Source organism: Haloarcula sp. Atlit-47R, assembly GCF_003665985.1.
GTDB lineage: Archaea > Halobacteriota > Halobacteria > Halobacteriales > Haloarculaceae > Haloarcula > Haloarcula taiwanensis.
This window is the reverse complement of record NZ_QPLQ01000003.1, coordinates 57,672-288,357: the sequence shown is the minus strand read 5'-3', so window position 1 is coordinate 288,357 and position 230,686 is coordinate 57,672. Positions and strand designations below refer to the sequence as shown.

Genomic DNA, 230,686 nt, shown 5'->3' with positions numbered 1-230,686 from the left:
GGTCGTCATTGCACCGTCGCTGATGGTGTTCCTCCGTGACTTCCTCGTCGCTAGCGGTCGACTTCCCCGTGAGTGGTTCGACCGGCAGCGTTGATACGTCTCTGTCCCTACCTCTTCGTATGCTCTTCCCGACACACCTGCTCGCGGCCGCGCTTCTGGGACGGCTGTCGCGGTTGTCGCCGCTGTGGCTTGTGGTCGGGACCGCACTTCCGGACGTGGTAGACAAGCCGCTAGCATCGGTCGGTGTCACGCCGCTGTATCACTCTATCGGCCACTCTGTACTGCTCGTGGTCGTGGCGCTCCCGCTGGCTTTCTCAGGCCGGACCGGACTGTCGGCGGCAGTTGGCTGGGCGCTACATCTCCTCCTCGATACTGTCCACGTCGTTCTCAACGGCCGCCCCGGCGATGCGGTCTTTCTGTTTTGGCCTGGTGTCACTCCCACGGACCCACTGGCGCTCCCACCGGGGTCGTTCTTCGTGTACTACCTCTGGAGTCCATCATTTTTCCTCGAAGTCGCGCTCTGGTTCACAACCGCTGGCCTGCTCGCCAGACACGCGATAAGAGAGGGCCGTGCTGGCTCCCAAAATCGGCTCGATTGAACCTTTCAGAGCTGTGGCGACTATAATACGGTGGCCCAGCCCCTGAAACGCTGCTCTATGGTGACTATCGACACAGTCCGACTGAATCAGTACACGATGACACACCAATTCAACTGGGCGGGTCCCGGTCGGCGGCACCCCGTCGCGTCTTAGCTTTCTACGCAGTCCGTACAGCGGCTTGCGCCGGGTAGCGAGGACCGACCACACTCTGTACACGCATCGAAGCCCGCGCTCGGGTTCTCCCGTGGGACTGAGAGCGTGTTCAGTGCTTTCCGCAATCGCTTCTTCATGTCATGACGTATTGCCATCGATTATTTTAATATTTGGGGTAAAAACGACATAGACACTCTAGTACCTATAGAGCTGGCGATATAATTTACCGACTATGGCACATATCTGCGTATTTGTATACGTACAACTTTTCCATTTCCACGCTATCTCTTGCCTGTCCAGTCAATACAGGGCCGAGTGAGACCCAGTCACTGCTGTCCGACAGCGCGGCCTGACCGTTCTCGGATTTCTAATGCCCACACATTGGGATTTTCCTGCAGTTCGTACTCTGAGAGCAGATTTGACTGATACGCGTTAGCAGCGAGTGACTCACGTGCGGTGTCCCACTCGTCGATTTCGATGCGGTTGAGCGGTCCAGCGACGATTACACTCCGCCATGCACCGGCTGGACCGATGTCGAAGGTGGTAAAGCTCGCCACATCAGTCTGCTCCGCATACGTCTCTTTTCGGAGTTCGGTGGTTGCGCCCAGAAACACGAAGTAAAGGGTGTCCTCACCGTCGTACCCGAAGGATAGCGGTACGCCGTATGGCACTCCCTCGGCAGCCATCGACAGCACACCAACTCCGCTCTCGGCTAGCACCTCATCGATGACCGAATCTTTCACCTCTCCGCCCAGTAGGGGTTGGAACTCTGACGCCATGGCCAGAATGTGTTATTGAGTCTGAATTAATGCTGGAGAGGATTCTCAGGAACTCGGAATTGGGTTTTGAGTGCCGAACACGGGGAAATCAGGAGCACGGACCACCAGCATAACAAATAACAACCAACACCGACCGCTGCCATCTGCTACCCGATTGCGAGAGTTTGTTACCCGGCAGTCCGAATGGGTGACATGGCCATTGACCCACTGACAAACGATGACGTTCTGGCGGTCCTCAAAGACTGTGACGCGACTGCGGTCCCGACAGCACACATCTCTGCCCGCCTTTCGGCCCCGAAACCGTACGTCACGACACACCTCCAGCAACTGGCTCTGAAAGGCCTGGTGGGGTTCAACACACACAGGGGAGTTCGCCGCTGGCGGCTTACGACCGCTGCGAGAACGCCACGTGAGTAAGACACAGTAGCCCCTGGTGTCTGGTCGCGACTATCTCACGCGTCGGCGCGGATGTCCCGGTCAACGGCGTCTTCCGCAAGTGTGTCGAACCAGTCCCTGGCACCGTCTGTCAGCCGGTACCGCTCGTGGACATCATCCGGTTCTCTCCCGCGCCCACTCGCCAGCCCAACGACGTGCGCGATTCTCTCATAGTTCTCTCTGACGAGCGAGCCGACGAGATCGGGAAGTCCGGCGCGACCGGCGAGCTCTTCGGCGGCTGCCCGCCCCGCGTACACCCGTCTGGTCGGCCGGTCGACCAGTACCATCGCAAACGGCGGCTCGTCAAACTGGGCCGTCAGAAACGACTGGGCTGACTCGTCGTACCACGAGATCGCGCCGATATCGTCGACCTGTTCGAGGGCTTTCGCGGCCACCGAACAGTACGGACACTCGCCGTCGTAGATGAGTACAGAGCTAAAACGGGCCATGTCTATTCTAGGGGTCCTTGCCCCATATATCGTTGGATTGGGAGGGGGTGCGTAGTGTCAGCGGTCAGTTCGGACAGCGACGTGTCAGCCGTTGGTGCCAAGACCTGCCCCGACATAAGTTGATGTCGTGCACTGACTCCCGATCGTTGCTGGCGAGGGTGGCTGTGTAATCAGTTCGTTCAAACGTCAGTAGCTATCAGCACGGCATAATGCCCTCCACCAGACGGGTTCTCCGGACAGAGGATAGCCGTCGGACAGAGCTACTCGGCACCATCGCCTCGAATTCGCTCCCGATTGTTGGTGTTGCGTTCCTTGACTGGAGTGCAGCTGCACTGCTGTTTCTGTACTGGTTTGAGCTTGGCGTCGACTCGGTCTGGGCACTCGTTCGGGCAGTGTTCGCTGGCCGCCCGCCGACTATCGAGACTGGCACCCTACTTATCGGGCCACTGGCGGAACGACAGTTCGCCCTCTCTATCCCGCGAACCGATCTGCGGGTCTATCTCACGACGGTAATCGCGCTTCCAGTGACCGTTCTCGTCCTGGCAGGAGTCTGGGTATTTACTGGGGCCCTGCTAATCGGTCCACTGCCGGAGCCCAGCACAGAGACGGTCTCTGGTGTGCTGCTGGCAACGGTCGGTATTTTCGTTCTGACGGGTGTGACAACGGTACGGAACTACTTCTACAACGGCGCGTACCGGAAACACAACTCGACGACGGCCTTTCGTGGCCTGTTACCGCGAATGGTAACTGTCTTTTTCGGGGGCATACTCACTCTGACGCTCATAACAGCGGCCACAGAGGGCCCTGAAGCAGAACTCGGCAGTCTTGACCCGACTGTCGTCGGACTGCCGATGGTACTCATGGTCGTCTGTTTCAAATTCACATCTGACCTCTTGGGTGTCTACAGCGACCGTCTCGCCGTCTATTTCAAGTCGTACGATCAGGACTACGGCTGGCAAACGGCCCCATCGAAAGCACGATCTATCGACGAGACGCTCGCTGAGGCATCTGAACGCCTTCGCCCGGTTCGCTGGGGACGGGTCATCGGCGGCCCCCTCCGGTTCCCACATCACCCGGGAAGCGTGTTTCTCTGCGCCATAGGACTCCTCGTTGCGGTCCTGTTTGCAATTGGGGGTGCGTGGGACATCGTTGCCGTGATTGTTGTCACAAGCGTTAGCATCCCGGTTCTCCTGTTATGTCTCGATCAGCTATTGCGATACGGGGCCATCGAATACCGAATCGACGCTGACAACGGTACGCTCATGGCATACGACCATCTGTTTGGCACGGCACTCTGGCGCATCGAATCGTGGGAGGAACAGCGCCTCCGCGTCGAGAAGACGCCTCTCGATTCGCTGTTCGGCACAGAGACGGTTACTATCGAACACGCTGAGGGCGAATACATACTGCCACATCTCTCTGATGCCGCCCCAGTTGTAGCGGTGTTTGACCGACAACCCGAGCGTTCAGAGCAGATACTCCCCGGCCGGGCCAGCCTATTCGGATAAGTCGTCCGGGTGGCCTGTGAAGAGGTCGTCAGCTATCCGCTGAAGCGCTGTTGTCGGTCCACAGGTCATGGCCGACGACAAGCGCCATGGCACTCGTCAGTACGATCAACAGCAGTCTGCTAGCGGGTGAGAAGCCAACGCCTGCCACCGATAGACCGAGGGCCGCGGCGGCGAGTACTGGTGGGCCAGTGAGTGCAGCACCGAGTTGAGCGCTTTCGGACCGGAGGTAGCCAGCGCCCCAGCCGCCGAGGCCTATGATTATGAGCGGGATCGCAAGCGCCCAAATGAGGAAGGCGGTGAGTTCACTCCCGATGTCGTTTGTGCCGGCTGTGGTGGACAACAGCGTCCCGAGCAAACAGGCCCCGGTCCCGAAGAGCGCCGCGAGTGCGAACGCGCCTTGCAGGCGTGACATTGAGCTCCTGTCACGCCTGAACAATGCGCCCAGACCGACGAACACCAGCGCGTTCGCGCTTATGATGAGTCCGGGTCTGAGCGTTCGCTGCACCCAGATTGCGCTGAACGTCGGTGGATTGAACACATACGAGTCTCCCGGCCGCGGAGTCGGCCAGAGTTCAAGCGGGACTGCGGTGATGAGCAGACAGACTGCACTCAGACCGAGGAGCGAACCAGCGATTCGATATACGCGACGCGACATAGCAGGTCACTCACCCCCAAGAGCCACGACAGTTCCATCCGGAGAGACGCCCACGACTCCGCCGTCGAGTACTGCCAGTGAGACAGCCCGGTACTCGACAGGATACTGCCACACTGCCTCACCAAAGCGCGTGGTGAACGCGGTGAGACCATTCTCGCGCTGGAACGTAAACACAGCATCAGCAGCCGCGGCAGTCACTGCGCCACCAAGGTTGATTTCCGAGCACCACCGGGGCGTCGGTGCGCCGTCATCGACGCGGTCGAAGGCGAACGTCGCACTGGAGGACTCACCGGGACGCTCAATTGCATACACGCTCTCTGGCGTCACGACCGGGAACTCAAGTGACCGCCTGTCGTCGAGCCGCCACTGCTCTGTTCCATCCGTGAGCGAACGGCCGAGCAGGTCACCGTACGTATCGCTCACATAGACCGTCCCATCGGACACAACAGGATATCCAGCAGGTCGATCTTCGTGTCGCCACTGGACCGCACCGGTTGCTGCGTCTACCGCCACTATCTGCTCACCGGCGGTAACGACGGTGCCGTCGGCCACGGCCAGCCTCGTTCCATCGACGTTTGCCGTCCACTGCCGGTGCCCGTCGTCGATAGCAAATCTCGCCACCCCAGCAGTCGTGGGAACGAACAGTCCATCATCAGTCACTGTCGGAACGCCTGCCCCCGCTGTGTCAGTGTTTCGCCACACAACAGCGCCGTCCGAAACGTCGAGCGCCGTGACACCGTCCGCCGTCGCAAGAAAGACACGGCCGTTGGCAATCACTGGCGGCGCTGCGCCGTCTCCAAAGTCGACCGCTGACGGAACTGTCGCCGGTGTGAGCGCACGCCGCCACTGTTCCGATCCGTCACGGAGCGACAGCGCGACGATGTCGGTCGAAGTCGCCAGCACGACAGTTCCGTCGGCGACGACGACCGCGCTTGCACTCGTGTCGTCACCGCCAGTAGTGGCTGCAGAAACATTTGCGTGCCATCTTACTGCCGGTGTCGTTGTTTCAAGCTGGACTGGTGCATAGCCCGTGTTTGCTGCATCGAACCGCGGTAAGGGCCACGACCCGTCGGGCAGCGTCTCGAAGCCGGGGTTGTCGATACCCGGTTCCACGGTATGCGATGGCTCTGGCACGCCGTCGTCGGGGCACGTCGACGAACAGCCAGCGACGCCGGCGACCGTTCCGGTGGCGACCACTCCGAGAAATGTCCGCCGCGATGTGGAGGGCATCAACTGCTCGTTCCGGTAGCTGCATGAAAAATGTTAATATGATATTTTTATAGACTGGTAATTTCGACCTGAATAACTATAACGGTTCACCCGTCCTCAGGCCAGTGGTCTGAGCGAAAGCGATTTTCTATGTATTCGACAGCTTATGCGGTGGGAAATCCAGCAAAGCTTAGTAAATCGTTCCCAATAGCGCTTCCATGGCGGAAACGACACTCGCTACGATAGACGAACTACTGGAGGGCACGCTGGATGACGTGGATGACCCCGACATCCGATACAAACTCAGAAGTGCGCGACAACTTCTGCAAGTCGTTCAACAGCGGCAGGATATCATGGATGAAGCTATCGAGACTGCGGTTGAAGATGAAGAAGTCCTGCAAAACCTCCGCGATCTCGGTTATACTGAGTAACGACACTGCACACCTGTTGGCACAGAACAAGCCTTTTGTCTCTCTCATCCAAGTCTCTGGCATGACAGCAGATACTGCCGAGCAACTCAGAGCTGAATTAGAGGCGGTCTTCACGAACGCAGACTATCCCGTCGAAGAACCGATGGAACTGGTGCCGGCCCTGCCGGACGGCCCAAGCACGACATTCGAGGCCGGTGACGTACGCGTCGGGGTGATGGACTTCGGCGCAGAGTACGCCGAGTATCAAGAGTATCCCTACGAGACGGCGGAGGCTCTCATCGATGACCTGATGACCGGGTTTCGGGAAGAAGGACTGTTCGACTGAGCCGGCCGTTTTTCACACCGCCTGACTGCGTGATGGGGATTTGCGACGCAGCAGTAGCAACCAAGCTGTATTGGTAACAGTTGCCAGAGCGTTTGCGACGGCACTGCCTCAGACCTTTGCGTCGTACCCCGCGTCCTCCACAGCGGCGATGAGTTGCTCTGTGCTGATATCGCCGTCGACAGACACCTGTTCGGCGTCGCTGTCGGCGTCAGCGCCTTCCACTCCAGCGAGCGCTTCGATAGCCTCTTCGACGGCCTGCTCACAGTGACCGCAACTCATTCCTTCAACGGCCAACGTCGTGGACATAACGATTACAACGACGAATGCACGGAACTTTTCGGTTACGGATTGGTTAGCAAATGATTAGCAAGTAGTCTCTCATGATCTACATATACTAACCAACAATAGTGAGTGTCTGTACGCTATCCGGGGTGAGACCATCAAATTTGATAATCTCATACATAGTACTATAATTTCTGAGCGTTTTCTGAGGGCATGGCTAATGGTAACTTGACAAGCATTGGGAACATCGGGGAGCAGGGCACCGCCGGCGGCGATGGTGGTTTTCTCTCGACCATCCCGGATGGGAGTTCAATTCCCGACGAGACGTGGCAGCGCCGCCACAAGTATTTCGTTCTCACAGTTCTTGCGCACATTCCGTTCCTGCTGGCGCTGGGACTTGTCGAGACGACGCAGAGTCCGATCATCGGCGCAACCATCCCCGCTGTGCCGACCGGACGGGTGTTGCTTCAGATCGGAATCATCGCTGGATTTGCTTTCGCTGCCGCTCTTCCACAACTCAGCCGCCGAGTGCGAACCGTGCTCGCGGTCACAGCCCTCGCGTTCTGTACCGGTACGCTCGTGCACTTCAGCGGCGGGTACATTGAGGCGCACTTCCACTTCTTCATCGCAATCGGGATCGCCGCGGTCTATGAAGACTGGATTCCGTTCGGCATTGGCATCGCGTACGTCGTCGCGAGTCACATCATCTTCGGCATCATCGACCCTACGTCGGTCTACAACCACACGGCAGCGCAACTGAACCCCATCGCCTGGGGCGCTGTCCACGGTGGGTTCGCCGCAATGCTGGCTCTCGCGCTGACGATTCACCTGAGTTCCATCGAGAAGTCTCGACAGAAGGCACAGACGGAGATTGAGCGCGCCCGCAAACGGGCCAACAAGATCGATAACCTCGAAGAAGAGCGGGCCGAAATCGAACAGCAGCGCGAGGAAGCGCAACGCCTCAGAGACGAAGCTGAGGAGGAGCGTGAAGAGGTCGCTGCGCTCAACAGCCATCTCGAACTGAAGGCCCAGACGTACAAGGATGCGATGGAAGAAGTAGCAGACGGCGACTTCACAACGCGCGTCGATGCAGACAGTATGAACGAGTCGATGGCTGAAATCGGCATCGCGTTCAACGGCATGGCGGACGAACTCGAAGCGACGCTCGGCGAGATTCAGTCGTTCGCAGCTGCCGTCGATAGGCAGGTCACGGAGTCTGATTCAGCACTGCAGGAGGTCGCAACGGCGAGCGATGGTGTAAGCGGTTCTATCCAACAGATAGCTGCCGGCGCTGATGAACAGCGGGGAATGGTCGAAGAGGCGAGCGCCGAGGTCTCGAACTTTTCAGCGGCGGTCGAAGAGATTGCCGCATCGGCTGATGAAGTCGCACAGACCTCTACCGAGACCGCAACAATCGCGACTGATGGGCAGTCGCTCGCCGAAGACACGTTAACTGATGCCCAAGACGTCAAGGCCTCGATCGATGAAACGGTGAAAACAGTGACCGAACTCGACGACCAGATGACGGAGATTGCGACGATAGTGGACTTCATCTCCGACATTGCGGAACAGACGAACATGCTGGCGCTGAACGCGAACATCGAAGCGGCCCGCGCGGGGAACTCCGGCACAGGAGATGCAGGCGACGGCTTCGCTGTTGTGGCTGATGAGGTCAAGACACTGGCCGACGAGACACAGGAATCTGCAGGCGATATTCGAACCCGAATCGAAAACATCCAGGACCAGACCGGCACTGTTGTCGGTCAGGTCGAACGGGCGAGTGAGCTGGTCGAAAAAGAGATCGAAGCCGTCGAGCGGTCCGTTACCGCGTTCGAGCGGGTTGCTGAGAACGCGGCGGAAACTGATACCGGTGTCCAAGAAATCAGTGACACGACTGATAGCCAGGCGGCGACCAGTGAGGGTGTTGTGTCGATGATTGATGAGGTGGCGGAAATCAGTGTCGAGTCTGCGGATGAAACGGAATCCGTGTCCGCGACGGTCGAAGAACAAACTGCCGCTATCACCGAAGTGAGCGACCGGATGGAGTCGCTGTCTGAGCAGGCCCAACAGCTCGAAACGCTGGTCGGGTCGTTCAGCGTCAGAACTGACGCTGCTCAGGCACAGTAACCAGAGTTGACCCAACTTTCCAGTTTCCGTCTGCACCAACTACCACCGTCTGTGGTCACCGACGAAACGTGCGCTTACTCTGACTCGGAGACGTCAACGGTCAGGACTGGCACGGACGACTTTGTGACGACCTTCTGTGCTGTGCTCCCGAGCATATTCTTTTCGTATTCGTCTGCCTGCGTTCCCATCGTGATCAGGTCAATGTCGGCGTCCGCAACATACGACACAATGCGGTCCGCTGGTTTGCCCCGCTGAATCGCTGTCGAGACTTCGATTCCGTCCTGTTCCAGCGTCTCTCGGACGGCCGATGTGGCCGCCTCGCCCTCCGCTCGCATGTTCTCCAGCACTTCGTCCTGCATCTCGTCGGCCATCGACAGGAACGCCCGGTCGTCGATGACATACAGCGCGTGGACGGTAACATCCCGTCCGTCGGCAATATCTACTGTGTGTTCCAGTACCTGTTTCATTGACGCACTTCCATCCGTTGGAACGAGAATATCGCTATACATCGTTCGTACAAATCAAGTTGTCACAAACATCCCTTTCGATTCTATCCAGACGTCCGAACTACAGTCGCAGTATCGCGAGCGCTGGTGCTGTTGTTCGGCCCGGTCCCGTTTGCACCCAGTCACAGATAGCCGAGTCGCTCCAACCGTGACTTGACGTCTATGTCGTCAAAGCCATCGACGTCGTATTCGGCCATTTCGTCTTCCCCGGCAGCGAGTTCGGTGATGTCGAGTGTCTCACTGTGGTCTGCGGAGTCAGCGACAACGTCGGCCGGTGGGCTGTCGATAGGGGTCCCGTCGCTGGGCTCGGACCGCCGACCACGCACGACTGCTTCGTACTCGTCATCCCCCCACGCTGCGCGCTTGTAGATGGTGTCGCCGGGGCCGTCTTGATACACGAGCGACGCAGACTGTCGGAAGCGGTCCGGTTCGTCAGTGTACTGTTCTGCGTACTCCGCTGTCTGCCCGGTCGGTGGTGCCTGATATGCAGTCGTCTGCCCGTTGGGTGCGACGAACAAGCCGGAGTCGTCCGCTTCGCCGTCGAAGGCAGCCAGCACGGCGTCGGGAAACCGCGCCAGCGTCGCCAGAGACTCGATTCGACGCCCCTCTGTCTGCCCCGGTCCGCTGACGACCAGTGGGACGTGAAACAGTTCCTCCTGTGTGCCCATGCCGTGCATAACGGCCGGTGGCTCAGTTGCTGCCTGTGGCGGTTCTCCGAACCCGTCGCCGTGGTCCGACGTGATGACGACGAGCGTATCGTCCAGAACGCCTCGCGCCTCTAGATCACCGACGACCTGCTCCAGAATGGCGTCGGTCTGTCGAATCGCTCCGTCGTACAGCGGTTCAAGCAGCTGTCCGACCCCCGCCGGGAGTTGCTCCCCGTAGACGCTCCACTCCCACTTGATGGGGAGTTCGTCGTGCACTGCCCAGTAAAACTCCGTGCCCCACTCGTCGTAGCCGTCGCGCGTCGCGTACGGCATGTGCGCATCCATCAGATTCAGACACGCAGCCCAGGGCTCCGGTTGTTCCTCAGTCCACTCCGTCAGCCTGTCAGCGTACCAGAACCCGTCGACACCGTTGCGGGTTTCGGACGGGTCGTCAACGTCTGTCGAATCAGGGCGCTCTGTAACGACGGTCTCGAAACTGTCGCTGAGTCCGGACGGATGAACCGTGAGATACGGGTTCTCGGTGAAGACACCGGTCTCGTAGCCTTCGTCGTGGAGGAAATCGAAGATGGTCTGGCCGGGTTCCAGCCGTTCGGTTATCCGGAGTGTGTGGCCCTCGGACGGCACGCCGGTGAACAGGCTCGTATGGGCCGGCAGCGACCAGCTCGCGGTCGTCCGTGCCTGCGTGTACACCGTCGCCTCACGAGCGAACTCTTCGAGGAAGGGCGTGGTCCTGCGTCGATGACCCAACAGCGAGGTGTTCGCCGCGCGTACGCAGTCGAGAACGACGAGTAACACGTTTGGCCGACCCATTGTCAGGCTTTAGAAGGTAGCCACGGCAAAAGTATGTTCTGTAATCGGGATTCTTACTGTCGTACTGGTGAGCCGTATCGACGCGTCCGTGGCATCGGCTCGCCGTCCAGAACCGGGTGCGTCCACGCCACCCGGCGGGACTGGTTGCGTACCAGTGAGCACGTGGTTCAGTTCTTCCCGCGTCAGCAACCGTCACCGCTACTCATACTGTTCGACGGGGTTTTATCGTCAAATAGGCGACGAATAAATAATCAACAGACAGTGTCCCAGACCCCCGCGGGGGTATATTTTATATGGGTCGACAGTCTGATGAGTAATACGTGGTCAAGTCAACGGTCCGGTTCCCCGAAGCGGTGATGGACTGCGTCGAGGAGATGGTCGAAGAGGGTGTCTTCTCGAACAAGTCCGAGTTTCAGCGCTTCGCCGTCGAGTACGTCCTTTCGGAGATCGAGGACTACGAACCCGAGATGGTTGATTTCGACGAACTCCAGAAAGAGGTCTTCCAGCACCAGCCGGTTTCCAGTCGGGCCGAGATGTCGCCGGAGATCAACGAGAACTTCTACGAGAACGCAGCGCGCGTCCGCCAGTTCGCGATTCGCGGCGACATCGAGACGGCAGAGGAGTACATCGACACTGCCTACCCCGTTACTGACCCTCGCTGCTTGCTCCTCGACGACTTGCTTGAATCCTATCGACAGCACGAAACCGACGACGAATAGGGTCCGGACCTGCTACTCCGTTGCCTCGCCGTATTTGATTGCGGTGTTCTCCGGAGCGTCAGTCGTCGTCAGCGCGGGCCCCCGGCGGTTTCTCCGAGCGTGGCCCGGCGGCGTGGCCCTCGTGGGCCAGCGCCGTCGCGAACAGGTCCTCGGAGACGGCAGGCACCTCTGTCTCTTCGACTGCGCCCGCTGACTCGATGTCGTCGACTGAACGCGGGTACTTCCTGAGGTCTTTGTGGATAGCGATCCCCGCATCCGCCCCCTCGCCCATTGCGACCGGGATCTGGTTGTGGCCCGGCGTCAGGTCGCCGACGGCGTAGACGCCGGAGACACTGGTCTCGCCGTGGTCGTCGACAGCGACCGTCCCGTCATCGTTTCTCTCAAGCCCCAGCTCATCGGCCAGCTCCGCGTGGTAGTCCGACCCCAGCATCGGGAAGCCGCCCTTGTACTCTCGAACGCTGCCGTCTTCGAATTCGTAAGCCGATAGCCAGCCGTTGTCGTCGGTCTGCTTCCCGGACAGCTCCGTCTCGACGATCTCGACCGGATGATTGTCGAGCATCGTCTGCGTCTCGTCGCTCCACTCGGGTTCCTCGCCACGAGTCAGGATGTCCACGTCGTCGGTGTAGTTCAGCATAATCATCGCGACGTGAGCCGCGGACTCGCCGGTGCCCATGACGAACACCGGTTCGCCGACGAACATGAACGCGTCACAGTGGAGACACCAGTGCAGTCCCTTCCCGGTCCGTGGCAGCGGCGGGTCCGGCCGCTCGTCGGCGAACCCGGTCGCCAGCACGACGCGCTTGACCACCAGTTCGTCGTCGCTCGTCGTCACGGTGAAACCGTCCTCCTCAGCGAGTGCGTCTACCGACTCGACAAAGCCCCGCTGGTAGGTGCCGCCGTAGTCCTGGACCTGCTCGCGGGCCGTCTCCAGGAACTCGTTGCCCGAAACGTCCTCGGTGACGCCAATGACGTTGTGCGTGTCGGTCATCATTGCAGCGCGGCCCCCACCGCGGTTGATAACAATTGTGTCCATCCCCAGTCGGGTGGTGTATAGCGCGCTCGTCAGCCCGGCCGGGCCACCGCCGACCACGGCCACATCGTAATCGTACTGCCCGTCAGTATACATTACCACAGCGTACGTGCTCAAGCAATAAAAACAGCAGAACGGCGGCGACCGGCGCGGCAATTTACCGCTGTCGAGTCACGCCCTGAGTGACGCAACGACAGGCTCGCTGGCACCTCTCTCATCCGGGGCCGAGGGCCGCGATGTCGGCCCCGACTGTCGCCTGTGCGTCAGCCGGATTCGGATCACTGTCAGCCAGATGCGTCCATTCGTGAGCAGGCAGTGCCGACAGGTGGTCAGTGATTGCGGTGCTGTACGGAGTCGCTTTCACTGTGCTTTCGCTATGGCCCCAGATATGGTTGATGACGGTCATCGAATCGATGCGTATCTCGACGGAATCGGGGTTACACCGTGTAGCCAGCGCCTGCAGTCCGAGGTGGAGTGCGGCGTATTCGGCGACGTTGTTGTTCGTCCGGGAACCGACCGGTCGGCCGAGACGGGCAATCGGCGTCTCGTCCGCCTGGATTACAGCGCCGGCACCCGCCGGCCCGTTACTGTGCGCGCTGCCGTCCACATAGAGGACGACCTGTGACACGGCGGTACTGGCCGCCTCCCGCTGTGTCGAAGGTGGGTCGGATTCGAGGAGGTCGTCGACTACAGTCCGTATCTCGGCAGCGGATGTTTCCGGGTCGAACAGGCCACCGTAGCCGGCAACGGCAGCATTGATTGCATCGATAGCGGGGGTGAGTTCGTATCGATACAGTGCAAGCAGCTTGTCGACCCGCGTCGCCAGCGGCGAGAGCGGTTCCGCCGGGAGACGCTCTCTGTCTCTCGCCGGCGCATCGTGACGGTCCATCGGTGACACGTAGCCGCGGGCGGGTAAAAGACACTTCGCCGTGACAGGCCTAAGATGGCCAGAGACGTGCCGTGAGTGCTGGCTGTTACGCGAGTCATTTTCCCCGTGGACCAAGCAGGACCGTAGTTAACAGTACCGGGACCGTAGCCGTGGCCACGATGGACAGACGAACATTCCTTGCTGCGAGCGGGCTTACGGTGGCGGGAACAGTGACTGGCTGTAGTGCCGCCAGTAACGACCAGCAAGGTGACGACGCGACAGCGACGGACGGAGACAACGCGGCGACCGGTGTGGCTGTCGAGACCGTCGCCGACGGACTCGAATCGCCATGGAGCGTCACGCCGCTGCCTGACGGCTCACGGCTGGTGGTCACAGAGCGCGTTGGTCGCGTGGTGCTGGTCAACCCGGCGGACGGTACAGTCACACCGGTCAATAACGCACCGTCGGTGTATGCACGCGGACAGGGCGGGATGCTGGATACGGCGCTCCATCCCGACTTTCCGAACCCGTCGTGGGTGTATTTGACATATTCGAAAGCCAACGACAGCGGTCAGTCGGCCACGCATCTGGGCCGTGGTCGCCTGAATGTTGCTGCTGGCCAGTTCGAGGAATTCGAACAACTGCACGTCGCAGAGCCGTTTGTCGACTCTGACGGCCATTTCGGGTCCCGCGTCGTGTTCGGCCCTGACGGACTGGTGTACCTGACTGTCGGCGACAGACAGTTCAAGAACTTCGGGCCCGACCACGTCGCACAGGACCGGACGAACGAACTCGGGACGACGCTTCGCCTGACGCCTTCGGGCGGGATTCCCAATGCGAACCCGTTCACTGCCGACCCGGAGGCAGTCGATTCGATATTCAGCTACGGCCACCGCAACGCACAGGGAATGACCGTGCATCCCGACACCGGCGCTATCTGGCAGGCCGAGTTCGGCGAACAGGACGGCGACGAAATCAACATCGTCGAACGGGGCGGCAACTACGGCTGGCCGGTCGCCGACGAGGGCTGTACCTACGGCAGCGGCGAGCCAATCGGCGTGAGCCACGCGGAGCGTGACGATGTTATTGCCCCGGTGTATTCGTGGGAGTGTGGGTCAGGTGGGTTCCCGCCCAGCGGCACGACTTTCTACACCGGCGATGCCTTCTCCGAGTGGACCGGCGACCTGCTCGTCAGTGGGCTGGCGTCGCAGTACCTCGCCCGGTTCACTGTTACTGGGCGAACGGTCGAGGAAGCGACGCCGCTCCTTGCCGACCGAGGGTGGCGAATCCGCGATGTCGCAGTCGAGCCAGATACCGGATACATTCTCGCGGCAATTGACGCACCGGACGCACCTATCGTGCGACTCCGCCCCGCCTGAATCGGGTGTGTCGGTGATAACTGGTATGGCCCGTTACCGTCTCATACCCCGAACCGAACGCTCATCCATTACACCCGGTTAGCGAGTCCCGGATCGCGCCATTTTTGCTTCTGAACCCGCTACACTGGCTGTGAATCAGACTGCGATTCTGCATGCCGCGTTCGGAGTACTGATAGTCGCCGGGTTCCTCGTTTCGGCACCACTGAGCTATGGCTTGTACGGGCTGGGTGCTGTGTGTTTCATCGCCGGCATCGTGCTCGCCCGGCAAGATAGCGATGAGCCAGAAGCCGCTGACAGCGCTTGATTTCGGAACTCCTGCGACGACCGGTCGGGACTGTAGCGATTGCCGGACTCTCGCCGCACCAATATATGCTATGAGGGGACACCGATTGGTGTCTACCCGGTCACGCTTCCTGTAGTCGACCACCGTCGACGGCCACGTTCTGGCCGGAAATGTACGCAGCCGCATCACTACAGAAGAACAGAATCGGTGCCGCGACATCCTCAAACGTGGCCGCCCGCCCACGCGGGAACTCCGAGACATCCACGACAGTGTTCTCGACCGCGAATGGCGACACGGCGTTGACCGTAATCCCGTCGTCCTGCGTATCATATGCCACTGTTCGCGTGAACTGCAGGACTGCCTTCTTTGCTGCGAAGTACGGGAAGTTCATCGGGACTGCCCTGTCATCACGGGCATCTGCCACGCCGAAGTTGATAATCCGTCCCCAGCCGGCTGCGCGCATTGATGGGAGCGCTCGCTGCGAACACAGATACGTCGAGAATAGACACCCCGCAACGGCGGTTCGCCACTCATCGAGGGACAGCTCGTCCCACCGCCCCTGCGGGAGCGGACCTACTGCGTTGACCAAGATATCGACATCACCTAGTTCCGACTCACAGTCCGAGAACAGCGAATCAACGGCGTCGGGCTCCGTTACGTCGCCTTCTACCGTGGTTGCCTCGACGCCGTGATTCCGTGCGGTGGCTGCTGTCTCCGCCGCTGCCTCTTCGCTCGTCCGGTAGTGCACGGCGACATCGGCACCGGCGGCCGCTAACTCAAGGAGCATCTCACGACCGACCCGCTTTGCAGACCCTGTCACGAGAGCAGTACGCCCGTCTAGCTCCGGCTGAATTGCTACCACCTGTCGATGTATGGCGGGAAACATCAAAAGTATGAGGGGAAATTCGCGGAAAGATGGAGTTCACTGTGCCAGCAGCCGCTCTCGGACACATGGCTATAGTAGCCATTGAAAATCAACACACATCTGATCGCACGATGGCAGTGCGATCAGTGTGTAAATCGTTTCAATTATTACTACAGGCTTCCTTGCGTACGGAGTCCTGTGGGAACGGATTTTTCGTGACGCTATCGCCTGCGAGTCGGCCATGCATCCTGCCGGCGGTTTTATCAGATCGGTGGGAATATTCTGTCACATGCCTGAACAGCCTGTTGATGTCGGCCCAGGGGGCGAGAACGTCGCCGGTGAGGCACCCGCCGCAGAGCCAGAAGCCGTCACCGACGACGCAATCCTCCACGACGACGATGTGGAACTCGAACGGACTATCGGGCTTATCGGCGGGCTGGCAATCGGGATCGGGACGATGATCGGGGCCGGTATCTTCGTTTTTCCAGGGCTAGCGGCCGCCAACGCTGGACTGGCAGCGACGCTCTCATTCGCAATCGGTGGGCTGATCGCGCTGCTCGTGGCGCTTCCGACCTCCGAACTCGCCACCGCGATGCCACGGAGCGGTGGCGGGTACTACTTCATCTCACGGAGTATGGGGACGGCGTATGGCGCGATAGTGGGTCTCGGACTGTGGCTCGGGCTGATGTTCGCCTCGGCGTTCTATCTGGTCGGACTTGGTCACTACGCGAGCGCCGTGTTCGCTGAACTCAATATTGCGCTCCCGGCTGACCCGGTCATCGGTATCGGGCTGCTGTTTGGGGCTGTACTGACGGCACTGAGTATCGGTGGCACGGAAAATACGGCAAAGCTCCAGAACATGGTAGTGGGGGTCCTCCTCGCGGTGCTTACAGTGTTTCTCTCCTACGGTGTCCTTGACGCCGTGGGCGTGTTCGGTGGCGGCACCGTTCCGGAGCAGTTCTTCTCCAGAGGGTACTTCCCGGTGTTGACGACCGCTGCGCTCGTGTTCACGTCGTATCTGGGGTTCGCTCAGGTCGCCACTGTCGCGGGCGAAATCAAACAGCCGGGTCGGAATCTCCCACTGGCGATGGTGGGCTCAGTCCTGATCGTCACTGTGTTTTACGTTGTCACGATTTTCGTTGCGACCAGCTCGTTCGGCGCGGAACGTCTGGGGGAGTTCGGGGAGACAGCGATGGTCGAAGTCGCCCGTGACTTCCTCGGGTTGCCCGGGGCGGTCGCGATACTGGGTGCCGGACTGCTGGCGACGTTTTCCAGCGCGAACGCGTCGATTCTCAGTGCTTCGCGGGCAGTCTACGCGCTGAGCCGCGATGCATTGCTCCCCAGAAAGGCGAGCAAGGTCAACCTCAGGTACGGCACACCACACGTCGCGTTGCTCGCTGCTGGCGGACCGATACTGGTCCTTGTCGGGACTGGCCGGGTCGAACTCCTCGCGGAAGTCGCTTCGTTCCTCCATTTGATCATGTACGGGCTGATGTGCGTTGCGCTGATCGTGTTGCGCCGTCGCAATCCCGATTGGTACTCGCCCAGCTATCGAGTGCCGGCCTATCCGGTGGTTCCGGCCGTAGGTGCGCTCGCGAGTTTCGGACTGATCGCCTTTATGCAGCCCGCGTCAATCGGCATCGGCATCGTGGTCATGCTCACCTCGTACCTCTGGTACCGTTATTACGCTGGGGACGTGACGCTAAAGGGAGATCTCTGAGTATGACGGACCGACAATCGATACTCGTCCCGATTCGCGTTCTTGCGGGAGAATCGGTCCCGGAGGGCGTCCCCGAACTGCTCGCCCATTCGCATGTCGTCCTGTTGGGGTATCACGTCATCCCGGAGCAGACTGCGCCCGGACAGGCGCGGCTGCAGTTCGAAGACCGGGCCACAGAACGACTCGATGAATACGAGGAGATATTCGAGAGCGCCGGGGCCACCGTCGAACGTCGGCTGGTGTTCACTCACGACGGCCAGAAAACCATCGACCGCATGATTGCCGAGCACGACTGCATGGCCGTTCTCGTTCCGAACGCCACGGGACCAGTCAATGACGTGCTGGTCCCGGTCCGCGGGGCCGTGGGGGTCGACCGGCTTGCCCGCGTCGTCGCGAGTGTGTTCGGAGCGATGGACGCCGACGTGACGTTGTATCACGTTGCGGCTGCAGACACGACGGACGACGATGTTCGGACGCTCCTCGGTGGAATCACGGACCGTCTGGTGGAGTTCGGGATGGAGCCGTCGACTATCGAGACGCGAATCGACCGCGGTCGGGACCCTCTTGACGCAATTGTAGACGTGGCCAATTCGTTTGACACGGTCGTGATGGGGGAAACCGACCCATCCCTGACGACGTTTGTGTTCGGGATGCCAGCCAAGCAGGTCGCCAACCGGTTTCTCGGGCCGGTGCTCATCGTCCAGCGTGAACGCGCCTCAGCGGATAAAGACGGATAAATTACCCTGCTTCAGCCTCCAATCGGCTGGCTAGTTGTGTGCCTGTACTCCTGTCATGCTCTCAGTGCCCCACTGCCCACGGATAGCCACCTCTCGCTGCGTGGGTGTGGTCGTGTTCATTAGTGGTGCTGCGCCCGTCTTCGGTAGTCCGCACAATGTCGTCGACCCGGAGGATCTGTGTCACGACAGCGACTGCCCGCTGCAGTGCACTCGTGAATACCGTTGATGGTTCCAGAACACCTGCTGCAATCATATCCCGGGGATAACCATCGGAGCCGACACCGATCGCCTCTGCGCCGGCGTCGTGTCGTTGCTTTATGCCTGTCAGTGTGTTCAGTGGGTCCGTGCCCGCGTTTGTGGCCAGCGTCCGTGGGATGGCTTCCAGTGCGGTTCCGAACCCTTCGAAGACGAGCTGTGTTCGGTCCGGTATACCACTGGACAGAGCGGCGAGGTCCATTGCCAGCGCGGTCGGCACTGCACCTCCACCGGGCACGAACGCGCCATCGTCGAGTGTGACGCGGGTGACATCGATACAGTCTGCCGCGATGCGGCGGACCTCGTCTGCAACGTGTGGCGTACCGCCACGGAGCAGTAGTGTTGCGCGTTGTTCTTCGGGACAGCCCTGTAGCGTGAGCGTCTGGGAGGTCCCGACCGTACGCTCCGTGACCGACGCAACAGTGCCAGTGGTGTCCGCAGTAAGCTCGTCGACGGCCATCACTGGCGTGCTCCCTGTCGCTCGGGCAATGACATCAAACTCGTCTCGTCGAGTTCGCTCGACGGGGAGCACGCCTCGCTGGACGAGCGCGGTCCTGACCGCTTCGTCGATGGATTTCTGACAGAACAGGACGGTCGCACCTGACTGCACCACCTGCGCTATGAGTTCTGTCCTCCGGTCCTGTTCGTGAGCCTGAAAGGCGCTCCGCTGTGTCGTGTCTTGCAGCTCCACTGACTCGATGTGGTTCGGTTCCTCGATGCCAATTTCGGCGTCGACCATCCCGATAGTCGGCTCGTCGTGCGTTTGGATGCTCGGGTGACTGAGGGCTTCGAGAGATGTCGATGATGTCTCTAGGTCGACCACCACCCCGTCGAGACAGACGGACTCACGGAGTTCGCCGCCGGGGTAGGACTTGAGCGTGAGCCGCGATGTGTCGAACTCGACCGCCTGCAACGCACTGAGGGCCAGTTCGCCGAACCGCTCGGTCGAAGTGTCGTCCCATCGTCCCGTGACGGCGGTCTTCGCAATCTGTGCCAGTCGGTCATCGTGCCGACTGTACACGCTACGTTCGTATTGCTCAAGATGGTCAAGAGCGGTCTCGGCAGCCCTGACGTAGCCGTCGATGATTGTCGTTGGATGAAGTCCGTCGGAACGAAGCGCTGCAGCCTCCTCAAGCAGTGCGCCGACCAGCACAACTGTTGTCGTCGTCCCGTCCCCGACAGCACTGTCCTGTGCAGTCGCGGCCTGTTCGACCAGCCGACCGACGGGATGCGTGATATCTATCCACTCGATGATTTTCGACCCGTCGTTCGTGACGATGACCGTCCCGTTTTCGCCGACGACCATCTTGTCCAGCCCGCTGGGCCCGAGTGTCGTTCGGATTGTGTCAGCGAGTTTACCTGCGGCGGTCAGTGCGGGGTCTGGCTCGTCAGTACCGTCGTCAGTCGTCTCTCCCAACATCAGTGTCGACAGCGGGAGCTGTCTGGGTCCCTCATTGCAGTGGGTCGTCAGTGACACAGATGTCACCGCGGTCAGCGCTATTGTGTTCGATACCCTCTGGGGACGCGTCGAACTCGAACGCGCCCGTCGGGAGCGCCAGCGTCGAGCAGGCGTTTGGCACGTCCACGACGCCGCTCTGGCGGCCCTCGACGGGGACGGTGCCGAGGATGTGCAGGGCCTGCTGGCCGGTGTAGCCGAACTGCTTGAGGTAGTCGATGGCCTGAAGACAGGCCCGCCGGTAGGCGGTGTGGGAGTCGATGTACTTCTGCTCGCCGTCCTCCGTGACTGAGTAGCCACAGAAGGTGACGTAGTCCTCGAAGTTCGGTCCGCGATGGCCCGGCTCGAAGATGGGGTGGTCGACGCCGAACTTCTCTATCCCGTCTTTCACGAGGTCGAATTCGAGATCGACGTAGGCGGCCATCTCGATAGCGCCACAGAAGGATATCTCGCCGTCGCCCTGCGAGGCGTGGAAGTCGCCGATGCCGAACTTCGCGCCATCGACGTAGACTGGGAAGTACACCGTCGAGCCGATGGAGAGGTCCTTGATGTCGTGGTTCCCGCCGTGTTCCCGGGGCGGAACGGTTCGGGCCGCGACCTCCGCCGCCTCCTCGGCATCATCGGGGTTCATCTCGCCCATGAGCGCGCCGTCGGGCGTTGGCGGGTTCGCCACGCCGGGCTCTTCCTCACCGGTCGGATGGTTCGGGATCGACTCGGGGTCCTCGGCGTGTTTGTCGATGAGTTCCTGCTCGCGTTCGTTCCACGCTTCAAGCAGTTCCTCGCTGGGTGCACAGCCTGCGAGGCCGGGATGAATCTTCCCCTCGTATTCGACATCGGGGATGTGGCGCGATGATACCGTGTAGCCGTCGATGTCCCAGATGGACTTTGCCGCCTTGGGGAAGTGGTCGGTCAGGAAGCCGCCGCCGTTCTGCTGGGAGAACGTCCCAGTGAAACCGAACTCCGAGCGGTCGTTGAGCGGCCCCATGTCGTGGAACTCGACTTTCAGCAGGTCGCCCGGCTCGGCACCGTTTACGTGGACGGGACCCGCGAGATAGTGGACCTGCGAGAGGTCCACGTCACGGACCTCGTTGGCGTCGTCATTGTCCGTTATCTGTCCGCCGGTCCAGTCTAGGGCCTCGAGTCGCATGCTCTCGCCGGGGTCCGCTTCGACGACCGCCGGGATATCCGGGTGCCACCGATTGAACGGATTCGCGCCCGGCTGTTCATCTGGCGCACTGTCGACATCTACCTCGAACTTCGTTTCTGGCATTACGGCTACAGTATCGGATAGATTACACATAAGTGTTCGGACGATTGATATTTAGAACGTACAGTTTCAGACGAGAGTCAACAGTATCCAAATACGTAGTTCCGATAGACAACCACATATCAGTAGAGAACAGTGATATAAGTGTACATAGGACAAATAAAAATTCAATCAGCCGTCCAGTTAGTTTTGGTTATATTAGATGTGGATATCCCATGATTGTTGATAATCTCACCCACCCCATCACGCAGCAGATTGGTAGTGTCCTGACCTATTAAGCACGCAGGATTATATGAACTCAGCCGGAGCTGAAAACAGCCGCAGACTGGGAACTCTGTAGCATTGCTACACACTCACAGCCAGAGTTCACACGAACGCCGGCGAACGGCTGTTTACGAGAGTCACACCAGATTCTCCAAATATTCGAGGGCACAAGCACCGTGTATGCGCCGACGGACGGTTCTCAAGTCGACGGGTGCGGTTGGAACAATTGTCGGAGTCGCCGGGTGTCTTGGCGGTAGTCGCTTCGGCGATTCGAACCCAGATGTCGTCCTCGAAGAGCCCGACCGGGAGTTCGAGAGCAGCGACGTTCCGTATCCCGCCTGGGGTGAGCAAATCCCGGACGTACGTGTCGCCACACCGACCGAGGCACGCAAGGTCCCGTTGCGAGACATTGAAACGCCGACTCTCCTCACGTTTTTTTACAGCCACTGCCAGACTGTGTGTCCAGTTCTCATCTCGACGCAGCGAAACATCCAGAGCCACGCACAGAACAACGGCTATGCGGATTCGGTCACGTTCCTCCCGATGACATTCGACCCCGTCCGTGATACCGCAAAACGACTCGCGGCGTATGCTGACAAGATGAACGTCAACGTTGATAGCGAGAACTGGCAGTTCCTTCGACCAGCGTCGAAGCAGCGAGCCAAGGCTATCATACAGGACCAGTTCGGAGTCATGTTCCAGCGGACTACACCCAAGGACATGGATATGTACATGTTCACGCACACAGCCCTGACCCTACTGGTCAACGCTGATGGGTTCGTCGAGCGTGCGTATCGCTCGAAGTCACCGGACGTAGAGAGTATTATTGCCGACCTGAAGACGGTGAGAAACGCGTGAACCGTCGGCAGGTCGTCGCGGCGATAACCGGGCTCGGCCTCTCTGGCGGGAGTCTCTGGGTTGCCCAGAATGGCCTGTCGGATATCCAGCCGCGGCACGCGAAACAGCTTCCGGTCCGTGTGGAAACCCTCAGTGCACGCGGCTCGTCAGCAGGCGAGACACGCGTGCCGACGCCGGGAACCGTCACAGTGGTCGACCTGTTCGCCACGTGGTGTGCGCCCTGTGACGACCAGCTCAAGATTCTCGACGCGATCCGACCTGAGTACGCCGACGTGTCATTCGTCTCAGTGACGAACGAACGGCCGAGTGAAAATCTGACGAGGGCAGACATCAGCGAATGGTGGAATCGCAACGGCGGTGCCTGGACTGTCGGACTGGACCCCGGAAGCGAACTGCTGGCGGCGTTCGGGGCGGACGGACTTCCGTACATCGCGATTGTCGACGAGAACGGTATCGTCCAGTTCGGTCACAGCGGGCTTGCCGATGAAAAAACGCTTCGAGACGAACTTGACGCGCTGGTGTAAGATGGCTGGCGTTGCTGTACTCGGGACACTCGTGTTCGCCGCGAGCGCCGGCGTCGGGACGTTCTTCGCCCCGTGTGCGTTCCCGCTTCTCCCGGGGTACGTCGGATATTACATGCGCGAAAGTGACGGGAATGTCGGTATGCTGCCACCCGCAACTGCCGCTGCTGGCGGAGCCTTTGTCGCGCTCACCCTCGTTGCGCTGCTCGTCCTCGCTCTCGGGCAGCCACTAAAGAACGCACTCCCGATGCTCGAACCGGTGATCGGACTCGCTCTGGCCGTGTTCGGCGTTGCGATGCTCCTGAACCGCGAGCCCGAACTCCACGTCCCGCTGCCACAGCGACCAGCGTCAGTAACTGGATTCGGCGTGTTTGGGGCTGTGTATGCAATCGCCGCAGCCGGCTGTGTCGTGCCGCTGTTCTTCGGCGTAGTCACCCAGGCGCTTGCACTGCCAGTTCACGTGAGCGCTCTCGTTCTAGCGGCATACGCGCTCGGGGTCGCGCTTCCGCTTGTCGGCGTGACACTCCTTGCAGGCGTTGGCATCGGCATCTGGCGCACTTTTGGCAAGTACCTGCAACGGATACACCAGATCGCAGCCGTCGTGATGATACTCGCCGGCGGCGGGCAGATTTACCTCTCAGTGTTCGAACTGGGCGTGGTGTCGCTTTAATCGAGCGACTGTTGACCCCTGGCGGATGACGGATTGTTCGCTGTTCTTAGCATCGACAGCGACAGGGCAACGATTCGGCTGTAAATACTTCGAGATGCACCAGGGATCTGTCTGTGAGTGCGCGATAACTCCGAGGCTGAGCTACAGCAACGTCGTCGCTCCTCGGAACGTAAGAAGCGGTATGAATGGTGGCGGCGAACCGGATTTCCCAGAGGCTCGCGCACTCCAGTACTCCCCGGAACGCTGGTGGGCTTATCTTCCGTGTTCGGGATGGGTACGGGAGGCAACCCCACCGCGGTGGCCGCCTATACTATAACTCTACCAGCTACGCTTATAAGAGTGGCTACTTGATGACGGGAGTCGTTGGATCACAATCTGACACATTGTCTCAATGGCACAGATTCAAGCAGCACGGGTTACGTCCAGCACATCCGGAATCGAAACTATGGAAATGGCGGCCGCCAAAGTGCGGGACGTGTGGGTTTCACCGTTGCTTTTCAGACCGCTGGTTCCACTGTTTGAGATAGGTGGCGGATTCGGTGTTGCTAGTGGGACCGCTGGACTCGCCGCGAGTGCACTCATACTCTGTGGAGCTATGCAGTCCCGGGGAGAACGCCGAGAGGTGCAGTCCAGTTACAGTCGCTGGTGCTAGTGCCGTTGCCCTCTGCCGAATCCACTCCCCTGAGAGCGCCACCAGTTCAATTGACCGATGTGTTCCACCGGTCAGCGGGACGTTTGCGGAACACCGAGCGAGACTCCAGCGAGGAATATCGGGAGACCGGCGATCACAACGGCAGCGGCACTGGCCGTGACAACGGGGATGAAAAGCACGCCCAGTCCATACGGCGCAGGGAGTACCGGGAGAACCGGTAGCATCGACAGCACGAACCCGATAGCGGCCGTCTTCACTGCTAACCGACGGTTCCCGTGGCCGACTGCGTATCCGGCCGGGAAAAGGACAAACGCGGGTCCAAGAACCAGCAGCGTTGTCACCGGGGGCGTGGAACCGTCACTGACGACCATCGGAGCCGCCGCTATCGTCGCTCCCAGCGCGATGCCTGCGCCGACTACTGTGCCGACGACGACCGTCCGATAGCTCGTCTGCTCACGGATACGTCGCCGTGACAGGGCTATTCCACAGACGAACAGTGCAGTGCCACCGCCGAACAGCGGTGCTGCTGTGCCGCCCAGCCGTAACACGCCTATCGCTCCGAGAAGCGACAGGGAAGCCGATAGCGCGCCGACACCGGCGAATACAATGCCGACGGAGTCCCGTACTCCTCTGAACTCCCAGTCAAGCCAGGCAACACCCCCGGCGGCAGCGCCAATCAAGAGGGTAAATACCGCTGTGGGGAGGGTGATGTATGCGAGTGCCTTCACCGCCATCACGGGACCGAGAAGTGCTCCGAGCGCAAGGAGGCTCAACAGCGGCCCGACAGCCGTCTCACGGGGGACAAAGGTCACGATACGTCCATCGTTGAGTTCGGTCAGTGTCATCCGCTGTCCGTCGTCTGAGACGGTTGCACCGTCGATGGGGCGCTCGACTCGCATCCCGTCGGGTGCAACGACGACGAGTCGGTCAGCACCGAGGCCATCGAGGTTTCGATACCCGTAGGCCTCGGTAAACTCACCCGTTCGGACCGCCCCGCCGACGGACTGCTCGGCGAAGTCAAGCTCGCGGTAGCGCAGCGTTATGACGCCATCGCCAGAAACGTTCGCGCCCAGAAGTTCGGTATCCCACATCGCTCTGTCGGCGATAGCGGTTCGGAGACTCTCGTTTGTCCGGAGACGTGCAGCCGCCTCTGTGCCAGACAGGCGGTTGTGGACGACCCACGTTGCGGTTCCGTTGTTGTGGACGGTGACGGTGGCGTTGCTGTGAGTGACTGCGACCGAAATACCGTGTGACTCGGCTGTTGATGCAAACGAGTCACCGCAGGCGTCACATAGCGGCCGCGGCGGCGGTGCTGCGCCAGCAGGCACAGCGATACAGAGGAGCGACGTACAGACCAGACAGAGGAGAGCAAGGTGGTGGCGTCGATGCGGGGCCATGTAATATACCTATCCTGTCATATGTTAAGAGATGTCGATTACTCAAAGAATAGTTATACCAACACGGACAGCGGGCGACACTGGGACCAATACATCTCGGTTCAGTGAACTGTGCGGTACATATTTCGCCGGCTCTGCCAGCCGTGGTCTCCCATCCTCGGTGTCGGTGTAGCGGCCGAGCGAAGTGGCCGCCGCTTGGGCGTCGTCGATTGGGTCTGACGCCCGCGCCATTATAGGATGCGTACAGCGCGTACTATCGAAGCCGCTGTCGCGTTCGCGGTCACTCGTCAGGAACGCGATTTCGCCGTTGGTGGAGGCGAGACCGCAGGACACAGAGTCGGCGATTTCGGTGTATGTGTCGGCCAAGCTGTTGTTAGTGTATCTGGACTGCCCTTCTACAGTATAACAACTTATACCGACACAACCACGATGGTAGGCAGAACGCCGTGACAGCAATCGAGATCGAGTCGCTCCGGAAGTCTTACGGCGACATGACTGCGATAGCGAACCTCTCGCTGAGCGTCGACGAGGGCGAGTTCTTCGGACTGCTCGGGCCGAACGGGGCCGGTAAGACAACGACGATGGAGATACTCACCGGGCAGCTCAGTCCGGACAGTGGACAGACTGCGGTACTCGGTGCCGACCCGGCAACCCAGCCGACGTCGGTCCGCGAACGGGCAGGGATTCTTCCTGAAAAGGAGTCACCGCCGAGTTTCATGACGCCACGTGAGTACTTCGATTTCGTCGGTGCTATCCGGGATATGCCGGGCGACGTGGTGGCAGCGCGGACCGCGTCCTGGGCCGACCGGCTCGGCTTTACCGCGAAACTCGACACGCTGTCCTCGGACCTGTCGCGGGGCCAACAGCAGAAAGTGATGATCGCCGGCGCGTTCTTCCACGAGCCAGCTGTCGTGTTCATCGACGAACCGCTGGCGAACCTCGACCCGATCGTTCAAGAGCGGGTCAAGCGGTTCCTGCGCTCCTACCGGGACGCCGGCAATACGATTATCCTCACGACACACGACGTAGATGTCGCTGCCGAACTCTGTTCACGGGTTGGCATCATGTACGGCGGCAACCTCGTCGCTGATGTCAGGCCGGCGGAACTCGACGCTGATGTGACGCTCCTCGACGTATTTCTGGACACCGTCGACGCAACAGTGGACCGGGAGAAGCAACCTGCTGATACATGAGTGACGGACGGGTGCGCAGGGTGTTCGTCGAGATGGTCCGCGAGGAGTGGCGACTCCACAGCCGGCTCTTCGGCGGCAGTCACTTCTCCCTGTTTCCGGTGTTCATTTGCCTGCTCGTTGGGGGCGCAGCTAAGCTGCTGTCCGTTACCGGGACCGAGCCGCGAACCGTCTTCGCCGGCCTCCACGCACTGGTATTTGTCTTCGGACTCCACACGGGGTCGATCGGCTTTGTGGGACGTGATGCTCTCCAGAACCTTCTCGGTGACGTGACGCTGCTGATGTTCTCTGCCCGCACACTCCCGCTCTCGCAGAACACGCTGCTGGGCCTGTTCGTCGTCAAGGACAGTGTCTACTACGCGGTGCTGTTTCTGCTACCAATCTCTCTCGGAACGGTGCTTGCAGTGCGAGGGGCTGCTGGGCCTCTCCTCGTCGCCAAGACTGTCTCCCTTCTGTGGACGACACTGGCACTGATGTTCGTCTTGGGAATGGGAACGACGATTGCAGGTCTCGGCCTCGCTGGGCGCGGCGTTCCCGGGCTGGCGCTGCTTGCGGCCCCACTCGCCGCTGTCGGTGCAGCGGCAGTCAGTGGTGTTACTATCGTTTCCTATACCCCCTACGGCCTGTTTCTGGCCCAGACACCCCTGCGGGTCGGCACGACAGCTCTCGGTATCGGCGGCGTCTTTCTGCTGGGTGCAGCCACTTTCGATGCGACCGCGCCTGGCCCTGCTCAAACAGTCGAACCAGCGTTTCGCGCGTGGTGGCAACGGTTCGGTGACCCAGTTGCGACGAAGAGCCTGCTCGACATCCACCGGAGTGCAGGCGGGTTCGGAAAAGTCCTCTTTTCAGCGGCGGTGCTGTTCGGCGTTACTGCTGCACTGGTCGATTTCGCCGGACAGATCACGGGTGTACAGCCGTCGACTGGTATCTCCTTCGGTGCGATTCTCGGGCTCTCGGGATTCACGACCTACAACTGGCTCACCCAGTCCGACGACGTGAGCCTGTATTTCGCCCAGCCACTCTCTGTGAGAGCCGTTTTCGCGGGGAAATTCCGGGCGTTTCTCCTGCTCGGCCCGCTGGTCGGACTTGCGTTCTACGGGCTTGCACTCGTCTGGCGTGGCGGGCCGGCTGCTGAGGCCGCCGTCGGGGCTGTCTTGCTTGTCGGCGTCGCCTGCTACATCTTCGGCACCACCGTCTACCTCACCGGTCTCTCTCCGAACGAGTTCCTTTTCGACACGGCCCTGTTCGCTGTCTTCGGCGTAGCGATGGTCCTCCCGCTGGTCCCGGTCCTCATCGTCGGGTTCGCCGTCTCGCCGGTGTCTGGCAGCCTGCTGGCCGTGCTCGGTGGGTCTGGCGGCGTCTTGGGTGCTGTCGGTGTCGGCCTGTACCGTCGGTCGGTACCGAAGTGGTCGACGCGGTATCAACAGTCGTGAGTGGTCGTTTGCGTTCGTCCACATCGCCTCCAGCACCGACCCGGTCTTCATCGGGGTTCTCGTTGCCTGTGTAGCGTAATCCGGCTACGATTCCCCGAACGAACAGCAACGGTTGTACTGCGCTTTTCGAATAGCTTTTCTTGATCAGTAGTGGCACTGGGGTATGGACCGTCGTACCGCGAGGCTGCTCAACGGTGCGCTAGCGCTGTGCTGTCTCGTGCTTGTGCTCGCCGCTGTGTATCCGGTCACGACCGCAGAATCGCACTCGACGCAACCGGTCGATGAACGATTCACTGTGCCCGAGGTCGATGACTACCGGGCGACGGGAGCGATTGTCGCGGATGGTGAGACAGCGCTCAAATTTGAGGGCGCTGTGACTGCTGACGGCGGGCGCTACCTGTTCATCGACGAGGGTGCTGTCCGAACCGAACAGTTTCAGGCGTCGCCTGGCGCTCCGGTCTACAGTCGTCTCGTTGTCGAGGATGTCGGTAGTACTGACCGCCGACGAGAGCAGATACAGCGCGATACCGATCGGAAACTCATCAGGGAGAGCCGAACTGAGGGCGATGTCACGTTCATTATTAAGCAGAATGCAAGCGATCTGAGGACCGATGTCTCGGGAGCGGCATCTGTCGTTGTCAGGAGCTTGTACGTTGTCGGATACCAGCGGGACATCGATCCCTCTCAGGAAGCGACTGTCTACAAGCCAGAAAACGGCTGGTACGAAGGACGCGAACCGTACCATATTACCGGGGCCACAGGGCAAGTGCGAACCGTCAGTGACACGACTGGCGTTCGCTCCGCGGAAGTTAGGTGGGACCAGACGGGATCAGCGGGGACGTATGCAGAACTCGCGCTGGTCAGACTAACGGGCGATGCGCCGACAACGTACGACATCTCCGTCGAGTTCAAGTCGGGCGAGCCGACAGTGCGTCGACCGGCGTGGGTCACCGCGGTCAAAGCCGGATCCGAGGACCGATAGTCACAGGGGAACTGTCCTGTACGAACTCTGTGGAGCCGTCACCTCTCGGCGAACTGTCTGCAAGTGACAATGACACGCTGTAGCGTCCAGCGGTGCAGGAAGCATTGTCGGAAGGTGCGTTCTCTGGGCTGATAGTGTCACGTCTGCCGCGTATACGGTCGGTTTTTATTGCTTCCCCTGTGAACGCCAGGACAGAATGGCATCCTACGACGCGTTTGACTCCGCTGTCGAAATTAATGGGCAAACGGTACTCACGATAGTTGAGGAGGCGATGGGGAAGTTCTCAGACGAGTACCGGGACCGCGCGCTGACGGCGCTCGCTTCGGAGGGAATCACCGAACCGGCGGCCGACGAGTGGTATCCCCAGCAGGCCTGGCTGAACGCGTTCGAAATAATTGCTGACGACCTGCAGCCGCACGTCCTCGACCGACTGGGCGAGCAGATCCCTCGTGTCGCCGACTGGCCCAACGACTTTGACACTGTCCCAGAGGCTCTCACGTCGATAGACGAGGCCTATCAGCGAAACCACCGTGGCGGCGACATCGGACACTACCGCTTTGAATCCGTTGGCGAGCGGACCGGCGAGGTGACGTGTGAGAATCCGTATCCGTGCCCGTTCGACCGCGGTCTCATCAGGGGCGTCGCCCAGCAGTACGCCCCGGTCGACGCGTTCGTCTTCCTCGAAGAAACGGGTGAAACGTGTCGTCGGAGCGGAGAGGATGCGTGTACCTATACGGTCTACTGGTAGCGGTGACTACCGCTCGTAGGTCGCAAGTGCTTCGCGGAGTTCGGCGGCCGAGTACTCCGACACGAGCTGTACGATCTCCTCCAGATCTTCATACGTCTCGCGGAGATTGCGAACGCGCTCTTCCTCGCGAGTATCTGCCGCTACCTGCTCTTCCGCCCGGCGGATGGTTCTGAGCGTCGTCTGGACCTCCCGCTGGACGTATTGCTGGAACACGTCCTGTAGGATGAACCAGATTTCACGTTCAGCCTCGAACCGGACTCGTCTGCCGCCTCCCGTCGACGACCGGCGGTGGATGAGCCCGAGACGCGACAGCGTCCGTGTGACGTTACTGACCGTCGATTTCGCGTAGCCCGTCTGGTCGACGAGTTCCGGGATTGAGAGCGGATCTGATGCGAAGTACAGCACGCCGTAGATGCGCCCGGCACTTCGGCTGAGACCGTACACTTCGGCTGATTGCTCCATCGATTCGATGACGCGTTCCCGTGCCACCGAACTGTCAGCATCACTCATGCATCCGAGTCGCCTGCCCTGTTTGTCGCGTGTCCTGCCGTGTCATATCTCCGGCTATTGCTTTCGTAAGTATTAAATTGTTTGATTGGTTTGTTCGGATTGGACCGAACAAACAAAAACGTCCGTCGCTACTCCAACAATCAATGGCAAGTGCTTTTCCCCACCACCCACCGGTTGACTATGCACCCCGTGAGCAGACGAGCGTCGTAGTCAACGGTACCGAACCGACTGACGTTCTTCAAATCCTCTCGTCCGAAGCCGCTCAGGAGATACTTGGGGCAGTCAGAGATGAGCCGCGGACCGCATCGGACATCGCCGACGCGGTCGACCGCTCGCTCCAGAGCGTCTCCTATCACCTCGACCGGCTCTGTGAAGCTGACCTCATCGAACCCGCCGAGACGTGGTACTCGGAGAAGGGGACAGAGATGACAGTGTACGCCCTCGCCACGGAACGGCTTGTCGTGCAGTTCGGTGATAGCGCTGACCGCTCCGTGTAGTGTCCAGCGGCTTCACGGACTGCCTGCACCCGAAGCTTGCAGTCAGACTTGGCTGGCGTTGTTTTCGCCGCAGAGACTGAGACAAACAGACCTATTGGAACGGTTCTCGTACGTCGAATATGGGCGAAGGGACGGGCACGGAACGACCGAAGGCGACAGTGCTACAGCGGGTATCGAGCGTATTGGACGCCGATGCTCACGACGTGACGGAACTCGACGGCGGAGAAGTCGGGTCGGTCTACCACGTCTCGTTTCACGACCGGCCTGACGTGGCGGTGAAAGTTGACGACTCGCCGCTTGGAATCGAAGCAGCAATGCTTCAGTATCTCACCCGTACCACATCCCTCCCCGTTCCGGAAGTCCTCCACGTCGAACCGAACCTGCTCGTACTATCGTTCATCCGTGGAGACGGCCGATTCAGTGAACGGGCCGAGCGCGACCTCGCGCGCCACGTCGCGTCTCTCCACGATATCTCTGCCGATGCGTTCGGCTTTCAGTTCGACACCCTCTCTGGGCCGTTCAGGCAGCCGAATCCGTGGACCGGTTCGTGGGTCGATTTCTTCCGCGAGCAACGGGTACTCCCGTTTGCGAGGGCCGCGCGGAACGACGGCACCTTGCCAGCCGCCGAGTTCGACCGGGTGCAGCAACTGGCGGACACACTCGATGCTCGGCTCGTCGAGCCGGCCTCGCCGTCGCTGTTGCACGGCGACATCCATCCCGGCAACACTGTGGTGGCAGACGGAACTGTTCGGGCCGTCCTTGATCCGGCGATATATTTCGGCCACGCCGAAGTTGACCTGGCGTACGTCGACCGACTGGATTCGATCGGTGCTGCCTTCTACGACGAATACCGCCGCCACCGTGATATCTCTGCGGAGTATTTCGAAAAGCGACGCGACGTGTACGTCGCCTTCCACGCGCTGGAGAACGTCCGGTTTTTCGGCGACGACGGACTCCCGAGGCTCGACAGTGCGTTAGATCGCCTCGGTCTGTAAAAGCCACAAACGGCGGCCTGGCCTCCCGTTCCGATGGCCGCTTCAGTCAGTCAGCGAGATGTTCTGCCGGAGGTCGTCTTCGATTGCCTCCAGCGTCCGCCCCTTGGTTTCGGGGACGGTGCGGTAGACAAACACCAGTCCCGCGAGGCTGCAGAGGCCGAACAGCCAGAACGTCGCTGAGGTTCCGACGCTGTCAGTCAGGACAGGGAACGTCAGCGAGACGAGGAGATTCGCACCCCAGTTGGCGACTGTAACGACGCCCATCGCCGACCCGCGAACGGAAAGCGGGTATATCTCCGATATCAGGAGCCAAAAGACCGGGCCGAGGCCAATGGCGAAAAAGGACACGAACAGCATCAGACTGATTGTGGCGATGATGCCGAGGCCCCCGCTAAGACCGGGGAGGTAGAACACGGTACCGAGGACGGCGAGAGTTGCAACCATGCCACCGACACCGACAAGGAGCAGTCGACGCCGGCCGACACGGTCGACGAGCATGATCGCCACGACAGTCATCACGACGTTTATCGTCCCGATTCCAACTGTCGCGAGGATCGATGCCACGTTTCCGAGGCCGGTAGATTCGAGAATCGTCGGAGCGTAGTAAATGACGGCGTTGATACCGGTGATCTGCTGGAACACAGCGAGTCCGAGTCCGACAACCAGCGCGGGGCGGAGCCACGATGCCAGCAGATCCCGAACGCCGGTTTCGGCCTGTGTTTCGACGGTCTCTTGGATCTCGTCGAGTTCCTGCTCGACGCCGCCGGACCGCGTTCGGTTGAGCACGGCTCTGGCTTCGTCTTCCCGCCCGTGTTCGAAGAGCCAGCGCGGGCTCTCGGGCATCTTCAGAATCCCGATAGCAAGCACAACGGCGGGGACCATTCCGGCACCGAGCATCCAGCGCCACGCGCCCGCGTCGGCGAACGCGTAATTGACGAAATACGAGAGCAGGATACCGGTCGTCACCATGAGCTGGTTGAGCGAGGTGAGTCCACCGCGAATATGCGGCGGTGCAATCTCTGAGATGTAGAGCGGCCCGACGATCGACGCGAAGCCGATAGCGACGCCGTCGATAAGCCGCCCGGCGACGAGGACGGGAACGGTCGGCGCGACGGCCATCGTGAACGAGCCGACGAAGAACACGATGGCTGCAATAAGGATGAGTCGGCGGCGACCGAGGCGGTCGGCTAACTGGCCACCCACGGCCGCACCGGCCGCGGCCCCGGCCATCGCACCACTGACGATGATCCCTTCGACGAGCGGCGACATGACGAACGAGTCCTGAATGAACAGGAACGCGCCCGAGATGATCCCGGTGTCGAACCCGAACAACAGTCCGTTCAGCGCGGCTAACGCGGAGACGACGTAGACGAACCGGTCGCCGTCACCGCGGAGGACGTTCCGTATGGTAGCTGTGGACATCTATGTAAAATTGAACTCGAATCTGTGTAAAAGTCTTTTCAAGTCTATTCGCACGACGGCGGGGCCGCGGGTGCGACCTGTCTTCATCACGATACTGATATTCAGCTACGCCCGACTGAGCATGGTTCCGCGATGACCGGAGAGTCCGATTACTCAGCTGGTCCCTCTGTGATAATCTCCGCGAGGTGCTCCCGGTCGAACAGGTGCGCCTCTGTAAATTCGTCAGGGAAGTAGGCCTTCGCGTACCGTTCAATCATGAATAGGTTGTGCAGCGGGCCGGTGTAGATCGGGCCGCCACGAAACACCCTGTCGTTCTGGACGGCCCGCAACTGGCTGCCCACTTCGTGGTCTTTCATGTACGCGAGAACCGAGTTCTCGAACTCCTCGCGGGTCTTCCCTTCTCGGTGATACCGCAGCAGGAGTGAGTCCGGGTCTATCTCTAACAGCGCCTCGTAATCAAGCGATTCCGAGCCGGAGTACCCCTCGACTCCGGTATCGGCAAAGGCGTCGGAAATCCCGAGCGTTTGGAAGTGTTCTTTATTTGCCCCGTTTCCGTTGATTCGATACGGCGTGAACTCCTCCGGTTCCTCGCCAGCGAACACCAGAGCGGCGTTTGGCCGATCTGCTGGTGCCGGGAGCCGAGCCTGCACCGTTTCGACCATCTCGTCATGTATCGAGCGGATTGCCTCGAAACGGGCCTGCTCCTGAACCATCTCAGCTACCTTCTCGAAAGCCTCGTACAGGCTGTAGTATCGGTAGTCGTGCCAGTCGTCGGTCCGCCGGAAGATGAGGTTCCCGAGAAACGGTGCGACGTTCTCGCGAATCTCCGTGAGGTCAGACTGATCCCACGCCCCGAGCCAGTCGATAAGCGCGTTCGGATCGATGAGGTGCAGGTCTGCGTCCATCTCGTAGAACGGTTCTTTCGAGACGCCGTCGTTCCAGAGCTGTGTGAGCCCGTCGAGGTCAATAGACACTCCATCTAACTCCTCGTAGTGTAGCGTCTTGTACCGCCCACGGTACCAGATTGACTGTACTGCGTCACCGTGACCGAGCGCGACCAGCATATCGATGTAGTCGGCGGTGAACGGGGCGATTGTCTCGGGTACAGTCTCGAATTCGACGGTGCCGACCGGCTCCATGGTAACGGTATACGATTCCGTCTCGGTTGTGGCGGGCGTCCCTCTGTGCTCGGTTGCAGTGGGTTCTGAGACAGCATCGCTGGCACACCCGGCGAGCAAACTGCCGCCCGCAATCAGCCCAGCACCCTTGATATAGTCTCTGCGTGTCGACCGTTCACGCGGCGTTTTGTCGGCGTCAGTCACAGTCCTTCACCCGTGATTATATCTGCGACCCGCTGGCGATCGAACAGCTGTTCCTCGGCGGGAATTTCGGGGTATGGCTCGCCGTCGACATAGCCCGGCCACTCACCGAACTGGTCGGGATACAGTTGTTTCGCAGTCATTTCCGTCTGGAACAGGTTCAGGATCGGACCCTGCCGACGGGCACCCTGAGCGTATATCCGCCCTTCTTGCACGGCAGTCATTTTTCTCAGTACCTCGTCGTCTGCCAGTTGTGACCGAATGTCGTCGAGATTGTGGTACTCCGTCATCGGCCCGAGGACAAGCAACACGTCCGGATCAGCATCAAGAAGCAATTCGGAATCGAGCGTGATATTCCGCCCGTCGTCGCCGTACCCGTTACCGACGGCATCGGCTAAGGCATCGGTCGCACCGAGCGGGCGGGTGTGGGCAGCATAGTAGCCCGGATGGTTCATCTTGTAGCCCCAGATTTTCTCGCCGGATGTGGAAAACAGGACCAGGGCCGCACTCGGCCGGTCATTCGCCGAGGGAAGGCCCGCGTTGATAGTTTGCATCATCGAATCGCGGACGGATCTGAACTCCCCATATCGCTCCCGTGCCCGAAAGACCGCCGCGAGCTTTCCGAAGATTTCCCAAAGTGTGTAGTATTCGTACGCATCGGCCCAGCCTGATGGCGGGTCCTGCTGCGTGCCGCTGAGTGTGTTCCCGAACCACGGGCCAACGTTCGAGCCGATCTCCTGGATGCTGTCGTTGTCCCACCCCTCGGCCGTCGCAACCTTCGCTGGGTCAGCTATGTGTACATCGCTGTCGAGTTCGTACAGTTTCTCCTTCGACGGTGGCCACGAAGAGTACAGACCCTCCCAATCGGTTGAGACGCCCTCCAGTCGATGGAGGAACTTCTGATACAGCGACTGGTGGTATTCGGGCGCGTGCATCGCGTTGATTGCATCACCTCGACCGAGTGCGACCAGCATGTCTACGTGGTGGCCCAGTATCGTGAACACGTTCTGGGGAACCGCATCAAACTCGACGGTCCCCATGGGTGACATTGTAACAGAATAACCGTCGTCGCCCGTCGTCGGGTCGGCTGTTGCGGACGACTGCCCTTCTGAGTCTGTCTGGGCCGGGGTTGATTCTGCGCCGGACTGATCTACACAGCCCGCTAGCAAACCGCCAGCTACCGCTGCGCCGCCGTACTTCATGTAGTCACGTCTCGTCGGGGATCTGTGAGCCGTCTCGTCTTTCGACATAAATATTAGGGCAGCCTAAAAATACATAACTGCTTCGGATTTTAGGTGGGCCTGAAAATCGGGGCACTGCCGTGGGTTTCACTCGATTATCTCGACGAGACATCCGATGGGGACGCCGTCAAGCATACGCTTGTATCCGAATCGACGATGAGGTGATAGTTGCTTCAGATTCGGGAGAGCGTGCGTGATCGGACTGTTCGCACTGGGGTCACATCTGTTTCTCGGCGTCGCAATTCTTCGCTGCAAACGGAGTCAAGCCCGACCTATCGACTGACAGCGCAAGCGCGGTCGAACACCCCGGCTGTATTGCTGCCAGCCACAACAGCGGTATCGGGGAACGTACAACAGTAAAGTGTCCTTGCTGTTGACACACTAGTATGGCCGACGAGGAAATCGACGACGTGGATAGAGCGATTCTGTACGCATTACAGGAGGACGCTCGAAATATGTCGTCCGGGGACATCGCAGAGCGAACCGATACGTCCGACAGCACCGTCCGCAAGCGCATCAACCATCTGGAGTCGAGGGAAGTCATCAAAGGCTACAGCGCTGATGTCGACTATCAGCAGGCTGGCTACCCGCTCCGGATGCTGCTTTACTGCACCGCGTCGATTCCCGACCGGGGCGATTTAATCCCGAAAATCCTCGATATTGACGGCGTTGTCTCGGTACAAGAACTGGTCACCGGCGAGGAGAACCTCCTCGTGACGGCTGTCGGCGAATCGGATAGCGATATCACCCCAGTTGCGCAGGCACTTCTCGATATGGGCCTGACAGTAGCCGACGAAGTTCTCGTCCGAAGCCACGAGACCACGCCCTTCGGTAAGTTCGATTCCGAGTCCGAGAGCTAGCTGAGAACGGTGGTGCTTTTGCGGGGCCGTTGGCCGGACGACTGCGTCTCTATCGATGTGACTGCCTCGTCTTTTGTAAGGTCTTGTTTTCGAACGGCCACGACAAACAAACTGGTGATCTCGACACCTTCCATACTCAATTAGTCCTCAGCAGTTGATTCCGTGCGTCCGTGCGTACGGCCCTTTTTCGAAGAAACTTGTCGATTCAGGCCACGAGACGCCTGTTTCCTACCGTGATGGTGGTTTCGGCTGAGCACCAACGAGTAAACATAATGTTCTATAATACACTTTTTCAGGAACAAATTGGTAGTATAGAAGGATTTAATAACCAGTCCGTTCGCACTATGGGTGAAGACAGCCAGAATCGGTCAATCACAGTCCGTGATTGCCGTGATTGGTAACGAACAACGATGTCAGGACACAACTCATCGAAAACGGTCGGATCACTCCCGGACACGACGGCAGACTCGCCGCTCGTGCCCGTCGCACTCACATGGCTCGTGTGGTCGATGTTTGCCGCGAGCATTGCTGTGCTTGCCGTCCGGGTCCGAACCGGGTTCGCATGGGAGATACCCGGTGCGGTCGCCATTGATGGGTTGACCGTTCTGATGTGGGTGGTCGTCACCTTCTTCAGCGGTATCGTTCACAGCTACTCGCGCCGCTATCTGGCGGGGAGTCGCGTCAAGACGCCCTTTTTCGCCACCGTGTTCGGCTTCACAGTGGTCGTGATGGGGCTGGTCGCGGCTGACCACCTCGCCCTGTTCGGAGCGCTGTGGCTTGCCATGGGGCTGTTGATGGCGAAGCTCATCGGTATCGCCAGCGGCTGGGCCCAGGCACAGGCGGCTGCCACGGTCGCGCGGAAGTACTTCGTCGCCAGCAGCGCGCTTCTCACCGTCGCGCTAACGGCACTGTGGTGGACGACCGGTGCCACATCAGTCTCTGGAATCACGGCGGCCGCCGACTCACTCGGTGGTCCGGTGTGGCTGGCCGCCGCGGGCGCACTCGTGCTCGCGGCGATGATTCAGTCCGCCCTGATTCCGTTCCACGGCTGGCTCCTCTCTTCGATGACCGCTCCGACGCCTGCTTCGGCACTGATGCATGCCGGGTTTGTCAACGCTGGCGGCATTCTATTGACTCGCTTCGCGCCGGTCATCACCGTTGACACCGCGCTCATGCTCGCAATCGTCGGTGTCGGCGGTGCCAGCGCCATCGGCGGGAAACTCCTGAAATCAGTTCAGACGGACATCAAGGGCAAGCTCGGCTGTTCGACGGTCGGCCAGATGGGCTTTATGATCATGCAGGCCGGCCTCGGCTTCTTCGGGGCTGCTATCACCCACCTCATCCTGCACGGGTTCTACAAGGCCTATCAGTTCCTCAGTGCCGGCGGACAGGTCGAACACACGAGCCCGAGCGAAGGAACGCCGCATACGCTCGGGACGACAGCGAGCATCGTTGGCGTCATCGGTACGCTGCTGACCGGACTCGCCGGCGGCGCGGTGTTTGCACTGTTAACAGGCAAAGGAATGACGGTCGACAGTGGGCTCTTGCTGACCTTCTTCGTGGTGTTCACGACGCTGCACGCGGCCCGCAACGCCGTCCAGCAAACCTCGCTTCCGACGGTGGCGCGCTACGGGGCCGTTCCGGTGGTTTTCTTCCCGGCCATCGTCGTCTACGCCGCAGTTTACACGGGCGTCTCGGGACTCATGCCTGTCAGCCCTGCAACGACGGAACTGACGCTACTACACGGCATCATTGCCGTCGTCTTCGTCGGCATTTACACCGCTATCGAGACCGGGGTCCACGAGCGCAGCCAGCGCCTCTACGTGGCGTTGCTGAACGCTGGCCAACCGGCAGCCGACACTGTGCTGACCACGACGGAGGACTACAATGAGTACTGAATCCACCATCCACGACAGTATCGACACCGCAGCAACCACCGTCGGCTCCCTCTGGCCCATCCACTCGTTCGTGACGGCAAACCCACTCGCGGGGTTCGAGGACCAGCCGTTCAGTGAGGCGGTCGCGCAAGCGTCCGAACTGCTGGGCGGCCGTGGCTACCCCAGCGCGGAGACGTTCCGTGCGGCGCTGGAGCGCGGCCAGATAGACCCGGAGATTCTCGACGCGGAACTCTCCGAAGCCGGCTACGAAAGCGACCCCGAGATACTGCTCGACCGGCTGGCAGAAGTGACCGATGCCGCGGACAGTGACTCCGACACTGCTCCGGACCGCGTCGACCAAGTGTTGACAAAATGGCTGTCGGCGTTCCTCGACGAGGGGAGCGCCCACTGGTCGATGCCGAACCGCGAAGCGGGGTTCTACACCGCCTTCCGTGGGATGGCCGAACACGACGGCGAGATTCCCGACGAGGGAATTATCACTGCCCTGCCGGAGACGCCGACCGAGACCATCGAAACGGTGCTCGCGTCGTACCCGGAGAGTCAGTGGGTGCACATCTTCGAGGAGCAACTGGCTGCCCTCCCGGGCTGGACGGGACTCATCAAGCAGCGTGCCGACGACGAGAGCGAGTGGCAGTCGGCGTGCCCGATTACGCTTGCGGGATACCTCGCGGCGCGTCTGGCGCTTCTGGATGCTGTCGGTGCTGATATCGCTCCCTCGAACGACAGCATCGACCCGGACCCGGCCGCCGAACTCGCCGGAGCGTTCCTGCGTGCCTGGGAGGCGACCTATCGCGGCGACCTCGTCGAAACCGTCGCCACGGAGAGCCAGTCACTCGCCGACAGCGACAGTTCGGGTCGTCCGGACGCCCAGCTTGTCTTCTGCATTGACACTCGCTCAGAACTCATCCGCCGTCATCTCGAGGCCGTGGGCGACTACGAAACCCACGGGTACGCTGGTTTCTTCGGTATTCCGATGGAGTACCAGGGCTACGACACTGACGTGTCGGTCGATGCCTGCCCGCCGATTCTTGACCCCCAGCACCACGTCACCGACGTTCCGACCGACAGCGAGACCCAGAAGAGCTACGACCGCTTATCCGGCATCCGTGAGACTGCCGACGAAATTGTCGAGACGCTGGAGGCCAACGCCGCCACGGCCTACGGTTTCGTCGAGACTGCCGGGAGCGGGTACGGCCTCGCACTCGCGGCTCGAACGCTTGTCCCCGGGCGCGTGCAGGACCTGTTTGACGCGGCAGAGCGCTCGGTGCCCGACGACCACGAGTTCTGCGACCCGCTCGTCCACCACCAGCACACCTACACCGGTGACTTGCCCGTCGGGCTGACCACCGATGAGAAAGTCGAGTACGCCGCCACCGCGTTCGACTTGATGGGCTGGGAGACGTTCAGTCGCCTCGTCGTCTTCACCGGCCACGCCAGTGAAACAACCAACAATCCATACGATTCGAGTCTGGACTGTGGTGCCTGCGCCGGCAACCCCGGCGGCCCGAACGCCCGCGTGCTGGCTGAAATCTGCAACGACGAGGAGGTCAGGGCCGCGCTCCGCGACCGCGGATTCGAGATCCCTGCCGATACCGTCTTCCTCGCTGGTGAACACAACACGACGACCGCTGAGGTGGACCTGTACGACAGCGATGTCCCCGAGAGCCACGCTGATGACCTCGCGCAGTTGCGTGCCGACCTCGCGACGACCCGCGAGAACGCGGCTGCCGAGCGTGCCGAATCGATGGGCGTCGACGGTGCGTCGGGAGTCAGCGAAACGGAACGCCGCGCCGCCGACTGGGCCGAGACCCGCCCCGAGTGGGGTCTGGCTGGCAATGCTGGCTTCGTTATCGGTCCCCGCGAACTGACGAGCGGTGTCGACCTCGACGGCCGCGCCTTCCTCCACTCTTATGACTGGTCGACTGACCCCGACGGTGAAGCGCTCGAAGCAATACTCACCGGTCCAATGGTCGTCACGCAGTGGATCAACACCCAGTACTACTTCTCGACGGTCGACAACGCTGTCTACGGCAGCGGGTCGAAAGTGACCCACAACCCCGTTGGCAACGTCGGTGTCTACCAGGGCAACGGCGGTGACCTGATGACCGGCCTGCCGCTACAGTCGCTCATGGCTGCTGACGACGATCCGTACCACCAGCCGCTCCGTCTCTCGACGGTCATCCACGCGCCGGTCGACCGCGTCACCGACGTGCTCGCTGACCACGCTGAGCTGGCAGACCTGGTGGACAACAACTGGCTCGCTCTCACAGTCGTCGACCCAACGCAGGCCCACCGTGCCTTCGAGTACGAGCATGACTTGGAGTGGTCGCCAGTGTCTGCCCTGCCCGAGGCCGATGTTGCGGAGTCGACCTCGCCCGCGGCCGCGGACGACTAACCCGGGTGCGAATAGGCGGCCTCCGGACGCCATAGGCCGTCGATGCTTCGAAAGCGCTACTCTCACGCTGCGTTCTCTGGTCCGGTCAGCGGCTCAAAAATCACACTCAATTTATATACAGACCGTCTAGATGCTATTCGATTTGAAGTAAGTAGTAATATATCCGACTGAGATGACCGTATACGGCGGGGCCGTTCTGTGGAAACTGCAGTAATCCGACCGTCCTTCACAGCGGGGTGCCACAGCTTGGGCAGAGCGGGGGGCCGGAATCGGGGAGTGAGAGTCCGCAATGTGGGCACTCGCCATCATCTCCCGACGTACGGATTTCTGAGACAATGTCGGCTGTTTGCGTGCGAATCGTCTCTTTCGTGGCTACTTCGTCATATGCACTGTCAAGCTCTTCCCCACGGGACTGGGATAGAGCGAGCTGCGCTCGCTCTGCGACAAACTCGTGGTCGTCGGTGAGTGCGTCGAGCCGGTCGTGTGGGAACGACGCCAGGTCAGCAGTGCCGGCGAGCAAACCTAGCGCTTCGGCCGCCCGCCAACGAACGTATCTGCTTTCGTCTTCGAGACCTGATATGAGTTCTTCACTGGCGTCTGTAAGCCGTTCGGGACACTCAGTACCGATGACGACGAGTGCCGTGCTCAGGTGATATCGAACCAGTTCGTCGTCCACGTGGAGATGCTCGGCGAGTGAATCGACCTGATACCGGAGTCTGTCGGGACTACCCAGGGCGATGTAGGACAGGGCCTTCGCCAATTTCTCTCGTACCTCTGGTTCGTCGAACTCCAGACCGATACGCAGGTCTGCTACGACCTCCGGCGAGACGACGGCGTCGGGATGGTCGACGGCGACGTAGCCCAGCGCCTCCGCGCACCGTGCACGGACGTAGTAGAACTCCGATTCGTCCGCAAGTCGCTCGGCAAGCGTCGGGACGACGGGAACCACGCTGTCCGGCGCGCCCTCACTGACTGCGACGAACAACTTCGCTGTCGTGAGTCGTGTCGGCCGCTCACTGCCCTGTAAGAACTCAGTGAGCGACGGCAGGACGCCGCCGAACAGTTCGGGGTGGCCCTCGGCAGCCGCTTTGAGTGACTGCAAGCACGTCTGCTGGGTCGCTGGTTCGGCCCTCGAAAGACCCTCAAGCGCTGTTCGTGCGTCAGCTTCTTTCCCCTCTTCTAGTAATGTCGCAACCTTTGTCTCTGGAGGTACGCCGGGTGGGTTATCCATCGATCCGTTGTCGGTGTTTCTCACAGAACCCACAAAGTCCCTTGCCTCCCGGTCGTTGTTCGACACAAACACAACCGATCACTGTTGCAACTGCTATGACGAGATTGATAGACTGCCTAGTGACGGAAGTGGCAGATATACATCCATATATTCGAATTATTATCTAAGAGTGTCGAATTTGGATATAAAATCTGGAAAGAATGTAAATAATAGCAGTAAATGGAATCAGGATACCAGATATAATATAAAAACACTATCCAGTTCGGGAGGGAAGGTGAACGGTGATCGACCACGCCTGCTGGGCCGTCGTCTCTTTCAGACAAAAATTAAATGATGATGTAGGTTTTCGGTTCGCGTATAGATGGAAAGCAAACGCGCTTCGTTCGAGGGGTCGCTCGAAGCACTGGGCGTGTCAGTTTCCAGCACACCCGAGTCTGAACTTGAAGCCGCTGTCACGGAGGCAGTCACGGAGCCGGCAGTCGGGATCGGGCTTGACGAGACGGTCGGGGACGAGGCGTTTTCTCTCGCAGAGACGCCGGTAACAGTCGATCCGACGCCGGTCGGGCTTCGCGAGGCGACCACCGGCGTAACCGGTGCCGAACTCGGTGTCGGCGACTACGGCTCACTCGTCCTCACGATGACCGAACAGGCCAGTGAACTCGTGAGCCTGTTCGTTGAGCGCCATGTGGCTATTCTTCACGAGGAAGACATCCAGCCAGATATGGACGCAGCTGTGGCAGAACTGGACGAGCGGTTTACCGAAACGAACGGGAGCGCGATCATCGCAACAGGACCGAGCGCGACAGCCGATATGGGCGCGCTCGTCAAAGGCGCACATGGGCCTAAGGAGGTCCACGTCATCATCGTCGAGGAGGCGGCCTGACAATGGCGACTGCCGACGAAATCCGCGAACTGATGCGGACCGAAGGGGCAGCAATCGCGGAGAACACGCAGGGGTTCAACGCGGGGCGCTATGACTCTGTCGGGGACCTGGAGGACTACGAGGACCTCAAGCGAGCAGCCCGCAGTATCAAGGAGGACGCAATCGCGGAGCTACCGGAGCTTCTCGACCAGCTCACGGAGACCGTCGAAGCGAACGGCGGGACAGTGTACATCGCCGACGACGCTGCTGACGCGAACGAGTACATCCGCGAGGTAGCCGACGAGCGAGCGGCTGACCGGGTCGTCAAGAGCAAGTCGATGACCAGCGAGGAGATCGAGGTCAACGAAGCGCTCGAAGCGGATGGCGTGGACGTGGTCGAGACGGACCTCGGCGAGTGGGTGTTGCAGGTCGCCGACGAAGCCCCGTCACACATCGTCGCTCCCGCGATTCACAAGTCACGGGAGAGCATCGCTACGCTGTTCAACGAGCGGTTCGACCCCGACGAACCACTGGAGACGGCCGAGGAACTGACCCATTTCGCTCGCGAGAAACTCGGCGAGCAGATTACCGACGCGGAAGTCGGTATCACCGGTGCGAACTTCATCGCAGCCGACACCGGGACGATGGCGCTGGTCACCAGTGAAGGGAACGCTCGCAAGACGGTGGCTGCGACCGACACGCACGTCGCTGTCGCTGGCGTCGAGAAGGTGATTCCGACAGTTGCGGACCTCCACCCGTTCATCGAACTCATCGGTCGGTCGGGCACCGGTCAGGACATCACGTCGTACGTCTCCTTGCTGACCCCGCCAGTTGACACGCCGGTCGTCGATTTCACGGACGACGAAACGCCGCTGTCGGAATTCGACTCCGAACGCGACTTCCACCTCGTACTTATCGACAACGGCCGACTTGAGATGCGAGACGACGAACAGCTCCGGGAGACGCTGTACTGTATCCGGTGTTCCGCCTGTTCGAACTCCTGTGCAAACTTCCAGAGCGTTGGCGGCCACGCCTTCGGCGGGGAGACGTATTCGGGCGGTATTGCGACGGGCTGGGAAGCCGGCATCGAAGGGCTGGACGTGGCCGAGGAGTTCAACGACCTCTGTACCGGGTGTACGCGCTGCGTAAACGCCTGCCCGGTTGGCATCGACATTCCGTGGATCAACACCGTGGTCCGGGATCGGATCAACCGCGACAAGGACACCCCCGGTGAGTGGCTCGTCGACGGCCTCACCCCCGACGAGGAGGACGACGGTGCCCCCTTGCAGAAACGCTTCTTCGGAAACTTTGAGACCGTGGCGAAACTCGGCAGCGCCACCGCGCCGGTGTCGAACTGGCTGGCCGATACGACACTCGCCCGACAGACGATGTCACGAGTCCTGGGTATCGACCCGCGGCGGGACCTGCCAACGTTCGAACGGGAGACGCTCGTCGACTGGGCCGCTGCTCGTGACTCACAGGTCGATGATCCCGAGCGCCGGGCAGTGCTGTACCCGGACCTGTACACGAACCACGTCCAGGTCGAGCGCGGGAAAGCCGCGGTAAAGGTCCTCGAATCGCTTGGCGTCGATGTGGTGGTTCCACCGGCTCCGTCTAGCGGCCGCGCGCCGTTTTCTCAGGGGATGGTTGCGACGGCGACAGACCACGCCGAACGGGTCACAGAGGCCCTGGCCCCCCACATCCAAGACGGCCGCGACGTGGTCGTTATTGAGCCGAGTGACCATGCGATGTTCACACGGGAGTACGAACGCCTCATCGACGAGTCGGCGTTCGCTGACATCGCGGCGAACAGCTACGAGGTGTTCGAGTACGTGTTCGGCCTGCTCGACAACGGGGCGGCCGTCGATTCACTCTCTACCGTAGAGGGGGCCGAAATCGCGTACCACAGCCACTGCCAGCAGCGGACACTCGGGCTCGAAGCTCATACCGTCGCTGTGCTCGAGGAGTGTGGGTACGATGTCGTCACATCTGATGTGGAGTGTTGTGGCATGGCCGGGAGCTTCGGGTATAAGTCCGACTACTACGAACTGAGCATGGATGTCGGAGACAGACTCCGGACACAACTACGAGACGACGGCGTACAGGACCGGCCCGTTGTCGCCAGCGGAACCTCGTGTCTGGAGCAGATCGACGCTCTGCTTGAGCGGCAGCCGAGCCACCCTATTGAGCTCTTGGCGACGTAACCTTTTTTACGGTTTGCGTGCGCGAGCCAGCACAATCACCTAACGCGTGTACGCCCGTTATTTACCCCGTTTTTATAGCCTTCCGTGAGGCAGGCCCGTGTGTCGCTTGGCCTTCACGGTCTGAGATATCGTGTAAGTGTCGCCGCGATAAAACATAGCCCACCCCGCCTACGCTCTGCAATACACGTGTACAGGTCTGCTACCGGCAGCTACTCGCGGAGCGGCGGCGCGACGAGCTGTCCGGTATCAAACTCAATCGGTGACGGCTCTTCGATGACACGGAGGTCAGCACGGTCGCGTGCGGCCTCGACCAGCGCTGGCGAGGCGTAGAGCCGGTGAAGGTGCATCGTATCAGCTGCACGGAGGACACGAACGGTTTCGGTGTCGACGACGCCTATCGTCGACAGCGCAGCGACGATGCCGGCGCGGTCGGTTTCGACCACTGGCGGCAGCTTCACTCCACGAATAGTGCTTGCAGTGAGTGCGTTGATAAGCGACGTTTGCGCGTCGAGTTCTGCGACGACATCTTCGTGAACGACATCCGCGGAACCGACACCCATCGCGTTCCCGTGTGTCTTTTCGGTCAGCCCGCGTGTGAAGATGCGCTTGATGTCTGGCGTCTCCGGAGCCGGTTCGTTTATCGAAAACGGTCGGCGACCGATAACGTTCGTGTCCAGTCCCTGACCGCTGATTTCTTTCCCCTGGCGGTCGAATATCACGAGGTCGAGGTCCCCGAACGGGAGTGTCGGCATCAGTTCGTAGGCAGTCTCTAACAGCTCCGCCTCGCGGTCGAGGAACCCACTCGGCGGCACACCCTCTATCAGCGTCGTCTCGTCGTGCTGGTCCTCAACGATTGCGACGCCGCCGACAATGGGCAACTCGTCGAGTAACTGGCCGGTAATCTCTGGAATCATCCGCCGGAACGACCAGTCGACAGCCCACTTGTGAGCAATCTGTGCGCCGCGTTGCTTGCCCATCCCGATGACCAGCATCTTCGAGAGCCCGCTTTCGACGGGACCGTCGAAATCCGTGTGCGGCTTGACGCGGTTGATGGGGATGATTGCATCAGCCGCCACAGCGGTATCGTCGGCGACGACAGGCACATCACGGTCTGGTGTCCGTCCGACCTCGACAACATCCATCGTCGACCGGATTTCACAGCCTATTGCTGACTCTGTCACGCCCAGCTCGTTCAGCATCGTTCGCTGGCCCTCGCCGGTCGCGCCACCGTGACTCCCCATGGCTGGGAAGACGAATGGCTTGTAGCCGGCATCAGACACTGCTTCAACGACGCCGGCGACGATAGTGGGAAGGTTCGCGATACCGCGACTACCGACGCCAAGCGCGACCTCGCCGCCTGCAGGTACCTCGGCAAAAGATAGTGACTCGACTGCCCGCGCTGCGTGTACTGCGACGTCGTCCGGCGCTATCGGGTCTGTCTCCCAGTTCTGTTCGATGACGCCGAGTTCGGGGAGCGGCGGGTCGCCACAGGCATCGACGATCGTCTCTTCCGGGACGGAGAGGGCGTCCGCCGCGACCTGTTGATCAGGTGCGTTCATGCACGGCATATCAGCCCGTCTGCTGATAAACGTGACCCACGGATCGAACGGTGGCTGCCACATCCTCCGTGATACAACGGTCCGGTAGTACCACCTAAGAGTAGCCACCGCGTACCTGTGCCGCCGTTACTCGGTTGCCTCTGGAACAACGAGCACAATCACGTCGTTGACGTTCGTCCCGGTCGGTCCGGTTTCAACTGTCGCCTCGAGTTCTGAGAGGTGCGAGCCGGCATCATTTGCGAGCAGCGCGTCGCGGGCTCGTTCGCGGTCCTCGATGATGCTCGTATCAGCGATAGCTCCGGCCACGTCTGAACTTCCGTCTTCGCCATCAGTGTCGACGGCAGCGATGACTGCGTCGCCGTCGTGGGCCAGTGCCCCCGAAAGGACGAATTCCTGATTGGGGCCGCCCTGTCCGCCATCTCCCCTGACCGTGACAGTCGTCTCACCACCGGCAAGGAGGACTGCTGGCGGTTCGACCGGTGTGCCAGTCGCTGTCGCTTCTTCGGCGATAGCGACGAGCGGCTTCGCTACCTCACAGGCCTCGCCGCGCAGCCGAGACGTGAGGACCAATGGTTCGTAGCTGGCCTCCCGTGCGACAGCAGCGGCGGCGTCAAGTGCAGTTGCGTTGTCCGCGATGAGATGGTTCGTAACACGGTCGAAGACTGAATCGTCGGGGAACGGTGTCTCCGGTCGTCGGCCATCTTGCCCGGCTTCAAGATGGTCGTGAACGGCTGGCGGCGGCGCGAGGCCGTATCGTTCGAACACATCGATCGCATCTCCATACGTGGTTTCGTCCGGGACTGACGGACCGCTACCGATGGTCGAGAGGTCGTTTCCGACGACATCGCTGACTAGTACCCCGGCAACAGTAGCGGGAGCCGCGCGCCGTGCTATCTGTCCACCCTTCAGGTCTGAGAGGTGCTTCCGGACCGCATTAATCTCCGTAATCGGAACGCCACCACTGAGGAGTCTATCGGTCGTTGTCTGGAGGTCGTTCAGTGTCAGGTCCCCGGCCGGAGCCGATAGCAGCGCGCTGGCTCCACCAGTCAGGACAAATAAGATGAGCGTGTCCGTGTCGGCTTCATCGACTGTCTCTAGTATCTCAGTCGTCGCCGCGACGTTCTTGTCCGACGGTAACGGGTGGTCTCCCATCGAACTCTGGACGGTTTGAGTGTCGACGGCCTGCTTGGAGAGGATGTGGCCGCCGCTGAGGCTGTCGCCGAGCATAGACTCAAGTGCCCGTGTCACGCCGCCGACGGCTTTCCCACCGCCGATAACGATAACATCGGTATACTCGGCAAGTTCGTAGGTCGTTCCGGCGATTGTCAGCGTCTCGCCGTCGCGGCTGACAGCCGATTTGGTGGCGGCCGTGGGTGCAGCCGCGTCCACAGCAGCTTCGAGACAGTCGAGTGCCACCTCGTGTGCAGCGCTGGCAGCCAGTGCGCTCCGGTTATGAATCATACGACTGATTCCGTCCGAATCGGTAAAAAATCCCCCACAGAAACGGTGCTCAGTGGTGCTGCCAGAAGCCGCTTCTAGTCTGGAGGCAGTGCAGGCACTGTGCGTGACCCGTTAGATGGCTCCACAGCGTACCGCACTGCCGTGTCTGCCAGTACTGAGTGAAAATGTAGACAGGCAACAGCACGGCTGTTCTCGTTTTCGAATGAGTTGGTCAGGTCAGTGTTAGACGCTATTTTATATCAGTATGCCTTGGTTATATCATCGCTGTGTGTACAAGTGATGACTTCGTGACGCAAAAAGCCATTTCGCTACTATCGGGAGCAAAAAATGGCCTGAATGAGACTATTGCCCCGCATTTGCAATATCCGTTAGCAGCAACAGGAGGTGCCTATTCGCCTTCAGCGTTGAGCGTTGACTCAAGCCCTTCTCGGAGAGATACGGTCGGTTCATATCCGAGCAGTGTGCGTGCGTCACTGAGGTCCGCTTCGCTCTCTCTGATATCACCCACCCGCTCGGAGACGTGTTCAATTGCCACATCCGTTCCAACGACGTCCCGGACGGTTTCGGCGAGTTCGTTGATACTAATGCTTCGCCCAGTTCCGATGTTGAACGGCCTGCCGGTCGCATCTGTCGTGGCTGCGAGCAGGTTGGCCCGGACGACATCATCGACGTGAACGAAATCACGCGTCTGCTTTCCGTCACCTTCGACTGTGAGCGGGTTACCGGCCTGCGCCTGACGGATGAACGTGCCGATGACACCAGCGTATTCCCCGTCCAGTCCACGCGGCCCATAGACGTTAAAGTACCGTAGCGGGACTGTCGGCAGACCGTACTGCTCTGTATAAAACCGCGCATACTGCTCGCCGAGATGCTTCTCGATTCCGTACGGAGTGCGTGGATCAGCCGGTTCCGCTTCCGTAATTGGGACCGTATCGGGGGTACCGTATACGGCGGCACTGGAGGCGAGTACGACCCGCGCATCCTGTCGTCGAGCGCAGTCGAACACGGAGACAGTTGCCGACCCATTAAGTTCGTGACAGGCGACCGGCTGCTCAACCGACTGTGGAACACTAACCATTGCGGCCTCATGAAAAACTACGTCAACGTCATTCATCGCCTCGTCAAGCGTTCCCTTTTTTCGTATATCACCCTCAACGACGGTTACATCGGCTGGGAGATTGGCACGCCGTCCCGTTGAAAAGTCATCGAGGACCCGCACATCGTTCTCCTCCGCTAGCGCTGACGTAAGATGGCTCCCAATGAATCCACCCCCTCCGGTAACTAACACCCGACAATTGCGGATCTCATTCGTCGACATGCTACCCGAACGGGGGGTTTTCATGGGTTAAGTTATTCGTAGACATACGCCTCGGTTCATAAGCGACTAATCTTTGGATCACAGGGCATGTGCCGAGCGAACGCCCGGTGAGACCATAGCGGCCACGTATCGTGTCCTCACGTCAGTCCGTACTTTGTTACCAGCTTTTTGCGAATAATACAGGATTGGCGCAATCTCGGAAAGCTGGGAATAACAATATGATAACTCGTTCACAGCAGAGCATAACGGAATCCACTATTCGCCACAATGACACCACTAAACGTACCGGAGCGTGTGGACGATCACACCGGACGACCGCAATTGAGTGCGGTTCCGGAGTGGAACTGAGATGTCGGATAGAATACAGCAATCGCCCGCTAGTGACAGCACACGCGAGGTTTCAAAGAACTTGCCCGCCGTTGGGTTAGTCGCAACCGAGTCGAACGCAGAGTGGATTGCGGCTGAGATTCTTCGTATACACTCACGGGCACACCAGGCAATTGTCACGGCTGCAGTTGATGCTGATCTTCAGGCACTCACTTTTGCCCGATGGCTCGATGCAGAAGTGGTTCTCCCCTCTGGAAACTGGGCTGAGGCCGATTCCCCCCGCGAGCGCCTGCAGCTGTTCGCCAAGGAAGCTGGGTATCCAGGCCTTCTCTACCATGGTGAGGAGGATGGGTCAGTTAATCTCCCGGCAAGCCGGGACGCCCTGAAAGAGACCGAGAAATTCACCGTCGACGCCCAACTTGAACCCGTCACCGAGGCGGATCCGACTGTCATGGTCGGAATTCCGGCATACAACGAGGCGGCAACGATTGGTACGGTGGTGGAGTCTGCCAAGAACTATGCAGACACCGTTCTGGTGGTCGACGACGGGAGTACTGACGACACTGTCGAAGTCGCATCGGCGGCGGGCGCGACAGTGTACGAGCACGACCGTAACGTCGGGTATGGTGGTGCCCTCAACAGTATTTTTGACCAGGCTGACCGGGGTGATGCCGACTACCTGGTCATCCTTGATGCTGATGGGCAACACGATCCCAGTGATATCCCGGACTTGATCGAACAGCAACAGGAGTCGGGAGCCGAAGTCGTTATTGGAAATCGGTTCGATGAGGACGCAGACACCGAGATGCCGTTGTATCGGCGGTTTGGTCTGTTTGCGGTGAATCTCATGACTAATCTCAGCCTCGGAATCCTCAGACCGACCAAGCAGATCAGCGACACACAGAGCGGGTTCCGTGCGTATAGTACAGAGGCGATAAGCTCACTCGCTGAAGACAACTCAATCGGCGACCACATGGATGCAAGCACCAATATTCTCTATCACGCACACTCGAACGGCTACCAAGTCGTAGAGGTCCCAACGACGATAGATTACGACGTGGAGGCTTCTAACAACCTTGGCCCAGTTGAGCATGGACTCACCCTCGTTGGTAACATTATTCGGACAGTTGAGCGAGAGCACCCTATCATGTTGCTTGGTGTGCCCGGAGTATCCTGCGTTCTGGTCGGATTTGCGTTCACCTACTTCACGATGTTCAATTATCTTCAGTCCGGGAGCTTTCCGCTTGGATATGCTCTGGCTAGCACCACTTTCACAATCATTGGGATCCTCGCATCTTTCACCGGAATTATTCTTCACTCCTTGGAATTATACCGGAAATAGCCGGCGGCTCAGTAGTTGATTGGCCATATTAGGTGGTCCAGACACACTTATCAGGTCTGGGTTTACTATGGTGTTATCTCTATTACCAGAAACAACTTCTGCATAACAAAGGCTAATCTATATGATTCGTAAGTCAATGCGAAGCGAATCAACATCAGACTATCTAGCACGGCGACAGCGTGGCGAGTCAATAACGAAACGACCGAGGGCACAGAGAGCATGAGTATCTGCGTCCATGGGCTCGGCTATATCGGGCTCGCGACTGCATCGCTGTTCGCCAACGCAGGTACTGATGTCACTGGTTTCGATGTTGACGAAGGTGTAATCGATCGCCTCAACGAGGGAAACCCGAACGTCAGCGAGCCTGAACTTGAATCGTACATTCAGGATGCACTGGAGTCCAATCTAACGCCGAGCCGCCGTCCCCAACCCGCTGATGTACATATTATCTGTGTTCCAACCCCGTACGACGAACTGAACGACGGGGCGGACCTGACATACGTGAAAGATGCCGGACGGAACGTGGCAGACGTTCTCAGATCGGGCGACACCGTGGTGCTGGAATCAACAGTACCGCCGGGCACAACGACCGGAATCTTGGCACCGATCCTGTCACAAGACGACTTCGATATCGGTGAGGATGTACAGCTGGGGTACACGCCTGAGACGGTGATGCCAGGGAATACGCTCACAGAACTCCGAACCAACGATCGAATCGTTGGTGGTGTTGATGAGGCCTCAGTCAGTGCCATCAAATCGCTTTATCAACCACTCACCTCAGGAGAGATACATGTCGCCGCAGACCCAACGACCGCCGAGTTCGTGAAGCTAGCACAAAACGCCGAACGAAACGTCAGTATCGCATATGCCAACACGCTTGCGCTCCTCGCAGAGAACTACGGCATCGATGTTCGGTCTGCAATTTCGCTCGCGAACAACCATCCACGGGTTGATATTTTGAGCCCTGGTCCGGGCGTGGGTGGGCACTGCCTTCCTGTCGACCCACATTTCCTGAGCGATGGGTCTGGTGCTACAGAGCTAATCGATATCGCGAGCCGAGTCAACAGCAGGATGCCCGAACACGTCGTCAGAATACTCGAAGATGCCATCGGCTCACTCGAAGACAAGACTGTGGCCGTCCTTGGAATCACGTACAAGGGCAACGTCAGCGACACTCGCAATTCTCCGGGATTGGAAATAGCCAAACTGCTCGGGACTGTCACAGTGGATACACGCCCGGCCATGGATGGGGGTTGGGACGAGGGATCAGTCACGATTCACGACCCGCGGGCAACGGACTCCAGATTACAGCTAGTGCCACTCGATGTAGCAGTTGACGGCGCTGACGCGGTGATATTCGGGGCTGCACACGATGAGTTTGCAGCGCTCGACCCAGAGGACATCAGGTCGAAGATGGCAGGCCGGACTGTGGTTGATCCAGTTGATGTCATCGACACGGCGCAATGGACTGAGCACGGATTCGATGTCCGGACACTCTGAGTTAGTGCTCCGAATAGCCGTCTGTCAGAAACAATTCTCCCACTGGCAATCAACAACGGCGTAGGAGGCCTATAACAAATCTTATCGGCTACTCACGGAATCGCTATGAAACTGAGTGGGTGGACTCCCACCGGACGTTCAATTACCGGAATCGTGAGCAACAATGACTGACAACACCGTTGGGTTTGTGCTTGGAACGCGCCCAGAGATTATCAAGTTAGCCCCGGTAATCAAAGAGTGTCACCGGCGTGGCGTCGGTACACACATCGTCCACACTGGACAGCATTACTCAGACTCGCTTGATACTGTCTTTTTCCGACAGCTCGGGTTATCACCGCCAGATGTGAACCTCGAAGTCGGATCTGACGATCACGGGGCGCAGACTGGTGCGATGCTCACTGGTATCGAAGAAGAACTTCAAGCCACTGAGCCCACAGTGGTGTTTGTCCAGGGAGACACGAACTCCACCCTTGCGGGCGCACTCGCGGGGAGCAAGATGGATGTCGACGTGGCTCACGTCGAAGCAGGACTTCGAAGTTTCGATGACGAAATGCCCGAAGAGACGAACCGCGTCATCATTGATCACATCGCTGACCATTTGTTCCCACCAACCGCCGAAACAGCAACGTTACTCCGAGATGAGGGGATTCCCGAGGACCGTATCACAGTCACTGGAAATACGATTGTCGACGCAGTCGAGACCTTTGACGATGATGCTGCAACCAGCAGTCAGATTCTGAGTGAGCTCGGCGTTTCAGAAGGGCAGTTCGACCTCTTGACCGCTCACCGAGCGGAAACAGTCGATGACCGGGAAGCGTTCGAGCGGATTCTCAGCGGCGTCGCACGAGCAAGCGCTCAAGCGAAACGAGAAGTCATCTACCCGATTCATCCCCGAGCGAAGGACCGCCTCGAAGAGTTCGGTATTGCAGTTCCCGACCAAATTCGTCTTATCGAGCCACTGGATTTCTTTGATTTCCTCAGATTAGAGAGCACAGCGGACCTGGTGTTCACCGACTCAGGTGGTGTGCAGGAGGAGAGCAGCATCCTCGGGACACCGTGTGTGACGCTTAGGTATGGAACTGAACGCCCTGAGACAGCATTTGTTGGTGCGAACTGTGTTGCCGGCCGGAAACCGAGTAGCATCACCGCGGCAGCGACACAAATGCGCGGAAAGGCCGGGGACTGGAACACGCCTTTCGGAGATGGGACAGCCGCCGTTCAGATTCTCGATGCAGTCCCGGAACTCCCCGCAAGAGAAACAGTCACGGCCCCCGAGTGACCAGAGCCGGCAAGCACTGTCTCTCGATAGTGAGTCTATTCTTAAGCCCGAATTGACCGGTCCCCGATGATTCGCTTGGCTGGGGATAGACGGATCCCGACTCAATTGCGTACAACTGGACGCCCACGCTCTGGACAGTTGCTTTCCAAGTGGCAGTTCATCAACTGACAACAGTCTCCTTGCCATCCAGTGAGCAAATTGGGAGGCCAGATTACGGACGATAATCTTTGATCTGACTGTCTACACTGGTAGTAACTGTCTAATTTTATTACTTCACTCTCATCAAGCGATAATGGCTACTGATGCAGATGCGAACATCGAGACGGAGGCGTTCCCGATCGACCTTCTGCTGATCGGACTCCTTGGCCTCTGGCATCTCGCCACTGTCCAAGGGTATATCGGACAGTCTCCCGCAAGAGTTGTTTTGGGGTTGGTGGCGGTGCTTATCGCGCCGGGATACGCTTTGACCGCGCTTCTATTCCCGCGCGGTTCCGCCGAGTCAGATGGATCGTTTGATAACTGGGGGGGACGAATCTCTACAGGCGAACGATGTGTCCTTGCAGTTGGAACCAGTGTCTGTATTGTCCCGCTATTGGGGCTAGGAGTAGTCTTGATTGCCCCGGGTGAGACTACCGGACCGTACCAACTCTCTATCGGCGTAACGACTGTCGTTCTCACGATTGCTGCAGCGATTCGACGGCTGCGAGTGCCAGCTGACGAGTCTTTCAGTCCCTTACGTTGGATGACAACCGTCCGGAGCAAGGCGTCTCGACCACCGGTTAGAAGTGTTCCGATGCTACGGACGTTGCTTGTATTAGGGCTTCTTCTCTCCGGTACCGGGATCGGTTACGCGGCCATATCGACTGACCGGGGTGAACAGTTTACGGAGTTTGCGCTGGTAACTGAATCCGACAACGGAGAGCCCATTGCGTCTGAGTATCCGTCAGAGATGGCACTCGGCAGTTCCCGGACTGTTCAGGTCACCATCGGCAATCATGAGGGACAAGAGCTAAATTATACAGTGGTAGTCATCGCTCAGAGAATCAAGAACGGCAGTGTCCTAGCTACCGCGCAGATAGGTCGGTTCAGGAGCCGCGTTGCGGCTGGTGAAACTCTTAATCGATCGCACGAAATGTCTCCCACGCTGGTTGGAGAGGATATCCGGGTTTCATACCTTCTCTATCGGAACGAAGCCCCGGTTGGATCGAACCCTCGCCCCGAGAACGCGTACCGACGTACGCATATCTGGGTTAGCGTTACCAGTACCTGACGGCAGCGGTTCACACTTTGTAATGACGTATCAACCGTGCACACCTGTATGACGCCTTCATTTGATGATCCTGATCTGCCTTGGGGCTATCACAATGAATCTCTCAAATTGTGAAAATTTTATATGAAGCTAACAAGCCTGACGAGTTAGAGCTGACGTCTCCAGTTTCCTGTTTGGTAGAGGTCAGGATTGACCGCAGCGCAGTACAGGTACCACTACGAGCAGGCTTCGTACGTGTAATGCCCGCTGACAGGGGCAGACTACATATTGGACTGTACAATGAGTCTCGTAAGATTTTCTTACCGTCTGTTCCTTCCAACCCGCTCTATCGTTCTGTCCATCTCATCTGCTCACCTGAACAGCGGGGTCATGTTGTGGAATTCAATTTCGGAACCCAGTGACTAACAAAGACTATCTGACGGGATCAGTACGACAATGTACGAGTCGACGCTTTCAGATGGGGCCGGTTCTGCTGTCTCGACAGTACCCAAGCAAAACAATGTAACCACGATGGACGGTGACCGACCACTGCTGGCATTTTTCATTCCAGATCTCTCCGTTGGCGGTGCAGAGCAGGTCGCAATCACAATCGCGAACGGACTGGTCACCCGAGGATACGACATTGATCTTCTCTTGTCACGGGCGAGCGGTGAGCTTCGGTCGGAATTATCCGAACAGGTGTCTATCGTCGAACTGCCACCATCGAAGACGCCTGTGGTCGGGGTGGCCGCGCACCTACCGTTTCTGGCCACATATTTAAATAAACGAAAGCCAGCAGCGTTGTTTCCCCATCTTGAACACCCCAGCATTGTCTCACTCGCCATCAATCGGTTCCTCAGCGCCGATACTGCAGTGATTCCGACGCAACACTCCGTGTTCGGACACGACGTTGAGGCGACACCGAAAGACCAGATCGTCAGACGGATCGTTCCCAGACTTTACCCCGCATCAGATCAGATAATCAGTGTTTCCGAAGGCGTCGCGGGTAGCCTCGTCGATAGAACACCAGTCGACCGATCAGACATTTCTGTCCTACACAACCCTGTGGATGTCGAACAGATTCGTGGTCGGGCCAGACAACCAGTCGAGCACGAGTGGGTAGAAAACGATGAGCGAGATGTCGTCCTATTCGTTGGGCGACACGCACGGCAAAAGAATCTCGATGGATGGGTCCATGCGTTCGAGAAAGTAGTCAACAGGAACCCCAATGCGCGTGCAGTCATTGCGGGTAAAGGACCGTGCAGAGCGCAAGTTCAGACGACAGTTGAGCAGTTGGGGTTATCAGATGTGGTGTCTCTTCCCGGATTCGTCGATAACCCGTATCGGTACATGACAAAGTCAGATGTGTTTCTCCTCTCGTCCCAGTATGAGGGATTACCGACGGTATTGATCGAGTGTTTGGCGGTTGGGTGCCCGGTCGTGTCGACAGACTGTCCAAGCGGCCCCAGAGAGATCCTCTCTGATGGGGAGCATGGTACACTTGTCCCAATAGACGACACGGATGGATTGGCCAACGCAGTCTGTGACACGCTTGCTGACCCGCCTGATTCTGACCGGTTGCGGTCCCGCGCTGATGACTTCTCGCCGAAACCCGTGTTTGATGAGTACGAACGTTTCCTCGAAAAGCACGTCTTCACAGCTTAACAGCACTACCTGCCAGGCATTAGCCTAAGATTTCAGCTGCGGGGAGTTGGCCGTCATTGATGATTGTTTCGTGCAGGTTCGCAAGTCGTTGCCCGTGTGCCTCCCACGTCCAGCCCTTCGATACTAACCGTTCCTTTCCGTTTGTTCCCATTCGTTCTCGTTCTTTTGAATTACCGATGAGACTGTTCAGAGCGGTAGCAAGCGCATCGGAGTCTTTTTTTGGGATCAAGAGACCCGTCTCCTCGTCTACAACTTGTTCTGGGATACCGGACACAGCAGAGGCGACAACCGCTGTTTCGCTGGCCATCGACTCGTATATAGTGTTCGGCCGGCCTTCTGCGTGGCTCGGGAGCATGAAAATGTCTGCAGCAGCGAACCATCGACGAAGGCCCAGTGGCGGAACTTCCCAGAGAACTCGATAGTTCTCGTGATGGCTAGCTTTGAGTTCGGCGAGGAGTTCTGTGCGGAGATCACCGTAATGACCGACGAACACAAAGGCTACGTCGTCGTTACGAATGTTATCCAGAGCCTCACAAATTTCGCGGATCCCTTTCCGTTCCGTATACCCGCCACAGAACATGACAAGCGTAGTATCTTGGTCGATTCCTAGTTCCTGTCGAATCGTTGCCTCGTTATCCGTTGGATACCGTGACGGATCCGCACCGTTGGGGAGTACAGTGGCTTTCGGGGTTTCGGTAATATTGTTGGCAATTCGTGCGAGTGATTCACTCACGCAAAAGATCCCATCCGCGTAATCGAGAGTCTCTCTGATCTTCCGTCGGCTTATCTGTGAGAGATTGTAGAAGTTATTCAAAATTTTTCCACGTCCCATGACTGTCAACGGGATATCGTTGCTCCTGCAGTACGGAACCAGCCCGTAACCATCGTAATGGATGTGACCAGCGTGACAGATATCTGGCGTCTCAAAGTTCGATGAGACATATTTCGGAAGCATTTCCGAAAACGACTTCGACGATAATGTGTATTTGAATAGTTTTTGTGGCAGCAAATAAAGGAACCTTGGATAGTGGACCTCATGAGAGCTGTACTCATGTCGACTCGGGATATTACTGAACTCGGAATAGGGGCCGATCGGGGGCGCTCTCGGACGAGGGGTAACAACATCTAGACTAGCGTCTCTCGCACTGAGCGCTTTGATAGAGCGGAAGTTGAACAGCCCCATGTAGGGATTAAAGGGGTCTGGGTGGTTCATCGCACTTACGACCGCATCGTACATGAATGCTGACTAGAAATGCGCCTCATTAAGTATGCATCGGGTACTGGTGTTCTCTTTGACGCATGGTTTAGAAGACAGACAATAACAAATAAAATTATAGCTATCTTGGATGTGCTGTTCACTTTGGGATGCTACGCTCTTGGGGGAAACTATCGCGCTAAAGTCATCCTTGAACTGGCAATTATAGATGAGTTTGACGCGTAGGGGCCTAACTGTTACTTTATTCAGAATACATATGTTGAGCCACCAATTTCTGCGGATGGTCGGTCGAAAACAGGATCTTCTCGGGTTATATGCACCCCAATATATGCTATGGAACCCTACAGATTCTACGTCAACCCGATATGTGGCTGTCGAGGTGCAGGTCTTCAATCCAGAGCTCAGAGGAACCCTTCCATCCACAAGTAGTGCTAACATTCCACGTTTTGTTATTATACTTTTGATATATAAGCGCAGGGACAGTCAAAGCTACGCGATGTATTCGGTCTAACATTTGAACTGATTCTTCGCTATGAAAGAACAGGCATCACACGTCTAAAGAGGACATACACGAGCAGTATCCAGCCGAGCCATTTAGCCCATCGAAGACCGTGGGTCCACCTCATATCTGCCTTCGGCGAAACTAGGAGTACGCTCAGGACTAGAAACCACAGGAAGGCGATGACATAGTAGACACTGAATGCCGTAAACCCGACCCACCACATCGCCAGCGAAAGCGATACCAGCACGCTGATATAAATCAGCAGAAACCGGCGGAGTCGAGGCTCTGTGTCCGATTTCGGTGATGCGAGAGTCAATCGTCTGATACCTGTGTCTGGTCCATTCATGATTGAGATGTCTGATAGTTACGGTGAATCCCTGTTCGGTGACTGGCAGTGAGTTTCAGTGCAGGCATACTAGATCACCTCCATACCACTGAGTGTGACGCAGTGTTGATTCCGACAGTCGATGGCGACGGTACTGATGGCTCGAACGGTGCTTGCCCCTTCGCATCCGTTTCGACCGTGAGGTCAGCTGTGTTGCCGAGCCCTCCCTGATTATTGTTCCGTGCCAAGGTCTGGATAGTGCCATTTGATGAGCTCAGATCGAACACCATGCCATTGCACTCATGGACTGAGAGCCGGTCGATATCGATATCCGAGAACCATCCAGAATCCCGGTCTCTGATAACTTCATCGTCTTCTCGTATGTTCGTTTTAATGATTGCTATCATATCTCCTTCGATAGTCATTTCGTCAATCCGACACTGGAGCGCGTAGTCTGTCATATTTGTCGTAACAACGTCATTAAGACGTACTGTCGGTGGGGTGTCCGCTCGGGAAGCTATACGCTGAATGAACTGTCGCCCATCAAACTCGTGTCCGGGGATGTCATCAAGCTTCGCTTCGAGCGAGGGAGTGTTCGCGCGGTGGAAGACACGACGGACATCCAACAGGGATGCGGCACTCAATTTACAAAAATTCGCACCAGTACCAGTCACATAGCAGTTTCTGACAGATATCTCGCCGGCGTTAAATCGGACATCGATGGCGCTTCCAGAACAATCGATGAATCGAGAGTTCGTCACTCTGAGGGGATTGCCTTTGCTCGCGTGGGTGGTGATGTGGTGGCCGACGTGTCCGCCATCCGAATAATTGTGGTCGGCGATGGCATTGTCTTCGAATGTACACCGGTTGACGGTCCGTAGCACATCCCGTCCAAGGATAGCCTCTTGATACCAGCCGCGGATATGAGCGTTCGATAGGTGGAGATCACCGTCGCCGCCGACTTTGATACATCTTGATCCGCCACCAGCACCGCGGAGGTTCGGGAGGTTCTCATAGTTTCCATTGAGCCGGACATCCCTAACAACGACCGTACCGTGGTCCACATCGTCCATATAGCGGAAGCCGGTCTGTACCGGGTGTGAATCGGCCTGAAGTCGTTCTGTAATAGCGAGTTCCGAGGCCTGTGGGCCGGCTCCATAGATTGAGATGCCGGGTGGCATATCCCCGTCGACACCGATCCGATTGAATGGTTCGTACTGCGCTGCTCTACGGCCAATGTAGTACGTTCCCTCTGGGACGTAAATAGACCCGTGAGCACCAGCCGCTTGAGCAGCAGTTTGGAGGGCCTTCAGATTCCTCTCTGCGGCCTCAATACTCGGATCGCCCGGGTTCGGTTTCGCACCGTGCGCCCTGATGTTCTCCCCGCTCGTCTCTGGCTTATGTTCCTGATCTGGTTTTGCCTCCGGCGTGCCTTTGACACTAGCCAGTGGCTCCTCACTGGGCCCGGTAAACCGACCCCCAAACACTTGATGGGCAACACCACCGGTGACCGCGGCTGATCCGAGGAGGGCAAGGAGCTTCCGTCGGCCTATCTGCGACGCCAACCCTGAGTCATCAGTCATTGTTTTTGTACGTGTAAATCAATTCATGTATCGTCGGAGCGCAGATCACTTGATGCGATCCCAGTAAGCATACCCACATATGCTGTGATTGATAGCATTGTTATTCCCTTCTTAACCTATTCTGGTATCTATTGACGGGAGTAACATAATCCATCAGACGGCACACCTCTAGTTACCCCGTCGACTCCGGTATTGATATGTTTTTCAGGCGTGTATCTGACTACTGGTCGGGACGTTGTCCAGACTTCGAGGGGAGTTTCTTCAGGAAGAGAGGGCGACCGGGTGGTACCAGCGAGATGTCCAGCCGATGACTTGCGGTTTGGGAGCACGAGTAGGTGCCGAATAGTGAACACTGTCGGTCCCGACCCCCAATACCGAAGCCACATGAATGAGTCCGTGGACACGGAAGGAGGGACAACGCCGCTCGTGAGCGCAATCATTCCGACGTACGGCCGGAACGAACGGTTATCGAGCGCCATCCAGAGTGTTCTAGAGCAGACGTACGACAACATTGAGTTGCTCGTCGTCGATGACGCATCTCCGACTCCTGTCAGAGAAACGCTGGACTCATTCGATCCGACGGTGGGCAACTCGTTTCGGATCCTCCGTCACGACAAGAACCGAGGAGCGAACGCTGCCAGGAATACGGGTATTAGAGCCGCCGACGGCCGGTACGTCGCATTTCTGGACGATGACGACCAGTGGGACGAGACGAAGATTACAAAGCAGGTGCAAGCATTTCAGGAGTCTGGCTCGGAGACCGGTGTTGTGTACACCGGCGTTCGGAAGGACGGGCCAGAGGGCACGACAGTGTCGACACCAGTCGCATCGGGCGACGTAATGACGGACCTCCTGACCGGCACGAACTTCGGTCAGTTCTCGTCGGTTATGGTCGATACGACGGTCATAGAAACTGCAGGATTACCCGACGAGAGATTGCCTGCCTGGCAAGACCGCGAGTGGTTCTTCCGCCTAGCACAGCACGCCCACTTCCAGCCAGTTCGGGAGACGCTGACGTACCGTCAGACCGGACTCCCCGACAGCATTACGAAAAAGTTTGAAGAGAAGCGAGACGTGGCCTATCCACTGCTCATCTCGAAACATGACTGGGTTGCGGCGGAGTACGGACTCTACTATGAGCGGATGTTCGTAGCCACAATGCGTCGCTCGCTGGCACGGTCTGCGGTTAGAGCCGACCGTTACAGGGAGGCCAGGAAGTACTTTTTCTTATCCGCGCTCGCGAATCCGTTGTACTGGTCAGTGTATCCGCATTTGGTTGCGTCGCTCGGTGGGAGATGGTCTTATGAATCGATTGCCTCTCTCCGACAGAAGGTAACTAACGGTCCCGCTTCCGGCACCTAAACTCTCCTGGCTTCCAGCATGACAGCGACGACGTACCATCGGGAAACCGGACACTGTGGCATCGGCTCAACTGAACCGCTGTTGTCGTTTTCATTCCCACCGTGGAGTGATAGTGAGATAAACCATGTCACAGTCAGTCAAGTAGGCACACCGGACAGGAGCGGAACCGTCACGGACGGACCGCAGATTCTTCCGGCGGCCCTGTGGAGACAGCTAAATGATCGCATAACAATGTATACAATTCGGAAAGGGGAAGATATGCAAGCACGATCAAGTGAAGGATCATCTGATGCTCTTGATCAACATTACTCTCGCTCGACGATGTGGTTCTTCCAGCGAAATCTCAGGAGGCGACACCGATGAGCCGAACCCGGCATCTTGAACTACTTACGCTCCTCGGGACAGGGCTACTCATGGTTGCGGTCGCAGTCGTTTCTACGGTGCCATCGGCAACCAAGTATGAAATATCCATCTACGGGGCTCTCCCGTCGTATTTTTGGGTCTCGATCGTCGGTGCGCTGTTCGTGGGCGGCCTTGTTATACTCTTGAGCGCGGCTGAGCGCGCGGATACGACGTGGCGACCGGCACTCGCGCTCATGATTCTCTCTAATTTAGTCCTCTTTCTCATGCCGTTCCTGCGTGGGTATCAGATGTATGGGCGTGAAGACCCTATGTCACATCTCGGGTATATCCGCGATTTTGTTGTCACCGGCGAGATCGGCGCCAACATCTACCCGCCAGCCCACGTTCTGGCTGTCACTGTTTCCGATGCGACGGGTCTTGGCTGGATGACGGTCGTGATGGTGCTGTCTCCCATGTTTTCTCTGCTATATTACGGAGCGATGTTCTATCTGTTGCGGACCGTGTTCGACTCCCGACAAGAGATGCTCTTTGGACTCCCGTTCGTCATGCTCCCTGTGCTTCGATTCGCACATCTCGGGTTCCGCCCCTTTGCACTGAGTGTTATGCTGATACCGTTCTCGCTGTACCTTCTTTTCAAGAGTGATCAAAGCGCCGCACCTGCAACCCGAACCGCTTTCGTGATCGCACTCTTCGCACAGACATTCTATCACCCGCTAACTGCGCTTTTTGTCATCGGGACATTCGTCCTATATCGCGGGAGCAATCACGTTCCGGGTATGGGCGGTCCACTCCCCACAACGAAAAATCTCTTTTCGCTCTCAGTAGCATTGTTTGCGGTTTGGTACACGCAGTACGCGGGTATCCTTCTGCGCTTCAAGCGGATCTACACCACTCTGTTCGGTGTCGATCAAGGGGAACCGCCGGTGGCCGCTTATCAGCAAACTATTCAAGAATCTTCACCGGCATTAATCGATATTCTTCGAGTGATACTGTTCAAGTATGGCGTAGAATTCATGCTGTTTGGGCTCGGGTTCACATTTACCGTCGCTGTAGCTGCTCTGGTCTGGAAAGGTCGATATGTCCCAACACCACACCTCGGCCTGTTTACCGGGGCGGTGGTCGTATTCAGCTTTGGAGGATTGTTATTCCTAGTCTCGGACCTCATCGTCCCGCCGAACCGACCATTCCAGATCGCTAAGATCGGCGCTATCATATTGGTCGGACAGCTGTTGTATGTCAGCTGGAGAAAGGTCGACTGGAGCGAGAGACGGATCGGACGGACTGTAGGGTTCTGGCCGACAGCTGTGGTAGTTCTCCTACTGCTCGCAAGCCTTTCCACATTCAGCGTGTATAAATCGCCGCTGAGTTCTGAACGGAATCCACAGGTAACCGAGATGGAAATTGAGGGGAGCGCATGGCTGATGGGCCACGGCGAGGCCACCGAAAATCTCGACCGCTTCGGGATCACCTTTCATCGACATCACGACTACCGGAACGGTGTTCAGACAGCGGATAACTTCGACGAAGGGACACCGCCGAGTCATTTCAATTACACCACCCGACAGTATCTCGGGAGTAGTTACGACTCCGACCACTACCTTACAATCACACGGAAGGGCCGGATCACGTATCCAGAGCTTTTCCCGGGCTATCGTGACCGATGGCGATACACACCCGGTGATTTCGATCAACTCGAACGGGACCAGACAGTCAACCGACTGTACGACAACGGCGATTATACGCAATATCTCGTTAATGCTACCGCGAATGACGGAACGACGGCGAGTCCGAACTGATGTCACACTGATCAGAACTCCGACATCTGGAACAGGTAGTCGAGTAGTTCTGTGAGATATTGATTCATAATCCGTATCAAGTGGGGATAACGTCGGAGTTGGCGTGTTACTCGGTTAGGGAACGTATAATTATTTCCTTGAATGTTGCTAAACTACCCATGTCGAATCCAAATTGGATACACACGAGAGACTATTTGATGAAACGCGAACGGGTTCGATTTGTGGGATATAACTCCGGCCAGTGGAGGGAATGGCAATGAAAAATATCGTTTTCATTACCGTCGATTCACTGCGTGCTGACTATGTTTCCGGGCAGAAGGCTCCTGACTCGCTCGAAACGCTTCCGCAGATGACCGAAGAGTGGCTCACGTGCTCCACTGCATACGCGAATGCGCCATACACGAAGCAATCGTTTCTCTCGATTCTGAGCGGGAGCTATCCCTGGACGTTCGAATCAGCGGAGACTGGCTTCGATCCGGACCGAGTGCATATTGCGGAGCGGTTGTCCGAAGAGGGGTACGCCACAGGTGGCTTTCACTCGAACACGTATCTAAGCCCGACATACAACTACGATAGAGGGTTCGACTATTATCTGGGTCGTGACAGTGGAGGAGATGGGGACACAGACTCCAAGCTCACGTCTCTGTTCAACACGGCCGTGGAACGGGCTGTCGCTACCGAGCAACTCTCAGATCTCGTTTTTTGGACGTACCAGAACGCCGGTAAGCGGCTGGGGATTCAGCTTGGTAGTAACCTCTACAAGCCGGCCGAAGAGTTGAATCAGCATATCGTCAACTGGACCAAACAGCAGTCTAAACCCGTCTTCGTATGGGCACATTACATGGATGTGCATAATCCGTACTATCCTCACGAGGGGACAGTCAGTGAAGGAATCAGCCGGAGACGGGCAGTAAAACTATTTCATAAAGTTAACCAACAACGGTCCGAGGCCGCCGAGAGCGATATAAATTCCCTTGAGCGTCTGTATCGTGGTGAAATAGAGTATTTCGACCGGCAGCTTGGGAACCTGCTAGAGCGACTCGACGAGACGCTCGGTCTCGAAGAGACACTCCTTGTGTTCACGTCGGACCATGGCGAAGCGTTCAACGAGAAGGGACTTGTTTTTCATCCGGGAAGCGCTCTCTATGAGGAGAACGTTCATGTTCCAATGATGATTGATGGACCTGAGATTAGCGGTGGGGAGATAGAGACCCCGGTTTCACATGTCGATCTAGTCCCGACGATACTGAAAAGAGCCGGTATCGAGGCACCAGAGTCAGTCGACGGACGAGATATCGCCGGACCAAATTTTGATGCTACCAGCGACCGTATCGCATTCACGGAGAGCTACGACCACGACGACGGCGGACTAATGGGAACTGACGGAGAGTATAAGCTCATCAGGGATCTGGAGACGGGTGAGGAGATTTTTTGCAGGCGCCACTCCGAACCGGAAAAGATCAACCAACCAGACGACATTGAGTCTGTCGCATACGACAGGCTGTCCGGGGCTTTAGACGACCACATTCAGTCGGTAGCAAACGCCGAAGTTACAGCTACTGAGAGCGAAATTTCCGAAAACGTCCGACTCCAACTCCGCAAACTCGGCTACAAAGAGTGACAAACCGTTCGACGATTGAATCGTAACTTCGCCCCACAGACAGGGAGATGAATAACACGGAGCAGGAGCTACAGCGGTTCGCTCAGACTATCCACCTGATTCTCGACGTCATTCACTGTGATCCGAAGTTCGTCGACTTGACCGCGGTCTCGCAATCGGTGCGTGTAACTGTCCTGTTTCCCGCTGACACGGGTGCTATCGGCAGCCACCACTGTTCCCTGAGAGAGGAGCGTCGTGACGACCATATCGAGGTCCCCATCGGCGTCCGTAACGGTCCAGTCAACATCGAATCGTGACCAGTCATCAGTATTCGTTCGGTTCACTTCGACGGCTTCGATCTTCGGGGGGCTCAAAGCCGTCCCGTTGTCTACGGTTACGGTGGCCGAGGCAGTGGCGTCGTTTCCGGCGGAGTCGGTCACACGCGCTTCGAGTCGGTAGTCGCCCCCGTCAACTCCTGTCGTGTCCCACGTGTCCTCGAAATACCCAGTCTCAGCGTTGTATGTGGCCGTATTCCAGCTAGCGTCGCCGAGGCGGTGTTCTACAGTCAGTGCGTCTGCCGCATCTTCCTCGTCGTTTGCTGCGATCTGTACCGTCACCTCGCCACTCGCTACCTCACCATCAGTCGGCGTTGCCCAGGATACAGACGGCGTCGTATCTGTCGTCTCGGAGCCAAGGAATTGAGCGGTGGCACCGCCAGTCACGGCACTGAACACGTCCGTTTCGACGGGTTGCGGGTCGAACGACCCCAGCCCAACCCAGCCGTCAGCGTGGTCGCTGTCAGTCTCGACAACATCCCACTCGGTTGGTTCGTCCGTCCCAGCAGGCCACACCTTCGCTTTCAGCTCGGACCCCTCGGCACGGAACCGCCTGTAGAAGTATTCATTCTCCTGTGGCGTGCCGAATCGGGCAATCGTTCTCACGTTCCCGTCAGTGTATTTACCCAGACGGAACGCGTCTGCACGGTCTTCGACCTCTATCCAGTAGCCGTTGGCATTACCGTCAACCGTCGAGCCACGGAGATACACCCGTGCGTGGAACCCGTATTCTGTCTCCGCAGCGAACGATGGAACTCGAAACTTATCTAGTACCTCAACGTCCGCCGGTCGGCCGACATTGTCCGCGGAAATAGCGTATCGGGTACGGTTCCCGTCAGTGTTCTCGAAGGCGAGAGCAGAGTTTCCTGCGAACTGCGATCCGGTGTCGACACTCCAATCACTCGTGGAACTGGACCACTGCGGTGTCCAGTGATCGAACAACGGTGGCTCTGAGGTAGTGGTCGTTTCCTGCCCAGAGTCATCGGACGCCGAGTTGATACCGACATCGGAAGCAGTCGGCACATCGGGTGTGAGCGGGTCGGCACCCTGCTCGTCAGCCTCAATCGTAATAGCGCCGGTGTCGCCGAGACCGCCGTTCCTATCACGCGCGAGTGTCTTGATAGCCCCGTCCGAGTCCTGCGTGCCGAACAATTCCCGCTCGCAGTTGTGCACTGACACGCGGTCGAGAGCCACATCGGAGAAATGCGCCCCGTCACGGTCACGGAACACTTCGTCAGCTAGCTCGAACGTTGCGTTGTGAATCGCAAAATTGTCACCCTGAAGATTCAGTTGTCCGGCGGCGGCCTGAATAGCGTATCCCATGTGGTCTCTGGTTTCGACATTCTCGAGATACACTGTCGGTACACCGCCGGTGCGGTCGGACAGCCTGTTGATGAAACAGCGGCCATAAAAATTCTCGCCCGACTTCTCATCAAGTTTGGATTCGAGCGAAGGCGTGTTGGCGCGATGGTATACTCGTCGGACATCGAACAGCGAGGAGGCGCTCAACTTACACAGGTTGGCACCCGTCCCTGTCACGTAACAGTCTCGCATCCGTATCTCGCCAGTGTTAAACCGGACATCGATTGCGCTCCCGGAACAGTCGATGAAATGGGAGTTCGTCACTGTGAGAGGGTTGCCCTCGCTCGCATGAGTGGTGATGTGGTGACCGATGTGTCCGCCACCCGAATAATTGTGGTCCGCAATGGCGTTATCTTCAAACGTACACCGGTCGACGGTCCGTAGCACGTCCCGGCCAAGGATAGCCTCTTGATACCAGCCGCGGATATGCGCATTCGAGAAATGTACATCTCCACTGCCAGCGATATTCATACATCTAGAACCCCCGCCAGCACCGCGAAGGTCCGGTAGATTCTCGTAGTTCCCATCCAGCCGTATATCACGGATTGTTACCGTGCCATGATCGGCACCATCGTCGTAGTAAAATCCTGTCTGGATCGGGTGGGATGACGCGTCGGTGTGCCTGCTCACCCCTAGCGCTGACCGCTCTGGACCGGCCCCGGTGATTGATATGCCGGCGGGCTCCTGCCCACCGAACTCAAAGAACGAAGACCGACTGTCACGAGCGAAATAAAACGTTCCCTCTGGGACGTAAATTTCGCCACCGTCGCCAGTAGCATTTGCCGCGTCAAGCACTGCCTTCCAGTTACGTTTCGCCGCATCGAACGAAGGGTCGTCCGGGTTCGCCACCGCACCATGCTCGGTTATGTCTTCAGTCATAGCGCGTACTCACTGAAATCAGTCATATACTGCGTCTGCTGAGACGATGCGGTTGCAGCGACGCTGTTCGCACCGACAAGTGCGGCGACTGTGACAGCACCCGCTTTGAGATATGCCCTGCGGTTAATCGTACCTTGTTGGCCCCCGTCAAGTGATTTGTTCCGCCCGTTCTTTCCGTCCGCTTCTTCAGTTAATGACTTATTACTTTGCTCCGATTCGGTATTCATCACACTCACCGCTGGTGTAGGTCCCGTATTTACTGATGCTACCAGTCAAAGTGAGTTTGACCCATTTTAATTACCAACTAAAGATATTTACAGGCAGTTAGCTTATCTTAAGTTAATAATACATGATAGGAGTAAGAGTATCCTACCTTGAGGCAAGATATTGTATAGCGTGGTTGATCCGCATCTTGAGCACAGGACGCTATACTCAGCCGTATAGAGAGACTACTTCAGTCAGACACCAAATTTGACTCGTATGGAACAGCACGATACCGATCACGGACATACGGAAACTGTGGTTTTGACGGTTACGACTGTAATCTGACTTATTTTAGCCATCCAGTGTCGCGGGAGTGAGATTCATTAATCATGACTATTTTTGAGGCCGTTACAGACTGGTCTATATGGCATACAGAGTCCACGAATAATCTGTCCTGAACGTCTCATACTCTGTTTCTGAGGCTCTTTGTTTGAGAGACAGGTCAGGATAGTTTATTATAATACAGATTGGTACTTTGACCATATTTTGATCTATCAGCACACTTTATTCAAGATCGAGAATCCCTAATAAGTCAATATATACCGATTCAATAGTGTACATAACGGATTCAGGTTCGGAGCACCACAAGAGTATCAAACGTATACTAATACTCCCGTCATGGGTACAGTGCAACGATTCGATGTTGATGAGTAGCGATAGGCGATCGGGCACTGGACCGTCGTCAAAATCGAGGGCGGAACATCTGAGAGTGGGCCGAGCGATGTACACATTTCACGACGATGACGACTGACTGTGTCATCGTCTCTCAGCGGTATCCCCCTGAAAAGGGCGGCAATGCATCCAGAATCCACGACACAGCCGTCAATCTCGGTGACGACTTTGACGTGACCGTTCTGGCACCGTGCCTCTGTTACCCACCGGGAAACTTCGAACGGACTTGGAAGCGCAAACAGACAGACCGCGATAAGGGTGTGGTCGTCCACCGCCTGTGGACGTGGCAGCCACAGAGGGAGAACCCCTCTCTGCTTCGTCGACTTCCCTACTACCTGATATTCGCACTGCATGCGGCTCTCTGGCTAGTCTTGAATTTCCGGCAGTACGACGTTGTCATGACATCTACGCCACCGATCTCCACTGGGTTCCCCGGACTCGTGGCTGCTGCCATTGGAACTCCCTGGGTAATCGATGTCCGCGACCTGTGGATTGAGAACTCAATCGCCCTTGGATACATTTCAGCAGATAGTCCCCTAGTAACAGCCGGCCGCGCGTTCCAGCGCCTCGCGCTGCACTCCGCCGACTGCATTACAGTAACGACTGAGACGCTTGGAGAAGCAGTCGCTGACACGTACGGTAGCGAACTCAGGGACCGGGTTCAAGTCGTCCCGAACGGTGTTGACATCACCCGGTTTTCCTCCGTATCGTCCCCTGAAAACGGCGGCTCGCGAATCGTTTACACCGGTAATATCGGGAGTGCACAGGCACTCGAACCGTGTATCCGGGCAATGCAACACATTTCAAGCGACGATGCAGTGCTTCAGTTAGTCGGCGACGGTGACGAGGTGTCTCGGCTCAAAGATGTGACAGACCGACTTGGGCTTGAAGACCGCGTAGAGTTTGTCGGGCTGGTGGACCGTGAGCGAATCCCGGAGATCCTTGATACTGCAACTATCGGATTGGCTCCAATAAAAGACAGTCCGGAACTGGACTACGCAATACCCACGAAGCTCTACGAGTACATGGCGTGCTCGCTACCCGTTGTCGTCACCGGAAGAGGGGAAATAAAGCGGTTCGCAACGGATACAGAGGCAGGGATTCACACAGAACCCACTCCCGAGAGCATTGGGGCAGCAATTGACAGTCTTCTCGAAAACCCCGACAAGCGAGTGGCGATGGGTCGAGACGGACACAGAGTCGTCTCCGAATCATACGATCGGCAGGCCATCGCGGGTCGACTCGGCGAGGTGTTTCGAACATTGACAACAGGCGAACAACTGGAATCGTACACAGCCCCAGAACCTGAGCATGACTGAGTCCCTGCAGACGCTTCCCAAAGCGGTCAGATTGTACGGACACACGCTCACACAGTTGGAGCCTGCTCAGGTACTCGGGATGGTTGAGCGAACGACTCGTAACTCCGTACTCACACGACTCCCGCTGGACTTCGACGCACAATACGACGCGGCGATTCCTCAAGCCCTCTCAGTGGCAACCACTCCGGTCAAAACGGACCTTCGCCTGCTTCGGCCAGAACTTTCAGAGACGACCGTCGAGATGTTCCAGCAACGGAGCCGTCGGGCGGCCGGTGGTAATCTGACATTCCTCAACAGAACCATACAGCTACGGTCGCCAGACCAACTCAACTGGTTTGACGACCGGTTCGACGACTATCCGCTGCTCTGGCCGCTGAAACTATACGCGTTCGAACCGCTTCGATGGGCGGCGCTGGGGTTCACAGACCCACAGTCGGCCCCCGATAGGGTTGTCGATGTGTTCGACCAGTGGGTGCGGGACTGGACGGATAGTATCGAGATCGGCCAGCCGGGGTACCTTCGAGACGTATGGACGCCGTGGGCAGTGTCACTCCGCATTCAAACACTCACACGATACCTCGCGTGGCGGACTGGAGGCACCCGGAAAGACGTTCCAGAAAAACTCATCGAGGCCCTTGCCAGAGAAATATATCGGAATTCGCTCTTCCTCGAAAACCATATCGAAGGTGATGTCGGCGGGAATCACCTCGTCGAGAACGGGCTCGCACTGCTCATGAGCGGGCTCACTTTCCCGGATTCTGATACGTCCTGGGTTTCGGAGGGGCTCTCTATACTCGGTCGTATGGGGGCTAAGCAGTTTCTTTCTGACGGTGGCCATTATGAACGGTCGCCGATGTATCATGCAATCGTGACAACGCGGTTCGTGACAGCGTGCGCCGTGCTGGCAGCCAGTGATCGCTCACTCCCCAACTGGCTGACAGCGATGACGACGCAGGCCGTAGCGTATCTGCGGTTCCTCTGTCCCCCAGACGAACGGCTTCCGCTCTGCAACGACGCCGTGTTCGGTCAGGCGCTTCCGCTTGCCGACTGTTTGAGGTACGCTGCTGCCGCCGGATTCGAGTCGGGTGACCGTCCCGCCCCGGCATGCAATCCAGCGAGTGGAGAAACAGGGTACTACTGGCTCAATACAGACCATGGGCGTCTGTTAGTTGACGGCGGCCCGGTCGGGCCTTCGCATTTACCCGGTCACTCTCACAACGACCTGCTGAGTATCTTGCTCTGGGTCGGTGGACAGCGTGTGCTTACAGATACCGGTGTATATGATTATGCCAGCGACGACCGCAGACAGTACGTCAGAGGTGTCGCTGGCCACAATACGGTACAGGTTGGCAACACCGAGCCGATAGAGATCGGGGGAAAGTATCTGATGGGGGCGCGGACGGAACCGACGGTACAGTACGAAGGGACAGACCCGGCGGTTTTCGATGGCCACTACGTGACGAACCCACATTCGCCAGCGTCGTATCAACACACCAGGAAAATTGTAGCGGCAGATGACTGGTGGCTTGTCCGCGATACACTCCGCGGGTCTGACACTGAGACCGAGTCGTGCATCTCCCGTCTCCATTTCCACCCGGATATTGCTATCACAATCGACGAGTCTGAGACAGTACGGGCATCTCACCGGGCAGTGGCCGATGATGAGCCGCCCTTGCTGAGCGTTCACCCGCTGGGTACAAACGACGTTCGCACTACGACAACCGAATACTTCCCCGAATTTGGCGTCGCTCAAGAGCGACAGACCGTGGAGTTACGGGTCGGTCCGGAGTCAGGAACAACAGTTCTGGGTTACCTGCTTGCCCCAAGAGGCGGCGGTGGGGATAGATATGACTCCTCTGGTGAAGGTGAATAACCACCAGCGGGCCGAAACCGCCAGCCCCCGGTAAGGACTGGTTTGGACACCGCAGCTGATGCGTACTCCGGCGTTTGAGATCGTGATCTCAACTCTCAGATTAGCTCCGTTCGTGAAAGTGGGTAAATCCGCTATGGCAGTTCGATGAATCGCCTACGTTAGCGGGGTATACCTCCGACTCAACTGAACAGACGCTTCAACCGAGCCACGAGACTCTTCGAACGGTCACCACCACGACGGCGCTGCTGAGTAGAATCGGTACTCGTGGACTCGGATCCATCTACATCGGACCCAGTGTCCGATGCGTCGCTGTCAGCAGCCGCAAGCGCATCAGCGATCATGCCTTCGGCGTCGTTAACGGCGTCTTTGACTGTGCCTTTAATTAGCGGGATACCGCCGAACCGGTCCTGGCTGACCGACGTGTCCGAGGCGATGATGGCGGCGTCGGCGGATTGGATATCCGTTTCGGAGAGTTCGTTCTCCGCTCCCATCGCCCCCTGTACTTCTACCTTAATATCGTGACCCTGTTCTTCGGCTGTCTGTTCAAGATTCTCGGCTGCCATCTGACTGTGTGCGATACCAGTCGGACAGGAGGTGACTGCGACGAGTTTCATGTGTCTGATGTGGTGTGGACTTCGCTTCGCGTTGCGGCGAGTCGGGCGCGGTCCGCACGCTCACTCGCGGTGCTGTACTCGGTGTCGCTGACGGCCGTCTTGACCTCCGGAATCGTCACGGCGCTCATGCTGAGTTCGTCAAGGCCGAGACCGACAAGAAGCTCGGTCAAGTCAGGGTCGCCGGCCATCTCGCCACACATTCCGACCCAGGCGTCTTCTTTGTGGGCTGCGGTAACTGTCTGATGGATCGCCCGGAGGACGCCCGGATGCGAAGGGTCGTGTAAGTCACCGACGCGCTCGCTTTCGCGGTCAGCGGCCATCACGTACTGTGTGAGGTCGTTCGTTCCGATAGAGAGGAAATCGACTCGCGCCGCGAGTTCGCCGGCCATGAAGGCGGCGCTCGGTGTTTCGATCATGACGCCGACTTCGACATCAACGGCGTCGGACTTTTCAATATCAGCCGCTGCCGTGTCCAGCGCGTCGAGTGCAGCGTCGAGTTCGGGAACCGTAGCGACCATCGGGAACATGATGGCGAGGTCCCCGGCGCCGTCCGCAGCAGCACGCAGAAGTGCACGGAGTTGCGTGGCGAAAAGGTCCGAATCCGGGCCGAGCGAGCGCCGGATTCCCCGTTCACCGAGGAATGGGTTTTCCTCATCTGGCTGGTCGAGATACGGAATCTGCTTGTCGCCACCGATATCCAGCGTCCGGACGACGACGCGCCCATCCGGGAACGTGTCGAGTGTCTCACGGATGGCCTCGTACTGCTCGTCTTCAGACGGCGGCGTCTCCCGGTCGAGGAAGAGAAATTCGGTCCGGTAGAGGCCAACGCCGTCAGCCCCTCGTTCTACTGCGGGCTTCAGTTCCGCCGGCTGGCCGATATTTGCCGCCACTTCGACGTGTCGCCCGTCAGTGGTTTCGACGGACGCATCGACGACAGCGGCTCCCGAGTCGCGTGCCGCGGCCGCTCGCTCGGAGTCGTCAGGGGCGACCAGCACTTCGCCGCTATCGCCGTCGATCACCACTTCTGTTCCGTCTTCGATGGCTTCGAGCGCTTCCCCGACACCGACAACGGCCGGGAGGGCCAGCGAGCGGGCGAAAATCGACGCGTGCGATGTCCGTCCGCCCGTGACTGTAGCGAAGCCGGCCACGCGGTCCGGGTCGAGTTGTGCCGTGTCGCTGGGTGTCAACCGTTCGGCGAGGACGACACTGCCGTCGGGCAAGTCACCGAGGTCGACCCGTTCCCCATCCGTCAACAGACGGAGGAGGCGGTCACGCACGTCTCGAAGGTCGTCCGCACGCTCGGCCATTCGGCCGTCCATCCCTTCGAACTGCTCGATATGTTCGCCGAACGCGGCGTCCACGGCGTTCGGGGCGGGCTGGCCCTCGCCGATCATCGTCTCGACGGCCTCCTCGATAGTCGGGTCTTCGAGGAACTGGATATGCGCGTCGAACACTGCGGCTTCGTCTTCACCAACGCGTTCGGCAGTCGCTTCGCGCTCGGACGCTAGTTCCTCGCGAGCGGTGTCGACGGCGTTGGCGAATCGCCGGCCTTCTGCCTCGGGGTCGACTTTCACGTCGTCAGGGTCCGGGAGCGAGATATCGCGGCCGTACCAGACAACCGTCCCGACCCCGGAGCGCGGCGTGGCACCGGTCCCGTGGAGTGTGCGGTCAGCCATCGTCAGTGTCCAGTTCCCCCTCTGGTGTTGTTAGTATTCGCTCCAGCTCGTCAAGTACGGCTTCTGCGTCCGGGCCGTCGGCGACCAGTTTGATGTCGTCGCCCTGTCCGACACCGAGGCTGGTGATGGCGATCATACTCGCTGCCTGGACAAGGTCACCATCCGGACGCCCAGCCGAGACCTCCGCCTCGTGATCGTTGACGGCCTGGACGAACGCTGACGCCGGCCGGGCATGCAACCCCGCCTCCGGAACAACCGTTACAGTTCGTTCGACCGTCATGCGATGGCCTCCCGAAGCGTGTCCTGAACGGTCGCTTCGTCCTCCGCCGCGTGGAGCCGGTCCCGGACGTCGTCGTGCATCAGAGCCCGCGAGAGCGAGCTGAGGATGTCGAGGTGCTCCTCCCCACCGGCCTCCGGGACAAGGATCATGAAGATGAGCGTCGCGGGTTCGCCGTCCATGGAACCGAAGTCGATTCCCTCCTCGGAGCGAGCGAACGCGAGCGAGGGCTGACTCACAGCGTCAGTCTTCGCGTGTGGAATCCCGATCCCCATGCCGACGCCCGTTGTCGTCTCCGATTCGCGCTCCAGCAGTGCTTCAAGTGCGCGCTCGCGGTCCTCGACTCTGCCGCCGTCCACCAGCAGGTCAAGCAGGGACTCGATACACGCTTCCTTCTCTGCCGGCGGCTCGGACAGCGAGATGTGGTTCGCCGGAATCAGTTCTTCGATGTCGTCCGCTGAGATTGCATCTATCATTGTCGTCAGTCTAGTTAGTCGTCCGACGGTTGTGTACTGCTCGCCTCTGCCCCGGTGTCGACACGGTCTTCGAAGTCCGGCTTGATAACCGTAGCAACAACCGCTGTCACAAGCGAGCCCAGCAGGATGCTGCCCAGGAAGGCGAGTGGCTGATTCGACAGCAGGACCACGAAGATACCGCCGTGGGGCGCGGGCATCGTGACGCCGAGGGCCATCGATGTCGCACCGCCGACAGCGCTACCGGCCACGATAGCCGGGATGACACGCAGCGGGTCCGCGGCTGCATACGGAATCGCGCCCTCAGTGATAAACGAGAGGCCGAGCACGATACCGCTTTTCCCGTTCTCGTACATCTCGGCCGCGTACTTGTGGGGCGCGATGAAGTTCGAGAGCGCGAGGCCGATTGGCGGAATCATCCCGCCGATCATCACTGCGGCCATCGGAGCGTAGATTTCCTCGGTGATGAGCCCGGTGGCGAACACGTACGCGACCTTGTTTACTGGGCCACCCATATCGAAGGCCATCATCCCCCCGAGGATGAGGCCGACGACGATAGCCTGACCGCCCTGCATCGACTGCAGGAAGGAGGTCAGAGCCTCGTTAGCGAGTGCGACGGGAACGCCCAGCACGAACAGCATCAGCGGCGTCAGAACTGCCATCGTCGCGACTGGGATGAGCAACACCGGCATCATTGGTTGAATGAACTCGGGAACGTCGAGATTCTTGAAGAAGCGCGCGACGTACCCGGCCAGCAGCCCAGCGACGATGGCGCCGAGATAGCCGGCACCGGCTTCGCCGCCGGAGATGCCGATTACTGTCGCCGCTTCGGCGACGACGTTCCCTTGCTGGAGGATGTATGCCAGCAGGAATCCTGGGGCAAGTCCCGGACGGTCGGCGATAGCGTACGCGATGTAGCCACCCAGGATGGGCACCATAATCGTCAGCCCGGCCACGCCAATCTGTGCCAGGAACCAGCCTGCCGAGCCGGTGTTCCCGAACACTGCCTGTGTGTCCCCAATCGCGTACGCGACCGCGAGGAAAATCCCCCCGATAGTCACGAAGGGAATCATGAACGATACGCCCGTCATCAGGTCCTCCTTGACGGAGGTCACGTGAGCGCGAAGCGCACTCTCAGCCCGGTTTTGATCTGTCATGGTCAACGACATCGACAGCTACGCCGATTGGGTGATATAAAGATACACGTTTGAGCGTGTTATTTATCGAATCTGCTCGATATATGGATATAGGCGATTGTTTCTGCACGGAAATAGGTCTGAGGATTCGGTTGAATAACAGGCATATGCTTGTTAGCCACTTCCATCTATTAGGGTCAATGTCTGGATGGTCGGTGCCACGCGCGTCATAGTGCTTATGCCCGTAACTCGCTCACACCGAAACATGGGTTCACTCTCGGTATCTGGGGAAGTGGCGACCGTCACCGTCGAGAAGATAGGGGGCATCGACGAGACGACAGTCGAGATCCCGCCAGGGGTGACGGTGCTCCAGGGCCGGAACGCGACGAATCGGACCTCGTTCCTGCAGGCAGTGATGGCCGCTCACGGGAGCGAGTGGGCAAGCGTCAAAGGTGACGCTGATCAGGGGCACATCGAGTTCTCACTGGGAGGTGAGACGTACACCCGAACACTGACCAGAACCGACGACGGGGTTGTCGGGTCGGGCATCGGTCTTCTCACGGACCCGACTGTTGCGGACCTGTTCGCGTTCCTGCTCGAAGACAACGAGGCCAGGCGGGCTGTCGAGCGGGGTGATAACCTCCGAGAGATTATCATGCGACCCGTCGATGTGGCGTCTATCCACCGACAGATACGTGCGGCCGAGCAGCGCAAGGAGGAGATCGACGAGGAACTCGATCGTATCGCGTCGCTCAAGCGTGAGCTTCCCGACCTAGAACGCCAGCAGGCGGATCTACGCGAGGAAATTGCCGAGACGAGAGACGAACTCAAGCGTGTCGAAGGACGCATCGACGAGCGGGACGTCGATTTCCAGACGACACAGAAAAACAGGGACGAACTCGAGACTGCTCTCGATGAACTCCAAGCGACTCGGTCCGAACTGAAACGCGTCCGCGAGGATATTCAGTCAGAACAGGAGAGCATTGCGGCGTTACGCAACGAGCGAGGCAACCTCGCAGTCGAACGGTCCGGGCTCCCAGACTCACCAGATGACCGACTCGAATCCCTAGATGCAGACATCGAACGACTTCGGGAACGGGAGCGTGAACTCTCAGAGTACACCACCCAACTGCAGAACGTCATCGAGTTCAACGAAGAACTGCTATCCGGCGAACACCGGGAAATAACTGATGCCATCGACGCAAAGCCCGAGAGCGTAGGTGACATCACGGAACAGTTGTACAAGGGATCAAAGACGACCTGCTGGACCTGTGGCTCGCGAGTGAAGCCGGCCCGTATCGAGTCGACACTCCAGAGTATGCGCGACCACCTTCAGGAGACGATCACAGAGATTGACGATGTCGAAGACAACCTTGACGAACTAACCGACCAGCGTGACGAAATTTCGGAGACGCGCGCGCGAGCACGAGAACTCACGGAGACAATTACGGAGGTCGATGCCGAAATCGAGCGCCGGCAGTCGGACGTAGCGGACCTCCGGGAGCGACGCGACAACCTTTCGGCCCGCGTCGAGGAACTGGAGGACCGGGTGACGACGCTCCGGACCGAGGAGTTCGACGAAGTGCTGGATCTCCATACGGAGGCGAACGAACTGGAACTGAAACTGGACCGCCTCGAATCAGAGCGGGACGAGGTGAGCGAGGAGATCGCCGACATCGAGTCAGAAATCCGTCGGAACGACGAACTAGCCGACCGACGGGAAGAGGTAGTCGACGAGCTGATCGACCTCCGGTCGCGTATCGACCGGCTCGAAGCCGAGGCGACCGACCAGTTCAACGAGAAGATGGCCGACTTGCTCGACATTCTCGGTTACGGGAACATCGAACGTATCTGGCTCGAACGGACCGACACGCCCGACGGCCCGGTCGTCGGCGGCGACGACGGCGTCACGGGGTCGACGTTCACCCTCCACGTCGTCAGGAGCACCGACGGCGGGACGGTGTACGAGGACACGGTCGGCCACCTGAGCGAGAGCGAGCGCGAGGTGACCGGGCTCGTGTTCGCGCTCGCCGGCTACCTCGTCCACGACGTGTACGAAGAGGTCCCGTTCATGCTGTTGGACTCGCTTGAGGCAATCGACGCGGAGCGCATCGCCGCCCTCGTGGAGTACTTCGCGGAGTTCCCCACCTACCTCGTCGTCGCGTTGCTCCCTGAGGACGCGCAGGCGCTCCCCGAGGAGTACACCCGGATTACCGACATCTGAGGGACTGGGTACGGCCGGGGACGCTACCGGCAGTTACAGCCGCCGCGGTCGAGGAGGTCGCTGATGCTGTGGCGCGTCCCGCAGTCCTGACAGCGGATGTCGATGCTGACGAACACGCGGTACTCGCCGACGGTGAGCCTGTCGGCGGTCTGCAGTCTGTCGACCGTGTCTCGGACGATGGTCTCGACCCGGCTGCGGAGGCGGTCGATGGTGTCACGCTCGCGCTCTACCTGCTCGGTCTCGCGGTCGGGGTCGTAGCTCGCCCCGCGAACCTCCGTCAGGTAGTAGCGAATCGCCTGGTAGGTGACGAACTCCTCTTCCAGCCGTTCGACGTCGATGCCGGCCCGTTCGAGCCGGTTCCGGGCTTCGACCCGCTTGCCCGCGCTGACGTCATCGGCCGTCAGGAGGCGATAGAAGTTCGCCGGTTCACCGTCGACCACGTCCATCCCCGCGTCGCGTATCGCGGCCACGAGCAGGGCCCGGTTGAACCGGTCAGCTAGGTCACGGAGGCTCTGGCGCTCCTGACCGTCGCCGAGCCAGGCCCGTTCCAGCTCCGAACCCATCGACTCCAGACCGTACGTTTCGATTAGCCGTCCGACTTTGGACTGCGCCGACCCCATTACCGCCGGAACGCGGCGGCCCGGTTTAGCCGTTGTGTTGCGTCTCCGCGTCCGTCGGTACCGGGCAGTCGGCTCACCGGGTGGGGCCGCGACGCAAACAGTAGCCACAGAACCCGCAAATTGTAAATTATCAATGCCGAATCCAAGCGTAAATCTTCCGAAGATGTATTTATATCTACAGTGTCCGGTGTAGAATATCGACATCGGTTCAGCGCTCCAGCTATCTAACACGACCTGGTCGCTGTCAGTCTACCACGAGGATTTTATACCTGACAGCGCAAGCGGGAAGTTGCACAATGGTCCCCTTCACCCGACGTGCCCTCCTCCACAGCGCCTGCGGGCTGGCGACGCTGTTTGCCGGCTGTAGCGGGCTGTTCGAGGGCGGCACCGGCTCGACACGCACGCCGACCGAACGCAACGACGCGGCCGGTCCGAGGGCCGGCTCGGTAGCCGACCCGGACACGGTCGTCGCCCGCGTCGACGCCGACCGGAAACCGGTCTGGCTCGACGACGAACGACCGACCGAAAGCCGACGCAGAGACCGGTTGCAGTCCGAGGTTATCGACACCGCGGCGAACGCCGACCGGCTCGGCATCGCTGAAACCGTGGACCGGGAGCCAATCGAGAGTTTCCTTGCCGAGACCGACTTCGAGACCGAGACAATATACCTCCAGAACGTGAACATCGAGGAGTGTTTCCGGCTGTCGCTCTGTAGAGTCCAGTGGTCGCCGGACAGGATTTCGACCGACTACGGGCGGGTGAGCCGTCCCTACGACGAACGCTGTACGGCGGGCGAGACGGTGTACGCGGCGTGGTTCATCCGCATCCCGCAGGCGCTCGACGCCGACGAGGTCACTACGTTCTCCTCCTCTATCGGGGGCAGCGGCTGTGACGGCCCACAGATGGGTGCCGAAAGCGAAGGTGTCGGCGGGTCTGGACAGAGCAGCGTCGGTCCGGTGGTGAGCGAGCATGACTGACGATACGTCCGGGACGAGTGGAAACCGCGCGGTGATGACTCGCCGCGGGATGCTCGCGCTGGCCGGGGCCAGCGCCATCGCCGGCTGTGGCAGTTTCGGTACCACCGGGAGCGAGCCGACTATCGACGCCTACGACCTGCCCGACGTCCGCCGCAACGAGGAGCTTGAGTCACCGGTGCCCCCGTCGGTCCCGGTCGACGTCGCGGCGAGTCACTTCGAGGCCGCGCACGAGCGGGTCCGCTCGCTCCTGGCGACGCTGCCGACGCCGCTTGGCCCCGACGAGATCCCGAACGGCCACGTTCGCCAACATCTGACCGACGCCGCCAGCACCGCCTCTGACGGCCTCGACGAGGCGCGGACGGCCCGAACGGAGTTGGTGGCGCTTCGAGAGCTCCGGTCGGCGCGCGAACACGCCCGCTACGCCGCTGCGGGCTGGAGCGTCGCCGACCGCGGTCGCACTGACGCCCCCTTCCGGGAGGAACACAGCCAGACGGTGTTGGCGGCCCGGGAAGCCATGCAGGCACACGAGTACGTCGGGACCGACCCGGTGCGCGCGGCGCTGGTCCACGCCCGCATCGAGACCGCACTCCAGCGGGCCAACGAGACGGACGGGAGGCCCAGAGCGGACTCGGAGCTGCTGGCGGTGGCCGAATGGGGCGAGCGGGCCGAGTCGGCGCAGGCGTATCTCGACGACGCCCGCCACCTGGGGTCGCAGTTCGAGGCCGCGCTCCCGGATGATTCCGGGACGCTGGAGCCGGTACTGACCGCTGGGGCCCAGACGTTGCTCGCGGCCGTCCGGGACCGGCGGGAGGACCTGCCGCCGGAAGGGACGGCCGGCGACCGCACGCCGGGGCGGATGGTCCTCGAAGACCTCCGCTGGGAGGCCGAGAACGGCACCAGCGGCCTCTCGGAGGCTATCGGGCCGGCGAGCGCCGTCGTCGACGCGACCGGTCGGCTCGCCCGGTTCCGGGCGCTCGAACGCATGGAGACGCGTCGGGAGGCCGGCGAACTCGCCCGCCCGACGGACGCGGCGGCGGTCCGGGACATCAGACGGACGGCACGCGACGCGCTCACGGCGGCCCTCGAATCGAGTGCCCCACGGGAACTGGTCCGGACGGTGCTGGTCGACGCCGGCTACGAAGTCATGAGCGCGGACCGCTACCTGTCCGAGCACCGAGGGGAGGTTTCGGCGTCCGCGCTCGACAGAAGCGTCGCGGGCTACTGGCACGCGACGGCGCTGGCCCGAGCAGCACCGCCGGCCGCACGGCAGGCCGTGCAAGCGCTCCAGTCCGACTGACGCGACAGCGTGGTCGGCGGCCGGAACCACAACGTAAGCTCACGCTGACAGTTTGTGGAAATCACAATGTTACCACTGTTATTTCAGCGACGGAGTAGTGGAAGCGGGAGGCAACAGCCGTCACGAGTGACTTGTGAGCGGCGCAAAACTCGTCATATCCCGTCACTTATATATTGGGTCCGGCGACCGGACGGGACCGTTAGACGGCTGAACCAACGGGGGCCGTCTCCGTCGGGACCGCGCCCGGCGAAACCGTTAGACGCCTGCGCCGGGACCACAGAGCATGGACAGTCGAACGCGACGGACCGGCGATTCCGGGCGAGACACATGATTGCGGACCAGTCCATCGGCGAGTTCCTCGACGCCGTGGCGTCGGAACGGGTGACGCCCAGCGGCGGGGCCGTCGCCGCTGTCGGCGGGGCGATGGGGGCGGCGCTGTGCGAGATGACCTGTGTTCACACCGTTCACGGTGGCGGGTCAGACACGGTGGAACTGTCGGCCGTGCGGGACACCCTGGCGGATAGGCGGGCGCAGTTGCTCGCGCTCGCCGCCGAGGACGCCGCAGCGGTCGACGCAGTCAAGGCCGCGTTCGCGTCGGGCGACGACGCACGGGTTCAGGCGGCGCTGGAGCGGTCGACGACGGTCCCGATGGAGACCGCCGAGGCGTGTCTGGACGTGGTCGAACACGCCGTCACCGTGACGGCGGCGGGCACGCCGGTCGCCGTCCCGGACGCGGCCGTCGGGGCGCTGCTCGCGCACGCGGCGCTGGAGGGGTCAGTGTCGACGGTGCGGGCGAACCTCGACGGGCTAGCCGACGAAGCCGTCGTCGGAGAAATGGAGCGGCGAGCAGCCGAAGCGGAAGCGGCCGGCGAGGCGGCACTTAGCGCGGTTCGGGCGAGCGCGGGGGAGTAGTCAGAACAGCCCGGAGATGTTGCCGTCCTCGTCGATGTCCATGTCGGCCGCGGCCGGCCGAGCCGGCAGGCCGGGCATCGTGAGCGCGTCGGCCGTGAGCGCGACGAGGAAGCCGGCCCCGGCAGAGGGGTACACCTCGCTGATTTCGAGTTCCCAATCCTCCGGCGCGCCCTTCCGGCTGGCGTCGTCGCTCAGCGAGTGGAACGTCTTGGACATGACGACGGGGTAGTCGTCGAACCCAAGCTCGTTCATCTGCTCGATGTCGTCGAGCGCGCCGCCGGTGTATTTCACGTCGTCAGCACCGTAGATTTCGGTCGCGACGGTGTGTATCTTCTCTTTGATGGAGTCCTCGTCGTCGTACAGCATCCGGAACTCGTCCTCGTCGCTCTCCTCGGTCGCCTCGATGACGTTCTCCGCGAGGTCGACGCCGCCCTCGCTCCCGTCAGAAAAGACGTTTGACTCGGCGGCACGGACCCCGAGGTCCTCCCGGCAGTGGTCCAGCACGGCCTGAATCTCCGCGTCGGTGTCGTCCGGGAAGCGGTTGACCGAGACGACGACCGGGACGCCGAACTTCTGGAGGTTCCGGGCGTGCTTGTCGAGGTTCGAGAAGCCGGCCTCGACGGCGTCGACGCCGGCCGCGTCGATTTCGTCGTAGTCGACCGGCCACTGGTCGAGGCCGTGGTACTTGAGCGCACGAACGGAAGCCACGAGCACGACCGCGTTCGGCGTCATATCGCCCTTTCGACAGACCACGTCCATGAACTTCTCGGCCCCGAGGTCGGAGCCGAAGCCGGCCTCGGTGACGAGGTAGTCGCCCATGCCGAAAGCGGTTTTATCCGCGACCAGGGAGTTGGTTCCGTGGGCGATGTTGGCGAAGGGGCCGCCGTGGACCAGCGCGGGCGTCCCCTCAATAGTCTGGACGACGTTGGGTTTGATGGCGTCACGGAGCAACATCGTGGCCGGGCCGGTCGCCTCGATGTCGTCGACGGTGACCGGGTCGCCGGCCTCGTCGTAGGCGACGATGATGCGGCTGACCCGCTCTTTGAGGTCGCCGATGTCGCTTGCCAGACAGAGGACCGCCATCAGCTCGGAGGCAGCCGTCAGGATGAAACTGTCCTCCCGCGGGGTCCCGCCGGTCTTGCCGCCGAGGCCGACGACCGTCTCCCGGAGCGCGCGGTCGTTCATGTCGATGGCCCGCGGCCACGCGACGTTGTTGATGTCGATGTCGAGGTCGTCGCCCTGCGATATCTTCGCATCGAGCATCGCAGCGATGAGGTTGTGCGCGGAAGTGAGTGCGTGGAGGTCGCCGGTGAAGTGGAGGTTTATGTCCTCCATTGGAAGCACCTGCGACCGGCCGCCGCCCGCGGCACCGCCCTTGACGCCGAACACGGGGCCGAGCGACGGTTCTCGGATGGCGATCATCGCCTCTTCGCCGACGTGATTGAGCGTCTGGCCGAGGCCGACAGTCGTTACTGTCTTCCCCTCGCCTTTCGGCGTCGGCGTCATTCCGGTTACCAGAACGAGATTCTGTTCCTTGTTCTCGGCCTGTTCGCGGAGGCGCTCAATCGCGTGTTGTTTGACTTTCGCGGTGTATTCGCCGAAGTACTGGAGGTCGTCGAGACCGAGTCCCCACGGCTCGACCAGCTCCCAGATCGGCTCCATGTCGGTCGACTGGGCGATATCGTAGTCCGTGGGAATCGGCTCCTGACTCTCTTCGGTCGAAGATTGCTCGTCCTGTGAAGACATCTCTACTTACCCTTCCCTGCACCGTCGTAATAATGTTAGTGAACCTGACACTACCGGAATAGGATGTGTTCGAGACGCCGCCGACGGCCGACGACGACACATCGTGTTCCTCCGCTTACCGGAGTAGGTCCGAACCGACGGCGGGCGGAAAAGTCCCCCGTGGCGATACATTAATCATGCCACCGCCGACCAGTTATGGTATGGAGTACCACGAGTCGGCGGACTACTTGCAGTCGTTACAGCGTCGTCGGCCCAAGTTGGGAACCGATACGACGGCGCGGATGCTTTCACATCTCGGTGACCCGGACGACAGTTTCGATAGCGTGCAGATTGCCGGGTCGAACGGAAAGGGAAGCACCGCCCGGATGACCGAAAGCGTGCTCAGGGCCGCCGGGCTAGATGTCGGTCTGTTCACCTCGCCAGGATTGAACGGCTTCCGGGAGCAGATTACGGTCAACGGCGGTCGGGTACCGAAAGAACGGGTAACGGAGTTCGTCGAGCAGATCGAGCCCTGTATCGACCAACTGGCTGCCGAGGAGGACAAGCCGACGCATTTCGAGGTACTCACCGCGCTAGCGCTGTATCACTTCGATGTCGAGGATGTCGATGTGGCGGTGCTGGAAGTCGGCATCGGTGGCCGATACGATGCCACGAGCGCGGTCGATCCCGTCGCAAGCGCCGTCACCAGCATCAGTTTAGAACACACCGACCTGCTCGGCGACACAGTCGAAGAAATCGCCCGTGACAAAGCGCAGGTCGCGCCGCGGGACGCCCCGCTCGTGACAGGAACGACCGGGGCCGCACTCGATGCGATTCAGGAGATTACCGATACCATCACCGTCGGCGACGACGAGGCCGATGTCACCGCTGTCGAGAACGGCATGCGCTCGGCCGTCGAGAACCGCATCTCACTCACTGGGCCGGACTGGGCTCTCGAATCGAACCTCAAGCTACTCGGACAGCATCAAGCAGAGAACGCCGGTGTCGCAGCGACGCTGGCCCGACAACTCATCGGCGTAGACACCGAAACCGTCTCCGAAGGACTGCGGGCTGCAACCTTACCGGGCCGGTTCGAAATCCGGTCGACCGACCCGATGGTGGTCCTCGATGGGTCCCACAACCCCGGTGCGATGGAGACGCTGACGGCACTCATCGAGCGATACGAGTACGACGACCTCCATGTGGTCTTCGCCGCGATGAGCGACAAGGAGTACGAGCGGATGATTGGGGCGCTGCCGGCAGTCGAGACGGCCTTTACCGCGCGACCGGAAGTCAACCGAGCCGCGAGCACCAAATCACTCGCTGCGGCGTTTGAGGGGCAAGCAACTCGGGTACAGCAGGCCGAGTCCGTTCCAGAAGCCACCGGACGAGCGATAGCTACGGCCGACGCGGACGATTTCGTCCTCGTGGCCGGCTCACTATATGCAGTTGCCGAAGCACGGGACCGCTGGAGCCGGCTCGTTGTTCCAAAGGAGAACCTCCAGCAAGCATCTACGGGAGAAGCTGATGGAGTCAAAAGTGAGCCAGAGATCCGCCAGCGGGTACTTTCGGTCACGTTGCGGCGCGACCAGGCAGGCGTCGTCACGCAGGCGTTTGAGGACTGCGGTGGCACCTGCACCCGTTCGACTGTCGGGATGCCGGAGAAGCTCGTCGACACGACCCTGTCGGGGACGCCGCGACAGTTCCGACAGCTCACTGACCAACTGGCCTCTGCAGGACTGGGGCTTGGCCGACTGGCCACGCAACTCGAAGACGCGCTAGCTGACAGATCGTTCCCGCCGCCGTTCGACACTGATGCAGCAGCCGTGATGGGGATTCTCAACGTCACGCCGGACAGTTTCTACGACGGTGGCGAGTACAATCGTCGCGACCTCGCTATCAGTCATGCGGAACAGATGATCGAATCTGGGGCGGATATCGTCGACATCGGCGGCGAGAGTACGCGCCCCGGGGCGGAGCCGGTGACCGTCGAAACAGAGATCGACCGCGTAGTACCGGTTATCGAGGCCGTTTCGTCGCTCGATGCGACTGTCTCTGTAGATACCCGGAAAGCTGCCGTCGCTGACGCGGCGCTGGATGCCGGGGCCGACATCGTCAACGACGTGTCGGGACTGTCGGACCCCGAGATGCGGTTCGTGGTAGCTGACCACGACGCGTCCGTTGTCCTGATGCACAGTCTGTCCGCGCCAGTGGATCCGGGTCGAACTGTCACATACGACGATGTCGTCGATGACGTGCTTCGAGAGCTCACAGAACAGGTACTGCTCGCCGAGCAGGCCGGTATTGACCGCGAGCAGGTTATCGTCGACCCCGGCTGTGGGTTCGGAAAGAACGCCGCCGAATCGTTCGAACTCGTCGACCGGCTCCACGAGTTCCACGCGCTCGGCTGTCCGGTGCTGGTCGGGCACTCTCGGAAGTCGATGTTTGCCGATATGAGCGACGCAGGAGCGGACAGGCTGCCGCCGACGCTGGCAACAACGGCACTTGCCGCCGAGCGTGGGGCTGACGCCGTCAGAGTTCACGATGTCTCCGAGAACAACGCCGTCCTCAAGACGGTTTCAGCGACGGCGGCTCGACCGTCCCAGCTTCGACAACAGTGATACCTGTGCAGCCCCAACAGCAGCCATGGGACAGTTTCCGGTTCAGATCGGCTCGGGCCTGCTTGAGTCCGTCGGGCAGGTGGCAGCAGTCGCTGGGACCGTTGTTCTTCTACTGATACTCGTTGGTCTGGGTGCCTTCGCGTACAAGAGCCTCGTCGGAGACGGAATCCGCTGGCCCGACGAGCGGGACGAAATGGACAGTGACGATGACGACGGCGTCGTACAGGGTAGCCGTGATGACGACTGGAAGTATTACTGACGGCAGACCCCCAACTCACGCGTCAGAGCTGGACAGCACCCCGGCCGTGATTCCGTAGTCGTGTCGCAGTAGCGCACGGTTCGCCCACGACAGCACACCGGCTGGTGCACCCAGCCTCGGCAGATAAGCAAGGCAAGTGCCTCGGGGCTTGCCCCCGAGGCGGTTCACTCGGCACTGTGGTCGTATGAGTGTTCGAACTCCCAGTGGTACCGACAGTCTGTACAGGTTGCCCACTCGGGGATATCGAACCGCTCGGGATGTCGCTGGCCGTGTTCCATCCGGCCTCGACAGACAGGACACGTGAGATACAGGAGTTTGAGGTCGGCGAACTCGTCGTGGCGGTACTCGCCGACGCACCGCGGACAGTCGATGCTGTCACGCGCGTTGTGCTGGAAGATTTCCGACTCACATCGCGGGCACTCGATCGTTGCTGGCGGCCGTCTCGCCCACCCGCTGTCACCGTCGTACGTCGTCGTCGCCGTGTCCATGCTCGACAGCCTGAACTTGTTCGGACCGTCACCCCGCCGGAGTGGGGCGGCGATCCGCTCCCCGAGCCATACGAGCTTCGAGAACAGAATCGCGAGCCATCCAGACACTATCTTATGGTACGTATTCTGACGGCTTAAATTTCCGGGCAGCGCCGACGCTGACCCGGTACTGTGCGGTCGATAGGTTTTCACGGCGACCCACAGTATGTGTGGTATGGCTTTCGACGCCGTTGTCGATATCGCGCCGACCGTCATGGGGCTTGCAGCAACTGCCGGAGAGCACGTCGTAGGACAACTGGAACCCAGCGTTGCTGCCGAACTATCCAGGCCGCTTCGCGGGGTCGTCTCCTTTATTCTCGTTGTCGTGTCCGGTGCGGTGATACTCCGACTGCGGCGGGCTTCTGTCGCCGATTCTATCGACGCGATATCGGCCAGCCCGGCGACCGCCGTCCTCTACGGCATCGCCGGATACGTGATATTCGGGATCGTTGGTCTGTACGGAGCCACGACCTTGGCGCGCCTCAGTGTCGCCGGCGGTGTATTCGTCCGTCTCGTCGTCCTCGCCAGTAGCGCCGTTTTCTTGTTTCTCACCGGGTTCGGGTTCCTCATCGTCGGGACGCTCCTCACTGAACTCCTGTATCACCGTCAGCCGTCGCACGGGCTACTCATCGGCGCGTCTCTCAGTGCACTCACCTGGGTCCTGCTGTCACCTGTCGGCAGTATCGTCTCCAGTCTCGGCATCGCCGCGTTCGGAATCGGCGGCTCTGTGCGGGTCTGGCTACACTCCGAACGAACGGTCGAGACAGAAGTCGACCCACGCTGACACTCTTCGTTCGAACTGTCGTTGCGGGTCGCCTGGAAAACGTCGAAAAGAGAGTTCGTCAGTCGGTCCCTGTCGCAGCGTCGTCGCTCCGTTCGGAGATATCCGTCACCATCTCGTCGCCAGCGGTCACGATGTCCATGTCTTCCCGTTCGGAGAGGTCCTGGATGGTTTCCGCAAACTCCTCGGACTCGAGTATCTGGTACTCGTTGTCGAGCCCCAGATACACCGTGTAACACATCAGACACAGGATGAGCGCGAACGGGAGTCCCGTCGTGATTGCGGCCGTCTGGAGCGCCGTCAGTCCGCCACCGATGAGCAGGATAGATGCGACAAGTCCCTCGGTGACGGCCCAGAAGATCCGTTGCGTTCGTGGAACATCGTGCTTACCGCCCGAGGTCAGGTGGTCAATGACCAGTGACCCGGAGTCCGACGACGTGACGAAGAACGTGATGACCAGCAGGGTCGCGAGCAGTCCGCTGACGACACCGAGCGGGAACTGCTCCAGCAGGGCGAACATCGCGACGGTCTGGCCGACCTCGTTGTAGGTCGCTATCGCCTGCCCGTTTCCTACGAGCGAATTGAACATCGCGCTGCCGCCGAACACCGACAGCCAGAGCGTCGAGAACAGCGACGGAAGGAACAGCACACCCAGGACAAACTCCCGAACGGACCGACCCTTCGAAATGCGCGCGATGAACATTCCGACGAACGGCGACCACGCGATCCACCAGCCCCAGTAGAACACGGTCCAGGCGGTGGGGGTGCCGTTCGCGGCTTCGTTGAGCGTCCCGGTGAAGAACCCGAGCGCAAGGATGTTCCCGAAGTACGCGCCGAGTCCCTCGACCCACGTCCCGAAAATGTACACCGTGGGACCCACGATAGCGAGGAACCCGAGAAGCGCGAACATCAGGTAGAGGTTGAGCGTGCTCAGGCGTTTGACCCCACCGTCGAGCCCTGCCGCAACTGAGAGCGTCGCGATGAGCGTGATACCGGCGATGAGCGCGACCTGCGGCCAAGTCCCTGTCGGGACACTCACCGCACCGAGCATGTCCCCGCCAACGTAGGACAGTCCCGTATTGACCTGGGCAACACCGAGTCCCAGCGAGGTCGACAGCCCGAACAGCGTCGCGAACACCGTCACGAGGTCGATGACATGGCCCGGCCAGCCGTAGATTCGCTCACCAAGGAGGGGCCAGAATATCGACCGGAAGGTAAGCGGGAGCCCGCGGTTGAACGAGAAAAACGCGAGGCCCAGTCCAACCAGCCCGTACACCGCCCACGGGTGAAAGCCCCAGTGGAAGAACGTCTGTGCCATCGCGGCGGACGCTGCCGCACCGGTTCCGGCTTCGGCTCCGAAGAAACTCGGCGGGTTCTGGAAGTAGTACAGCGGTTCCGAGACGCTGAAGAACATGAGGCCGATGCCCATGCCGGCGCTGAATAGCATCGCCATCCAGGAGAAGTCGCTGAACTCCTTCTCGGCCTCGACGCCGCCGATCTTTATTTTACCGTACTTACTGAACGCGAAGTACAGCAATGTGACGATGAACACGTTCACCGCCAGCAGGTAGAACCAGCCGAAGGTGTCCCCGATGGTATTGAACAGCCACGTGTACGCGGAGGCTGCTGTGTCGCCGAGCAGTATCGTCACTGCGATGAACAGCGCAATTATCGCCAGTGCCACCGGGAAGACAACTGGATGGATGTCGAAGCCAGCCGCCTGAATGTTCGTATCACCGGGCTCGCGGTCGGACTCCGGATGGAACAGCTCTACCTGGAGCCCGTCCGACATTTCGCCGGCTTGTTCGTCACTATCTGCCATACGTTACCCCTCTCGAACGTGGTACTGGTCTGTGGAGTCTCATTGTCGTAGTCTCGGTCTTGCTCTGTCACGGTCCGCTGCTACCATCATGCCAGCGATGTCCCAGCGATGGGCGTCTACAGCGTTCGCATCCTGTTTGGCTCTCTGTGCTCGCTTGCGGGCACCGTGTGCCCGCGGGGCTATTGTCGACGTATTTTATGTGCTACTGAGTCTCATACATATACACTAATGCAACTCTAATAAAACTTCACGTTAAACACCAATATATAACGGATTGAAGGCTTGTACTGCTGTGGCTTCGGAGACATCTACACTATCTAGTATATTGAGGTTTGGTACTTCCCGGTGAGCCGGTCACCAATCGCGTTCCCTGGTGGGTGTCTTTATTTCGGAATCCCGCCTATCGTCGCTATGGCACGACTTCTGGCGACGGGAGCGGCCGCGGTGGCAGCACTGCTGATGGGCGTCGGTCTCATCGGGATGACAGCTGGCGACTTTCGACTCGCAGGGTTTAGCTTCCTCAGTGCGAGTCTGGTTATCTACATCCGTGAGACACGGATAAAAAGCGCGTAACGGGTGTCAGATATCGTTAACGCTCATCCGCTGGCTGATGACTGGCACGCTCGACGTTCTGACCACCTTGTCCGTCGTCCCGCCGAGGAGGTTCCCGAGTTTCCCGCGGAACGCTGACCCCAGAACGATTGCGTCCATTCCTTCGTCTTCGGCGAACTCCACGATTTCTTCGCTTGGCGCCCCGGTTTTGAAATGTGTCTCGTAGTCGACGCCGTGTTCTTCAGCAACAGTCCCGAGACTCGCCAGCACCTCCTCGCCGTAGTTGCGATACTCCTCGCGCATCTCCTCCTCGTCATCCCTGAGTGCGAGCGCGCGCGGTGTCCCCGGGAGGTCGATGACATACAATGCATGCACTGTCGAGTCGAGCGCAGCAGCGAGTTCGATGCCGTGTTCTGCCCCTCTCCTGGCCTCGTCGCTGCCGTCGTACGGGACGAGTATGTGGTCGTACATGGTAGCTGACTCATGTGTATTTCCCACACACACCTGTTATAGGTTTCCCCGCTTATGGCGCGAGCCGTCTGTCTGAACGCCGATGCCGGCTTACAGTGCGTCGTTCTGGGCCTTGCGTGCCACGTTGTCGACGGGATAGCCCGCGTCACGAATCGCGGTGATGATCGTCTGTGCGTGCTCTGCACCGCTTGTCTCGACGTTGAACACGAGGTAGGCCTCCCCGATTTCGAGATTCTCGACGGACCGTTCGTGCCGGACATCGTGGATATTGGCCCCCTGTCTGGCGATGACACCCGATATTTCCTCCATCACGCCCGGCTGATCGTTGATGCGGACCCGGAGCTGCAGGAGCTGTTGGCGCTCTGTGAGCGCGTGGATGAGAACCTCACGCATCTGTGTCATGTCGAGGTTCCCGCCACAGAGTAGCGGCATCACCGTCTCCCCGGACACGTCGAGGCCGTCGCTCAGCACAGCGGCCACCGAGGCGGCCCCGGCGCCTTCGACGACCTGTTTGGCCCGTTCCATCAGCAGGAGAATCGCCTGTGCGATATCGGTGTCCGAAACTGTCACGACCTCGTCTACGTTCGCCTCGATTATGCCGAGCGTCGTCTCCGAGATACCGCCGGTGGCGATACCGTCGGCGATAGTGTCGACTTCGTCAAGCACGACCGGTATCCCCTTGTCGAGGCTCTCGTGGACCGTCTCCGCACCGGTCGCCTGAACGCCGACGACACGCGTCTCGGGCGAGAGGTGTTTGATAGCAGTCGAGACACCGCTGATGAGACCACCGCCACCGATTGGAACGACAACCGTGTCGACGTCGGGGCAGTCGTGGTACATCTCCGTGCCGAGGGTCCCCTGTCCGGCGATGATGTCCAGGTCGTCGTAGGCGTGGACGAACTCGGCGTCGGCTTCCTCGACGACGGCCTTGGCGTGAGACATCGTCTCCTGAAAGTCGTTGCCGACCAGTTCGACGCTCGCGCCGTAGCCTCTGGTGGCGTCAATCTTCGCCTGTGGTGCGTTCTCCGGCATGAAAATCGTCGCCTCCGCCCCGCATTTCGTCGCGGCGAGGGCGACGCCCTGAGCGTGGTTGCCAGCGCTGGCGGCGACGAATGACTCTACGCCGTCGGCGACATCCTGTGAGATTTTGTTGTACGCGCCTCTGGTTTTAAACGACCCAGTCCACTGGAGATGCTCCATCTTCAGGTGTACCTCAGCGTCGACGAACCCGCCGAGAGACGTACTCCGCTCGACCGGCGTCTTTTTTACGACTGTGTCGTCATCCAGTCGTTCGCGGGCTCGTTCGATGTCTGCGTACGTGACGGGCAGCGTGTCCGATTCTGTTTGTGTCATAATTGGTATCGTTTCGGAGCGTCTGTCAAAGTTGTTGGGTCGTGTGCTGTCCCGCTATCTGATGATTCGCTCGCGGGTCGGATCGAACAGCGGCTCGTCACGCACCGTCGCGTCGTATGTCTCGCCCTCGCACTGTATCTGAACCGACGTTCCGGCTTCGGCGTGTTCGGTCGGGACGTACGTGTAGGCGATCGACTCGTCGATACTGTAGCCGTAGTTCCCGGCCTGCACGTAGCCGAGTGTCTCACCGTCTTTCAGGACTGGTCGACCGCTCAGCATGATATCTGTCGAGTCGTCGAGCGTGACCGGGGTAATTTTGCTGTCGATACCCGCCTCGCGTGCGGTTTCCAGAGCTGCCTTGCCGATGAACTCGGTGTCCATGTCGACGGCGAAGGGCAGCCCGGCCTCGAAGGGGTTCGAGTCCGTGTCGATGTCCGTCCCCCAGAGGCGGTAGCCTTTCTCTAATCGCATGGAACTGAGCGCGCCGCCGCCCATCGGCCGAACGCCGAGGTCCTCGCCGGCGTCCTGTAACGTCTCCCAGAGGCGCTGGCCGTACTCCGTCGGCGCCCACAGCTCCCAGCCGAGTTCGCCGACATAGGAGACCCGCAGGGCGATGACCGGCACGTCGCCAACGTACATTTGCTTGGCCCGGAAGTACGGGAAGCCGTCGTTGGTCACGTCCGCGTCGGTACATCGCTGGAGGAGGAGTCGGGCGTTCGGCCCCCAGAGACCGATTGTCGACTTCGCGCCCTCCTCGACGTGGACCGACACCGTCGCGGGAGCCTCGTCTTCCAGGTGACCGCCGTGGATGCCGGGGGAGTTCCCGCCGCCGGTCGTCACCATGAACGCCTCGTCGTCGAGTTTGACGACCGTGATGTCCGCGAGAATGCCACCGCCCTCGTTCAACAGCAGCGAGTAGCGGACCTGCCCGACGTCGAGATCCATGTCGTTGCTACAGACCCGCTGGAGGAACGCCTGGCTCCCCTCGCCTTCGACCATGATCGAACTGAACGTCGTCATGTCGAACATCGACACCTTGTCGCGGGTGTGGAGATGCTCCGCAGCCTCGATTTTCGAGCGGTTGATGCCCTGCCAGCCGTCCTGGTCGGGAATCCGGTCCTCGTATCTTTCGACTAAGTCGGCGTTCGACTCGTACCACTGTGGCGTCTCCCAGCCGCCGCTCTGGTAGAACTCCGCGCCGAGTTCTTTTTGCTGGTGGTAGAACGGACTCGTCCGAAGTCCCCGGTGGTCGTCGGGCTGCCACCGCGGCTCGACGATGCTGTACACCTGCTCGTAGCGCTTGGCCCCGCGGTCGACAAAGTAGTCCTTCTCGCCGGCGTGGGGTTCGAACCGCCGGACGTGGATGCCGCCAGTGTCGACCGGACCGGACGGCAGCCGCGGAACGCCGTTCTCCATCCACTCGGCGAGGATGCGGCCGTAGCCGCCGGAGTGGGTCCACCAGATAGCCAGTCCGGTCCAGAGGCCGTCGACCTGCGCTGTCTCGCCAACGGCGGGCATCCCATCAGGTGTAAAGACGAAAATCCCGTTCTCGGTGGCTTCGTATTCCACGTCCTGTGTCGCCGGGAGCAGTTCGTCGAAGGCCTGCTTGGCCGATTTGTCCCGCCCGCGGTGGGTCGGCGTCTCCCAGTGTTCCTTCGTGAACCCCCTGACCGAAGCCTGGTGTTCCTCGGAGTTTTTCCCCATCGCCTCGGGGTCGACTGAGAGTGGCTCGTGGTTGTACGACCCCATCCCGAGCGCGTCGCCGTGGGTCCGGAAGTACAGCGAGTGGTCCTGGTCGCGGCCGACCGGCCGGTGTGGCCCCTCGCTCATGTACTCCGCGATGGAGCGGTCACCCGGTACGTCCAGCCCGGTCGTGTTGTCGCCGACCGAGGTCTCGGCGTCGGCGAGTTCGTCCATCGGTTCGGTGACAACGTACTGGTGTTCGACCGGCGCGATTGGCAGGTCCAGCCCGGCCAGTTGGCCAGTCTGGTAGCCCCAGTTGTTCGTCGCGATGACCGCTCGCTCGCAGTCGATTCGCCCCTGATCGGTCTCGACCGCGTTGATTTCGCCGCCCGACACGTCCAGGTCGGTGACCTCCGTGTTCCCGTAGAACGACGCCGAAGAGTGCTCCATATACCACTGGAGCGCGGCGATACCGTCGACGCGCCCGTCGGTCGGGGAGTAGTAGCCACCGAGAATTTCGTCCTCGTCGACCAGCGGGAGGTGGTCGGTGACTTCTTCGGGCGAGAGCAGTTGCGGCTCCGGCAGTCCGTACGACGTCGCCCACTCGACGCGCCGCCGGAGGAAGTCCATCCGCTCGTCGCTGCGGGCCACCTCGATGCCGCCAACTTCGTCGTAGACGCCGGCATCGGAGAGCAGTCGGCTGGTGTAGTGCGCCGTCTTCGTCTGTATTTTCGACGGCGACGTCTGGAACATGATGCCGGGCGCGTGGACTGATGACCCGCCGGTGACCGGGAGCGGTCCCTGGTCGATGACGACAACGTCCTCCGCGCCGAGTTCCGTCAGGTGATACGCGACGCTACACCCGACGGCCCCGGCACCGATAACAACAGTATCCGCCCGAGACGGGGGAGTCTCTGTGCTCATGTATCTCGTTTGGGACTGTTTCTGTCACAATCTTAAATACACCGGTGGGGAGAACCACGCAAAGAGGAGATTTCCGGGTAGAGCGGCACAGTGTCGATTATTCGGCCGGTATCTGAGCGTCTGTTGTCCGTCGCAAACAGGGAGTAAACGGCCAGTCGGACTGAACCACAGCGTGTTACAATCCCGATAGAATCAGCGGCGGGTCGGAGGTTGCTCTCAGACGAGCGGCTCCTCGCGGACCGTCGCGTCGTATCGCTCCCCTTCGTAGAGGATTTCGACGCTGGTTCCGGGTTCAGCGTACTCCGGCGGCAGGTACGTGTAGGCGACACACGCGCCTTCAGTGTAGCCGTACTCGGCGCTGTGGAGATAGCCGATGGTCTCGTCACCGTCGAGGACTGGCTTGTTGTCCAACACGACGGCGTCCTCGTCGTCGAGGGTCAGACAGGCGACCTTGTGGTCGATGTTGTCGCCGTCGGCGGCCGCCGCGACCGCCTCCTTGCCGATGAAGTCGGTTTCGAGGTCGACGGCCCAGCCGAGGCCGGCCTCGTAGGGGTTGTGCTCCGTGTGGAGGTCCTTCCCCCAGAGCCGGAAGCCCTTCTCGATGCGGAGCGAATCGAGCGCGCCGTTGCCGTACGGGCGGATGCCGTACTCCTCGCCGGCCTCCATGATGTGCTCCCAGAGGCGTTCGCCGTACTCAGAGGGCGTGTACAGCTCCCAGCCGAGTTCGCCCGCATAGGAGACGCGGAGCGCAGTGACGGGGATGTTCTCGACGAAGAACTGCTGGCTCGTAAAAAAGGGGAAGGCGTCGTCCGAGAGGTCGACGTCGGTGACCTTCGAGAGGACCTTCCGGGCGTTCGGGCCGGTACAGACCATCGCCGCCAGGTTCGATGTTACGTCGTTGACGACCACGTCGTCGGGGGACTGCTCGCGCACCCACGCGACGTGGTTGTTCCCGACCTCGCGGCCGGTCGTCAGCAGGAGGTAGCGGTCCTCATCGGTCCGGGTGACCGTGATGTCGGCCCGGACGCCGCCGCCCTCGTTGCACATCAGCGTGTACTTCACGTCGCCCACGTCGATGTCCATGTCGTTCGTACAGAGGTACTGGACGAACTCACCGGCGTCGCTCCCGATGACCTCCATCTTATTGAACGATGTCATGTCGTGGAGACCGACGTTGTTCCGGACGTTCAGCGCCTCCGCGCCCTCGATTGGCGACCAGTACTTCGCCTCCCAGCCCTCGCGGTCGGGGATCCGGTCACCGTACTCCGCCAGCAGGTCGGCGTTGGAGTCGAACCAGTGTGGCTCCTCCCAGCCGGCCTCAGCCCACAGTTCGGCGTCGTACTCCTTGTGTGTGTGGTACATCGGGGTCCGACGGATGTCCCGCTGTTTGTCGGTCCAGACCCACTTGGGGTGCATGATGTTGTAGACGATGCGGTACTCCTCGCCGCCGATGTCCCGAGCGAAGTCCCAACTGCCCTCGTGCTCGTCGAAGCGGTTCACGTCGCAGTGGGCGAGGTCAATCGGGCCGTCAGGGAGGCGCGGGACGCCGTGTTCCATCCACTCGGCGAGGGCCTTGCCGGCACCGCCGGCGTGCGTGACCCAGATGGCCGCCGCCGTCCAGAGACCGTCGTACTCCTGGACCGGTCCCATCACGGGGAGGCCGTTGGGCGACTCCGCAAACATGCCGTTGTACTTGTGTTCGAGTTCCTTGCCGGCCGTCGCGGGCAACAGCTCGTCGCTGGCCTGGCGCGGGGCCTTGTCCGGCCGGTCCGGGTGGGTCGCGTTGTTCATGTGGTAGTCGGTGAACTCGTGGACCGATCCCTGCTCGCCGTCGGGGTCGTTCCCGCCGAGTTCCTGTGGGTCTGGCACGATTGGCTCGTGATTGTACGAGCCGATGCCGTAGGAATCCCCGTGGTTCCGGTAGTACATCGCGTTGTCCTGGTCGCGGAGAATCGGCCGGTCTGGCCCGACGAGAAGTCGCTTCGCCTTCTCTCCGGAGACGTTCTCGTAGTTCTCGAACAGCGGGTGGTCAGTGATGTCGACCGCGCTGTCGGCCAGTTCATCCAGCGACTCCGTCATCGTGTACTGGTGCTCGACCGGCGTCACCGGCAGGTGGACGCCGAGCTTCTCGCCGAGCTGGCGGGCCCAGATGTTCGTCGCCACGACGACCTCGTTACACTCGATGGTGCCGTTCTCCGTGACGACGGCCCGCACCGAGCCGTTCTCGGTCTCCACGTCCTCGGTGCGGGTATGCGGGACGAATTTCGCACCCCGGTCCATCGCTTCCCGGGCCAGCGCGTCACAGGCGACGACGCCCGAGACCTGGCCGTCCGTCGGGGAGTAGTAGCCGCCCTTGATCTGGTCGGCGTCGACCAGCGGGAGGTGGTCGGTGACTTCCTCTGGGGACAGCAACTGCGGGTTTTCGATGCCCCAGGCCTTCGCGTATTCGACGCGGCGCTGGAGGAAGTCCATGCGCTCCTCGCTCCGGGCCACCTCGATGCCACCTGTTTCGTTGTACGCCTGGTGTCCGTCAGCCCCTTCGAGGTCCGAGTACAGCCGACGGCTGTAATCCGCAAACTGGCTGAGGACCTTCGGTTCCGCGGTCTGGAACATGATTCCGGGGGCGTGCGTCGACGATCCACCCGTAGTCGGCATCGGCCCCTGGTCAACCACGACCACGTCTTCGCGGCCGAGGTCTGTCAGCTGGTACGCGATGTTACAGCCGACGATTCCAGCACCGACGATGACGGTATCGGCATGGGTCGGCAGGCTATCGGTTGGCTCCATGGCTCTGGATAGAACGTGCTATGGCGTGGCAATATAGTTACCGCCTAACCCCTCTCCTTTGCAAAATAAAACCGAATTGTCACGTAGTGTTTCAGAATAACAGGAGTACCATTGTTAATAGATTTGGGCCCCCTGTGGTGATTGTCGCCGTCGTTCAGAGACTCCAAGTCGCGTCCGACAGACAGATTGTACTGTCACGTTATGTATTCATAATCCAGCAGAGTGTCCCCAGCGGTGCGTTCACCCCATCGACGGCAGCGTATCAGCCAGCGCTTCTGTCCTGAAAGAGAACCACAGGACCGCGCTATCGGCCCGGTGCAGCGCCCACTCCCAGCGTTTTTGTCCGCGCGCCGCCGGCCCTTGGTATGGACTACGCGCCCGTCACGCACACGACGACTGATCGACAGCTCGGACGATTGCCGTCAGGGCGAGACGTGTCTGTGACTGTCCACCGGTACGTCGGCGGTTCCGGACCGACTGTGTATATTCAGGCGGCGCAACACGGCATCGAACTCAACGGTCCAGCCGCGTTGCGACGGCTCCACGACCGCCTGACTGACGTGGCCATCGCTGGGAGGGTGCTTGTCGTCCCAGTGGTGAACCAGCTTGCGTTCGACCACCGGTCATACATGACCCCCGGTGAGTACGACGTGATGAACCCGAACCTGAACCGCGTGTGGCCGGGCGACGAGTGCGGGAGCTTACAGGAGCAGTTCGCCGCCCGACTGTGGGAACTCGTCAAAGGCGCCGACGCGGCAGTCGACCTCCACACAGGCACGGCAGATATGCTGGAACACGTCAGATGCCGGGCGGGCGACCCGGCCGCCGAGCGCCTCGCCGAAGCGTTCGGTACGTCCTACAGGCTCACCGACGTACCCGATGACACAGACGACGACAAGTCCGGAAGGACGTTCCGGGCTGCGACTGCAGCAGCCGGGATTCCAGTTATCACTGCAGAACTGTCGAACAGTCGTCGGATTGTACAGGACGCGGTTGCAGCGGGTGTCGACGGGATACAGAATCTTCTACGCGAGCGTGGCGTTCTCCCTGAAGAACCCGAGTCGAAACCGTCACAAACGGTACTCCGAAACGATGCGGAGCCGGTCACCGCGTCGGAATCGGGGCTGTTCGAATCCCGGCCAGACATCACCGTCGGCGACACTGTCGACGCCGGGGAGCGACTGGGAACTGTATACGAACCAGCCTCCTTCGAGCAACAACAGGTCGTTCCAGCGACAGAACGAGGAGTGATATTCTCGATTGCCAGGGAGTCCGTCGTCGTGAAGGGGGAGCGTCTCGCGGGTATCGCGATACCGGGATAACCGGCTCACCACGAGGGCGCACCGACGAGTTCTGTTTCAGAGATGTGGTGGTAGCCGTAGTTCTGTGGGAGTTTATAAATGGGTTCGGTATTCCACACCCATCTCTACACCATAACGTGTCATAGTCACTCAATGACATGGGACTCCACACCGCTTTCACGGCGCTCGCGGAGGTTATCGATGCGTACGAATCCCGCGGTCGGTCCATCAAGACCGTCGAAGCATCGCCTGCCGACATCGGTGGTGCAGTCCTCGATGTGACGGTGGCAATGCCGGTCTCGTTGCGTTCCGGTGGCGGCGCTGACGAGAGTCTCACGCCGGAGACTGCGAGGTTGACCGAGAGTGGTGACCTCGAGGTCACGTTCTCCCCACCGGCTGCCGAACTCCCGTCGACTTCCGGTGTCTCACTGTCGATATGCGACGCTTCGGCGACGGTCACCAACGATGGCCTGCTCCTGACGGTGCATCTAACAATCGACGCCACGGATGCACCAGAGGGGGCAGCCAGCGCCGACTGCGGGCCTGACCGGGCAGGCTCCAGCGACACAGCGACCACCACACCACGTTCGGCCGGGACCGTCGAGGGTGACGATGACCCGGTCGATGGGTCGGCCGTCTCGGCTGCAGAGTCTACCAGCGACGGAGAAAGCGGGTCACAGGAAAACTCACTGGCAGGCGACGCGTCTACGGCGGACGCGCAGTCGGGTCACGACACCGACTCTGAACCCGACCCATACGCCGCCGTCCGCGACGACTCCGTGCCACCGTACGAGGACACCGACTACCTGCAAGCACTGTACGACGGATGCGACAACTTCAGAGAAATCGCCGACAAAATACAGATGGACGTGTCCTCCGAGACAGTCCGACGGTACATGATAGAAGCGGATATCCACGTCCCGAACACGTACGACACCTCCAGTGACGACGAGGAAGACCCGTCGACCGAATCAGGTGCCTCGGACGAGGACGCGACTCAGTCCGGAGCTACGGATGAGGACGAACAGGTCACTGTGGTTAAGCCTGTCTCAGCTGAGTCATCCGGTCCCGCCGACGAGTCAGTCGGAGAACTTCCCGACGAACAACTGGTCACCGACGGGATCGGACTCCCGGCTGAGGTCCAGTTGCGAGACGTCGCGGACGCGGTCGTCGAGTCAGACACGGTGTATGAGGTGCAGCGATGTCTGGGGCTTGACCGCAGCCAGGCCCGGGACCTGCTTGAGGAGCTCAATCTGTTAGACCTCGTCCTGTGCCGACTGGCAGACGAACCGGAGCATACTGTCTCCTACAGCAGAGTGGCGAGTCGAATCCGGCAGTGTGCGCCACATAGTGCGTGATGACCGCGGTTTCTTATAAATGGGTTCGATGCCCCACCCACAGAGAAAAGTACGGGTATGTGTTATATATGTCAACACATGGCCCTCGGAACTCACGCAGTCTCAAACAGTCAGGGTGTCCAGACGCTGCTGACGAGCGCCCGATTCGAACTGATGCCGTTCGAGAGCTTCGACGAGGAAATCACCCACCTTCCCGACGACGCGACCATCGCAATTACGACCTCGCCACAGCTCGGTATCGAGAAGACCGTCGAAAAGACGGAGCAAGCCGCTGCAATGGGGTACGATGTCGTGCCGCACGTCGCAGCCCGCTATGTGGAAGACCGGGCGCAACTCGAAGCAATAGCCGAGCGACTGGACCAGGCAGGCATCACGGACATTTTCGTCCCTGGCGGTGACCGCGAAGAACCGGCCGGCGAGTTCGAGTCGGCGCTCGACCTGCTCGAAGCGCTCGCGGACACCGAGTACGACTTCGAGGAGGTGGGCATCACGGGCTACCCCGAGGGGCACGACTTCATCGACGACGAGACGCTGGCGGAGTCGATGGCACGGAAAGCACCGTACGCAACGTACATCGTCACGCAACTCTGCTACGACCCGGATGCTGTGTTGGAGTGGGTCGAAGAGATCCGTGCTCGCGGTATCGAACTCCCGGTCGAAGTCGGCATCCCGGGGGTAATGAACTACCAGCGACTGATGCAGATCTCCCAGAAAGTCGGTGTCGGTGACTCGATCAAATTCCTCAGAAAGACCACAGGCATTCTCGGATTCGTCAAGCAACTGGTCGGTTCTCGCGGGACCTACGAACCAGACGAACTCATCGACGGCCTCGCGCCATACGTCGGAGACAACGACTACAACATCCGGGGCATCCACATCTACACTTTCAATCAGACGCCCGACACGGAGAAATGGCGGCACAAGCGTCTCGATTCCTGACCCCGACTGATTGCCCGGACTCGGACGGCCTCCCGACAACCACCTGTTTCCGACCGTATTGTAGTCTCTGACAGCGGATAGTGGTGTGTCCCGATAACCACACCGCAGTACAACGAGAGGCGACGTGGATATTCAGCAGACACATCTGTCCAGCGACAGCAAAGCAGGACTGAGTGACGTGTCAAAGCAGCGTAGCGCTACGACAGTTTCAGTGAGCACCGGGACGGCAATCAAAGAATAAAATCGGCGGACGACAGCGAAGTGCGCTGGCTGCCGGGACAGGCGGAGTCCGGGAGTTAGTCGTCGCTTTCGGCTTCTTTGCGGGCGTTGAGCTTCGCCTGCTCACGGGCGCTGGGATTGACCGACTCCTTGAACGGCACCTTCGCGGCGGTGGCGAACACCGGTTCGCCGGGTTCCTCTGCGTACTCGTCTGGGAGATGAACCTGGAACTCTAAGTCCAGTTCCTCGTCGTAAATCTCGTCGTTGAGCGGCGTATCTGTGACTTCCTGAATCTTCTCGGCCGGGACGAACCCCATCCCGATGTTGGTTTCGAGGTCCGGGTTCCACCACGGGGACGTGAGGTAGCCACACTCCTCGCCCGTGTCCGGATCAGAGATAAGCCAGAAGTCGGGGGCGTAGTCGCGGATCGGCTCACCGGCAATCTTCAGGCCGATGAGCTTGTGCTCGAACGGGTAGTTGCCGTTCTCGATCTGTTCTTTCTGCTCTTCAAGCACCTCTTTCCCGATGTAGTCGGCCTCCTTGTCGTCGGGAACGTGATAGCCGAGATTGACCTGAAACGGAGAGGTCTCGTGGTCGAGGTCCTGACCCCAGGACATGATGCCAGCGGCAATCCGGCGGTGGTGTCCCGGCGCGATCTGGCGACCACCGTGGTCTTTGACGGACTCCATAACTGGGTCCCATACCTTCTCAGCGTCCTCGTGGGCGTTTCGGACGTAAATCTCGAACCCTTTCTCACCGGAGAAGCCGGTCTGGCTGATGAGCACGTCGGCCCCGTTGATTTCGCCGTCCATCAGGCCGTAGTACGGGACATCTTTGACCTCGTCGCCGACGACATCGACCATCACGTCAAGCGCTTTCGGACCCTGTATCTGCATCGGTGCGACGTCGATCTCGTCGATTTCGACGTCGAAATCGTTGTCGACGTTGACACCTTGGAGCCACTGCATCAGCGTCGAGTCCGAGATGGAGAACCAGAACTCGTCTTCCTCGGGACGCAGGAGGACGGGGTCGTTCAGGACGCCACCGTCCTCGTTACAGAGGATGACGTACTTCCCGTCCATGGCGTCCATACCTGTCACGTCGCGTGTGACGACGTAGTTCGTTAGCGCTTCGGCGTCAGGCCCTTTGACACGAATCTGGCGCTCTACGGCAACGTCCCAGAGGGTGACGGTGTTGGTCAGTGCGTCGTACTCCTTCATCACACCGCCATCTTCGGGTTCGATGAGGCCGCGCGGGTGATAGAGACGGTTGTAGACGGTTGCCCGCCAGGCACCCTCCTCATTGAATGACTTGTGGAAGAACGGAGACTTTCGAACGCGCGTCGACACTAACATCTCGATGTTGGGGTCACCAGTCTGGCGGAGGTTACGTGGGACGGTCCGGTCTGACTGGTCGACACTGGGATGGTTAGGATGTTCCTCGTTACCGGTCATGCCTCTGAAAGAAGATGTGAAATGCTAATAAAAGATACTGTTACTTGCTTCTGGGATTTATATACGGGGTAGAGTTGACTGGCAGCGACGATGCTCTGAGCCGTTGTTTTACACCTCCTGAGCACGAAACCGTATAATACGGCTGAGGCTGGAAAGTACGGGACGAAACGCCCGGCACAGCGCAGTCGTTGTGACTGCTCAGACAGAGATCATTCCGAGCAACTGCTTGTTCGAGTGTAGCTCACGATAGCGAACTCGCTGTGTGTCGTTCGGTCGGTCTCAGTCCAGCACGACCAGTCGACTGTCGGAAAGACGACATCGCCATCGAAAGGGGCTGATACTTCCGTCAGAACTAGCTCGTCAGCCCGTTGGAGAAACTGTTCGTACACTGTCGCCCCGCCGATGACGTACGTCGTAGATGCACCACTATCGGCCGCTGCTGACAACGCCGACGTCGTCGAGGTAACGGCCGTAACACTGTCCGGAAGGCGATTCGGTGTCGTAGTCAAGACGATGTTCAGTCGCTTCGGCAGCGGGCCACCAAGGTCACGCTGAATACTCTCGAAGGTTCGCCGCCCCATAATCACGGGATGACCGACTGTTGTCTGCTTGAAGTGTGCCAGATCTTCGGGATACTGCCACGGAATGTCGCCGCCAGCGCCGATCACGCCGTTAGCTGCGACGGCAGCGATCAACGAGACTTTCATACATACCACTTTGTCGGGCTCCTAGGAATAAGTCCGTCCCGGTCGATGAGTGAGGTCACCGCTCGGAACTCACGCATCAGTTTCGCTGCCCGAGTTGGAGACACAGGTGCAAGAATTCTACCAGGTCTTGAGTATCGTACTTCCACCGTTTGTGACCAGTAAGATGCTGTCACAGCAGTGCTAGCCCGGACCGTGATAGCGCATCTCGCGCGCCACTTATGGGGGTCAGCCATATAAAATGTTGCATGGATACGATTCACCTGTCGCCCGGACCCGCCGCTGCTCAGGCGTTTCGCCTGGGAATCGTTGCGAGCGCTGTCGGTGGGCTCGCCGGAATCGCGACCCTGTACTGGCTAGACGTTCTGACGCCGCTGTTTGCTGGATACGTGCTCGTTCTCCTGTTCCCCGTGTATCTCGTCTTCGCCGCGACAGCGTTGAGCGTGTGGTTGGGATACAACAAAGATGCGACAGCGTTACGGCCAGTCTATCGGCAAAAAGATTCGAGCAGGCAATCGAAGTAGCTTCTAGCAGCTAAAGGGATCTAATATTCGCCAGATAGATGTCTTTTTGCTGTTTTTAGATAGAAACTGTCGGATTTACTTTCAGATGTGAGTCGATATGAACAGCAGAAGTTGCTACTGGCAAAGCCGCGGGAAGCCCTTTCCGAGCACCCACTGATCTCCGACTTTCGAACTCACTTCTCTCGGTCTATTAACGTCGCCGCAATGAGGTTCCGCATCCCACGGCGGAGTCTGCCGCTCATCGCTGTCGAGGATAGTCCGATTTCGTCGGCGACTTCGTTCAGCGAGATATCTCTGGGCTCTCCGAAATAGCCGTTTTCGTACGCAGTTGTCAGGGCGGTCCGCTGTTCGTCAGTCAGTCCGTACGACGACTCGCCTCCGGTGTCCGTGTTTCCGTATATTTCGATTATATCGAGTGAGATATCGTTCTCGTTTGCATATTCCCAGATCGTATTGAGCGCGTCGCGGTCCGGGAGCAGGAGTCGGACGAGCCACCCGTTGCCCTTCGTCTCTGTATGAACGAGAAAACCGTTGACATCGGTAACAACGGAGCTGATGAGTTTCGTTTCAGGAGTGTGTTCGATGTAGTATATACCAGTCTGGTCGGTCCAGTCGACAAGATCGTAACTCTGGACTGTCGGGTCGGCATCGAGCATCTCCTCGAGTCGTTCCCTGTCGTGATACTCGATAAGGAACGGAAACACAGTGGATCCCGGGTCGGTGTTCCCCTGTGTAATAACGCGGATGGTTATCTCTCCAAGGTTCTGTAAGGTCGGAACCAGCGCGAGGCGTTCGTGTTCGATGTGTATTTTGGTCGTTATCGACATTGTGTGGGACGGGACTGCTCTCGAGGCGTCAAAGATCAATACGAGCTGGACGGCTGAACAGCAGCATCGGTGAGTTACTGTGTATATGCTGGGTCTCTACGTCAATGTTTACATACACAGGTGCACACACGAGGGCAAAAATATAAATCTGACTGTACTCCGAGCGAGGACAGGCCGGGCTGAGTAGTGTGTTTTCACCGTTGAGAACGGACATGGAACCTGTCCTGGGAACAGACCGGACGGAAACTGGTCGAAAACTGTGTGGCACAGATTTACTCAATGCAGCGACAGCCGCTCTACTGACAATATGTATTAATAATCATTTTAAACCGTCCGTAATAAATGCCCGTGATTATCCACCAGGGGCCTTAGGATGTTGTGGCCAATATAGTATATTGAAATGAGCACCCAACAAAACAGGACAACAGAGAACAGCAAGTTCTCCACCGACGATTTCTATCTGCCGGCAGTCGCACTGCCACCGAACTTCGGGCGCATCGAGTCGGTCGTTTCCGACCTCTTTGATTTCCACGGTGTCGTGTTGATTCCGGACAGTTACAATAAGTAATTCCCCAACCCACCGGTTTGCATTCTATCCGAAAAAGAACCAGCTACGACTACTTAGTCTGCCAGTTCGTCGGCGACCGCTTCGACAACTCCGATGGGAACGTCGTACTCGTCGGCTACCGCTTGTGCCTGGGCTGCCGAGAGCGAACCGTCCCCAGCGACTGCCTCCGTGCCGGATTCCCGAGGCTGTGACGGCGTTAGCGTTTTATCACTGATGGACAAGCTGACTGCGTCCCATCGGGTGTAGTGGCCCATCGCATCGAAGTATGCTTTCGTCGCCCGTCGTTCGTCGTCCCGGAACTCGGCAGTCAGAAGCCCCTCCTCACCGACCAGCGGGCCGGCTTTGACAATACCAGCCGGGTTGATAAGCATACTCCCGCCCGCAGCGACGTTGAATCCGAGTTCCTCCGCCGAGAACCCGTCCGGCACGGCGTCGCTCATGTACGCCGAACACGCGGCGACGAACGACTGGGTTTCGAAGGCATACTCACGCATGGCGGGATAGATATCACAGGTATCCACAGCGTCGCTCGTCTCCGCTCGGGTCTTGTCCCCCGGATGCCCGTGCTGTTCCCAGAAGCCGGGCCAGACGGCGGCGTGTATCTCCTCACCATCGCGGTTAGCGCCGCCTTCGAGAGTGTCATGTGGTTCTCATAGCAGATGAGCCCACCGAGTCGGCCGACAGCTGTTTCGTACGTAGCCAGACACGACGGATCGCCACGGCCCCAGATGGCACGCTCCTCGTGGGTCGGCATGAGTTTCCGGTGGCGACCCACCAGCTCCCCGGTACTGTCGAAGTAAAACAGCGAATTGTAGAGCGTCTCGCTCCCCTGCCGGTCGCTGATTTCGTTCGTCCCCAGCACGAGCGTGAGGTCGGCTTCCGCGACGGTCTCACCGAGGATATCAATCGCCTCGTCGTCGACGTGGAGGCTATTCTTCTGGAGGTCCACCATCAGGTCAGTCCATCTGGGGATGGAAACACTGCCCCGCCAGTATGGATACCCTGGGAAGTACGTCTCCGGAAAAACGACGATGTCTGCACCGTCCCGACCCGCCTGCTCGATATACCGACACGTCTTGTCCAGCGTTCCAGCCTTATCATGGTAGACGGGCTCTACCTGTGCGGCCGCAAGTGTGAAAGACTCAGATGGCATTCGTCTGTGATGTGTCTTCCAGTGACAAATCAATTGAGCCGACAGCCCGGAACGCGGGCCGCGAACGGCGGAGTGCATCAAGTCGTAGCCTACTGGCGTCCGGGCTCCGGGGCCTGCCATGCAACGATGATACCGGCGACAGCGACCACGCCAGCCAGTAAAAACGCCGACGCAAATCCGGCTCTGTTCACCACGGCGCCGCCGGCAATCGGTGCAACGAACGCACCCGCGAGGCCGATACTCGTCTGGAATGCGACCGCCGTTGCAGCGACCCGCAGGTCAACGACCTCTCGGACGTACGTAAACGAGAGGCCAAGCGTCAGTTGGACCGCAAAGCCGATCAACAGAAGGACGGTGACAAGCAACGCCAGCGAGCGAAGCTGCGTGAACCCGAGGAGCAGCGGCGCAGCAAGGCCGAACGAGCACAGCACAACCGGTCGCCGCTTGCCATCGAAGACCCGATCCGATATGAGTCCACCGCTGATTCGAGAGAGCACCCCCACAGCGGGGAACACGGCAACAACGAGCCCACTCACGGCCAGCGAGAAGTTTAATTCTTGCGTGAGATACGACGAGCCCCAGCTGTTCACAAACAGGTATAGCGCGTAACCGAGGAAGCCGAGAGCCCCGACGAGCCAGACACTCGGGCTCCGCAACACTGCCCCGAATTCTCGCAGAGACGGGGCATCACCCCGACTTCCGCCGTGCCCGCGACTCGCTGGCCAGAAGACGGCCAGGCCGGCGATTGCAGGGCCAATGAAGGCCAGAAGGACAGTCGGCCAGCCGAACCGCTGGGCGATGAGCGGCCCAGTTCCCTGTCCGAGTGCGAAGCCAACCGGGCCGCTGGCGGTGAAGATGCCGACTGCTGTCGCGCGGTGAGAGTCCTCGACAGCCCGGCTCACCATGTCGATACCGGCGTTCCAGACGACGACGTAGGCGGCTCCGCCCAGTGCACGGGATGCGAGGATTGACTCGTACTGGCCGCGCCGGCCGGCTCGCCATCCCCACAGCCCGGCGATGACCAACATGCCTACCGCAATGGCCATCGCGGTTCTCGAATCGGTCCGATCCAGTACAGCACCGGCAGGAAGGCTGACGACGACAGCAGTTCCGAACATGACTCCGACGAGGAGTCCAGCGGCTGTCGGTCCGACCCGCAGTGATTCCTGAATGAGCGGCGTGACGCTTGCAGGGACGATCTCGTATGCGGCCAATCCCATCGAAATCAGGCTCGCACCTGCCACAAGCCACCACGTCGAGTTGGCTGTTCGGACGGCTGTCTCAGCAGTGGGATCCGACATATCGGAGTCAGTCGCCTGTGGTGTCATGCTATCGGCAGAGCGCGTTTGGTCATCGCGGTGTAGTATCGGTATCGGAAACGGCAGTGAAAAAGTCGGGGCAATTCGAATAGCGAACAGTTAGCAGGCGATTCTCGGGCAACACGGGAAGACCTGCTCTGAAGGAGCAGTACCAACGAAGACTCACTATGTGCGGATGAGAGAACGGGCGTATTGAACTATACGACTTGAACTAATCGAGACAAGGCAGTGTTACCTAACGCGGCGGATTATGAGTCTACGGTCCGCATACCGCCAGCGTACACACGGTGGTAATTTATGTTATTTGCCCACATTTAGTTCGAGAGAGAAATATTATCTGGAGAAGTTTCGATTGGTTTTGGGGCAAACTCAGGAATTAAACCAGAGAAGGCATCTATTATGCCGGGTTTAGGAATAAAGTTGCCGCCGAGGGGGCATCGCTACCAAGTATTTGTTTGTATCACTGAACGAGACAGTATTGTATTCCGGGCTATCCGTCTATCGTACTGTACTCGTAGTATTGACTTCGAACTTCGATCTCGTTTTTCGTATATCTGAGTATTTCCAGCAGGTTTGCCATATATCTGGACGTGAATCTATCTCTGGGACCAGTAATACCGAGGGACACCATAACATCCTGTTCGTCGTTGAATATTGGTACAGCGACACCTCGAACACCTCGGAGATGCTCCTCGTCGTCTATCGCATAGCCCTGGTCGCGGATTTGCTCAAGCGCCGCTTCAAGCTCTGACCGGGATGATAGCGTGTTATCAGTCCCTCTCGGAAGCCCATGTTCGGCAACGATTTCGTTTCGTTTGTCCACCGGAAGATGCGCCAGAATGGCTTTGCCCAGCGATGTCCAGTGCATCTCTGTGTGGTTCCCGATAGGGATTTCGTCGCCCGCAGCCTTTCCGCCAGAACTCCTGTAGAGGATGACCCGCTGGCCGTTCTCCTCGATGCCGGCACCAGCAATCTCACCCGTTTCTCTGCTGAGTTCTTCGACTTTATTACGGAGCAGTCGACCAATATCCAGCCGCTGCCGAACACTGCCACCGAGCTCTAGAAAGCGGAACGACCGACGATACTGCCCGGACTCCTTAACGACGTAATCGCGTTGAACTAATGTGTTGAGATGAATGAAGACAGTGCTCGTGGGGATATCGAGGTGAGACGCCAGATCGGAGAGACCGACCGGTTCAAGTTTTCCGAGAGCACCGAGGATGTCCAGCGTCGTCTCAACCGCGCTGATTGTTTTATTGTTCTGTGAAGGCATAGATGCGCTTTTTTCTGCAGAATAAAATAGGTTCCGCCGAGCGGCAAAATATTTCCAATGGTGTTGGAAGCCAGTACTGCACCCCGAAGCGATCCAGTCTAACAAGGGTACGGATGTTATTTTCTACAATTTCCCCCATTGCGAAGAATGGCAACATACCACACGACCACAACGGTTGTGATATCCAGCACCCGATTTCAAAGTTACAGGGTCTCTGGCGTTGGTTTATCACACCAGCCTGCTCCTGGCGAGCACAACAGGTAGTTTTCAATCTCATTGAAAGAGAGTGGCAGCGCTCCGAGGTCCCATTTGCTCCGACGGAGTAGCTCTCTACTCCGTGTTCCGCGTTACGGTACGAGGTCGCACTACCGAGTATCCATTTGCAGCATGACTCAAAACCGCTAGCTACGCAGTCATACCGGATAGTACTCCACAGTGCTCGCCAGGTTTCGATGTGATTGGTCTGCCTGCCCCTGCCGGTACTACCAACATTTATTAATGATGATTGCGATGCTTATGTTACTCGGTATGAGCGAAGTTACACTATCAAGCGTCAGCAAGGTATACGACGACGACGTCCTTGCAGTCGAGGATCTTTCTCTGACCGTGGAGGACGGGGAGTTTATCGTCGTTGTCGGGCCGTCCGGCTGTGGGAAGTCGACCACGCTTCGGATGATTGCGGGGCTCGAAACGGTCACCGATGGTGAGATTGCTATCGGCGGGGACGTAGTCAACGACGTTCGTCCACAGGACCGGAACATTGCGATGGTGTTCCAGAGTTACGCGCTGTACCCGCACATGACCGTGCGTGAGAACATGTCCTTCGGGCTACGACTGTCGGGTGAATACGATGATCAGATCGAACAGCGCGTGACCGAGGCCGCCGAACTGCTGGAAATATCGGACCTCATGAACGATTTACCGAAGCAACTCTCGGGTGGCCAGCAACAACGTGTCGCGCTCGGGCGGGCTATCGTCCGGGACCCGGAGGTGTTTCTGATGGACGAACCGCTGTCGAATCTCGACGCGAAGCTCCGGACCCAGATGCGCACCGAGATCCAGCGAATCCAGGAAGAGCTGGACGTGACGACGATTTACGTCACGCACGATCAGACGGAAGCGATGACGATGGCCGACCGGATCGTGATTCTCAATCAGGGTGAGCTCCAGCAGGTTGCGCCGCCGGAACGCTGCTACGATAAGCCCAACAACAAGTTCGTCGCGGGATTTATCGGCTCACCATCGATGAACTTCTTCGAAGTGAGTGTGACGAACAGCGGCGGGCGCGCGACGGTCCACTCAGGAGCTGTCGAATTCACAGTCGACGTCGACATTCCGGATGGGGAGTACACGCTGGGCGTCCGCCCCGAAGATTTCGTTGCCGAGGACGCCGGCACGTACATCGAGACAGCCGTCGACGTCGTAGAACCCATGGGGTCTGACAATTTCCTCTATCTGGAGACTGAAGGCGGGTCGAAAGAAGTCGTAGCCCGAGTCGATAGCGAATACCGCCCAGAACGCGGCGACGAAATCGCGTTAGGGTTTCATACAGAGGATATGCATCTGTTCGATTCCGATGGCGAACGAGTGGAACTGACTCAGCTTCAGCGGACAGAATCAATCTAATATGTTGTACGATACTATCGGCCGGAAAGAGAGCGAGTGGGCCGGAATGACTGCGAGTCAGATCCGCAGAGTCGGTGAACAGTCGGGGTCTGTTCTCGTTATTCCCGTTGGCAGCGTCGAACAGCACGGGGATCACCTCCCGGTCGTCACCGACACACTTCTGGTCGAGGCGATGGTCGACACTGCCATCGAGCGTCTGGACGACGTTCCTGTCGTGATGACACCGCCAGTCTGGAGCGGGTTCTCACCACATCATCTATCGTTCGGTGGGACCCTGTCACTCGAGTTTGCGCACTTGCGGGCGACACTTGAGGATATCGCGCACGCCGGCATCCAGAACGGATTTGATGCGGTGCTGTTCGTCAACGGTCACGGCGGGAACAGTCCGCTCATCGATGCCGTCGTGAGTACCGTGGGCATCGATACTGATGCGGAAGTGCTCGGGACGACGTACTTCCATCTGGCATCAGAGAGAATCGAGGAACTCCGGACGACCGAGACGGGGGGAATGGCCCACGGCGGTGAGTTCGAGACATCCCTCATGCTTGCGCTCCGACCAGACCTCGTGGGCGACCCGGAGGTCCGCGACGGTATGCCGCTGGACGAACACTACAGATGGGGCGGACAAGACCTGCTCGACGGGGGTACCGTCGCCGTCTATCGGTCGTTCGACGAGTATTCCACATCCGGAGCCATCGGGACGCCGAAGCAGGCGAGCGCGGAAACAGGCGAACGAATCCGCTCAGTTATCGGCGAGGAACTCGCGGCCCTCATGACGGCGATTCACGAACACAATGCGTAACCAATGATGGACACAACACAAAGAATTATGTACATGGAAATAGGTGACATTAATGATGCAGCCCGATAACAACGACAGATCTGTCGAGGACAGTATCGACCGTCGACGACTTCTTCAAGCACTCGGCGCAGGCGGTGCCATCGCCATCGCGGGGTGTAGCGGTGACGGTGGGAGCGGCGGTGACAGCGGTGATGGTGACAGTGGAAGCGGTGGTGACGGCAGCGGCGGCAGCACGCAGAGCGTGCAGTTCCTCACGATGGGCGTCGGAGACAACATCAAGCAGTTCTTCGAGGAGAACAACACGGCCTTCGAGGACGAGCATGACGTCGACGTGGAATTTACAAGCGTTACGTGGGACAACGCGCGGCAAACCGTGAACAACCGTGTCGACGGCGGCGAAGCGCCCGATGTCAGTCGCTGGCCGGCGCGCTGGATCCCACAGCTCGTGGGGAAAGACGCGCTCGAACCGCTTGACGACATGATGGACGGGGAGTTCGGTGAGCAGTTCTACGACGGCGTGGCCGAAGGGACGATGTACAACGGCTCCCACTACGGCGTGCCGTGGGCCGCCTCGAACAAGTGCCTGTACTACAACAAAGACGTCTTCGAGACGGCTGGGCTCGACCCCGAAGACCCGTCGCTCGATTCGTGGCAGGATATGCTGGATGCCGCAACGCAGATTCGCGACAGTGATGCGAGCGTCCCAGCACTGGGCCTTGCGGGGGCGGACGCAATCGAAACTGGGTCGCAGTACTACCACTACCACTGGTCACACGGCGCCGACCTCGTGAACGACGACGGAATGCCCGTCGTAAACTCAAGCGGCGCTGTCGACGCCCTCTCGTTGTACACCGACCTCCACCTCGAACACGGCGTCACTCAGTCGTCACCGCTTTCCTCGACTCGGCAGGACATCCGGCAACTGTTCGAAAACGGGGACCTCGGGATGGTTATCGGGCACGTGTACACGGGACTCAACATCACCTCCGCGAAAGAAAACGGTGATGTCGACTTCGACTACGGTATCGTGCAGGTGCCGCGTGGCCCAGAGGGCCGGTACAGCCTGTTCACTATCGACACGCTCGCCGTCCTGAGTCAGAGCGAGCACAAGGACCTCGCCCGGGACCTGATTCGGTTCTATTTCGACGAGGAGCGGCGGTTCCAGTACTCGAAGCAGAAAGGGTTCCTTCCCGTCGTTGAGGCCGTTGGCGAGCGCTCGTACTTCTCAGAGTCGAAGAACTGGGGACCGTTCGTCGAGGCGGGGCAGTACGCCCGCGCCCGACCGAAGCTCGGTAATTTCAGCGAGTTCAACGACCGGATGGTCCAGGCCATTCAGGAAGCACTGGCGGATCGGAAGTCACCGCAAAAGGCGCTCAACGATGCCCAGAGTGATCTCGAAGATGCTATGGAGTGACAGACAGGGATGAGTCTGGCAGAGGAATACACCGAGGCGTCCGATGACTCACGGCTCGAACGAGGGTTGGCGTACGTTCAGCGCAACAGCCGCGCGTACCTCCTCATCGCTCCCGCAGCGGTGTTCCTGCTAGCCGTCGTGGGGTACCCGATTATCGAGACGTTTCGGCTATCGCTGTACCAGTCGCCGGCTGACTCGAACATTGAGACGTTCGTCGGGCTCCAGCACTACGTCGAAATATTCAACAGCGATATCTTCTACCGCCTGCTCTGGCAGACCGGGCGCTGGGTCGTCGTCGGCGTCGCGGGCAAGACACTGCTGGGACTGCTTATCGCCGTTCACCTCAAGGGCGACATTCGCGGTCGGAAGTTCTTCCGAACGGCGTTTCTCATTCCGTGGGGCATTCCCTATGCGATCTCTGCCGTGGTGTTCCGGTGGATAGAGCACCCGCAGTTTGGCTACCTCAACGCGATCTTGCTGAAACTCGGCGTCGTCGAACAGGGTATCGGTATCCTCGGGAACCCGAGCATCGCGTGGCTCGGCGTCGTCGTGGCTGATATCTGGATCGGGACGCCGTTTATGGCGATTATTTTCCTCGCGGGGCTGCAGTCGATACCGCAGGAGCTGTACGAGGCAGCCGCCATCGACGGGGCCGAGAAGTGGCATCAGTTCCGGTATATCACGCTCCCACAGCTGAAAAGCGTCGTCCTGATTGCCACGCTGCTGTCGACGATATGGACGTTCGTCAGTTTCGACGTCATCTGGACGATGACCGGCGGGGGCCCGATCAGTTCGACGGCGACGCTCGTTATCCACATTTATCAGGTGGGCCTCCAGAACGGGAACCTCGGCCGCGGAGCCGCTTACAGTGTCATCGGATTTCTGTTCCTGTTCGTCTTCGCCATTATCTACCTGCGCATCTACACGCGCGGAGGTGACGAGCTATGACGATGGCAGGCCACGACCGGAGCAGTCTCCGCAAAGTCCGGCTGTACGGCGTGTTGATCGGACTGCTCGGACTCATGATGTTGCCGTTCTACGCGATGTTCTCGAGTACGCTCAAGCCGGAGTCAGAGATATTCGCTGCGCCAGCGACGCTGGTCCCCAGCGATCCCAGCTTCCAGGCCTATCTGCAGGTCTGGACACAGACCGACGTGTTGCTCTGGGTCGGGAATAGCTTCATCATCTCCGTGGGGACGGTCGTGCTGACGCTTCTGCTGGCGATACCGGCCGCGTACTCGTGTGCCCGGAACGACTTCGTCGGGAAGCGAACCTTCCTCCTCTCCGTGCTGGTCGTGCAGATGTTCGCACCGGTCGTGTTGATCGTCGGCCTCTTCGACGTTATTACCCAGATGGGGCTGTTCAACACCTATCTCGCTGTAATCGTCCCGGCAGCGGCATTCACGCTACCGTTCAACGTCTGGATGCTGTACGGGTATTTCAAGACGATACCCGTCGCGCTCGAAGAATCTGCGCGTATCGACGGCGCGAGCCAGGTACAAATCCTGACGAAGATTGTGCTCCCGCTCACGAAGCCGGCGCTGGTCGCCAGTGTCACCTACACCTTCCTCTATGCGTGGAATCGGCTACTGTTCGTGCTCACCTTCCTCACTGACAGCGCGAAGTACAACATCCCACGTGGGGTCTTCTCCATGGTCGGGGCGCTGCAGACCGACTGGCGGATGATGCTCACTGTGTCTGTCATCGGCATTATCCCGCTCTTGATTCTGTTCGCCTTCCTGGAGGAGTATATCGTGGCTGGCATGACGGCTGGCGCGGTCAAGGAGTAACCGCCTCTACTTTTATTATCGCCGCGATAGTTGTCCGTGTATGGAATTTGCGATGTGGGCCTACCCGTGGGACCTTCTGGACGAAGGGCCAGCCGAAGTGGAAACACGACTGCGCGGCGTCGGCATTGACGAACTGAACCTCGCCACGAACTATCACACGGTGCAGGCGTTTACGCCGCACAGTCCGGAGCGGCGGACGCTGTTTGCCCGGGCGAGTTCGTATTTCGAGCCCGGCTCAGAGTACGAGAACCTCGAACCGGTTCCGTACGAAGGGATGGACGGAGACTGGGTTGCGGACATCGCCGCCGGTTTGTCTGACCTGACGCTCAATTCCTGGACAGTCGGCTGCCACAACTCCCGGCTCGGGATGGCCAACCCCGAATACACGCTGGAATCTGCACACGGTGACGACCTGATCTTCGGCCTGTGTCCCTCCCAGCCCGCGGTCCAGACGTATCTCTCGGCGCTGGTTTCGGATCTGGCGTCCCGCGATGAGTTCGCTCGTATCGAACTGGAAACGTTCGATTACTTCTACGGAACGGGTTTCGGCTGGCATCACCAGAAGATCCACGCGCAACTGGGCACACTCGGCGAGTTCCTGCTTGGGTTGTGTTTCTGTCCACAGTGTCAGGAGAATGCGACGGCCGAGGGCGTCGATACTGAACGAGCGCGCGAGACGGTAGCCGACGCGCTGGACGATATCGTCGCCGGCGACGTGTCACACGAGCATCCACCGGAGGAGTGGCTCGCGGACCACAGCACCGTCGCCGCGTACGTCGATGTCCGCGAACGGACGCTGGCATCGCTGTACACCACGCTGGCTGACGCCGCGGGAACGACACCGCTTGGCTACTACGTCGGCGCACCGGAACCCGGCCGCGAGTGGATCGTCGGGGCCGACCTGCAAGCGCTCTCGAACCACGTCGATTACTACTGTCTGCCGGCCTACGAATCCACAGCTGACGCAGTCATAGAGGCGTACAACGCCGTTGAGACAGTAATCGATGACGTGCCACTCCACGTCGGTCTCCTGCCGGGCCACCCGGCCATCGACGACGAGGATACCGTGGTCGATATCGTGGAGACCCTCGACTCGAAGGGAGTGCCGCGGCTCTCGTTCTATAACTACGGACTGCTTCCGGAGCAGTCACTGGAGTGGGTCGGAACCGCTGTCGAGGCGGCGCGCGGATAGGGGCAAGCGGTACTTTGATATCGGTTCCCGAACGACTGGAGTGCATGGAGATAACCGGCGTGTCAGCGGTCACTGTAGATGTACCGTTGGCCGACTTGGATGAGCATCTCGGAATCGGGCCGTACGTGACAAATCACGGGAAACTACACTCGATGGAGCGCGTCCTCGTCCGTGTCGACACGAACGAAGGGATTAGCGGCTGGGGTGAAATGCGTGTCTTCCTGTCACCGGCGGCCACCGAGTCGATTATCGAAGACGGCGTCGGACCGATGATTGAGGGCCAGTCGCCGTTCGAGATCGAGCGACTCCGTCGACAGGTGTTCGTCGAGTACACGAACGTGGATATGTTCTTTGCGGCGGTCGAAACAGCCTGCTGGGACATTGTCGGCAAAGCCCTCGATAGACCGGTGTATGAACTGCTCGGGGGGTGGACAGCACCGACACAGGGTACTCAGCAACACCGGCAGAGCGTCGACGGCAACAGTCCTGCACCCGCTGACGTCCCCGTCGCGTTCTGCCTCGGCATCCTCTCGCCCGAGGAGTCCCGTATCAAGGCACGAGAAGCGCTCGAAGCTGGCTTCACGGTTCTCAAAACAAAGGCGGGGCGGGACTGGCGACAGGATGTCGAGCGAATCAAAGCGATGCATGACGAAGTCAACGGGCAACTGGAGTTCCGACTCGACCCGAATCAGGGCTGGACGCTCGACCAGGCAGTTCGAGTCGGCGCGATGCTTGAGGATACGGGAATCTACCTGCAGTACATGGAACAACCGATTCGGGTCGATGCACACACGTCACTAGCTCGGCTCCGGCAACGACTCCGCCAGCCGATCGCGCCGAACGAGGACACCTATATCTCGCATAATCTGCAGTCGCTCGTGGAGACTGGCGCGATGGATGTCGGCGTTATCGACCTGACTCCGGCTGGCGGTATCAGCGGGATTCGACAACAGGCAGCAATCCTCGAAGACGCTGGAGTCCCCTTCACGCACCACTGTGCGTTCGACCTGGGGATTCGGACTGCGGCGATCCTTCACGCGTTCACCGGTATCCCGGGCTTTTCACTGCCCCCGGATTCGACGTATTACGGCTGGGAGGCAGATGTCATCAAGGCTCCGTTCAGCGTCAGCGATGGCTGCCTCCCAGCCCCGGATGGTCCTGGCCTCGGTATCACTGTGGATATGGCCGCCGTCGAGGAGTATCGAATTACATGAGCGGACAAGAGCAACATTCAAGAGGACAGGTTACGTGGGAGTTCATGTCATGGTAGAGTTATCACTAGCGGACCGACCGGCCATTGTGACCGGCGCGTCGCGGGGTATCGGGCGCGAGATCGCGGCTCGATTCGCCGAAGCGGGTGGCAATGTCGTCGTCTGCTCGCGCACCTACGAGGACGTTGAAACGGTTGCAACGGACCTCACCGACACACACGAGGGCCGCGTTGTTCCGGTCGAGTGTGACGTCACAGACCGGGGGGCAGTGCGGGACCTCGTCGACACGACCATCGAGGAATTCGGGGACGTTCGCGTTCTTGTGAACAACGCTGGCGGCGCAGACGAGTCCGCCAATCTGTTGCACCGGTGTGACGAGGAGACCTTCGAGTCGATGGTCGACCTGAACCTGAAGAGCCAGTTCATCCTGAGCAAAGCGGTACTGCCGGCGATGGTCGCCGCTGGCGGCGGGTCGATAATCCACATGGGCTCGGTCAACGGCCTGTTCGGTATCGGGCTCTCGGGCTACTCAGAGGCGAAAAGCGGACTGCTGGCGCTTTCCCGAAACATCGCCGCCCATTACGGCCAGCACGGGGTCCGCTCGAACGTTATTTCAGCGGCGACCATCGAAACGGCGAACAGGCGGGCAGAGATGGCAAACACAGAGGAACGGACCGGAGAGACGAGCGCACGGGAGCGCTGGCTCGACCAGTATCCGCTCGGTCGGTTCGGCACACCGAGGGAGGTCGCTGATGCGAGCCTGTTCCTCGCCTCCGAGATGTCGAGTTTCGTTACCGGTGAGAATCTGGTGCTTGACGGCGGATTGACGACGAGCCTGCCGACATCATTCATAAATGAGATCTACGACGCGGACGACCAGCCGACAGCTAAGTAACAGCCATGGAAGAACTAACAACTGACGACGCACCCGAGAGTATCGGCCCGTATTCACAGGGAATCGCTAGCGGCGACCGCATTTACGTTTCCGGACAGGGCCCAGTCGACCCGGACACTGGCGAGGTAATCCAGGGCACGCCCGGCGAACAGACACGACGCACACTCCAGAACGTCGCGGCGGTGCTACAGGCCGGTGGCGCGTCGCTCGACGATGTCGTGAAAGCGACGGTATTCGTGAAGGATATGCGGTACTACGACGAGGTGAACGAGGTGTACGGTGAGCTCATGTCACCACCCTATCCCGCTCGCAGTGCCGTGGAGGTCGTTAAATTGCCAGTGGATATCGACGTCGAAATAGAGGTTATTGCAGAACGGTAGTATGTCGCATCTGGTAGTGTTCGACCTCGATGGGACGCTCACTCGGCAGCGCGGTGGGTTCGAGCTATTGCACACCCTCTATGGAACGACATCCGAGGCCGAGGCGCTGATAGACCGGTTCGAGGCCGGAGAGATTACGTTTGCAGAGTGGTGTCGAGGAGCGGTCGATGTGTGGCGTGCGAACGATGTCACCAGGTCGGACATCGAGCGCGCGACCCGGGCAGTTAAGCCGAAAGCGGGTGCTGTCGACCTCCTCAAACACCTCCAGCAAACGGATTTCGGGTTTGGAATCCTCAGTGCTGGCGTCGCAAACCTTGCGACACGGTTCGAACCATATGACCCGGCGTTTATTCGTGGAAACTGGCTTCGATTCGAGGATAACCGGATTTCGGGTATCGACGTCGGTGTCGGACCCACTCAGAAAGGAGAATTATTGAGAGAGATTCGAACCAAGCAAAAACCCACGTCGATCACCTATATCGGCGATTCCCACACCGATACTGAGGCATTCGTCGAGGCAGATACCGCGGTGTTGTTCGACCCCGACGAACGCGTTCCCGAAACAGCAATCGACGCAGCGGATACAGTCATCGAAGACTCGGATATGAATACGGCACAGAGGCATATTCCTAGCGTGTAGGCTTATACCCTCCTGTGAGAGATGTTTATCTCCAAATATTCATATTCTGGATTCAATTTTACAATATTTGATTCTGCAGCTGCAGTATGCCGTTCCATAGGGCATAGTACACAGCCAGAGCCTCATTCAAAAGAACAAATCGGGTTCGGCGTAAAATCGGACCGCTGTCGACGTTACTCACTGTGGGACGTGACTCAATCAGCCGGCTCCGGGCAGATGCCACCCAACCAGTAACATCGCGTCAGGTGTTCGCTGTCGCAGTGCCAACATCTAGCAATTTGGAACGGGTTTCGACGGTCCTTTTACCGTCGGGTGGTGACCGACAGTCGAATGAGTCGCTATCGAACGACCGGTTGCTTTCTCCTTCTGGCTGCGATCTGGGGCACCGCCTTCATGGCGACAGACGTCGGCCTCGCCGACCTGCCGCCGGTACCCTTCGCTGCCGCACGCTTCGACATCGCCTCCGTTCTCCTGTTTGCCGCGTTGGCTGTCACAGGGTCCCTCGAACGGCCACAGACCCGCGACGACTACGTGTACGTCCTCGCTGGCGGAACACTTATGATCGGAATACATCACGTATTCCTGTTTACCGGGCAACAGTACGTCACCGGGGCTGTCGCTGCCGTGCTGCTCGGCCTCGTTCCCGTCGTGACCCCCGCGTTGACGAAGCTCGCGTCCAGCGATGACACGTTCACCGCAAATACCGGTGTCGGGGTAGTACTTGGGTTCGTCGGCGTCATCGTCATCGCTGACCCTGACCCGGCGAATCTTCTCAGCAGCACTATCGGAATCGCACTCGTGTTCGCGTCGGCGCTGGCGTTTGCCATCCCGGCCGTCGTCACGCACGACACCAGCCCGTCGATGTCATTTCTGGCCACGCAGGCGTGGTTGATGGCTATCGGGGCCGTTGTCCTCCATGTCACCGTGCTCGCGCTTCCCGGGCAGTCGTTTGCAGACGCATCGTGGACGCCGTCCGCATTCGCAGCGCTGTTGTATTTGGCTGTTGTCGCTGGCATCGGTGGCTTCCTGCTGTACTTCCGCTTACTCGACCAGCTGGGTCCTATCGAGATGAGTTTCATCGAATACGTCATTCCGCTGTTTGCTGCGCTTGCCGGCTGGATCGTGCTCGACCAGCAGGTCACGCTCGCTACCGTCGGCGGATTTGCGTGCATCCTCATGGGATTCATTGCGGCAAAGTGGACGGCGTTGCGAGCGGAGCTTCGTCGGGTCGTCGAGCCGAAAACCAGTCGACCGGCCGACTGACCGAGACCAGTCTGCTGAACAGCACTGACTGGGCCATACTGCTGGATCGAGAAAATCGACAGCGAAGCGGAAAACGGTAAGTATGGCCGTCAGACAGGAGTGGCAGCGGCGTCGCACTTCTGAAAACAAGCGAACTACAATCGGTATTCTGCTATCTTTTCAGCGATTCAGCAGTAGCACTTGCCGTTTGCCGATAAACATGCCTGTAAACGGAATGTTCTAAGCGAAGACCGCATCATAGCCGGTTGCACATACTGGCGATGCTGACGGGTTTTTATAAGATCGCCCGTTGCCGTATGATATGATACGATCCGCTCGGACACTGTGGAGCCGGTATCGATCCATCCCGCTCATCTGGCGCATCTTCGTCGCTTTCGTGGTGGGAACAGGTGCCGGTATCGCGTTCGGGGAACAGATGGCCGTAGTCAGACCAGTGGGCGACCTCTTCCTGCGGCTGCTCAATATGCTGGTCATCCCGATTATCGTCTTCACACTGCTGACCGGCATTCGCCAGCTCTCCCCCGCGAAACTTGGGAAGATTGGTGGTGCGACAGTCGCGCTCTACGCCCTGACGACGACCCTCGCAGGCATCATTGGCCTTGCGGTTGCAAACGTGCTTCAGCCGGGCCGTGGGGTCGAGTTCGGCGGCGGTGAAGCGCAATCGAAAGCGCCGCCGTCACTGCTGGATGTGATTCTCGGTATCGTGCCGAACAATCCCGTTGCGGCGCTCGCAGAGGGGAATTTGCTGGCGACGGTTTTCTTCGTCATCGTGTTCGGAATCGCGCTGACGTACGTCCGCTCCCAGCAAGACGCGCTCGCAGAGCGTGTCGATTCAGTGTTCGAGGCCTTTGAAGTGGGTGCTGAAGCGATGTTCGTCATCGTTCGAGGGGTGCTCGAATTCGGCGTACTCGGCGTATTCGCGCTGATGGCGTCCGGAATCGGCACTGAAGGCATCGGCCTGTTTTCTTCGCTGGGCGAGCTCGTGTTGGCAGTCACAATCGCAATCGTCATTCATATCGGCTTCACCTATCTCGTTTTCTTGATGGGCGTGGTCGCAGATGTCTCCCCGATCGCGTTCCTCAGCGGGGCAAGAGACGCGATGGTGACCGCATTCGCAACTCGGTCGTCGAGTGGAACGCTCCCTGTCACGATGCGTAATGCGGACGAAGACCTGCAGATCGCCGAGCGGGTGTATTCGTTTACGCTTCCAGTCGGTGCAACGGCGAATATGGATGGGGCCGCCATCCGACAGGCAATCACCGTGATGTTCGCTGCAAACGTCGTCGGACAGCCACTGGTACTTACTGAACAGGTCTTTGTCTTGATAGTGGCTGTCCTCATCAGTATCGGAACCGCTGGCGTTCCGGGAGCAGGCATTGTCATGCTCACTGTAATTCTCACACAGGTTGGCCTCCCGCTGGAGGTCGTTGGGTTCGTCGCCGGCGTGGACCCAATCCTGGGGCGGATTGCGACGATGAACAACGTCACCGGCGACCTCGCGATTTCGACCGTTGTGGGGAAGTGGAACGACGGACTCGACCGTGGTGAGGGCGTCTGGTCACAAAACCTGAGCGGCGTCGCTGAGTTCGTTCCCGGCGACGATTAGGGCTCCGGGGAGAGCGATTGAAACAGAACCTAATGCTGGTACAGTTGTTATTCTAATCTATACGCCCCGCGACTGGACTGACAACAGCAGTATGAGCGTTGCTCGGGCCGGATACGCATTTCAGAAGCGTTTGTCGGACCGATTCGTAGTATCACCGCAGTCTCGGAAACCACGTCGTAACAGTTGCAGTTTACTTTGTTCGTTTCCGTTCCTGCGTCGGGTGGTCTGTGACGTACACTTTCGTCTCGTCCGGAACGTCGTCAGTGACCCAGGAGTTCGCCCCGATGCTGACGTGGTCACCAACAGTAATAGCGCCCAGTACTTTCGTGCCAGCGCCGATGACGACGTGGTCGCCGATGTCCGGGTGTCGTTTGTATCCCTTCTTTAATCTGTGTTCGTCGCTCTCGTCTGCTTCGAAGTGGAGTGCGCCAAGCGTCACGTCCTGATAGAGGCGGACCCACTCCCCCACGGTGGTGGTTTCACCGATAACGACGCCGGTTCCGTGATCGATGAAGAAGTGATCGCCGATCTCGGCGCCGGGGTGGATGTCGATGCCGGTCTCAGTCTTGGCGTATTCGGTGAGTTCGCGAGCGTACTCGGAGGCCTCGGCCTCGTAGAGGGTATGTGCGACCCGTTGTACGAGTATCGCCATGAAGCCCGGATAGGACCGGATTATCTCCATGTACGTCTTCGCCGCCGGGTCGCCTTTGAACGCGGCCTCGACGTCTTTTTTGAGTCGCCTGCGAACCGCCGGGAGTTGCTCGATGACGGCATCGACTGTTTCAGCGGGGTCCGATCCGGAGTACGGTCTGATACCGGCAAAGAAGAGACCGCCCAGGGTGTCGAGTCGGTCCAGAACGGCGAGTTCGTCCCGGACCAGTTCAGCGGCGTTCCAGCAGGTCGGGAAGAATAGTCGTTTGAGGATGTCGACTTCCGGCCTTCGGTGTTCCCGTCGCGGGAACTCCATCTGTGTCTGGGTCGGGAACGGGTCTTCATCTGCCCGATACGCTGCGAACAGTTTCTCGTGCGCGTCGCCCGTGTAACAGTAGTCCATATCGAGTTGTTGCCCTGAACCACCTTAATCTTGAAACAACAGCTATCTTTTCTCATACATGTTGTGTTCTCGCTTGCGCAGTAACACCAGAACTAACCAGAATCCCAGACTGAGAGGTAACTATTTGATACTGGCTTATCATCGACTCTGTATGAACGGCGAGTGCTACTTCTGTCATGGCATCGTATCAGCACCCGAAGAAGGCCATATCTGGCTGCGTGAGCACGACAGCCACGAAGTGTACATGCACGAACAGTGTGCCAGTGGCCACAACGCCATCGAAGGAGGGCAGAGCCCGGCCGGTGAACTCCTGATTACGTGCCCGGAATGTGGCGAAGTCGAGACAGTGTAACAGCCCACGCGGACACCCTGTAGATGGACATCTGTCCTACGGGAGTGTAATATCGACGCCGGACTGGAGGCTAGCTGCTTTCACTGTATTGTACATCAACATCGCAATGGTGAGCGGGCCGACCCCACCGGGGACCGGCGTGATGGCGTCCGCCTTCGCTTTGGCGCTCTCGAAGTCTACGTCCCCGACAAGTTTGTATCCCTTGTCCGTGTCAGCATCAACCCGATTGATACCGACATCGATGACTGTCGTGCCCTCCGAGAGCATCGCTCCGTCTATCATTTCTGGAACGCCGGCGGCGGCGATCACGATGTCGGCGTTGCGAGTCTTTTCGGCGAGAGCGTCGGTCCGTGAGTGACACACGGTCGTCGTCGCGTTGCCGCCCGGTCCGTACTGGATGAGCAGGTTCGCCATCGGTTTGCCGACGATGTCTGAGCGGCCGACGACGACAGCGTCTTTCCCCGCCGTCTCAACGCCAGTTTCGGCCAGTATTTTCTGTATTCCGTGGGGCGTGCAAGGCTTGTATCGTGCGTTCCCTGCGACGAGCCGGCCGACATTTTCGGGGTGGAACCCGTCGACATCTTTCATCGGGTCGATGCGCTCCAGCACGTCACGCTTGTGCACGTGGTCGGGGACCGGCATCTGGACGAGGATTCCGTGAACAGCCGGGTCCGCGTTCAGTTCGTCGATAGTCGCAAACAGTGTCTCAGCCGGTTCGGCCGGACCGATTTCGTGATGGAACCCCTCGATGCCGATTTCCTCGCAGGCCTGTTGTTTCATCGAGACGTACGTCTCACTCGCGCCGTCGTCGCTCATCAGCACAGTCGCCAGCCCCGGTGTGACGCCCTCGCTGACGAGCGTGTCAGCACACGCTGCCACGCCCTCTGTGATCTGGTCACCGATCTCGTTACCGTCGATTATCGTTGTCATTATTGCTGTGTTCGTTCTCAGCCCGGAATCTCCCGGGAAGGTGTTCGGGAGTGGAATCGCTGCTGTCAGTCAGCAGCTGGAGACCGGGCAAGCGTTCGATATCCGTCTCAAACCCAGCGGGTATAGTGGGTGATGTGGAATAGTCCAACCGTTGAAATACCATCGGCTATTCGTCCAGCGACCAACCACAATCGGTCGACGATTCAACAGCATATCGGCCGGAGGGGCAAGGGACCGAAAGTTTTTGTCCTGACCCATGCTTGGTCTAGACAACCATACCGGGAGGCATGTGCCTCTCGTTCGGGAAACTGCACTATGACTGATATCCGGTTCAGCACCGACAGAGAATCGTTCCTCGAAACTGCAGAACGGGCCCCCGACGGCGCTCGCGTGCCGGTCGAAGCTCGCCTCACAGTCACCGATCCGTTCGAGGCGTATCGCCGCGCCCGCAGCGGGACCACAGACGGGTTCTATCTCGAAACGACCGGCGGGCAGTCCGGCTGGGGGTATTTCGGCGTCGACCCGGTCGAGCAAATCGAGGTCTCCGCAGGGGCGACATCCGCACAGGACGGCAGCAGTCCGAGCATCGACGCCATCGACGAGCTACTCGACCGCGAACACCTAGAGCGGGGCGACTGTACGGTTCCATATCCGTGCGGCGCGTTCGGCTGGCTGTCGTACGACGTCGCACGGGAGCTCGAAGATATCCCGGAGACGACTGTATCAGACGGTCTCCCACGGCTCCAGTTGGGCGTCTTCGAGTGTGTCGCCGCGTGGGAGGAGCCACATGACGGAGAGATCGAACTGTACCTGACGGCCTGTCCCGTCGTCGACGAGTCGGCCGAGACGGCGTACGAGCGTGGCCGCGGGCTGGTCCGCGAACTGGCCGAGGCCGCCGTTCACGGCGAGGGGCACGTCCAGCCCCAGCCGACTGCGGCAAGTCAGGCCACGTTCGAGAGCGAGTGCGGCGAAGCGGCGTTTGCGGACCGCGTCCGGCAGATAAAACAGTACGTCAGGGACGGCGACACGTTCCAGACAAACGTCTCACACCGGCTGACCGCCCCGGCGGCCGTCCACCCGGTCAATACCTTCGACGCCGTCCGCCGGGTGAATCCGGCCCCGTATTCGGCCCTGCTTGAATTCCCCGGAGTCGACCTCGTCAGCGCCAGCCCGGAGCTGTTGCTTGACGTCGACGGCGACCGGCTGCTCACGGAGCCGATTGCAGGGACGCGCCCTCGCGGCGCGACGCCGGCTGAAGATGAGGAACTCGAGGCGGACCTCTGCAGTGACGAGAAGGAGCGGGCCGAACACGCGATGTTGGTCGACCTCGAACGCAACGACCTCGGGAAGGTCAGCGAGTACGGAACCGTGGACGTCGCCGAGTACCGCCGCGTCGACCGCTATTCGGAGGTGATGCACCTCGTGTCTCTCATCGAAGGGGAACTGCGCGACAGCGTAAGTATCGCCGACGCGGTCGCTGCGGTGTTCCCCGGCGGAACCATCACCGGCGCGCCGAAGCCGCGGACGATGGAGATTATCGATGAGGTGGAACAGACCCGACGGGGGCCATACACCGGCAGTATTGGGGTGTTCGGCTTCGACGACCGCGCGACACTGAACATCACCATCAGGACACTGGTCCATTACGACGGCGAGTACCGGCTCCGCGTTGGGAGCGGTATCGTACACGACTCGGAGCCGGAGGCGGAGTATCAAGAAACGCTGGACAAGGCCCGGGCGCTCGTCACCGCCGTCGACGAAGCGCTGGGCGAGCAGGGGTCCTTTGCGGTCGAGTCCGGGACCGAGCCGATGGAGAAGATGCGATGATACTCATCATAGATAACTACGACTCGTTCGCCTACAATCTGGTCCAGTACGTCGGCGAGTTCGACGAGGTAACCGTCCGCCGGAACGACGCTATCGACGTGGACGGCATTCACGAACTCGACCCGGACGGAATCGTCGTCTCTCCCGGTCCCGGGACGCCAGCGGAGGCCGGCGTGTCAATCGACGTTTTCGCTGCGACAGAGTATCCGGCCCTAGGCGTTTGTCTTGGCCATCAGGCGCTCTGTGCGGCCCACGGAACCCCCGTCGGCCATGCACCGAGTGTGGTCCACGGGAAACCTTCCGAAGTCCGTCACGACGGGACGGAGCTGTACGACGGGGTCGACGACCCGTTCGAGGTCGGGCGGTATCACTCGCTGGCCGTCGAGACTACTGCGCTGCCGGATACGCTCGAGGAGACGGCTCACACTAACGACGAACAGGGGGTCGTGATGGGCGTCCAGCACACTGAGAAGCCACACATCGGCGTTCAGTTCCACCCCGAAAGTATCCTCACCGACGCGGGGAAACAGCTGGTTGAGAACTTCTGTACGGGGATCGCTGAGGGGTGACCACACGGCGGGAGTAGGGCCTACTTCTCTTCGGGCGGGTCCACGTCGTGATGGGTCTGAATATCAGGCAGTTTCCTGACGGCACGTCTGAGGAGTGACGTGTGGCCACGCTCGTCTCGAAGCCAGGTCACAGTCAGCCCGCCGGCTGCCACGAGTGAAATGACGGCGAACGGACCGCCGGTTAGAACAGCCAGCGCCTGTAACGTCTCAGCGCCACCGAGAAGCAACACCGAAACGGCGACCGCTCCCTGGAAAACCCCCCAGAAGACGATATGCGTCGTTGACGGTGCCACGCCCCGTCGCGTCGCCAGTACTGAGACGACGAGTGTCGAGGTGTCCGCTGATGTGGCCATGAACACGATGATGAGCGCGAGAAACAGAAACAGCAGGAGCAGACCCAGCGGCAGCGAGGACAACAGCGGGAATCCAGCGACGGCTTCTGAACCCCCGCGCTGTGCGATAGCGGCGAGAATATCGGCCCGACCCGTTTGCTGGATGAACAGGGATGTGCCACCGAGCAGCAGGAACCAGACCATCGTCGCCACCGAGGTCGCGACGACGCTGGTGAACACGACAGTCCTGACCCGTCGACCGCGGGAGAGGGCGGCCACGAACAGCCCCGCAAACGGAGCCCAGGAGAACCACCACGACCAGTTCCAGACAGTCCACTCCGCGACCCACGCTCCACCGGTGTGGAGACTCAGCGGAACAAACTCCACGATGTAGGTGCCGAGTGCCTGTGTCCCTCGTTGGAGGACGAACGACCGTGGCCCCACAGCGACGATGAGGAGCGTGAACAGACCGAACAAGACAACGTTGAGGCCGGCAATCCGACGGATGCCGCGGTGAATCCCGGTCGCACTGGAGACGACGAATATCAGCGTCAGTCCGCCGACGAACAGGACCGGTCCGACCTCGCCGGCCGCCACACCCCACTGGTAATTGATGCCAGCGAGGAACTGCTCGCTCACGAGTGCGACGGAGGTGGCGATGCCGCCGATAGTGGCAAAGACAGCCAGCGTATCGACCAGTTTGGTCCAGACCGAATCCAGCCCCTCAGTTCCCAGCACCGGTGCCAAGACTGTCGAGACCCGGAGCGGCGCGCCTCGCGTGAACGCGAAGTACGCTATCGGAACGCCGATGACGGCGTACGCGCTCCAGGCCGAGACGCCCCAGTGAAAGAGGGTGTACACCAGCGCACCGTTGATAGCGTCCTGCGACCCGGCGGCGGCCCCGATGTACGGCGGCGGTTGGGTGAAGTGAAACAGTGCCTCCGTCGGCCCCCAGAACACCAGTCCGGCCGCGATGCCGGCCGTAAACACGAGCGTGAAATAGGTCGGATAGGTGTAACTCGGCTCCGTCTCCGGACCGCCGAGTTTGATATCGCCCCAAGGCCCCAACAGCAGGAACAGGCAGTAACAGACGGAGAGAAAGACGGCAGCGAGAAACAGTGGGCCGCCGCCGCGAAGGGCTGTGGCCGCAGCAGCATCAACAGCACCTGTCGTCCGTGCGGGGAATGCGACCTGAAGCCCGAAGAACGCGGCGAACACGAGCACCGGGAACGCGAGGATGGCTGGTTCGTGCTGGGTGAGAAATCCCCGGACAGCCTGCCGGACGTCGGTCTGTCGGACACGCAGGAAAACATCGGCTGCGGCTGGCGCAGTCGTGTCTTCGGAGTACGGGAGCAGCGCAATGTAACACAGCCCCGAGGTGAAAAACACGAGGGCGACGGTCAACCAGACCGGGCCGGTCACGGCTTCGCCGACGAGCGTCGGAAAAAAGAAGCCCGCAAGCACGAGCGCCCCAGACGCGGCACACAGTGGGATCAGTAGCCGGCCGACTATCTCCGCAATGCCACTTGCGTCCGAGGTGGCCATGCCTCGATATTCAGTATCGAAAACATATATTACTATCCCAGAACGCTGTCGAAGCTGTCGACCGTACCGGTCGAGACTATCGTCGCTGGAGTGGTGGCCGGGTCACTCGGAGTTGGCAGGGTCGCTGTCGTCGGTCCCGATGCTGGTCAGCAACGAGTCCGTTGACCCGCGGCCCAGCACCGACTGTCCAAGAAGCCGTCCGCCGATGGAACGGGGATTGATAACCTCGTCAGCGCCGACGGCGCGGAACTTTTCGACGTGCTTCTGGTCAGTCGCCGCTGCGACCGTACGGATGTCCGGATTGACGTTCTTCGTCGCGATGACGGCCAGTACATCGCGTGCGTCGTCGTTGCTCCCCACCACAACACCACTTGCAGTTCCGACGCGGGCATCTCTGAGAACAGCCTCGTCGGTGGGGTCGCCGGTGAGCAGGTTCACACCTTCGCCCTGCAGCGACGCGACCGTGTCCTCGTCGGGCGTAACAACGACCACCTCAGTTTCGTCGCCCAGTTCCTTGAGCAGCGATGCCGTAACGTCTCCGTGTCCGAGAACCACAACGTGGTCCTCGAGGAGTGTGAGTTCTGATGCGGTCATGACTCCGAACGCTGTCGCCATTCGTGATTCGATAGCTGGCCCGATGAGCGCGCCCACGGCGACGGTGAACGCGCCGGTCCCGAACAGAATGATCGAGAGCGAGAACCACCGTGCCTCCGCCGTTACGGGGGTGATGTCGCCGTAGCCGACCGTCGCGATGGTGACGATGACGTAGTAGACGGCGTCCCCCCAACTGTCGAGTTCGAGAAACTGGCCCCGTAGCCCGTAAGCGCCCACAGTTCCGTAGAGAATGACCCCGAAAATCGCTGACAGCGACGCAATCTGAATCGGCGAGAGGTCGAGCGGCTGGTCGAACCGGTGTCGGTTTCGGAGTAACAGCGGGTACGTGACCAGCGTCATCACCAGCAGGGGGATGTCCGTGGGCTGAAACGTGGCAAGCGGCAAGAACGCCAGCCCGAGAAGCACGACAGCTGCCACACGCCAGGCAAGCCGTTTGCGCCGCTGGAGTCCGACTGTCAGGATGCCGAGTAGGAACGCGAACAACACGCCGCCGAACCGGACGGCGGGTAACGGAAGGGTGGCGACTGTGCTCAGTGGACCATGCATCGCAAGCGACGCCCGACTGAGATTCGAAAGCCCGGTCACGAACGCGAGGAGCGCAACCATGCCGGTCAGGACGACCGTCGGCTTCGCACCAGATAGCTCGTCCCATTCGACGAACGGAACCCTGTCGGCCGGATAGAACACGTCCTCAAGTGTCCGGTCCGACGAGTCTTCTGGGACGTTATCCATTGTCACAGTGTTCTCGGAGTCGACATAAAAAACACGCGGCGAGTGGACACCGAACTCAAGGCAATGGGCTCCGTACGATGGTGTCAATGCGTCGATTGTACGGTCCCAGGTGTCGCTGTTCGTCAGGAGTACGTAAACGGAGTTGGAACCGACGCACGCGGAGGTCGGGCAGATGAACGCCGCCGTCCTGTTCGGACTGGGGACGATGATAGCCTGGGGGTTCTGGATCGCGTTTGGCAACGTCGCATCGAGCACAATGGACCCGGAAACCGCGGCGTTTGTCTCCTATGCAGCCGCGACGGTCGTCACAGGCATCTACGTCGCGGTCTCTGACGCGTCGCTCGTCGTCACGAATCGAGGGCTGTTGTTCGCCGGCGCGGCCGGTGTCGCGGCAGCCGTCGGCGTGGTTTCGACGTTCGTCGGCGTAACAGTGGGATCGACATCGGTGGTCTCTACCATCGGCGGGATGTACTTCATCACTGCTGCAGTCATCGGCGTCATCGCCTTCGGAGAATCGATGACCCTGACCAAAGCCGCGGGCATCGGGCTGGCGCTGACCGCGATTATCGTCATCAATCAATGACGGGACACAACTGGTAAGCGCCCGAGAACGTTGTGTGAGCGTGACCTACAACGGCAGGGATTTATACAACGAGGGCAGGTTTGTCCGAGTATGAAGCGAACAATCAGCACCGACGACGCACCGGCCGCAGTCGGCGCGTACAGTCAGGCCACGTCGAACGGCGACCTCCTCATCACCGCCGGACAGCTCCCGCTAACGACAGACGGCGAACTGCTCGACGACGAACCAGTCGCCGACCAGACACGGCAGTGTCTCCACAACATCGAGGCGATTCTGGAGTCGGACGGGCTCTCGCTCGACGATGTGCTCAAGACCACTGTCTATCTCGACGACATCGACGATTTCGACGCATTCAATGAAGCCTACAGCGAGTTCTTCGAATCGGACCCACCAGCGCGGAGCGCCATCGGCGTGGGTGCGGTCCCGAAGGGAGCAGCGGTCGAAATCGAGGCTATCGCCACCACCGACTAGCCAAGGGGGCCGGTTCGTATCTTACCGTAGCTCCATCTGCTCGGCCCGCTCAGTAGCCAGCGCGGTCAATTCGTCGACACTGCTGTCCGAGCGGTCCGCAAGGACGCGGAGCAACATCCCGAGCTGTATGGCCGCTGCCTCGCGGAGTTCCGCGGCCTCCTCGGTGTCGTTGCCGAAGTAGTACTCGTGGCGGCCGTCCTCGTGGATGATACCTGTGTACACCGAGCGCAGGTCGGATTCGGTTATCGCGGCTGACGCCTCCGTCTTGACTTCCTCGAATCGCGGGTTCATGGTTTCGCTTGTGACACCGTTCCGCTCCCTCATTGTTTCGACGGACTGAACTGACCATCGCTCTCTCATCAGTCAAGAGATACGTAATGTTTTGAAGCGGGAAACGATCCCAGTGTATCCGATCACTCGGCCGGGGTTTTTAATCGTTCAGCACGACGCACAGAGTATGACACAGGAAACCACGGCCCTCGCTCATTCGACCGTCGTCCGCGTGTCGGCGGAGAGCCAGTCACAGAGCGGGAACCGGGTTCGCTCCGCGGCACGGGCGGCGGCGGACTCGGTCCCGGTCGTCAGGACGGGGCCGACGGGCATCACAGCGGCCACACCGCTGGTGATGATTACGAGTGACGGGCAGACAGCCTTCTACGGCGACCCGTCGCCAGCGACCGTCCGCGACCTCGTCGATGAACTGGAAGCGGGGACAGTACCGACAGCTGCCGCAGACGCGGTCACCGAACACGACCCCGATACGACGTCGCTTCCCGTCCCGGATCGGGGGCCGCTCTCTGTCGGCCGCCGTGACGTGCTGGGGCCCTGTGGCTGGGTCGCCCCGCTGGACCCGGCCGACTGGTCGTTCGTCTCGACTGAGCAGACCGCCGACGCTGCAGCGGGAGCCGGGCTGCTGGGCCGAGGCCGCGGGGACGCCGCCGCCGATGAACCGATTGCCGAGACGTGGGAAACAGCCAGCACAGCCGACGGTGACCCGGTGGTCGTCTGCAACGCCAACGACGCCAGCGGCCTCCCGACGGGCGACGGCACCCTCCTCTCTGGCGCACCAATGGCGGTCCTCGACGGTATCGCGGCGGTCGCCGAGCACGTAGCCGCCGAGGACGCTGTCATCTACGTAAACGAAGCGCAGACGGCCTTGCAAGCGGACCTTAGAGAGGCCATAGACGCGGTCGCCGACACGCTGCCAGTCGTTCCGCAACTGGTGGCCGGCCCGGACGAGTTCCGCGCCGGCGAACCGACTGCGGCGCTCGAAGCGCTGGAAGGGGCCGACCGCATCGAGCCGCGGCTCCAGCCGCCATCGCCAGCCAAACACGGGCTGTACGGCCGCCCAACGGTCGTCCACACCCCGCGGACGTTCGCGCAGGTCCAGCGGGCCGTCGCCGACCCCGGAGGCCTCGACGCCGACGCCGCGGACCCCGGGACGCGGCTCATGACCGTCACCGGCGACGTGGCCGCACCGGCGACGGTCGAACTCGGGTCCAGCGCCAGCCTCTCGGCGGCCCGCGAGGCAGTCGAGATGGACGGCTCGTTCAAGATGGCCTGCGTCGGCGGCGTCCTCGGTGGCATCACCCGGAACCTCGATGTCCCGCCGACTGCCCAGTCGCTACGGGCGGCCGGGCTCGGAACCGACGGCGTCGTCGAGCTGTTCGACACCGACCGATGTGCTGTCGAAACGGTCGGGAAGCGGGCCCGGTTCGCGTCAACGGAGAACAGCGGCCGGTGTGTCCCCGGTCGCGAGGGGACAAAACAGCTCGCTGAACTCCTGCGTGACGTGTACGATGGTTCCTTCGAGAGCGACAAAATACGCGAACTGGGCCGGGTGATGCGGCAATCGAGCAACTGCCAGACCGGCGCACACGCGCCGCGGCCGGTGACCACCGCCATCGACGAGTTCGAACCCGAGTTCCGCGCCCACACGAACGGCCGCTGTCCCAGCGGCACCTGCACGGAGAAACTATGAGCACAGACAGATCGATTCCACGAGTGCCCGACCTACACGACCCACAGCCGGAGACGCCAGTCACCCGCGAGTTCGAGACCGGAACCGCCAACGACCCCGACGTGGGGACCGACGCGGACGAGCCGACGACGCTCACCGTCGACGGCGAGCCGGTCACTGTCGACCCCGGCTCGACCATCATCGACGCCTTACAGGACCTCGACGACGAGGTCGTCAGCGTCGACCCCGGTGCCGAGGGCGTCGAAGACGACGCGGACGTGCCGGCGCTGTGTTACTACGACCGCGACGGCGACTGCAGCGACGAAATCGGCCCACGCAGCGAGTGTCGCACCTGCATGGTCGAGACCGAGCAACACGGCCTCGTCCCGTCGTGTTCGTTCCCCGCCGAAGACGGCCTCACCGTCTCGACGGACACTCCAGACGCCGAGGAGGCCCGCAGCGTCAACCTCGACCTCGTGCTGTCGAACCACAACCTCCGGTGTACCACCTGCAACGGCAACGGCCGCTGTGAGCTGCAGGACGCCGCCATCAGCGAGGGCGTCGATCACCCCCGGTATGGCGTCTTCGACGAGCGCGACCAGTACGAACCCATCGACGACACCTCCTCGTTCATCCAGATAGACCGCAACAAATGTATCCTCTGTAACCGCTGTGTCGACGCCTGCAACGACGTGCAGGTCGAGGGCGTCCTCCGAATCGAGGGCCACGGCGAGGACACCCGCATCGGCTTCCAGTCCGACGCCGAGACGATGCACGACTCCGAGTGTGTCTCCTGTGGCCACTGCGCGACGGTCTGTCCCACCGGCTCGCTGACCGAGAAGGGCATCGACGGCGCGGCGACGCTCCCGCTGCCGGGCTTCACCCAGCGCAACTCCATCGGGACCGTCATCGAACACGAGGACGCCGAGACCATCGACGACACCACCGCCCCCAACCGCGGGTTCGAGCCCGGCGACCCGAGAGCAGAAGAGAAGACAGGCCTCGCCAAGTTCGCCTCGCAGGCCAAGCGCCGGGCCGGCGACATCGCCAAGGACTACGGGAAGAAAGCCTTCCTCGCCGGCGAACACACCGCCGAGAGCATCGCGGCGAACACGATGCCCGAGGGCCGCCTGTTCGACATCGCCAGCGCGGTCAGCGATTACCGCCTCTCGAAAATAGACAAGGAAGAGACCACCTGTGGGTTCTGTGCCGTCGGTTGCCGGTTCGAGATGTGGGGCAAGGACGGCGACTCGCTCGGGGTCGTCCCGGTCGAGGACCCCGACGACGCGCCCGCGAACAACTTCTCGACCTGCGTGAAAGGGAAGTTCGGCCACGAGTTCGCCAACAGCGAGCGGCGGGTCACCGAGCCGCTGGTTCGCAACGACGACGGCGAACTCGAACCCACGAGCTGGGACGAAGCCCTCGACTACGTCGCCGAGCGCTTCACCGAGATTCAGGACGACCACGGCATCGACGCGCTGGGCTGTCTGGCCTCCTCGAAGGGGAGCAACGAGGAGGCGTACCTCGTCCAGAAGTTCGCCCGGCAGGTGCTTGGCACGAAGAACATCGACAACTGCGCGCGCCTCTGTCACTCCTCGACGGTCGCCGCGCTCCAGCAGACGCTGGGCTACGGCGCGATGACCAACCGCATCAACGAGGACATCGGCGAGGCCGACGCCTACCTCATCAGCGGCTCCAACACCACGGAGTCTCATCCTGTGCTCGCCACGCGCATCAAGCAGAACGTCCGCGACGGGGCCGACCTCGTCGTGTTCGACCCGCGGAAGGTCGGCATCGCCGAACACGCCGACCAGTACACCCGAACCAACCCCGGCTACGACGTGGCCTGGCTCAACGGCCTGATTCGCTACATCATCGAGAACGACCTCCACGACGAGGACTTCATCGAGCGCAACACGAAGAACTTCGAGGAGGTCAGGGAGAAAGTCCAGGCCTTTACCCCCGAGAAAGTCGAGGAACTGGCGGGCGTGTCGCCGGAGGAACTCGCCTCGGCGGCCGAGACACTCGCCGCGGCCGACAGCGTCGTCTTCGGCTGGGCGATGGGGATGACCCAGCAGAGCCACGGGACGGAGAACCTCATCGCGATGGCCGACCTCGCGCTCGTGCTGGGCCAGGTCGGCAAGCCCGGGGCCGGGCTCTCACCGTTCCGCGGCCAGAACAACGTCCAGGGCGGCGGTGGCGACATGGGAACCCTGCCCGGAAGCCTCCCGGGCTATCAGAACCCGGCCGACGACGAGGTCAGCGAGAAGTTCGCCGACGCGTGGGGCGAGCGACCGCCCGAGGAACCCGGGCTCAAAGTGCCTGAGATGCTCGCCGAGGCCCACGCGGGGAACCTTCGGGGAATGTACGTCGTCGGCGAGAACCCCGCCCTCTCCGAACCGGACATCCAGCATGCGGCCGAAGCGCTGGAAGACCTGGAGTTCCTCGTCGTCCAGGACATCTTCATGACCGAGACGGCGGAGTACGCCGACGTGGTGCTGCCCGCTGCCACCTCGCCGGAGAAACACGGCACGTTTACCAACACCGAGCGACGCATCCAGCGGGTCCGTCCCACGTCCGAGCCACCGGGCAAGGCCCGTCAGGACTGGGAAATCACGCAGGCCTTGGCCCGTCGGCTCGGCTACGACTGGGACTACGACCACCCGCGGGAGGTCATGGACGAGATCAACTCGCTCGCGCCCATCTACGGCGGCGTGACGTACGACCGGCTCGAATCCGGCGAGAAACACGGCCTGCAGTGGCCCTGCTGGGACGAGGACCACGAGGGCACGCCATACCTCTACGACTACGAGGAGGGGAACTTCAACTTCGAGGACGGGAAGGCCCGCTTCGTCCCGGCGGACGGCGGCCACCCCGGCGAGATACCGGACGAGGAGTACCCGCTGACGCTCACCTCCGGGCGGGTGCTGTATCACTGGCACACGGGACAGATAACGCGCCGCGTCGAGGGGCTGATGAGCCACGTCGGCGAGAGCTTCGTCGAGGTCCATCCCGAGACGGCCGATAAGCTCAGAATCGCTGACGGCGAATACGTCCGCGTCGAGTCCCGCCGGGGCGACATCGTCGTCAAGGCCCAGGTCACCGACCGCGTCGGCCCGGGGACGCTGTTCATCCCGATGCACTTCGCGGCGGGGGCGGTCAACAAGCTCACCGGGGAGACGTTCGACCCGACCGCCGGCATCCCCGAGTACAAAGTGTCGAGCGTGCGGGTGGAAGTGCTGGGGCCGGAGACGGACGAGACGGTGCTTCGGACGCCAGATGCCGGCGGAAAACAGGTCCGGAAGCGAGGCGCTGGCGACGACTGAGGCGGCGCGGCTGCTTGCAGCCAACACATTGAGATGTGCGTGGTGTTGTGACATCCCCCGACAGGTGCGGCAAATACAATAGTACTTAGTCCGTATCTGGTTCTATATTCTTCTTTTGAATATAATTTGTCCTGTAGTAAACCCAGTACCGATATTTGCTAAGTAAATAAGCAAGGAATGTTTTGATGTGTGTCCAGATAGTGTTACTTTAAGAGATTTTATTTTCTTTTGCCTCACCACTTACTCACGCGGTCCAACAGGTCGGTCCGCGATTTCGTCAAGGAGGTCGACGAGCGACTCTGTGGCCAGTTCCAGCAGCGTCTCCCCGCGGCCGGCGCTGCCCTCGCGCGGGTCGCCGACGACGCCGTTCTCCGTGAACTCGTCGGAATCGAACGCGAGATTGACGCCGCTTTGCCACTCTCCCCAGCGGTCGCTGCCGCCGTCTGCGGCCTGGTCCAGCCGATCCTCGTGGACAGTCTCCGGGTTCGTGTGCTGGAGCAGCGAGGTTTCCAGCGGTCCACCGTGGCCCATGTCGGCGCTGTGGTCGCCGACCGCGTTGAACCACGTGAACGGGACAGCGAAGGCCTCGTCGTGGCGGGTTATCCGACCCGACACTTCACGCAATGCGTCGATGTTGCCGCCGTGGCCGTTGACCAGCACCACGCGGTCCCAGCCGTGGCTGGCGAGGCTCCCGACGATGTCCCGGACGTAGGACCGGAACGTCGATTCGGAGGTCCATAGCGTCCCTGAAAAGGCCCGATGCTCCTCGGCGACACCGACGGGAACTGCCGGTGCGACGACGACTGGGTTGTCGTAGCGCTCGGCACTACGTTCGGCCACCGCCTCGGCGTCGAGCGTGTCCGTTCCGAGCGGGGCGTGTGGCCCGTGTTGTTCTGTACTCCCGACAGGAAGCAGCGCCAGATTCGTCTCCACATCCGCCACATCAGTCCAGGTCTCCGTCTGCAGTTCCATGGTCACATCTCTACTCGGGGCGGAATAAAGCCATTCTCTCAGAGGGTGGTCCAGCCGGGCAGCCGACTTGCGTATCCGGTTGACATCCGGACACGGCGTTAATAGGTGTTGTCACAGATGTTGTGGTAGCACGGCTATCAGGGCTCGGGTTCGATTCCGATGGCTATCATCAGCGGTCCGCCCGACGCATGAAGAGCCGGCAGGACCACATGCAGAGACCCCAAAACGCCCGGGGAATCTACTCCCCAGACGACGCAGACAGCTCTCTCTGTGCCTCGGTAAGTAGTGTGCTATTGTACCCCGACAGACGGAGAGTCAGGTAGACCAGCGAAACCATGACAGTGTTTTCGAGCACACTGACTCCCAGATGTAGCTCGGGTGGGAAAGTCACTGTGACGAGAAGGGGCGGGTGATTCATCGAGGCATGAAACAGGGCGACGAGCCAGAGGTTGCCCGTCAATGCGTACACGCTCCCGTAGGCCAGCCCCATGAGCGTCAATCCGATGAGTCTGCCTGCGAGCGCCGAGCTAACACCGTGCCCCGATGCGAGGAACCACCGCGGGAGGTGAAACAGGGCGAACAGGGCCGCGGCGAGGCCGATGCCAGACAGCACCGCGCGCACAGTCGTCCCGCCGACCAGCCTTGTGAATTTCTGTTGCAGGTACGCACGGAAGAGAAATTCTTCCGGGATAGCGGTGAACAGAAGCGAACTGAAAAGCGCTGCGAGATACAGCAGCGGGTGGGCAGCGGTTCTCGACAGTGAGGCTTCGAACCCGGAGACGCCACCCAGTGCGAGGGCGAGCGCAACAAGGTTGTACAGTCCCCAGAACGCGGCGACGACTCCAATGGCGGGACCGAATGTGCGAACAGGCGGGAACAGAGAGCGCGGTGAGACGGACTCGATACTGAGCGCACCGGCCGTGAGTGCAACGAGACCGACACCCCACATCATTCCCAAGATAGGGGGCGGCGATGCGCCGGGGGAGATGGTCACCAGTCCGGCGAGGACGGTAATCACAAGGAAGTACGTTGCAACGGGAATCAACGGCCCGCCGCTGAAGCTCGGCAGGCCAGTATCAGGGCGCAACATCAGGTCGGCATCTGATGGCCGAGCCAAAATGAACTTCTATCTCGGATTCCGGTGCGAATTCGTCGGGCATAACTGTTCACCGTGTGAATTGGTCGCGGCCTGTGAGGCTGACGTTTAAAACTGGTTTTTAGTCTCTGATAGCTTTAGTATGCTCCCGCTCAACGGATCAAACGCCGGCGACCGCCTGAGACTGGTCCCGGCTGCCAGCGCCCTCCCCCCTATCGGTTTCCGAGGATCGGAATCCGTCCAATCCGGTTGTCCACACGACAACGGACATAGCCCGTCGACCCCGTTGTCAATTGCGCGACTCACAGTGCGTTTGGAGTCCAGTTTGGAGCCACACCACAGACCGAACGTAATCATGAAACGACGTGTACGCCGGTTAGACTTGTTCTGTGTGAATTTTCGTCTGTCTGTTGTCACAGCCGACGTGTGCTGTGATATGTCGCACCGAGTAGCCGAGCAGTTCCGTACGGCGCTCGATACTGGACCAGTGTTCCCTAAGCGCCCGGCGCTCCACGTGCCGGCGGTACTATCGCGACAGGTGGTCCGCGGTGCGTGATCGGACTGTACTGCTGTTGGCCGTCGTCGCAATCGCGTCGCTCACTGGTAGCATCGCAGTTCTCGCAGTAACAGGGCCGACGGACGCCCGTCCGGATAGGGGAGGTCTCAAGTCAGTATCGATGGCAAACGGTTCCGCCGGCCAGTTCACCGAGCTCCACGCGGCCGGTGTCACGGGTTCGAACGTCTCGGTCGGGATTGTCGACCCAACTGGATTTGATACGGAGTCGAAAGCGATCGCCGGGCACGTCGCCGAGACGCGGGCCTTCGGTGCCGGTCCGGCAGACGAGACCGGCGAGGCCCATGGGACCGCGACAGCTGTCGTCGTGTCACGGACCGCACCGGACGCAGACCTGTATCTCGCCCGGGTCGACAGTGTCGACAGTTATCAGCAGGCAGTCGACTGGCTGGTCCGAGAGGACGTCGATGTGGTCGTCGCACCTGTTTCGTTCTACGGACAGCCGGGCGATGGGACCGGCCCCGTCGCTCGGAGCGCGACCCAAGCGACGGAGCGTGGGACAGTGTTCATCGCCCCGGCCGGTAATCTCGCGGAATCCCACTGGTCAGGGCAGTACGCCGTCGATACCGTCCAGAATCAGACGGTCGCGTTTACCAACGGGAGCAGACAGAATTACATCCGAGGTGGGACCAAAATCGCGGTCTGGCTCTCGTGGGAACAGGCCCACGCAGACGAGGATTACACGGTCGAACTGTATCGAACGAACGGCACCGACGCCCGTCTCGTCGCGCGCTCACAGCCCTACCGCGGCGACGACGTACCAAACGAACGAATCGTTGCTGATGTCAGACCCGGCGACTACTATCTCGCGATTCGCGGGCCGGCATCGCCGACTGGTGCACGGTTGCGGCTCGTTTCACCGACGCACGAGCTCCAGCACGCGTCTACTCGAAACAGCATCGTCGCTCCGGGGACGGCCCGCAAAGCGATTACTGTCGGGGCATACAACAGCCGAGTCGAGCAGCTCGAACCGTTCAGTTCCCGAGGCCCGACGGTCGACGAGCGGACCGGTGTCGACATCGTGGCCCCAGACAGGAAGTTCGCCGCCGCCGCACCTGACGGCTTTGTCGGCTCTTCGGCCGCAGTCCCATACGTCGGCGGGACAGCGGCCCTACTGCTTGAGGCAAACAAGTCGTTAACGCCCCACGAAACAGAACGCCTACTGGAACGGACCGCCAGAGACGTGGGACAGCCGGGACTCGACAACGAAACCGGCCATGGGGCGGTCCGTCCAGTTCGTGCAGTCCGAACTGCACAGAACCGCACTGACGGTTAAATATCGTTTTAACCCAGCCACAGGCCTTTGAGCGTCCCGTGTCATATATCCGATAGTGGCGTTATGTCGAGCCTCATCGAAAGAATACAGGAGCGGACCGGGACAGCTGACGAGTCACCGCGAGTACTCGATGTTGCAGAGAACGAAACCGACGACGTACTCGATGCGCTCGCCTCGGACACCAGCCGGTCGCTGTTCCGTACGCTGTACGACGACCCCGGAACGCCGTCGGAGATAGCGGACCGGTGTGACACGTCGGTTCAGAACGTCCACTACCACGTCTCGAACCTCGAAGACGCAGACCTCATCGAGCCGGTCGAAACGGTGTATTCGTCGAAGGGTAACGAAATGACCGTATACGGTCCCGCGAGCGACCCGATTGTACTGGTCGGTGACCGTGACCTAGCGCCGCGCATCCAGCAGTCGATGAGCAATGTCGTCACGGGGATAGGACTAATCGGCTTTGCGAGTCTTTTCGTCCAGTGGGGTGCAGAACGACTGGCAGACACAACCGCCGGAGCCGAGGTTTTGGCTCCGGCAAGTCCGAATGCAGGGCCAGTCGGTGGAACCAGCACGCTCGCATGGTTCGTTTTCGAAGTCGTCGAGCCGGGCGTGCTGTTTTTCTGTCTCTGTCTCACCGTTCTCGGTATCGCTGCGGTACTGGCTGACAAATAACTCTGGGCGAACTGTGTCGTAAGAAATCCACTCCCGCTGTGGTCGGTTTGAGCGCAGGGACCCATAGCTCACCGGCACTGCTGTCAGAGTCATTTCAGTGGGAGCGAACGTCCGAGCAGAAACATCGCCTCGAACAGTCTCGATATCGTTTCAAAACCAGACGGGGAGACGACTGTCGCGGCGTCAGTTCATGATGGACCGCAAGCACAGCCCCACGCCAGCGATAGCGAGAACGCCGCCGACGGCGATAGCGCCGGCACCGATTTCGAAGTCCCCGTCCTGTGACTGCTGTGCGGCCGTGTCACCGGTAACTGAATCAACCCCATCGGAAGCCGCGTCCGTAGACGAGTTGGCGCCATCGGTAACCACCAGCGTTCCGATTGCGTCGGGCTGGCCGGTCGCGTCAGTCCCACGGTACAGCGACAGGTCGTAGTCGGTTGCAGCGAGTTGCGAGTCAAGGGCGACCTCCGAACCCGACTCGACCGCCACGGCATCGGCATCCGCCGCGGTTTCGAGCGTGGGTTCGTCGTGTCCGGCCGCCGTAGTGTCAAACAGGAGACCGACACGATCATCCCCGTTCCCGTCGCGGACGGTCGCGTTAATCTCGTAGTTGCTGGCCGGGCTGCCAATAGAGATAGTGGCCGCGTCAGCGCTTGTGAGAACGATTGAAATCCGACCGGTGTCGCCCTGCTGAACGTTCGATACCGACTCCTCGAAGCCGAATTCGGCAGTCTCCTCGACCTCGAACTCTTCGGTTGCCGTCTCGTTTGCTTCGATGAGGAGGGTCCCGGTGGTTGGCGTGGCGTCGGTTTCTCGGCTCTCGAACACGCGATAGGTGTACGCTGCGGGAGCAAGCGTCGACGAGAGGTCAGGCTCTGTCGCAGTTACGGTGAGCGAGTCGCCGTCGTCCGCGACACTGAGGGTCTCTGAGTCTGTGCCGGCGGCCGCGGTGTCGAAGAGAACCAGCACTTCACCGTCATCATCCTCATCACTAACAGTCGCGTTGATCTGATAATTGACCGCCTCACTGCCGACGGAGAGCGTTTTGTCGCCGCCGTCACTCATCGAGATCGGGATTTCGGCTGTACCACCCTGGGGGACCGTGACGACCTTGTCGTCGGAGTCAGTCTCTGTCGGAGTCTGGATGTCCGGTACCGGGTCGGTGCAGTTGCCGTCGCACTCAGCGACGGTTCCAGTCCGTTCAAACAGCGTATCGCCGTCGACATGGGCAGAGAGTTCGTAGGACGTGTTCGCCGGCACGTTAGACATGTCGAACTGGGCGACGAACGTCCCGTTGGGCTGCACGCTGACCTCTCTTTGTTTAAGAAACGGGGACGACGCATCTTCCGACACAAGTCTGACCGTCATCTCCGTCCCGGATTCCAGCGTGGTCTCCCCGGTGACCACCTGTTGTTCGTCGGCGTACAGCGGCAGGCTGTCCTCTGAGACCGTGGCTTGCTGCTCCGCAGCGGTAAGGCCCGGACCCGTCGCCGCCACGGCAATAAGCATCGCGGCCATCGCTACCGACCGAACGCTCACAGAATCACCTCCCGAGGTCTGAGCATCTCTGCGTACGTTTGAAAGCGATGCTGCCAACAGTACCGCATCGCAGGTGGAGGGCAATTCGCTGGCATACGGTTAGCAATTATGAGGGGATTGAAAAACTGCCTTCGATAGCTTAAACTCGCGTTGAATTCGGCAGTGCCGGTCCGGACCGGTAGCCCATCGAGGCCGTCCTGATACGAATAGTACTATTTCTGACGGCTCCTCGGCGGCGATAATTTGCGTGATATTCACAGACACACTAGTTTTGTACTATGAGACGGCAGGACGCGGAAAGTTCTGATAGATTCAGTATTTTTATGGTAATTTCGGTATTGTTGACTAGTATGCGAACGGTCCTCGCAAACCAGCTCTCCAACGTCCGGGTCGTGAGTACCGATGGCCGCGAAGTCGGCACACTGCAAAACATTACCGTCGACACGGCCACGGGAGAGCTTCAATCGATCGTCATCGACAGCGACGTGCAGGAGATATTCGGCGTTGAGCGGGATCCTGACGGGGATGTTCGATTACCAGCATCCCTCATCGAATCGATGCGGGACCACCTGACCATTCAGCCGCCTGCACAACAGGGTGTCGCAGGTAGCGGGACTGTGGACTCGTAGGCAACCTGTCAACTGTTTAAACAGTCCGGAACGAATGCAGTGTTAGCCGACTGTATTCAACTGTCGTTGGCTGATGGGGAGGCGTGCCTACGGGACTTAGAGTTGATTTTGCGAGTTCGATACGCTCTGTGCTGTGATTCTATAGAATGGGCAGTCAGCGACTTCGATACGTAGCGACTGGCATCGGTGAGACAGGCGACAGGTCACCGTAACATCGCGTCAGCGTACTCACCCGCCGTCTGTCGGGCCGTTTCGAGTTCCGCAGTGTCATCCAGCATCACCGCGCGGGTCCGGGCACCGTCGATGATCGTCAGCAGCGAACGGGTAACGTGTTCCGCGTTGACATCGTTGAATACACCCTCGTCGATGCCGTGGTTGATGACCGCCTTGAGCAGGTACCGAATATACTCGTCGTTCTGGCGGAACCGGTCGCTGAACGCTTCCTTGTACGGTGCTTGACTCCGCATTTCTAGCAGTGCGACCGAGAGGTCGGGGTTTTCTTGGAGTTTGACCAGTAATTCATCAAGCAAGATGTCCAGTCGTGCTTCGGGGTCCGTCGTCTCGACATCGTGAATCGAATCAACGAACTGCTCCAGCAGATAATCGAGAAAGGCCGCCAGCAGGTCGTCTTTCGTGTCGTAGTAGTAGTGCACTGCAGCCGTCGATTTGCCGTACTCGTCCGCGATCCGTTTTATTGTGAGGTCAGCGTAGCCGTGCTCACGCAGCGCGCGGTAGGTCGCTTGCATTATCTCCTCGGTCTGGTCCGAGAAGGTCCGGTCCGATGGTCCAACCATTGTGTACCGGTTTCTCCTAAGGTTGGATAACCGTTGTGACCCGCATACTATTGCGCGGATGGATTATTAACTAGTTAATCCGATTGTCCCTTTTCTGTCCCTGAGAGTTGTTTATATCTCCATTTTCTGGCATCACAGCGTTTTTGACTAATCGGTTAGTAAGCTCAATCACAGCCGCCATGGATGACGATACAGCTACCGAGATTCTTGGGGCGACGTTCCGCGCCCTCTGCCAGCACGGGTGTGCCGCGCTCACGGTCAAAGACATCGCTGCCGAGGCAGACCGGAGCAAAGCGACGGTGCACTACTACTACGACAGCAGAGAGAACCTCTGTAGGGAGTTTCTGGATTTCTTGTGCGAGCGGTACACTGCAAGGATACTTGACGTGGACGGGAGTACACCGCGGGAAGAACTCGACTCGCTGTTGGATACAGTTCTCACTGATGAGCGACAGACGCCCGGTCAGGAGTTCAGAACGGCAATACTCGAAATAAAGGCACAGGCCCCGTACAACGACGCCTTCCGGACACAGCTCGCCAAGTTCGATGCCGTTCTCTTCGACCGGTTCCGTGAAATCATCGCGGCTGGCATCGAAACCGGTGAGTTCGATAGCGCGGTCGAGCCGGCCGTCACAGCGCAGTTCCTCGTGACCGGGATTACCGGAGCGCATGCTCGACACGTCGCTACGGACCGCTCGATAGACCAATTCAGCGAGGCAATTACGCGATGCGTTGAGACCGATTTCCGAGCGGAGACGCCAGTGGAGGCGACCCGCTGATGGGTGTTCGAAGTCGCGTTAGTGCCCTATTCAAGGGCCCCGAGGAGTTCGATCTCACGTCGGGTGGCATCGGGAAGCCGCTGTTCTTCCTCTCGATGCCGATTGTGATTACTAATCTCTTCCAGACCGCGTACAACCTCGCAGACACGTTCTGGCTCGGCCAGTACAGCACGGACGCGCTGGCGGCAATTAGCTTCGCGTTCCCGATGGTGTTCCTCCTCATCTCGCTTGGGATGGGGATATCCGTCGCCGGCAGCGTCCTCGTCGCGCAGTTCACCGGCGCGGGCGAGGAGCGCGACGCCGAGTACGCCGCCTCACAGACGGTCACGTTTGCCGTCATCGTCTCGTTCGTTCTCGGCATCGCGGGCTATCTTGGCGTCGATACGTTTCTGAGTCTGATGGGGGCGTCCGCAGACGTTCTCCCCATGGCGACCAGTTACATGGAGGTCATCTCACTCGGCCTGCTGTTCATGTTCGGCTTCTTCGTCTTCGTCGCGCTCATGCGGGGCTATGGGGACACGATAACGCCGATGCTCGTCATGTTCGGTTCGGTCGTGCTCAACATCATCATCGACCCGTTTCTGATATTCGGCTGGACAGTCGTCGAGAACGCGCCGCTCGTCGGGACGATTTCGTTCCCCGAACTGGGCATCGAAGGGGCCGCTATTGCGACCGTTTTTTCACGGGCGCTGGCGCTGGTTGTGGGGCTGGCGATCATGTTTCGAGGGAACCGCGGCGTCCAGATTCACCTCCGCGATATGGCTCCGGACCTCTCGTATCTCCGCCGCCTCGTTCGCATCGGTCTGCCCGCGTCCATCGAGGGGACGGGCCGGGCGCTATCGATGAACCTGCTGCTTGTCATCGTCGCGATGTTCCCGGACACGGTCGTCGCCGCCTACGGCATCGGAACGCGCGTGTTCTCGGTCGTTTTCCTGCCGGCGATCGCAGTTGCTCGTGGCGTTGAGACGATGACCGGGCAGAACATGGGGGCCGATAAACCGAACCGGGCAGCGAAAGCGGCCGGCCTCGCGGCGACGGTGCTGTTCGGTGTGCTCACCCTGGCTGGCGTTCTCGTTTGGTTCACTGCCGCACCGATAGCAGACCTGTTTACGACGGACGCCGAGGTCGTCGATATCACGACGCAGTTCCTCCGCTACGTTGCGCTGTCCTTCGGGTTTATCGGGATTATGCGGGCCTACACCGGAAGCTTCCGCGGTGCCGGAAGGACGCTCACCGCCGCAGCGATATCGGTGGTGATGCTCGGCGTCATCCGCTTCCCGATCGCGTGGTTCGCCGCGGCCCCGATGGGTGAATCCGGCATCTGGCTGTCGTTCGCTGTCTCGAACGTCGCAGGGGCGCTCATCGCCTACGGCTGGTATCGGCGCGGGACGTGGCAAGACAGCAACCTCACCGAAGCCAAGGTGGATATTGACGAGGCAGGCATGGAGATATCAGCGGACGGAGACTGACAGTCAGAGACGACAGGCCGTGTGACACCGCGCAAGTGAACCAATGCTTTCAGGGGGGCAAGCGTTACTGCTGCTATGCCCGCAGAATCGAATCCCAACCAAGGCCCCTCATCTCCGCTGTTCGCGGCTATCTACGACCCTGTCACGGCGCTCGTTGAGCGGACGCTCTTACGGCCACATCGTGAGTACCTGGTGGCGAATATGGATGGCACAGTGCTGGACCTCGGCGCGGGAACCGGCGCGATGTTTCCATATTTCGATCGGATTGCGACCGACTCGACAGCGTTTCACGCTATCGAGCCGGACCCGCACATGCGGCGGCAGGCAGAGGAGAAGGCAAACGCGCTGGCCACGCCGATTCGTATCGAGTCGGCACCAGCAGAAGCCCTCCCGTACGACGAGGGCACGTTCGACGTCGTCATCGCCTCAATGGTGTTCTGTACGATTCCGGACATCGAATCCGCGATGAGCGAAATGACCCGTGTACTCAAGCCCGGCGGCGAACTGCGGTTTTTCGAGCACGTCATCGACGACGGATGGCGCGCCCGGATACAGTCGGCCCTCGCACCGCTCTGGAAACGACTCGCTGGCGGTTGTCATCTCACCCGGCAGACGGGGTCGCGACTCGCCGCGGCCCAGTCGTTCGATGTCGTCGAAATCGAGCGGCTCAATCTCGGTATCACACCGGTCCGCCCGTTTGTTCGGGGACGGCTCCGCAAGCGCTCGGTGTCTCCGGCGGAGTAACTCGGCGGCGATTAACTCTGGCTCTGTGTGACAGACCCCTCCTCGTTCGGCTGGATAACGACGAACCCGTCGTCGCCGGTGAACTCCATCTGTATCGATTCCCCGGAGGTCTGTCCGATTTCGAACGTCTTGTTCATCTCGATAGACGGCGAGAGGTTCGAACTCCACGCGACGGTCGCGTCAGGGTCGGTGAACACCGGCGGTGTCATCACCAGCGGGTCGCCGTGTGTCGTCAGCGCGACCTCGCCGGGCCCGGTGAGGTAGACGTTCGTCAGGCCGCCGGCAGCCATGCCAGAGAGACTGCCGACAGTGTTGATTTCGTAGTCGACAGTTGATTCGAACGCGAGCACGTCAGTGCCGTTGACCGATATCGATTCTCCGTCATCGAGGGTCAGCACCTGTACCTTCTTGCCGTTCTCGGCTACGTAGAGGTGCCCGCTCCCCTCGGCTTCCATGACCGGCGTCCCTTCACCGCTCACGGCCTCCTTGACAAAACCCGTGATACCGCCCTCCGCCGAGGACTTGCCGGTGAACGTGACCTCACCGGTGTACGCGACCATCGATCCGGCTTTGACCATCACTGTTCCGTCAAGCGGGATATCGAGCAGCCTGTTGTTCTCTTTCTGGAACCCATCGCCGCCGTCTGCAGGGGCGTTGGAGCGGACGAATTCCTGTAGATCCATAGCTACGTCGAGACACTGAATAGGCCAGACTCATAGGCTTCCTGAAAGATTAAAACGCATTTTGTGCGAAGAGGTACCACATAGATGTGGGCAGACAACACTCGAGAGGGGCGGAGCCGAATAGCGGTATATCCGAATAGCTATTCCGTATCGCTATACAGACGTTTGAGGAGGTCAGTAACGCCAGCTTTGGTTTTGAGATAGCGCCGCTCGCCATCGGGCGTCCGGACAGCGTAGTCGTACACGACGCTGTCCGGGACGTACCACCGGTCGCCGTACTTCGAGAGTATCTGGTCGGTCTCCCCACCATCTGTGACTTCAGACGGTTCGCGGCCGGGTGTCTCGTCACTGGTGGCCGCGTACTGACCCTCGGTTTCGACTTCAGATTCAGACGGCGTTTCCGCCGCCGTCTGTCGAGTGCTGTCGCCTGCGATACAGAGGTCGCTGGACAGTGGGTAGTCACCGGGCATCCCGGCAGCGTGGTCCTCTGAGCGACCGGCCTTCAGCGCTTCGCGCATCAGGATGTCCTGTGCGCTTATCACGCGCTCGCCGTCAGCCGGATAGCGCTGGTGGTACTCGCCGTCGCTATCCATCTCCCACAGCTTGCGGTTATCCGCGAGAACGAGTTCGAGATTGAAGCGGAGCTGTCGCTGGATTTCGGGATTCGCGACAGGTGTGACGGCTTCGACACGGTAATCGAGATTGCGAGTCATCCAGTCGGCACTGCCGATGTAGTATTCCGGCTCGCCCCAGTCGCCTTCCGGGCCTGGCTCGGCCCGTGCGCCGTTCTCGAAATAGAAGATACGGGAATGTTCCAGAAAGCGGCCCACGAGCGAGTAGACAGAGACGTTTTCGCTAATGCCCTCCAGTCCGGGTCGGAGGCGACAGATGTCGCGGACGATGAGGTCGATGTCGACGCCGGCCATCGATGCGCGGTACAGTTCGGCAACGATGGCAGGGTCTTCGAGGCCGTTGACCTTTGCGACAATACGAGCAGGGCGACCAGCCTGCGCGTGCTGGGCCTCCCGGCGGATACACCGGGTGAACTCCCGGCGCATCGTTACCGGCGCGATGAGGAGTTCTCGAAACTCCTCGTCCAGCGACGGGCCAGTGAAGAAATTGAACACTTTGGTCAGGTCGCGGCCGATATCCCGGTCAGCAGTCAACAGCCCGAGGTCGACGTAGCCCTTCGCGGTTTCTGAGTGGTAGTTCCCGGTCCCGATGTGAGAGTACAGCTGGACGCCGTCATCTTCCTCGCGAACCACGAGCGCAGTCTTCGTGTGTGTTTTCAGACCAACCGTCCCGTAGGCGACGTGGATACCGTTTTCCTCAAGTTTCCGCACCCATTCGAGGTTGTTCTGTTCGTCGAAGCGGGCCTTCAATTCGACCATCACCGCGACCTGTTTCCCGTTTTCGGCGGCCGTTATCAGCGACTGGATTATCTGTGAGTCGCTTGCCGTCCGGTAGATAGCCGCTTTCACTGCCAGAACATCGGGGTCCTCTGCCGCTTCCGAGAGGAATCGCTGGACGGTGTCGGTAAAGTCGTGGTACGGATGATGCAGCAGGATATCCCCGTCGCGAATACGGCTGAACACGCTCGCACCAGTCGACTCGGACGCGTTGCTCGGTTGCTGTCGGTGGCTGTCAAGCCGAGGATGGGGCTGTGGCGTCCACTCGTCGAGCGAGAGGTCCGGCCGGTCGAGGTCGGTCAGCTCAGCGAAATCTCGGTAGTCCAGCGGTCCCGGGAGGTCGTAGATTTCGCGTTCGTCGAGACCGAGTTGTGTGGCGAGCGTCGAGCGAATCCGGGAGTCCGCGTCTTCGGAGATCTCCATTCTGACGACCGACGCGAAACGCCGCTGTTCGATGACATCCTCGACCATATCAATGAGGTCCTCAGCGATTTCCTGATTTCGGCGGACCTCCGCGTTGCGAGTCAATCGGAACAGAGCCGTGTCGACGATTTCGACGTTTGGTAACAGCAAATCGAGGTTCGCGCGGATGACCTCTTCGAGTGGGACGTACCGCGTTTCGTCCCCAAGCTGGACCAGACGGGGTCTGTTCGGCGGAATCTTGATCCGGGTGAACGTCGGGTCCTCGGCGTTTGGTTGTCTGGTGAGAACAGCGAGTGACAGCGACCGGTTTGAGATAAACGGGAACGGGTGCGCCGGGTCGAACGAAAGCGGGGTCAGTGTCGGTAGCACAGACTCCTCGAAGTAGGTGCGCAGCTCCGACTGCTCCGCGGCAGTCGCGTCATCGTAATCCAGAATGTCGATGCCTTCCGCGGCAAGCGCGGGGCGAATCGCATCGCGGTAGCAACGGGCCTGCGTCGCAAGCATTGGTCGGAGCGTCTCGTGGACTTCCTCCCACTGCTCTCGTGGCGTCCGCCCGTCCGGCGCTGTCTCGGTAACGTCGGCCTCTATCTGTTGTTTGAGGCCGCCGATACGTTTCATCGTGAATTCGTCGAGGTTGCGGGTGACGATGGCAAGGAATCTGACCCGTTCCAGCAGCGGATTCCGTTCGTCCAGTGCCTCATGAAGCACGCGCCGCTGGAAGGCGAGCGCACTCAGTTCACGGTTGAGATACAACGACGAGTCGGTCAGATCGACATCCGCCGGCTCGTAGGCAGGAACATTCAGTCCTGAATCTGGGTCCATGGATTACACAGACGTGGGTGGGGCGCGTTCCGGATCGACAATACTGTCGGCCGAGCGGTCTTCGTGAGTTGTTTCTGGGTCGACAGTTATAAATTCGCCCGTGGAACACCGGTACGCCGTCAGCTGCCCACCGTACACGCACCCGGTGTCGAGACCGACCGCGTGGGGTGTCTCGAACGGCTCGGAAAGCACCGTATGACCGAAAAAGATGCGAGGGTCGTCACGGCGCGTTTCGAACCAGTACGGGCGGTCGTAGCTCCCGTCGGGGACAAGAGACCGCATGTTCAGCAGTTCGGTCAGTTCGTGTTCCGCGATGGGCTTGCGATGGTCGACGCCGCCGTGGACCACCAGCGAATCGTCCCACGATATCGCCGCCGGGAGCGAGGCGATCCACGAGAGGTCGTCGTCAGTCAGCGACGGTATCGATTTGCGGCCGTCGATGAGTTTCTGTTCGTTGTTTCCTCGAACCGTACGGAAGTTCGGCGTTTGCCGGACGATATCGATGACACCGGCGCTGTCCGGACCTTTTCGAACGAGGTCACCGACAAAGACGACGAGTTCGTCCGTAGTGGGGTCCAGCCGGTTCAGGAGTCGTTCGAGCGCCGGGCGGCAGCCGTGGATGTCGCCGACAACGTAGATTTCCTCCCATTCATCGCTGTTGATTCGCTGGTGTGATGCGTCGAGATCCGGGTGAAACGTCGGTGATGCGACCATCTATATGGAGCCGTTGGTGGTACGTCGGTGAATCTGGTATAGGTACTTTATATGTTGTCTATATAGCTGTACGAGAGCGAATATATGCCCGCTACCTGCTGAGAAACTGACCGATTACCCCTCAACAGCATCTTTTGTGTTTTCGGCGTCCAGTCCGAACAGTAACCCGGCTAGAAACAGCAGTTCGTTACCCTGATAGTACTGTTCGAGCACGAAGTTTACCAGCCCGATATCCGGCGTGGTCGCCCCCAACAGTACCAGAACGAGCGCGAACGCCGCGGCGAGGCCGGCGATCAACCGGACGACGATGCCTGAGAGCAGCCCCACCACGAAGACGACAACAGCTGTGAAGAGAGTCATAGCCCGCTCCAGCGTGTCAAAACCGTTGATCGGACTGGGATTCGCATAGAGCACACAACGCTTCCGCCGTACTTAGTTCTACCAGCGGCAGGCAAAACAGAGCCGCGTCGCTCGATTTCGGCAACGATAGACGCCAGACAGCCCTCGCCCGGGTCGAAGTATGAGTCGTAGTCAGCAACGAGAGCAGAGACGGTCACGTCTTGCTAGCCGTCGGGGAGCGGCCCAGCGTCACGAACCCAGCGTGGCCGACGGCGTGCGTCCGGCGCGGTATGCCCACAGAAGTCGCCCTGCAGCAACCAGTACTCGTGGGTACTACCACCACCGATCAGAGTGAAGAGACGTCGTCGACCGACGAGTAGCCGCGTCTGGTCACATCTGTTTGCCCTGCCGTAGCTGGTCGCCTGCGGCTGAGTCACAGGTGTACCGATAACTCCGTCGGGAGTAACGCGCTCGAAAGCGGGTCTCGGCGGAGCCTGTGCCACAGCCCGTAGGCTTCATGTCTCGGCCACAAGTAGCAGAGCTATGCCGACCTGGGACGAGCGATACCGAACGGGCACGTACCCGCAGCGCCCGGACCCGCATCCGGTGTTAGAACGATACTTGCCGACCTTGCCACCGGGTCGGGCACTTGACATCGCGACCGGGACTGGGCGGAACGCGGTGCCGGTCGCAGCAGCCGGGTACCGCGTCGATGCGGTCGACCAGTCGCGTGCGGGGCTACAGATTGCCCGCGAAAACGCACACGCCGCGGGCGTCGAAGACAATATCGAGTGGATACAGGCAGACCTCGAGTCGTTCGCATACCCGGCGTCGACGTACGACCTCATCACGGTCAGCTTCTATCGCCCCGTCGACCGCCTCCCCGATATCATCGAGGGGCTGGCCGACGGCGGCTGTCTGTTCATCCAGCACCACCTCCGGACGACCGACGACGTGGACGGCGGCCCCTCTGGGGACCGATACCGGTTTGCTTCCAACGAACTACTAAGGGCCGGACTCGGATTGACTGTGTTACACTACGACGAGCGGACCACGACGACGGACGGAACGACTGCCGCCACCGCGCAACTGGTCGCCAGAAAGACACAGGGCAGTCGACAGTCGTATCCAGACATCGCGGAGTGAGTTGGGAAGCGACCGCCGCCGACAGGACACGGACGCAGGGCGGACGAAGCCGTTCGGGACCGACACTTTCCGTGGTGCGGTCGACCCCACTCGTATGGACTCACAGCGAAGGGAAGCGAGGCCCCCCAGTCGGCACGAACTGTATCGAACCAGTGTACCGAGGCGTCCACAGTCAGTCATAACTCCACGCACGGAGAGTGAGCGATGACGGCGACTGACTTCGACGCCGTCCGGGACTACGACGACGACCAGTTTTCGGCCGTCGAGGTGTTCCGCAGTGACCGACTGAAAGTCGTCTGTGGCTACTTCGAACCCGGACAGTTCATCCCGGTCCACGCGCCCGGGAGCGACGTAGTGATACACGTCCAGTCCGGGACCGGTGTCGTTCGTGACGGGGACACGAATCGGACAGTCGAACCGGGCGACGTGGTAGTCGTCGAGGCTGATACCGACCGCGGCGTCAAAGCGGACGTGGACAGTCGGCTGGAAGCGTTGCTGGTGACCGCGCCGCCGCCGAGCGACGCCGAGCACGAACCGGTTCGGAGAGGGCTCAGGCAGAACGAATTCGACCCATAAGCCAGATCAGAGGGTGGTGCTATGGACGCCCCACCAGAATGCGGCAGTCGGTGGGAACGACGGCAGCGTCACCCGCCGCGGGGTCCACAGAAACGGCATCGACGGCATGCGTCACAACTCATCGATGATTTCGCTGGCGAACGTCGTTATCGCCGCCTGTGGCTCCGCCGCTCGAAGGCCAACGATAACGTGGTCAAGGCCATAGTCATCGAGCCGCCTGAAGTACTCCCGGAACCATTCGACGCCGGCCCGGTATCCCAGATGGAGCGGTTCGGGTTCGGCCGTCGGGTCAGCAGCGAACGCAACCTGAACGGCAATCGTGAACGGCTTCTCGGGTGCGTGACTTCGCCACGTGTCGAGATACGACTCCAGGGTCGACTCTGGGAGGTGATAGAATATCCAGCCGTCGCCGTTCTCGGCAATCCACTCCGTGGACTGTCTGGCGTTCCCGGTCGGAAAGACCGGGAGCGTGTCCGTCGTCGGCTTCGGGAGGACATCCAGTTCGCCGTCGATGTGGCCCCAGGAGCCGTCGAGCGTGGGGTATTCCTCACGCCAGAGGGCACGAAGCGCGGCAACGCTTTCGCGGACGAGATGCCCCCGGTTGTCGGGGTCGACACCGAACGCCGGATACTCCGGGTCGCGGTCGCCCGAGGCAACACCAAGCACGAGACGGCCGTCGGAGAGCCGGTCGACAGATGCGGCCGACTTCGCCACGTGGATGGGATGGCGAAGCGGGAGCACGATACTCGCGGTACCGAGCGCCACCGACTCAGTGTGAGCACCGATGTGAGACAGCAGCGACCATGGGTCGAAGGCCCCGCCTGCGTCCCCAAATCGCGGCCAGTACGTCGGCACATCTCGTGCCCAGAGCGCGTCGAAACCAACCGCTTCGGCGTGGCTTGCGAGCCGGAGTTCCGCGTCGATATCCGGCGTCGACTCCTGTTCGCCTGTGAGCGGGAATCCGAGACCGAACGAGAGTCCATCCTGCTCGTACAGTCGGCGATAGCCGGCGTTCACGTGGTCCACAGCAGTCATCAGGGTCCTTTCACGCTGGAGCCGTATTTGCACACGGGTGGGTTGCCCACTACGGCCCGTCGTCAGGGGTATCAACCGTCACTGTTCCGCCCCGTTCGTTTCGTGGGAGCTGCCAGTCGATATTTTCCGCGCGCTTCGGGAACGACGGCTTCGCAACGACTTCCAGCGTGCGGTCGGCGGCCGCCGACGTAACGGGCGCAGCAATCATCAGTCGGGCCACGTCGGCCCGCGAGACGCTGCCCCAGAGCTTCGCTCCGGGCTCGGCGACGGAGACGGTGTCAGTTCGCGGCCCGTTCGTGAGCAGGCCCGGTCGGAGGACCGTGTGCCGAACCGGGGCCTCGCGGATCGCGGCCTCGGCTTCTGCTTTGGCTCGTTGAATCGGCTGAATGACGACATCAAACGCCGCTGCGAGCGGACTGGCTGGCTCGTCACCGACGCCGATAGCGGATTCCATGACGAACGCCTCGACGCCGGCGTCGACAGCCGCATCGAGCAGATTGATCGTCCCCGCGCCGTCGACGTACTCGTCCCGGGACCAGACGTCCGTGATGTTCGAGCCGACCGCGCTCAGGACGACATCAACGTCAGAGAGCGCATCGGTCAGCGCAGTCGGGTTCAGCAAATCGTCGACGACAACCTCGTCAGCGCCGGCCGCCTGCAGGTCGTCTGTTTTTGCCGGTGTGCTGGTCAGTGCCCGGACCGTCGGCACGCGCGAACTGAGCAATCGGAGCGTCGCTCGCCCGGTTCCGCCGCTGGCTCCGGCGACAAACACGGTCTGCACATCAGAAGGGTCCATGTCACAGCTAGGGGCTGCCCGTACATGATTGGCCGGGCCTGTGTCACCTGTCGACTTGCTCAGTCGTCACACGGCGGCGTCTGCTTTGGGGCGGTGTCCTCGAACCGACGATAGAGCCTGCGCAGTTCCATCCGAATCGTCACACGCTCGATGAGAGCAAAGCCCGCAACGACGACGAGGAAGCCCACGAACGTCCACAGCGACACCGACGAGCCAAGTAGTACCCATCCCATGAGCGCGGCGAAGATCGGGACGACATACGCGACCAGATTCGCGCGAACCGGGCCGATGCGTTTGATGAGGCCGAAGTAGATGGCGTACGCGACCGCTGTCGACGGGATGCCCACAGCGACGATGCTCGTAATCGTTGCAGGCCCGATGCCGATCACGGCTGTGGGCGGCTCCCCGACCAGCAGGCTCGCAATGTGGAGGAGTACCGCACCGACGGCCATCGCCCACGCCGTCAGCGGTGTACTGTCCATCTGCGGGCTGACACGCTGGAGGAGGACGCTGCCCAGAGCAACGGCCGCGGCCGCACCGAGGACCAGAAGTTGCCCGATAGCGCTCGCATCAGTGAACGTCGACGGCGACGGCTGCACGATGATGATGACGCCGCTCAGCGCGATTCCGATACCGACCGCACCGAGCCACGACAGGCGGTCGCCCAGCAGCCACCAGGCGAACACGGGGGCAAGTATCGGGTTCAGGCCGTACATAACAGACGCCGCCGCGGGCGTCGTCGTGCCTTGACCGAGGAACAACAATCCGTTGTTGAGCGCGATGAGGAACAGCGCCGCCATCCCGATGCCCACGAAGTCGCCGCGAGTCTGCGGTAACCACGTCGACCGGGGCCGGGTAGCGACGATGTAGCCAAGCAGCGTCACCGCTGCCAGGTCAAACCGGAGGCCGGCAAACAGCACCGGTGGCAGCTCACGGAGTCCGGTTTTTATCGCGACGAACGAACCGCCAAACAGTACCGCAAGCAGGACAAACAGCGCACTGTCACGATAGCGGGCCGGGATTGAGGGGCGCTCAGTGACCGCGGACCGCAGCATAGGCCAGGTCAGTTGGACCACCCATTAAAACGAAAATATCTCATTACCTGTTCAATGGGTCGAAATGTGAAGAGGGCTGTGGGAGACGTGGTGTCACGGACCGACAGCCGATTTGGACTTCCCGACCAGGAAACGCCGGCGTCGACTCAGTCCCACGCGGCCGGCGCGAAGTCCGGGTCAACGCGTCGGTCGACAGTATCGATACTGTCGATACGGTCGATTTCGGCGTCCGTCAGCGACAGGTCGAGGCTCGTCAGGTTGTCGGTGATGTGAGCTTCGCTCGTGGCCTTCGGAATCGCCGTCACGCCCTTCTCGCGGAGCCAGGCGAGGCTGACCTGCGCCTCGCTGGCGTCGTGGTCGTCGGCGATGGCTTCGATGACATCGTGGCCGAACACCTCACCGCGTGCCAGCGGGGAGTACGCGACCAGTTCGTAGTCCTGTTCGGCCGCGTGCTCGCGCAGCTCCGACTGCTGGAGGAACGGATGGACCTCGACCTGATTTGCGAACACCGGCGCGTCGAGGACGTCCATCGCTGTTTCGACGTGGTTCGGTTCGAAGTTCGAGACGCCGACGTTGTCGATGAGGCCGCGGTCGACGAGTTCATCGAACGCCGGGAGTGTGTCCTCAGGTTCGTACTCGCGTGCCGGCCAGTGGACGTACAGCAGGTCAACAGAATCGACACCGAGTTTGTCGAGGCTCTCCTCGGTCGTTTCTATCACGTCGTCGTGTGTGAGATTCGAGATCCATACTTTCGTCGCCAGAAAAATATCGTCACGCTCGACGTCAGCCGCGGCAATTCCGTCACCAACGGCGCTTTCGTTGTCGTAGACCTGTGCAGTGTCGATATGTCGGTAGCCGGCTTCCAGAGCCGTCCGAACGCTCTCAGCACACTGTTCTGCGTCGTCGTTCTGCCAGGTGCCGAGACCGAGCATCGGCATGCCGCTCGCTCGCGGGCCGCCTGTCGGGGACTGTTGTTTCGTCATATCCGATATCCGGTGCTTGCGACTTTAAGACGTTTTGAAGACGGCGTGGAAAACCGCCTGTGTAACGGGGGCGCGGGCATTCAGAACCCATAGGTCCCGAACAGCCAGAGCGCGGCGACGGGCGACGCAGCGAGGAGAACGCCGAGGACCACCGTCCCGAGGACCGCGTTCAGCCCTATCTCGGCGAGCGGGCTGTCGTATCGCCACAGCTGAACGACGACGTAGACGGCGGCGACGGCCGCGCCGCCGAGCGTCAGGAACGGCGGAACCCCGAGCCCCGGAAACTGTACCGCCTGTAGTGGGTTCGAGCCGCTCGAAACCGCGAAGTCGATGCCGACGGCGACAGCGCCGACGGCGGTGGCTGCGACGACGTACGAGACGCCGGCGACGGCGTGGCGGAGCGCCGCGGTTGGCGAGAACGGCTCGCCGGCGGCCGGAGCCGCGTAGCTCCCCAGTCCGGCGTAGGGGAACGGAACGGTCAGGACGGCAACGGCGACGGCGTACGGGAGGACCGACGAGACGGCGACGATGAGTACTGCTACGGTCAGCGCGTACGTGCGGGCGGTCGCTTCCCCGAGCACCAGCGGCGGGACGAGAGTTACGGTACCCGCAACCAGAGCGAACAGACAGATGGGGAGAGAGTAGGGCCGGAACCGTCCGACGTAGCGCTGGAGGGACACGTCGGAGCGGTTCCGTACCCAGCTGTATAGGTGTTGCTACCCCGCGTAGAAAGCGGAACGAGGCCCCGGCATCATCAGCCAGACTGTTTATACGGCCGGGCAGATTTGACCCTGTATGACAGACTTCGGACTACAGGTGCGGATGCTGGTGGTCGGTGCGATTCTGTTCGCGTTCTACGTGTTCGCCGGCACGGCGCTGTCGGTGCTGTTGGGCCTGCCGCTCGTCCCGGTGCTTCTCGTCGGCATCCTCGTCGTGCCAGCGATCCAGTACAAGCTCGGGAAGTGGCTGGCGCTCCGTGGTGCGGAGGATATGCCGGACGACCAGCGGTTCGGCTACGTTCACCAGATGGTTCGCCGGCTCTGCAGAGACATGAATGTCGAGGAGCCACGGCTGATGGTGATGGACATGGGCGTCCCCAACGCCTTTGCGGTTGGGCGGAAGGGTGCAGGCGTCGTCGTCGTGTCGAGCGAGCTGCTGCAGCTCCTCGACGATGATGAACTGGAAGGTGTCATCGCACACGAACTGGCCCACATCAAGAACCGGGACGTCATCACGATGGTCGTGGGCCAGTCCATCGGGATGCTCGTCGGCTACGTCGCCTACTTCGCGGTGCTGTTCGGCGGCGAGCGCAACATCGGCTCCTGGCTCCTGGCGATGGTCGCCTCCTCGCTGGCGAACGGGCTGGTCATGGTGTTCGTGCTTGCCATCTCCCGCTACCGCGAGTACGTCGCCGACGCGGACGCTCGCCGCGCTATCGGCACCGGCGAGCCGCTGGCCCGGGCGCTCGAAAAGATTTCTCGCGGTGCCGAAGGACGCGAATCGACAGTCGAGGACAGCATGAACGCCCTCTGTATCTTCAACGCCGACAAGGGGCTGTTCGAGCGGCTGTTCTCGACCCACCCGCCGACGGAGAAGCGCATCCAGCGGCTCCGCTCTTGAGCGCTGACGGGTCTACCGTCTTCTTCGAATCACCGACACTGTCTCGGAGGTCTCGCGGTCTGATTGTGTTAGCGAATGTCGACAGAGAGATAGCTGCTAACTGGCCGTTTATCAGCATCGAGCCGAAAGTAACGCTATGTCCGACACGATGCAAGCGGCGGTTGTGCCTGAGCCAGGGGCAGACTTCGAGGTCGTCGAGCGGGACATCCCCGACCCGGACGACGGCGAGGTACGAGTCGCAGTGGACGCCTGTGGCATCTGTCACAGCGACGTGTACGCGAAAGAAGGGACCTATCCGGGCGTCTCCTATCCGCGGGTTCCCGGCCACGAGGTGGCGGGTCGCATCGACGCCGTCGGCGACGCTGTCGACGCCTGGGACGTGGGCGACAGGGTCGGCGTCGGCTGGCACGGCGGCCACTGTTCGACGTGTGATCAGTGTCGCCGGGGGAACTTCCTCCAGTGTGAAAACGGCGACATTACCGGGCTAAGCTACGACGGTGGGTACGCGGAGTACATGACCGCACCATCGGAGGCGCTCGCGAAGATTCCGGAATCACTTGATGCGGCGGCCGCGGCACCACTGCTCTGTGCGGGCGTGACAACGTTCAACGCGCTCCGAAACAGTGATGCGAACGTCGGTGACCTCGTCGCCGTGCAGGGTGTCGGCGGCCTCGGTCACCTCGGCATCCAGTATGCACACGCAGCCGGCTTCGAGACGGCCGCCATCTCCCGGACGCCGGAGAAGGAATCGCTAGCGAAAGAGCTGGGAGCCGACCACTTCATCGACGCGGCGGAGACGGATGCCGGCCAGCGACTGCAAGAGCTGGGCGGGGCCGACGTGGTGCTGGCGACGGCACCATCGAGTGACGCGATCAGTTCAATCGTCAGCGGAGTCGGTGTCGATGGCTCTGTCGTCGTCGTCGGTGTTCCCGGCGAGCCAGTTGAAGTGAGCGCACAGCAACTCGTCCAGAGTCGGGGCGCTGTCGAGGGCTGGGCCTCCGGACACGCACGGGACTCACAGGACACGCTGGAGTTCAGTTCGCTCCGCGACATCGCGCCGGAGATAGAGACCTACCCGCTCGAGGATGTTAGTGAAGCGTACGGGCGGATGATCGACAACGAAGCGCGGTTCCGAGCCGTGCTTGAACTGTAATCAGGCAGGTCCAGTACCGGCTGGAGCGGGGCTCTGGCGTACGGTCATAGTTACGATCCCGCTTCCCGTCGTGATTTACCGGAGAGCAACGCCTTTGTCCGTGGGTCAAGAACCCGTATTCAATGGACGGCACCGCCGACGACCGCATCTATTACGTCATCAGCGACCTTCACATCGGCGGCGACGAGCAGCTAGAGGAAGTGGAATTTCTCGACGAACTGCTCGATTTTCTGACCCGGTTAGAAACCACCGACGAGGACGCCGAGTTGCTCATTAACGGAGACGCGTTCGGGCTATGGGAGTTTACCGGTATGTCGGGACTGGAGAAGTTCGACGCCCTCGAAGAGACCTATCCGACCCTGTTCGAGCAGTTGCGAAAGACCGGCGAGAACATCGAAATAACCCTGATTCCGGGGAATCACGACCACGAACTCGCAGCCTACGACGAGTACGTGGAGCGGTTCGCGGCGTACAACGTCACTCTCGTCCAGTCGAAGTCGGTTACCCGGCCGGTTGGTGACAAGGCCATCCACCTCGAACACGGTAATCAGCAGGACCCAAACAACCGTATCGAGGACTGGGGCGACACCAACGTGACGCCGCTTGGCTACTACTACAACACACTTGTCACGAGCCGGGCCGGTCAGCTCTCAGACCGGGGCCGGTACAACTGGCTCAAGGATGTCCAGGCTGTGACGCCGACGGAGCGGGTTCCGGTGTGGATGCTCTCGAAGTACTTCTATCGCGAGATGAACCCCTTGCTTCGGTATGCGCTGGTACCGTTCCTCTTGCTGTTCAATATCAGCGCACTCCTGGCGATTCTGGCAGCGCTGAATCTCCTCGGCGTCTGGTCCGCCCCGGTCGAAACGACGACATCGTTTCTGGGCCAGTTCGGCACGGTCGGCACCGCCATCTGGGTGCTGCTTGTCGTGAATGCGTCGCTCGCCGGCCTTCTGCTGCTCGTTGGCATCCCGTTGTATCTGCTGCGCCGGGACATCAAGAAGACAATCAACCGCTTCGGGGTCTTCGAAACTGACCTGACAGTCGACACCCAGACGCCATACAGGGAAGCCGCCCAGGAAGTGTTCGAAGAAAAGGAAGACGTTGTTGTCTTCTGCTACGGCCACACACACCGGCCGAGCGTACAGTCGGTCGACGGCGGCTTGGTCGTCAACACCGGGACCTGGCTCAAACGCCTTCACCGTCGGGACGGCATTATCGGGCTTCTGCCCCCGGTGTTTTACCCCTCCTACCAGCTCTGTGCGGTGCGCATCACCGCCGAAGGCAGGCAGGTGGTCGTCGATTACGAGGAGGTTCAGAAACCGAGTCCCAGCCCGGAGGAGTTGACACTCACCGAGCGGCTGCTGACAGTCGGTCGGAGACCCAACCCCGAGCTTCCGGAGCGTGCGGTCGTAGAAACCGAGCAGTCGGTGCCTCCGCCGGAGCCTGCTGAGTGAAAATTAGACCGAACGAAGCGCGATGGCTGCGGCAGTGAATCGATAGAGCGGAGTCTCGGCACCGCATTGTTGCTGAGTCTACTGAGAGGGGTCGTTCATACCTTCGTGTGTGATTGAGACCTATCGAGCGTCTGACGCCGGGTAAGCGTTCGCTCCCGAAACGGAGATTCGTGCAGAAAAGTCTATTACATACGACTGTAATGGCTACGTATGAGCAATACCGCGGACGATGGTCAGGCTGACGGGTCGCCACCGTCCACGGCAGAGTTCACACCGGAGCGAGTGCTCTCGGTGTTTCAAGACCGGACGGACCAAGCGAAGCCGTTGACGGCAACCGATGTGATGGACGCGCTCGGCTGTTCCCGGAAGACGGCACACAACAAGCTCGACATACTCGTGGAGCGAGGGGAGCTGGAAACGCGAAAAGTCGGCGCACGGAGTCGGGTCTGGTGGATCCCGTTCTCCCAGCTCGTCGGCCCAGGCACGGAACCACAACGGGACCGCGAGCCACCAGTCGAGCACAGTATCGCCGATGCGGACCTACCGGGGACGGGGGATACACTGGACGACCGACGTACGGCGTTGCGGGCCGCGTACGATTATCTTCGTGAAAACCCTGATACCGATGCCGGAAAACTCATTACCGAGGTGTTTCAGGAACATCCGGCGGGCTACAAAACCGCTGACGAGTGGTGGGACGCAATCGGACCCGCTCTAGAGGACCTCCCACAGGTTGACCTGGCTGCCGACCACGAGCACGTCTGGCACTACGTCGGTGGGTGAGTTCATCGATGCCAGAGGAAAAGCCGACGGAACAGTCGGACGTAGCAGACGAGACGGAGTCAGAGACAGAGGAGGTGTACGCCTCTCGCAAAGAGCAGCGGTATCCTATCTCATCGTACACCCCGGTCGCATACGACAATCTCGAAGCGGCACCGGAGAGTGATGCCCATCCGGACACGGGAACAGGCGGGCGGTTCAGAGAACTCTCGTTGCCGAAGGTGCCGAAGCTCCGCCACGTCGTCGGCCCCAGCGCAATCATGCTCGGGGCGTCGCTCGGGAGCGGTGAAACGCTGTTCTGGCCGCATCTGGTCGCCAGCTACGGGTGGGGACTGTACTGGCTGTTCCTCGTGGCTGTCAGCCTCCACTTTATCATCAACACCGAGATACAGCGGTGGACACTTGCGACCGGTGAGAGCGTGTTTCGGGCGTTCGAGCGGGTTCATCCGGTCCTCCCGCTGGCCATGCTACTGGGCGGGTTCGTCAGTCTCGGCTGGCCGGGCTGGGCCGCAAGCGCCGCACGAATCGGGGCCGAAGGGCTCGCACTCGGTACGTATGACTTCGCCGGCGTCGACATCGTCGGCTGGCGACTGTTCGGTATCGGGCTCATGGTGTTCATCTGGATTACCTACCAGGTGACGCCGCTGATGTACAATGTCGTCGAGAGCCTCCAGCTTGTTCTGGTGGCACTGTCCATCGCGTTTACACTGTTGCTGTTCGTGCTCATCGGGTCAGTGGACGTGCTGTTTGGCGTTCCAGGAAGTCTGACAGAAGTCGGGGACTACTCGCCGGTCGGGACCATCGCCGTGCTGGTCGGGGCGCTGGCCTACGCCGGGGCTGGCGGCTACCTCAACCTCTCACAGAGCCTCTGGATACGCGAGAAAGGGTATGGAATGGGCCGGTATCAGGGCCGGATCAAGAACCCCTTCGCCGGCGACGACCCCGAAACCGTCCACGAAGACGGGTTCACGTTCACCCCGGACACGCAGAACCTCAAACGCTGGCGGGGCTGGTGGCGCGTGACACAGCTCGAACACCTCTTGACCTTCCTGCTTGGTCTCCTTCTGGTCACGACGATACTGGTCGTCATCGCCGTGTCGCAGGCACCGGGGACGACGAGTGACGCAGTAGATATGTGGCTCATCGAGATCGCGCCATCGGTCGGCGGGGTCACGACGAGCGTCATCTACGTCACGCTGTTTCTCGCCCTGTTCACAACCGAATACGCGATCATCGAGTCGTTCGTCCGGAACAGTTCCGATATTATCTACGAGCTGTACGGCCGAGAAGCGGGCTGGAGTCTGCCGCGGCTGTTCTGGGGATTGCTGACTGTCTTCTGTGGCTGGGGCGTGCTCATTCTCAGCCTGCCGATATCGATATCCGACCCCTTCGGACTCCTGGTCGTTGGGGCGGCGATGTCCGGGTTGTTGATGTGGCCCTACATCGTCATCGTACAGCTCGTCAACACGGTCCGGCTCCCGGAGCATACGATGCCGGGCTGGGGGCGCATCGTCGCGATGTGGGTCGCTGCCGCGTTCTTCGGCTATTTCAGCGTCCTCTTGATTGGCACGGGGCTGACGACACGACTGGGATTGCGGGTGTTCACCGTCCAGCCAGCCGTACTCGGCAGTGGACCGGGAGGGTACGTCCTCTGGGCAGTCTTCCTGCTCGTCCAGCTGTACACGATGTATCGAGTCGGACGTGCGAAGGTCGCGGCAGACGGAACGGTCGCTGATGCGGCCGCTGCGAAAGGGTGGTTCTCGTGACCGACGAACTCCGCGTCCACTTGCACTATACGATGCGAGGATCGTACCCGCTTCGGCTGGTCGACGTGTTGTTCTGTACGGAACGAGCCTACTTCGTCGAGTACGATTATCTTACCCCCGTCGACCTGGTGTTCGGATCGCCGGGTCAGCGGGCCGCCGCGTTCGCCTCACGGGTGGTCGAAGAGGGCGTCCCGGCGGCCATCGAGACAGCCGAACAGGTCGACACGCAGTCATACGACACACTCGACAGTGTCGATATCCACACTGGTGGCCGAGTCGGTCGGCCGAAAATCACAGCACGGCCCCGAACAGACTCCGCAACGACTCTTCGCGTCCACGGCCAGTTCGACGCCGAACCGTTCACACAGGCGCTTCGGTCAACGGTAGACGGGCACGACGTCACCGTCAGACAAAGGGACGGTATCGGGTTCTGACTGCAGACGGAGGTATCACCAGGCACCCGGTTACCGTATCGCCGCCGCGACCATCTCGATTGGGTGGGGCGGTTCCGCGTCGCCGTCGCCGAAATCGTCTATCTGAGACCGACAGGACGCGCCGGGTGCGACGACCTGTTCGGCCGGCGAGTCATCTATCTGGCCCAGCAGGAGGTCAGCGATGGCCTCGCTCATTGAGTAGTGTTCGGCCTCGTAACCGAAGGAGCCGGCCATGCCACAACAGCCCGAATCCAGCGGGTCCACATCGTAGCCGGCCCGCCGGAGGACGCCGACGGCGTGATGGTCCTTCTTCGTCGCCTTCTGGTGGCAGTGGCCGTGGTACGCTAGCGAGTCGCCAGCGTCACCGAAGGAGATAGCCTCCCCTAGCCGGTACGTGTCGATGTACTCGCAGACGCCGTACGTGTTCTCTGCGACGGCGTCGACGTCGTCGCCGGAAAGGAGGTCCCGATAGTCGACCTGGTACATCACCGCGTCGGAGGGTTCGATAGTGACAACGTCCCAGCCCTCACGGATTCGCGGCGCGAGCGCGTCCACGTTTGCCCGTGCCGTCTCGCGAGCGTGGTCCAGCATACTCTTGGAGAACGCGGGCCGACCGCTGTCTGTCACGTCGTCTGGCATGACGACGTGGACGCCCGCCGCCTCGAGCACTTCTACGGCCGCTTTCCCGACATCGGGGTGGCTGTAGTTCGTGTACGGGTCGGCGAGCAAGAGCGCCTTCCGGTCGGCTCTGCTCGCCGCGACAAGCGCCCCGCCGCGGTCGGCCCACCAGTCCCGGAACGTGGTCCGGTGGAAGGCAGGCAGGGTGCGCTCTTCCGTGATGCCGACCGTTTTCTCCATGAGACGGCCCGCCCCCGGCAGGTCCATCAGCCAGTTCGACACTGGAGCGAATGCACTCCCGAGCGAGAGCACCGTCTCGACGTTGGCGAACAGCCGATCTCGCAGTGAGATGCCCTCGCGCTGGTGGTGTTCGTGGACCACCTCGGCTTTGAGCTTCGCCATGTCGACGCCGCTCGGACAGTCCTTCTTGCAGCCTTTACAGCCGATACAGAGGTCCAGCACCTCGGTGACGAACTCCTCGTCGGTGGGGTCGTCGGGGAGGTCACCGTCCATCGCCGACCGGAGCATGTTGGCCCGGCCGCGGGTGCTGGTGATTTCCTCCTCGGCGGCGCGGTATGTCGGACACATGACGCCGCCGGTGGTCTCCTGGTGGCCGGTACAGCCCGCACACCCGTGACAGAGTTCCACCATCCCCTGGAACCCGTTGTCGTTGTCCCACTCCAGCGTGGGCTCGAAGCCCGCGTCGAAGGCGTAATCGGGGTCGTACCGGAGGTCGTCGGCCGGGTCGTGGTCGCCACAGATGTTCCCCGGGTTCAGCCGCCAGTCGGGGTCGAACGCCGATTTCAGGTCGCGGAACGTTTCCCAGAGGTCGTCGCCGTACAGTTTCCGGTTCCACTGGGTCCGGGCGCGGCCGTCACCGTGTTCGCCGGAGATGGAGCCGTCGTACTGGACGACGAGGTCCGTGATGGCGTCGGAGATGGCCTCCATGGTCTCGATACCGTCCTCGGATTTCAGGTTCAACAGCGGCCTGATGTGCAGGACGCCGGGGCCGGCGTGGGCGTAGTAGGAGGCGAAGGTGTCGTGCTCGTCGAACAACTCCCTGATATCGGCGACGTACTCCGGGAGGTTCTCGGCCGGGACCGCCGTGTCCTCGACGAACGGCCAGTGCTTGTCGTCGCCCGTTCGGGACAGCAGAATCGGCAGCCCGGCTTTGCGCATCTTCCAGAACTTCGCCTGCCGGTCCGCGTCGTACGCCTCCAGCGCGTCGACAGCGTGAACAGGGGCGTCGGTGACGGAAGCGGCCCCGTCACGCGGCGATTCTCGTGCTTCGTAGCCCGGAAGCCGGTCGGCGAGCAGGTCGGCGACTTTCTGGGCCCCGTCGTCTGGCGAATCGGCGTAGAACTCGACGAGCAGCGTCGAGTCGGTCTCCTCGGGGAGCATGCCGACAACGTCAGCGAACTCCGGCGTCTCCGCCGCGAGGTCCAGCAATACGTCGTCCATCACCTCGACGGCCGAGGGGTCGTGGTCCAGAATCGGGTCGACATCCCGCATCGCCGAGATGATATCGTCGTAGGTCAGCATGGCGACGGCTGTGGCCTCGGGGACGGGTTCCAGCGAGACCGTCGCCTCCGTGACGACCGCCAGCGTCCCCTCGCTCCCCGCGAGCAGACGGGCGAGGTTGACCTCGCCGCGCTCTCTGGCGTTGTCGACCAGTTCGTCCAGGTTGTACCCGGAGACGTTGCGCTTGAGGTCCGGATACCGGGCGTCTATCGCGTCGGCGTCCTCCGAGATGATCTTAGCGACTTCGGCGTAAATCCGGGTTTCAAGATCGGCGTCGGGGCCGGCCTCGGCCGCTCGCGCTTCGAGGTCGTCGACGTCGACCCAGCCGAAGGTCGTCCGGGTGCCGTCCGCGAGGACGACCTCACACTCTTCGATATAGGCGTCTGTCTTGCCGTATTTCAGCGAGTGCGCGCCGGTCGTGTTGTTCCCGATTGCACCGCCGAGAACGCTCTTGTCCCCCCACGCAGGGTCCGGCGCAAACTTCAGGCCGTGGGGTTCGAGTCGGTCGTTGAGTCGAGCAATCGTGATGCCTACCTGCGCACGGACCTGTTCGGCCTCCGGGTCAACCGACAGCGGTTCGTCCATGTGCCGCTTGAAATCGAGGACGACCGCCTCGTTTACCGACTGTCCGGCGAGACTGGTCCCGCCGCCCCGTGGGAGGACCGGAATATCCTCCTCGGCGCAGTACTCCATCACCGCGACCACATCGTCGGTCGAGACCGGCGAGACGACGCCGATTGGGAGCTGTTCGTAGGCACTCGCGTCGGTCGCGAACAGTTCCCGGGTGTACGCGTCGAAGCGTACGTCGCCGTCAACGCGGCGCTCTAAGGCCGCAACGAGGTCCGGCCGGTTGACGCTGTCGCCCTGGTAGTCGTAGTTCGCGCTCGGGTCTGTCGCCGGGTCGTGCTGTTGGGGGGGTCGGGAGTCGTATGCCATGAGTAAGAACGGAAGAGGAGTCGAGTTAGAACGCGCCCGGTGCCACGACGTAGGCCAGGATGAGCGTCAGTATGCCCGTGAACACGCCGTAGTACAGTACCGGAATCAGTTCGAGGCGGATGACGCGTCCCTCCTCGCCGATGAGGCCGACCACGGTGAGAGCGGCCACGACGTTGTGAATCGCGATGAGGTTACCGATTGCGCCACCGACCGCCTGTGCGGCGACGATGATCTGCGTCGGCGCACCGATCTGCTGGGCAGCCTGGAACTGGAACAGCCCGAACAGGATGTCGCTGACCGTATTCGAGCCAGCGATGAACGCGCCGAACGCACCGATGAAGCCCGAGAAGAACGGGAACATCTGGCCGGTCGTGTTCGCAGTAATCTCCGACAGCAGTCCGAGCATCCCGGAGTTGATCGGCGCAGTCTCCAGCACGACGGCACTGCCGGTCCGTTGCATGATCATGACCGTGGCAACTGCGAACCACAGCGCGACGACGGCTGGTGCGATGTTTCGGAGTGCCTCACTCCACGAGGCTTTGATACCGTCAGTGTCCATCCCGTGGAGCGCGTAGGTGATCACCGCGACCAGCACGAAGAGGCTCCCGGGGAGGTAGAACAGCTCGACGCCCTCCGAGAACGGCGTGCCGAGGATGTTGTTCCACATAAGAACGCCGGTGGTCGCCAGGAACTCCTGAACCGGACCGACGACACGAGTCACGACGAGCAGCGCAGCCACGAGGAGGTACGGCAGCCAGGCCATCCCCAGCGACATATCCTGCGAGTGAGATTCTTCGAACGTTGCCGTGCCACCGTCGGCTGCAACCGTGCCTTCCCGGCTGTCGCCCGTAGTGGTGCCGACACCCTCTCCGGGTTCGATGCTACCGATCCAGTGGTCCGGCCACTGGTCCTGTGGACCGAAGTCCCACTCATCGTCGGGAAGGAAGTAGCCAGCTCGGAGCGTCGTCGTAACGACGAGGAGCCCGACCATCGCACCCAGCAGTCCCGGGAACGTTGGACCGAGGAAGTACGCGGTCGCGACGTAGGGGATTGCGAAAGACGCCCACGCGAAGAGACACAGCGGCAGGACTTCGAGCGCGGGCTTAATCGACCGCTCTTCGCCGAAGAAGCGGGTCATCATCGCCACGCCGATAAAGGGGATGGCGATGCCGACGATAGCGTGGATTATCGCCGCCCACACACCGATTTGTGCGACGTACGCGCCGACGCTCTCGAAGCCGCCCTGCTGGACCACCTGCTGTGCCGCACCGGTCCCCTCAGCGAACACCACGTCGCGGAGACCGATAATCAGCGGCGTACCGACCGCGCCGAAGGTGATTGCGAGGATGTTCCCCGTGAGCGCGACGACCACGGCGGCGAGCGGCGGGAAACCGAGGCCGACCAGCAGCGGGCCAACGATAGCCGCTGGCGTCCCGAAGCCGGCTGCACCCTCAATGAACGACCCCATGAGGAACACGAGCAGGATGACCTGTACGCGCCGGTCGTCGCTAATCGAGGAGAACCCAGCATTGATCACCTCGAAGGCACCGGACTGTTTCAGCGTGTACAGGAGGAGTATCGCCCCGAAGACGATAACAAGGATTCTGGTCGCTGTCAGCGCGCCACGTATCGACGCGGCGGCGATGAGCGTCGGCGACATCTGCCAGCCGACGAAGGCGGCGATAGCCGCCACCGCCCACGCGATTGGCATTGTCCGTGTCGCAGGCTGGTACAGGCCAACCATCAGCACCGCAATCGTCGCTAGCGGGAGTAGTGCCATGAGCACCAGTGTGTGCTCAGACATCGCGCGTCACCCCCGAGAAACGATGGCGGGCTCTCATTTCGGAACCACCTCGGTACACAGCTCTATCGGTCGAAACCTTCCGAGACAGCGGTTTCTGATGGAATGCATCAGTCACGTCGTCTAGCAGGGAGTATATATACCTATCTACTGTTTACATTATAGTCTATTCAGATTAGCGTCGAAACGGGAGCGAGAGACGTTGATACAACAAAAATCAGGGAGTGTTTTGTACAAACCTCCGAAATCGGATACAGTCGTGTGTATCCGGTATAGCAGTTCTTTACGCCGGGATTTCACTCGACTGTACTCTTGGTGAAGCGCCATACAGTCGTCTGTATTTGACGGTTTCAGAGCGACATTCGCGGTCCTGTGGATGGGGTTGGAGATCGAGTCGCAGTGGCGCTCAGCGTCGGGGTCGTCATAGCCACTGTCGAGCGGAGCTGGCGCGCGCTCGCGAACCGGACACGCAGCGCTGAGCTACACAGAGAGGTATCTGAGGTGCACAGCGGTACTGTAGAGAGTCCCTCAGCGAACAGTCGCGGAGACGAGACCGTATCGCGTTCGCTCGTCGTACGGATTGCCGCTTGGCGAACGCCGTTACGGCGGAGGTGGAAACCACGAGTATGACACGCGTCACAGTCTGGAACGAGTACGTTCACGAGCAGGAACACGAAGCAGTCGCAGACCTATACCCCGATGGAATTCACGGCGCTATCGCCTCAGCCCTGGAAGAGCGCGGATTCGACGCGGAAACCGCGACACTCCAAGAACCCGAGCACGGTCTCACCGAGGATGTACTGGCAGAAACGGACGTCCTTACCTGGTGGGGACACGCCGCACACGACCAGGTCGCTGACGAAGTGGTCGCCCGGGTGAAAGAGCGGGTCCTCGACGGCATGGGACTCATCGTCCTCCACTCGGGCCACTACTCGAAGATATTCCGCGAGCTGATGGGGACGACCTGCAGCCTGAAGTGGCGCGAGGCCGCCGAAACCGAGCGGTTATGGGTCGTCGAACCCGGCCATCCAATCGCCGATGGGGTCGGCGAGTACATCGAACTCCCGGAGACCGAGATGTACGGCGAGCGCTTCGACATCCCCGCGCCGGACACGCTCGTGTTCAACTCCTGGTTCGAGGGCGGCGAGGTGTTCCGGTCGGGCTGTTGCTACCGCCGCGGCGCAGGTCGTATTTTCTACTTCCGGCCGGGCCACGAGACCTATCCGATTTACCACGACGAAGCTATCCAGCAGGTCCTCGCCAATGCCTGCGAGTGGGCCGCGGCAGGGGACGGACCGGAACCGTCGTTTGGCAACGCCGACCCCATCGAAGACATCGACGAAAGCGACGAGCGGTCGGTCCACTGATTTCAGCCTCGCGTACAGCCGAATCGTGTGTAACAGGTGTTTGATTTCGTTCTATTACATTGTATACGCACAGCAATGGACTCGATGCGGTCACTGTGGAAACACGGGCTGTGGCTTCGCTCGCCACCGTTCAGCACTTCCTGTGTGCTCTACATCGAGCTGTATTCCCGTCTGGAGTGTCGATTCGGGGCGGTCGAACAGCGGCTCAAACGATGTCCCGACCGGCGACAGCACTCGCCATCGGTACGCGCCCCCGGTGCGTTCCGACTCGAATACGACGCCATCGCCAATAGAATCGGTAACGACAGCAGGCACGGCACAACACCGGTCAGCCTGCTCGTGATACGTATATACCGTCCTGCTGGCGAGTCGGCAATCAAGGACCTGTGTTCTCGCGTCGCAGAACAGCAGGGTCCGTCGAGACACTCGTTACAGCGTTCAGCATCGAGAAACACGTCATCGAACGCAGCGATGGCGTCAGCGGGACCGTCAACATGGTTGATACGCCAGAGGGCGTTTTCAGTCACGGTACACGTGGCGTTCCGAAGTCGTACCCTCGGATACTCCTGAAACAGGTCCATCACTGGATCAGCACCCGCAGCGAACCTGAGGGTGAACGCGACCTCCTTCATACCAGCTTCACGGCTCTGTGATGTCATAGTGAATCAGTGGATAATGCTAGCTGTCGTCTTCAGAACCTCAGACCGACTGTAGTGGCTGGTATCGGTCGCAGTAGCGTAGAGTACGCACTTGGTTAGAGTCAGGAGATGTGAGGTTACCTATCGTCGAATACAGTCTGTGTTCGCCGGCCAGTGTCCAGCGACACAGTGTCCGGTGGGTAGTAGTGAGATAGGCCTGCCCGAACTCGCTTCGAGGCCTATGCTTCGGGGCCGAACATCTCGTCCGCGTCGGCGGGGGTATCGAAGTCGTGGAAGTGCTCTCCCTTCTCCTTCGTGAGGATATTCAGCGCTGCGGCCGCGCCGTCTCCGGCAGAGATGACGGCCTGCCACTCCTCGGCTCGGACCATACCCCCCGTCGCGTAGGCGTCGTTGACGCTCGTCTCCATCGTCACGTCCACGTCAACGGTATCCTCGTCGGTCATGTCACAGCCGAGCGACGCAGCGAGGTCACGGTTGGCCCCCGTCGCGAGGACGAGATACGCCGCTTGGTACGTGTCATCTTCGGTGGTGACCTCGAATCCGGCGTCAGTTTGCTGTACGTCGGTCACCTCTGTACCCTGCTTTCGGTCGACGCCGAAGCTATCGACCTGTGACCGGGCGGTTTCCATGAACGCGGAGCCGTCTTGGGACCCGACCCCGAGATAGTTGAACAGGTGTGCTTTGTGCATCCACGTCCCGTCAGTGTCGAAGACCGTCGTCTCCAGTCCGTTTTTTTGTGCGAACAGTGCCGCACTCAGGCCGGCGGGGCCGCCGCCGACAATGAGAATGTCTGTCATGTTTCTGCATTTCTATTCGCTCACTGGTAATTGTTTTCATCCAATGAAAGCGGCCAGTCGGATTTGGTGCGCAGTATGAGAACGGTTTTGCACAGCCGACCCGAAGCACGCCCATGCGCGCAGCCATCTACCGTGGCCCCGGTGAGATTACCGTCGAAGAGGTCCCCCGACCAGAGATTGAATCGCCGACCGACGCGATTGTACGCGTGACCCATACCGCTGTCTGTGGCTCCGACCTGTGGTTCTATCGCGGCCAAAGCGACCGTGAGGAAGGGTCACGCGTCGGCCACGAACCGATGGGTATCGTCGAGGAGGTCGGCGACGATGTGCGCTCTGTCGAACCCGGCGACCGGGTGTTCGCCCCGTTCGTTATCAGCTGTGGCCGGTGTGAATTTTGTCGGAAAGGGCTGCATACGTCCTGTGTCAATGGCGATTCGTGGGGCGGCGAAAACGGCGGCGGGCAGGGTGAGTACGTCCGAGCGCCGGAAGCCGACGGGACGCTGGTCCGCGTTCCCGACCGTCACGCCGACGACGAGGACACGCTGGAAGCGATTCTGCCCCTGACAGATGTTATGGGCACCGGCCACCACGCGGCGGTGAGCGCCGGTGTCAGTGAAGGCGACACCTGTATTGTTGTCGGCGACGGTGCCGTTGGACTGTGCGGGGTGCTGGCGGCACGCCGCTTAGGTGCAGAACGCATCATTGCGATGGGCCACCACGAGGACCGCCTCGAACTCGCCGAGTCGTTCGGTGCGACAGAGACCATCGCCGCACGCGGCCAAGAGGCCGTGGACGCCGCGGACGACCTGACCAACGGCGGTGCAAACCACGTCCTCGAGTGTGTCGGTGCGGCTTCAGCAATGGAGACTGCCATCGATGTCTGTCGCCCGGGCGGGACCGTCGGCTACGTCGGCGTCCCGCACGGGCTCGATGACTCCGGGCTAGATATGTTTTCGCTGTTCGGCGATAATATCGGGCTCAACGGCGGCGTCGCACCGGTTCGTGCCTACGCTGACGACCTGCTGGCCGATGTGTTGCAGGGCACGCTTGACCCGTCGCCGATCTTCACGAAAACAGTCGATCTCGACGGTGTTCCCGAGGGATATCGGGCGATGGACGAGCGCGAGGCGATCAAGGTTCTCGTCAAGCTGTAGTCGGTCTGTGGTGACTGACAGTCATGCAAACCGCGGGATGATTCGCTAAACGGTACGGCTAGTTCTAGACGACTCACACGGCCGAAGCTCCGGCACAAACGATGTGCTCCTGTGGCGAGTTCCCCGTAATCGACAGACCCAGCTAGACGAGCTTTCCACACGAACGACAGCGCGGGCGGTCAGCCGAGGGGTCATACGCCAGCGCAACGTCGTTGCAATGACGGCAGTATCGGTCGGAGCCAGTGGTGTAGGAATGCGTGTTCCCTTCGTGTACTAACATATGTGAGATGATGGCATGGTGGTATAAATTCTTTCTGGACAAACAGACTGTTATACCCTTATATACCATATATACTGGCAGTTATTGCTATAGTTGTAGACCGTTCATCCAGATATGTGGGTATCGATCTCAATACAGTTACGCAAGCCGGTTCTAAGAGTGTGGGGGAGAGCGGTTAGATTTCGCCGTTGATGATGGCTGCCACTCGCTGTCGGTCGAACAGTTGCTCCTGGTCCGAGGTAGTACCGAGGCCGTGCCACTCGCCGAACGTCTCAGGGTAGAACTGTTTGGCGGCGGCTTCCGTCTGAAACAGATTAATAATTGGTCCCTGATACGAAGTCCCACCGCGGTAGAGTCGGTCATTCTGAACCGCTGAGAGTTGCTGACCAATAGGGTCTTCTCGCATCGTGGCCATTCGGTCCTCGAACTCCTCGGTCGAAACGTGCGAGAAGCCGTACTGGAACAGGAGGATGTCGGGGTCGACATCGAGGAGTTGCTCGTAGTCCCACTCGGCGTAGCTCCCGTCGATAACTTCGTCGAACGCACCGCGCATCCCAAGGTCACGGTACTGCTTGTGCCCGTTTCCATCGTGGACGGGATAAGCGTAGAACGACCCGCCTTCGAAGTCGGAGTTGATCGAGAGCAGACCGACTGTTGGCCGTTCGTTTTCAGGCGGCAGCCCGTTGTTGATTTCAGTGAGCAGCGAATCGTGGAGGTCAGCAAACGCCGCGTAGCGTTCACGTTCCTGGAACGCATCGGCGATTCGGTCGAAGGCCTCGTACAGCGAGTAGTACCGGTAATCGTGCCAGTCGTCGTTCCGTCGCCGGATGCTGTTCCCGACGATCGGGCCGATGTTGGTTCTGACCTCAGTGAAGTCCGAATCGGACCAGGTGTCGTCAAGCACCCGGACGAAGTTCGGGTCAAACAGGTGGACATCAGAGTCCATCTCGTAGAAGGCCTCTTTGCCGATACTCCCGTCGCGCATCAGTTGTGGAATATCATCGAACGTCACGTCGACGTTCGGGATGGCGTCGAAGAACGCCATCGGCCAGTTCTCAGTGAATATCAGCCCCGCAAGACCCTCAAGTTGCCCCAGCGCGATAGCCATGTCCCCGTAGGTGCTGAAGTAGGCCATCCACCGCTCAGGAGCCGAGTCGAACTGTACCTCGCCCATCGGCTCCATCGACACCGTGTACGAGTCCGCTGCAGTCGGTGTCGTCGCGTCGGGGTTTGCAGTAACTGTCGACGCGTCACTGTCTGTCGATTCCGGCGTCGACTGTGAGTCGGCATCGCCGGTACAGCCGGCGAGCAGCCCACCACTGATGACCGCCCCGCCGTATTTCAGATAGTCTCTGCGCGTCCGTGCGTCGGTTGTCGTGTCGTTATCACTCATGCTTCAAATGCTCCGTTGATGATGTCTGCGACCCGCTGGCGGTCGAACAGCTGTTCCTCGGGCGGAATCTCAGGGTACGGCCCCGAAGTGTAGGTCGGCCACTCGCCGAACTGCTCGGGATACAGTTGCTTAGCCGTCATCTCCAGTTGGAAGAGGTGCAGTATCGGGCCCTGATATCTCGCCCCCTGTGGGTAAATCCGGTCGTTCTGTACGGCCGTAATCTCCGACCCGACCGGGTCAGATTTGAACGCTTCCCGTCGCTCCGGAAGGCTCGTACTCGGTTCGAACCCGCCGAGGTGCAAGATTACATCCGGGTCGGCCTCAAGTAGGGTTTCGAAGTCGACCACAGAGTTCGTTTCGACCGACCCCTCGAAGGCGTCTCGTGCCCCGAATGGGCGGGTATGCGCGGTCAGGAATCCGGGGTTGTCAAGCGTATAAGCGTAGATCTCGTCGAGGTCAGCCGCGGCGAGCATCACTGCCGACGGCCGCTCCGACTCGGGCGGCAGATTCGCGTCGATAGTCGAGCGCATCTCGTCGTGGATCGCCGCAAGCGCCTCGTAGCGGGCCTGTTCCTGAAACGCCTCGGCCACGAGTTCGAACTGCTCCCAGAGGGTGTAGTACTCGTAGTCAGCCCACCCGGACGGGGGTTCGGCGTGCCGGTCGCTCAGTGAGTTGCCGAACCATGGTGAGACGTTGGTGGCGACCTCCTCGAAGTCCTCCCGGTCCCAGTTGTCCTGTTTGGCGATCCAGGCCGGGTCTGCCAGATGGATATCGCTGTCCAGTTCGTACAGTTTCTCCTTGCTCGGCTTCCACGAGGAGTACAGTCCGGTCCAGTCCAGCGACACCCCCGGAAGTCGGTCGACGAACTGGTTCCAGAGCCCGTTATAATATTCAGGGGCGTGCATTGCCGTGACGGTATCCCCACGCCCCAGCGCGAATGCCATGTCGGCGTGGTGTGTGAGCCGCGTAAAGACGGTCTCCGGTGGCGAGTCGAAGGTCACCGCTCCCATCGGTGACATCGACACAGAGTACGAACCGTCGACCGTGTGGGTGTCCGTCTCCGCTCCGGACGCCGTTTCTGTGGCCCCCTGCTCGGCGTCACTGGTACATCCCGCAAGCAACCCGGCGGTGAGAACCGTTCCCCCGTACTTCACATACTCTCTCCGCGTCGGTGTCTCGGCGTCTGTAGCGTCGCCAGCCATTATTTTAGGCTGACCTAAAAAACATATAATTGTTCCGATTTGCCGACCCAGAACAGTCGATAGCAAACGCCGTCTAGCGTCCGTTTCAAGATTCCGTCATTCTAACCGCGGTGGCAAGGTGGTCTCTGTAGCTCTATTCGGCAACGACTTCCTCAGCACGGTCCGAGTCGGCAGAATCGTCACCAGCAGTGTGTTCGTCACCGTCGTGGCGGGGACGGATCGGATTCACGCGTGGGCCGTGTGGCGTGGCCGTGACCTCTGCTTCGATCTCGAAAACGTCCGCGAGTAGTTGTTCGGTGACGACATCCTCTGGCCGTCCCCGTGCCTGAATCTCGCCGTCTTTGAGTGCGACCATCCGGTCGGCGAGGCGAGCCGCCTGCTCGATATCGTGCAGGACGACAACGATGGTAATGTCACTCTCGTCCCGGAGCGTTTCGATTATCTCCATCACCTCAAGCTGGTGGTGCAGGTCGAGAAACGTCGTCGGCTCATCGAGCAACAGCACGTCGGTGTCCTGTGCAAGGACCATTGCGATCCAGGCGAGCTGTTTCTGGCCCCCACTGAGGCTGCCGACTTCGCGCTCACGGATGTGTCCACAGCCGGCCAGATCAATCGCCCGCTCGACAGCAGCCTCGTCTTCTTCGGTGACGCTGTCGAAGAACCCGCGGTGTGGGTAGCGACCGTGATACACCAGATCCTCGACCGATATGCTGCTCGGCGACGTACTCTCCTGAGAGAGGAGGCCGAGTTTTCGGGCAATCGCTTTGGTCTCAAGCGTCTGGATGTCTTGTCCGTCGAGCAGTACAGATCCGGCGTCGGGTTGGAGCTGATTTGCGAGCCCTTTCAGCAACGTGCTCTTGCCGGACCCGTTCGGGCCGACGAGCGCTGTCACGGCCCCCGGTTCAGCGGAAATCGACTCGCCGTCGATGACCGGGTCATCCGCACTGGAGTACGAAAGCACCACATCGTCGCCGACCAGCGGCCGGTCCCGGCGGGCTGACTGGGGCCCAGCAGCGGTGTCGTTGGTCGAGGCGATACCGTCCGAGTTCGAGTTGTTCTGTGGCATTAGATCTCACCCATCTGTTCCTGTCGCCGCATCAGATAGAGGAAGTACGGGCCGCCGACGACGCCGGTAACGACGCCGACCGGAACCTGCGCGGGGTTCAGGGCCAGCCGCGCACCGACATCTGCGACGACCATCAGCGCCGGCCCAACGAACACGCAACCGATGAGGAGCCGGCGGTAGTCGCTCCCGACGATGAGTCGGACGATGTGAGGCACTACGAGGCCGAAGAACCCGATGATTCCCGCGACGGAGATCGCCGTGCTGGCCGCCAGAATGGCGACTCCAGAAAGCAGGAACCGAACCCGCTCGACACTCATCCCGAGCGAGCGCGCGGTCTCCTCGCCGAGCAGGAGGAGGTTCAGTTGGCGTGCGCCGGCCAGCGCGAGTAGTGTCGCAGCCATCGTCGGGATGATAGCGATTCGGAACTCTTCCCAGCCGACGCCGGTAAGCGAGCCGGTAATCCATGCCAGTGCTGACTGAACAACGCCCAGATCGTCGGCGAAGAAGAACAGTCCCCGCTGGAGGGAGGTAAACACCATGTTGACGATGACACCGGCAAGGACCAGTCTGACCGGGCTCGTTCCGCCCTTCCACGCGATCATATACACAAGCAGGAACGCGATGGAACCACCGACCGCGGCAAACAGCGGGAGGAACGGGGCGAGACTACTGAACAGAACGAGGGTTAGCAGTACAGTGAGCCCCGCTCCGGAGCTCACGCCCAGGACAAACGGACTTGCCAGCTCGTTTCGTGTCACGGCCTGGAATATCGCTCCGGAGACGGCGAGACACATCCCCGTAAGCACCGCGACGATGACCCGCGGCATCCGGATGTTCCAGACGATGAGTGTCCGTTTCGGTAGTTCGGGGAGCTCGGCACCGAGGAAAAACGACTGCCACGCCTGAACACTGAACCACACCTTCGGATCGAACACGGCCTGCCACGCCTGAAGGATTGTCATCGAATACGCCCCGAAGCTCACCTGGAGCAGGCCAGCCCCAAAGGCGACGGCAATGCTTGCGACACACAGTCCGAACAGGGACCCATCGAGGGTGTCGAGCCAGGATCTGGCTTGCGACCACGCATCGGTAGCGCCCTGTGTCTCACTGGCCATTACTCGCTCACCTCCGCACGTCCGTCGCTCGCGTCGAGGTAGTCCCGGATTGTTTCGTCGTCTATCGCATCGAGGACAGCAGTCTGATCGAGCCCCGAAACGACCGCTTCGGGGTCAAGGTAGCCCGCTAGTGTTTCCTGCCCTGTTTCGGTCCGGGCGGCTATTTCGTCGGGCGTGATATACGACGACCGGCGTTCGTCGATGACCGCCTCACGGACCCGCTGGAACCGCTCCGACTCCGGCGCAACGGGGGCGTCCTCGGCGTACCGGTCGTCGAAATAGTCGACCCAGGTCGCTCGATCAGTCCATTCGTCGTCTAACTCGGCCTCGCGACGGACCCAGTCCACACCGTCAGCGACAGCCTCCCACCAGCCGTCGTCTATTCGCACATCCGCGATCACCCGGCGGGCGACCCGCGCGCCCCGGCCGGCTGCAATGATCGCCTGCATATCCGCTTCGTCGGACGGTGACGCCACGTAGAGACCCGGAACCGGTGTCGTGCCGTCCGCGTTGGCATACTCACGGTCGAAGGTTTCGTGTTCCTCGCCGTCGTGTTCGTACGTCTCGAACATCGCCGCGTCGTCGTCTAAGCCACGCATGTACTCGCCGTCGTAGCGGGTCGCCGCGATGACACGACGAGTCGTGGCCGTCTCCCCCGCCTGCGTCTGGACTACGAACCCCTCCCCCTCATCGGTTCTGTCAAGCGATTCGACCAACTCGGAGACGACGGTACAGCCAGCGGTCTCAGCATGGTCCTGAATGCGGTCGTACAGCGTGTCGATGTCAATACCGGCCGGGAAACCGAGGTAGTTTTCGAGGTAGGCACAGCGCTTGAGCGACGACCGGCCACAGTCGTAGATTGCCGTATCGAGGTCCGCTCTGGCCGTGAACACACCCGCCGCACACCCCGCCGGACCGCCCCCGACAATAATGACATCCCGGTCGAAGGTCGTCCCCGTTCGGTTCCCGACTGTCACCATAGTCACGACGCTCCGTTCGGTATCCGTGATATCGACAGCCGGCGCGGCAGTTCAGCGGTGTCGATCAGTGCGTCCAACATACTGTTTAGGGCAGCCTAAATGGATAAAGCGTTTTCGAATTTTAGGCAGACCGAACAATATGTGTGTCGTTCACAATTTCCACCAGAGCGGCACGTCCGGTGTGGTCGCTCGAATAGGACGATTTCTCGACCGACGAGCGGCCAGCGGGAGCAGACTCACCGCTAGTAGCGTCAGTTGCCGGTCGCCACTCGAAGTTCGGGAAAGTATCGACCGTGGAAATCAAACGGGGCTGCGTGGGGAAGCGATGCTCTGGCGCGCTCTTCGAACGTCTGGCCGTCGAGTACGAGCAACCGGGACTGGTCGTCTGCCGCGTTCAGCGCAACGACCAGCACCACGCCGTCATCCTCGGTGTCGCCGTCTGGTGCGGGAACAAACACCGGCTCACCGAAGTAGTCCCCACCGTCGTCGAACGTCTCGACAGCACCAGTGTCAGTGTCGAGTTTCAGCACACGACGGGCCCACTCGGTAACGGGGGTGTCCATCCCCATCGCGTACACGTAGCGGTGCGGGCGACACCACCGCGACGGTGAGACAGTCGGAAGTGCGCTGCCGTCGGAGTACAACATCTCTCGCGACACCGTCGCGTCGGGAGGGTCGTAGCGGGTCACGCCGCTCCCGGTACCGAGGTCGACGGTGAACCGCTCGATGCGGCCGACGATAGCGCCCATCTCGCCCGCACGAAGGTTATCCAGATACAAGGAGTCGATAGTCGTCGCGTCGGGTACTGTTTCGAGATCGAACACGAGTTCCCTGCCGCCGGCTCGCTCGAACGCGTTGACGTGGTGGAAGCCGAACACGGCGTCGGTGACCGGCTCGGCCACGACCGTCCCGGTAGTCCGGTCCATAACGATGATTCGAGTCCCGCGGTCGGGGTCCCACTCGAACTGCTCGATGAAGGGCGCCTGCCGGCCGGGCTTGAGAAACCGTCGCGGGTCGAGTCGGAGCGGGAACTCCGTCAAGACGACGTACCGGGGCGTAAGCGCGAAACTGTGCATGTACGCCGGCCGGTCGGTGTCGACGCTCCCGACGTGTCGTCGGGTCCCGTCGGGCGACATTGCGGTGACGTGGTACTGGCTGGTCCGTCCGAACGCCGTTTCGACGTTGACAAGGACGCCGCTCGTCGGGTCGCGTTTAACATGGGCACAGGAGAGGTGGCCGGTCGGCACGTCGTCGTCGTGTTCGAGGTGACCTGTCGTTTCGAGCGTGTTCGGGTCGAAACGAACCTTCCGGGGCGATTCAGTCAGTGCGAGGTACTCGTCGCCGAACCGCTCGGCGATGATGTTCGTGTTATCGTAGGGGTCGGTCAGGAACGTAGCCAGCCGCGAGCGAAGCGTCGTCTCGCCCGTCGCAAAGCCGCCCTCGAAGTTGCCACTCGTCGCCGCCCTGTACGCGTCCGTCCGGAGGAAGCGGTTCCGATAGTGTACCGCGTCAGTGTCGGGGTCAAAGGTAAACCGGTACAGCATCGCGAACCCGTCGAACCAGTGGTCGACACTGCTACCGTTCGGGAGGGAGAACGCGCCGGGCCCGTTCCGGATGAGGCTGCCGCGGAGCCAGTCCGGGAGGTCACCGGTCACGGAGATGGATGCCGCCGTCTCATCATACAGGGAGTGGAACCCGGGGTGAGAAGCCATACCGGTACATTGGGTGGCAGCGGCTAAGGCCTGACGCCCCTGCTCAGGGGCATCACTCGCGGGTCGTGTACGCGTTCCCGCTGACGACGACGCAATCGTCCCGTGGCCCGTACGGTCGGTACGATGGCGAGTCCGTCCGGCGACGACGGAGCGACCGGAGCACGTCGGCTTTCACCCACGCGAAGCCGACCACGATTACGGCGAAGCCAGCGATGGTCACCGGGCCGAGTGTCTCACCGAGCAGGAGCCAGCCGCTGATGGCCGTCACTGCCGGAACCACGTAGGACACCAGGCTGGTTTCAGCGGCCCCGACTGTGCTGATCAGGCGGAAGTAGAGGAGGAACCCGATTGCGCTGGCCACGATGCCGAGATACGCGATTGCGGCTATCTGTTCGAGCCCGACCGTGACGGTTCCCAGCTGCTCCGATGGCAGCCCCGCGCTGACAGCGTGCAGGATGCCTGCCCCGAGCAGCGTCATCCAGGCCTGCAGGCTCACGAGCGGGAGCGAACTGGTGTAGCGCTCGGTCAGGACTGCGCCGACGGCGAAGGCGACAGCCGAACTGATGAGCAGGGCGACACCGAGCAGCCGACCGCCGACCGCTCCCGGTGTGGGGTTCGCAATGATGACCACACCGATGAACCCACAGACGGTGCCGATGAGTTCGTGTGGTCGAGCCCTGTAGCTCGGTATCAACGTCGATGCGAACGCCGGCGTCACGACCGGCGTGAGACTGAGCAGGATTGCGCCGAAGGAACTCGGGACGTACTGCTGGCCGAGAAACAGAAGCGCGAAGTGTGCCCCGATGAGGACGGTGCCGCCGATGAAAATCAGCGACCAGTCATCGCGAGTCTGTGGACGCAGCGCCCGCCCTCGCCAGAGGGCATAGCCAAGCAGGACGACTGCAGCGATGTCGTGTCGGACAGCTGCCAGCAACACCGGCGGGACGCTTTCGAGACCAGTCTTGATCGCCACAAATGAGAGTCCCCAGATGAGTGCGAGCGCAGCAAACAGCAAGCCGATATATCGTGTCGAGCGTGTCATTCCAGTAGAGACTATCCGTATGTGCTGGAGGAGTATGAAGCTTCTATCGCCACTGTGACGCACACACACGGCCTCTACGGCCCTCCCCGTTGTTCAGAAATTCCCGAAAACAGTGTGTGTCCGCAGTACTATTGCGGCCACTTGTACCGAGACGTATCGTTCTTCTCGGCTCCGGAACACAGAGCTCTCATTCGGTCACCGGACAACCGTTCAGTATACTGTCAGCAACAGCAAAACGAGGATGATGCCCACGTCAGCAGTCCGACGCAGGCAGGGGTCAGCTTGACATCGTGTCGAAATGCCAGCCCGGGTCGGTCCCGGTCTTGTCGATGTACTCGGACCGACACGCGGGACAGCAGTCAGGAACCGCGGATTTGGACCTGGGAACGTACACCGCGCCGTCGCACTCCACACAGGCGTCTGCGACGACAGTCACGCAGTCAGAACAGAGATTGAAGTCGTCGACTGTGAGGTCTCGCAGGGGTTCGAGTTGTTTGTCCAAGAGGTACTCGTCGATAGCCGCCTGACAGTTTTGGCACAGTTGCATAGCGATCCAACTTGATGCATGATACCGTGACACAAATAGCTGCTGCCTGGTTATCGATTGTGAAGTTATCGGTGGATGGGTATTCGATGACGGCACCACCGAGAAGTGACAGATACGAAAAGAGCTACGGGGCACGGAACACGCGAATGGTGTCCCGGGACGTGGGTTCGCGGATTAGCTGCGCGAACCCGAGTTCCGAAAACACCTGCTTCCAGTTGCGGTGATACAGCGGGAACTCGTCGTCGACGTAGCTCACCGCAGTGTCTTCGCGTCCACGCTCGGGGCTGTTCCCCTCGTTTTCGGCGATGATGAGGAGGTCCCCGGCGATACGGGCGATCTCTTCAAACACCCATGCGTCATCGGGGTGGATGTGCTGGAGGGTTTCGACCGAGTAGACGACATCGAAGGCGTCGGCCTCGAACTCGGTGACGATGTCTTCGAGGGCACCGGTATGGAACGTCCCCGAATCCGCGAGCCGAGGGTAGTGCTCAGCCATCACGTCGAAGGATTCGTCGTTGATGTCGATGCCGGTGAGATTCCCGTATCCGTTGGTCTGCAGATGCGCCAAGTGGCGACCCGAGCCACAGCCCAGTTCGATGATTCGGGCGTCGTCGTGGACGTAGTGGTCGAGTACATTGACCAGCGTCTCACTCACCTCGTTCGGTCCGAGTTCAGCGTAGTACTCCGGCGAGAACTTCCCGGAACGGGAGGCCCAGTCGTTGCGAACGTCGTCCGGGTCCATACCTACCGTTCACCGTTGCGGAATAAATGCACCACGAAGTGCGTGCCGGACAGTCGATGGACGCAAGCAAGGACCATCCTTACTGTGATACAGGTGACACTCTATCCAGACTGGGAGCGGGTAGAACTGCCGGTGACGGGCTATGACTCGTACTGGAGCAATCGGTCAGCCCGTGTTTCAAGCTCCGCCTCGTCAATCTCACCCGATGCGTACTGTTGTTTGAGCGTTTCCAGTGAATCCGGCTCGACGGTCGCCTCCCCCTGAAGCTGTACGTACAGCAGAGCACCGACCGCGATAGCAGCGATGATAAATGCTGCGAACAGCAGCCACCAACCGCCCGGGGTCATGCCCATACCCATTCCCCCACCGTGGGGCCCCATCGGTCCGTGCTGGAGTAGTGCAGTTGTTAGTGAAAGCATCTGGGACACCTCTGTTTGTAGATACGAATCTTATGGCATAATTACGTGCGCTGTTTCCCATAGACTGAGAACACAGCGCGGGCGAAAAGCGGCGGCTTCTCCCCTGGGAGAGGAGTCTGTTCCCGGGAGTGTCCGTGGCTCTCAACACCGGTTTCACCCGACGCGGAATTCACGGCCGTGCCAGTCATCGATTCGAAGTTCATACGGCGTCGTCGTGGCTGTATCGTCCCAGCTAACTGGGTTCGGGGCGAACTGTGTGTTGCTGGCCAGCGAGGCAAGGGCCGGCTCTACCTCGTCGTACGTCGCCTCCACCAGTTCACCCGTGACCACGACGCTCCGCCACACCGATTTAGGTTCGGTTTCCTCGTACACGGTGAACCCGACGGTGGCGTCTGCAGTCAGATGCTGGTGTTTCTGGCTATCGTCGCTCTCTGACAGATGAAACGCCAAGCTATCCGTCGCTGGATCGTATCCGAACGCCACCGGGACCGGATACGGGGCCCCCCCAGTTGGACTGGACAGTGCCAGCACGCCGATTCCGTTGTCGGTGAGGACATCAACGACCGCGTCGTCACTTAGTTCTTGCATCCCGAATACAACGTTATCTGGCAACTACTTGGGAATTAGACCGCATTTTCACTCGGTGGGAACGTGAGAGTTACTTTTCAAATAATGGGTAACAGAACAGGTATGGGCACAGACTCGACGGGGGCGTTCGCCGAGTGGGACGAAGAACGGTACAGCACCAATATCGAGCGGTTCGACGAACAGCACAAGCGCCTGTTCGGGCTACTGAACGACCTCCACACTGCAATGAACGAAGGCCACTCGGAGGAGGAGGTCGGTGACATTCTCCGGGAACTGGAACGCTACACCGAGTACCATTTCGGTGACGAAGAGGAGTTCATGCAGAACTGTGGCTACGCCATGGACTGCAGCGACTGTTTCTACAACCACCGTGAAATGCACGAGGAGTTCGCCGACAAAGTGCGAGAACTCCGCGAGAAACACGAAAACGGGGAGTACGTCACGATGGAGGTCCTGACAGTCGCCCGAGACTGGCTGGATGCGCACATCGCCGCCGGCGACGAAGACCAGAACTACGCGGACTACTTCCAGAACGAGGTCAGCGATGACTACGAGTACGAACCCGGGCAGCTATATCAGGACCGCACGGCATCGGAAGACCCGGTCCCAGTTGACCGGCAGAGCGAAGCCGACGGGGTGCGCCTCGACAGCGACATCTACGACGGGGGCTCGCTTTCGGTCCCGGACGGGTCAGTAGCGGCCTGGTTCGAAGATGTCGTTTCGGAGCACGGGGATCGGACCGCGGCGCTCGTCCGAGATGACGGCGAGTTCGTTGAACGGAGTTTCGATGAGCTGGCCGAGCAGGCGAAAGCAGTCGCTGGCGGACTCCTCTCGACGGAACTGCGTCCGGGGGACCGGCTGGCAATCAGAGCACAGTCCCAGTACGAGTGGTCCGTTCTGGACCTGGCCTCTCACTTCGCTGGACTGGTCCCGGTCGCGCTCTACCCGTCTGCGAGCGACGACCGGGCAGCCCAGATTATCGAACGGACTGGCGCAACCGGACTTGTGGCAGCGGGAGACGTGACCGAAGACCTCGCACTGGCCGTCGAAACCGTGCTTGCTTTCGAGGACCTCCCGACAGCTGAGGCGAGAGTGCTTCCCGGCCTACAGACGGACGGTGACGAGGTTGCGACAGTTGCGTTCGACGTGGCATCCCCTGCGGAGAAGGCCGGTTGCGCGCTGACACACCGAAATCTACTGGCGGCCGCAGAGAGCCTCCGAGAGGCGCTTCCCACAGGCCCCGGAGCGACCGGAACGTGTTCGCTCCCACTGGCACACATCTATCAACGCGTCGCGACGTACTACCTCTGGGCGACCGGGAGCGCCGTCGCCTACCTCGGGACCGATGAGTTCGTCGACCAGCTCGCGGCTGTTGCGCCAGATGTGCTCGTCGGTGTCCCGAAGATGTACCAGCAGCTCTACGGAACGATTCAGGACCGTCTCGGCGATATGGGCTGGATGAAACGGAAGGTCGGCGGTCGAGTAGCGTCCTACGGAGAAGGAGTCGTCGAAGGACAGGGGACGCCGCTGAAATACAGAGCCGCCAATCGCCTCGTCTACAAGCCGCTCCGACAAGACGCGGGGTTATCGAACCTCACTTACGCACTCTCCGGGACCGGCCGGCTGGACGACCATCTGCTGTACTTCTTCCGGGGGCTGGGGGTTCCGATATGCGAGCTCTACGGCTCCGTCGGCACAACCGGTGTGGGGGCACTGAACCCGGCAGACTCCTACGTCGAAGGGTCGATTGGGGACCCGATGCCGGGCGTTGAAATCGCCGTCTCCGAAAACAGAGAGCTACTGGTCCGCGGCCCGACCGTCCTCGGCGGCTTCCTCCACGACGACCAGACCGGCGCGCAGACGCTCCGAGACAACTGGTATCACACCGGCGAAGTCGGTGAAGTGGGACCGGACGGCACGCTTTCGCTCGGTGAGTGAGAGCGGCCGTGAAGCCCGTGGCAGTGCAGTCAAGCGGTGCCGCGGTCACACGGGTCAGACGAGGCGAAACCCGAGCGCGACAAGCGGCACAAGGACGAGTAGGTATCCGGCCGCCGAGATCGCCCAGTCGCGTCTGATGTCTGGGACCCGGGCCGACGGCAGCCGGGAGCGTGGGAGGACGGCGAAGACAAAAAAGCCGACCATCAGCGTGTAGAGGACGGCGGCAGCGAGGACCGCTGCGACTATCGACGGCCCGCCCAGCAACCCTTCAGTGGTGAAAAGGACCCAGACGAACAGCGGGCCAGTGAGCCAGCCAGCAATATAGTGGACCACGCTCGCGAGCCGCTCGGGGGCGTTCTGCGGGGCGCTATCGGTCAATACACCGGAGGCAATGAACGGCGGCGTTTCGCCTTCCGGCAGTCTGGCCATCACTAGGTCCATCACAACCGTCGCGACGACACCAGCAGCCACGCCGATACCAAACCGGAGTGACACCGTAAGCGCCGTGACAAGAGGTACCGACTCCATGTACTATTGAGTGGACGGACCCGTATTCTGTCTGACGGTTCGGGCCGACAGCGGTACCGATTTATTGGGTGCAAAAGCCTCTAAGGCCGTCCGTCGTAAACAGTGCATGCGCACACAGGATGCGGGACACCGGGCGGCGGCAGTCGCCGCCATCGCTGACCGCGAGTACCGGCGTGCCGGCGACGAATACACGCGGGCAGGCTGGCGTGTTCTTGCGGACCCGCGGGACGGTATCGAGCCGTTCGCGGCCGACGAGAAGGGGTGGGTCGGTGACGGGCTTCAGTACCTTGCGACGAGCGCGGTCTGTTACCGCGTCGCCGGACAGGATACGCGCGCCACACGTCGCGGCGTCGAGGGCGTCGCCGTGGCCAAGGATGTGACCAACGGGCTCGAACATCCGGTTCAGCACGCCTGTCTCAAGGAATTCGTCGCGGACTTCCGGGCGGTCGGGGGCCTCGACGGGGTCGAGACGGCATACCGCGAGGCTGAGGCGGCATACAACGACGCCGGAAGTGCTGTCGACAATCCGCAGGCGTGGGGGACGACGCCCCTGTTCGAGGCCGCTGCGACCCTCATCCAGCATGTCGCTCGTGGCCCGGCTAACGGCGAGATCGCTATTCCCTGGGAAGACCTCCACGGCGCGGACCCAGACGACGCCGGCAGCTTCCTCGCACAGCGAGCCATCGTCAAGCGCCAACGGTTCTCGACTCTCGTCGAGCAGGTGATCAACGACGGCTTCCTCGCCACTCCTCGTGGAACCACGGAGTACGACACTGACCACCACCGCTGTCCGCACTGTGACTCAACAGATGTGAACTGGGTCGCAGAGAGCGTCGTGTGCCTGCGGTGTTCCCGACCAACAGCCGAAACAAACTAAGACACATCGTCTTCCCCCTGAGTATGACGAAACCTCGCAACGCCTCAGCTATAGTTTGATTTTTCAATAGCCGATGCTATCGTTATAATAGTGTCTACTGATTTGCCGCTTGTTCTGGCACTAGTCAGCCTATTCTGAACAGATTTGTATTTATCAGGCCAGCAAGAATTGACGGATGGAGAAAAACACCTATACAAGGACGGCGTCAGTCACGTTGTCGGTTCGGACGACTCGGGCAGTGAAGCCGAATCAGCACGCGCTTCCATCAGCAATCGGCGACTAACAATGTGGTCGACGACAGTGGTGCTGTCGAGAATTTCTGTTTCACCGGCGTGGGTTTCTGGGTCACCGGCGTACCGCCGTATCTTGAACGAATCCATCGCATTCCGGTTCTCCGAGACTGGTTCGATGACTTCGAGATGCTCGCCGGTGACGGAGTTGCGGTAGGTTTCGCCCGTGGCAAAGCCGACAACAGGGACATCCGCCGGCCATTCCCACGAAAACTGCCGAAGATACTGGTCGAACTGCCAGACGAGATGTGCCGGGTCGAGATCGTCGTCAAGCGCACCGACAGTGGCCGATTCAAGTGTCCGGTCCCAGTAGTCGACGACGCATTCCTTGAGGTCGTCTTGCAGACAGTCTTCGACCAGTTTCTGCTCAATCGGATAGCCGATCTCGATGGCAACGATGGCGTGTCTGTCAAGATGGGTGAGACAGCGCTGGCATTCGATCTCGAACACGGACAGGCCGAGCGGGTTATCAGCAGTCAAGTGCGCCAGTTCGTTCCCGCAACTGGGACACCAGAGAAACAAGACCCCGTTGTCCGCACCGGAGAGTTCGCCGAGCACGGTCAGATCATCGAAGGTAGTGTCGGGGTCTGTCATCCGGGTCTCGGATTGCGACTCCGGAACGGGCTCTGCGGCATCGTCCGCGTACTTGGCCAGCTTCCGGTCTTTCAGTAGCGACTTGATAACCGAGTCATGCGAGGAGTGCGACTCTGTATCACGTATTTTCTCTATCTGTTCTTTCGTCCAGTCGCGTACGCGGATAGTTGCCATTTATCACACATCCAGACCAGACTGCAAAAACATTTTCCTTTTATAATGAAGGTTAATCCTCCGAGCGACCACCGAGAGGGTCGTTACTGACTGGTGGCAGTGATACGGCGCTTGATTTCGGCGTTCGAGACACGGATCTGATTGGCAGCGAGCCGATGAGTGACGAGGTCAAGGAGATCAAGCTCCGACAGTAACCTCCGTGCGTGCGTCTGGCTCAACTCAAGACGCTGGGTTACCTCGTCCAGCGAAGTGGCCTGTGTAACGGTCTGTGCGAGCTCAGCCACGGTGACGTCCCGAGAGATACCGAGTCCATCGGCGACGAGATTGTCGTCGCTGTCCTGCGAGTCCGCCTCAGCGAGCAACTCAGCGACAGATCTGGCTCCCAGTCCGTCCGAACTTTCGGCTTGACTGGTGTCGCTCGGCCTGTCGTCAGAAGGGTCTGAGCCACCAGACGGATCAGAATCGGTATCGGAATCATCTTGCACGTCTGCGAGGGTGAGTCCGCCTGCCTGTGGCGTCGTGTCAGTCGGGTCATGGATATCGTACTCTACCATGTACCGACGGACCGTTTCGGAGGTCACATCGGCGTCAAGCGCCTCGGTCATCTCCGGGAACGTATCGCAGGCGTCGTAGGCCGCCCGGAGTGCCTCGGGGTCTTTGTATGCTGGCACGGAGTCCGACTGCGAGAGGGTGTCCGCCAGTTCGTTGGACGTGTCATTCTCCCCCTCTGATGGAACCGGTATGTCGGTTCCGACGGGGACGGTAACAGTCACGTCAATCTCAATCCGTTTATCAGTTACATCGAACTCCTCCGCGTCAACGGATACGTCATCGTGAATCGAGAGTCCACCGAATACCGGCGTTGCGAGCGTCAGGTCGGCGCTGATTTCATCGTTATCCGCGGTCGTCTGACCCTTCACTGAGACCGACTTGACCTCAGTGTCAGACGAGTCGAGGCATTCGAGTACCTGCGTGAAAGTCTCAAAGGCGTCACTAACTACCATATGCCACTCACGCACACAGCCCCACTATTACATATGGGAACCAGAAACATTTGCTACAATATACTGGGTAGACAAATTTGGCCCCTCATCTACGCTAGAGTGGAAATCCCGTGTGTACAGAATGTGCACATTGGCGGTGGAATCAGAATCCCAACCATTGATATACACCCTTAGGGTGTAAATATGTGCGCTGTCGGAGAGGGTCCTTCAGGAGGGATCAGCGGACTAAATTTACACACTTAGGGTGTTATTGAATTGGGTCAAATGACAACAGATGTGAACTACACCGGTCCGACAACGTGGTTATAACCGTTCCCAGAGTTCGGCACTCGCATCGCCGACGGCGGTCATGTCCGAATCGTCGACACCAGCGACGCCTGAGTTCTGGTCGTACACAGGTACCCCGTCGATAATCGTCCGGGTCACATCCCCACGGCTTGCGGCGCTGACAACGTAGTAGGGAGCACTTTCGTCCAACACAGGGTTCGGACCCAGATCCAGCGTGACGAAATCACCGCATTTGCCGACCTCGATACTGCCGACAGCGTCGTCCATCCCCAGCACCGCCGCACTGCCGATTGTCGCCCATTCGAGCGCGGTCGCCATGTCGAAGCCGCTCGGGTTGCGCTGCTTGAGTTTGTGTATGCCGACGGCCGAACGCATGGTCTCGAACATATCCGGATCCCACCCGTCGTCACCGAGTCCGATTGTCAGCTCGTGGGCTTGCATCGTTTCGACATCGGCGATACCGACAGCGTTGTTGATGTTAGAATAGGGGTTGTGAGCGACGCTTACGTCGTTTTCTGCGAGGATTTCGATTTCGGACTCGGTAGAATGGACGCAGTGGGCGGCGATGACTTCGGCGTCAAAAAAGCCCATGTCTTCTAACGCTGGTACCGGTCGTTTGCCGTAGTCGGCAATAGATTCGTGAACGTCGACCAGCCCCTCTTCGAGATGTATCTGGATAGGGCGGTCGTCGTCGGTGGCCCTGTCGACACACTCTCTCACGATGTCTTCGGTGTTGGTGAACAGCGTGTGGAGGCAGTAGTGGCCAGACACGGAGTCGTACCGGTCTTCCGCTTCGTCGATGAATCGCGTATTCTCCGCGATTCCGTCTCTGGCCTGGGCCTCGGAGTTACGGGCTGTCGTCTCGAAGGAAATCATCCCGCGGATCGGCGTCTGTGACACCCCCTCGGCAACGGCATCGAGACCGCCCGGCAGCGTGTTCGGCCCAGAGTAGTTGTCACAGAAGGTAGTGACGCCGCTCTGAAGCATTTCGGCGCAGGAACCCAGTGCGGACAGGCGAGCGCCACGTTCGGTAAACGCCTCGTCGACGTTCCACCAGATGTCGACAAGCGCTTCGTAAAAGCTCTCAGGTGACGCAGCGAGGGGCGCGCCGCGAATCGGGAGCGCGTACATATGAGTATGGCAGTTCACCAGTCCCGGGATGACGACTTCGTCAGTGGCGTCGATCACGTCGGCCCCCGACGCGTAGCCGTCCTCGATAGCGACGATGTCACCGTCCTCGACAACGACGTGTGCCTCCGACCGGACCGTGCGCGCATCGTCCATGGTGATGAGCGTCCCTGCGTTCAGTATCACAGGTTGGCGGTAACCGTCAATCGACTAAAAGCTACTCCGCCCCAGAACAGCCTTAGCAGCCACCGTAGCACAACAAGCGTGTGCGACGGATGTGGCGTCTCACACACCAACTGTTTTCGTCATTCGCCCGGGCTGTTACAGCATGACAGACATTCACATCAAAGATGCACAGGTGGTAACGGCGTCGGGCGTCCGGAGCGGTGAAATCACGATATCCGACGGGACGATAGACGCTGCCGGTCCCGTGTCGTCGGTCCCAGCCCCCAGTGACCCGGATGCTGTCATCGACGCTGACGGCATGGTCGCGCTTCCGGGCGCTATCGACGTACACACGCATATGCACGACGACGAGCTGTTTCCGGACGGGATCGACTTCGCGTCACAGACCGCGAGTGCGGTCGCCGGTGGAGTGACGACGGTCATCGAGTTACCGACACAGACCCCGATCACAACCCCAGATGCACTGCAAGAGAAAGCAGAGACGTGCTCCGCGCTGGCCCACGTCGATTTCGGCCTCGTTGCGGGCAACGTGCAAGACCCTGAAATCGACGTGACCGGCATCATGGACGCCGGAACAGCAGATTTCAAGACATTTACCGCTGACCCGTATCTGGCTGACGACGAAACCATCGCCCGGCTCATGCGGCGTGTCGGCGATGCCGGGGGAACAGTTCGTGTTCACTGCGAGACGCAAGGACTGCTCGACGACGCACGGTCGACTATCGACGGCGACGAACCCGACGTGTACATGGACTCACGACCGCTGGAGGCCGAACTTGACGCGATCTCTCGGGCGGGCTATTTCGCAGAATACGCCGACTGTCCGCTACACGTCGTCCACATCTCAAGTGGGAGCGGTGCGCGCGAAGCCGGGCGCTTCAAATCACGAGCCAACGTTCCAGTTACGCTCGAAACCTGTCCACAGTATCTAGCCTTCTCGAAAGATGACGTTGCCGACAGGGGACCGTTCCTGAAGGTCAATCCCAGCCTCAAATCCGACACCCAGCGGGAGCGGCTCTGGGATGCAGTACAGGACGGGACAATCGACATCATCGGCACGGATCACTTCCCGACCTACCGCGAGACGCGCGAAGCCGGCTGGGAGGATATCTGGGAGCCCTACGCCGGGCTCCCGGGCGTCGAGACGATGGTCGAGTTCCTCGTCAGCGGCGGCGTCCACGAAGGCCGGATATCTTGGCCGCGGCTCCGCGAACTCGTGTGTGCGGCACCGGCCCGGAGCGCTGGGATCTATCCGAAAAAAGGCTCGCTACAGGCCGGAACAGATGCGGACGTGGTACTCATTCGGACTGAAGAGTACGAGGTCACTGCCGACGACCAAACGTTCGTGGGAGACTGGACGCCATACGAAGGACAGCACTGGAACGCGCGTGTGGACACAGTCATTGCCGGCGGTGAGGTTGTCGCAACGGATCACAAGGTCCACTCAACGGCGGGTCGTGGGCAGTTCCTGGACCGCCCGCTGTAACAGTGGTATCATCGTCTGATATGACAAGCGAGTCACGCATTGATGTGTGGTGTGTGAGCTATGTGTGATGGTGTGCCAGTCACGACAGAGGCGATTCGCCTCACAATCGAGTTGGAGCCACAGTACGGTTTTATGCCCGGTTGTACTCAGGATGTGGTATGGGCATGACGCAAGTCACAACCCTCGAGTGTACACTCTGTGGGGCGGAGTACGACCCGAACCAGATCATCTACACCTGTCCCGAACACGAGGGCGTGAAGGGGATACTTGAAGTAACGTACGACTACGATGCGATTGACGACGCGTTCGACGGTGACCTCGGCGGACCGATACCGAGCCAGTGGAAATACGAGGCCTTCCTGCCAGTCGCAGCGGACGCCGATATCGTGACGCTCAACGAGGGCGGGACAGACCTCTTCGACGCGCCGAACCTCAGCGACGCGCTAGGCGTCGAGACGCTTGTCAAAGACGACGGGCGGAATCCAACCGGCTGCTTCAAGGACCGTGCCAGCGCTATCGCTGTCACGAAAGCCAAACACGCCGGTCGGGACATCATCACCTGTGCCTCGACCGGGAACGCCGCCGCGTCGCTGTCGGGCTACGCCGCCCGCGGGGGGATGGACTGCCGTATTTTCGTTCCCGGTGACGCTCCGACAGGAAAGCTCGCACAGCCGCTCGTCTACGGTGCGGACGTACTCGCTGTCAACGGCAGCTACGACGAAGCCTACGACCTCAGCGTCGAGGTCACCGAGAAGTACGGCTGGTACAACCGCAATGCGGCGATCAATCCGTTTCAGGTCGAGGGCAAGCGCACCGTCGGCCACGAACTCGCCGACCAGTCCGTCGCTCGCGGGCACGTCCCGGACTGGGTCGTGTTCTCGATGGGAGACGGCTGCACGATAGCCGGAGCCTGGAAGGGGTTCAAGGAGTTCTACGACCTCGGCTACGTCGACGACCATCCGAAGATGCTTGGCGTCCAGGCTGAGGGGGCGTCAGCCATCCACGACGCCTTCCACGATCACGGGGACATCGACGAAATCGCCGAAACGCTGGCCGATTCAATCGCGGTCGGACGGCCGCGGAACACCATCAAAGCCTGCCGCGCGCTGGAACAGAGCGGCGGAACGAGCGTGCTGGTCTCCGATGAGGAGATTCTAGAGGCCGAAACGTTACTTGGCAGCACCGAAGGGATCTATTCCGAGCCGGCGGGAGCAGCGCCAATTGCCGGCGTCCAGACGGCACTCGACCGGGGTATCATCGAACAGGATGAAACCGTCGTCGTAGTGTCCACTGGTTTCGGCCTGAAGGACACGAAAAGCGCCGAGAAGGCGACCGGTGGAGTAGACCGAATCGACCCCGAAATCGCGGAGGTCGAAGGTCTGTACGGCACGGCCGAGGAAGCCGCGGCCGACGACTGACGCTATCGACGGTTGCCCCAACACTGACCAGCACGCTGTCGTTTTACAATCAGACTCGACACACTGGCAAGCCAAGCAGTTGCAGTTCGAAACTGAAGCAGGTCGCATATGCGACAAATATCACCTGTTCGCGAGACATACGAATAGGTATCCAGGGTAAAGTTAAACACATATATTGGTATAAGGATTCTAGTAGGTGGATTGAAAAGACAGGCGGCTGGATGGCGTCCTATGAGCGGTCCGGAGGGAGAACGGCAGTCAGTCGTACTGTACGATATCGAGGATAAACCGCCGTTAGGGAAGGCAATCCCGCTCGGCATCCAGCACGTGCTTGCGATGTTTCTGGGCAACGTCGCGCCCCCGCTCATCCTCGCCGGGGCCGTCGGCTCCGTTACAGGGGAGACGACGTTTCTCGTCCAGATGGCGCTTATCGTCGCCGGCATCGCAACTATTGTTCAGGCGTACCCGGTCGGCCCCGTCGGCGCGCGGCTTCCGGTGGTCATGGGAACCAGTTTCGCGTTTCTCGGCCCGCTCATCGGCATTGGGAACCAGTTCGGTCTCGCCGCCGTCTTCGGCGCGTCGCTGCTTGCTGCGCCGGTCGAAATCATCATGGGCGTTTCGTTCGACCGGTTCAGGCGGTTTTTCCCGCCGCTGGTCACCGGCATCGTCGTGATGCTCATTGGACTGACGCTTATCCCCACGGGAATGAACTACGCCGCGGGCGCGTCGGCCGGCCCGTCAGCTGAGGGATACGGTTCCTTCGTGAACCTCGGCCTGGCGGGGCTCGTTCTGATTGTCACGGTCGGGCTAAACCAGTTCTTCGAGGGGTTTCTCCGCGTCATCAGCGTGTTCGTGGGCATCATCGTTGGGTACGCTGTTGCGCTCGCGCTGGGCGTGGTCGACCTCTCGGCCGTCGCCGCCGCCGGGTGGGTGACGGTCCCGGTCCCGCTCAAGTACGGACTCGCCTTCAAGCCAAGCGCCGTCGTCACCGTGGCGTTCCTCTACATCATCACCGGCATGGAGACAATCGGCGACATCTCGGGGACGGTGTCGGCTACCGGGCGGGACGCCACCCGTGAGGAAATCCGGGGCGGCCTCGTCGCCGACGGCGTGATGAGCGTTTTCGGCGCAGTGTTCAACGCACTCCCGAACACGTCGTTCTCGCAGAACGTCGGCCTGGTGAATTTCACCGGCGTCGCAAGCCGCTACGTCGCCGGCATCGGGGGCGTTGTGCTCCTGGCACTCGGGTTTGTCCCGAAGGTCGGCGCGGTCGTTTCGGCGATGCCTGACGCAGTGCTGGGCGGCGGCGCACTTATTCTGTTTGCGATGATATTCTCCTCGGGAGCGCGCCTCATCACCCAAAATGTCGAACTCGACCATCGTAACTCGACTATCCTCGCAATGTCGATGGCGCTGGGCCTTGGGGTCGCGTTCCGCCCCGAAATCCTCCAGAACTTCCCGTCGGAGGTCCAGACGCTGTTCGGGTCCGCGCTCGTCACCGGCGGGATGGCTGCCCTCGTTCTCAACATCGTGTTCCCGGGTGGGAGCGTCGGGACGGGGCCGACCGAGTACACCGCCGGGCTGGAGCCGAGTCAGGCTGACCCGGGGACCGGCGCGCCGCCGGTCGACGACTGAGCCTACAGGTAGCCGTCGGCGAACTCGTCTATCAGCAGCCGCCGGTCGTCGCCAAGCGGGTAGAGAATCGGACACTGACAGCCGGTCTCGGCGTACTCGCGGACCTTCTCGCGGCACTGTTCGGGCGTCCCGCTGGCGGTGAGCTTGTGGACCACGTCGTCCGGGATGAGGTGCATCCCCTCCTGGATGTCTTCGTGGTCGGCCGGCCACCCGCCGATGGTCTCGCCCACCTCGTCGATGAGGTCCTGGCTGACGCCGCTCGCTTTCATGATGTGGGGCTGTTGCCCGAGGTACTGCGTGATGAGTTCGCGGGCGTTGTCCAGGGCCGTCTCCTCGTCGTGGTCCATCGAGCAGACGACCAGCTGTGGCCGGTCGATGTCCTCCAGCGTCCGGCCGCCACGCTCGGCACCGGTCTCTAGGGCGTCGAGGGCCTTCTCGTTGTACTCGGGGCTGACGAGGTAGTTCAACAGCGCGCCGTCAGCGAAGTGACCGGTGAGTTCCAGCATCTTGAACCCGGTCCCGCCGACGTAGACGGGCACGGTGCGTGGCCCGTCGTCGCCGTGAACGACGTCCAGTTCCACGTCGCGCATCTGGACGAACTCGCCGTCGTAGGTGACGTTCTCCATGTCGAGCAGGTCTTGCGTCACCTCGACGCATTCCCGCATCGCCCGCAGTGCGCCGCTGCGGTCGATGCCGACCTTCTCGGCCAGCGGATCCCACCAGGCCCCGATACCGCACATGATGCGGTCCGGGCCGGCGAGTTCCTCCAGCGTGCTCATCGACTGCGCTATCAGCGCCGTGTTGCGCGTCCAGTTGTTGATGACACCGGTCCCGAGTTTGATGTCGTCGGTGACCGCAGCGTACGCCCCGAGTGGGGACACGGCGTCGCGTGCGAGTCGCGATTCTGCTTGCCAGATCTCGTCGATGCCCTGCTCTTCTGCGTACTGCACGAGTTCCACGTTCTCTTCTAGCGAGTGTTTGTCCTGTAAGTAGAGACCGACACGGTCGCCTCTCTCGAAGACCTGATTGGCGCTCATGAGACATGCTGAATTCTCCGAATATGGATAAATAGATTGGCCACACACACGGTCTGTGGAAGGTGTGGCCGCCGATACTGGCGCGCGTCGCGGACCGGTTAGTCCGTCTCGCGGCTATAGGACTGCAACAGCGCCGACGGGACCGCGAGCTGGTCGCTTTTCGTCCGGATGACGGCGTAGGCCAGCACAATAATCGTCGCCAGGTAGGGGTACGTCCCCATGATCTGTGGCGTCATGAGGAACTCGACGATTGGGTTGATGACCCCGGCGAGCGGCGCGTCAGGACCCAGCGTCAGCGAGATGGACTGCGAGCGAATGCGCAACGCGTCGAGCAGTCCGAACAGGTACGCCCCCACGAGCATCCGGCGGGGCCGCCACTGGGCGAAGATGACCAGTGCGACGGCAATCCAGCCCCGGCCCGCGGTCATGCCGGGGACCCAGAGCTGCGAGAAGGCCAGCGAGAGGTGTGCGCCCGCCGCGCCAGCAAACCCGCCACCGATAAGCACCGCGAGATACCGCAGCCTGAACACGGACACGCCCATCGTGTCCGCCATCTCCGGGTCCTCGCCGACGGCTATCATCTCCAGCCCCAGGTTCGAGTGGTGCAGGAAGTACCAGACCACGACCAGCAGGCCGAGTGCGAGGTAGTCCGTCGCCGTGCTCCGGAAGAGCGCCTCGCCGACGACCGGGACGCCGACGAGGTACTGCCCGACGAGCGGGAACGTCATCTGCGGGAAGCCGTCGATGGACTCCTCGACCCAGCCGGACCCGAAGAAGGTCGTGAGACCGGTCCCCAGGAGCGTCAGCATGACGCCGCTGATGACCTGGTTCGACTTCAGCGTGATACAGAGGAAGGCATGCACCAGCGCCAGCACCATCCCCAGGAGGATGCCGACGCCGAACCCGAGCCAGTGGCTCCCAGTGAGGACGGTCGTGATGAACCCGCCGAGCGCGCCGACGAGCATCATCCCCTCGACGCCGAGGTTGAGGACACCCGCCCGCTCACTGATGAGTTCCCCCATCCCGGCCAGCAGGAGCACGGTCGCCGCCTGAACGGTCGCATCGAGCAGGCCGGCGATGAACGTCACCATCAGTCGTCACCTCGCTGTGGCTGGGCAGGCGTCTCTGTTGGCCCGCGTTTGATGTCGATACCGACACGATAGCTCTTGAAGAACTCCGCAGTGATCAGAAAGAGGATGACGAGCGCCTGGATAATCTCGACCAGCGCCGCGGGCACGCCGAAGGCCACCTCCATGCTCGACCCGCCGACGAACAGCACAGCGAAAAACAGGCCGGCGAGCAAGACCTTGAGCGCGCTGTTGCGCCCGAGCAGGGCGATCGGGATGGCGGTGAAGCCGTAGCCGGGTTCGAACCCGGCACGGTACCGCCCCTGTGCACCGGCAATTTCGCTGATGCCGCCCATGGCCGCGAACGCGCCCCCGACGACGAACACGAAGAGATACACGTAGAACTTGCTCATCCCCGCCTGTCGGGCGGCCTCGTGGTTCGAGCCGACGAAGGTAATCTCGAAGCCGAGCCGCGTTCGCGTCATCAGGACGTAGGTCACCACGACCATACAGACGGCGACGAGCAGGCCGGCATGGACGCCGCTTACCAGTTCAGGAATCGTCGCGGCCTCGGAGAACCGCTCCGATTGTGGAAAGTTCCCGGTGCCGCCCTGCATCGGCCCGCGGAGGAGGTAGCTCTGGAGTTCGAGGGCGACGAACGTCAGTAGTAGCGACGTGATGATCTCGTTGACATTCCACTTCGCACGCAGGTACGCCGGGATGCCAGCCCAGATACCGCCGGCTACGGCCGCGGCGACGAACATCAGCGGGACCAGTGCCAACCCCGGGAGCGAGACGTTCAGCCCGATCCACGTCCCGGCAAGCGCACCGGCGACGAGCTGTCCCTCAGCCCCGATGTTGAAAAGGCCCGCCTTCAGCGGGAGATACACCGCCAGGCCAGTGAGAATCAGCGGTACCGCCTTCGTCAGCGTCTCGGTGAGTCCGAACTCGGTCACGAGCGTGTCGACGAACATCGTCGCGTACGCCGCAACAGGGTTCACGTCGAGGACGACCAGCGCGATGGCGCTGACCGCCAGCGCGGCGAGAACCGTGAACACGGGCGTCCCGTACGCCAGCCAGACAGGAATGTCTTCGCGCGCGTCGACGGTTACTGCGACGTTCATCAGCTCTCACTCCCCTGCGTGACTCCGGGCGAGGGCGGCGATGTGTCCACTTCGCCTCCGTCGTCGCCACCACCGCCGGTCATCTCCAGACCGATCCGTTCCCGGTCGGCCTCGGCCGGTGTCGTCTCGTAGACGAACTCACCCTCGTAGACGACGAGAATCCTGTCGCTCAAGTCAAATATTTCGTCCAGGTCCTCCGAAAGCAGGATAATACCGGTGCCTGCCTTCCGCTGTTCAAGCAACGTTTCCCTGATGAACTCAATTGCCCCAACGTCGACGCCACGGGTGGGTTGGTTGGCGACGAGCAAGTCCGGGTCGCGGTAGATTTCTCGCGCCAAGATTAGCTTCTGGAGGTTCCCTCCGGAGAGGTCGCCGGCCTTTGTCTCGGTCACGTCGCTGACACCTCTGACATCGAACTCATCGACCAGCGTTTCGGCGTAGTCACGGAGTGCCCCGTAGTCAAGGAACGGCCAGTCGCCGAACCCGCCGTCTCTGAAGTCCTTCATCGTGGCGTTGTGCATCACCGAGAGGTCCTCAGCACAGCCGTACTGGAGCCGGTCCTCGGGGACGAACGAGACGCCGCTGTCGACGAACGTCTTCGGTTTCGCGCCGGTGATATCTTCGCCGTTGACCAGTATCTCGCCGGCTGTCACGTCACGGATACCAGCCATGACCTCGGCGAGTTCTTTCTGTCCGTTGCCGCTTACGCCCGCGATACCGACGATTTCGCCCTGTCGAACCGTTAGGTCGACGCCGGAAAGAGCTTCGATATTTCGGTTATCAGTGGCCTTGACCCCGCGTGCGCGAAGGACCGGCTCACCGAGGTCGACCGCTTCCCTGTCTATTTCGAACAGGACTTCACGGCCGACCATCATCTCCGCGAGGTCCGCCCGGGAGACTGACGACACCTCGGCGGTCCCGACGTTTTGCCCCTCTCGGAGCACCGTTACCCGGTCGACGATAGCGTCGACCTCGGTGAGCTTGTGGGTAATGAAGATTATCGAGAGTCCTTCGTCGGTCAGGCGTTCGAGCGAGTCGAAGAGCCGCTCGGCTTCCGTCGGTGTGAGGACCGCCGTCGGTTCGTCGAGAATCAAGAGGTCGACATCACGGTACAGCGCTTTGAGTATCTCGACGCGCTGTTGCTGGCCGACATCGAGCTCCCAAATCTTTGCGCTCACGTCGATATCGAACCCGTACTGGTCCGCTAACTCCTGAATCCGTTGTTCGGGCACGTCGAGGCCTAACGAAAACTGCCCGGCAAGCGCTTGGACGAGACTGTTGTTTCGAACTGCCGCCGGAAGCCAGCTGTCCTCCGCATCGCTGCGGAACGCTGTGGCCGGTTCACGTTCGCCGAGCACGACGTTCTCGGCGACTGTGAGACGTGGTATCAGCATGAAATGCTGATGGACCATCCCAATCCCGGCGTCGATGGCGTCCTGTGGCGACTCCAGGTCGAGTCGCTCGCCGTCAAGGTAGATGTCGCCGTCATCCTGCGAGTAGAGCCCGTACAGAATCTTCATCAGTGTACTTTTTCCCGCACCGTTTTCGCCGAGGAGGCCGTGAATTTCTCCGCGCTCGACGGAGAGGTTGACGTGGTCGTTGGCGACGACCCCGGGGAACTCCTTCAGAATCCCCTCCATCCTGAGCGTGGTGTGTTCGGACATGCTCTCTGGTCTTGGGCGGGTATCAACAATGTAGTGGCATAATTGTTTCCAAAGGTAGCTATATTCGCCGTCCAGACCGTGAAATGCCGGACATTTGCCAAGTATCAGTTGTTGTGTGCTAGCGACTGTTGTCGATCTGGGTTGCGTTTGTCGACGCAGACAATAGTATTGACATATAATCCAGATAGTTGCCAGATATAGCTATATTAGTCCAGTTCTACAGCAGATATCTGGATAGTAGGGTAGCGAAAGCTGCGTGAACGGAACAATTTAAGTCACTGATTCTGCAATGGCTACCCGATTAGTCAATGGTTGACAAGAGTCACACTAGATCGAGACGAGAGTTACTGGCAGCGCTTGGGGCAGCAGGAATTACCGGGCTGGCCGGTTGCAGCGGTGGCGGTGATGGCGGCGATGGCGGCGACAGCGGGGGCGGGACCGGCACCGCCGACGGGGGAGCCGCTGCGGGGACCGCGACCAGCAGTGACGACATGGATTCGGTCACCGCCGCGTGGGTGTACAATTCCGAGGTCGGCGACCTCGGGTGGTCCTGGGCCCACAACGAGGGTCGGAAGGCAGTCGCAGCAGAGTACGACTGGTTAGAGACCGAGTACACCGAGGCTGTTGCCCCCGCTGATTCCGAGCGGGTGTTCGAGCAGTACGCGCAGGGTACTGCCGATATCATCTTCGGCTGTACGTTCGAGTATCAGGACCCGATGGCGTCCGTGGCGGAGCGATACTCCGACACCTATTTCGAACACAACACCGGCTACCTGACGATGGAGAACATGGGACGGTACATGGGCCGGATCTATCAGCCCCGGTATCTCGCCGGGCAGGCAGCAGGGACCGTAACCGAGACAGACACGCTGGGATACGTGGCGGCATTCCCGATCCCGGAGGTCATCCGTGGAATCAACGCCTACGCGCTCGGGGCCGCGTCTGTCAACGACAGCGCGACGCTGAAAGTCAGATGGACGAACTCCTGGTTCGACCCGCCGACAGAGAGCGAGGCGGCGAACGCCCTGCTGGACGAAGACGTCGACGTAATGGCCCAGCATCAGGACTCCCCCGCAGCGCTCAGAGCGGCCTCCGATGCAGGTATCTGGGCGACCGGCTACGACGCTCCGATGGGCGACATCGCCGGCGAGAACTATCTCACCTCCCCGATCTGGCACTGGGAGGAGTTCTACGGTCCGACTATCGAGTCTGTCAGGGACGGGACCTGGGAATCCGATGCGTACTGGGAAGGCATCGAGTCAGGCATCTGTAGTCTGGACGACTGGGGGCCAGAAGTGCCCCAGGAAACGAAAGATACCGTCTCGGAGTCACGGTCAGCGATACTCGACGGCGAGCTGGACATCTGGGCCGGTTCGGCGTTCGAAGGCGAGAGCGACGAGTTCCTCTTCCAGGAGATGAGTAGCTACGTCGACGCCGTCGAGGGTGAGGTCCCGAACTGATCCCGACACCGGTTTCGGGCTGTGGTAATCGCTTGGGTATTACTGTGGTCCGCAGGCACATATAACCACGTTCGTAGGACTATTCTGGATTGTATGATATTTTGTCCAACTGTAACCAGATCTATTCGTTCGCTGCAAGGTCAAGAATGGTATCGTTTAAGTAGGAGTTTCCGCTACCTCTACCCAGTTCAGTAATGGTGAATACCAACCGAACGATATCGCGGCGGGAGATCCTGGGCGCGCTTGGGGCAACAGGAGCAACCGCACTAGCCGGCTGTAGTGGCGGGAGCGGCGACAGTGAGACGACTGACGGGACAGCGACCGGCGGCGATGGAAGCTCCGGGTCGGACTCCGTCACCGCCGCGTGGGTGTACATCTCAGAGGTGGGCGACCTCGGGTGGTCCTGGGCCCACGACGAGGGCCGGAAGGCGGTTGATGAAAAGTACGACTGGCTGGAAACCGAGTACACCGAGGCTGTCGCGCCGGAAGATTCGGAACGCGTGTTCGAGCAATACGCGCAGGGCGACGCCGACATCGTCTTCGGGACGACGTTTGGCTACCAGGACCCGATGTTCAACATTGCGGAACAGTATCCCGACACCTACTTCGAGCACGCGACCGGCTATCGAACCCGGGAGAACATGGGGCGGTACATGGGTCGGATCTACCAACCTCGGTATCTCGCCGGGCAAGCCGCCGGGATGGTGACCGAAAACAACACCATCGGCTACGTCGCCGCGTTCCCGATTCCCGAAGTCATCCGTTCTATCAATGCGATGGCGCTCGGTGCGCGGTCGGTGAACCCGGACGCGACGTTCAAGATTCGGTGGGTCAACGCGTGGTTCGACCCACAGACCTCGAAACAGGCCGCCAACTCACTCATCGACGAGGGCTGTGACGTTATCTCACAGGAGCAGGACTCCCCCGCCCCGGTCAGGGCCGCAAACGAGGCGGACGTGTGGGCCTCGGGCTACAACGCGCCGATGGGGGAGTTCGGCGGCGACAACTACCTCATTTCGCCGGTCTGGAACTGGGAAGAGGTCTACGACCCGACCATCTCCGCGGTCCGGGACGGGACTTGGGAATCCGACGCCTTCTGGGGCGGCATGGAGACGAACCTCCCTGCGCTCGACGAGTGGGGTCCGGCGGTCCCGCAGGAGGTCAAAGACACCGTCGCGGAAACGGAAGAGAAGATCGTCAACGGCGACCTCGACGTCTGGGCCGGCTCGCCGTTCGAGGGCGAGAGCGACGAGTTCCTCTTCCAGGAGATGAACAGTTTCGTCGACGCCGTCGACGCCGAAGTGCCGGAGTAGCGCGGTCCGGTTCGCGGTTCGGTTTTCGCTTCGCGTCGTCACGGACCGAGAAGCTACCGACCAGCGCGCAGAGCGTGTCAGTCAGCTATTCGTCGGCGCGGTCGAGTTCGGGACGGGTCCCACCGCCCCACTCCTCGTAGGAGCGAAGCACCGCGCCGTTGCGAGCGCCGGTCTGCTCGCCGTCCCGGACGGCGATTTCGCCGCCGACGAGGACGTACTCCATCCCGTCGGTGTACTGGAACGGCTCCTCGTAGGTGGCGTTCGCGGACACGGAATCGAGGTCGAAGGCCACGAGGTCCGCGACGTATCCCTCGCGGACGTAACCGCGGTCCCTGAGACCAAGGATGTCGGCGGGGTTGCCTGCGGCCTTGCGGGCCATCAGTGCCGGCGAGAGCACGTCACGCTCTCGGACGTAGCGTTCGAGGATGCGGCCGAACGCTCCGATGGCCCGCGGGTGGGGTTTCCCGCCGAAGATGCCGTCGGTGCAGAACGTGCCGCGGTCGTCGGCGAGGAACCGCTCGATGTCTTCCTCGGCCATCACGAAGTCCGCCATCGTCACGTCCAACTCTTCCGCGACAAGCAGGTCACACATCGCGTCGACCGGTTCGCTGTCGACCTCCGCGGCGATGTCGGCAATGGTTTCACCCTGATAGCGCCCGCTTCCCGTCCGCGTAATGAGGATGTTATCCCACGAGCCGGCGGCGTACGCGAGGTTCTCCCAGTCGCCCGGCTGAGAGATGTCGGCGGCGATGCGGTCCCGAACTGCTGCGGAGTTGAGACGGTGACGGATGGCCTCCGAGTCACCCTGTCGCGCCCACGGCGGCAACAGCGCAGTGAGCATCGTCGATCCGGCTGTGTAGGGGTACTGGTCGAAGGTGACCCGCTGGCCACGGGCAACGGCATCGTCGAACAGGTCGAGGACAGCCTCTGAATTCCCCCAGTTCTGCTGGCCGCCGACCTTGAGATGGGAGACGTGGGCGTGACAGCCGCCGCGTCGGCAGATGTCCAGATACCGGTCGATGGACTCGACTACGCGGTCCGTCTCGTTCCAGACGTGTGAGATCATAAACGAGTCACGCTTGGCGAGAGTGTCCGCCAGCGCCACCAGTTCGTCGTCACGAGCGTAGGAACTCGGCGGGTATATCATCCCTTTGGACATACCGAACGCGCCCTCTTCGAGCGCAACTTCGAGCTCCTGTCGAATCGCGTCGAGTTCACCGGGCGCTGTGTCGTGGTCCGATTTTGGTCTATCCAGCCGGTGACCGGTGACTGGCCCGGCGGCGACAACGTGTTCACCGCTAAGTGGGCGGTCCTCGAATCCGGCCAGCATCGACCGGATGTTGCCGTGTGGGGCGTAGTACGCACAGTTGACGGCAGGTTCGGCGGATTCAAGTGCCTCAAGATAGCCGGAAACGGTGTGCCACGGCCACGTTTCGCCCAGCGTGCCGTCGAGCGATTTGACCCGTTGTGCCCATTCGTCGGTGAGGTTCGGCGGCACCGGCGCGACACTGACACCGTCTTGGCCGAGGACTTCCGTCGTGATCCCCTGTGTCAGTTTCTCCTTTGCCCCGGGATGTCCGAACAGCCGCAGTTCCGAATGCGCGTGCATGTCGATGAACCCCGGCGCGAGATACAACCCGTTGAGGTCAACGACGCGGTCGGCGTCCAGCGGGGCGTCGCTGATAGCGTCGATTCGACCGTCGGCGACACGCACGCTCGCAGTGAACGGAGGGCGACCGCTCCCGTCCAGCACCCGCGCGTCTCGAAACGCGATAGACGCGACACTCGGCTCGGTCATGTCTGCCGACTCGCGGAACGGTCGTTTGGCTCTTTCGGTGGTCCCGACCGTGTGTCACAGCGGGCGAGCGCGTGCCACACTGCGTCTGTCAATCTGTGTGGCACCACCCCGACGCAATCTTCAAGACGACACCGCGGAACAGCTACCCAATGCCATCGGTCAGTCTCGACAGCGAGCGGTTCAGACGGCGCTTCGATACGTTCAACGAGATCGGCGCGACGGAACGAGGCGGCGTGAACAGGCCGAGCCTGTCTGACGAGAACAAGGCGGCCCGGGACACGCTGGTCGAGTGGTTCCGCGAGGCCGGGCTGGAGGTCCGTATCGACACGATGGGCAACATCTTCGGTCGGCGGGACGGAGCGGTGGAGGACGCCGCGCCGGTCCTGTTCGGGTCGCACATCGATAGCCAGTACAGCGGCGGGCGGTACGACGGCGTTATCGGCGTCCTCGGTGGACTGGAAGTCATTGAGGCGTTCAACGACGCCGGGGTGACGACCGAACGCCCGCTAGAGGTCGTCGCCTGGAGTAACGAGGAGGGCGTCCGCTTTCAGCCGGATATGCTCGGCAGCGGCGTCTACTGTGATATTTTCGATCTCGACTACGCGTACGAGCGCGAGGACAAGGACGGGAAGCGGTTCGGCGACGAACTCGAACGCATCGGCTACAAGGGCGAAACGCCCTGTGAAGCCGACGACATCCACTGCTACTTTGAGATGCACGTGGAACAGGGCCCGTTTCTCGAACAGCAGGACATCCCAGTCGCCGCTGTCGAAGGCGTGTTCGGCTTTGCATGGCTGAACGTCACCTTCGAGGGGCAGGCGAACCACGCCGGCCCGACGCCGATGGATATGCGCCACGACGCCTTCGTGGCGACGGCGGACGTAACCCGCGCTGTGCGGCGAATCACAGCGACCGAAGGCACGGACCTCGTCGGCACGGTCGGCAGCGTCGACGTCTGGCCAAACGCCATCAACGTCATCCCCGAGACGGTCGATTTCACGCTTGATTTCCGCTCGTACGACGATGCCGTTGTCGATGCGGCTGTCGAACAGATCAGAGAAGAGATTGGCCACGCCGCCGAGCGCGAAGGCCTTGAATACGAGATCGAGGAAATCATGCGAGTCGATGCGGACCCGTTCGATCAGGACTGCCTCGACACGGTCGTCGAGGCCGCCGAGACGGTCGGCTGTGAGTACACACGGCTGGTCAGTGGCGCAGGCCACGATGCGAACTACCTCAACAAGATAGCCCCGACGAGCATGATTTTCGTCCCGAGCGTCGACGGGATTAGCCACCGCGAGAGCGAGTTTACCGAGTGGGATGACATCGTCACCGGAGCAGAGGTACTGCTGAACGCCGTGCAGGCGAAGGCCGCCGAATGAGCGGGTCCAGTCACAGAGAGTATCTGTCACAGATATGGCACATACCACACATTACCCCGCACGTCTGTCGTAGCTGTGTCAGTCTAGTGCCTTGTAGTGGGGCGTGGCCGTGATTTCTTCTGGCAATATTGCGATCACGCACCTGTGAAGCATACATATATGAGAGAGTGCTGTACAGTTGTTCACTAAGAGGCGCGTGTGCGTATCGCATACCAAAAACTGGAGGGACCTCTGTGGACATCGAACTCACAATCAACGGCGAGCGGACGACAGTCGAAGCCGGGTCGGCGGACGACCTGGCGACGGTATTGAGACAGCACGGTCACATCGGCGTGAAATGTGGCTGTGACGGCGGAACCTGCGGCGCATCGAAGGTGTTCGTTGACGGCGACGTCCGGATGGCTTGCGGAATGGCCGCAGTGGACGCCGATGGGAGTGAGATACAGACCGTCGCTGCGCTCGGGACGCAGGACGACCTGCACCCGGTCCAGCAGGCGTTCGTCGACAACTTCGCCGTCCAGTGCGGGTTCTGTATCCCAGGAATGGTTATTCAGGCGGTGGCACTACTGGATTCGAACCCAGACCCAACCGAGCGGGAGGTCCGGGAGGCGCTAGACGACAACGTCTGTCGCTGCACCGGGTATCAGAAGCCGGTCGAAGCCGTGCTCGACGCGGCAGAGCGAATGCGCGGGGCGCAGTCGGTCGCCGCCGACGGCGGCCACTCGGCCACTGTGCCGCCGAATGGGAACGAGTCGACCCGCTGCTGCGGAGGTGGCTGCGATGAGTAGCGACGACGAGACACCCACGGCCGACGGGGGGACGGCCTCGCAGTCCGAGGCTGTCGAGGATGGGCAGTCCGAAGAGCACCCGCTCGAATGGGACGAACCCGAGAACAACGACAAGGCACCCGACGAACGGGCCAGTGTCTCCCACCGGACAGAAAAGTACGACGACCGGAAGCTCGTCACCGGACAGGCGAAGTACACCGCCGACTACGAGGAACAATATCCAGATCTCGCGTATGCGGCGGTCGTCCGGAGCGACATCCCACACGGCCGCGTGACCGACATCGACACGAGTGAAGCCGAGGCAATGGACGGCGTCGACGCGGTCTTGACACCCGAATCCGACGCAGTGCCGGACGCAAAATACACCAGCGCCGGACAGTCCTATCCGGAACCGAGCCCGTGGGACATGCACGTGCTGAACGAACACGTCCGGTACATCGGGGACCCGATTGCCGCCGTCGCAGCGGAAAACCGGGCGACCGCGTCCGCCGCCGCCGAGGCTATCGAGGTGTCCTACGAGGAGGACGACTACGTCACTGACCCGGAGGAGGCCTTCGACGACGACGCGCCGCAGTTGTTCGAGGACGGCGAGGTAGAAAACGAAATTGTCGGCCACGACTACGACCGCAACCGGATGGCACATATCGGGGGCGAACTGGGCGACGTGGACGCGGCGCTCGACGGCGAGACCCATGTCCACGAGACCGAATGGGAGACAATCCGGCAGTCCCACGCCAACGTCGAGAAACACACCTCGTTGGCGTACACGAACGAGGACGACCGCCACGTCCTCATCACCAGCACACAGGTTCCCAACCACACCCGGAGACAACTCGCCCACCTGTTCGACATCCCCATCCGTGACATCCGCGTCCAGAAACCCCGCGTCGGCGGCGGTTTCGGCGGGAAACAGGCGATGGTCGTCGAGCCGATTCCGCTCTCGCTCTCGCTCGCCACCGACCGCCCGGTCCTGTACGAGGCCAGCCGCGAGGAGGAGTTCTACGCGATGCGGTCGCGCCATCCGATGAAAGTCAAAGCGAAGACTGCCGTCACCGACGACGGCGACATCGAGGCAATCGACATCTACGCGCTGTCGAACACCGGCGCGTACGGAAGCCACGGCATGACTGTCGCGGGCAACGTCGGCAGCAAGCCCCTGCCGCTGTACTCGAAGGTCCCCAACGCCCGCTTCGAGGCGGACATCGTCCACACGAACACGCCACAGACCGGCGCGATGCGGGGCTACGGCGCGCCACAGGGCACGCTCGCGCTGGAAGGCCATCTCGACGAGGTGGCCCGCGACCTCGGTCTCGACCCCATCGAATTCCGGCGGCGGCATCACATGGAAGTCGGCGACCTCGACGAGATCGCGGGGATGATGGGCGGCGAGGGGGCGAACCGCCGTATCCGCTCGTGTGGCCTTGACGAGTGTATCGAGCGCGGAAAGGACGCCATCGGCTACGACGACCTCGAACAGCCCGACGAGGACCACCTGCACCGCGGCATCGGGATGGCACTATCCGCACAGGGGACCGGCGTCGCTGGCGACGAACTCGGGGCCGCTCAGATAATGATGAACGAGGACGGGAGTTTCCACCTGCAGGTCGGCGGCGTCGACATCGGGACGGGCGCTGACACGGCGTTCCTCCAGATTGCCGCCGAGGTGCTGGGCTGTGACGAGGACGACATAATCGTCAAATCCTCCGATACTGATGTAACGCCCTTCGACTACGGGGCCTACGCCTCTTCGACGACGTACATCAGCGGCATGGCCGTCAAGAAGGCCGCTGAGGATGCGAAAGCGCGGATTCTCGACTGGGGATCGAAACTGCTTGGGGAGCCAGTCGAGGCGCTGGAAACCGGCGACGGGACCGTGTACAGCGAGGCCAGCAGCGATTCGGTCACACTCGAAGACATCGGCTACGAGGCCGCCTACGGCGACGACGAGCGCGAACACATCTTAGGGAAGGGGAGCCACTGCACCGAAGAGAGTCCCCCGCCGTTCGCTGCGCAGTTCGCCGACGTGACGGTGGATGAGACCACCGGCGAGTTCGAAGTTCATAAACTGGTCGTCGCCGTCGACTGCGGTGTCGCCATCAACCCCGGCATGGCCGAGGGCCAGATCGAGGGCGCGAATCACATGAGTTACGAGATGGCCGTCAGCGAGGGCATCACGCTCGACGACGAGGGACGGGCAGAGGTAGCTGATTTCGACGAGTACGGCCTGCCGCCGGCGACTGAGACGCCGCCCATCGAGTCCATTCTGGTCGAGACCCACGAACCGACCGGGCCGTTTGGCGCGAAATCGGTCGCCGAAGTCCCGACGAACACAGTCCCGCCCGCGCTGTCAAATGCCGTCCGGGACGCCGTCGGCGTCCGTGTCCGGGAGATGCCCATTACCGCCGAGAAAATCAAGGCACAGCTGGACGAGCGCAACCCCTGACTCGGGACGGAGTGCCAGTCACGGCAAAACCCGGTGTGGCGGCGTGCCATATCGCAAATCCGCGATAGCTATTTATCGTTCTGTTCGTCACGTACCTGACATAGCCAGCGAGCTGATGAGCCATATGGAAATCGAACTGGAAATTAACGGTGTGGAACGGACTGTCGACGCATCGAAATCCGATTCGCTTCTCGATGTCCTTCGACGGAACGGGTACACCGGCGCGAAGCGGGGATGTGACACCGGCGCGTGCGGCTTCTGTACGGTACACGTCGACGGGGAGCCGGTGAAAGCCTGCGTCGAGCCGCTGACGAAAGTGCAGGACGCATCCGTCGAGACAATCGAAGGGCTTGGTACACAGGACGATCTGCATCCGGTGCAACAGGCATTCGTGGAGAATACTGCGCTCCAGTGTGGGTTTTGCATTCCGGGAATGATTATGCGCTCGACGGCGCTACTGGAAGCGAACCCGGGCCCGACCGAACAGGAGGTTCGGGAAGCGCTCTCGGACAATCTCTGTCGGTGCACCGGCTACAAGAAAATCGTCGAAGCGGTGCTGGACGCCGCCGAAAAGATGGACAGCGGGACAGCCGTCGCCGCGGACGGTGGACGGGCACTCGATAGCGACGACGGCGTCACCACCGAGGCCACGTGTTCACGCACCGACTGCGGCTGCATGGAGGGCGAGCAGTGAGCGATTCCGACCGGGTCCAGGAGACAGGCGAGCAGCCCGACAGGACAGAGAGAGAGGCAGCGGAGTCTGCCGAAGCCGAGAAGGAGGCAGCGGCAGACATCGCACGCGAACCCGACCGGAAAGCCGAATCCGAGCGCGACGCGATTACCGTGAACGAAGAGAAAGACGACGCACGGAAAATTGTCACCGGGCAGGCCCGCTACACGGCGGACTACCGGGACCGGTTCCCGGACCTCGCTCACGGGAAAGTGATTCGCAGTGACATCCCTCACGGCTACGTCGAATCAGTCGACACCAGCGACGCCGAGGCGATGGACGGCGTCGACGCCGTCATCACGCCGTTCGACGACGTGGTTCCGGACAAGCTGTACTCCAGTTCGGGACAGTCCTACCCCGAGCCGAGTCCGTGGGATCTGAAAGTGTTGCGTGAACACGTCCGCTTCGTCGGTGACCCGGTCGCCGCAGTGGCAGCTGACGACCCGGAAACGGCCGACCGAGCCGCACGGAAAGTCGAAGTCGAGTACCAGGAACTGGACGCCGTCTTCGATCCTGAAGAAGCACTCGACGAGGACCCGCCCCAACTGTTCGAAGCCGACGACGTGGAGAACAAGCAGTCAGGCGCAGACTACAGCCGAAACGTCGAATCACACTTCGAAGGGGAACTCGGTGACGTTGACGCGGCGTTCGAACGAGCGGAGAGTGAAGACGACCGGCACGTCATCGAGACAGAGTGGGAGACACCGTACCAGTCCCACTGCGTTCCGGAACCGCACACGACCATCGCGTACACGGACGAGGACGACCGGCACACGTTCATCACAGCGACGCAGGTCCCCTTTCACACCCGTCGCCAGATAGCCCACTTGTTCGACATTCCCATCCGTGACGTGCGGGTGAAGAAACCGCGAATTGGCGCTGGATTCGGGTCAAAACAGGAGATGGCAATCGAGCCGATAACGTTCGCACTGCATCTGGCAGCCGACCGGCCGGTCAAACTGGAGATGAGCCGACAGGAGGAGTTCACCGCGCTTCGCTTTCGACATCCGATGCGGATGCGGATGCAGACCGCAGTGACTGACGACGGCGACATCGAGGCAATGGACCTCTATACGCTGTCGAACGCAGGGGCCTACGGGACCCACGGTATGACCGTCGCGAACAACGTCGGAACGAAGCCGCTCCCGCTCTATCCACGCGTCCCGAACGTCCGCTTTTCCGGTGATGTGGTGCATACGAACCTTCCGATGGGGGCAGCCATGCGAGGGTACGGCGCGCCGCAGGGCCATTTCGCCGTTGAGGCACACATGGACGAGGTGGCCCGCCGCCTCGACTTCGACCCCATCGCGTTCCGTCTCCAGAACGCGGTTCGGGAGGGTGACCGCGACCGAAGCGTCGCCATTCTGAAAGACGATGACCGGTTCACCCGGACGATTCGCTCGTGTGGCATCCGCGAGTGCGTCAAGCGCGGCAAGGAAGCTATTGGCTACGACGACCTCGAACAGCCTGACGAGGACCACCGCAAGCGCGGGGTCGGCATGGCGCTCATCGCCCAGGGAAGCGGCGTCGCGGGAAAGGAACTCGGCGCGGCACAGGTGCAGATGAACGAGGACGGGAGTTTCCACCTGCAGGTCGGCGGCGTCGACACCGGCACGGGCGCGGACACGATGTTCTCCCAGATTACCGCAGAGGTGCTGGGCTGCACGCCGGACGATGTCGTCGTCATCGCCGCCGACACCGACCTGACGCCGTTCGATTACGGCGCGTACGCCTCCTCGACGACGTACATCAGCGGTCGAGCGGTGAAGAAGGCCGCCGAAGACGCGAAAGAGCGGGTGCTGGAATGGGGGTCGAAACTGCTCGACGAGCCCCCGGAAGCGCTCGACACCGGCGACGGCGGCGTGTACAGCGAGCAGACCGGGAGCCGCGTCTCGCTGGCAGAGATCGGCTACGAGGCCGCCTACGGCGACGACGAGCGCGAACACATCCTCGGGGACGGCAACCACTCGACCGACGAGAGTCCACCGCCGTACGGTGCGCAGTTCGTCGACGTGACTGTCGATACGGAGACCGGCGAGTACGAACTCAACAGACTGGTGTTCGCGGCGGATTGCGGCGTCGCCATCAACCCCGCGCTGGTCGAAGGCCAGATTGAGGGCGGTGAGCACATGAGCCTCGAATACGCCACGAGCGGCGACCTGACCTTCGACGAGGACGGGAACCCCGAAGTACTCGGCTTTCGACAGTACGGGATGCCGCGGACGACGGACCACCCAGAAATGGAGACCATTCTCGTGGAAACACACGAACCCACGGGTCCGTTCGGCGCGAAGTCTATCGCGGAACTCCCGACAAACGGGGTCCCGCCAGCGCTTTCGAACGCGATCCGCGACGCCGTCGGCGTTCGGCTGACCGAGCTACCGTTCACTGCAGACGACCTGAAGGCGGCACTCGACGACCAGTCTGCCGATGGTAGATAGGTTTGTTTCGGGCAGTTTTCTTCCGTGTAATATCACACACGGAGTGTTTTTTCGGTGTGTCGAGCAAACTATTAAGAGCTGGTCGGGAAAACCTCGACAGTATGGCGTACATCGGTTTTCTGCTGACAGGGGGTCCCTTCGACAGTGAGCGGTGGCGTACCGCCTACGAACTGGGGCGGGCGGCGCTGGACCAGGGTCACGAGGTGAGTTACTTCCACTACCTCGACGGCGCGCTCGTTCCTGTCGCGGACCAGACCCTGCCGGGCTGTTCGGACAGCGGGCTGTACGACGAGATGCCGACAGAGAAGTTTCAGGAACTTATCGCGGACGGCGCGGAGGTTATCTGCTGTGGACTCTGTGTCGACGCACGCGGCATTGACGCGCCCGCCGACTACCCCGATGGCGTCGAAGTCGGACTGCTGCCGGACCTTGCGGACATCATCGGCGAGGTCGACCGGGTGGTCTCGCTATGAAACAGGATGTCGTCGTCCTGCTTACCCGTGCGCCGTGTGGACGTGTCCATATCCCGGAGGGGCTGCGCGCCGCCCGTGGTATCGCGGCCGGCTTCGACATGCACGACGTGACCGTGATATTCACACAGGACGGCGTGTACGGCGCTCGGGAGGCCGTCGACCGCAACGCGCTCAACATGAGCGGGCACGTCGCCGATCTGGAAGAACAGGACGGACAGATGGTCGCGGACGGCGCGGCGATGGCCGAGCGCAGTATCGAAAAGAGCGAAATCGACGACGACGTGGCCGTCTGGTCGGACGACCGCGTTACCGCCCGCATCCGTGACGCCGACCGAACACTGGACTTCTGACAATGCTGTATCTCATCGACAAACCGATGGCGGAAATCGGGCTGCGTACCGCCGCCGGGGACCCCGAGGCACGCGTCGTGCTGATTCAGGACGGCGTCTACCTCACGCCGGATATCGACGCCTCCGTCTCAGCGGTCGCGAGAGACGTAGACGTGCGTGGCGTTTCACTCCCGCCGGACATCGACCGGATATCCTACGACGACGTGGTCGAGTGCCTCGTCGAACAGGAGGTCAAGAGCTTCGTATGAGTCTGTTCGAACGGCTCGACGAACTGGCCGCGCAGGGAGAACCGGCAGCACTCCTGACTATCGTCCGCAAGGACGGCAGCGCACCGCGAGACGTAGGGGACAAGATGATAGTCACAGGCGACGACGAGTACGGGACCATCGGAGGGGGCACGGTCGAGCATCTCGCCGTACAGGACGCCCGGTCAGTGCTTTCAGGAGCCGACGACCCCGGCGTCCGGACGTACGAACTCGAACCCGGCGGCAACACGGGAATGGTCTGTGGCGGCGAGATGGACGTGTTCATCGACCGGGTTCGCGGGCAGGCACGGCTCTATATCGCTGGCTGCGGCCACGTCGGCGTCGAACTGGCCCCGCTGGCCGAGCGACTGGGCTACGCCGTCACCGTGGTCGACGACCGCGAGGCGTACGCCGATCCGGGGCAGTTCCCCGACGAGACGGACGTAATTCACGGCGGCTACGGCGACGTGCTCGGCGACCTCCCAATGGGGACGGAGACGGCGGTGGCTGTCGCGACGCGAAGCGGGACGTTCGATCAGGAGGCCGTCGCAGCGGCGCTGGACGGTGAGGCCGGCTACGTCGGCCTCGTCGCCAGCGAGACAAAGGCCAATCACGTCCTCGACTCACTCGCCGAATCGGGCTACGCCCGTCGGGAACTCAGCCGGGTCCGAACTCCGGTTGGACTCGACCTCGGCGGGAGCGGCCCGGCCGCCGTCGCGCTCTCGATCCTCTCCGAGGTCACCATGGACCGCCACGACGCCACCGGTAAGCGGTCGACACGACTGAACCTCGACGACCTAGTCGTCGTCCGCGGCGGCGGCGACCTCGGGAGCGGCGTGGTCTATCGCCTGCAGCAGGCTGGCTTTCCGGTTATCGTCACAGAGGTCGAACAGCCAACGGTAGTCCGGCGGGCAGTCGCCTTCGGCGCTGCACTGTACGAAGACGAAGTGACGGTCGAGGGACTCACTGGCCGGGCAGCAGCGGACATCGACGAGGCGCTTGAACTGCTTGCCGACGATGTCGTCCCGGTCCTCGTCGACCCTGAGGCGGCCGTCGCCGACGAACTCAACGCTGCAGTCCTCGTCGATGCTATCATGGCGAAAGGGACGTTCGACACCGGCACGCGACGGGGAGACGCCGACGTAGTGATTGGGATGGGACCCGGTTTCGAGGCCGGCGAGGACGTGGACGCGGTCGTCGAGACCGACCGCGGGCACGAGCTCGGCCGGGTGTTCTACGAGGGGGCAGCGAGCGAGTACGACGGCGAGCCCGGCGAGCGGCGCGGCTACACCCACGAGCGGGTGCTCCGTGCACCGACCGACGGTGAGTGGACCCCCACGGTCGCCATCGGCGATACTGTCACAGCCGGCGATGTGGTCGGCACGGTCGGTGAACTGCCGGTCGAGACAGAGATAGACGGGCTGGTTCGCGGCCTCGTTCACGACGGCCTCAGCGTCAGTGAGGGCACTAAGCTCGGCGACGTCGATCCCCGTGGCGAGTCTGTCGACCCAACGAAGATTTCCGACAAGGCACTGTGTCTCGGCGGTGGGGTGCTGGAGGCAGTGCTCCGGTTGCGGTAGCAGGCTCCTACTTGACGTTATGAACGAACTTCTTCAATAGTCGGGTCGTCAATCGTGACGCCGCGTCCGGCCGTAACGCGGCCGACAGCTCGATAGAACACGCCGGCGTCGTCGAACGCCGATTCGACGGCAGCAGTCGCAGCCGGTGGGACGGAGACGAACAGGCCGCCGCTGGTCTCCGCGCTCTCTCCGTCAGTTAGCCCGTATCCGAAAAGCGTCGAGAGACCGGGCGTTCCTGCGATGACCGGGAGGTGCGTCAGTTCGATACCGACATTCGAGCGGGCGGCCATCACGCGGCTCTGGCCGGCGAGGCCGAAGCCGGTAATGTCGGTTGCGGCGGTTGCATATTCGCGGCACGCGACCATTGCGTCCCGGTTCGTAGTCGTCATCCACGCGATGGCTTCCGAAGCAATACTGTCGAGCGGGCGCTCAGCGGCGTCGGTGACTATCTCAACGAACTGCTCGTCGGTTACGCGGGTCGCCCCCATCGCCGGTTGCGTCCCGAGCGGTTTGGTCAGGTAGAGTCGGTCGCCGGGGCTAGCCCCGTGTGAAGTGAGCAGGGCGTCGGGTCGTGCTGTCGCCGAAATCGCTCCGCCGGCGAAGGGCCACGGACTCATGATGGTGTGGCCACCAGCGATGACGCCGTCCATCGTGTCCAGCGCGTCAGCCATGCCGGCGAGGATGGGCGCTGCGCTCTCGGTTACGTCTCGCGGGAGGCCGAGAGTGACCAGACAGTCGATGTTCTCGACCGCACCTGTAGCGAACGCATCGCTAGCGGCATTACAAGCGGCGATACGACCGAAGTCGTACGGGTCGTCGACGATAGGTGTGAAGAAATCCACCGTCGAAACCAACGCGATATCGTCGGTAAGTTTCCGGGCAGCGGCGTCCTCGCCGATGCCGAACAGCAACGAGTCGTTCTCACCGGTGAGGCCGGCATCGGCGAGCAGCGAATCGAGGTCGCTCTGGCCGACTTTGCAGGAACAGCCGTGGAGTTCGGTGTACTCCGTCAGGCGCGTCGTCTCGTCGTCCGCAGTCGGAGCGTCGGTTCCCACACTCAGGCCTCCGATAGCGACGCCATCTCGGTCACCCGGAGTTCGAGTTCGAACTCGTCGGACTCGCCAGCGGTCTCCGCTGTCGTCACGTCGATACCGTGCGTCGTACACATCCTCCGGAGATTCTCTTCAGCGGGGGGGTAATCGCCCCGCACGACGAGCGTCTCACCGGTATCGAGATCCGAAAGCGCCTGTCGGACGATAAGCGCCGGACGGGGACAGATTTCACCACGAACGTCTACGCGAGCCATACCGGTACGTGTGTCATCATGTCACAAAAACACTATCGCCGCCACATACCGTTGCCCCGGTAAGCTATTTGTGTGTCTTCCGCGGAGCGACCGTATGCATCTGGCTGCTGCGCTGGGCTTGGGGTCCAGCGCCGCTGTCGCCTTTGTCGGGGCCGGCGGAAAGAAAACCGCGATGGGACAGTTGACGGTGGAGGGCACCGACGAGAGGTACGACGTGGGCTACACGACGACAACGGCGATGCCACCGCCGTCTGACCTGCCGCTGACGCTCATCGATCCGGACGCGTGGCGCGCTGACCTCGAAGCACACGACCCACCAATTGCCGTCGCTCGCGAGGAAGTACCCGACCCGGCGCGAGTTGACCGGAAGGTTCGCGGATTGGAGGCGAGTATAGTAGAACAACTATCCAGTGTTGGACTGTTCGACTGGCTCCTCATCAAGGCTGACGGGGCACGCAAGCGAGAGTTCAAAGCACCTGGAGATGGGGAGCCAGTCGTCCCGAGCACGGCCAGCCACGTCGTCCCGGTCGCCTCGGTCACCGCCGTCGGTGAACCGCTGACGACGGATGTGGTCCATCGGCCGGAGCGGGTCGCGGACATCACCGATATCAATGTTGGCGAGACGATCACGCCAGACGCTGTCGGAACAGTGCTCACACATCCCGACGGTGGCCTCCGAAACGCGCCAGCCGGGGCGTCTGTGATACCGTTAATCAACAAAGCGGATACCGAGCCACAGCAGCGGACCGCCAGAGACGTACTCACGTACTCGCTTTCACAGACGAAGCGGTGTTCTCAGGGCGTCATCACGTCGTTCACCTCCGATATCTGTGAAGTCGTCTCAGCAGCAGATCTGCAAGAGGAAGAGAGCGATGGCTGACTTCGTGGAAACAGCCAGTCTCGGTTCGAGAGGAAGGTAAGTATGAACTGTCAGGACCATTCCGGAGTCGGCGGTGTTATCCTCGCCGCTGGTCGGAGCGCACGGTATGGACCGGGTAACAAACTGCTGGCGACTATCGACGGAACGGCGGTCGTCCGACAGGTGGCCGAAACCGCCAGCCAATCATCATTGACGGACGTTGTCGCCGTCCTCGGCTACGAGGACGAGGCTGTCGCTGAGGCGCTCAATGGACTCTCGCTGTCCCACCGCCACAACAGCGATTACGCGGCAGGCCAGAGTGCATCAGTTCGACACGGCGTCGAGTTCGCCCGTTCGGCCGACTGGGACGCCGCCCTGTTCCTGCTTGGCGATATGCCGTTCGTACGCGTCGAAACCATCGAGACACTTATCGAAACGTACCGTACAGGCTCGGCAAGCATTGTCGTTCCCAAATACGATGGGCAGCGGGGTAATCCGGTGCTTTTCGACGGCTGCCACTTCGATGCCCTCGCCTCGGTCTCCGGCGACCGCGGTGGCCGAGACGTCATCGAAGCCAACGAGGAGACAGCGTTCATCGATGTTGCAGACCCTGGCATCCACTGGGATATCGACACTGCTGCAGACCGTGCCGAGTTCACCGACCGCCGCGACGGCCTGTGAATTTAAGATGCTGATGGTGGAACTCCAGATTGATGAAACGGATACTCAGCACGACCGATGCTCCCGATGCGGTCGGCGCGTACAGTCAGGCAACGACGAACGGCTCGCTCGTGTTCACCGCGGGCCAGATTCCGATGACGCCCGACGGCGACCTGCTCGACGACGAACCGATAGCGACACAGGCCGAACAGGCGCTATCGAACGTCGAAGCGGTGCTGGCTTCCGAGGGGCTTGCAATGAGCGATGTGTTGAAGGTGACCGTCTATCTCGACGATATCGACGATTTCGAGGCGATGAACGACACATATGCTGGCTTCTTCGACGACGCGCCGCCGGCCCGGAGCGCAGTTGAGGTCGCTAACCTGCCAAAGGGTGTCGGCGTCGAAATCGAAGCCATCGCAACGAGCGAGTAAGGGCACCCGCCGAGGGCCACTCAGGGCTTTTGTTCCTGTGCGGACTTGCGCTCGTCTTCGAGGTCCATCTCCAGCCCCATCGTCGAGGCCCGAGAGCGGACGGCGTCGGCGTCGATAGTCGTTACGTCACCGTGTTCCATGAGGACGTTCCCGTCGACCATCGTGAACCGAACGTCGTCGCCGTGTGCCGCAAACACCAGGTGGGAGAGCACGTCGTGCAGCGGCGTCGCGCGCGTGAGGTCCGTATCGAGACCGACGATGTCAGCGCGCCATCCCTCCCGAATCGCGCCGAGTTCCTCGAACCCAGCGGCTTTCGCGCCGTTTCGCGTCGCCATCTCGAAGATTTCTGCCGCCGGCGTCACCGTCGGGTCCAGCTGGTCGACTTTCTGGAGGAGACTCGCCTGTCGCATCTCGGTGAATGCGTCGAGCGTGTTGTTACAGGGCGGGCCGTCGTTGCCGATAGCGACGTTGATACCGCGGTCGCGATAGTCCCAGACGGGCGCGATGCCGCTGGCGAGTTTCATGTTTGATGACGGGCAGTGTGTGACGTGGGTTCCCGTCTCAGCGAGGACTTCGCGCTCGCTCTCGTCGGTCCAGACACAGTGCGCAAGGACCACATCCTCGCCGGTGAGTCCCACCTCGTCGAGCCAGTGGATGTTGCGCATCCCGGTATCCTCTTTCACCGTCTCGATTTCGCTCTGATTCTCACTGGCGTGGGTGTGGATGCGGACGCCGTCGTATTTATCCGCCAGTTCGCGCACGCCCCGGAGACAGGCCTCACTGCAGGAGACGGCAAAACGCGGGGTGACGGCGTACCGGATCCGGTCGTTGTAGGCACCGTGATACTGCTGAATGAGTCGCTCGGATTCGTCCAGTGCGGCCTGTGTCTCCTCTAGCAGGCCGTCCGGTGAGCGCTGGTCCATCAGCACCTTACCGAGCACGCCACGAATACCGATCTCGCCCGCTGCTTCGAAAGCGCGGTCCGCGTGTGCGACCGAGAGGTGGTCGATACAGGTCGTGGTCCCGCTTTCGATCATTTCCAGATAGCCAAGTTTCGCCGCGACCTCCATCTCCGCAGCGGTCAGGGAGGCTTCCATCGGCAGAATGTAGTCGAACAGCCAGTCGAGCAGTTCCGTGTCGTCGGCGATGCCGCGGCCGAGACTCTGTACGGAGTGGATATGGCCGCCGACGAGTCCCGGCAATAACACGTCGTAGGACTGGTGTTCGTGATCGGCGTACTGCGATTCGAGTTCGGCCCGTAAACCAACAGCCTCGATACGGTCCCCGGAGACGACGACCGCCCCGTCCTGCAGGACAGTCTCGGAATCTGCAACGACAGTCCCAGTGAGTAGCATACGTTCTGCAAGACGGTCTCTGTATAAAGAAGGTCCTCATATAGGGGCGACCACCGAGTGCAGACAAGCCGGGCACAGACGTGTGGCACTCCGTGTGTCGCGTGTGGTTCGCGGTGGTCTCACGTTTTCGGGCCGTTTCGTGTCCGTTTCTCACGGGTGATGTATCTGGTGAGTCGGGTCTGGGTACGAAACGAATCCACGCTGGCAAGTCGCTGAACGAGTCGAGTGTTTGTCTCGTACTGCTCAGTAAACAGTTCGGGATACTCAGACAGTAGCCTGTCGCCGGTGTCGATTATCTCCTGGGGGTCGGCCTGCATGGGTGTGAGAATCGCGGAGTATAGCTGTTAACTGCTTTGCTCACAGACGTACCACGGCGTGTCTCATACTGTTGGCCATCCCTCTTGCGGGAGATTTGCGGCCCCCGGGGTGGCGCAATACATCACAGGCCGACGGATGAAAGTGTCAGGTATCCATCGACGGCTTTGGCGGCGTGTGTCGCTTGTGGCGCGTGCTGGCACACCACTGAATCGTACGCTCGACGACAGATTCGCCAACACCGACTTTGTCGGCCACCATCGACGCGGAATAGTCTCTATCAATCGCGAAGTGGAGGATGCTATCGAGAGCTTGCTGGTCTATGCCCAGTTCCGCGGCATCGGTTGCACCAGTGTCTTTCACCGGATGTGTGGACTGGTTGAGGAGGTCCGATGGGACCGCAAGTGCAGCAGCCAGGGACTCGATCTCAGTCCGATAGAGATCGCCAAACAGTGAGAGATCCACGCCGTTCTCGCCGTGTTTCGCAACGGAGCCCAGCAGCCGGTCAGTCCGTGAGACCGTCCCGACGACCAGCTCATTTTTGCTGTTTGCGACGTAGTACTTACACGCCATTCGGACGCGCTCGCTGGCGTTTTGCATCGCCACGAGGTCGTCGGTCGGCTCACCGGTCTCACCGACGGCTCGTTGGAACGCCGTAAGCACTGGCTGCAGATGGATTCGGTGACAGTCGATGTCAAGCAGCGACGCGACGGTTTCAGCCGTCCGGGCAGGTCCTTCGTCGCTTAACTGTACCGGCATCACGAGTCCAGTCACGTGTTCGGCCCCGATGCCGTCGACGGCCAATGCCGCCGCAACCGCCGATTCGACACTGCCGTCAAGGGGCACGACAAGTCCATTGGCCTCCGCGTCGATGAGCTTCTTTTCCAGAAACGCTGGGAGAATCCCCTGTATCCGTCTCGTCGCTGCCGTCGACGTCGCCAATCCGTGTTGCTCACGCGGGAGTTTGAGCGTACGAGGGTGCGTTGATTTACTCACTGCTACGCTCCCGCCTCCGACAGACACACGGAGATGCGACTAACGAAACGCCTGCATCCAACCGGCCTAATCATACTGTGACGTAGGTCACTGGTACGGTATAACTGTTGTCGACAAACGTCATGGGTGTCTTCGGAAGCCTCGATATTCCTTATATCCGACGAGAGAATATCCACTAGGATACCGAGAATGCTACTCAGTGTCGAACCCGTCCGGGTATATGAGTTGAGATACGCTACACGGTACTCAGAGTGTTGTACAGAGTGCAGATCCCGGATCGGGCGAAGAGGGGGCCTTTCGGAGAGGGCGCTCATCTCGGCTCCCGCCAGACCAGTTCTGAAAGCTATAGTAGCCATTGGAAATCAATACACACCTGATCGCACGATGGCAGTGCGAAGTGTGTAAATCGTTTCAGTGTTACTATAGACCAGATCCACTGGCAATGAGCTAAGACAGGTACCGCGCGGTTCGCTACGTCGTGAGTTCGGTCGTTTCGATGGACTTATCCGTAACAACCAGCTCTCGGTTGACAATCCAGTCGACGAGCGTACTGCTGTCAAGCTGGTCCGAGATGACACCACCGTCCGCAGTGTAGCGTCTGATTTTGTAGGAGTCCATCGCGTTCCGGTTCTCGGTGACAGCTTCGACAGCTTCGATTCGCTCGTCAGTCACAGTGTTGCGATACGTGACGCCGGGAACAAAGCTGACGGTCGGGACAGCAGTCGGACAATCCCAGTCGAACTGCTTGTGGTACTGGTCGAACTGCCAGACAAGACGGGCAGCGGAAGGCTCTGTTTCGACCGTCTCAGTAGTTGCCGTCTTCAGTGTCCGGTCCCAGTAGTCCATCACGCAGGATTTGAGATCCGCCCCGAGCTGTCCCTCGATCATCTTTTGTTCGATTGGATACCGCAACTCGATAGCTACGATGGCTTGGCTGTCAAGGTGGGTGAGACACCGCTGGCACTCCATCTCAAACACAGAAAGACCAAGCGGCCGCTCGGCTGTGAGATGGACGAGTTCGTTCCCGCAGTTTGGACACCACAGGAACAACACATCGTCGTGACTCCCAGTCAGTTCCGCCAGCACAGTCAGGTCGTCGAACGCTTTGTCGATGTCCGCATCCTGTGACTGGGTGGACTCGCCTATCGCAGTGTTGGAGTCCTCGTCCGCGTACTTCGCGATTTTGCGGTCTTTCAGTATTGTTTTGATAACCGAATCGTACGATGAATGCGACTCCGCGTTCCGTATCTTTCTCAGCTTTTCTTTTGTCCAGTCTTTTACCCGTATGCTCGCCATTTGGCGGAAGAGTATGCCAAACACCCATAGTTCCTTTGTATAATTGTCCTAAAACTTGAGTTACACCTAGGAGTGTCCAGTCGTTTCTCAGACAACAGCGGTGTGCAGCCGAGCAAGAGACTGGGCGTCGATAATGAGATTCAAGGGCGAGAGAACTCAGTCAGCCGACGCCGCTTTCTCGTTCGCAACAGACCACTGTGTCGGGTCGATCTCGCGTCCGTCGAACGCAGTGTATTCCGGGTACGCAGTGAATACTAGATACTCGGTGCCCTGCCGCAAGTACTCGATGAGGGTGTGCAGATTGTCGTCATCGAGACCACCCAGCCCGTCAACGAGCATGAGCGGGACAGTGTCGCTAACGTCGAACGACTGGCGGCCGGCCAGCGCTGCTACAAAGCCGATGAGTTCGAGTTCCCCTTCGCTGAGGGCATCTAAGCTCGCTTCCTGGCCGTCGCGAGCGACCACGATATCGAAGTCAGCGGTGAGGCGAGCCGTTTCGAACCCCGTCCCAAATCGGGAGAGGATGTCCTGCATCGCGGTGTCGAACGCTTCCCGTGACTCACGCTTGATTCGGTCTTTCCGGTTTCGAAGTTCCGCGAGGTCGTCCCGGAGCGATTCGAGCTCAGTCTCGAGCGTGTCGACGCGGGCCGCTCTCGTTTCGAGCTGCGCCAGTTCGTCGGCAGTGTCTTCGAGCTCAGCCTCGCGGTACTTGATCTCACTTTCGACATCCGAAAGCTCCGCCACAGCCGCATCAACGTGGTCGGAAAGCCGCTCTACGTCCTCTTGAGCCTGTTCAAGCCTGTTTCTGGCTGTATCGAGGCTCTGTTTCCGGTCGGCCAGCGTCGTTTTCAACTCAGCGATATCTTCTTCTAAATCGGCCTTTCGCCGGCGAGCCTGACTAATTTCCTCGCGCTGTGTTTCCAGTTCCTCGACAGTATCTCGGTAGGTCTCCTTCTGTGCGCGAAGCGCTGTGAGTTCGCTTCCGATTGTGTCCAGTTGGTCAGACAAATCTGCTCGTGTGGTCTCACTGCCGCAGGTCCAACAGGCGACGGTGTCCCCGGCGATATCCCGCTCCACCTCGGCCAGCAAGTCGAGCCGGTCTTCGCTGAGTACCATCTCGGTGGCCGAGTACACAGACTGGAGCACCTCAGCGTCGCGCTCCACCTCCGAGAGCCGTTCCCGCGCCTCCGAGAGCCTGTCTTCAATATCATCGTACTCCGGGATTTCGAGGGCGTCGAGGGCGTCTTTGCGGTCAGAGAGACGCTGTTCCGTCCGCTCGATACTTTGCTCCAGTCGTTCGACGCGGTTCTTGGCCTGATTCTGTTCAGTCCGTGCTTGACTGAGCTGTCGGCGCACGGACTCAGAGCTGTCGTCGCTTCCCGCCTCGTCGTCGATTGTCTCGCGTCTGGCCCGCAGGTCTTCGATTTCGTCTTCCAGTCGTATCACTTTCTCCTGAACGCTTGGAATCCGCTTTTTCGCTTCGCGAGCCTGCGTGAGTTCCGTTTCAATCTGTTCGCGCTCCCGCTGTAACGTCTCGATCTGTGAGTCGATATTCTGGAAGTCGAGCGGCTGCAACAGCACGTCCTCCAAGTTCTCTCCTGCTCGGACGGCACGGCGGACCTCGTTTCGTTCGTCCAGGCACGCAAACAGTTCAGCGCGGATCACGTCGTACTCGTCACTGAGATACGGTTCACCCCGTCGGACCACGGTACCGTTCTCACGGCTGAGCGTCACATCGTAGGCACCGGTTGGCGTTTCGAGATGCACCGCACCGTCATCCGCCCCTTCAGTCAGTTCAGTAGAAGTGCCAAGGGCCGTCTTGATAGATTCGATGAAGCTCGATTTCCCCTGCCAGTTTGAGCCACGGACAACATTCAGTCCCGGTTCTATCGTCGCCGATCCGTCGAGTATCCCCGCGATTCGTTCGATTTCGATGGTCCAGCTCATGAGTTGTGTGCTGACAGGTTCGCGCTCCGGTGTTGCTTGCAGACGTACCCACGCTCAAGTGCGACAGCAAACGGAACACGGGTCGGACAATCCGGGCATCCGAGTTGTATCTGAGCCTCTATCTCCGCGGTGTCACCGCCGTCGATATCGCCCTTCTTCGCGAGCGAAGACAATGCTGTTTCGGCCTTCTGTTCGGCGACAGTTTTGGCCGTTGCCACACTTTCGCGCTCCCAGTTCTTTGTTGCCTCCCGGGGCTCTTTTTCCCCGTCGAGGCACTCGTTGAGATGCGTCCGCATCGTCCCCCACGAAACCATGTCATTGCGGATCGATGCACCCGGAATGCCAGTCGCCTGGAGTCGCTCTATCAGTTCGTCTCGTTGCAGATCGTCTTTGCCCCGTAATGTCTCGTAGTCACTGTCTATGCGGGTATCGAGGGCGTCACGCCCGTGTTCAGTGTAGACTTGTTTAAGAAGTCGTTTGTTGAACCACGCTGTCAACGACCGATACCCCATTTCGGTTCGGTCATCAGCACCAGTCCAGCGTGCGAGCAGCCCATCGTCGAGGGAGTCATAGACGGGGTCTGCCGACGCCAACGCGTACTTGTCGATGACCGCGTCTACTTTGCAACCGGAGTCAGCAGCCATTGTCCAGTTGTTCCGGCCTGCTCAGTAATAGTTTTTGACGGCGCGTGGCCACAGTCTGCTGTGCGTCGACGCTCCATATAAAAAGATACACCCTTAGTGTGTGATTTTGACACTGAGCTACAAAAATAAAGACGGAGTTTGTCTGCCAGCCACCATCGATGTAATATATGTGTTATGTATTCGGTAATGAATTTTACCTGATGTGTTAGCGGCACTAGTACACGTCCGCAATACGCGATACCGTATTCGTTTTTCAGTCACCTTCCGCAGAAAGGCTGTATTGAAGACAGACCACCACTCACCGGAAATGGATAATGAAAGGGTACTTTGAGTCTTCCAAGATTTCCAGACAGAGACCGGTCTGAGAGGAGAGGTCAACTAGAGCCACTGGTGCGAAAGTTGTCGTATCCATACACATTCTAAACGATAAGAACTGTTCACTTGCTTGTCAGGAGCCGACTTTTCCAAGAGAGACAGCTGCTAGCAGACGTAGAATCATGGCGGCGTTGTAACCAAGTCAAACGTTTATACCCTCTGTCTCGTAATTGATGTAGTATGCGGAAGTTGGCCGGTGAAACCGGGCCGGCATCAGCGGACAGTGGGACGGTCGCTTCGAGAATCAAGGTACTGTTAGTCGATGACTACGGGGAGTTCCGGCGGACGACAGCGGAGCTGCTGGAACACGAAAACGACCGTATCGATGTCATCGAGGCCGCAAGTGTCGAGGATGCACTCAGCTACTTCGATTCCGAGTCGATCGACTGCATCGTCAGTGACTACGAGATGCCCGAGACTGACGGGATTGAGTTCGTAGAGACGGTGCGACAGTCTAACGGAGACCTCCCGTTTATTCTGTTGACAGGCCAAGGGAGCGAGAAACTCGCCAGCGAAGCGGTTTCCGCTGGCGTCACTGATTACTTCGTCAAAGGTGGCGGTCCGGAGCAATACGCAGTGCTCACGAACAGAATCGAGAACGCGGTCGAGTCATACCGGTTCCGCCGAGAAACTGCGCGGCTATCACGGATTAACTCACTGTTCCGGGAGATTAATCGGCAGGTACTACGGGCCTCTACAGCAGAGGAAATCAAAGAAGCCGTCTGTGAGATTCTTACCAGTTCGGACGCCTACCAGTTCGCCTGGATTGGCGAGAAGGACGAATCGGGTGATATCGTCCCCACTGCGGGCGGTGGGGACGCCTTCGAATACGTCGAAGCAATGCTCTCTAAATACGGCCGCTCGGCGTTCGACGACGGGCCGTTCGGCCACGCTATCGAAACCGGCGAACATCAGGTGATGTCCGACATCCGGGTCGAATCGTCGGGCCAGCCCTGGCGCGAGCTCGCATCGGAGTACGGTTTCCGATCGATGATCGTCCTCCCGATCCAGTACACGGGATCAGTGCCGAGTGTCATTTCGATATACGCGGACACACCATACGCTTTTGACGAGGCGGAGCAGACCGTGCTGTCAGAGCTTGCGGAGATCGTCGCTGACGGGCTCCATTCAACAGCCACGCGTGCCGAGCTCGAAATGCGCGAAGAGGTCCTGCGGACGATTACCGAAGTGTTCACCACGCGAGAAGGGGCGCTACGAGAACAGATAGCTGAACTCATGCAAGTGGGCCGCAGCGTACTGGGAACCGAGTATGCGACGCTGTCGCAGATCAATGGGATGGAATACGGTTTCGAAGTGCTTCAGACACCTGACGAAACGATCTTTTCGGGAGGGACCATTCCGTTGTCAGAAACGCCCTGTGCGAAGGTTATTACGAGCGAAGAGACGGTCGTGATGACAGATATCAATGCCGAATGTGGCGGCAGTGGTCGAGACCACATATGGGACGGCGAAGTCAATCGGTACCTCGGGACGCCACTCACTGTTGGCGAGAGTATCTACGGGACGCTCTGTTTCTACGGATCTGGGGGCAGCGGAACCGGGTTCTCGGACTGGGACGTGACACTCGTAGACCTGCTGAGCAAGTGGGTCGGAAACGAACTACAGACACAGCGGGCGGAGATGGGCTTTACGCAGTTGTACGAAACGGCAACGGACCTCTTGGGTGTGACATCGGAAGAGGAAGCCGCGAAGATCGTCGTCTCCCGGGCGCGCGATATCATCGGGCTCCCCGAGGTTGTGCTGTATACGTTCGACAGCGATACGAACGCTTTCCGCCCGCTTGCGGCCACGGATACCGAAGGGCACAGAGCGATTCCGGCGGACGACGATAGCCCTGTGAGTTCGGCCTTTTTCGCCGAAGAAACGATAGTACGTGACGAGGAGTCGACCAGTGATGCGAATGAACAGGCCATAGCTGACGGGAAAGCCGTGTTCGTCCCGCTGGGGGACCACGGCGTCCTTCGGGCAGGTGACACCACCGGCGGCGTGTTCGATACCCAGACGCACCGGATTACAGAGCTCCTCGGGGCGACGATTCGAACGGCGTTCGATAGGCTAACCTACGAGACGGAACTCGAGGACAGGCAGCGCGATCTTGAGCAACAGACGGTTCAGCTTGAGCAGATGAATCGGTTGACGGAGCTAAGCCAGAAAATTCACGAGCGAGTGCTCAGGGCAGACAGTCGCTCCGAAATAGAGCAAGCGGTGTGTGATCAGTTGGTCGCGTCAGACATCTGTTCGTTTGCCTGGATCGGCGAATACGAATCCGATAACGATCGAGTCACACCACGGACGTGGGCAGGAACCGACCGTGGTTTTTTGCAAGAATCCCGCACACCCTCGAATGAGACGCCGCCTCCACCAGCAGTCCAGACAGCCCGGACTAACGAACAGACGCTGAACAACAACATCGCGGACGGCCTCAGGGGCAAAGGGTGGCAACGACGGCTACTGGAACGAGGGTTCCAGTCAGTCGTCAGTATTCCACTTAGCTATCAGCAACTCTCCTACGGCATCCTGACCGTATACGCGAAAACGCCGGACACTTTCGATCTGCCGACACAGTCGGTACTCGAAGAGGTGAGTGAGACCGTCGGATACGCCATTAATAGTATTGAAACGAAGCAAGGGCTCGTCGCAGATCGGGCCGTCGAACTCCAGTTGGAAGCAACGGAGTCCGACGATATCATTCATCGGATCGCGGGCATCGCCGATGCAGAGGTCACATTCGAGGGTATCGTTCCACAGGGAGAGACCAGCTGTATCGTGTTTTTCAGCACTGACGCTTCCCCCGATGACTTACAAGCGTGTTTGGACACCCTCCCCCGACTTGAGCGATTAGAGTGTTTGACTGATACAGAAGACACGAGGTTGTTCGAGGCGGCAGTATCGGGAACACAGCTTGCACTGACAGTCGCCGAGCAGGGAGGGGCCCCGCAGTTACTCCGGTCCGACGGTGAGACGCTAGAGATACAGCTTGAGGTCCCACAGACTGTCGATATTCGCCAGCTCATAGCCGAATTACGGCGTTCGTGTCCAGATATCGAGCTCGTGAGCCGTCACAAGCGGGAACGTGGTGTCCAGACCCGCGAGTCATTCCACTCGGAGCTGACGGCACAGCTAACCACCCGACAGTTCGAGGTCCTGCTTGCAGCCTACTATAGCGGGTTCTATCAATCTCCCCGAGACAAGACCGGACAGGAGATCGCCGATACACTCGATATATCACAACCAACGTTTAGCCATCATCTTCGGGTCGCTGTCCGGAAACTACTCGAACAATTGTTTAGCGAAGGTGGAACGACCCAGCATCTAGATAGTTAGCGTCTGTAATTTCAGTTTGCTAGTCTGATAGAGTATATCCTGATACGGTAGCACGTCCATACAAGGAATAATGAGTCTGGAGTGGAACGAGACAGAAACTGTCTTCTGGGCAAACCAGTACGAATCACCGAGTGAAGCGATTGTGACCGCGATAGCAGCCAAAGAATCCGTCACAGAAACGAGCCTCCCACCGTTATATAATCAGATCGACCCGGATGCCCTCGACGCGCTCGTCACAGGGCGGTCCAACGACGATATACAGATCAGTTTCACATACAGTGGGTACACCGTTCGGATCCGAGACAGCGAGACAATCGAGATCACGCCCACGTAGCTGGCTGGCAACTTCCTACTGTTCCTTCAGCGAGTACATAACCAGTGTCGTATATCCCCGATATATTATTAATAGGATACTACGTAATTTCTGTCTGCTCTCGGTAGAATCTGATAGTACAGTTCTAATACTTATATATGTATTAATAGAAGCAGATCCAGGGTCTGGTAGTGTGAATCAGAGGGGTGTCTCAACCGAGCACAAACTTACCGTACGGCGCTTTCGCCTTCATACTTACATGTTATCTATACTCAATTTTTGTGATTGCGGCGTGTAGTATAGCGAATACGTCCACATCACAGGTACAGAGATTATATGCTGACTGTGGCCAGTCAGTGACGGACAGAATTCTAGTACGTCATACAAGTAGCTATTTCTTACTGAGGAATTAGAGGGTAACGGGGGTGTAACAAAACGGTACC

At 60.4% G+C, this 230,686-nt stretch carries 199 protein-coding genes and 1 rRNA gene (1 of these 200 running past the window's edge); 105 read left to right on the top strand and 95 right to left on the bottom strand.

The window, feature by feature from the left end; all coding sequences use genetic code 11:
• Together DVK00_RS13525 and DVK00_RS13520 are read left to right on the top strand one after the other, a co-directional pair.
• A protein-coding gene (locus DVK00_RS13525) for a CDP-alcohol phosphatidyltransferase family protein (RefSeq protein ID WP_101351860.1) crosses the window boundary here: on the top strand, nt 1–94 show its 3' portion. Its footprint begins 680 nt before the window's first position; 94 of the gene's 774 nt are visible here — the last part of the coding sequence; the start codon falls outside the window, past its left edge; it ends in the stop codon at nt 92–94.
• A gap of 25 nt (nt 95–119) precedes the next feature.
• Complete coding sequence (locus tag DVK00_RS13520) at nt 120–599, top strand: metal-dependent hydrolase (RefSeq protein WP_101351859.1); 480 nt, start codon at nt 120–122, stop codon at nt 597–599.
• A gap of 479 nt (nt 600–1,078) precedes the next feature.
• Here the strand turns inward: DVK00_RS13520 and DVK00_RS13515 are convergent, their stop codons facing one another.
• A complete protein-coding gene (locus tag DVK00_RS13515; RefSeq protein ID WP_101351858.1) occupies nt 1,079–1,531 on the bottom strand; it encodes a pyridoxamine 5'-phosphate oxidase family protein in 453 nt (150 codons plus the stop codon).
• A 192-nt stretch (nt 1,532–1,723) separates the two neighbouring features.
• Between DVK00_RS13515 and DVK00_RS13510 the strand changes: the two genes are divergently transcribed.
• Nucleotides 1,724–1,948: a hypothetical protein gene (locus tag DVK00_RS13510; protein ID WP_101351939.1), complete on the top strand. Its 225-nt coding sequence runs from the start codon at nt 1,724–1,726 to the stop codon at nt 1,946–1,948.
• 35 nt (nt 1,949–1,983) lie between these two features.
• On the opposite strand, the gene DVK00_RS13505 is transcribed toward DVK00_RS13510, so the two are convergent.
• Nucleotides 1,984–2,415, bottom strand: a complete 432-nt coding sequence (locus DVK00_RS13505; RefSeq protein WP_101351857.1) for a DCC1-like thiol-disulfide oxidoreductase family protein — start codon at nt 2,413–2,415, stop codon at nt 1,984–1,986.
• Between the two features lie 209 nt (nt 2,416–2,624).
• On the opposite strand from DVK00_RS13505, the gene DVK00_RS13500 reads away from it, so the two are divergent.
• Nucleotides 2,625–3,923, top strand: coding sequence for a DUF6498-containing protein (locus DVK00_RS13500; protein WP_121577857.1), 1,299 nt, complete (start codon nt 2,625–2,627; stop codon nt 3,921–3,923).
• Nucleotides 3,924–3,951: 28 nt separating this feature from the next.
• On the opposite strand, the gene DVK00_RS22010 is transcribed toward DVK00_RS13500, so the two are convergent.
• Together DVK00_RS22010 and DVK00_RS13490 are read right to left on the bottom strand one after the other, a co-directional pair.
• The gene (locus DVK00_RS22010) at nt 3,952–4,578 is read right to left on the bottom strand and encodes a hypothetical protein (protein WP_233560798.1); all 627 of its coding nucleotides are present in this window, start codon (nt 4,576–4,578) and stop codon (nt 3,952–3,954) included.
• 6 nt (nt 4,579–4,584) lie between these two features.
• On the bottom strand, nt 4,585–5,775 hold the full coding sequence (locus DVK00_RS13490; protein ID WP_101351937.1) for a PQQ-binding-like beta-propeller repeat protein: 1,191 nt from the start codon (nt 5,773–5,775) through the stop codon (nt 4,585–4,587).
• Between the two features lie 230 nt (nt 5,776–6,005).
• Here DVK00_RS13490 and DVK00_RS13485 point away from each other — a divergent pair, with 230 nt between their 5' ends.
• Nucleotides 6,006–6,218, top strand: a complete 213-nt coding sequence (locus tag DVK00_RS13485) for a hypothetical protein (protein WP_101351855.1) — start codon at nt 6,006–6,008, stop codon at nt 6,216–6,218.
• Nucleotides 6,219–6,279: 61 nt separating this feature from the next.
• Nucleotides 6,280–6,543, top strand: coding sequence for an MTH865 family protein (locus DVK00_RS13480; RefSeq protein WP_101351854.1), 264 nt, complete (start codon nt 6,280–6,282; stop codon nt 6,541–6,543).
• 108 nt (nt 6,544–6,651) lie between these two features.
• Here the strand turns inward: DVK00_RS13480 and DVK00_RS13475 are convergent, their stop codons facing one another.
• The gene (locus tag DVK00_RS13475; RefSeq protein WP_101351853.1) at nt 6,652–6,849 is read right to left on the bottom strand and encodes a heavy-metal-associated domain-containing protein; all 198 of its coding nucleotides are present in this window, start codon (nt 6,847–6,849) and stop codon (nt 6,652–6,654) included.
• 189 nt (nt 6,850–7,038) lie between these two features.
• Here DVK00_RS13475 and DVK00_RS13470 point away from each other — a divergent pair, with 189 nt between their 5' ends.
• Nucleotides 7,039–8,952: a methyl-accepting chemotaxis protein gene (locus DVK00_RS13470; protein ID WP_121577856.1), complete on the top strand. Its 1,914-nt coding sequence runs from the start codon at nt 7,039–7,041 to the stop codon at nt 8,950–8,952.
• 74 nt (nt 8,953–9,026) lie between these two features.
• Here DVK00_RS13470 and DVK00_RS13465 read toward each other — a convergent pair whose 3' ends face one another.
• Both DVK00_RS13465 and DVK00_RS13460 read right to left on the bottom strand, forming a co-directional pair.
• Entirely contained in the window at nt 9,027–9,461 is a 435-nt protein-coding gene (locus tag DVK00_RS13465) for a universal stress protein (RefSeq protein ID WP_101351851.1), read from the bottom strand.
• Between the two features lie 119 nt (nt 9,462–9,580).
• Complete coding sequence (locus tag DVK00_RS13460; RefSeq protein ID WP_121577855.1) at nt 9,581–10,936, bottom strand: sulfatase; 1,356 nt, start codon at nt 10,934–10,936, stop codon at nt 9,581–9,583.
• A 320-nt stretch (nt 10,937–11,256) separates the two neighbouring features.
• Between DVK00_RS13460 and DVK00_RS13455 the strand changes: the two genes are divergently transcribed.
• Nucleotides 11,257–11,655: a transcriptional regulator gene (locus DVK00_RS13455; protein ID WP_101351849.1), complete on the top strand. Its 399-nt coding sequence runs from the start codon at nt 11,257–11,259 to the stop codon at nt 11,653–11,655.
• A 58-nt stretch (nt 11,656–11,713) separates the two neighbouring features.
• Here the strand turns inward: DVK00_RS13455 and DVK00_RS13450 are convergent, their stop codons facing one another.
• Nucleotides 11,714–12,781: an NAD(P)/FAD-dependent oxidoreductase gene (locus DVK00_RS13450; RefSeq protein WP_121577854.1), complete on the bottom strand. Its 1,068-nt coding sequence runs from the start codon at nt 12,779–12,781 to the stop codon at nt 11,714–11,716.
• Nucleotides 12,782–12,899: 118 nt separating this feature from the next.
• Entirely contained in the window at nt 12,900–13,574 is a 675-nt protein-coding gene (locus DVK00_RS13445) for a ribonuclease HI family protein (protein ID WP_121577853.1), read from the bottom strand.
• A gap of 158 nt (nt 13,575–13,732) precedes the next feature.
• On the opposite strand from DVK00_RS13445, the gene DVK00_RS13440 reads away from it, so the two are divergent.
• Both DVK00_RS13440 and DVK00_RS21770 read left to right on the top strand, forming a co-directional pair.
• The gene (locus DVK00_RS13440; RefSeq protein WP_121577852.1) at nt 13,733–14,932 is read left to right on the top strand and encodes a PQQ-dependent sugar dehydrogenase; all 1,200 of its coding nucleotides are present in this window, start codon (nt 13,733–13,735) and stop codon (nt 14,930–14,932) included.
• A 130-nt stretch (nt 14,933–15,062) separates the two neighbouring features.
• A complete protein-coding gene (locus DVK00_RS21770) occupies nt 15,063–15,236 on the top strand; it encodes a hypothetical protein (protein WP_199722341.1) in 174 nt (57 codons plus the stop codon).
• Nucleotides 15,237–15,336: 100 nt separating this feature from the next.
• Here the strand turns inward: DVK00_RS21770 and DVK00_RS13435 are convergent, their stop codons facing one another.
• A complete protein-coding gene (locus tag DVK00_RS13435) occupies nt 15,337–16,035 on the bottom strand; it encodes an SDR family NAD(P)-dependent oxidoreductase (RefSeq protein ID WP_255410219.1) in 699 nt (232 codons plus the stop codon).
• A 334-nt stretch (nt 16,036–16,369) separates the two neighbouring features.
• Here DVK00_RS13435 and DVK00_RS13430 point away from each other — a divergent pair, with 334 nt between their 5' ends.
• Nucleotides 16,370–17,800 (top strand): APC family permease, encoded by a 1,431-nt coding sequence (locus tag DVK00_RS13430; protein WP_101351844.1) that lies wholly within the window; start codon nt 16,370–16,372, stop codon nt 17,798–17,800.
• Nucleotides 17,801–17,802: 2 nt separating this feature from the next.
• Nucleotides 17,803–18,537, top strand: a complete 735-nt coding sequence (locus DVK00_RS13425) for a universal stress protein (protein ID WP_121577851.1) — start codon at nt 17,803–17,805, stop codon at nt 18,535–18,537.
• 61 nt (nt 18,538–18,598) lie between these two features.
• Here the strand turns inward: DVK00_RS13425 and DVK00_RS13420 are convergent, their stop codons facing one another.
• On the bottom strand, nt 18,599–20,269 hold the full coding sequence (locus DVK00_RS13420; RefSeq protein WP_233560797.1) for a TCP-1/cpn60 chaperonin family protein: 1,671 nt from the start codon (nt 20,267–20,269) through the stop codon (nt 18,599–18,601).
• The gene (gene fmdA / locus DVK00_RS13415; protein WP_121577850.1) at nt 20,244–21,518 is read right to left on the bottom strand and encodes a formamidase; all 1,275 of its coding nucleotides are present in this window, start codon (nt 21,516–21,518) and stop codon (nt 20,244–20,246) included. Before fmdA ends, DVK00_RS13420 begins: the two co-directional genes overlap by 26 nt.
• Before the next feature lie 441 nt (nt 21,519–21,959).
• Between fmdA and DVK00_RS13410 the strand changes: the two genes are divergently transcribed.
• Genes DVK00_RS13410 through DVK00_RS13400 form a run of 3 tightly spaced genes read left to right on the top strand, consistent with a single transcriptional unit; the run spans nt 21,960 to nt 23,828 of the window.
• A complete protein-coding gene (locus DVK00_RS13410; RefSeq protein WP_101351840.1) occupies nt 21,960–22,637 on the top strand; it encodes an SCO family protein in 678 nt (225 codons plus the stop codon).
• The gene (locus DVK00_RS13405) at nt 22,634–23,161 is read left to right on the top strand and encodes a TlpA disulfide reductase family protein (RefSeq protein ID WP_121577849.1); all 528 of its coding nucleotides are present in this window, start codon (nt 22,634–22,636) and stop codon (nt 23,159–23,161) included. The genes DVK00_RS13410 and DVK00_RS13405 overlap by 4 nt, the downstream gene beginning before the upstream one ends.
• 1 nt (nt 23,162) lies before the next feature.
• Nucleotides 23,163–23,828: a cytochrome c biogenesis CcdA family protein gene (locus DVK00_RS13400; RefSeq protein ID WP_121577848.1), complete on the top strand. Its 666-nt coding sequence runs from the start codon at nt 23,163–23,165 to the stop codon at nt 23,826–23,828.
• A gap of 186 nt (nt 23,829–24,014) precedes the next feature.
• On the opposite strand, the gene rrf is transcribed toward DVK00_RS13400, so the two are convergent.
• Together rrf and DVK00_RS13390 are read right to left on the bottom strand one after the other, a co-directional pair.
• A 5S ribosomal RNA gene (gene rrf / locus DVK00_RS13395) occupies nt 24,015–24,137 on the bottom strand.
• Between the two features lie 414 nt (nt 24,138–24,551).
• A complete protein-coding gene (locus tag DVK00_RS13390) occupies nt 24,552–25,877 on the bottom strand; it encodes a hypothetical protein (protein WP_121577847.1) in 1,326 nt (441 codons plus the stop codon).
• A 446-nt stretch (nt 25,878–26,323) separates the two neighbouring features.
• On the opposite strand from DVK00_RS13390, the gene DVK00_RS13385 reads away from it, so the two are divergent.
• The 4 genes from DVK00_RS13385 (at nt 26,324) to DVK00_RS13370 (ending at nt 30,230) form a co-directional block, all read left to right on the top strand.
• On the top strand, nt 26,324–27,070 hold the full coding sequence (locus tag DVK00_RS13385; RefSeq protein ID WP_101351836.1) for an ABC transporter ATP-binding protein: 747 nt from the start codon (nt 26,324–26,326) through the stop codon (nt 27,068–27,070).
• Nucleotides 27,067–28,500, top strand: coding sequence for a hypothetical protein (locus DVK00_RS13380; RefSeq protein WP_121577846.1), 1,434 nt, complete (start codon nt 27,067–27,069; stop codon nt 28,498–28,500). Before DVK00_RS13385 ends, DVK00_RS13380 begins: the two co-directional genes overlap by 4 nt.
• A gap of 163 nt (nt 28,501–28,663) precedes the next feature.
• On the top strand, nt 28,664–29,482 hold the full coding sequence (locus DVK00_RS13375) for a hypothetical protein (RefSeq protein ID WP_121577845.1): 819 nt from the start codon (nt 28,664–28,666) through the stop codon (nt 29,480–29,482).
• Nucleotides 29,483–29,678: 196 nt separating this feature from the next.
• On the top strand, nt 29,679–30,230 hold the full coding sequence (locus DVK00_RS13370) for a hypothetical protein (RefSeq protein WP_121512752.1): 552 nt from the start codon (nt 29,679–29,681) through the stop codon (nt 30,228–30,230).
• A gap of 6 nt (nt 30,231–30,236) precedes the next feature.
• Here the strand turns inward: DVK00_RS13370 and DVK00_RS13365 are convergent, their stop codons facing one another.
• Entirely contained in the window at nt 30,237–30,740 is a 504-nt protein-coding gene (locus DVK00_RS13365) for a GbsR/MarR family transcriptional regulator (RefSeq protein WP_101351832.1), read from the bottom strand.
• 143 nt (nt 30,741–30,883) lie between these two features.
• On the opposite strand from DVK00_RS13365, the gene DVK00_RS13360 reads away from it, so the two are divergent.
• Both DVK00_RS13360 and DVK00_RS13355 read left to right on the top strand, forming a co-directional pair.
• On the top strand, nt 30,884–31,237 hold the full coding sequence (locus DVK00_RS13360; RefSeq protein WP_101351831.1) for a transcriptional regulator: 354 nt from the start codon (nt 30,884–30,886) through the stop codon (nt 31,235–31,237).
• A 119-nt stretch (nt 31,238–31,356) separates the two neighbouring features.
• Nucleotides 31,357–32,232: a fructosamine kinase family protein gene (locus tag DVK00_RS13355; protein WP_121577844.1), complete on the top strand. Its 876-nt coding sequence runs from the start codon at nt 31,357–31,359 to the stop codon at nt 32,230–32,232.
• Between the two features lie 42 nt (nt 32,233–32,274).
• Here the strand turns inward: DVK00_RS13355 and DVK00_RS13350 are convergent, their stop codons facing one another.
• The 3 genes from DVK00_RS13350 to DVK00_RS13340 form a co-directional block, all read right to left on the bottom strand.
• Nucleotides 32,275–33,654 carry a sugar porter family MFS transporter gene (locus tag DVK00_RS13350; protein ID WP_101351829.1) on the bottom strand — a complete coding sequence of 460 codons (1,380 nt, stop codon included), beginning with the start codon at nt 33,652–33,654 and terminating at the stop codon, nt 32,275–32,277.
• A 149-nt stretch (nt 33,655–33,803) separates the two neighbouring features.
• Entirely contained in the window at nt 33,804–34,976 is a 1,173-nt protein-coding gene (locus DVK00_RS13345) for an ABC transporter substrate-binding protein (protein ID WP_101351828.1), read from the bottom strand.
• Complete coding sequence (locus tag DVK00_RS13340; RefSeq protein ID WP_101351936.1) at nt 34,973–36,013, bottom strand: ABC transporter substrate-binding protein; 1,041 nt, start codon at nt 36,011–36,013, stop codon at nt 34,973–34,975. The genes DVK00_RS13345 and DVK00_RS13340 overlap by 4 nt, the downstream gene beginning before the upstream one ends.
• A gap of 587 nt (nt 36,014–36,600) precedes the next feature.
• On the opposite strand from DVK00_RS13340, the gene DVK00_RS13335 reads away from it, so the two are divergent.
• The 3 genes from DVK00_RS13335 to DVK00_RS13325 all read left to right on the top strand — a co-directional run bounded on the left by DVK00_RS13335 (nt 36,601) and on the right by DVK00_RS13325 (nt 41,367).
• On the top strand, nt 36,601–37,074 hold the full coding sequence (locus DVK00_RS13335) for an Lrp/AsnC family transcriptional regulator (RefSeq protein WP_101351827.1): 474 nt from the start codon (nt 36,601–36,603) through the stop codon (nt 37,072–37,074).
• 410 nt (nt 37,075–37,484) lie between these two features.
• Nucleotides 37,485–38,972 (top strand): proton-conducting transporter membrane subunit, encoded by a 1,488-nt coding sequence (locus DVK00_RS13330; RefSeq protein ID WP_101351826.1) that lies wholly within the window; start codon nt 37,485–37,487, stop codon nt 38,970–38,972.
• Nucleotides 38,962–41,367 (top strand): DUF2309 domain-containing protein, encoded by a 2,406-nt coding sequence (locus DVK00_RS13325; RefSeq protein WP_121512759.1) that lies wholly within the window; start codon nt 38,962–38,964, stop codon nt 41,365–41,367. The genes DVK00_RS13330 and DVK00_RS13325 overlap by 11 nt, the downstream gene beginning before the upstream one ends.
• 226 nt (nt 41,368–41,593) lie before the next feature.
• Here DVK00_RS13325 and DVK00_RS13320 read toward each other — a convergent pair whose 3' ends face one another.
• Nucleotides 41,594–42,598 carry a HEAT repeat domain-containing protein gene (locus DVK00_RS13320; RefSeq protein ID WP_121577842.1) on the bottom strand — a complete coding sequence of 335 codons (1,005 nt, stop codon included), beginning with the start codon at nt 42,596–42,598 and terminating at the stop codon, nt 41,594–41,596.
• A gap of 361 nt (nt 42,599–42,959) precedes the next feature.
• On the opposite strand from DVK00_RS13320, the gene DVK00_RS13315 reads away from it, so the two are divergent.
• Nucleotides 42,960–43,481 carry an LUD domain-containing protein gene (locus DVK00_RS13315; protein ID WP_101351823.1) on the top strand — a complete coding sequence of 174 codons (522 nt, stop codon included), beginning with the start codon at nt 42,960–42,962 and terminating at the stop codon, nt 43,479–43,481.
• 2 nt (nt 43,482–43,483) lie between these two features.
• On the top strand, nt 43,484–45,664 hold the full coding sequence (locus DVK00_RS13310) for an LUD domain-containing protein (RefSeq protein ID WP_101351822.1): 2,181 nt from the start codon (nt 43,484–43,486) through the stop codon (nt 45,662–45,664).
• Between the two features lie 209 nt (nt 45,665–45,873).
• Here the strand turns inward: DVK00_RS13310 and DVK00_RS13305 are convergent, their stop codons facing one another.
• From DVK00_RS13305 to DVK00_RS13295, 3 genes are all read right to left on the bottom strand, one after another.
• Nucleotides 45,874–47,223: a DUF362 domain-containing protein gene (locus DVK00_RS13305; protein ID WP_101351821.1), complete on the bottom strand. Its 1,350-nt coding sequence runs from the start codon at nt 47,221–47,223 to the stop codon at nt 45,874–45,876.
• A gap of 126 nt (nt 47,224–47,349) precedes the next feature.
• Nucleotides 47,350–48,684 carry a glycerate kinase gene (locus DVK00_RS13300; protein WP_121512762.1) on the bottom strand — a complete coding sequence of 445 codons (1,335 nt, stop codon included), beginning with the start codon at nt 48,682–48,684 and terminating at the stop codon, nt 47,350–47,352.
• A gap of 388 nt (nt 48,685–49,072) precedes the next feature.
• A complete protein-coding gene (locus DVK00_RS13295; protein WP_101351819.1) occupies nt 49,073–50,002 on the bottom strand; it encodes an NAD-dependent epimerase/dehydratase family protein in 930 nt (309 codons plus the stop codon).
• Nucleotides 50,003–50,351: 349 nt separating this feature from the next.
• On the opposite strand from DVK00_RS13295, the gene DVK00_RS13290 reads away from it, so the two are divergent.
• The 5 genes from DVK00_RS13290 (at nt 50,352) to DVK00_RS13270 (ending at nt 57,364) form a co-directional block, all read left to right on the top strand.
• Nucleotides 50,352–51,671, top strand: coding sequence for a glycosyltransferase family 2 protein (locus DVK00_RS13290; protein ID WP_121577841.1), 1,320 nt, complete (start codon nt 50,352–50,354; stop codon nt 51,669–51,671).
• Between the two features lie 219 nt (nt 51,672–51,890).
• Nucleotides 51,891–53,171, top strand: coding sequence for a nucleotide sugar dehydrogenase (locus tag DVK00_RS13285; RefSeq protein ID WP_121577840.1), 1,281 nt, complete (start codon nt 51,891–51,893; stop codon nt 53,169–53,171).
• A gap of 163 nt (nt 53,172–53,334) precedes the next feature.
• The gene (gene wecB / locus DVK00_RS13280) at nt 53,335–54,450 is read left to right on the top strand and encodes a non-hydrolyzing UDP-N-acetylglucosamine 2-epimerase (RefSeq protein WP_121537063.1); all 1,116 of its coding nucleotides are present in this window, start codon (nt 53,335–53,337) and stop codon (nt 54,448–54,450) included.
• Nucleotides 54,451–54,742: 292 nt separating this feature from the next.
• The gene (locus DVK00_RS13275; RefSeq protein ID WP_121577839.1) at nt 54,743–55,720 is read left to right on the top strand and encodes a DUF1616 domain-containing protein; all 978 of its coding nucleotides are present in this window, start codon (nt 54,743–54,745) and stop codon (nt 55,718–55,720) included.
• A 435-nt stretch (nt 55,721–56,155) separates the two neighbouring features.
• On the top strand, nt 56,156–57,364 hold the full coding sequence (locus DVK00_RS13270; RefSeq protein ID WP_121577838.1) for a glycosyltransferase: 1,209 nt from the start codon (nt 56,156–56,158) through the stop codon (nt 57,362–57,364).
• A gap of 19 nt (nt 57,365–57,383) precedes the next feature.
• On the opposite strand, the gene DVK00_RS13265 is transcribed toward DVK00_RS13270, so the two are convergent.
• Nucleotides 57,384–58,601 (bottom strand): glycosyltransferase family 4 protein, encoded by a 1,218-nt coding sequence (locus tag DVK00_RS13265; protein ID WP_121577837.1) that lies wholly within the window; start codon nt 58,599–58,601, stop codon nt 57,384–57,386.
• Nucleotides 58,602–59,502: 901 nt separating this feature from the next.
• Nucleotides 59,503–60,990, bottom strand: a complete 1,488-nt coding sequence (locus tag DVK00_RS13255) for a right-handed parallel beta-helix repeat-containing protein (protein ID WP_121537057.1) — start codon at nt 60,988–60,990, stop codon at nt 59,503–59,505.
• A 384-nt stretch (nt 60,991–61,374) separates the two neighbouring features.
• On the opposite strand from DVK00_RS13255, the gene DVK00_RS13250 reads away from it, so the two are divergent.
• The 3 genes from DVK00_RS13250 to DVK00_RS13240 all read left to right on the top strand — a co-directional run bounded on the left by DVK00_RS13250 (nt 61,375) and on the right by DVK00_RS13240 (nt 66,132).
• Nucleotides 61,375–62,352, top strand: coding sequence for a glycosyltransferase (locus DVK00_RS13250; RefSeq protein ID WP_101351810.1), 978 nt, complete (start codon nt 61,375–61,377; stop codon nt 62,350–62,352).
• 359 nt (nt 62,353–62,711) lie between these two features.
• Nucleotides 62,712–64,511, top strand: a complete 1,800-nt coding sequence (locus DVK00_RS13245; RefSeq protein WP_101351809.1) for a hypothetical protein — start codon at nt 62,712–62,714, stop codon at nt 64,509–64,511.
• Between the two features lie 250 nt (nt 64,512–64,761).
• Nucleotides 64,762–66,132: a sulfatase gene (locus DVK00_RS13240; protein WP_233560810.1), complete on the top strand. Its 1,371-nt coding sequence runs from the start codon at nt 64,762–64,764 to the stop codon at nt 66,130–66,132.
• 68 nt (nt 66,133–66,200) lie between these two features.
• Here DVK00_RS13240 and DVK00_RS13235 read toward each other — a convergent pair whose 3' ends face one another.
• Nucleotides 66,201–68,687, bottom strand: a complete 2,487-nt coding sequence (locus DVK00_RS13235; protein WP_101351808.1) for a right-handed parallel beta-helix repeat-containing protein — start codon at nt 68,685–68,687, stop codon at nt 66,201–66,203.
• A gap of 1,004 nt (nt 68,688–69,691) precedes the next feature.
• On the opposite strand from DVK00_RS13235, the gene DVK00_RS13225 reads away from it, so the two are divergent.
• Together DVK00_RS13225 and DVK00_RS13220 are read left to right on the top strand one after the other, a co-directional pair.
• The gene (locus tag DVK00_RS13225) at nt 69,692–70,942 is read left to right on the top strand and encodes a glycosyltransferase family 4 protein (RefSeq protein ID WP_121512776.1); all 1,251 of its coding nucleotides are present in this window, start codon (nt 69,692–69,694) and stop codon (nt 70,940–70,942) included.
• Nucleotides 70,935–72,815 (top strand): heparinase II/III family protein, encoded by a 1,881-nt coding sequence (locus DVK00_RS13220; RefSeq protein ID WP_121577836.1) that lies wholly within the window; start codon nt 70,935–70,937, stop codon nt 72,813–72,815. The genes DVK00_RS13225 and DVK00_RS13220 overlap by 8 nt, the downstream gene beginning before the upstream one ends.
• Before the next feature lie 179 nt (nt 72,816–72,994).
• Here the strand turns inward: DVK00_RS13220 and DVK00_RS13215 are convergent, their stop codons facing one another.
• The 5 genes from DVK00_RS13215 to DVK00_RS13195 are packed head-to-tail and all read right to left on the bottom strand — an operon-like array spanning nt 72,995 to nt 77,012.
• Nucleotides 72,995–73,429 carry a PTS fructose transporter subunit IIB gene (locus DVK00_RS13215; RefSeq protein ID WP_101351804.1) on the bottom strand — a complete coding sequence of 145 codons (435 nt, stop codon included), beginning with the start codon at nt 73,427–73,429 and terminating at the stop codon, nt 72,995–72,997.
• Nucleotides 73,426–75,105: a phosphoenolpyruvate--protein phosphotransferase gene (gene ptsP, locus DVK00_RS13210; RefSeq protein ID WP_121577835.1), complete on the bottom strand. Its 1,680-nt coding sequence runs from the start codon at nt 75,103–75,105 to the stop codon at nt 73,426–73,428. Before ptsP ends, DVK00_RS13215 begins: the two co-directional genes overlap by 4 nt.
• The gene (locus DVK00_RS13205; RefSeq protein WP_101351802.1) at nt 75,098–75,385 is read right to left on the bottom strand and encodes an HPr family phosphocarrier protein; all 288 of its coding nucleotides are present in this window, start codon (nt 75,383–75,385) and stop codon (nt 75,098–75,100) included. The genes ptsP and DVK00_RS13205 overlap by 8 nt, the downstream gene beginning before the upstream one ends.
• The gene (locus tag DVK00_RS13200) at nt 75,382–75,858 is read right to left on the bottom strand and encodes a PTS sugar transporter subunit IIA (RefSeq protein ID WP_121577834.1); all 477 of its coding nucleotides are present in this window, start codon (nt 75,856–75,858) and stop codon (nt 75,382–75,384) included. Before DVK00_RS13200 ends, DVK00_RS13205 begins: the two co-directional genes overlap by 4 nt.
• Before the next feature lie 14 nt (nt 75,859–75,872).
• Nucleotides 75,873–77,012, bottom strand: a complete 1,140-nt coding sequence (locus DVK00_RS13195) for a PTS fructose transporter subunit IIC (RefSeq protein WP_394345572.1) — start codon at nt 77,010–77,012, stop codon at nt 75,873–75,875.
• Between the two features lie 244 nt (nt 77,013–77,256).
• Between DVK00_RS13195 and DVK00_RS13190 the strand changes: the two genes are divergently transcribed.
• The gene (locus DVK00_RS13190; protein ID WP_121577832.1) at nt 77,257–79,215 is read left to right on the top strand and encodes an archaea-specific SMC-related protein; all 1,959 of its coding nucleotides are present in this window, start codon (nt 77,257–77,259) and stop codon (nt 79,213–79,215) included.
• A 23-nt stretch (nt 79,216–79,238) separates the two neighbouring features.
• Here the strand turns inward: DVK00_RS13190 and rdfA (DVK00_RS13185) are convergent, their stop codons facing one another.
• Nucleotides 79,239–79,835 carry a rod-determining factor RdfA gene (gene rdfA / locus DVK00_RS13185; RefSeq protein ID WP_101351798.1) on the bottom strand — a complete coding sequence of 199 codons (597 nt, stop codon included), beginning with the start codon at nt 79,833–79,835 and terminating at the stop codon, nt 79,239–79,241.
• A 296-nt stretch (nt 79,836–80,131) separates the two neighbouring features.
• Between rdfA (DVK00_RS13185) and DVK00_RS13180 the strand changes: the two genes are divergently transcribed.
• The 3 genes from DVK00_RS13180 to DVK00_RS13170 all read left to right on the top strand — a co-directional run bounded on the left by DVK00_RS13180 (nt 80,132) and on the right by DVK00_RS13170 (nt 83,021).
• On the top strand, nt 80,132–80,812 hold the full coding sequence (locus DVK00_RS13180; RefSeq protein ID WP_232794562.1) for a hypothetical protein: 681 nt from the start codon (nt 80,132–80,134) through the stop codon (nt 80,810–80,812).
• Nucleotides 80,805–82,109 carry a hypothetical protein gene (locus tag DVK00_RS13175; RefSeq protein ID WP_199722464.1) on the top strand — a complete coding sequence of 435 codons (1,305 nt, stop codon included), beginning with the start codon at nt 80,805–80,807 and terminating at the stop codon, nt 82,107–82,109. Before DVK00_RS13180 ends, DVK00_RS13175 begins: the two co-directional genes overlap by 8 nt.
• A 327-nt stretch (nt 82,110–82,436) precedes the next feature.
• Nucleotides 82,437–83,021: a cyclodeaminase/cyclohydrolase family protein gene (locus DVK00_RS13170; protein WP_121577831.1), complete on the top strand. Its 585-nt coding sequence runs from the start codon at nt 82,437–82,439 to the stop codon at nt 83,019–83,021.
• On the opposite strand, the gene DVK00_RS13165 is transcribed toward DVK00_RS13170, so the two are convergent.
• Complete coding sequence (locus DVK00_RS13165; protein WP_101351796.1) at nt 83,022–84,767, bottom strand: formate--tetrahydrofolate ligase; 1,746 nt, start codon at nt 84,765–84,767, stop codon at nt 83,022–83,024.
• A gap of 200 nt (nt 84,768–84,967) precedes the next feature.
• Here DVK00_RS13165 and folP point away from each other — a divergent pair, with 200 nt between their 5' ends.
• Nucleotides 84,968–87,367, top strand: coding sequence for a dihydropteroate synthase (gene folP / locus DVK00_RS13160; RefSeq protein WP_121577830.1), 2,400 nt, complete (start codon nt 84,968–84,970; stop codon nt 87,365–87,367).
• Between the two features lie 25 nt (nt 87,368–87,392).
• Nucleotides 87,393–87,626, top strand: a complete 234-nt coding sequence (locus DVK00_RS13155; protein ID WP_101351794.1) for a hypothetical protein — start codon at nt 87,393–87,395, stop codon at nt 87,624–87,626.
• Nucleotides 87,627–87,790: 164 nt separating this feature from the next.
• Here DVK00_RS13155 and DVK00_RS13150 read toward each other — a convergent pair whose 3' ends face one another.
• Complete coding sequence (locus DVK00_RS13150) at nt 87,791–88,222, bottom strand: hypothetical protein (protein ID WP_232794561.1); 432 nt, start codon at nt 88,220–88,222, stop codon at nt 87,791–87,793.
• Nucleotides 88,223–88,328: 106 nt separating this feature from the next.
• Between DVK00_RS13150 and DVK00_RS13145 the strand changes: the two genes are divergently transcribed.
• Entirely contained in the window at nt 88,329–88,937 is a 609-nt protein-coding gene (locus DVK00_RS13145) for a hypothetical protein (RefSeq protein WP_121577829.1), read from the top strand.
• Between the two features lie 58 nt (nt 88,938–88,995).
• Here the strand turns inward: DVK00_RS13145 and DVK00_RS13140 are convergent, their stop codons facing one another.
• Nucleotides 88,996–90,756: a BCCT family transporter gene (locus DVK00_RS13140; RefSeq protein ID WP_101351792.1), complete on the bottom strand. Its 1,761-nt coding sequence runs from the start codon at nt 90,754–90,756 to the stop codon at nt 88,996–88,998.
• Nucleotides 90,757–91,167: 411 nt separating this feature from the next.
• Here DVK00_RS13140 and DVK00_RS21370 point away from each other — a divergent pair, with 411 nt between their 5' ends.
• Nucleotides 91,168–91,329 carry a hypothetical protein gene (locus DVK00_RS21370; protein WP_157829452.1) on the top strand — a complete coding sequence of 54 codons (162 nt, stop codon included), beginning with the start codon at nt 91,168–91,170 and terminating at the stop codon, nt 91,327–91,329.
• 6 nt (nt 91,330–91,335) lie between these two features.
• Here the strand turns inward: DVK00_RS21370 and DVK00_RS13135 are convergent, their stop codons facing one another.
• The 4 genes from DVK00_RS13135 to DVK00_RS13120 all read right to left on the bottom strand — a co-directional run bounded on the left by DVK00_RS13135 (nt 91,336) and on the right by DVK00_RS13120 (nt 98,526).
• Nucleotides 91,336–91,779 carry a universal stress protein gene (locus tag DVK00_RS13135; protein ID WP_101351791.1) on the bottom strand — a complete coding sequence of 148 codons (444 nt, stop codon included), beginning with the start codon at nt 91,777–91,779 and terminating at the stop codon, nt 91,336–91,338.
• 90 nt (nt 91,780–91,869) lie between these two features.
• Nucleotides 91,870–93,132 (bottom strand): threonine ammonia-lyase, encoded by a 1,263-nt coding sequence (ilvA, locus tag DVK00_RS13130; RefSeq protein ID WP_101351790.1) that lies wholly within the window; start codon nt 93,130–93,132, stop codon nt 91,870–91,872.
• Nucleotides 93,133–93,186: 54 nt separating this feature from the next.
• Nucleotides 93,187–95,739 carry an FAD-dependent oxidoreductase gene (locus tag DVK00_RS13125; protein ID WP_121577828.1) on the bottom strand — a complete coding sequence of 851 codons (2,553 nt, stop codon included), beginning with the start codon at nt 95,737–95,739 and terminating at the stop codon, nt 93,187–93,189.
• Nucleotides 95,740–95,955: 216 nt separating this feature from the next.
• Nucleotides 95,956–98,526, bottom strand: coding sequence for an FAD-dependent oxidoreductase (locus DVK00_RS13120; RefSeq protein ID WP_121537033.1), 2,571 nt, complete (start codon nt 98,524–98,526; stop codon nt 95,956–95,958).
• A gap of 365 nt (nt 98,527–98,891) precedes the next feature.
• Between DVK00_RS13120 and DVK00_RS13115 the strand changes: the two genes are divergently transcribed.
• The 3 genes from DVK00_RS13115 (at nt 98,892) to DVK00_RS13105 (ending at nt 102,124) form a co-directional block, all read left to right on the top strand.
• Nucleotides 98,892–99,848: a succinylglutamate desuccinylase/aspartoacylase family protein gene (locus DVK00_RS13115; protein WP_101351787.1), complete on the top strand. Its 957-nt coding sequence runs from the start codon at nt 98,892–98,894 to the stop codon at nt 99,846–99,848.
• Nucleotides 99,849–99,985: 137 nt separating this feature from the next.
• Nucleotides 99,986–101,185 (top strand): hypothetical protein, encoded by a 1,200-nt coding sequence (locus DVK00_RS13110; protein WP_121537029.1) that lies wholly within the window; start codon nt 99,986–99,988, stop codon nt 101,183–101,185.
• A gap of 78 nt (nt 101,186–101,263) precedes the next feature.
• Nucleotides 101,264–102,124: a methylenetetrahydrofolate reductase gene (locus DVK00_RS13105; RefSeq protein ID WP_121512505.1), complete on the top strand. Its 861-nt coding sequence runs from the start codon at nt 101,264–101,266 to the stop codon at nt 102,122–102,124.
• Between the two features lie 296 nt (nt 102,125–102,420).
• On the opposite strand, the gene DVK00_RS13100 is transcribed toward DVK00_RS13105, so the two are convergent.
• Complete coding sequence (locus DVK00_RS13100) at nt 102,421–103,797, bottom strand: aminomethyl transferase family protein (protein ID WP_121577827.1); 1,377 nt, start codon at nt 103,795–103,797, stop codon at nt 102,421–102,423.
• A 209-nt stretch (nt 103,798–104,006) separates the two neighbouring features.
• Nucleotides 104,007–104,504 (bottom strand): dihydrofolate reductase, encoded by a 498-nt coding sequence (locus DVK00_RS13095; RefSeq protein ID WP_121537025.1) that lies wholly within the window; start codon nt 104,502–104,504, stop codon nt 104,007–104,009.
• 245 nt (nt 104,505–104,749) lie between these two features.
• Here DVK00_RS13095 and DVK00_RS13090 point away from each other — a divergent pair, with 245 nt between their 5' ends.
• On the top strand, nt 104,750–105,025 hold the full coding sequence (locus tag DVK00_RS13090; protein WP_101351782.1) for a hypothetical protein: 276 nt from the start codon (nt 104,750–104,752) through the stop codon (nt 105,023–105,025).
• 173 nt (nt 105,026–105,198) lie between these two features.
• Here the strand turns inward: DVK00_RS13090 and DVK00_RS13085 are convergent, their stop codons facing one another.
• Nucleotides 105,199–105,852 (bottom strand): helix-turn-helix domain-containing protein, encoded by a 654-nt coding sequence (locus DVK00_RS13085; RefSeq protein WP_101351781.1) that lies wholly within the window; start codon nt 105,850–105,852, stop codon nt 105,199–105,201.
• A 400-nt stretch (nt 105,853–106,252) separates the two neighbouring features.
• On the opposite strand from DVK00_RS13085, the gene DVK00_RS21765 reads away from it, so the two are divergent.
• A complete protein-coding gene (locus tag DVK00_RS21765; protein WP_198560252.1) occupies nt 106,253–106,420 on the top strand; it encodes a hypothetical protein in 168 nt (55 codons plus the stop codon).
• 53 nt (nt 106,421–106,473) lie between these two features.
• On the opposite strand, the gene DVK00_RS22280 is transcribed toward DVK00_RS21765, so the two are convergent.
• The 4 genes from DVK00_RS22280 to DVK00_RS13070 form a co-directional block, all read right to left on the bottom strand.
• Complete coding sequence (locus tag DVK00_RS22280; protein WP_342764778.1) at nt 106,474–106,914, bottom strand: nitrilase-related carbon-nitrogen hydrolase; 441 nt, start codon at nt 106,912–106,914, stop codon at nt 106,474–106,476.
• Nucleotides 106,857–107,573 carry a nitrilase-related carbon-nitrogen hydrolase gene (locus DVK00_RS13080; RefSeq protein ID WP_255410816.1) on the bottom strand — a complete coding sequence of 239 codons (717 nt, stop codon included), beginning with the start codon at nt 107,571–107,573 and terminating at the stop codon, nt 106,857–106,859. Before DVK00_RS13080 ends, DVK00_RS22280 begins: the two co-directional genes overlap by 58 nt.
• An 89-nt stretch (nt 107,574–107,662) precedes the next feature.
• Complete coding sequence (locus tag DVK00_RS13075) at nt 107,663–108,901, bottom strand: MFS transporter (protein WP_121512508.1); 1,239 nt, start codon at nt 108,899–108,901, stop codon at nt 107,663–107,665.
• Nucleotides 108,902–109,382: 481 nt separating this feature from the next.
• Nucleotides 109,383–110,165 (bottom strand): IclR family transcriptional regulator, encoded by a 783-nt coding sequence (locus DVK00_RS13070; protein ID WP_121537023.1) that lies wholly within the window; start codon nt 110,163–110,165, stop codon nt 109,383–109,385.
• 528 nt (nt 110,166–110,693) lie between these two features.
• Between DVK00_RS13070 and DVK00_RS13065 the strand changes: the two genes are divergently transcribed.
• The 12 genes from DVK00_RS13065 to DVK00_RS13010 all read left to right on the top strand — a co-directional run bounded on the left by DVK00_RS13065 (nt 110,694) and on the right by DVK00_RS13010 (nt 122,984).
• Entirely contained in the window at nt 110,694–111,791 is a 1,098-nt protein-coding gene (locus DVK00_RS13065; RefSeq protein ID WP_101351932.1) for an ABC transporter ATP-binding protein, read from the top strand.
• A 1-nt stretch (nt 111,792) separates the two neighbouring features.
• Complete coding sequence (locus DVK00_RS13060; protein ID WP_121537021.1) at nt 111,793–112,593, top strand: creatininase family protein; 801 nt, start codon at nt 111,793–111,795, stop codon at nt 112,591–112,593.
• A 55-nt stretch (nt 112,594–112,648) separates the two neighbouring features.
• Nucleotides 112,649–114,007, top strand: a complete 1,359-nt coding sequence (locus tag DVK00_RS13055; protein WP_101351776.1) for a sugar ABC transporter substrate-binding protein — start codon at nt 112,649–112,651, stop codon at nt 114,005–114,007.
• Nucleotides 114,008–114,016: 9 nt separating this feature from the next.
• Nucleotides 114,017–114,955, top strand: coding sequence for a carbohydrate ABC transporter permease (locus DVK00_RS13050; protein ID WP_101351775.1), 939 nt, complete (start codon nt 114,017–114,019; stop codon nt 114,953–114,955).
• Nucleotides 114,952–115,797: a carbohydrate ABC transporter permease gene (locus tag DVK00_RS13045; RefSeq protein ID WP_101351774.1), complete on the top strand. Its 846-nt coding sequence runs from the start codon at nt 114,952–114,954 to the stop codon at nt 115,795–115,797. The genes DVK00_RS13050 and DVK00_RS13045 overlap by 4 nt, the downstream gene beginning before the upstream one ends.
• 40 nt (nt 115,798–115,837) lie before the next feature.
• Nucleotides 115,838–116,989 (top strand): hypothetical protein, encoded by a 1,152-nt coding sequence (locus DVK00_RS13040; RefSeq protein WP_121577826.1) that lies wholly within the window; start codon nt 115,838–115,840, stop codon nt 116,987–116,989.
• Nucleotides 116,990–117,033: 44 nt separating this feature from the next.
• Nucleotides 117,034–118,203 (top strand): mandelate racemase/muconate lactonizing enzyme family protein, encoded by a 1,170-nt coding sequence (locus DVK00_RS13035; protein WP_121577825.1) that lies wholly within the window; start codon nt 117,034–117,036, stop codon nt 118,201–118,203.
• Between the two features lie 49 nt (nt 118,204–118,252).
• Nucleotides 118,253–119,095 (top strand): SDR family NAD(P)-dependent oxidoreductase, encoded by an 843-nt coding sequence (locus tag DVK00_RS13030; protein ID WP_101351771.1) that lies wholly within the window; start codon nt 118,253–118,255, stop codon nt 119,093–119,095.
• 5 nt (nt 119,096–119,100) lie between these two features.
• Entirely contained in the window at nt 119,101–119,475 is a 375-nt protein-coding gene (locus tag DVK00_RS13025) for a Rid family detoxifying hydrolase (protein ID WP_101351770.1), read from the top strand.
• A 1-nt stretch (nt 119,476) separates the two neighbouring features.
• A complete protein-coding gene (locus tag DVK00_RS13020) occupies nt 119,477–120,115 on the top strand; it encodes an HAD family phosphatase (protein ID WP_121537013.1) in 639 nt (212 codons plus the stop codon).
• Nucleotides 120,116–120,445: 330 nt separating this feature from the next.
• Nucleotides 120,446–121,378: a DMT family transporter gene (locus DVK00_RS13015; protein ID WP_101351768.1), complete on the top strand. Its 933-nt coding sequence runs from the start codon at nt 120,446–120,448 to the stop codon at nt 121,376–121,378.
• 301 nt (nt 121,379–121,679) lie between these two features.
• The gene (locus DVK00_RS13010; protein WP_121577824.1) at nt 121,680–122,984 is read left to right on the top strand and encodes a dicarboxylate/amino acid:cation symporter; all 1,305 of its coding nucleotides are present in this window, start codon (nt 121,680–121,682) and stop codon (nt 122,982–122,984) included.
• Between the two features lie 190 nt (nt 122,985–123,174).
• On the opposite strand, the gene epsC is transcribed toward DVK00_RS13010, so the two are convergent.
• Entirely contained in the window at nt 123,175–124,038 is an 864-nt protein-coding gene (gene epsC, locus DVK00_RS13005) for a serine O-acetyltransferase EpsC (protein WP_101351766.1), read from the bottom strand.
• 151 nt (nt 124,039–124,189) lie between these two features.
• Here epsC and DVK00_RS13000 point away from each other — a divergent pair, with 151 nt between their 5' ends.
• Entirely contained in the window at nt 124,190–124,390 is a 201-nt protein-coding gene (locus tag DVK00_RS13000; protein ID WP_121577823.1) for a hypothetical protein, read from the top strand.
• Between the two features lie 36 nt (nt 124,391–124,426).
• On the opposite strand, the gene DVK00_RS12995 is transcribed toward DVK00_RS13000, so the two are convergent.
• On the bottom strand, nt 124,427–125,320 hold the full coding sequence (locus DVK00_RS12995) for a bifunctional methylenetetrahydrofolate dehydrogenase/methenyltetrahydrofolate cyclohydrolase (protein ID WP_101351764.1): 894 nt from the start codon (nt 125,318–125,320) through the stop codon (nt 124,427–124,429).
• Between the two features lie 315 nt (nt 125,321–125,635).
• Between DVK00_RS12995 and pabB the strand changes: the two genes are divergently transcribed.
• Both pabB and DVK00_RS12985 read left to right on the top strand, forming a co-directional pair.
• Complete coding sequence (gene pabB, locus DVK00_RS12990; protein WP_121577822.1) at nt 125,636–127,147, top strand: aminodeoxychorismate synthase, component I; 1,512 nt, start codon at nt 125,636–125,638, stop codon at nt 127,145–127,147.
• Entirely contained in the window at nt 127,144–127,716 is a 573-nt protein-coding gene (locus DVK00_RS12985) for an aminodeoxychorismate/anthranilate synthase component II (protein WP_101351762.1), read from the top strand. The genes pabB and DVK00_RS12985 overlap by 4 nt, the downstream gene beginning before the upstream one ends.
• 20 nt (nt 127,717–127,736) lie before the next feature.
• On the opposite strand, the gene DVK00_RS12980 is transcribed toward DVK00_RS12985, so the two are convergent.
• Together DVK00_RS12980 and DVK00_RS12975 are read right to left on the bottom strand one after the other, a co-directional pair.
• Entirely contained in the window at nt 127,737–129,593 is a 1,857-nt protein-coding gene (locus tag DVK00_RS12980; RefSeq protein WP_121577821.1) for a BCCT family transporter, read from the bottom strand.
• 102 nt (nt 129,594–129,695) lie between these two features.
• On the bottom strand, nt 129,696–130,940 hold the full coding sequence (locus DVK00_RS12975; RefSeq protein ID WP_101351760.1) for an NAD-binding protein: 1,245 nt from the start codon (nt 130,938–130,940) through the stop codon (nt 129,696–129,698).
• 172 nt (nt 130,941–131,112) lie between these two features.
• On the opposite strand from DVK00_RS12975, the gene DVK00_RS12970 reads away from it, so the two are divergent.
• Both DVK00_RS12970 and DVK00_RS12965 read left to right on the top strand, forming a co-directional pair.
• A complete protein-coding gene (locus DVK00_RS12970) occupies nt 131,113–131,523 on the top strand; it encodes an EamA family transporter (protein ID WP_121512657.1) in 411 nt (136 codons plus the stop codon).
• 90 nt (nt 131,524–131,613) lie between these two features.
• Entirely contained in the window at nt 131,614–131,994 is a 381-nt protein-coding gene (locus DVK00_RS12965; protein ID WP_121577820.1) for a Rid family detoxifying hydrolase, read from the top strand.
• Between the two features lie 21 nt (nt 131,995–132,015).
• On the opposite strand, the gene DVK00_RS12960 is transcribed toward DVK00_RS12965, so the two are convergent.
• The gene (locus DVK00_RS12960) at nt 132,016–132,285 is read right to left on the bottom strand and encodes a hypothetical protein (protein WP_101351931.1); all 270 of its coding nucleotides are present in this window, start codon (nt 132,283–132,285) and stop codon (nt 132,016–132,018) included.
• Nucleotides 132,286–132,451: 166 nt separating this feature from the next.
• Between DVK00_RS12960 and DVK00_RS12955 the strand changes: the two genes are divergently transcribed.
• Together DVK00_RS12955 and fdhF are read left to right on the top strand one after the other, a co-directional pair.
• Nucleotides 132,452–133,975 carry an NADH-ubiquinone oxidoreductase-F iron-sulfur binding region domain-containing protein gene (locus tag DVK00_RS12955; RefSeq protein WP_121577819.1) on the top strand — a complete coding sequence of 508 codons (1,524 nt, stop codon included), beginning with the start codon at nt 132,452–132,454 and terminating at the stop codon, nt 133,973–133,975.
• Nucleotides 133,972–137,280, top strand: coding sequence for a formate dehydrogenase subunit alpha (fdhF, locus tag DVK00_RS12950; protein WP_121577818.1), 3,309 nt, complete (start codon nt 133,972–133,974; stop codon nt 137,278–137,280). Before DVK00_RS12955 ends, fdhF begins: the two co-directional genes overlap by 4 nt.
• A gap of 240 nt (nt 137,281–137,520) precedes the next feature.
• On the opposite strand, the gene DVK00_RS12945 is transcribed toward fdhF, so the two are convergent.
• Together DVK00_RS12945 and DVK00_RS12940 are read right to left on the bottom strand one after the other, a co-directional pair.
• Nucleotides 137,521–138,252 carry a creatininase family protein gene (locus DVK00_RS12945; protein WP_121536997.1) on the bottom strand — a complete coding sequence of 244 codons (732 nt, stop codon included), beginning with the start codon at nt 138,250–138,252 and terminating at the stop codon, nt 137,521–137,523.
• A gap of 238 nt (nt 138,253–138,490) precedes the next feature.
• The gene (locus DVK00_RS12940) at nt 138,491–139,342 is read right to left on the bottom strand and encodes a type II CAAX prenyl endopeptidase Rce1 family protein (RefSeq protein WP_121577817.1); all 852 of its coding nucleotides are present in this window, start codon (nt 139,340–139,342) and stop codon (nt 138,491–138,493) included.
• A gap of 554 nt (nt 139,343–139,896) precedes the next feature.
• Between DVK00_RS12940 and DVK00_RS12935 the strand changes: the two genes are divergently transcribed.
• On the top strand, nt 139,897–141,198 hold the full coding sequence (locus tag DVK00_RS12935) for a S8 family serine peptidase (RefSeq protein ID WP_101351752.1): 1,302 nt from the start codon (nt 139,897–139,899) through the stop codon (nt 141,196–141,198).
• Nucleotides 141,199–141,261: 63 nt separating this feature from the next.
• On the top strand, nt 141,262–141,873 hold the full coding sequence (locus DVK00_RS12930; protein WP_101351751.1) for a helix-turn-helix domain-containing protein: 612 nt from the start codon (nt 141,262–141,264) through the stop codon (nt 141,871–141,873).
• 183 nt (nt 141,874–142,056) lie between these two features.
• Here the strand turns inward: DVK00_RS12930 and DVK00_RS12925 are convergent, their stop codons facing one another.
• On the bottom strand, nt 142,057–143,412 hold the full coding sequence (locus DVK00_RS12925; RefSeq protein ID WP_342764777.1) for a BGTF surface domain-containing protein: 1,356 nt from the start codon (nt 143,410–143,412) through the stop codon (nt 142,057–142,059).
• A gap of 350 nt (nt 143,413–143,762) precedes the next feature.
• On the opposite strand from DVK00_RS12925, the gene DVK00_RS12920 reads away from it, so the two are divergent.
• Nucleotides 143,763–144,041 carry a PRC-barrel domain-containing protein gene (locus tag DVK00_RS12920; protein ID WP_101351749.1) on the top strand — a complete coding sequence of 93 codons (279 nt, stop codon included), beginning with the start codon at nt 143,763–143,765 and terminating at the stop codon, nt 144,039–144,041.
• Nucleotides 144,042–144,244: 203 nt separating this feature from the next.
• Here DVK00_RS12920 and DVK00_RS12915 read toward each other — a convergent pair whose 3' ends face one another.
• Entirely contained in the window at nt 144,245–144,835 is a 591-nt protein-coding gene (locus DVK00_RS12915) for a TetR/AcrR family transcriptional regulator (RefSeq protein WP_121577816.1), read from the bottom strand.
• A 179-nt stretch (nt 144,836–145,014) separates the two neighbouring features.
• Between DVK00_RS12915 and DVK00_RS12910 the strand changes: the two genes are divergently transcribed.
• The 3 genes from DVK00_RS12910 to DVK00_RS12900 all read left to right on the top strand — a co-directional run bounded on the left by DVK00_RS12910 (nt 145,015) and on the right by DVK00_RS12900 (nt 147,827).
• Nucleotides 145,015–145,614 (top strand): TetR/AcrR family transcriptional regulator, encoded by a 600-nt coding sequence (locus DVK00_RS12910; RefSeq protein WP_101351747.1) that lies wholly within the window; start codon nt 145,015–145,017, stop codon nt 145,612–145,614.
• Nucleotides 145,614–147,083 (top strand): MATE family efflux transporter, encoded by a 1,470-nt coding sequence (locus tag DVK00_RS12905; protein WP_101351746.1) that lies wholly within the window; start codon nt 145,614–145,616, stop codon nt 147,081–147,083. Before DVK00_RS12910 ends, DVK00_RS12905 begins: the two co-directional genes overlap by 1 nt.
• Before the next feature lie 75 nt (nt 147,084–147,158).
• Entirely contained in the window at nt 147,159–147,827 is a 669-nt protein-coding gene (locus tag DVK00_RS12900) for a class I SAM-dependent methyltransferase (protein WP_121577815.1), read from the top strand.
• 11 nt (nt 147,828–147,838) lie between these two features.
• Here the strand turns inward: DVK00_RS12900 and DVK00_RS12895 are convergent, their stop codons facing one another.
• The 4 genes from DVK00_RS12895 to DVK00_RS12880 all read right to left on the bottom strand — a co-directional run bounded on the left by DVK00_RS12895 (nt 147,839) and on the right by DVK00_RS12880 (nt 152,238).
• On the bottom strand, nt 147,839–148,510 hold the full coding sequence (locus tag DVK00_RS12895) for an AIM24 family protein (protein ID WP_101351744.1): 672 nt from the start codon (nt 148,508–148,510) through the stop codon (nt 147,839–147,841).
• Between the two features lie 140 nt (nt 148,511–148,650).
• Nucleotides 148,651–151,164, bottom strand: a complete 2,514-nt coding sequence (ppk1, locus tag DVK00_RS12890) for a polyphosphate kinase 1 (RefSeq protein ID WP_121577814.1) — start codon at nt 151,162–151,164, stop codon at nt 148,651–148,653.
• A gap of 3 nt (nt 151,165–151,167) precedes the next feature.
• The gene (locus tag DVK00_RS12885) at nt 151,168–151,878 is read right to left on the bottom strand and encodes a metallophosphoesterase family protein (RefSeq protein WP_121577813.1); all 711 of its coding nucleotides are present in this window, start codon (nt 151,876–151,878) and stop codon (nt 151,168–151,170) included.
• A 114-nt stretch (nt 151,879–151,992) separates the two neighbouring features.
• Entirely contained in the window at nt 151,993–152,238 is a 246-nt protein-coding gene (locus DVK00_RS12880) for a hypothetical protein (protein ID WP_121536981.1), read from the bottom strand.
• A gap of 522 nt (nt 152,239–152,760) precedes the next feature.
• Here DVK00_RS12880 and DVK00_RS12870 point away from each other — a divergent pair.
• Both DVK00_RS12870 and DVK00_RS12865 read left to right on the top strand, forming a co-directional pair.
• Nucleotides 152,761–153,363, top strand: a complete 603-nt coding sequence (locus DVK00_RS12870; RefSeq protein WP_121536979.1) for a bifunctional 2-polyprenyl-6-hydroxyphenol methylase/3-demethylubiquinol 3-O-methyltransferase UbiG — start codon at nt 152,761–152,763, stop codon at nt 153,361–153,363.
• 204 nt (nt 153,364–153,567) lie between these two features.
• Nucleotides 153,568–153,939: a cupin domain-containing protein gene (locus tag DVK00_RS12865; RefSeq protein ID WP_101351739.1), complete on the top strand. Its 372-nt coding sequence runs from the start codon at nt 153,568–153,570 to the stop codon at nt 153,937–153,939.
• A 111-nt stretch (nt 153,940–154,050) separates the two neighbouring features.
• Here the strand turns inward: DVK00_RS12865 and DVK00_RS12860 are convergent, their stop codons facing one another.
• The 5 genes from DVK00_RS12860 to DVK00_RS12840 all read right to left on the bottom strand — a co-directional run bounded on the left by DVK00_RS12860 (nt 154,051) and on the right by DVK00_RS12840 (nt 158,488).
• Nucleotides 154,051–154,974, bottom strand: coding sequence for an LLM class oxidoreductase (locus tag DVK00_RS12860; RefSeq protein ID WP_121577812.1), 924 nt, complete (start codon nt 154,972–154,974; stop codon nt 154,051–154,053).
• A gap of 49 nt (nt 154,975–155,023) precedes the next feature.
• Nucleotides 155,024–155,770, bottom strand: a complete 747-nt coding sequence (locus DVK00_RS12855) for an NAD(P)-binding oxidoreductase (protein ID WP_101351737.1) — start codon at nt 155,768–155,770, stop codon at nt 155,024–155,026.
• Between the two features lie 59 nt (nt 155,771–155,829).
• The gene (locus tag DVK00_RS12850; RefSeq protein WP_121577811.1) at nt 155,830–156,825 is read right to left on the bottom strand and encodes a DMT family transporter; all 996 of its coding nucleotides are present in this window, start codon (nt 156,823–156,825) and stop codon (nt 155,830–155,832) included.
• 146 nt (nt 156,826–156,971) lie between these two features.
• Nucleotides 156,972–157,763 (bottom strand): aldo/keto reductase, encoded by a 792-nt coding sequence (locus DVK00_RS12845; RefSeq protein ID WP_101351929.1) that lies wholly within the window; start codon nt 157,761–157,763, stop codon nt 156,972–156,974.
• A gap of 125 nt (nt 157,764–157,888) precedes the next feature.
• Nucleotides 157,889–158,488 (bottom strand): hypothetical protein, encoded by a 600-nt coding sequence (locus DVK00_RS12840; RefSeq protein WP_101351735.1) that lies wholly within the window; start codon nt 158,486–158,488, stop codon nt 157,889–157,891.
• 115 nt (nt 158,489–158,603) lie between these two features.
• On the opposite strand from DVK00_RS12840, the gene DVK00_RS12835 reads away from it, so the two are divergent.
• The 6 genes from DVK00_RS12835 (at nt 158,604) to DVK00_RS12810 (ending at nt 165,018) form a co-directional block, all read left to right on the top strand.
• On the top strand, nt 158,604–159,428 hold the full coding sequence (locus DVK00_RS12835) for a M48 family metallopeptidase (protein WP_101351734.1): 825 nt from the start codon (nt 158,604–158,606) through the stop codon (nt 159,426–159,428).
• A 148-nt stretch (nt 159,429–159,576) separates the two neighbouring features.
• Nucleotides 159,577–160,581: an alcohol dehydrogenase gene (locus DVK00_RS12830; protein WP_198560274.1), complete on the top strand. Its 1,005-nt coding sequence runs from the start codon at nt 159,577–159,579 to the stop codon at nt 160,579–160,581.
• 122 nt (nt 160,582–160,703) lie between these two features.
• Nucleotides 160,704–162,038, top strand: coding sequence for a metallophosphoesterase (locus tag DVK00_RS12825; RefSeq protein ID WP_121577810.1), 1,335 nt, complete (start codon nt 160,704–160,706; stop codon nt 162,036–162,038).
• Between the two features lie 210 nt (nt 162,039–162,248).
• Nucleotides 162,249–162,821 (top strand): helix-turn-helix transcriptional regulator, encoded by a 573-nt coding sequence (locus DVK00_RS12820; RefSeq protein ID WP_101351731.1) that lies wholly within the window; start codon nt 162,249–162,251, stop codon nt 162,819–162,821.
• A gap of 8 nt (nt 162,822–162,829) precedes the next feature.
• Nucleotides 162,830–164,584, top strand: coding sequence for an Nramp family divalent metal transporter (locus DVK00_RS12815; RefSeq protein WP_101351730.1), 1,755 nt, complete (start codon nt 162,830–162,832; stop codon nt 164,582–164,584).
• Nucleotides 164,572–165,018, top strand: a complete 447-nt coding sequence (locus DVK00_RS12810) for a hypothetical protein (RefSeq protein ID WP_101351729.1) — start codon at nt 164,572–164,574, stop codon at nt 165,016–165,018. Before DVK00_RS12815 ends, DVK00_RS12810 begins: the two co-directional genes overlap by 13 nt.
• 30 nt (nt 165,019–165,048) lie before the next feature.
• Here the strand turns inward: DVK00_RS12810 and DVK00_RS12805 are convergent, their stop codons facing one another.
• The gene (locus tag DVK00_RS12805; protein WP_121577809.1) at nt 165,049–168,093 is read right to left on the bottom strand and encodes an FAD-binding and (Fe-S)-binding domain-containing protein; all 3,045 of its coding nucleotides are present in this window, start codon (nt 168,091–168,093) and stop codon (nt 165,049–165,051) included.
• 25 nt (nt 168,094–168,118) lie between these two features.
• The gene (locus DVK00_RS12800; RefSeq protein WP_101351727.1) at nt 168,119–169,897 is read right to left on the bottom strand and encodes an L-lactate permease; all 1,779 of its coding nucleotides are present in this window, start codon (nt 169,895–169,897) and stop codon (nt 168,119–168,121) included.
• A gap of 623 nt (nt 169,898–170,520) precedes the next feature.
• Here DVK00_RS12800 and DVK00_RS12795 point away from each other — a divergent pair.
• The gene (locus DVK00_RS12795; RefSeq protein WP_101351726.1) at nt 170,521–171,261 is read left to right on the top strand and encodes a ThuA domain-containing protein; all 741 of its coding nucleotides are present in this window, start codon (nt 170,521–170,523) and stop codon (nt 171,259–171,261) included.
• Between the two features lie 90 nt (nt 171,262–171,351).
• Here DVK00_RS12795 and DVK00_RS22005 read toward each other — a convergent pair whose 3' ends face one another.
• Nucleotides 171,352–171,576, bottom strand: a complete 225-nt coding sequence (locus DVK00_RS22005; RefSeq protein WP_233560795.1) for a hypothetical protein — start codon at nt 171,574–171,576, stop codon at nt 171,352–171,354.
• Between the two features lie 562 nt (nt 171,577–172,138).
• The gene (locus DVK00_RS12785) at nt 172,139–172,717 is read right to left on the bottom strand and encodes an NAD(P)/FAD-dependent oxidoreductase (protein ID WP_101351725.1); all 579 of its coding nucleotides are present in this window, start codon (nt 172,715–172,717) and stop codon (nt 172,139–172,141) included.
• A 113-nt stretch (nt 172,718–172,830) separates the two neighbouring features.
• Between DVK00_RS12785 and DVK00_RS12780 the strand changes: the two genes are divergently transcribed.
• Nucleotides 172,831–173,871, top strand: coding sequence for a zinc-dependent alcohol dehydrogenase family protein (locus tag DVK00_RS12780; protein WP_121536967.1), 1,041 nt, complete (start codon nt 172,831–172,833; stop codon nt 173,869–173,871).
• A gap of 455 nt (nt 173,872–174,326) precedes the next feature.
• Here the strand turns inward: DVK00_RS12780 and DVK00_RS12775 are convergent, their stop codons facing one another.
• From DVK00_RS12775 to DVK00_RS12725, 11 genes are all read right to left on the bottom strand, one after another.
• Nucleotides 174,327–175,544: an ABC transporter substrate-binding protein gene (locus DVK00_RS12775; protein ID WP_101351723.1), complete on the bottom strand. Its 1,218-nt coding sequence runs from the start codon at nt 175,542–175,544 to the stop codon at nt 174,327–174,329.
• Nucleotides 175,541–176,746, bottom strand: a complete 1,206-nt coding sequence (locus DVK00_RS12770) for an ABC transporter substrate-binding protein (RefSeq protein WP_101351722.1) — start codon at nt 176,744–176,746, stop codon at nt 175,541–175,543. The genes DVK00_RS12775 and DVK00_RS12770 overlap by 4 nt, the downstream gene beginning before the upstream one ends.
• Before the next feature lie 133 nt (nt 176,747–176,879).
• Nucleotides 176,880–177,812, bottom strand: coding sequence for an ABC transporter ATP-binding protein (locus DVK00_RS12765; RefSeq protein ID WP_101351721.1), 933 nt, complete (start codon nt 177,810–177,812; stop codon nt 176,880–176,882).
• Nucleotides 177,812–178,927 carry an iron ABC transporter permease gene (locus DVK00_RS12760; RefSeq protein WP_101351720.1) on the bottom strand — a complete coding sequence of 372 codons (1,116 nt, stop codon included), beginning with the start codon at nt 178,925–178,927 and terminating at the stop codon, nt 177,812–177,814. Before DVK00_RS12760 ends, DVK00_RS12765 begins: the two co-directional genes overlap by 1 nt.
• Nucleotides 178,927–179,907, bottom strand: a complete 981-nt coding sequence (locus DVK00_RS12755; RefSeq protein WP_121577808.1) for an NAD(P)/FAD-dependent oxidoreductase — start codon at nt 179,905–179,907, stop codon at nt 178,927–178,929. Before DVK00_RS12755 ends, DVK00_RS12760 begins: the two co-directional genes overlap by 1 nt.
• 251 nt (nt 179,908–180,158) lie before the next feature.
• On the bottom strand, nt 180,159–181,619 hold the full coding sequence (locus DVK00_RS12750; protein ID WP_121577807.1) for a carotenoid oxygenase family protein: 1,461 nt from the start codon (nt 181,617–181,619) through the stop codon (nt 180,159–180,161).
• A gap of 52 nt (nt 181,620–181,671) precedes the next feature.
• Nucleotides 181,672–182,661 (bottom strand): DMT family transporter, encoded by a 990-nt coding sequence (locus DVK00_RS12745; protein ID WP_101351717.1) that lies wholly within the window; start codon nt 182,659–182,661, stop codon nt 181,672–181,674.
• Nucleotides 182,662–182,938: 277 nt separating this feature from the next.
• The gene (locus tag DVK00_RS12740) at nt 182,939–183,208 is read right to left on the bottom strand and encodes a hypothetical protein (protein ID WP_101351716.1); all 270 of its coding nucleotides are present in this window, start codon (nt 183,206–183,208) and stop codon (nt 182,939–182,941) included.
• Between the two features lie 124 nt (nt 183,209–183,332).
• Nucleotides 183,333–183,950, bottom strand: a complete 618-nt coding sequence (locus tag DVK00_RS12735; protein WP_101351715.1) for a bifunctional 2-polyprenyl-6-hydroxyphenol methylase/3-demethylubiquinol 3-O-methyltransferase UbiG — start codon at nt 183,948–183,950, stop codon at nt 183,333–183,335.
• A 140-nt stretch (nt 183,951–184,090) separates the two neighbouring features.
• Nucleotides 184,091–184,303 carry an SHOCT domain-containing protein gene (locus DVK00_RS12730; RefSeq protein WP_101351714.1) on the bottom strand — a complete coding sequence of 71 codons (213 nt, stop codon included), beginning with the start codon at nt 184,301–184,303 and terminating at the stop codon, nt 184,091–184,093.
• A 219-nt stretch (nt 184,304–184,522) separates the two neighbouring features.
• Entirely contained in the window at nt 184,523–184,957 is a 435-nt protein-coding gene (locus tag DVK00_RS12725; RefSeq protein ID WP_101351713.1) for a pyridoxamine 5'-phosphate oxidase family protein, read from the bottom strand.
• Nucleotides 184,958–185,059: 102 nt separating this feature from the next.
• Between DVK00_RS12725 and DVK00_RS12720 the strand changes: the two genes are divergently transcribed.
• Entirely contained in the window at nt 185,060–186,895 is a 1,836-nt protein-coding gene (locus tag DVK00_RS12720; protein ID WP_101351712.1) for a bacteriohemerythrin, read from the top strand.
• A gap of 54 nt (nt 186,896–186,949) precedes the next feature.
• On the opposite strand, the gene DVK00_RS12715 is transcribed toward DVK00_RS12720, so the two are convergent.
• Nucleotides 186,950–187,423 (bottom strand): hypothetical protein, encoded by a 474-nt coding sequence (locus DVK00_RS12715; RefSeq protein ID WP_121536961.1) that lies wholly within the window; start codon nt 187,421–187,423, stop codon nt 186,950–186,952.
• 106 nt (nt 187,424–187,529) lie between these two features.
• On the opposite strand from DVK00_RS12715, the gene DVK00_RS12710 reads away from it, so the two are divergent.
• On the top strand, nt 187,530–188,300 hold the full coding sequence (locus DVK00_RS12710; RefSeq protein ID WP_101351710.1) for a hypothetical protein: 771 nt from the start codon (nt 187,530–187,532) through the stop codon (nt 188,298–188,300).
• A gap of 209 nt (nt 188,301–188,509) precedes the next feature.
• On the opposite strand, the gene DVK00_RS12705 is transcribed toward DVK00_RS12710, so the two are convergent.
• The 3 genes from DVK00_RS12705 to DVK00_RS12695 form a co-directional block, all read right to left on the bottom strand.
• On the bottom strand, nt 188,510–189,358 hold the full coding sequence (locus DVK00_RS12705; protein ID WP_101351709.1) for a hypothetical protein: 849 nt from the start codon (nt 189,356–189,358) through the stop codon (nt 188,510–188,512).
• A gap of 83 nt (nt 189,359–189,441) precedes the next feature.
• The gene (locus tag DVK00_RS12700; protein ID WP_101351708.1) at nt 189,442–190,362 is read right to left on the bottom strand and encodes a hypothetical protein; all 921 of its coding nucleotides are present in this window, start codon (nt 190,360–190,362) and stop codon (nt 189,442–189,444) included.
• A gap of 303 nt (nt 190,363–190,665) precedes the next feature.
• A complete protein-coding gene (locus DVK00_RS12695; RefSeq protein ID WP_121512548.1) occupies nt 190,666–191,964 on the bottom strand; it encodes an amidohydrolase family protein in 1,299 nt (432 codons plus the stop codon).
• A gap of 142 nt (nt 191,965–192,106) precedes the next feature.
• Between DVK00_RS12695 and DVK00_RS12690 the strand changes: the two genes are divergently transcribed.
• From DVK00_RS12690 to DVK00_RS12680, 3 genes are all read left to right on the top strand, one after another.
• Complete coding sequence (locus DVK00_RS12690) at nt 192,107–193,450, top strand: dihydroorotase family protein (RefSeq protein WP_101351706.1); 1,344 nt, start codon at nt 192,107–192,109, stop codon at nt 193,448–193,450.
• Nucleotides 193,451–193,608: 158 nt separating this feature from the next.
• Entirely contained in the window at nt 193,609–194,868 is a 1,260-nt protein-coding gene (gene thrC / locus DVK00_RS12685) for a threonine synthase (protein ID WP_121512550.1), read from the top strand.
• 231 nt (nt 194,869–195,099) lie between these two features.
• Nucleotides 195,100–196,503: a uracil-xanthine permease family protein gene (locus tag DVK00_RS12680; protein WP_121577806.1), complete on the top strand. Its 1,404-nt coding sequence runs from the start codon at nt 195,100–195,102 to the stop codon at nt 196,501–196,503.
• A gap of 2 nt (nt 196,504–196,505) precedes the next feature.
• Here the strand turns inward: DVK00_RS12680 and DVK00_RS12675 are convergent, their stop codons facing one another.
• The 4 genes from DVK00_RS12675 to DVK00_RS12660 form a co-directional block, all read right to left on the bottom strand.
• Nucleotides 196,506–197,540 (bottom strand): LLM class flavin-dependent oxidoreductase, encoded by a 1,035-nt coding sequence (locus DVK00_RS12675; RefSeq protein ID WP_101351703.1) that lies wholly within the window; start codon nt 197,538–197,540, stop codon nt 196,506–196,508.
• Nucleotides 197,541–197,638: 98 nt separating this feature from the next.
• Nucleotides 197,639–198,631, bottom strand: coding sequence for an ABC transporter permease (locus tag DVK00_RS12670; RefSeq protein ID WP_101351702.1), 993 nt, complete (start codon nt 198,629–198,631; stop codon nt 197,639–197,641).
• Nucleotides 198,631–199,731 (bottom strand): ABC transporter permease, encoded by a 1,101-nt coding sequence (locus tag DVK00_RS12665; RefSeq protein WP_121577805.1) that lies wholly within the window; start codon nt 199,729–199,731, stop codon nt 198,631–198,633. The genes DVK00_RS12670 and DVK00_RS12665 overlap by 1 nt, the downstream gene beginning before the upstream one ends.
• Nucleotides 199,731–201,395 carry an ABC transporter ATP-binding protein gene (locus tag DVK00_RS12660; protein ID WP_101351700.1) on the bottom strand — a complete coding sequence of 555 codons (1,665 nt, stop codon included), beginning with the start codon at nt 201,393–201,395 and terminating at the stop codon, nt 199,731–199,733. Before DVK00_RS12660 ends, DVK00_RS12665 begins: the two co-directional genes overlap by 1 nt.
• A 308-nt stretch (nt 201,396–201,703) precedes the next feature.
• Between DVK00_RS12660 and DVK00_RS12655 the strand changes: the two genes are divergently transcribed.
• Both DVK00_RS12655 and DVK00_RS12650 read left to right on the top strand, forming a co-directional pair.
• The gene (locus tag DVK00_RS12655; protein WP_101351699.1) at nt 201,704–202,855 is read left to right on the top strand and encodes a BMP family ABC transporter substrate-binding protein; all 1,152 of its coding nucleotides are present in this window, start codon (nt 201,704–201,706) and stop codon (nt 202,853–202,855) included.
• A 194-nt stretch (nt 202,856–203,049) separates the two neighbouring features.
• On the top strand, nt 203,050–204,168 hold the full coding sequence (locus DVK00_RS12650; RefSeq protein WP_121536951.1) for a BMP family ABC transporter substrate-binding protein: 1,119 nt from the start codon (nt 203,050–203,052) through the stop codon (nt 204,166–204,168).
• 85 nt (nt 204,169–204,253) lie between these two features.
• Here the strand turns inward: DVK00_RS12650 and DVK00_RS12645 are convergent, their stop codons facing one another.
• The gene (locus DVK00_RS12645; protein ID WP_121577804.1) at nt 204,254–205,966 is read right to left on the bottom strand and encodes an amidohydrolase family protein; all 1,713 of its coding nucleotides are present in this window, start codon (nt 205,964–205,966) and stop codon (nt 204,254–204,256) included.
• A 149-nt stretch (nt 205,967–206,115) separates the two neighbouring features.
• Here DVK00_RS12645 and DVK00_RS12640 point away from each other — a divergent pair, with 149 nt between their 5' ends.
• The 9 genes from DVK00_RS12640 to yqeB all read left to right on the top strand — a co-directional run bounded on the left by DVK00_RS12640 (nt 206,116) and on the right by yqeB (nt 216,398).
• Nucleotides 206,116–207,348, top strand: a complete 1,233-nt coding sequence (locus DVK00_RS12640; RefSeq protein ID WP_121577803.1) for a Zn-dependent hydrolase — start codon at nt 206,116–206,118, stop codon at nt 207,346–207,348.
• A 233-nt stretch (nt 207,349–207,581) separates the two neighbouring features.
• Nucleotides 207,582–208,136 (top strand): (2Fe-2S)-binding protein, encoded by a 555-nt coding sequence (locus tag DVK00_RS12635; RefSeq protein ID WP_101351695.1) that lies wholly within the window; start codon nt 207,582–207,584, stop codon nt 208,134–208,136.
• Nucleotides 208,129–210,579 carry a xanthine dehydrogenase family protein molybdopterin-binding subunit gene (locus DVK00_RS12630; protein ID WP_101351694.1) on the top strand — a complete coding sequence of 817 codons (2,451 nt, stop codon included), beginning with the start codon at nt 208,129–208,131 and terminating at the stop codon, nt 210,577–210,579. The genes DVK00_RS12635 and DVK00_RS12630 overlap by 8 nt, the downstream gene beginning before the upstream one ends.
• 124 nt (nt 210,580–210,703) lie before the next feature.
• Nucleotides 210,704–211,273 (top strand): (2Fe-2S)-binding protein, encoded by a 570-nt coding sequence (locus tag DVK00_RS12625; protein WP_101351693.1) that lies wholly within the window; start codon nt 210,704–210,706, stop codon nt 211,271–211,273.
• Nucleotides 211,270–213,750 carry a xanthine dehydrogenase family protein molybdopterin-binding subunit gene (locus tag DVK00_RS12620; RefSeq protein ID WP_121577802.1) on the top strand — a complete coding sequence of 827 codons (2,481 nt, stop codon included), beginning with the start codon at nt 211,270–211,272 and terminating at the stop codon, nt 213,748–213,750. The genes DVK00_RS12625 and DVK00_RS12620 overlap by 4 nt, the downstream gene beginning before the upstream one ends.
• A 101-nt stretch (nt 213,751–213,851) precedes the next feature.
• Complete coding sequence (locus tag DVK00_RS12615; RefSeq protein WP_101351691.1) at nt 213,852–214,223, top strand: DsrE/DsrF/TusD sulfur relay family protein; 372 nt, start codon at nt 213,852–213,854, stop codon at nt 214,221–214,223.
• On the top strand, nt 214,220–214,573 hold the full coding sequence (locus DVK00_RS12610) for a DsrE family protein (protein ID WP_101351690.1): 354 nt from the start codon (nt 214,220–214,222) through the stop codon (nt 214,571–214,573). Before DVK00_RS12615 ends, DVK00_RS12610 begins: the two co-directional genes overlap by 4 nt.
• 2 nt (nt 214,574–214,575) lie before the next feature.
• Complete coding sequence (locus DVK00_RS12605) at nt 214,576–214,821, top strand: DsrH/TusB family sulfur metabolism protein (protein ID WP_101351689.1); 246 nt, start codon at nt 214,576–214,578, stop codon at nt 214,819–214,821.
• Nucleotides 214,818–216,398 (top strand): selenium-dependent molybdenum cofactor biosynthesis protein YqeB, encoded by a 1,581-nt coding sequence (gene yqeB, locus DVK00_RS12600; RefSeq protein WP_101351688.1) that lies wholly within the window; start codon nt 214,818–214,820, stop codon nt 216,396–216,398. Before DVK00_RS12605 ends, yqeB begins: the two co-directional genes overlap by 4 nt.
• A gap of 17 nt (nt 216,399–216,415) precedes the next feature.
• Here yqeB and selD read toward each other — a convergent pair whose 3' ends face one another.
• The gene (gene selD / locus DVK00_RS12595; protein WP_101351687.1) at nt 216,416–217,453 is read right to left on the bottom strand and encodes a selenide, water dikinase SelD; all 1,038 of its coding nucleotides are present in this window, start codon (nt 217,451–217,453) and stop codon (nt 216,416–216,418) included.
• A 2-nt stretch (nt 217,454–217,455) separates the two neighbouring features.
• Nucleotides 217,456–217,704 (bottom strand): sulfurtransferase TusA family protein, encoded by a 249-nt coding sequence (locus tag DVK00_RS12590; protein ID WP_011222658.1) that lies wholly within the window; start codon nt 217,702–217,704, stop codon nt 217,456–217,458.
• A gap of 94 nt (nt 217,705–217,798) precedes the next feature.
• Between DVK00_RS12590 and yqeC the strand changes: the two genes are divergently transcribed.
• From yqeC to DVK00_RS12575, 3 genes are read left to right on the top strand one after another with little or no spacing between them, the layout of a single operon-like run.
• A complete protein-coding gene (gene yqeC / locus DVK00_RS12585; RefSeq protein WP_121577801.1) occupies nt 217,799–218,584 on the top strand; it encodes a selenium cofactor biosynthesis protein YqeC in 786 nt (261 codons plus the stop codon).
• A gap of 42 nt (nt 218,585–218,626) precedes the next feature.
• The gene (locus DVK00_RS12580) at nt 218,627–219,244 is read left to right on the top strand and encodes a nucleotidyltransferase family protein (RefSeq protein WP_121536939.1); all 618 of its coding nucleotides are present in this window, start codon (nt 218,627–218,629) and stop codon (nt 219,242–219,244) included.
• A 32-nt stretch (nt 219,245–219,276) separates the two neighbouring features.
• Nucleotides 219,277–219,657: a Rid family detoxifying hydrolase gene (locus DVK00_RS12575; RefSeq protein WP_101351684.1), complete on the top strand. Its 381-nt coding sequence runs from the start codon at nt 219,277–219,279 to the stop codon at nt 219,655–219,657.
• A 20-nt stretch (nt 219,658–219,677) separates the two neighbouring features.
• On the opposite strand, the gene DVK00_RS12570 is transcribed toward DVK00_RS12575, so the two are convergent.
• The 6 genes from DVK00_RS12570 to rdfA (DVK00_RS12545) all read right to left on the bottom strand — a co-directional run bounded on the left by DVK00_RS12570 (nt 219,678) and on the right by rdfA (DVK00_RS12545) (nt 226,210).
• A complete protein-coding gene (locus DVK00_RS12570) occupies nt 219,678–221,012 on the bottom strand; it encodes a 5'-deoxyadenosine deaminase (protein WP_101351683.1) in 1,335 nt (444 codons plus the stop codon).
• A gap of 119 nt (nt 221,013–221,131) precedes the next feature.
• Entirely contained in the window at nt 221,132–221,329 is a 198-nt protein-coding gene (locus DVK00_RS12565; protein WP_101351682.1) for a 30S ribosomal protein S17, read from the bottom strand.
• A gap of 145 nt (nt 221,330–221,474) precedes the next feature.
• Nucleotides 221,475–222,323, bottom strand: coding sequence for an NAD(+) synthase (nadE, locus tag DVK00_RS12560; protein ID WP_198560271.1), 849 nt, complete (start codon nt 222,321–222,323; stop codon nt 221,475–221,477).
• 471 nt (nt 222,324–222,794) lie between these two features.
• Nucleotides 222,795–223,619, bottom strand: coding sequence for a hypothetical protein (locus DVK00_RS12555; protein WP_121577800.1), 825 nt, complete (start codon nt 223,617–223,619; stop codon nt 222,795–222,797).
• 156 nt (nt 223,620–223,775) lie between these two features.
• On the bottom strand, nt 223,776–225,566 hold the full coding sequence (locus tag DVK00_RS12550; protein ID WP_121577799.1) for an archaea-specific SMC-related protein: 1,791 nt from the start codon (nt 225,564–225,566) through the stop codon (nt 223,776–223,778).
• Nucleotides 225,563–226,210, bottom strand: a complete 648-nt coding sequence (gene rdfA, locus DVK00_RS12545; protein ID WP_101351678.1) for a rod-determining factor RdfA — start codon at nt 226,208–226,210, stop codon at nt 225,563–225,565. Before rdfA (DVK00_RS12545) ends, DVK00_RS12550 begins: the two co-directional genes overlap by 4 nt.
• A 555-nt stretch (nt 226,211–226,765) precedes the next feature.
• Here rdfA (DVK00_RS12545) and DVK00_RS12540 point away from each other — a divergent pair.
• Both DVK00_RS12540 and DVK00_RS12535 read left to right on the top strand, forming a co-directional pair.
• The gene (locus tag DVK00_RS12540) at nt 226,766–229,930 is read left to right on the top strand and encodes a GAF domain-containing protein (protein WP_121577798.1); all 3,165 of its coding nucleotides are present in this window, start codon (nt 226,766–226,768) and stop codon (nt 229,928–229,930) included.
• Between the two features lie 70 nt (nt 229,931–230,000).
• A complete protein-coding gene (locus tag DVK00_RS12535) occupies nt 230,001–230,264 on the top strand; it encodes a HalOD1 output domain-containing protein (protein ID WP_101351676.1) in 264 nt (87 codons plus the stop codon).
• The last annotated feature ends 422 nt before the right edge of the window (nt 230,265–230,686 follow it).

Excerpts from the sequence above, each read along its gene's own strand:
- DVK00_RS13520 (WP_101351859.1), top strand. The coding sequence starts at position 120 with ATGCTCTTCCCGACACACCTGCTCGCGGCCGCGCTTCTGGGACGGCTG.
- DVK00_RS13515 (WP_101351858.1), bottom strand. The coding sequence starts at position 1,531 with ATGGCGTCAGAGTTCCAACCCCTACTGGGCGGAGAGGTGAAAGATTCG.
- DVK00_RS13510 (WP_101351939.1), top strand. The coding sequence starts at position 1,724 with ATGGCCATTGACCCACTGACAAACGATGACGTTCTGGCGGTCCTCAAA.
- DVK00_RS13505 (WP_101351857.1), bottom strand. The coding sequence starts at position 2,415 with ATGGCCCGTTTTAGCTCTGTACTCATCTACGACGGCGAGTGTCCGTAC.
- DVK00_RS13500 (WP_121577857.1), top strand. The coding sequence starts at position 2,625 with ATGCCCTCCACCAGACGGGTTCTCCGGACAGAGGATAGCCGTCGGACA.
- DVK00_RS22010 (WP_233560798.1), bottom strand. The coding sequence starts at position 4,578 with ATGTCGCGTCGCGTATATCGAATCGCTGGTTCGCTCCTCGGTCTGAGT.
- DVK00_RS13485 (WP_101351855.1), top strand. The coding sequence starts at position 6,006 with ATGGCGGAAACGACACTCGCTACGATAGACGAACTACTGGAGGGCACG.
- DVK00_RS13480 (WP_101351854.1), top strand. The coding sequence starts at position 6,280 with ATGACAGCAGATACTGCCGAGCAACTCAGAGCTGAATTAGAGGCGGTC.
- DVK00_RS13475 (WP_101351853.1), bottom strand. The coding sequence starts at position 6,849 with ATGTCCACGACGTTGGCCGTTGAAGGAATGAGTTGCGGTCACTGTGAG.
- DVK00_RS13470 (WP_121577856.1), top strand. The coding sequence starts at position 7,039 with ATGGCTAATGGTAACTTGACAAGCATTGGGAACATCGGGGAGCAGGGC.
- DVK00_RS13465 (WP_101351851.1), bottom strand. The coding sequence starts at position 9,461 with ATGTATAGCGATATTCTCGTTCCAACGGATGGAAGTGCGTCAATGAAA.
- DVK00_RS13460 (WP_121577855.1), bottom strand. The coding sequence starts at position 10,936 with ATGGGTCGGCCAAACGTGTTACTCGTCGTTCTCGACTGCGTACGCGCG.
- DVK00_RS13450 (WP_121577854.1), bottom strand. The coding sequence starts at position 12,781 with ATGTATACTGACGGGCAGTACGATTACGATGTGGCCGTGGTCGGCGGT.
- DVK00_RS13445 (WP_121577853.1), bottom strand. The coding sequence starts at position 13,574 with ATGGACCGTCACGATGCGCCGGCGAGAGACAGAGAGCGTCTCCCGGCG.
- DVK00_RS13440 (WP_121577852.1), top strand. The coding sequence starts at position 13,733 with ATGGACAGACGAACATTCCTTGCTGCGAGCGGGCTTACGGTGGCGGGA.
- DVK00_RS13430 (WP_101351844.1), top strand. The coding sequence starts at position 16,370 with ATGCCTGAACAGCCTGTTGATGTCGGCCCAGGGGGCGAGAACGTCGCC.
- DVK00_RS13425 (WP_121577851.1), top strand. The coding sequence starts at position 17,803 with ATGACGGACCGACAATCGATACTCGTCCCGATTCGCGTTCTTGCGGGA.
- fmdA (WP_121577850.1), bottom strand. The coding sequence starts at position 21,518 with ATGCCAGAAACGAAGTTCGAGGTAGATGTCGACAGTGCGCCAGATGAA.
- DVK00_RS13410 (WP_101351840.1), top strand. The coding sequence starts at position 21,960 with ATGCGCCGACGGACGGTTCTCAAGTCGACGGGTGCGGTTGGAACAATT.
- DVK00_RS13400 (WP_121577848.1), top strand. The coding sequence starts at position 23,163 with ATGGCTGGCGTTGCTGTACTCGGGACACTCGTGTTCGCCGCGAGCGCC.
- DVK00_RS13390 (WP_121577847.1), bottom strand. The coding sequence starts at position 25,877 with ATGGCCCCGCATCGACGCCACCACCTTGCTCTCCTCTGTCTGGTCTGT.
- DVK00_RS13380 (WP_121577846.1), top strand. The coding sequence starts at position 27,067 with ATGAGTGACGGACGGGTGCGCAGGGTGTTCGTCGAGATGGTCCGCGAG.
- DVK00_RS13375 (WP_121577845.1), top strand. The coding sequence starts at position 28,664 with ATGGACCGTCGTACCGCGAGGCTGCTCAACGGTGCGCTAGCGCTGTGC.
- DVK00_RS13370 (WP_121512752.1), top strand. The coding sequence starts at position 29,679 with ATGGCATCCTACGACGCGTTTGACTCCGCTGTCGAAATTAATGGGCAA.
- DVK00_RS13365 (WP_101351832.1), bottom strand. The coding sequence starts at position 30,740 with ATGAGTGATGCTGACAGTTCGGTGGCACGGGAACGCGTCATCGAATCG.
- DVK00_RS13360 (WP_101351831.1), top strand. The coding sequence starts at position 30,884 with ATGGCAAGTGCTTTTCCCCACCACCCACCGGTTGACTATGCACCCCGT.
- DVK00_RS13355 (WP_121577844.1), top strand. The coding sequence starts at position 31,357 with ATGGGCGAAGGGACGGGCACGGAACGACCGAAGGCGACAGTGCTACAG.
- DVK00_RS13350 (WP_101351829.1), bottom strand. The coding sequence starts at position 33,654 with ATGTCCACAGCTACCATACGGAACGTCCTCCGCGGTGACGGCGACCGG.
- DVK00_RS13340 (WP_101351936.1), bottom strand. The coding sequence starts at position 36,013 with ATGGGGACCGTCGAGTTTGATGCGGTTCCCCAGAACGTGTTCACGATA.
- DVK00_RS13335 (WP_101351827.1), top strand. The coding sequence starts at position 36,601 with ATGGCCGACGAGGAAATCGACGACGTGGATAGAGCGATTCTGTACGCA.
- DVK00_RS13330 (WP_101351826.1), top strand. The coding sequence starts at position 37,485 with ATGTCAGGACACAACTCATCGAAAACGGTCGGATCACTCCCGGACACG.
- DVK00_RS13325 (WP_121512759.1), top strand. The coding sequence starts at position 38,962 with ATGAGTACTGAATCCACCATCCACGACAGTATCGACACCGCAGCAACC.
- DVK00_RS13320 (WP_121577842.1), bottom strand. The coding sequence starts at position 42,598 with ATGGATAACCCACCCGGCGTACCTCCAGAGACAAAGGTTGCGACATTA.
- DVK00_RS13315 (WP_101351823.1), top strand. The coding sequence starts at position 42,960 with ATGGAAAGCAAACGCGCTTCGTTCGAGGGGTCGCTCGAAGCACTGGGC.
- DVK00_RS13310 (WP_101351822.1), top strand. The coding sequence starts at position 43,484 with ATGGCGACTGCCGACGAAATCCGCGAACTGATGCGGACCGAAGGGGCA.
- DVK00_RS13305 (WP_101351821.1), bottom strand. The coding sequence starts at position 47,223 with ATGAACGCACCTGATCAACAGGTCGCGGCGGACGCCCTCTCCGTCCCG.
- DVK00_RS13300 (WP_121512762.1), bottom strand. The coding sequence starts at position 48,684 with ATGATTCATAACCGGAGCGCACTGGCTGCCAGCGCTGCACACGAGGTG.
- DVK00_RS13295 (WP_101351819.1), bottom strand. The coding sequence starts at position 50,002 with ATGTCGACGAATGAGATCCGCAATTGTCGGGTGTTAGTTACCGGAGGG.
- DVK00_RS13290 (WP_121577841.1), top strand. The coding sequence starts at position 50,352 with ATGTCGGATAGAATACAGCAATCGCCCGCTAGTGACAGCACACGCGAG.
- DVK00_RS13285 (WP_121577840.1), top strand. The coding sequence starts at position 51,891 with ATGAGTATCTGCGTCCATGGGCTCGGCTATATCGGGCTCGCGACTGCA.
- wecB (WP_121537063.1), top strand. The coding sequence starts at position 53,335 with ATGACTGACAACACCGTTGGGTTTGTGCTTGGAACGCGCCCAGAGATT.
- DVK00_RS13275 (WP_121577839.1), top strand. The coding sequence starts at position 54,743 with ATGGCTACTGATGCAGATGCGAACATCGAGACGGAGGCGTTCCCGATC.
- DVK00_RS13270 (WP_121577838.1), top strand. The coding sequence starts at position 56,156 with ATGTACGAGTCGACGCTTTCAGATGGGGCCGGTTCTGCTGTCTCGACA.
- DVK00_RS13265 (WP_121577837.1), bottom strand. The coding sequence starts at position 58,601 with ATGTACGATGCGGTCGTAAGTGCGATGAACCACCCAGACCCCTTTAAT.
- DVK00_RS13255 (WP_121537057.1), bottom strand. The coding sequence starts at position 60,990 with ATGACTGATGACTCAGGGTTGGCGTCGCAGATAGGCCGACGGAAGCTC.
- DVK00_RS13250 (WP_101351810.1), top strand. The coding sequence starts at position 61,375 with ATGAATGAGTCCGTGGACACGGAAGGAGGGACAACGCCGCTCGTGAGC.
- DVK00_RS13245 (WP_101351809.1), top strand. The coding sequence starts at position 62,712 with ATGAGCCGAACCCGGCATCTTGAACTACTTACGCTCCTCGGGACAGGG.
- DVK00_RS13240 (WP_233560810.1), top strand. The coding sequence starts at position 64,762 with ATGGCAATGAAAAATATCGTTTTCATTACCGTCGATTCACTGCGTGCT.
- DVK00_RS13235 (WP_101351808.1), bottom strand. The coding sequence starts at position 68,687 with ATGACTGAAGACATAACCGAGCATGGTGCGGTGGCGAACCCGGACGAC.
- DVK00_RS13225 (WP_121512776.1), top strand. The coding sequence starts at position 69,692 with ATGACGACTGACTGTGTCATCGTCTCTCAGCGGTATCCCCCTGAAAAG.
- DVK00_RS13220 (WP_121577836.1), top strand. The coding sequence starts at position 70,935 with ATGACTGAGTCCCTGCAGACGCTTCCCAAAGCGGTCAGATTGTACGGA.
- DVK00_RS13215 (WP_101351804.1), bottom strand. The coding sequence starts at position 73,429 with ATGAAACTCGTCGCAGTCACCTCCTGTCCGACTGGTATCGCACACAGT.
- ptsP (WP_121577835.1), bottom strand. The coding sequence starts at position 75,105 with ATGGCTGACCGCACACTCCACGGGACCGGTGCCACGCCGCGCTCCGGG.
- DVK00_RS13205 (WP_101351802.1), bottom strand. The coding sequence starts at position 75,385 with ATGACGGTCGAACGAACTGTAACGGTTGTTCCGGAGGCGGGGTTGCAT.
- DVK00_RS13200 (WP_121577834.1), bottom strand. The coding sequence starts at position 75,858 with ATGATAGATGCAATCTCAGCGGACGACATCGAAGAACTGATTCCGGCG.
- DVK00_RS13195 (WP_394345572.1), bottom strand. The coding sequence starts at position 77,012 with ATGACAGATCAAAACCGGGCTGAGAGTGCGCTTCGCGCTCACGTGACC.
- DVK00_RS13190 (WP_121577832.1), top strand. The coding sequence starts at position 77,257 with ATGGGTTCACTCTCGGTATCTGGGGAAGTGGCGACCGTCACCGTCGAG.
- rdfA (WP_101351798.1), bottom strand. The coding sequence starts at position 79,835 with ATGGGGTCGGCGCAGTCCAAAGTCGGACGGCTAATCGAAACGTACGGT.
- DVK00_RS13180 (WP_232794562.1), top strand. The coding sequence starts at position 80,132 with ATGGTCCCCTTCACCCGACGTGCCCTCCTCCACAGCGCCTGCGGGCTG.
- DVK00_RS13175 (WP_199722464.1), top strand. The coding sequence starts at position 80,805 with ATGACTGACGATACGTCCGGGACGAGTGGAAACCGCGCGGTGATGACT.
- DVK00_RS13170 (WP_121577831.1), top strand. The coding sequence starts at position 82,437 with ATGATTGCGGACCAGTCCATCGGCGAGTTCCTCGACGCCGTGGCGTCG.
- DVK00_RS13165 (WP_101351796.1), bottom strand. The coding sequence starts at position 84,767 with ATGTCTTCACAGGACGAGCAATCTTCGACCGAAGAGAGTCAGGAGCCG.
- folP (WP_121577830.1), top strand. The coding sequence starts at position 84,968 with ATGGAGTACCACGAGTCGGCGGACTACTTGCAGTCGTTACAGCGTCGT.
- DVK00_RS13155 (WP_101351794.1), top strand. The coding sequence starts at position 87,393 with ATGGGACAGTTTCCGGTTCAGATCGGCTCGGGCCTGCTTGAGTCCGTC.
- DVK00_RS13145 (WP_121577829.1), top strand. The coding sequence starts at position 88,329 with ATGGCTTTCGACGCCGTTGTCGATATCGCGCCGACCGTCATGGGGCTT.
- DVK00_RS13140 (WP_101351792.1), bottom strand. The coding sequence starts at position 90,756 with ATGGCAGATAGTGACGAACAAGCCGGCGAAATGTCGGACGGGCTCCAG.
- DVK00_RS21370 (WP_157829452.1), top strand. The coding sequence starts at position 91,168 with ATGGCACGACTTCTGGCGACGGGAGCGGCCGCGGTGGCAGCACTGCTG.
- DVK00_RS13135 (WP_101351791.1), bottom strand. The coding sequence starts at position 91,779 with ATGTACGACCACATACTCGTCCCGTACGACGGCAGCGACGAGGCCAGG.
- ilvA (WP_101351790.1), bottom strand. The coding sequence starts at position 93,132 with ATGACACAAACAGAATCGGACACGCTGCCCGTCACGTACGCAGACATC.
- DVK00_RS13125 (WP_121577828.1), bottom strand. The coding sequence starts at position 95,739 with ATGAGCACAGAGACTCCCCCGTCTCGGGCGGATACTGTTGTTATCGGT.
- DVK00_RS13120 (WP_121537033.1), bottom strand. The coding sequence starts at position 98,526 with ATGGAGCCAACCGATAGCCTGCCGACCCATGCCGATACCGTCATCGTC.
- DVK00_RS13115 (WP_101351787.1), top strand. The coding sequence starts at position 98,892 with ATGGACTACGCGCCCGTCACGCACACGACGACTGATCGACAGCTCGGA.
- DVK00_RS13110 (WP_121537029.1), top strand. The coding sequence starts at position 99,986 with ATGGGACTCCACACCGCTTTCACGGCGCTCGCGGAGGTTATCGATGCG.
- DVK00_RS13105 (WP_121512505.1), top strand. The coding sequence starts at position 101,264 with ATGGCCCTCGGAACTCACGCAGTCTCAAACAGTCAGGGTGTCCAGACG.
- DVK00_RS13100 (WP_121577827.1), bottom strand. The coding sequence starts at position 103,797 with ATGACCGGTAACGAGGAACATCCTAACCATCCCAGTGTCGACCAGTCA.
- DVK00_RS13095 (WP_121537025.1), bottom strand. The coding sequence starts at position 104,504 with ATGAAAGTCTCGTTGATCGCTGCCGTCGCAGCTAACGGCGTGATCGGC.
- DVK00_RS13090 (WP_101351782.1), top strand. The coding sequence starts at position 104,750 with ATGGATACGATTCACCTGTCGCCCGGACCCGCCGCTGCTCAGGCGTTT.
- DVK00_RS13085 (WP_101351781.1), bottom strand. The coding sequence starts at position 105,852 with ATGTCGATAACGACCAAAATACACATCGAACACGAACGCCTCGCGCTG.
- DVK00_RS21765 (WP_198560252.1), top strand. The coding sequence starts at position 106,253 with ATGAGCACCCAACAAAACAGGACAACAGAGAACAGCAAGTTCTCCACC.
- DVK00_RS22280 (WP_342764778.1), bottom strand. The coding sequence starts at position 106,914 with ATGCGTGAGTATGCCTTCGAAACCCAGTCGTTCGTCGCCGCGTGTTCG.
- DVK00_RS13080 (WP_255410816.1), bottom strand. The coding sequence starts at position 107,573 with ATGCCATCTGAGTCTTTCACACTTGCGGCCGCACAGGTAGAGCCCGTC.
- DVK00_RS13075 (WP_121512508.1), bottom strand. The coding sequence starts at position 108,901 with ATGACACCACAGGCGACTGACTCCGATATGTCGGATCCCACTGCTGAG.
- DVK00_RS13070 (WP_121537023.1), bottom strand. The coding sequence starts at position 110,165 with ATGCCTTCACAGAACAATAAAACAATCAGCGCGGTTGAGACGACGCTG.
- DVK00_RS13065 (WP_101351932.1), top strand. The coding sequence starts at position 110,694 with ATGAGCGAAGTTACACTATCAAGCGTCAGCAAGGTATACGACGACGAC.
- DVK00_RS13060 (WP_121537021.1), top strand. The coding sequence starts at position 111,793 with ATGTTGTACGATACTATCGGCCGGAAAGAGAGCGAGTGGGCCGGAATG.
- DVK00_RS13055 (WP_101351776.1), top strand. The coding sequence starts at position 112,649 with ATGCAGCCCGATAACAACGACAGATCTGTCGAGGACAGTATCGACCGT.
- DVK00_RS13050 (WP_101351775.1), top strand. The coding sequence starts at position 114,017 with ATGAGTCTGGCAGAGGAATACACCGAGGCGTCCGATGACTCACGGCTC.
- DVK00_RS13045 (WP_101351774.1), top strand. The coding sequence starts at position 114,952 with ATGACGATGGCAGGCCACGACCGGAGCAGTCTCCGCAAAGTCCGGCTG.
- DVK00_RS13040 (WP_121577826.1), top strand. The coding sequence starts at position 115,838 with ATGGAATTTGCGATGTGGGCCTACCCGTGGGACCTTCTGGACGAAGGG.
- DVK00_RS13035 (WP_121577825.1), top strand. The coding sequence starts at position 117,034 with ATGGAGATAACCGGCGTGTCAGCGGTCACTGTAGATGTACCGTTGGCC.
- DVK00_RS13030 (WP_101351771.1), top strand. The coding sequence starts at position 118,253 with ATGGTAGAGTTATCACTAGCGGACCGACCGGCCATTGTGACCGGCGCG.
- DVK00_RS13025 (WP_101351770.1), top strand. The coding sequence starts at position 119,101 with ATGGAAGAACTAACAACTGACGACGCACCCGAGAGTATCGGCCCGTAT.
- DVK00_RS13020 (WP_121537013.1), top strand. The coding sequence starts at position 119,477 with ATGTCGCATCTGGTAGTGTTCGACCTCGATGGGACGCTCACTCGGCAG.
- DVK00_RS13015 (WP_101351768.1), top strand. The coding sequence starts at position 120,446 with ATGAGTCGCTATCGAACGACCGGTTGCTTTCTCCTTCTGGCTGCGATC.
- DVK00_RS13010 (WP_121577824.1), top strand. The coding sequence starts at position 121,680 with ATGATACGATCCGCTCGGACACTGTGGAGCCGGTATCGATCCATCCCG.
- epsC (WP_101351766.1), bottom strand. The coding sequence starts at position 124,038 with ATGGACTACTGTTACACGGGCGACGCGCACGAGAAACTGTTCGCAGCG.
- DVK00_RS13000 (WP_121577823.1), top strand. The coding sequence starts at position 124,190 with ATGAACGGCGAGTGCTACTTCTGTCATGGCATCGTATCAGCACCCGAA.
- DVK00_RS12995 (WP_101351764.1), bottom strand. The coding sequence starts at position 125,320 with ATGACAACGATAATCGACGGTAACGAGATCGGTGACCAGATCACAGAG.
- pabB (WP_121577822.1), top strand. The coding sequence starts at position 125,636 with ATGACTGATATCCGGTTCAGCACCGACAGAGAATCGTTCCTCGAAACT.
- DVK00_RS12985 (WP_101351762.1), top strand. The coding sequence starts at position 127,144 with ATGATACTCATCATAGATAACTACGACTCGTTCGCCTACAATCTGGTC.
- DVK00_RS12980 (WP_121577821.1), bottom strand. The coding sequence starts at position 129,593 with ATGGCCACCTCGGACGCAAGTGGCATTGCGGAGATAGTCGGCCGGCTA.
- DVK00_RS12975 (WP_101351760.1), bottom strand. The coding sequence starts at position 130,940 with ATGGATAACGTCCCAGAAGACTCGTCGGACCGGACACTTGAGGACGTG.
- DVK00_RS12970 (WP_121512657.1), top strand. The coding sequence starts at position 131,113 with ATGAACGCCGCCGTCCTGTTCGGACTGGGGACGATGATAGCCTGGGGG.
- DVK00_RS12965 (WP_121577820.1), top strand. The coding sequence starts at position 131,614 with ATGAAGCGAACAATCAGCACCGACGACGCACCGGCCGCAGTCGGCGCG.
- DVK00_RS12960 (WP_101351931.1), bottom strand. The coding sequence starts at position 132,285 with ATGAACCCGCGATTCGAGGAAGTCAAGACGGAGGCGTCAGCCGCGATA.
- DVK00_RS12955 (WP_121577819.1), top strand. The coding sequence starts at position 132,452 with ATGACACAGGAAACCACGGCCCTCGCTCATTCGACCGTCGTCCGCGTG.
- fdhF (WP_121577818.1), top strand. The coding sequence starts at position 133,972 with ATGAGCACAGACAGATCGATTCCACGAGTGCCCGACCTACACGACCCA.
- DVK00_RS12945 (WP_121536997.1), bottom strand. The coding sequence starts at position 138,252 with ATGGAACTGCAGACGGAGACCTGGACTGATGTGGCGGATGTGGAGACG.
- DVK00_RS12940 (WP_121577817.1), bottom strand. The coding sequence starts at position 139,342 with ATGTTGCGCCCTGATACTGGCCTGCCGAGCTTCAGCGGCGGGCCGTTG.
- DVK00_RS12930 (WP_101351751.1), top strand. The coding sequence starts at position 141,262 with ATGTCGAGCCTCATCGAAAGAATACAGGAGCGGACCGGGACAGCTGAC.
- DVK00_RS12920 (WP_101351749.1), top strand. The coding sequence starts at position 143,763 with ATGCGAACGGTCCTCGCAAACCAGCTCTCCAACGTCCGGGTCGTGAGT.
- DVK00_RS12915 (WP_121577816.1), bottom strand. The coding sequence starts at position 144,835 with ATGGTTGGACCATCGGACCGGACCTTCTCGGACCAGACCGAGGAGATA.
- DVK00_RS12910 (WP_101351747.1), top strand. The coding sequence starts at position 145,015 with ATGGATGACGATACAGCTACCGAGATTCTTGGGGCGACGTTCCGCGCC.
- DVK00_RS12905 (WP_101351746.1), top strand. The coding sequence starts at position 145,614 with ATGGGTGTTCGAAGTCGCGTTAGTGCCCTATTCAAGGGCCCCGAGGAG.
- DVK00_RS12900 (WP_121577815.1), top strand. The coding sequence starts at position 147,159 with ATGCCCGCAGAATCGAATCCCAACCAAGGCCCCTCATCTCCGCTGTTC.
- DVK00_RS12895 (WP_101351744.1), bottom strand. The coding sequence starts at position 148,510 with ATGGATCTACAGGAATTCGTCCGCTCCAACGCCCCTGCAGACGGCGGC.
- ppk1 (WP_121577814.1), bottom strand. The coding sequence starts at position 151,164 with ATGGACCCAGATTCAGGACTGAATGTTCCTGCCTACGAGCCGGCGGAT.
- DVK00_RS12885 (WP_121577813.1), bottom strand. The coding sequence starts at position 151,878 with ATGGTCGCATCACCGACGTTTCACCCGGATCTCGACGCATCACACCAG.
- DVK00_RS12880 (WP_121536981.1), bottom strand. The coding sequence starts at position 152,238 with ATGACTCTCTTCACAGCTGTTGTCGTCTTCGTGGTGGGGCTGCTCTCA.
- DVK00_RS12870 (WP_121536979.1), top strand. The coding sequence starts at position 152,761 with ATGCCGACCTGGGACGAGCGATACCGAACGGGCACGTACCCGCAGCGC.
- DVK00_RS12865 (WP_101351739.1), top strand. The coding sequence starts at position 153,568 with ATGACGGCGACTGACTTCGACGCCGTCCGGGACTACGACGACGACCAG.
- DVK00_RS12860 (WP_121577812.1), bottom strand. The coding sequence starts at position 154,974 with ATGACTGCTGTGGACCACGTGAACGCCGGCTATCGCCGACTGTACGAG.
- DVK00_RS12855 (WP_101351737.1), bottom strand. The coding sequence starts at position 155,770 with ATGGACCCTTCTGATGTGCAGACCGTGTTTGTCGCCGGAGCCAGCGGC.
- DVK00_RS12850 (WP_121577811.1), bottom strand. The coding sequence starts at position 156,825 with ATGCTGCGGTCCGCGGTCACTGAGCGCCCCTCAATCCCGGCCCGCTAT.
- DVK00_RS12845 (WP_101351929.1), bottom strand. The coding sequence starts at position 157,763 with ATGCCGATGCTCGGTCTCGGCACCTGGCAGAACGACGACGCAGAACAG.
- DVK00_RS12835 (WP_101351734.1), top strand. The coding sequence starts at position 158,604 with ATGACAGACTTCGGACTACAGGTGCGGATGCTGGTGGTCGGTGCGATT.
- DVK00_RS12830 (WP_198560274.1), top strand. The coding sequence starts at position 159,577 with ATGCAAGCGGCGGTTGTGCCTGAGCCAGGGGCAGACTTCGAGGTCGTC.
- DVK00_RS12825 (WP_121577810.1), top strand. The coding sequence starts at position 160,704 with ATGGACGGCACCGCCGACGACCGCATCTATTACGTCATCAGCGACCTT.
- DVK00_RS12820 (WP_101351731.1), top strand. The coding sequence starts at position 162,249 with ATGAGCAATACCGCGGACGATGGTCAGGCTGACGGGTCGCCACCGTCC.
- DVK00_RS12815 (WP_101351730.1), top strand. The coding sequence starts at position 162,830 with ATGCCAGAGGAAAAGCCGACGGAACAGTCGGACGTAGCAGACGAGACG.
- DVK00_RS12805 (WP_121577809.1), bottom strand. The coding sequence starts at position 168,093 with ATGGCATACGACTCCCGACCCCCCCAACAGCACGACCCGGCGACAGAC.
- DVK00_RS12800 (WP_101351727.1), bottom strand. The coding sequence starts at position 169,897 with ATGTCTGAGCACACACTGGTGCTCATGGCACTACTCCCGCTAGCGACG.
- DVK00_RS12795 (WP_101351726.1), top strand. The coding sequence starts at position 170,521 with ATGACACGCGTCACAGTCTGGAACGAGTACGTTCACGAGCAGGAACAC.
- DVK00_RS12785 (WP_101351725.1), bottom strand. The coding sequence starts at position 172,717 with ATGACAGACATTCTCATTGTCGGCGGCGGCCCCGCCGGCCTGAGTGCG.
- DVK00_RS12780 (WP_121536967.1), top strand. The coding sequence starts at position 172,831 with ATGCGCGCAGCCATCTACCGTGGCCCCGGTGAGATTACCGTCGAAGAG.
- DVK00_RS12775 (WP_101351723.1), bottom strand. The coding sequence starts at position 175,544 with ATGAGTGATAACGACACGACAACCGACGCACGGACGCGCAGAGACTAT.
- DVK00_RS12770 (WP_101351722.1), bottom strand. The coding sequence starts at position 176,746 with ATGGCTGGCGACGCTACAGACGCCGAGACACCGACGCGGAGAGAGTAT.
- DVK00_RS12765 (WP_101351721.1), bottom strand. The coding sequence starts at position 177,812 with ATGCCACAGAACAACTCGAACTCGGACGGTATCGCCTCGACCAACGAC.
- DVK00_RS12760 (WP_101351720.1), bottom strand. The coding sequence starts at position 178,927 with ATGGCCAGTGAGACACAGGGCGCTACCGATGCGTGGTCGCAAGCCAGA.
- DVK00_RS12755 (WP_121577808.1), bottom strand. The coding sequence starts at position 179,907 with ATGGTGACAGTCGGGAACCGAACGGGGACGACCTTCGACCGGGATGTC.
- DVK00_RS12750 (WP_121577807.1), bottom strand. The coding sequence starts at position 181,619 with ATGGCTTCTCACCCCGGGTTCCACTCCCTGTATGATGAGACGGCGGCA.
- DVK00_RS12745 (WP_101351717.1), bottom strand. The coding sequence starts at position 182,661 with ATGACACGCTCGACACGATATATCGGCTTGCTGTTTGCTGCGCTCGCA.
- DVK00_RS12740 (WP_101351716.1), bottom strand. The coding sequence starts at position 183,208 with ATGCAACTGTGCCAAAACTGTCAGGCGGCTATCGACGAGTACCTCTTG.
- DVK00_RS12735 (WP_101351715.1), bottom strand. The coding sequence starts at position 183,950 with ATGGACCCGGACGACGTTCGCAACGACTGGGCCTCCCGTTCCGGGAAG.
- DVK00_RS12730 (WP_101351714.1), bottom strand. The coding sequence starts at position 184,303 with ATGGGCATGACCCCGGGCGGTTGGTGGCTGCTGTTCGCAGCATTTATC.
- DVK00_RS12725 (WP_101351713.1), bottom strand. The coding sequence starts at position 184,957 with ATGCAAGAACTAAGTGACGACGCGGTCGTTGATGTCCTCACCGACAAC.
- DVK00_RS12720 (WP_101351712.1), top strand. The coding sequence starts at position 185,060 with ATGGGCACAGACTCGACGGGGGCGTTCGCCGAGTGGGACGAAGAACGG.
- DVK00_RS12715 (WP_121536961.1), bottom strand. The coding sequence starts at position 187,423 with ATGGAGTCGGTACCTCTTGTCACGGCGCTTACGGTGTCACTCCGGTTT.
- DVK00_RS12710 (WP_101351710.1), top strand. The coding sequence starts at position 187,530 with ATGCGCACACAGGATGCGGGACACCGGGCGGCGGCAGTCGCCGCCATC.
- DVK00_RS12705 (WP_101351709.1), bottom strand. The coding sequence starts at position 189,358 with ATGGCAACTATCCGCGTACGCGACTGGACGAAAGAACAGATAGAGAAA.
- DVK00_RS12700 (WP_101351708.1), bottom strand. The coding sequence starts at position 190,362 with ATGGTAGTTAGTGACGCCTTTGAGACTTTCACGCAGGTACTCGAATGC.
- DVK00_RS12690 (WP_101351706.1), top strand. The coding sequence starts at position 192,107 with ATGACAGACATTCACATCAAAGATGCACAGGTGGTAACGGCGTCGGGC.
- thrC (WP_121512550.1), top strand. The coding sequence starts at position 193,609 with ATGGGCATGACGCAAGTCACAACCCTCGAGTGTACACTCTGTGGGGCG.
- DVK00_RS12680 (WP_121577806.1), top strand. The coding sequence starts at position 195,100 with ATGAGCGGTCCGGAGGGAGAACGGCAGTCAGTCGTACTGTACGATATC.
- DVK00_RS12675 (WP_101351703.1), bottom strand. The coding sequence starts at position 197,540 with ATGAGCGCCAATCAGGTCTTCGAGAGAGGCGACCGTGTCGGTCTCTAC.
- DVK00_RS12670 (WP_101351702.1), bottom strand. The coding sequence starts at position 198,631 with ATGGTGACGTTCATCGCCGGCCTGCTCGATGCGACCGTTCAGGCGGCG.
- DVK00_RS12665 (WP_121577805.1), bottom strand. The coding sequence starts at position 199,731 with ATGAACGTCGCAGTAACCGTCGACGCGCGCGAAGACATTCCTGTCTGG.
- DVK00_RS12660 (WP_101351700.1), bottom strand. The coding sequence starts at position 201,395 with ATGTCCGAACACACCACGCTCAGGATGGAGGGGATTCTGAAGGAGTTC.
- DVK00_RS12655 (WP_101351699.1), top strand. The coding sequence starts at position 201,704 with ATGGTTGACAAGAGTCACACTAGATCGAGACGAGAGTTACTGGCAGCG.
- DVK00_RS12650 (WP_121536951.1), top strand. The coding sequence starts at position 203,050 with ATGGTGAATACCAACCGAACGATATCGCGGCGGGAGATCCTGGGCGCG.
- DVK00_RS12645 (WP_121577804.1), bottom strand. The coding sequence starts at position 205,966 with ATGACCGAGCCGAGTGTCGCGTCTATCGCGTTTCGAGACGCGCGGGTG.
- DVK00_RS12640 (WP_121577803.1), top strand. The coding sequence starts at position 206,116 with ATGCCATCGGTCAGTCTCGACAGCGAGCGGTTCAGACGGCGCTTCGAT.
- DVK00_RS12630 (WP_101351694.1), top strand. The coding sequence starts at position 208,129 with ATGAGTAGCGACGACGAGACACCCACGGCCGACGGGGGGACGGCCTCG.
- DVK00_RS12625 (WP_101351693.1), top strand. The coding sequence starts at position 210,704 with ATGGAAATCGAACTGGAAATTAACGGTGTGGAACGGACTGTCGACGCA.
- DVK00_RS12615 (WP_101351691.1), top strand. The coding sequence starts at position 213,852 with ATGGCGTACATCGGTTTTCTGCTGACAGGGGGTCCCTTCGACAGTGAG.
- DVK00_RS12610 (WP_101351690.1), top strand. The coding sequence starts at position 214,220 with ATGAAACAGGATGTCGTCGTCCTGCTTACCCGTGCGCCGTGTGGACGT.
- DVK00_RS12605 (WP_101351689.1), top strand. The coding sequence starts at position 214,576 with ATGCTGTATCTCATCGACAAACCGATGGCGGAAATCGGGCTGCGTACC.
- yqeB (WP_101351688.1), top strand. The coding sequence starts at position 214,818 with ATGAGTCTGTTCGAACGGCTCGACGAACTGGCCGCGCAGGGAGAACCG.
- DVK00_RS12590 (WP_011222658.1), bottom strand. The coding sequence starts at position 217,704 with ATGGCTCGCGTAGACGTTCGTGGTGAAATCTGTCCCCGTCCGGCGCTT.
- yqeC (WP_121577801.1), top strand. The coding sequence starts at position 217,799 with ATGCATCTGGCTGCTGCGCTGGGCTTGGGGTCCAGCGCCGCTGTCGCC.
- DVK00_RS12580 (WP_121536939.1), top strand. The coding sequence starts at position 218,627 with ATGAACTGTCAGGACCATTCCGGAGTCGGCGGTGTTATCCTCGCCGCT.
- DVK00_RS12575 (WP_101351684.1), top strand. The coding sequence starts at position 219,277 with ATGAAACGGATACTCAGCACGACCGATGCTCCCGATGCGGTCGGCGCG.
- DVK00_RS12570 (WP_101351683.1), bottom strand. The coding sequence starts at position 221,012 with ATGCTACTCACTGGGACTGTCGTTGCAGATTCCGAGACTGTCCTGCAG.
- DVK00_RS12565 (WP_101351682.1), bottom strand. The coding sequence starts at position 221,329 with ATGCAGGCCGACCCCCAGGAGATAATCGACACCGGCGACAGGCTACTG.
- DVK00_RS12555 (WP_121577800.1), bottom strand. The coding sequence starts at position 223,619 with ATGGCGAGCATACGGGTAAAAGACTGGACAAAAGAAAAGCTGAGAAAG.
- DVK00_RS12550 (WP_121577799.1), bottom strand. The coding sequence starts at position 225,566 with ATGAGCTGGACCATCGAAATCGAACGAATCGCGGGGATACTCGACGGA.
- rdfA (WP_101351678.1), bottom strand. The coding sequence starts at position 226,210 with ATGGCTGCTGACTCCGGTTGCAAAGTAGACGCGGTCATCGACAAGTAC.
- DVK00_RS12540 (WP_121577798.1), top strand. The coding sequence starts at position 226,766 with ATGCGGAAGTTGGCCGGTGAAACCGGGCCGGCATCAGCGGACAGTGGG.
- DVK00_RS12535 (WP_101351676.1), top strand. The coding sequence starts at position 230,001 with ATGAGTCTGGAGTGGAACGAGACAGAAACTGTCTTCTGGGCAAACCAG.